Source organism: Streptomyces sp. NPDC055239 (genome assembly GCF_053606205.1).
On sequence record NZ_JBSGRD010000006.1, the window covers coordinates 227,296 to 430,559 of the forward strand.

Consider the following 203,264-nt stretch of genomic DNA (forward strand, 5'->3'; position numbering starts at 1 on the left):
GCCAGCTCTGCTTCAGACAGAGTTGGTTCGATCAGTCGGTACAGAAGAAGTGTGCGTTCAGCGTACAGGGAATGTGGTCACTGAGACCTGTGAATGCGGAGATTGAGGCGCCCGTCACCTGCGATTGCCCTTCTTCTCGGTCTCCTGACCAGTGGTTCCCAGCCATCCGGCCAGTTTTCCGCCTTGTCCGACCGCTCGCAGCCGTCGCTCCGCCGCGTCGCGCACCGGGTCGGTCGCGACCACCAGGAGCTCGTCCCCGCGCTGCAGCACGGTCGTGGGCTGCGGAACGAACGATTCGCCGTTGCGAACGACGAGCGTGACCGCGGCCCCCGCGGGCATCCGCAGCTCGCCCACCTCGACGCCGTGCATCCGCGACCCCTCCGGGATCGCCACCGAGAGCAGGTGCCCGCGAAGGCGCTCCAGGGGCGCCGACTCGACGCCCAGGTCGGCGGCGCCCGAAGAGTCGCCAAGGCGCAGCTTCTTGGCCAGCCACGGCAGCGTAGGACCCTGGATGAGGGTGTAGACGACGACCAGGACGAAGACGATGTTGAAGATCCGCTGGCTGTCGTCGACGCCGTTCACCATCGGGATCGTGGCCAGGATGATGGGCACGGCTCCGCGAAGCCCTGCCCAGGACATCAGGGCCTTCTCCTGCCAGGGCATGCGGAACGGCAGCAGGCTGGCGATGACCCCCAGGGGTCTGGCCACCATGGTCAGGATCAAGCCGATGATGATCGCGGGCCAGGTGTCGTCGAGCAGGTCGTGCGGCGTGACCAGAAGGCCGAGCAGGACGAACATGCCGATCTGCGCGATCCAGCCGAGCCCTTCGGCGAAGCCGCGAGTGGCGGGCCAGTGCGGCAGTTTCGCGTTGCCGAGGGCCATCGAGGCGAGGTAGACGGCGAGGAATCCACTGCCGTGCGCCATGGCTCCGGCCGCGTAGGCGGCGACCGCGATGGCCATCACGGCGATGGGGTAGAGGCCGGACGCGGGCAAGGCCACGTGCCGCAGGCCGTAGGCGCCGAGCCAGCCCACCGCGATGCCGATCGCGGCACCGATCGCCAGCTCCAGGGCGATCTCGGCGAGGAGGACGTACCAGTGCTCCACGGGTCCCGCCGTGGAGAAGGCCACGACCAGGATCACCACGGGGGCGTCGTTGAACCCGGATTCCGCTTCCAGGATGCCGGTCACGCGCGAGGGGAGCGGCACCTTCCGGAGCACGGAGAAGACCGCGGCCGCGTCCGTGGAGGAGACCACCGCGCCGATGATGAGCGCCTGCCGCCACTCGAGGCCGACCAGGTAATGGGCACCGGCGGCCGTCACGCCGACGCTCACCGCGATGCCGGCGAGCGAGAGGACGGCGGCTGCGGGCAGTGCGGGTTTGATCTCTTTCCACTTCGTGCCGAGGCCGCCCTCGGCCAGGATCACGACGAGCGCCGCATACCCGATGACCTGCGTCATCTCGGCATTGTTGAACGTGACGTTGCCGAGGCCGTCCTGGCCCATGGCGATGCCGATGCCGAGGTAGAGAAGCAGGCTGGGGAGCCCGCTGCGCGACGAGATGCGGACCGCCGCGACCGCGACGAGCAGGACGAGCGAGCAGACGAGCAGAAGCTGGTTGAGGTGGTGGACAGTCAGGGGCCGTTCCTTCCTCCGCGTGAGCCAAGTACTTCGTTACCTTACCTAATTGTTAACGCTTCCTTGACGCCTTCGAACGTCCATACGATAAGTCGCGATGTACGTTCCTGACTCCGCGTCCGGGGCCGCAGTGCCCTGCGCCTATGGTTGCTCCAGCGCTCCCACCACCGCCCAGCCAGCCCTGCCGCTCGCGTAAGGACAGCAAGGACAGCGATGCCGTCGAATACCACCGCCTCTTCCGGTCATAAGTCCGGCAAGAAGAAGGGGCGCCGAGCCCGCCTCATCGTGATCGTCCTGGTCCTGGCCATCGTGGCGGGCATCGGTTACGGCGCCTACTGGAGCGTCGACACGGTGCGCGCCTCCTTCCCGCAGACGAAGGGGACGGTCAAACTCGACGGCCTCTCCGGTCCCGTCGACGTGAAGCGCGACGGCAACGGCATCCCGCAGATCTACGCCGAGTCCGACGCCGACCTGTTCATGGCCCAGGGCTTCGTGCAGGCGCAGGACCGCTTCTGGGAGATGGACGTCCGCCGCCACACGACCTCCGGTCGGCTCTCCGAGATGTTCGGGAAGAGTCAGGTGAAGACTGATGAATTCCTGCGGACACTCGGGTGGCACCGCGTGGCGCAGAAGGAGTACGACTCCAAGCTCTCGCCCGCGACGAAGAAGTACCTCCAGGCGTACTCCAAGGGAGTCAACGCCTACTTGAAGGACAAGAGCGGCAAGGAAATCTCCCTGGAGTACGCCGCCCTCGGCTTCACCAACGACTACGCGCCCCAGAAGTGGACCCCCGTCGACTCCGTGGCGTGGCTCAAGGCCATGGCCTGGGACCTGCGCGGCAACATGCAGGACGAGATCGACCGCTCCCTGATGACCAGCCGTCTGGGCCCGTCCCAGATCAAGGACCTGTACCCGGCGTACCCTTACGACCGGAACAAGCCCATCGTCCAGGAGGGCGCCTACAACAGCGTCACCAAGGAGTACGAGGGCAAGGGCAGCGCGGGCAGCCAGTCGCAGACCGGCGGCGCCGCGGGCACGGGCCTGGCGGGCAACACCGAGGCTCCCGGTGGACTGCAGTCCCAGCTGTCGGGCCTCTCCGACATCCTGGACAGCGTCCCGGACGCGGGCCTCGGGCCGAACGGCAACGGCATCGGCTCCAATTCCTGGGTGGTCTCCGGCGACCACACGATCACCGGGAAACCACTGCTCGCCAACGATCCGCACCTGTCACCGCAGCTGCCGTCGACCTGGTACCAGATGGGCCTGCACTGCCGGTCGGTCTCCAAGGACTGCCAGTACGACGTCTCCGGCTACACCTTCGCCGGGATGCCCGGCGTGGTCATCGGCCACAACCAGGACATCGCCTGGGGCATGACGAACCTCGGCGCCGACGTCACCGACCTCTACCTCGAGAAGTTCGAGGGCGACGGCTACGAGTACGACGACAAGGTGCTGCCCTTCAAGTCCCGCGTCGAGACGATCAAGGTCGCGGGCGGCAAATCCAAGAAGATCACCGTCCGGGAGACCGGCAACGGACCTCTGCTGTCCGACCGTGACACCGAACTGGGGAAGGTCGGCAAGAAGGCCACGGTCGACAGCGCCGCCCCCGACCGGGGCGACGGCTACGGAGTCTCGCTGCGCTGGACCGCCCTGAAGCCGGGCAAGTCGATGGACGCCGTCTTCGAGCTCAACAAGGCGAAGAACTTCCCGGAGTTCCGCAAGGCGGCCGCTTCTTTTGAAGTGCCCTCGCAGAACCTGATCTACGCGGACACCAAGGGCCACATCGGCTACCAGGCACCGGGCAAGATCCCGGTACGCGGCAAGGGCGACGGCGCGCTGCCCGCGCCCGGCTGGGACTCCGACTACCGCTGGACCGGCTACATCCCGCAGTCCGCGCTGCCCTACGAGTACGACCCGAAGCGCGGCTACATCGTGACCGCCAACCAGGCCGTCATCGGCAAGGACTACCCGTACAAGCTCACGTCGGACTGGGGCTACGGGGCGCGCAGCCAGCGCATCACCGATCTGATCCAGTCGAAGATCAAGAACGGTGGGAAGGTCTCCACCGAGGACATGCGCACGATGCAGATGGACAACAGCAGCGAGATCGCCAAGGTGCTCGTGCCCAAGCTGTTGAAGATCGACGTCAAGGACAGCTACGTACGTGAGGCGCAGAAGCTCCTCGAGGGCTGGGACTACACCCAGGACCCCGATTCGGCTGCCGCCGCGTACTTCAACTCGGTCTGGCGCAACATCCTCAAGCTCTCCATCGGCAACAAGCTGCCCAAGGAGCTGCGGGTCAAGGGCCAGTGCCTGAACGTCGACCCGGCCGGGAACACGGGCCCCGCCGACGAGGCCGAGCCGGTGCGCGAGTGCGGCCAGCGTGACGCGGAATCCGCGCAGCCCGACGGCGGCGACCGCTACTACGAAGTGATCCGGTCGATCCTCGACGACGAGAAGAACGACTGGTGGAAGTCGCCCAAGACCCGCACGGACGCCGCGACCAAGACCCGCGACCAGCTGTTCGGCCGTGCCCTCGAGGACGCGCGCTGGGACCTGACGGCCAAGCTCGGCAAGGACGTCGACACCTGGAGCTGGGGCCGCCTGCACCGGCTGACCCTGAAGAACCAGACCCTGGGCGTCGAAGGCCCCGGCTGGCTCCAGTTCATGCTCAACCGCGGCCCGTTCAAGCTGGGCGGCGGCGAGGCGGCGGTCAACGCCACCGGCTGGAACGCGGCGGGCGGCTACGGAGTGCAGTGGGTGCCGTCGATGCGCATGGTGGTGAACCTCGACGACCTCGACAAGTCCAAGTGGATCAACCTCACCGGCGCTTCGGGGCACGCCTACAGCGCGCACTACACCGACCAGACCAGCAAGTGGGTCAAGGGCGAGCTGCTGCCGTGGTCCTTCTCCGAGAAGGCCGTGAAGGGCAGCACGAACGACACCCTGGTGCTGCGGCCCTGAGCAGCCGCACCAAGCAGTGAAAGGGCCCTCCACGCGCGCGTGGAGGGCCCTTTCTGTCTGCGGAAGGGTCAGCGGAAGCGGCGTACTCCCGATGGGGTGACGACGGCGTGCACCGGCTTGTCGTGCGCCTCCTGGGGGACGCGGGCGACGACCTCCGTGTCGTACAGGAGCACCACCAGGGCGGGATCGGCCCCGGCACGCCCGAGCCGGTCGAGCACCCTGTCGTACGACCCGCCGCCGCGCCCGAGCCGCATCCCGCGCTCGTCCACGGCCAGGCCAGGAAGGAGCACCGCGTCCGCCGCGACGACGGCATCGGGCCCGAGCCGCGCCCCCGAGGGCTCCAAGAGCTGGATCTTTCCCGGGTGTTGTACGGGGGCCAGCGAGGCACCGCCCTCATAGGCGGCCCAGTCCAGGTCGTTGTCCGCGAGGAGCACCGGCAGCAGAACCCGTGTCCCCCGCGAGTGGAGGGCGTCGAGGAGCGCGCGCGTCCCCGGTTCGCTTCCCACAGAGACGTACGCCGCGACCGTGCGCGCCCCGGCGAGCTCGGGCAGCTCCAACGCGCGCCCCGCGAGAACCGCTGCCGCCTTCTGCGCGTCATCCCTAGTCAACCCGCGTCTCACCGCGAGGAATTCTCCGCGCAACGTGCGCTTGGTTGGCTGGTCCGAGGCAGGTTCCAAGCCAGGTTCTTCCATGGTGCGCTCACAAACCCTTCCAACTACGCTCATATGAGAACAAAATGTCCTGACCCACAGATTGCGCACATACTCACCGGTTATGGTTACGGACATGACTGAGTCTCACCCCCCAAGGATCAGCAAGGCTGTCATCCCCGCGGCAGGTCTGGGCACCCGGTTCCTGCCCGCCACCAAGGCCACTCCGAAAGAGATGCTGCCGGTCGTCGACAAGCCGGCGATCCAGTACGTGGTCGAGGAGGCCGCCTCCGCCGGCCTCGATGACGTCCTCATGATCACGGGCCGCAACAAGCGCCCCCTGGAGGACCACTTCGACCGCAACTACGAACTGGAGTCGGCCCTTCTCAAGAAGGGCGACGAGGCGAGACTCGCGAAGGTCCAGGAATCCAGCGACCTCGCGACCATGCACTACGTACGCCAGGGCGACCCCAAGGGACTCGGTCACGCCGTCCTGTGCGCCGCCCCGCACGTCGGCAACGAACCGTTCGCGGTGCTCCTCGGCGACGACCTGATCGACCCGCGCGACCCGCTGCTCGCCCGCATGGTCGAGGTCCAGGAGCGGCACGGCGGCAGCGTCATCGCCCTCATGGAGGTGGCCCCCGAGCAGATCCACCTCTACGGCTGCGCGGCCGTGGACGCCACGGACGAGGGCGACGTCGTCAAGGTGACAGGCCTTGTCGAGAAGCCCGACGCGGCGGACGCCCCCAGCAACTACGCGATCATCGGCCGGTACGTCCTCGACCCCCACGTCTTCGACATACTGCGCAAGACCGAGCCGGGCCGCGGCGGCGAGATCCAGCTCACCGACGCACTCCAGCAGCTCGCCGCCGACGAGAAGGTGGGCGGCCCCGTGCACGGCGTCGTCTTCAAGGGCCGCCGCTATGACACCGGTGACCGCGGAGACTATCTGCGTGCCATTGTCAGACTCGCGTGCGAACGTGAAGACCTGGGCCCGGACTTCCAGGCCTGGCTTCGCAGTTACGTGTCCGAGGAGATGTAGCACTTTGAGCAGCAGCGCGACGACCGAAGTCACCGGCCAGGAACATGTCTGGTCGGTGAGCGAGCACCTGGACGACATCCTCGGATTCGTCCGCCCCCTGGAGCCCATCGAGCTCCAACTCCTCGACGCCCAGGGCTGCGTCCTCGTCGAAGACGTCACGGTGCCCGTCTCGCTGCCGCCCTTCGACAACAGCTCCATGGACGGGTACGCGGTCCGGGTCGCCGACATCGCGGGCGCGAGCGAGGAGTTCCCCGCCGTCCTGACGGTCATCGGCGACGTGGCCGCGGGCCAGAGCGAGCAGCCGGTCGTCGGCGCGGGCCAGGCCGCCCGCATCATGACCGGCGCCCCGCTGCCGCCCGGCGCCGAAGCCGTCGTCCCCGTGGAGTGGACCGACGGAGGCCTCGGCGAAGGCCCCGTCTCCGGGATGCGCGCGCACAGCGCGGCCCCTGACGGAGCCTCCGGAGAGGTCCGCGTACACCGCCCCGCCGAAGCACGCGCGCACGTGCGGGCGCGTGGCAGCGACGTCCAGGCAGGTGACCGCGCGCTGAGCGCGGGCACGGTCCTGGGCGCCCCGCAGATCGGCCTGCTCGCCGCGATCGGCCGTGGCACGGTCAAGGTGCGCCCGCGCCCCCGCGTGGTCGTCATGTCCACCGGCAGCGAACTGATCCAGCCCGGCGAGGAGTTGGCCAAGGGCCAGATCTTCGACTCCAACAGCTTCGCCCTCACCGCCGCGGCCCGCGACGCCGGAGCGATCGCCTACCGCGTGGGCGCGGTCGCCGACGACGCCGAGACGCTGCGCTCCACCATCGAGGACCAGCTGATCCGCGCCGACCTCATCGTCACCACCGGCGGCGTCAGCGTCGGCGCGTACGACGTCGTGAAGGAAGCCCTCTCCTCCGTGGGCGACGAGGACGAGGACGGCAGCGGCATCGAGTTCCGCAAGCTCGCCATGCAGCCGGGCAAACCGCAGGGCTTCGGCTCCATCGGCCCCGACCACACCCCGCTGCTCGCCCTGCCGGGCAACCCCGTGTCGTCGTACGTCTCCTTCGAGCTCTTCGTACGTCCCGCCGTGCGCGCCCTGATGGGCCTCCCGGACGTCCACAGGCCCACGGCGCGTGCGGTGCTCAGCGCCGACAAGACGCTCACCTCGCCCGCCGGGAAGCGGCAGTTCCTGCGCGGGCAGTACGACGCCGACGCGGGCAGCGTGCGGCCCGTGGGCGGCGCGGGCTCCCACCTCGTGGCGGCCCTCGCGCACGCGGACGCGCTGATCGTCGTCCCGGAGGACACCACTTCGGTGGAGCCAGGAGCCGACGTCGAAGTGGTCCTGCTCGGCTGAAGGGCGCTCCCGCGCGATACGGTGTCGCGCACATAGGCCCCCTCGCGCCGCACCGCGGGAGGCCCGGACCGGGAGCGCCACAGCACATGACCGCGATTTCCCGGGGGGAGACCCCCGGAACCCCTGAGCACCAGAGACTGACGCACATCGACGAGGCGGGCGCCGCCCGCATGGTCGACGTATCCGCGAAGGACGTGACCGCGCGCACCGCCCGCGCGAGCGGCCGCGTCCTGGTCTCGCCCCGCGTGATCGAGCTGCTGCGTGGTGAGGGCGTCCCCAAGGGCGACGCCCTCGCCACCGCGCGGATCGCGGGGATCATGGGCGCCAAGCGCACGCCCGACCTGATCCCGCTCTGCCATCCGCTGGCCGTCTCCGGAGTGAAACTCGACCTCTCCGTGGCGGACGACGCCGTCGAGATCCTCGCCACGGTGAAGACGACGGACCGTACGGGCGTCGAGATGGAGGCCCTCACCGCGGTGACCGTGGCCGCCCTCACGGTGATCGACATGGTCAAGGCCGTCGACAAGGGCGCGGTCATCACGGACGTACGCGTCGAGGAGAAGTCGGGCGGCAAGTCCGGAGACTGGAGCCGCGAAGGAGCCGGCGCATGACGGCCTACCGCGCGCTCGTCGTCACCGCCTCCAACCGCGCGTCCGCCGGCGTCTACGCCGACCGGGGCGGGCCGATCATCGCCGACGCGCTCTCCGCGCTCGGCTTCCAGGTCGAAGGCCCCCAGGTCGTCCCCGACGGCGAACCCGTCGAGCAGGCCCTGCGCGCCGGAGCCGACGCCGGATACGACGTGATCCTCACCACAGGCGGCACCGGCATCTCGCCCACCGACCGCACCCCCGAAGCCACCCGCGCCGTCATCGACCACGAAGTGCCGGGCATCCCGGAGGCGATTCGCGCGTACGGCAGACAGAAGGTGCCCACGGCCGCGCTGTCCCGCGGTCTCGCCGGAGTCGCCGGGCGCACGCTCATCGTGAACCTGCCGGGCTCCACGGGGGGCGTACGGGACGGGATCGCCGTCCTGGAGCCCCTCCTCACGCACGCCATCGAGCAGCTCAGGGGCGGCGACCATCCCAGACCTGCAGGTGGTGCGAGCTGAACAGCCCCTCCTGGCCGGTCGAGCTGACGGACGGCGATGTCGCCCTCCGCCCGATAAAGATGCGCGACCAGAGGCCATGGCGTGAGGTCAACCGGCGCAACCGGGACTGGCTGCGCCCCTGGGAGGCGACGATCCCGCCGCCCACGCCCAGCGGCCCGATCGTGCACCGCCCGACCTACCGCCAGATGGTCAGGCACCTGCGCGCCGAGGCGCACGCCGGGCGCATGCTGCCTTTTGTGATCGAGCACCAAGGGCGTCTCGTCGGACAGTTGACGGTTGCCGGGATCACCTGGGGATCGATGTGCTCGGGCCATGTCGGCTACTGGGTCGACCAGTCGGTCGCGGGCCGCGGCGTGATGCCGACCGCCGTCGCTCTCGCGGTCGATCATTGCTTCCGATCGGTCGGGCTGCACCGTATCGAGGTCTGTATTCGCCCGGAGAACGGGCCGAGCCGCAGGGTCGTGGAGAAACTCGGATTCCGCGAGGAGGGGCTTCGTCCACGATATCTCCACATCGATGGCGCCTGGCGCGATCATCTTGTCTTCGCGCTCACCGCGGAAGAGGTACCGGAAGGGTTGCTCAGGCGCTGGCACCAGGCACGACCCCGGAAGACCGCGTAAATAGAATAAGTGTTTGAAATTAATCGGTGATCGACCGTCTGGGGCCCGACTTGGTCCCTCTGGAGCATTAATTTCACGATCGCGGTGACCTGTTGATCGCATCAGTCACAAAAAAAGTTCGAGATATCAGCCAGATCGTGCGACACACCGACTCAATTGGCAGATGGCCTCAAGCAAACCCCTCTACCGTGTGAGGCGTGAGCAGCAGCGGCCTCATCTACGCAGTCATCGTCGGGGCCTGGGCCGCCTACTTGGTGCCGATGTGGCTCCGTAGGCAGGACGAGCTCAATGAAGCCCGTCCGACGGAACGCTTCAGCACCGCCATCCGGCTCCTGTCCGGACGGGCGGCGATGGAGCGCCGATACGCCAAGGACCTGCAAGCGCGCTCGCCTGAAGAGGAGGAGTCGCGCGAACCGGACAACGTCACCGGCTCGGTGGACGTCCGGGCCTTCGTCGCGCCCCCACATCGACAGGGCGGGCACGGCGCACAGGGCGCACGGGGCGGACACGGCGCACAGGAAGAGCGGCCCGAGTCGCACGGCAAGGCGCCGGTCAAGCCCCAGGCGCAGCAGCCCCAGGCCAGACCGCCGGCGCAGCAGTCTCCGCAGCGGTCCCAGACCCAGCGGCCTTCGCGGCGGTCCCAGGCGCAGCCCGCGGCGAAGTCCCCGGCCAAGCCCTCTGTGCGGGCGCAGGTGAACACTCCGGCGCCGACCCCGACTCCAACCCCGAATTCGACCCCGAATCCGACCCCGGCGCCGACCGGCGCACGGCCTCAGCAGTCGCCCGCCCAGCGGGCCGCATCGGCGGAAGCAGCCGCGCGCGCCCGGCGCTCGAAGGTGCTCGCGCGCCGTCGGCGTACGACGGTGATGCTGTTCGTCGCCTTCTCGCTCGGCGCGATCGTCGCCGCGGTGGGCGGGCTCGCGTTCCTCTGGGCGCCCGCAGCACCGGCCGCGCTCCTGAGCGCCTACATCGTGTACCTGCGAGGCCAGGAGCGGCGCCGCTTCACCTACACCATGGACCGGCGCAGGGCCGAGGTCGCGGCGCAGCGGCTGCGGGAACGCCAGCCGCGCAGGCGTGCGCCGGGCGGCGCCGAAGCCGTTGTCGACGACGCGGAGGAAGGACCGGCGCCCGATACGGAGACCGGTCTCTCGGCGCTCGCCGCCGACCGCCGCGCCCTGGTCGAGCAGACCGACCACGCCGAGTGGGTGGACCAGCAGCGTGAGCGGCAGCGCCGACCCGGGCACGGCGACAGCTGGGACCCGGTGCCGGTGCCCCTGCCGACGTACGTGACCGCCCCGGTCGCCCCGCGGGCCACTGGTGACGTCGACTTGAGCGCGCCCGACGCCTGGAGCTCGGCGCGTTCGAGCTCCGTGGAGCCCGCCGCCGACGAGGCGGAGGCGAGCGAGTCCGGCGACGAGTACCCCGAGTACGACGAGGGCGCGGAAGGTGCCGACGGCGTGGACGGAGTCGACGGCCGCAGTGACGCACGGCGGGCCGCCTCCGCGCGCCGGGCGCGCGAGCGCGGACGTACGCCGCTCTTCGATCAGTACGACGAAGGCGAGCGACCGCGGGCCGCCAACGAGTGAGGCTGGCCGGCCAGGTCACAGGCCGGGTCGCCAGCCAGGTCACCGGCCTGGTCACCAGCCAGGAACGGATTTCCGAGCACCCGGATCGGGATGCTAGAGTTTCACTCGTTGCAAGGGCCTGTGGCGCAGTCTGGTAGCGCACCTCGTTCGCATCGAGGGGGTCTGGGGTTCAAATCCCCACAGGTCCACTGCACATGAGATCCCGTCCAGTTCATCGAACTGGGCGGGATCTTTGCTGTGCCTCAGACTTGAAGCGCGGGGGGAACTACAGCTGCTTCGCGAAGCAGCGGCTCAGGTCCTCGAAGCGGTAGTGGCCGAACTTGGCGGGGGCCGGGGTGTAACCGGTCGAGGTGTAGAGGGCTATGGCCTCCGGCTGCTTCGTGCCCGTCTCCAGGACCATGCGCGTACGGCCCGCGCTCCTCGCGTCGTCCTCGAGGGCCGCCAGGATGCGGCGGGCCAGGCCGAGGCCTCGGGCCTCCGGGGTGACGTACATGCGCTTGATCTCGGCGTCGCCGTCCGCGTACCCCTCGTCGTTCTTCTCGTGACCGCGCCAGCCGCCGGTGGCCAGCGGGGTGCCGTTCTCGTCGTAGGCGAGGAGGTAGAGCCCGAGCGGGGCGGTGAACATGGCCGGGTCGAGAGGTGTGACGTCGCCCTCGTCGCCGTACCGCACCGCGTACTCGAGCTGCACGCGGTCGTTGAGCTTGACCGCGTCGGGGTGGTCGAAGGGGGTGGGGCGCAGCTCGACGGAGGGCCGCTGCGGCGGTGACTGGATACTCATGCGAACCATCGTACTTCTATGCGGCCGACTGTGTGGCGGGCTGTGTGGCGGGCTGTGCGGTGGAGTGCGCTCATTCATCAAGTGTGCCGGTATCGTTCCGGGATGCTCACCGTGACCAGCGTGAATGTGAATGGGCTGCGCGCCGCCGCCAAGAAGGGCTTCGTGGAGTTCCTCGCCGAGACCTCGGCCGACGTGCTCTGCCTCCAGGAGGTACGGGCCGAGCCGCAGCAGTTGCCCGAGGAGGTGCGGGCACCCGAGGGCTGGCACGTCACGCACGCGCCGGCCGCCGCCAAGGGGCGCGCGGGCGTCTCCCTCTATACGCGGCGTGAGCCGGACCGGGTGCAGGTCGGGTTCGGGTCGCAGGAGTTCGACGGCAGCGGGCGTTACATCGAGGCCGATCTGCCCGGCGTCACGGTCGCGAGCCTCTATCTCCCCTCCGGCGAGGTCGGCACGGAGCGGCAGGACGAGAAGATCCGCTTCATGGGGGAGTTCCTCACGTACCTGAAGGGGCTCAAGAAGCGGTCCGCCGCCGAGGGGCGCCAGGTCGTGGTCTGCGGTGACTGGAACATCGCGCACCAGGAGGCCGACCTCAAGAACTGGAAGGGCAACAAGAAGAACTCGGGCTTCCTGCCCGAGGAGCGTGCCTGGCTCAGCGAGGTCTTCGAAGGTGACGCCGACGACGGGGGCGCCGGGTACGTCGACGTGGTGCGCGCGCTGCATCCCGACGTCGAGGGGCCCTACTCCTGGTGGTCCTACCGGGGTCGCGCCTTCGACAATGACTCGGGTTGGCGCATCGACTATCACGTGGCGACGCCGGGGCTCGCGGAGCGCGCGGTCAAGGGGTTCGTGGAGCGGGCGGCCACTCATGAGGAGCGTTGGTCGGACCACGCGCCCGTCACGGTGGTCTACGACATGTGACGCCGCGCGGCGGCATGGCTTGTTGCGGGCACGTACCTGACAATGACTCAACTGTCCGCCGTGTGTGGGGGAGCCTTCATGTCCGGGATGCCGTTGTCGTTGTCACTGTCGTCTCGTCGGAGTGTGTTGCTCGGCGCCCTGGGCGTCGGGCTCGGGGCGGGGCTGCCGTTGGCCGCCGCGTCTCCCGCCGGGGCCGGGGGCGGTGACTCGGGCGGGGTGCCGCGGCATACGCCGCCCGTGATTCTCACGGAGCAGGCGACCCAGCGGATTCTCGTGCTCGATCCGCGGCGCAGGGTCTGGGACGAGGAGGCCGAGCCGTCCGTCGTGCGGTGGGAGTTCTCGCCGATGCGGCACGCGGGGTACGAGGACCTTGAGCCGGAATACAGCTGGGTGTATCCGAGTGAGTCCAAGGTGCGCAGGCATGGCGGGCGTACGTACGTTCTGACGACCGCGTCCTTCGGGTTCGTCGGCGTCGTCCACTATCCCTCGGGCAAGCGCTACTGGGGCGCGGCGATCGGTCCCGGCGACGACCTCTTCAATCCGCACAGCGCGGAGATCCTGCCTGACGGCAATGTCGCGGTGGCGTGCAGTACGGGGGCGCTGGTCAGGCTCTACGCGGCCTCACAGGGGCCGCGGGCCTCGCGGTACGCCGAGGTGGAGCTCAAGGGGGCGCACGGGCTGCACTGGGACGGTGCGCGTGAGGTGCTGTGGGCCATCGGTGACGATGAGTTGGTCACGTACGAGGTGGGCGGGTCGCGGGCTCGGCCCTCGCTTCGGCAGCTTTCCTCGGTGGGGCTTCCTGTGGGGACGCCGGGTAAGACGCCGGGGGGTCATGACCTTTTCCCTGTGGCCGGGCGTCGTGGGCGGCTCTGGGTGACCACTAATGCGTCCGTCTTCCAGTACGACGTCGGGAGCGGGGCCTTTGTGCAGGACTTTGCTGGGCGTGAGGAGATTGCCCGGAAGTCGGTGAAGGCTGTTGGTGATGATCCGCGGACGGGGCAGGTTGTCACCACTGTGCCTGAGGGTGGGCTTGAGGAGACGTGGTGGACGCGGAAGGTGAGTGTTCATCGGCCGCGGGGGGAGTACGAGTTGGTTGGGGGCGGGATTTATAAGGCTCGGTGGTTCTTGCCTCGGTAGGGGTGCGGTGGGGGAGGGCTGAGGTTTGCCTCCGGCGGGTTTTCCCCGACCCCGCCCCTTCCCGGCTGTGACATTTGCGGCTCCGCCGCGGGTCGCTCGGCGCGAGGGCCCTGCGCCTTATCTGTGCCGTCGTCACCGGCTTCGCCGCGTTCGTCCTCAAACGCCGGACGGGCTGAAAAACCAATCGCCGGACGGGCCGGTACTGCTACTCCTCCTCCGGCTTCTCCGAAGCCAAGCGGCGGTCCAGTGCCATCGACAGTTCCGCTTCCACCACGCTCTTCGCCAGTGGGCGCAGGCGTTCGATGCTTACGTCGTCTGCTTCGGGCGGGGTGTGGGTGCGGATCATCGTGATGAACAGCTCCGCAAGCGCGTCCGCGTGTTCGCGTACGCGTTGGCCCGCCTCCAGGACTGCCGCCAGCGGGATGCCCTCGCGGACCAGTGCCGATGAGACGTCCAGGAGGCGGCGGCTCACGTGGACGATTTCTTCGCCGTCCGTGCCGAGGTAGCCGAGGTCCATCGCCGCGGCGAGGTTCTCGGGGGTGACCTCTCCCGCGAAGTGGTCGGCGAGTTCCTCGGGGGTGAGGCGGACCGGGGTCTCCTCGGTGGGTTCGCCGATGCCCAGGAGTTCGCCGACGTCGCGGCCGTTCTCGAAGGCCTCCGCCAGTTCCGCGATGCCGCTCAGGGTGTGGCCGCGCTCCAGGAGAGCGGCGATCGTCCGCAGTCTGGCCAGGTGGTGGTCGTCGTACCAGGCGATACGGCCCTCGCGGCGGGGCGGCGGGATCAGGCCGCGCTCACGGTAGAAGCGCACGGTGCGCACCGTGATGCCGGCCGCCTTGGCCAGCTCCTCCATGCGGTACTCGCGTGTCTCTGCCACGGCAGCAGCCTATGTGCTGCCGGATCGTGCCGGACCGGGAGTGTCGTGCGCGTGTTCTACCGGCGGTAACTCGGGGCGCCAGACCCCTACCCATCAGTAGGCAGGTGTTCTACTCTCCCAATTGCGCCAGTGGTCACTGGCAGAGTCGTGAGCGGTTCAGTTCGGGAGGCGGCGGCATGGCCGAGGATGAGGATGGGCGCCAGCAGGAGCGCGAACCAGGGAGCGAGCGCGAGCATGTGCGGGTAGCTGTGATCGGGTCCGGGTTCGGTGGGCTCGGTGCCGCCGTTCGGCTGCGTCGCGAGGGTGTTACCGACTTCGTCGTCCTCGAGCGGGCCGGTGCGGTGGGCGGTACCTGGCGGGACAACAGCTACCCGGGCTGCGCGTGCGACGTGCCCTCGCATCTGTACTCGTTCTCCTTCGCGCCCAACCCCGACTGGCCCCGCACCTTCTCCGGCCAGGAGAAGATCCACGAGTACCTGGAGCGGGTCGCCGACACCTTCCGGCTCCGCTCGCACATCCGCCTCAACACCGAGGTGAAGCAGATGCGCTGGGACGCGGACAAGCTGTGGTGGGAGGTCGAGACCGGCGACGGCACCACTCTCACCGCCGACATCGTCGTCTCCGCCACCGGGCCGCTCTCCGACCCCAAGCTGCCGGACATTCCCGGCCTCGACACCTTCGAGGGCAAGGTCTTCCACTCCGCGCGCTGGGACCACGACTACGACCTGCGCGGAAAGCGCGTCGCGATGATCGGCACCGGGGCCTCCGCCATCCAGATCGTGCCCGCCATCCAGCGCGAGGTCGGCAAGCTCACGCTCTTCCAGCGCACCCCGCCGTGGGTCCTCCCGCGCATGGACCGCGCCATCAGCAAGGCCGAGCGCTGGCTGCACCGCCAGCTGCCGTTCACCACACAGGCCCGGCGCGGAATCCTGTGGGGCATACGGGAGTTGCAGGTCCAGGCGTTCACCAAGCGGCCGAACGAGCTCGGCGCGGTCGAGCAGATCGGCAAGGCGAACATCGCCCGTGCCGTCAAGGACCCGGCGCTGAGGGCCAAGCTGACGCCGTCGTACCGCATCGGCTGCAAGCGGATCCTGCTCTCCAACACCTACTACCCGGCGCTCGCGCAGCCCAACGTGGACGTCGTCGCCAGCGGGCTCAGCGAGGTCCGCGGCAACACCGTCGTCGCCGCGGACGGCACCGAGACCCAGGTCGACGCGATCATCTTCGGTACGGGATTCCATGTGACGGACATGCCGATCGCCAACCGTGTGGTGGGCCCCGACGGCGTGACGATGATGGAGACCTGGAAGGACGGAATGAAGTCCCTGCGCGGCGCGACCGCTGCGGGCTTCCCCAACTTCATGACGGTCATCGGCCCGAACACCGGCCTCGGCAACTCCTCGATGATCCTGATGATCGAGGCCCAGTTGAACTATCTCGCCGACTACGTACGGCAGTTGGACGTACTCGGCGGCCGAGCGGCGCTCGCCGCGCGGACGAGCGCCGTGAACGACTGGAACGACAAGGTCCAGGAGCGCATGAAGCGCACCGTGTGGAACACCGGCGGCTGCAACAGCTGGTACCTCGACGAGAACGGCGTGAACACGACGATCTGGCCGGGCACGACGACCGAGTTCAGGAACGCCACGCGGCGGGTGGATCTCGCCGAGTACGAGGTGGTGCGCCCGCCGAAGGCGGTCGTGGGGGCGAAGCCCGCTGACGCGGGGAAGCGCAAGTCGCGTACGGCGAAGAAGGCTGAGGCAGGGGCATGAGCAGGCTGACGCATGTGACGAGCGGGCCCTTCGCGCCGCCTGCCGCGGCGCGGGAGCTGACCGTCGTGTCGGCGGACGGCGCACGGCTGCACGCTGAGGTGCACGGGCCTGAGGGCGCGCCCGCGGTGGTGCTCGCGCACGGATGGACGTGCTCGACCGCCTTCTGGGCGGCGCAGATACGTGACCTTGCCGTCGATCACCGGGTCATCGCGTACGACCAGCGGGGGCACGGGCGCAGTGTCGCCCCTGACGGCGTCGAGGGCTACAGCACCACCGCCCTCGCCGACGACCTGGAGGCGGTGCTCGCGGCGACGCTCGAACCGGGGGAGCGGGCCGTGCTCGCCGGGCACTCGATGGGCGGCATGACGATCATGGCCGCGAGTACGCGGTCAGGGTTCCGGGAGCACGCGGCGGCGGTTCTGCTGTGCAGCACAGGCAGTTCGCGCCTTGTCGCCGAGTCGCTCGTGGTGCCGATGCGGGCCGGGCGGCTGCGGACGCGGATCACGCGGTCGGTCCTCGGTGCGAAGGCGCCCCTTGGGCCTGTGACGCCGCTGGCCCGCAAGATCCTCAAGTACGCGACGATGGGGCCGGGTTCGGCCCCGGACCGGGTCGACGTGTGCGCGCACATCGTGCACGGGTGCCCCAGGGTGGTGCGCTACCGCTGGTCCCACGTGCTCGACGAGATCGAACTCGACGCGGGTGTACTGGAGTTGAACGTGCCGACCGCGGTCATCGCGGGCACGGCCGACCGGATGACGCCCGTCACGCACGCACGGCGCATCGCCGGGATGCTGCCGGACTCCCTCGGTCTCACCGAGCTGCCGGGGCTCGGCCACATGACGCCGGTCGAGGCGCCGGAGGCGGTCACGGGCGGGATCAGGGATCTTGTGAAGAGGTACGTACGGGTCGGCGATCAGCAGGTTCAAGGGCTTGCGGGCCTTGAGGGGAGCAGCGCATGAGCAAGGTCAGCCTGGAGGGTCAGGTCGCGGTCGTCACCGGCGCGGCGCGTGGCGTGGGGGAGTTGCTCGCGCGGAAGCTGTCGGCGCGGGGTGCGAAGATCGCGCTCGTCGGCCTGGAGCCGGACGAGCTGAAGCAGGTGGCGGGGCGGCTGCACACCGAGGCCGAGGCCTGGCACGCGGACGTGACGGACCACGTCGCGATGGCCCGGGTCGCCCAGGAGGTCAAGGAGCGGTTCGGGAAGGTCGACATCGTCGTCGCCAACGCGGGCGTCGCCAACGGGGGCCCGTTCGTCGAGTCCGACCCCGAGGCGTGGCGCCGGGTGATCGAGGTCAACCTCATCGGCAGCGCGGTGACGGGGCGGGCGTTCCTGCCGGTCCTGATGGAGAGCAGGGGCTATCTGCTCCAGATCGCCTCCCTCGCCGCGATCACGCCGGCGCCGATGATGACGGCGTACTGCGCGTCGAAGTCGGGCGTCGAGGCGTACGCGCACTGTCTGCGGGCCGAGGTCGGCTACAAGGGCGTGAAGGTCGGCGTCGGCTACCTGTCCTGGACGGACACGGACATGGTGCGGGGCGCCGATCAGGACGACGTGATGCGGGAGTTGCGGCAGCGCTTGCCGTGGCCGGCCAACAAGACGTACCCGCTGGGCCCTGCCGTCGACCGGATCGTCGCCGGTATCGAGCGTCGCTCCAGCCATGTGTACGCGCAGTGGTGGCTGCGGGGCATGCAGGGCATCCGGGGATACCTGCCGGGGGTCATCGGCTCGGTCGGCCAGCGCGAGATGCGCAGGTTCGAACCCCGGCTTGGTTCGGTCTCCACTGGGCTCGTGGGGGCGGGGGGCTCCGCCGATGAACAGGTGCGTAGTGGGCGGTAGTTGATGCTGGGGCGGGCTCCGCTTCACCGCGCGGACCTCTCCCTCCCACCCACCCGGCCCCCCGCGTCCACAGCAATGAGACAGCAATGAGACAGCAATGAGGCCCACCCGGCGTCCCAGGTGGGCCTCATCTGGTCAAGCTCAGCGCAGCGTCAGGCGTCGTAGTCCTGGTTGAACTTGTCCTGCTGCTCCTGCGCGGCATCCTTGGCCTGGTCAGGGGCCTGCTGGCCGCGCTCCTGCGCCTCGTCGCGGCCCTGCGCGGCGCGCTCGCTCGCCTCGTCCTTCTTGTCGCCCATAGCACCCTTCGCCTTGTCGGCGAGGTCGTTGGCCTTGTCCTGGAACTGGTCCTTGATGCCCATGCTTGTTCACTCCTAGAGGGTGAGGTTGGAGGGGCCTCGACCAGACTGACATGCAGGTACTTTCCTCGCATTTCGATCACTAACGGGCAGTGATGGGTGACGAAAGACCCCGCTACTCGCCCCGCGGCGGAAGCGTCGGCCGCCGCCGGTCCGGTACGTCCCCGAGCCCCGGCGGTGTCGCCGCCGGGGCGCCCTCCAGGAGGTCGAGCGCCACCCGCACCGCGTCGTCGAGCTGCGCGTGCCGCCCCTCCGCCCAGTCCAGGGGCGTGCGGAGCACCTCCAGGTCAGGGGAGACGCCATGGTTCTCCACGGACCAGCCGTACTCGTCGAACCACCCCGCGTTCATCGGCACCGTGATGACCGTCCCGTCCCCGAGGACGTGCCGCCCGGTCATCCCCACCACGCCGCCCCACGTGCGCTGGCCCACCACGGGGCCCAGGTCGAGCAGCTTGAAGGCCGCGGTGATCATGTCGCCGTCCGACGACGTCGCCTCGTCGGCCAGGGCCACCACGGGCCCGCGCGGTGCGTTCGACGCGTACGAGACCGGCTGGGCGTTCCGTGTCAGGTCCCAGCCCAGGATCTTCCGCGTCAGCTTCTCGACCACCAGCTCACTGATGTGGCCGCCCGCGTTGCCGCGCACGTCCACGATCAGGGCCGGACGCGAGACCTCCATCCTCAGGTCGCGGTTGAACTGGGCCCAGCCCGATCCGCCCATGTCGGGGATGTGCAGGTAGCCGCACTTCCCCTCGCTCAACTCCCGTACGACCTCGCGTCGTTTGGCCACCCAGTCCTGGTAGCGCAGGGGGCGTTCATTGATGAGCGGGACGATCGCCACCCTCCTCGGCCTGCCCTCCGCCTCCGCCGTCTCGAACGTCAGCTCCACCGTCGTACCGCCCGCCGCCGCGAGCAGCGGGAAGGGGCCCGCCACCGGGTCCACCGGGCGGCCGTCGATGTGCGTGAGGACCGCGCCCTCGCGGATGCCCGCGCCCGCGAGCGGGGAGCGCGCCTTGGAGTCGGAGGAGTCGCCGGGCAGGATTCGTTTGATCGTCCAACTGCCTTCGCGGCAGACCAGGTTGGCGCCGAGCAGACCCATCGCCCGCTGATAGTGCGGCGGCCCTTCGTTGCGGCGAGCGGCAGAGACGTACGCGTGGGAAGTGCCCAGCTCGCCCAGGACCTCGCGGAGCAGGTCAGCGAACTCGTCGGGGGACGCGACCCGGTCCACGAGGGGCCGGTACTGGTCCAGGATCGCGGGCCAGTCGATGCCGCACATGTGCGGTTCCCAGAAATAGGCGCGGATGAGGCGGCCCGCCTCGTCGTACGACTGGCGCCACTCGGCCGCCGGGTCGACCTCGTGCAGGATGCGGCGCAGGTCGATCCAGACGGTCGTGTCGCCGTCGCCGGCCTCCGTCGAGGGCACCGCGCTCAGCTCGCTGTCGTCGACCACCACGAGCCGTGAGCCGTCGCCGCTGAGCGCGAACCAGTCGAGATGGTCGACCAGGGCGGACTTCTTGCCCTTGGTGATGTTGAAGTACTCCAGGGTGGGGCGCCCCGAGGTGTCCGCCGGATTGGCGAACGTCTCGCCGAGCGCGCCCGAGATCGGCCAGCGCAGCCAGACCAGGCCGCCGCCGCTGACGGGGTGGAGCGCCGAGTACTTGGACGCCGAGACCGGGAACGGCGTCACCCTGCTCTCCAGGCCCTCCACCTCGACGCTGACGGCGCCGTCGATCGGCCTGCCGTCGGCGGGGTCGAGGCCGCCCGCTGCCGGGCGGCCGTCGGGGGAGAGGGCGAAGGGGGAGGGGGTCGCCGACGACAGGGGGACGAGGTAGGGGCGGCAGCCGAGCGGGAAGGACAGGTCGCCGGTGTGCACGTCGTAGACGGGGTCGAAGCCGCGCCAGGAGAGGAAGGCCAGATAGCGGCCGTCGCGCGTGAAGACCGGGTTCTCGTCCTCGAAGCGGCCGTTGGTGACGTCGACGATGATGCGGCAGCCGGGCCCCTCGATACGGGCCATCTTGATCTGGCGGAGGGAACGGCCGATGCCCGGATGCGACCACGTCAGCCAGGCCCCGTCCGGGGAGAACGCCAGGTCGCGCACCGGACCGTTGAGGGAGCGGATCAGCTCCGTCACCTCGCCGTCGGACTCCTCCGTGGCGTCGACCAGGAGGAGCCTGCCGTCGTTCGACGCGATCGCGAGCCGTTCGCCCTCGGGGTCGGAGAGCAGTTCGAGGACCCGGCCGAGCTTGCCCTGCGCCAGTCTGCGCGGCAGGCGCGCGCCGCTCGCGCGCGGCAGATAGGCGATCTCGACGGCGTCCTCGCCCTCCGCGTCGGTGACGTAGGCGACCTGCCCGCCCTTGCCGAGCATCTCCGGGAGCCGGACGCGCACGCCCGGGGTGTCCGTGATGGTGCGGGCGGGCCCGTCCCGGTGCGTGAGCCAGTACAGGCTGCCGCGTACGACGACGGCGCTGGCCCGGCCCGTCGCGTCCACGGAGAGCGAGTCGACGTGCTGTGCGGCCGGCACCTGATAGATCCGCCGCCCGGCGCGCGGCCCGCCGAGGCGCACGTCGAGGCGGCGCGGCACGGAGCCGGCGGACAGGTCGTCCACCAGCCAGACGTCGCCCGCGCACTGGTAGACGACGCGGGCGCCGTCGCTGGACGCGTGCCGGGCGTAGAACGTGTCGTGATCGGTGTGCCGCCGCAGGTCGGAGCCGTCCGGCAGGCAGGAGTAGAGGTTGCCGACGCCCTCGTGGTCGGAGAGGAAGGCGATCCTGCCGTCCACGAACATCGGGGTGTCCAGATGTCCGTCGAGGTCGGGCAGGAGCTGGTCGCCGTGCAGCCACAGGCGGCCCTTCGCTCCGCCCCGGTAGCGCTTCCAGGCGGCGGGCTCGTGGGGCGGCTTCCCGGTCAGGAGGAGCGTCTTGCGTTCGCCCTCGATGTCGTTGACCGCGATGTCGTACACGGGACCCCAGGGCAGCTTGCCGCCGGGTGATCCGTCGGTCGGCACGCTGTAGGCCCAGCAGTAGTACGAGAAGGGCTGGCCGTGCGAGGAGACGGCGAGGATGTCGCCGTCCGGGGACCAGCCGCAGACCCGCGTGTCCGTACTCCCCCAGTAGGTGAGGCGCCGGGCCGGGCCGCCGTCCACCGGGGCGAGATGGATCTCCGGATCGAGACTGCGCCATGTCGTGTACGCGATGTGGCGGCCGTCCGGCGAGAAGCGCGGGTGACTCACCTTGGTCCGGTCCACGGTCACCCGCCAGGCCCGGCCCGCGGGCTCGCCGTCCGGGCGCAGCGGGGCCACCCAGAGATCGTCCTCGGCCGCGAAACAGAGACGGTCGCCGCTGAGGTGCGGAAATCGCAGGTAGGCGTGGTCGGCATGTTCGGCGTGGGCTTCATCTGCTTCATCGCGCGCGTCGGTCACTTCCCCATGCTTTTCCGGTGCGCGGGGCCCGGCAACTCGTACATCTCGCACACGTGAGGTGAGCGCGTGACGCAGCACACGTACGAAACGGTTTCGTTTCGTTAAGGCGCCGAGTACAGTCATGGCGTACGCAACAGTTTCGACAAGGACCCGACCAGGGTCCGATCAGGGTCCGTCGGGGACTCGACGAGGAGCGGAGGGATCATGGCTGAGGCGGCAACGGTGCGGCGCAGCCGGATCACGCCCGAGCGCGAGGCCGAGATCTACACGGCCGTGCTCGACCTGCTCCGCGAGATGGGCTACGAGGCGCTCACCATGGACGCCATCGCCGCCCGCACGAAATCCAGCAAGGCCACCCTCTACCGCCAGTGGGGGAGCAAGCCCGAGCTGATCGCCAGGGCGCTGCGGCACAACAAGCCGGTGTCCATCGCGGACATCGACACCGGGTCCCTCCGCGGCGATCTGCTGGAATCCGTACACCGGTCGGACGACTGTCAGATGGAGCGGGACGCCGCGCTGATGCGGAGCCTGTTCCACGCCATCCACGACAATCCCGAACTCCACCAGGCGCTGCGGCAGGTGCTCGTCGAGCCGGAGATCACCGGCCTGAACACCCTGCTGCGCAGAGCCGTGGAGCGCGGCGAAGTGTCCCCGGACAATCCCGCGCTCGGCTTCGTCATCCACATGATGATCGGCGGCTTCGTCGCCCGTGACCTGATCGAGGACCGCACGGTCGACCGCGAGTTCCTCTTCTCCTACATCGACGCCGTGATCCTCCCCGCCCTCGGCGTCTGATCGACCCCCCTCCCCAGTACGTACGTTCCACCTGACGCGACCGCTCACGTCGTCGGGCTGATCACCCCTGCCCCGTAGCCACCACGACCTGACCGGGAGTACGCCCTCGTGGCCACTTTCCTCTACAAACTAGGCCGACTCGCCTTCAGGCGGCGGCATTTCGTCGCCCTGATCTGGGTGGCGCTCCTGACGCTCGCCGGAGTCGGCGCCGCGTCCGCGCCCACCGCCGCCTCCAGTTCCTTCTCCATTCCGGGTACGGAGGCCCAGAAGGCCTTCGACCTGCTCGAAGAGCGGGTGCCCGAAGCCAGTGCCGACGGCGCGAGCGCCAAGGTCGTCTTCAAGGCGCCGGACGGCGAGAAGGTCACGGATCCGGACAACAAGGCCCAGATCCAGAAGACCGTCGCCGCCCTCAAGTCCGGTTCGGACGAGGTGGCGCGGGCGGACAGCCCCTTCCAGGCCAAGACGGTCAGCAAGGACGGCTCCACGGCGTACGCGTCGGTCTCGTACAAGGTCACCTCGATGGAGCTGACCGAGGACAGCCGTGACGCCCTGGAGAAGACCACCGACCAGGCGCGCGCATCCGGGCTCACGGTCGAGGTCGGCGGCGACGCGCTGCAGGCCATGCCGGAGACCGGGGCCACCGAGGTCATCGGCATCGCGGTCGCGGCCGTCGTCCTCGTCATCACCTTCGGCTCGCTGATCGCGGCGGGTCTTCCGCTGCTCACCGCGCTGATCGGCGTGGGCATCGGCGTCTCCTCGATCACCGCGCTCGCCAGCGCGCTCGACCTGGGGACGACGACCTCCACGCTCGCCATGATGATCGGCCTCGCGGTCGGCATCGACTACGCGCTCTTCATCGTCTCCCGTTACCGCGGCGAACTCTCCGACGGACGCGACCGCGAGGACGCGGCGGGCCGAGCGGTGGGTACTGCCGGTTCGGCCGTGGTCTTCGCCGGGCTCACCGTCGTCATCGCCCTGGTCGGCCTGGCCGTGGTGAACATCCCGATGCTCACCAAGATGGGCTTCGCGGCGGCCGGCACGGTCGTCATCGCCGTCCTCATCGCGCTCACCCTCATCCCGGCGCTTCTCGGTTACGCCGGCAAGAAGGTCAAGCCGATGGGCGAGAAGAGCAAGGTGCTCGGCGGGCGCAAGAAGAAGGCCGCTGCTCAGGGCGCCGCTGAGGGTGCTTCTGAGGAGGGCGCTGCGGAGAAGAAGGACAACCTCGGCACCCGCTGGGCGCGCTTCGTCGTCCGCCGTCCGCTCACCGTCCTGCTCGTCGGTGTCATCGGCCTCGGCGCCGCGGCACTGCCCGTCTCCTCCCTCGAACTGGGCCTCCCGGACGACGGCGCGCAGCCGACGTCCACGACCCAGCGCAAGGCGTACGACCTGGTCTCCGACGGATTCGGCCCCGGCTTCAACGGCCCGCTGATGACGGTCGCCGACCTCAAGGGGTCCGACGACCCGAAGGCCGCGGCCGGTGAGATCACCAAGACGATCTCCGGGCTCGACGACGTCCTCTCGGTCGCCCCGCCGATGCTCAACAAGGCGGGCGACACGGCGATCATCACCGTCGTCCCGTCCTCCAAGCCCAGCGGCATCGAGACCGAGAACCTCGTGCACGCGATCCGTGGCGCGGGCGCCGACATCAAGTCCGACACCGGCGCGAGCGTCATGGTCACCGGCTCTACGGCCATGAACATCGACGTCTCTGAGAAGCTGAACGACGCCCTGCTGCCCTACCTGGCACTGGTCGTCGGACTCGCCTTCCTCCTCCTGATCGTCGTCTTCCGCTCGATCCTGGTCCCGCTCAAGGCGGCGCTCGGCTTCCTGCTCTCGGTCCTCGCGGCCCTGGGCGCGGTCGTCGCGGTCTTCCAGTGGGGCTGGCTCGGCTCGCTCTTCGGCGTCGAGCAGACCGGCCCGATCATGAGCATGATGCCGATCTTCATGGTGGGTGTCGTCTTCGGCCTCGCGATGGACTACGAGGTCTTCCTCGTGACCCGCATGCGGGAGGCGTACGTCCACGGGGAGCGGCCGGGGCAGGCGATCGTGACCGGCTTCAGGCACGGGGCACGCGTGGTCTCGGCTGCTGCCGTGATCATGATGGCGGTGTTCGCCGGGTTCATCGGATCCGGCGAGCAGATGGTGAAGATGATCGGCTTCGGTCTCGCGATCGCCGTCTTCTTCGACGCGTTCATCGTGCGCATGGCGCTGGTCCCGGCCGTGCTCGCCCTGCTCGGCAAGAAGGCGTGGTGGCTGCCGAAGTGGCTGGACCGCGCGCTGCCGAACGTGGACGTCGAGGGTGACGGACTGCGTGACGCCGATGAGGCGGGCGTGCAGGACCGGGACAAGGACGACAAGGAACTCGCGCGCGTCTGACCCTCTGACCGTGGAGGTCAGGGACCCCACTGACGTCTGTGACGTCAGTGGGGGACGGGAGTGGCCGCGTACGTGCGGCGCAGGAAGCGGACCAGCGCCGAAGCGTCGAACTGTACGACCGCCACTCCCTGCGCCGAGTGGAACTCCACGACCGTCTGGACCCGCCCACAGGGCCAGATGTGCACGTCGCCGCTGGTGGCCGGTGCCCGCAGGCCCTGTTCGAGCAGCTCCCGGGCGAAGGTCCACTCGTGGGAACCACGGGAATCGTGAGAACCAGGGAGGCCGATCCGCACCGAGTGCGGGTCGGCCTCCGGGTCGTAGCGCAGGACGGCCGGGACAGCGAGCTGGTCGTCAGGGGAGTCCGTGACGACGTGGGCGCGTGCGAACTGTTCTACTGCGGACATCGCCGAACTCCTCACCATCACGTTCTCTATGCCCTCTAATGTCCCATATATTCGGATTCTCGCTCCAGGGTTGACCGGGATGACGCGGGATGGCCGGGCGGATAACTGGGTAGCGTCCGCTCTTGCAAGCCGTTCGCAACAAGGCACTATCATTGAACGGTTCACGAGCGACCCGCTCTATCTGTCTTTCTTCCTGTCCTGCCCAGGAGCGCCCGCATGCATGTCCCCGACGGATTCATCAACGCCCCCGTCTCCGCCGCCACCGGGGTCATCGCCGCCGGAGCGGTCGCCGTCAGCCTCCGTGGCGCACGGCGTGAGCTGGACGAACGGACGGCGCCGCTCGCGGGCCTCGTGGCCGCGTTCATCTTCGCCGTGCAGATGCTGAACTTCCCCGTGGCCGCGGGCACCAGCGGACACCTGCTCGGCGGGGCGCTCGCCGCGATACTCGTCGGCCCCTACACAGGGGTCCTGTGCGTGTCCGTCGTCCTCCTCATGCAGGGCGTCCTCTTCGCGGACGGCGGCCTGACCGCGCTCGGCGTGAACATCACGGACATGGCGATCGTCACGACCGTCGTGGCCTACTTCATCTTCCGCGGCCTGGTGAAGGTGCTCCCGCGCACCCGCCGCTCCATCACCGCCTCCTCCTTCGTCGCCGCGCTGATCTCCGTGCCCGCCGCCGCGGTCGCCTTCACGTTCATCTACGCGCTCGGCGGCACCACGGACGTCTCCATCGGCAAGGTCGCCTCGGCGATGATCGGCGTGCACGTCCTCATCGGCATCGGCGAGGCGGCGATCACCGCGCTCACCGTCGGCGCCGTCATCGCGGTCCGCCCCGACCTCGTGTACGGGGCCCGCGGCCTGACGCAGAAGCTCAAGCTCCGCGTGGACGGCGAACTGGTCGACGCCCCCACTGCCGAAGAGCCCGCCCCGGCCCCCGCCCCCGTCGCCGCCCGCTCGCACCGCAAGGTGTGGATCTCGGGCCTGATCGCCTCCCTCGTCCTCGCGGGCTTCGTCAGCTTCTACGCCTCCGCGAACCCCGACGGCCTGGAGAAGGTCGCGCACGACAAGGGCATCGACAAGAAGGCCGAGGAGCACGCGAGCTCGGACTCCCCGCTCGCCGGCTACGGCGTCAAGGACATCACCGACTCCCGCCTCTCCGGCGGCCTCGCGGGCGTGATCGGCGTCGGCGTCACCGTCGTAGCGGGATCGGGGATCTTCTGGGCGCTGCGGCGTCGGCGCTCGTCGGACGCGGGCCCGACGTCCACGGACTCCGCCTCCGTCTCGGAGAGCGCCTGACATGGGCGCGGGCCACGCCCACCGGCTCTACAGGCACGGCCACTCGCCGGTGCACGCGCTGCCTCCGCACACCAAGCTGGCGGCGGTCTTCTGCTTCGTGGTCGTGGTGGTCTCCACGCCGCGTGAGGCGATGTGGGCGTTCGGCCTGTACGCGGTGCTGCTCGGCGCGGTGGCGTACGCGTCCCGAGTCCCGCTCCCCTTCCTCCTCAAACGGCTGCTCATCGAGGTCCCGTTCGTGGCGTTCGCGGTGCTCATGCCGTTCGTGGCGGAGGGCGAGCGCGTCGACGTGCTCGGCATGTCCCTGAGCGTGAACGGCCTCTGGGGCGCCTGGAACGTCCTCGCCAAGGGCACGCTTGGCGTGGCGGCATCCGTACTCCTCGCCTCCACCACGGAACTACGCTCGCTGCTCCTCGGCCTCCAGCGTCTGAAGCTGCCGCCGCTGCTCGTCCAGATCGCCTCGTTCATGATCCGGTACGGCGACGTGATCACGGACGAGATGCGCCGCATGAAGATCGCACGCGAGTCGCGCGGTTTCGAGGCGCGGGGCGTACGGCAGTGGGGCGTCCTCGCGAAGTCCGCGGGCGCGCTCTTCATCCGCTCGTACGAGAGGGGCGAGCGCGTGCACCTCGCCATGGTCAGCCGGGGTTACGCCGGTTCGATGCCGGTGATCGACGAGGTGACCGCCTCGCGTGCGCAGTGGACGTACGCTTTCGCCCTGCCGGGCGCCGCTCTTGTCGTCTGCCTGCTGGGATGGACCTTGTGACTACTGCTCCCGCCACCGCTCCTCCTTCCCTCGACGTCTCGGGTCTCGCCTTCGCCTACCCCGACGGGCACCAGGCGCTCTTCGGCGTAGACATGACGATCGGCCGGGGCGAGCGGGTCGCGCTGCTCGGCCCGAACGGCGCGGGCAAGACGACGCTCGTCCTGCATCTGAACGGCATTCTGACGGGAGGCGCGGGCACGGTCACCGTCGCGGGCCTCCCGGTCGGCAAGAAGCACATGGCGGAGATCAGGCGAAGGGTCGGCATCGTCTTCCAGGACCCCGACGACCAACTCTTCATGCCGACGGTGCGCGAGGACGTGGCGTTCGGCCCTGCGGCGGCCGGAATGCGCGGCCCCGAGCTGGAGGCCCGCGTCCAGAAGGCCCTCTCCCAGGTCGGCATGGCGGAGTTCACGGACCGCCCGCCGCACCACCTCTCCTTCGGCCAGCGCAGGCGGGTCGCGGTGGCGACCGTCCTGGCGATGGAGCCGGAGATCCTGGTCCTCGACGAGCCGTCCTCGAACCTGGACCCGGCGTCGCGCCGCGAACTGGCTGACATTCTGCGGTCGTTGGACGTAACGGTCCTGATGGTCACGCACGACCTGCCGTACGCACTCGAACTGTGCCCCCGGGCCCTGATCCTGAGCGAGGGAGTAATCGCGGCGGACGGCCCCACGGGCGAACTGCTCGGCGACGAGGCCCTGATGGGCGCGCACCGCCTTGAACTGCCGTTCGGCTTCGACCCGAAGAGCCCCAGGACGGTGAAAGTCACCGGGTAGAGGCGTCGGCGCGTACGGCGGTCACGGCGAGGGTGGTGTAGTTCATCGTGAAGCGTCCGCCCAGGGAGTCGATGGCGCTTCCGACCGCGTCCAGTACCTCGGCCAGCTGATCCGGGCGGAGTCGGGTGAGGCCGCCGGTGGTGGGGAGCAGGTCGAGCCATTGGTCGCGCGTGTAGGACCGCTCCCAGTCGAAGCGCCACTGTTCGGGCTCTTCGAACTGTCCGGTCTCGCGGGTCTTGTCGGCGAACTTCGCGTATCCCGCCTGGTAGAGGTCGAGCGGACGTCGGGCCGCTTGGCCGATGAGCGGGGAGTCAGGAGCCGCCCGCCGGTAGGCGGCGGCGAACGGTTCGGCCACCTCGGCGGGCGGCTCGTACACGTGCCCGAAGATCGCCAGCCGTCCGCCGGGACGCAGCACACGCGCCGCCTTCACGGCACCGGCGACCGGATCCACCCAGTGCCATGACTGCGCGGCGATGACCGTGTCGAACGTCCGCCCGTCCGACTGCCAGGCTTCGAAGGCCGACACCTCGACCTCAAGGCCACGGGCCCGTGCGAAGTCGGCCATCCGCGCGTCGGGTTCTACGCCGAGCGTGGCGCAGCCGGCGGCCTGGAACTGGCGGGCCGCGATGCCGGTGCCGCAGCCGACGTCGAGCACGTCGCTCCCCGGGCTACCGGCGATGATCTGTGCCACCAACGCCTCGGGGTAGCCGGGCCGGGCCTGATCGTAGCGTCGGGCATCGACGCCGAACGACTCGGCCATGCGCCGGGCCTCGTGCGGCTTCACCGGGGATGGTTCTGGTTGCTCTCGCGGTAAGGTGGGCATGCGCCCACCTTAGTGGGCGCATGCCCACTCAACAATGGGGCTGGCGCACGAGAGGATCTGTGAGTGCCGAATGCCGACCGGTTTGCACCTCCGTGACGCACGGCAGCAGCTGTTCGACGCTGCCGAACGCGTACTGCTGCGGGACGGGCCGAACGGCCTGACGAGCCGGGCCGTCACCGACGAGGCGGGCTGCGCAAAAGGCGTCCTGCACCGGCACTTCGCCGACTTCGACGCCTTCCTCACCGACCTCGTGCTCGACCGGGCCGAACAACTTGAGACGCAGGCGAGTGCGCTGCGCGAGTCCGCAGGCACCGACACCGTGGCCGACAACCTCACCAGCGCGCTGACCAGCCTGTTCGGGCCGATCCCAGTGGCGATCATCCCGCTCATCACCTTCCGGGACGAGCTGCGCGCACGTCTGCGTGAGGCGAGGCCCGGCGGCGGCATCGCGATCCTCGCCCAGGCCACGGGCGCGATCTCCGCCTACCTGGCCGACGAGCGTGACCGGGGCCGCATCGCGGCGGACGCCGACATCGACTCACTCACGCTCTCCCTGGTCGGCGGCGGGCATCTCCTGTTCGCGGACCGCGACTCGGGTCCGCCGGCCGAGGCGGCCGTCAACCGGCTCGTGGCATCGGCCATCGCCGACGCCGTACAGCGACGACCGGCGTAGGAACTCGCCCCGTCCGACCGGAAACCTCACCCCGCGTGCAGCATCAGGCCGATCCCCGCCACCATCAAGCCCGCCGCCACTAGCCTCGGCGCCCCGAACTTCTCCTTGAAGAAGATCGCGCCGATTGCCGCCCCGACGATGATCGAGGACTCACGGAGCGCCGAGATGGGTGCGAGGTCCGCCTTCGTCTGGGCCCATAGGACCAGGCCGTACGCCGCCACGGAGAGTGCTGCTCCCAGCAGGCCCACCTTCGCGAACGGGCGCAACCGGCCGACCAGTTCGCCCCGCCAGCGGTACGCCGCGTACAGCGGGATGGCCAGGCCCTCCATGATCATCAGCCACGCGATGTAGCCCATCGAGGTCCCCGAGGCGCGGACGCCAAGACCGTCCACCACCGTGTACGCCGCGATCGAGACGCCCGTCGCGAGGGCCGCGCCGATCGCCGCCCAGTTGGGGCGTCGGCCCGAGCCGCGTATGCCCCAGAGCGCGAGGCCCGTCAGGCCCGCGCACGACACCGCTACACCCGCCGCCTGCCAGGCGTCCGGGATCTCGCCCGCGAAGACCGCCGCGAGGACGGTGACCACCAGCGGCGCCGTGCCGCGCGCGATCGGGTACGCCTGGCCGAAGTCGCCGAGCTTGAAGGACTTCATGAGCAGGACGTAGTAGCCGATGTGGATGAGCGCGGAGACGATCAGGTACGGCCACGCGTCGGCCGCGGGTATCGCTGCGAACGGGGCTATGAGGAGGCCGATCAGGAGTCCGCCGCCGGAGATCAGGGTGAAGCCGACCAGCTTGTCCGTGATGTGGTGCGCTATCGCGTTCCAGCACGCGTGCGTGACGGCGGCCAGCAGGACCGCCGCCGCGACCAGCGGCGTCACTTGGCGAGCTCGCGCACGTCCACCAGGGTGCCGTTCGCGTGGTCGATCAGGTCCTTGGGGGACATCGGGAAGACGGCGTACGGGGTTCCTGCCGCCGCCCACACCACCTCGTGGGCGAGGAGGGAGCGGTCGGCCAATACCCGCGTCTTCGTCGCGTGGCCGAAGGGGGGTACGCCGCCGATCGCGTAACCCGTGGTCTCCCGTACGACGTCCGCCTTCGCCCGCGTCACCTTCGCCGCGCACAACTCCCACCGGACGAGCTCCAGGTCGACCCGCGAGGCGCCGTCCATCAGGACCAGGACCGGAACCCCGTCCGCCGCGAAGATCAGGGACTTGCAGATCTGGCTCAGCTCGCAGCCGATGGCCGCGGCGGCTTCCTGGGCGGTGCGCGTCGCCTCCGGGAAGCGGCGGACCTCGCCGACCAGGTCGGCGAGGCCAAGATCGGCCAGAGCCGCGGCGAAACGCGGGTGCGCGGGGGAAGGAGCGGGGGAAGCGGGGGAAGCGGATGAAGCGGAGGGGTCTGTAGCGCTCATGCCCCGCACGCTAGCGGTCCGTGTACGGGGCACGCGACCGTGTATTCGGATGCCGGACAGCCGGTTCCGGGGAGAGAGACGACCAGCGGCTCGGCCCCGGCACCGACTACTTGTCCGCCAGGAACATCGCCCGCACCAGCGGCCCCGCCGAGTCCCCGCCGTGGCCGCCCTCCTGCACCACCGCTCCCGCGGCCAGATCACCGCGGTACGCCGTGAACCAGCCGTTGGGCTTCTTCTGGCCGTCGACCTCCGCGGAGCCCGTCTTCGCGCCCATGTCGGAGCCGAGCCCGGACATGGGTTCCACCGCGGTGCCCGCGACCGCCGTGTAGTGCATCAGGTCCCGCAGCGCTGAAGCCGTCGCGCCCGACATCTTGCGGGGAGCCGTCGCGAGGGTGCGCTTGTCGACGTCGGGCGACACCAGGTACGGCTGCTTGAACCCGCCCGACTTCACCGTGGCCGCCACCGACGCCATGTTCAGCGGGTTCATGCGGACCCCGCCCTGCCCGATCAGCGAGGCCGCCATCTGCGCGTCGCTCTGCACGGGGATCGCGCCGTCGAAGGTCGGGGCGCCGATCGACCAGTTGTCGCGGCCGAGGCCGAAGACCTCCTGCGCCTGCTTGGTCAGGGAGTCGTTCTGCAGCTCCTTGGCCTGGCTGATGAAGGCGGTGTTGCAGGACCGGGCGAAGCTCGCGCGGAACGTGCCGTCCTTGATCTGGAACTTGTCGTCGTTCTGGAACTTCCAGCCGCCGTACGTCACGTACTTCGGGCAGGGGTGCTTCTTGTCCACTCCCGCGAGCTTCTTCTCCAGGAGGAGGGACGACGTGATGACCTTCATCGTCGAGCCGGGGGCCAACGACCCCTGGAACGCCGTGTTGAAGCCGCTGGGGTTGGAGTTGGCCGCCGCCAGGATCTCGCCCGTGCTCGGCTTCACCAGAACCACCGACGCCTGCTTGCGCTTGCCCGTCTCCTTCTCCGCCGCCGCCTGGAGCGAGGCGTCGAAGGTCGTCTTCAGGGTGCCGGGAGTGCCGGGGGAGAGCGTGAGCAGCGTCTTGTCGGGCGTCGCCTTGTCGTCGTCCTTCGTCGTCGCCGACTTCTCGGCGTCCTTCGCGCTGTTCTTGCGTACGACGCGCAGCTCGACGCCCGCCGTGCCGCCGGCCTTCTCGCCGAACTTCTCGCGCATGCTGTCCAACACCGTGCCGAGCGAGGGGTACTTCGCCTTGGTCAGCTCGCCGCCGTCGCGGTCCACCGCCTTGATCGGCGGGTCACCGGCCTCGCCCGTGACCAGACGGTCGCCGTCCTTCAGGTCCGGGTGGACGACGGAGGGCTGCCAGCCGATCAGCGTCTTGCCGTCGTGCTTTCTTCGCACGACGGTGAGCTCCGACTCGTACGCGAAGGGCTTGGTCTTTCCCTCGTACGAGACCGTGGACGTGACCGAGAACGGCACCGTGGCGCCCGCACGCTTGCCCGGCTCCAGCTTCACCTTGGTGAGATGGGAGTCCTTGGCGTACGCGGTGAGGGCGGTCTTCGCCGCCGACTGGTCGTCCGTGACCTCCGCTGCCGCAGCCACGTCGCCCTTCTCCCACGCGGTGAGGAAGTTCTGTGTGGTGGCGCGGACCTCGGCGGACGTCGGCGGGCCCGAGGCCACCGGCTTCTCGTCGACCGTCCCGTCGCCGTCACCGGACGAGCCGCCGCCGATCAGGCTGTACGCGGCGATGCCCACGCCGCACACGACCACGGCGGCAGCGCCGCCGAGCACACCGGGGTGCACCTTGCCGCTCTTCGCGCCCGGTGTGCCCGTGCCCGCGGCGCCCGAAGCGCCCGCCGTGCCCGTGATGTTCTTGATGCCCTTGCGCTCGCTGGCGCGCCCACGCTTGCCCACTGATCCTCCGCAGATCCCGGATCCCAGATCCCAGAGCCCCCAAGCTCTGCACTGGAAGGCCCCACACTAGGGGGCTTTGATGAAACCCCCGACCACATGTCTCAACTGCCTGCGGCAAGCACCGCCGCCACGATAGGACCCGCCGTGTCCCCGCCGTGGCCGCCCTCCTGGGCCACCGCGGCGGCTGCCACATCCCCTCGGTAACCGGTGAACCAGCTGTTGGGCGCCTCCTGGCCGTCGACGTCCGCGGAGCCGGTCTTCGCGCCGATGCTGCCGCTGAGCCCGGCCATGGCTCCGGCGCCGGTGCCGCTGACCGCCGTACGGTTCATCATCTGCCGCAGCTGCTGGACGGTGGACGCGGGCAGGCCGTCGGCCTGCGCCAGCTCACGGTCGTCCAGGCTCTGGGCGACGATGACCGGCTGCCGGAAGTCCCCCGTCATCGCGGTCGCCGTCACGGACGCCAGGTTGAGCGGGTTCAGCTGCACCTTGCCCTGGCCGATCATGTTCGACGCGCGGTCAGGACCGCCGGACGCAGGCACCGAGCCGTCGCTCGTGGTGACGCCCACCTTCCAGTCGAGGCCGAGGCCGAACCGGTTCTGCGCCTCCTCGGTGAGCGACTCGTCCGTGATGCCGTCCTCGTCGACCAGCTTCACGAACGCCGTGTTGCAGGACCGCGCGAAGCTGTCCGACAGGGTCGCGTTCTCGTCGGGGGCGAGGCCCTTCAAGTTGTTGATCTGGTGGCTCTGCCAGACGGCGGTGTTCGGGCAGGGCGCGGGGCCGCTCGCCTTGGTCACGCCCTTGTCGATGAGCATCGCCGCCGAGACGATCTTCATCGTCGAGCCGGGAGCCTGCTTGCCCTGGAGGGCCGCGTCGAACTCGTCCTTGCGGTTGTTGGCGACCGCGAGCACCTCGCCGGAGCTCGGCTGCACGGCGACCACGGAGGACTCCGGGTGCTGCGCCACCGCCTTCTCCGCGGCTCGCTGCGCGGTCGCGCTCAGCGTCGTCTTCAACGTGCCCGCCTTGCCCTTGGCGAGCGTGAGGAGCGTCTCCGTACCCGCGTCCTCGTCCGCGTGCTGGACGTAGAGCTCGACGCCGGGGGTGCCGCCCGCCTCTTCGCCGTACTTCGCGCGCAGTTGGTCCAGGACCGGGCCGAGCGTCGGGTGGTCCTTCTTGTCCAGGACCGCGCCGTGCCGGTCGACGGCCTGGATGGGGGGCGCGGCGGCCTCACCGGTCCGCAGGGTGTCGTCCTGCTTCAGGTCCGGGTGGACGACCGCGGGGTCCCAGTCGATGAGCGCGCGGCCGGTCGTCTCGCCGCGGACGACGGTCAGTTCGGAGTCGTACGCGAAGGGCTTGGTCTTTCCCTTGTACGACACGGTGGCCTCGACCGAGAACGGCACGGTCGCGCCGGTCGCCTTGCCCGGCGTGAGCTTCACCTTCGTCAGGTGGGCGTCCTCGCGGTAGCCGGTCAGGAGATTCGACGCCGCCTCCGCGTTGTTCGTGTAGTGGGAGGCCTGCTCGCCGTCCCCCCTCGCCCACGCGGCGAAGAACTTCTCCGTCGTCTCGCCGATCTCGCCGCTCGTCGGCGGCCCCGCCTTCACCGGCTTGGGGTCCGCCGAAGCGGAGCCCCCGGTCACGCCGTTCACCAAGTTGAACGCGCCGTACCCCGCGCCCCCGACCATGACGGCGAAGATCCCGCCCACCAGAGTGACCTTTACCCCTTTGTGCATCTCGCGTTCCCCTCCCCAGGAGTCCTCCCGAATGAATTCGGCAGGTTCGCTCGCCAAGAACCTTAAGCGGAGGAAGTGACGGGAGAGAGCGCTGTTATCCGAAGGTGTCCAAGGTGCCTACTGCAACCAGGGGATCAGATGTCCAGGCCCACGTATCGAGGAGCGCTAGACCCACGTGTCCAGGATCATTCGGGCCCGCCAGGAATCGATGGGAATGGCCTGGCCGGTATAGATCGGCCAGAACCAGACGAAGTTCCAGATGATCAGGAGTACGAGGACGCCCGATGCCGCCGCGCCCACGACCCGCCGACGCTCGCTCGACCCCGGCGGACCCAGGATCGCGCCGATCATCATCGCCACGGCCAGACACAGGAACGGAACGAAGACGACGGCGTAGAAGAAGAAGATCGTCCGCTCCTGGTACATGAACCACGGCAGATAACCCGCCGCGATCCCGCACACGATCGCGCCCGCCCGCCAGTCCCTGCGGAACACCCAGCGCCACAGCACGTAGAGCAGCGCGAACGCCCCGGCCCACCACAGCATCGGAGTGCCGAGCGCGAGGACCTCGCGGGCGCACTTCCCGGCGGTGCCGGAGGGGCAGCCGTCCTTGCCGGGCAGCGGTGACTCGTAGAAGTACGAGACGGGGCGGCCGTCGACGATCCAGCTCCACGGGTTCGACTGGTAGGTGTGCGGCGAGGAGAGCCCCACGTGGAAGTCGTAGACCGCGTGTTCGTAGTGCCACAGGCTGCGCACCCAGTCCGGCAGGAGCGTGAAGGAGCCGCCCTTGCCGTCCGTCGCGGCCCAGTCGCGGTAGTAGCCGCCCGTGCCGTCCGTCGGGGAGAGGATCCAGCCCAGCCAGGACAGGACGTACGTGCCGATCGCGACCGGCACCGTCGAGACGAACGCCGGGAACACGTCCCGCTTCAGGACCGCGCGGTAGGGGCGCACCGCACCGGCTACGCGGCGGCCGCCCACGTCCCACAAGACGGTCATCAAGCAGAAGAAGACCATGATGTACAGGCCGTTCCACTTGGTCCCGAAGGCGAGCCCGAGGCAGAGCCCGGCCGCCCAGCGCCACGGCCGCCAGCCGAGGCGCAGGGTCTCGGCGACGTGCGCGTCCGGGCGCACCGTTCCGCTCTCGTCCCTCGGCAGAGCGTCCGCGAGCTTCTCCCGCGCCTTGTCCCTGTCGATGAGGAAGCAGCCGAACGCGGCGAGCACGAAGAACATCAGGACCTGGTCGAGCAGCGCGGTGCGGCTCATCACGAAGTGCAGCCCGTCCACCGCGAGCAGACCGCCCGCCAGGCACCCCAGGAACGTGGAGCGGAACAGACGCCGCCCGATCCGGCACAGCATCAGGACCGACAGGGTGCCGAGCAGCGCCGTCATGAAGCGCCAGCCGAAGGGGTCGAAGCCGAAGAGCCACTCGCCGATGCCGATGACGTACTTGCCGACCGGCGGATGCACCACGTACGCGGCGTCCGTGGGGATCTTGATGCCCGACCCCTGCTGCAGGACGGTGTCGTTGACCTTGTCGGGCCAGTTGACCTCGAAGCCCCGGTGGATCAGCGCCCAGGCGTCCTTGGCGTAATACGTCTCGTCGAATATCACGGCCTTCGGGCTGCCGAGATTCCAGAACCGGGTGAGCCCCGCGACGAACGTGATCAGCAGCGGACCGATCCATCCTGACCACCGGGCCAGTTGATCGGCGTTCTGCTTCGGCATCCCGATCGACGCCCACAGCCGCGGGCTCGGTTCGGTGTACGGAGGCACGAGCCGGGCCCGGACACCGGCCGTGGGCCGCGCCACATATCCGAAGCGGCGCAGCCTGTGCTGCCACGACGGCTGCTGCTCCTCGGCTGCCTGGCCCTGGCGGGTGTCCGGGGAAGACGCGGTACTGGTCACCGCGCCATCGTAGGGAACGCGACTGTGTGAGTCCCGCCCCCTGGCCCCTGCGAGGATGGATGGGTGACAGGAAGCACTGATTCCCCCGGAAACCCGTCCCCCGGAACCCTCGTTCTCGCGGGCACGCCGATCGGTGATGTCGCGGACGCTCCGCCGCGGCTCGCCGCCGAGCTGGAGTCGGCCGATGTCGTGGCCGCCGAGGACACCAGGCGGCTGCGCAGGCTCACCCAGGCACTCGGCGTGCAGGTGGGCGGGCGGGTCGTCTCGTACTTCGAGGGCAACGAGAGCGCGCGCACGCCCGATCTCGTCGAGGCGCTGGTGGGCGGCGCGCGGGTGCTGCTCGTGACGGACGCCGGGATGCCGTCGGTGTCCGACCCCGGGTACCGGCTCGTCGCCGCCGCCGTGGAGAAGGACATCCGGGTCACCGCCGTACCGGGCCCCTCAGCCGTGCTTACCGCGCTCGCGCTCTCGGGGCTCCCGGTGGACCGCTTCTGCTTCGAGGGGTTCCTGCCGCGCAAGGCCGGCGAACGGCTCTCGCGGCTGCGCGAGGTGGCCGATGACCGTCGCACTCTCGTCTACTTCGAGGCACCGCACCGTATCGACGACACCCTCGTCGCGATGACGGAGGCGTTCGGCGAAGAGCGCAGGGCGGCCGTCTGCCGCGAGCTGACCAAGACGTACGAAGAGGTCAAGCGCGGTTCGCTGAAGGAGCTCGCCGAGTGGGCTGCCGACGGCGTACGCGGGGAGATCACCGTCGTCGTCGAGGGCGCACCGGAGAAGAACCCGGGTGAACTGGGCCCTGACGAGCTGGTGCGCAGGGTGCGGGTGCGCGAGGAGGCGGGGGAGCGGCGCAAGGAGGCGATCGCGGCCGTCGCAGCCGACGCGGGGCTACCCAAACGCGAGGTGTTCGATGCGGTCGTAGCGGCAAAGAATGCGGCTCAGGCCGCCCCATCGGACAGCAAAGGAGTGTCGTAAAAGGCAAAGCGTGGGCCGTGCACCGAGCCTGAAGGCTATGGAAAGGCCAAATCGGCTTCAACTGTCGACAGGTCTGATGCGCTCGCTCCGGGAAAGGCGTCCACTGGTCAAAGGGACGCACCCGTCCCCACGCTTCCGGCCGGGAGGAAATCCCCGTTCCGGAAGCGCTTGTCCAGCGGACAAGAGGAGCTGGCATGAGTGAGATCGCCGACACCGGTCACCACCACACCACGGCGTCCAACGCGATACCCGCGGCACCTGCGACAACCAACGTTCACGAGTCGTACGCCTTCGCCTGTATGCGCTGCGGGCACGGCTGGGAACAGTCTTACGAGATCGAGCATCACGTCGACGCCAAGGGCAAGGAATTCGTGATGTACGTGGCGGACGGCCTTCATGTGCCGTCGCCCCTGACCCGGCCGACGTGTTCGAACTGCGACGGACATGTCGTACGGATCATGCGGGCCGGGCAGGTGTCGTCGGTGCTCAATCTGATGCAGCGGCATCACGGGCCGCGCGGGACGGCGGAAGCCTCCGGGGGCGGGGGCGGGGGCGGGAACGAGGCTGCCGAACCCCGTGAGCCCAAGCAGCACCACTGGCATCTGTCGGCGCTGCTGCATCCCTTCCACCACCGCAAGGCGAGCTGACGTCCCCTTCGTAGGATCGGGGCATGCCTTCCTCTTCCAAAGACGCCGACGCCAAGAACGCCGCGCCGCCGCTGCCCGAACCCCTTCGGGTGGCGGTCGCCGACTCCCACACCCACCTCGACATGCAGTCGGGGACGGTGGACGAGGGGCTCGCCAAGGCCGCGGCGGTCGGCGTGACGACGGTCGTGCAGGTGGGCTGCGACGTCGCGGGTTCGCGCTGGGCGGCTGAGACGGCCGCCGCGCACGAGAGCGTGCACGCCACCGTCGCCCTGCACCCCAACGAGGCGCCGCGCATCGTGCTCGGCGACCCCGACGGCTGGTCCCGGCAGGGCGCGCGCGAGGCGGGCGGCGAGGGGGCGCTCGACGCCGCGCTCGCCGAGATCGACGTGCTCGCCGCGCTGCCGCAGGTCAAGGGCGTCGGCGAGACCGGGCTCGACTACTTCCGCACCGGGCCCGAGGGCAAGGCCGCCCAGGAGCGGTCCTTCCGCGCCCACATCGAGATCGCCAAGCGGCACGGCAAGGCCCTGGTCATCCACGATCGCGAGGCGCACGAGGACGTGCTGCGGGTCCTGAAGGAGGAGGGGGCTCCGGAGCGGACCGTCTTCCACTGCTACTCGGGCGACGCGGCGATGGCCCAAGTGTGCGCGGAGAACGGGTACTTCATGTCCTTCGCGGGCAACATGACCTTCAAGAACGCGCAGGGTCTGCGGGACGCGCTGGCCGTCGCCCCGCTCGAACTCGTGCTCGTGGAGACCGACGCGCCCTTCCTCACGCCCGCTCCCTACCGCGGACGGCCTAACGCTCCGTATCTCATTCCGGTCACATTGCGGGCCATGGCCGAGGTGCGCGGTATCGACGAGGACGCCATGGCCGAGGCGATCTCGGGCAATACGGCGCGCGCGTTTGATTACTGACGAATAACGCCCGAAACCCTCCCGAACCCGTTGTTTGCGGGTGCCGTCGCGACACTGCGTAGCCGCGCTGCTTTGGAGAGTGACGGTTGCTCCGCTAGGTTCTGGTCCGCCTCGCCCGATCCGGACCAGAACGAGAACGCTGGAGCGTCGTCGTGAGTCATGCGCCGCAGTACGAGACGTCTTATGGGGGCGGGACGGCCTATGAGCCGGAGTTTGCGCTTGGTCCTGAGCTCGAGTTTGAGCCTGAGCTGGGGGCTGAGTTTGAGCCTGAGCTGGGACCTGAGCTGGGGCCTGAGTTGGGGCCTGAGCTGGGGCCGGGGGATCACTTTCCCCGGCAGGCCACCGGGTCCGCTCCCGACGGCGGGCGGGCCGAGGCGCGGCGGGCCGCTCGGCGGAAGAAGACGAAGCCGCGGGCGGACGGGCGGTCGAGTCCGCGGACGAAGGCTTCGTCGGAGCGGCCCGACGCGCTGCGGCGGCTCTTGCCGCAGGCGCTGGTCGTCGCCTTTCTCGCGGGCGGCACCTCTGCCTTCGTCGCCAACGACAAGGCCGTGGAGCTGAGCGTCGACGGCGAGACGCGGACCCTGCACACCTTCGCGGACGACGTGGGTGAGCTGCTCGAGGACGAAGGCGTGGACTTCGGCACGCACGACATCGTGGCGCCGACCGCGAACACCGCCCTGGCCAGCGGCGACGAGATCGCCGTCCGCTACGGGCGGCCGGTCAAGCTCACCCTCGACGGCCAGCGGCGCGAGGTGTGGACGACGGCGCACACGGTGGACGGCGCGCTGCGCCAGCTCGGGGTGCGGGCCGAGGGCGCCTATCTGTCGGCCTCGCGGAGCAGGCGGATCGAGCGGGGCGGCCTCGATCTGGACGTACGGACCGAGCGCACCGTGACGATCATGGCGGACGGGCGTGAGCGGACCATCCGTACGAACGCGGCGACGGTGGGGGAAGCGGTCCAGGAGTCGGGGCTCACCCTGAACGGCCAGGACACGACCTCCGTCCCGCCCGACAGCTTTCCGCGCGACGGGCAGACGGTCACCGTCATGCGGATCTCCGGGCACAAGGAGGTGCGGGACGAGGCGATTCCGTTCGACGTGCGGCGTACGCACGATCCGGAGCTCTTCACCGGTACGGAGGTCGTGGAGCGGCAGGGTCACCAGGGGACCCGGCGGGTCACGTACGCGCTGCGGACGGTCAACGGCGTCAAGCAGAAGCCGCGGCGGGTGCGGGCGGAGGTCGTGCGTGAGCCGCAGACGCAGATCGTGAAGGTGGGCACGAAGCAGCGGCCCAGTTCGGTGGAAGGGGCGGAGGGGCTGAACTGGGGGTCGCTCGCGCACTGCGAGTCGGGGGGTCGTCCTAACGCGGTGGACGCTTCTGGGACGTACGGGGGGCTGTACCAGTTCGATACGCGGACGTGGCAGGGGCTCGGCGGGTCGGGCCGCCCGCAGGACGCTTCCGGGGAGGAACAGACGTTCCGGGCGAAGAAGCTGTATGTGCATCGGGGGGCCAGTCCTTGGCCCCATTGTGGGGGGCGGCTGTAGGGGGCTGGTCCTGCGGTGCGGGTTCGGTTGTGGGGCGGGGCCGCGCCGGGATGTCCGTCCTCGCCATCCGCTGGTGGGCGCCTTTTCGCTTCGGCGGGGGAGTGCTGAGTACCGTGCTCCGGGCGGAAATCCCGACACGTCCCCTCACGTCTCGATGCCGACTGCGGGTGGGGGGTGGCTTCTCGCCCTCTGTTTGTCCGTCCAGGGGTGGGTGCGGGGCAATCGGGCGGGTGGGCGGGAGAGCTTGTTCGTTCGGGGGGAGATGCGGGTGATCGGGCGGGTGGGTGGGGAGGGCTGTTCGTTCAGGAAGGTGCGGGGGGATCGGTGACGGTCCAGGCCCAGGGGCCAGGGCACGTAACCTGGGGGCGTGAGTAACAGTGAGCCCGGGGCCCTGCTGGGCGCCGCCGACATCCGAGAACTGGCCGCTGCCTTGGGCGTACGCCCGACCAAGCAGCGGGGCCAGAATTTCGTCATCGACGCCAACACCGTCCGCCGCATCGTCCGCACCGCGGAGGTCGGGCCCAAGGACGTGGTCGTCGAGGTCGGGCCGGGGCTCGGCTCGCTGACCCTCGCGCTGCTCGACACCGCGGACAGCGTCATCGCGGTCGAGATCGACGACACGCTCGCCGCGGCGCTCCCGGCGACCATCGAGGCAAGGCTCCCGGCGAAGGCCGACTCCTTCGCGCTCGTGCACAGCGACGCCATGCTCGTACGAGAGCTGCCGGGCCCCGCCCCGACCGCACTGGTCGCCAACCTCCCGTACAACGTCGCCGTGCCGGTCCTGCTGCACATGCTCGACACCTTTCCCAGCATCGAGCGCACGCTCGTGATGGTGCAGGCCGAGGTCGCCGACCGCCTCGCCGCCGATCCGGGCTCGAAGGTGTACGGCGTGCCGTCCGTGAAGGCGAACTGGTACGCCGACGTGAAGCGCGCCGGATCCATCGGGCGCAACGTCTTCTGGCCCGCGCCGAACGTCGACTCGGGCCTCGTCTCGCTGGTCCGGCGGGCCGAGCCGGTCAAGACCACCGCGTCGAAGAAGGAAGTCTTCGCCGTCGTCGACGCGGCCTTCGCCCAGCGCCGCAAGACCCTGCGGGCCGCCCTCGCCGGATGGGCGGGCTCCGCGGCAGCCGCGGAGGCGGCGCTCGTCGCCGCCGGAGTCTCGCCGCAGGCGCGGGGCGAGGCGCTGACGGTGGAGGAGTTCGCGCGGATCGCCGAGCACAAGGGAGCGGGCGCGTGAGCCAGAGCGTGACCGTACGGGTTCCCGCCAAGGTCAATGTTCAGCTCGCTGTGGGTGCCGCGCGTGCTGACGGGTTCCATGACCTTGCCAATGTCTTTCTCGCCGTCGGGCTCTACGACGAAGTCACCGTGACGGCTGCTGATCAGCTGCGGGTGACCTGCTCGGGGCCCGATGCCGATCAAGTGCCTCTCGATCGTACGAACTTGGCGGCCAAGGCGGCGGAGCTGCTCGCCGCGCGCCATGGACGTACGGCCGACGTGCACATCCACATCGCCAAGGACATCCCCGTCGCGGGCGGCATGGCAGGCGGCAGCGCCGACGGCGCGGGCGCCCTCGTGGCGTGCGACGCGCTGTGGGGGACCGAGGCGTCGAGGGGTGAACTCCTTGATATTTGCGCCGAGTTGGGCAGTGACGTGCCGTTCAGTCTGGTGGGCGGCGCGGCCCTCGGCACGGGGCGGGGGGAGAAGCTGGAGGTCCTTGAAGTCGGTGGGGACTTTCATTGGGTGTTCGCCGTGGCCGACGGCGGGCTCTCCACGCCCGCTGTCTATCGCGAGTTCGACCGGCTGACCCCGGACGCCCCGGCTCCGAAGGCGTCGGCCGGGTTGCTCGACGCCCTGCGCAAGGGAGACGTCGAGGCGCTCGCCGGTGCCGTCACCAATGATCTTCAGGCCGCGGCTCTCTCCCTGTTCCCCTCGCTCGCCGACACCCTCGCCGCGGGCACCGGCGCGGGCGCCCTGGCCGCGCTCGTCTCCGGCTCCGGGCCGACGACGGCGTTCCTGGCAGCGGACGCCGAATCCGCCCGGGGGATCGCCGAAGCCCTCGCGGCCTCCGGCACCTGCCGCACGGCCCGGGTCGCGGACTCACCCGCGCCGGGCGCCGCGGTGCTGTAGGTACACCGGAGCGGGCGAGGGTCGTCCCGGGCGGGCGACTACGCTGGAGTTCGATCGATCCCCTTCCCTGGAGCGTTAATGGCCGTCAACCTGGTCAATGTCGAGGCAGTCAGCAAGGTGTACGGCACACGTGCCCTGCTCGACGGTGTCTCCCTCGGCGTGTCCGAGGGGGACCGGATCGGCGTCGTGGGGCGCAACGGAGACGGCAAGACGACCCTCATCCGGATGCTCGCCAAGCTGGAGGAGGCCGACTCCGGGCGGGTCACGCACAACGGCGGGCTTCAGCTCGCCGTGCTGACCCAGCACGACTCCCTCGACCCCGAGGCCACCGTCCGGCACGAGGTCATCGGAGACCTCGCCGACCATGAGTGGGCCGGCAACGCCAAGATCCGGGATGTGCTCACTGGTCTCTTCGGTGGGCTTGACATGCCTGGGTTTCCGCAAGGGCTCGACACCGTCATCGCGCCGCTCTCCGGTGGCGAGCGGCGGCGTATCGCGCTCGCCAAGCTGCTCATCGGCGAGCCCGACCTGATCGTGCTCGACGAGCCCACCAACCATCTCGACGTCGAGGGCATCGCCTGGCTCGCCGAGCACCTGCGGACGCGGCGCTCGGCGCTCGTCTGCGTCACGCACGACCGCTGGTTCCTCGACCAGGTGTGCACGCGCATGTGGGACGTACAGAGCGGGTCTGTTTTCGAGTACGAAGGCGGTTACTCCGACTACGTCTTCGCCCGTGCCGAGCGTGAGCGCATCGCGGCCACCGAGGAGACCAAGCGCAAGAACCTGATGCGCAAGGAGCTCGCCTGGCTGCGGCGCGGAGCCCCCGCCCGCACCAGCAAGCCGCGCTACCGCATCGAGGCCGCGAACGAACTCATCGCCGATGTGCCGCCGCCCCGGGACAGCAGCGAGCTGATGAAGTTCGCGACGACCCGGCTCGGCAAGACCGTCTTCGATCTGGAGGACGTGACCGTCCAGGCCGGGCCCAAGGTGCTGCTCAAGCACCTGACCTGGCAGCTCGGTCCCGGCGACCGCATCGGTCTGGTGGGAGTCAACGGCGCCGGCAAGACCTCGCTGCTGCGGGCGATGGCCGAGGCGCAGCGCTCCGACGGCGACGTACAGCCCGAGGCCGGGCGGGTGGCCGTCGGCAAGACCGTGAAGCTGGCCTACCTCTCGCAGGAAGTGACCGAACTTCCCCCGACGCTGCGGGTGTTGCAGGCCGTGCAGCAGGTGCGCGAGCGGGTCGACCTCGGCAAGGGCCGGGAGATGACCGCGGGGCAGCTCTGCGAGACGTTCGGGTTCAACAAGGAGAAGCAGTGGACGCCCGTCGGCGATCTGTCCGGTGGTGAGCGGCGGCGGCTCCAGCTTCTTCGGCTCCTCATGGACGAGCCGAACGTCCTCTTCCTCGACGAGCCGACGAACGATCTTGATATTGAGACGTTGACGCAGTTGGAGGACGTTCTCGACAGCTGGCCCGGGTCGATGGTCGTGATCTCCCACGACCGGTTCTTCCTGGAGCGCACCACCGACAAGGTGTTCGCGCTGCTCGGCGACGCCACGATGCGGATGCTGCCGCGCGGCATCGACGAGTACCTGGAGCGGCGCAAGCGGATGGCGGCGGCCGGCACTCCGGCGGCCCCCCTCGCCGACCCGTCCCTCGCATCCGCCGGGTCCGCCGCACCGGCCGCCGCGCAGAAGGCGGTCTCCTCCGCCGACGCCCGCGCCGCGAAGAAGGAACTCCAGAAGATCGAGCGGCAGCTGGACAAGATGTCCACGAAGGAAACGTGGCTGCACGCCCAAATCGCCGATAACGCCACCGACTTCGGAAAGGTGGCCAAATTGGACGCCGAGTTGCGCGAACTCGTCAGCGAGCGCGACGAGTTGGAAATGCGCTGGCTGGAGCTTGCGGAGAGCGCGTAGAGGTCTCGTAACAGACGTATCACAGGCCGGTCCTCCCTTGGGAACAGGGGATGGACCGGCCAGTTGTGCTAAGGGGCCAGGGTGATAGAAAGGTCCGCCTGAGCACCGCTTGGCGTGCCGAAAATCAGTGAAGGGGGAAGCGCTGATGACTCAGCCGCCCAACCAGCCGCCGTCCGGCGGCTTCGGAGCACCGCAGGATCCGAATCAGCCACCCGCGCCGCAGCCACCGGGCCAGCCGCCGCAGATGCCTGCCCAGCCGCCGCAGGGCCCGTCGGCCCCGCAGACTCCGCCGTCCGGCGCCCCGCAGGCACCGCCCGCGACCCAGCCCGGTTACGGCTACCCGCAGACTCCGCCCGCGCCGCAGCCGAGTTACGGATACCCGCAGCAGCCCGGACCGTACGGCCAGCCCACGCAGCCCGGTCAGCCCGGACCGTACAACCAGCCCACGCAGCCCGGTCAGCCCGGTCCCTACGGCCAGCCCACGCAGCCGGGCCAGCCTGGTCCCTACGGCGCCCAGCCGCAGTACGGCTACCCGCAGCAGCAGTACCCCGGCGGCCCCGGCATGCCCGGCACCCCGCCCGGCGGTGGCGGCAAGAACCCGTTCAAGGGCAAGCCCGGCCTGATCGTGGCGGCCGTGGCGGCCGGTGCGCTCGTCATCGGCGGCGTCGCCTGGGCGGTCGTCGGCGGCAACGACGACGACCCCAGCAAGAAGAAGCCCCTGGCCAACGGGACCAACGACCCGAAGAACAGCTCCGCCCCTGCCAACCCGGGCGACGGCGACGGCGACGGCCAGGGAGAGCGGGACGACCTCAACGCGGGCCGTCAGCCCGGCGAGTCGAAGGTGCTCTTCTACAAGGAAGCGCCCAAGGTGCCCGGTTCCGGCGCCGACGCCAAGGGCATGTGGATCAAGGACGACATTGCCGCCAAGGCCGCGTACAAGGAGATCTCCGCCTACGACGTCAACACGGGCAAGACCGCCTGGCCGACGATCAAGTTCCCGCAGAAGATCTGTGGCACGACCCCGCAGGCGACGGACGACAACAAGATCGTCGTCGCGTTCAAGGACGGGCAGAAGGACGACTCCAAGTGCAGCCAGATCCAGATCGTCGACCTGAAGACGGGTGACAAGGGCTGGTTGAAGCCGGTCAAGGAGGAGGGGCTCTTCGACATGTCCCTCAGCATCGACCTCTCCATCACCGGCGACACGGTGATGGTCGGCCGCTCCCAGTCCGGCACGGCGCTGCGCATCAGCGACGGCAAGCAGCTCTTCGTCGCCGACAAGAAGGACCCGGGCACCTGCTTCCCCAGCGGCTTCGCCGGTGGCAAGAAGATGCTCGTGGCCTACTCGTGCGGGGCGAGCTCGCCCACCGAGCACGACGAGCTGCAGCAGATCGACCCGAAGACCGGCAAGGCCGTGTGGACGAAGGAGTTCCCCAAGGGCTGGCGGATCGGGCGGATCTACTCCGAGAGTCCCACGATCGTGTACCTCACCAATGAGGACAAGAAGAAGTGGAACATCACCACGCTGAAGCCCAACAGCAGCGCGACCCGCTCCGAGGTCGCCGTCGAGGAGAAGTTCGCGCCCGAGTGTGACGGTTCGTCCTTCCTCGGCGGCAGTCTGCAGGGCTGCCTGGGCGCCACGACCGACGACAAGAACCTCTACCTGCCGACCGAGGCGACGTCCGGCGCCAACGAGGTCGTGGCGATCAGCCTCGCCACCGGCAAGGAAGCCTGGCGCGTCAAGTCGCCGCTTGAGGAATCGATGCTGCCGATCAAGGTCGACGGCGACGCGGTCATCGGATACGTCCAGCCGTCGTACGACGCCGGTGGTCAGATCGTGTCGATCCCGATCTCGGGCTCGCACAAGCCGAAGACGCTCCTGAAGAACCCCTCGGGGACCTCGGAGATCGAGGACGGCTTCTACTCGAAGGCGGTCGACTACGTGGACGGTCGCTTCTACATCTCCACCACGCGGCTCTCGGGCAGCTCGAAGGGCCAGGAGAAGCTGATGCTGGCCTACGGCAAGTGATCTTTCCCGTCGGGCAAGTCGCCCTCTTCGCCGCTAGTTCATCTCTTCTCGTCCCCAAGGAATCGACGTCATGACCCAGCCGCCTCAGCCGCCCAACGAGCCCCCGCAGGGCGGGTTCGGCGCTCCCCAGGACCCCCCGCCCGGCGGTTTCGGCGCGCCTCAGGACCCGCCGCCGCAGGGCTTCGGCAAGGCTCCCGAGCCGAACCCGAACCCGAATCCGAACCCGTCGTACGGCTACCCGCAGACCCCGCCGCCGCCGCAGACGCCGCCTCCGCCGCCGCAGGGCCAGCCCAACTACGGCTACCCCCAGGCACCGCAGGCCCCCCAGGCCCCCGGCCAGCCCCAGGGCTACGGCTACCCGGGTCAGCCGCCGGCTCAGCAGTACGGCCAGCAGGCTCCGTACAACCAGCCGACCCAGCCGTACGGCCAGCAGGCCCCCTACGGCCAGCAGCCGCCCTACGGCGCCTACCAGCAGCAGCCCGGCACCATGCCGATGGCACCGCAGGCAGCGCCCGGCGGTTCGGGCGGCTCGAAGTTCAGCGGCCAGATGAAGATCATCGTCGCGGCGGTCGTCGCGATCGCCGTGATCGTCGGCGTCGGCGTCGTCTACGCCATGAACTCGGGCGACAAGGACGACCCCGAGGTCAGCTCCGCGGGCCCGACCGGCGGCAAGGGCGGCGAGGACGAGAAGGGCGGCGGCGAGCAGGGTCCGAGCGGCCCCGGCACGGAGAAGGTGCCGAGCAGCACCAACGCCACGGTCTCCATGCAGCTCCCGCAGCCCGAGGTGCCCAAGGACGACGTCTGGAGCGTCAAGGGCTCCTGGCTCACCGGCGACATCTACGCCAAGGCGGGCGTCAACGAGATCGTCGGCTACAACGCGACCGACGGCAAGGAGAAGTGGACGCTGCCCCTTGCCGGCCAGACGTGCGCGAGCTCGCGCGAGGTCACCAAGGACGGCATCGCCGCGGTCGCCTACGAAGACGGCAAGCGCGCCAAGAAGGGCGACCACAAGACCTGCTCGCAGATCTCCGCGGTCGACCTGACCGACGGCAGGAAGCTCTGGACGGAGACCATCGACGAGGGCAGCTCGGACGCCCGGATCGAGGAGCTCACCATCAGCGGCAGCACCGTCGCCGCCGGTTCCAGCGCGGGCGGCGCCGCTTTCGAGATCACCAAGGGCAAGCACCTCTGGGAGCCCACCCCGGGCGACAAGTGCCAGGACCAGGGCTACGCGGGCGGCGAGCAGCTCGTCGCCGTCCAGAAGTGCGGTGACTACGGCGACGAGAAGCTGAAGATCCAGCTCCTCAACTCCGCGACCGGCAAGGTCAAGTGGACCTACCCGGTGACGCCGGGCATCGACAACGCCAAGATCATCTCGACCCGCCCCGTGGTCTACGGCCAGGACACCCAGGAGATCACCGCGAGCGGCGTCACGGACGTCTTCTCGATCAACGACAAGGGCACTCTCCGTGCCAAGATCTCGCTGCCCGACGGCAAGTACGACCACGACTGCGAGGTCAACGTCGTCTACGCCTGCACCGCTCTCGCCGTCGGCAACGACAAGCTCTACGTCCCGACCCGTCAGCACGACGGCGGCGGTGACGGCTACAGCCAGACGAACGAGATCATCTCCTTCTCGCTGGAGACCGGTAAGTCCACCGGCGACCGTGCCGACGCGGGCAAGGACGGCGAGATGTTCCCGATCCGCATGGACGGCGGCAACATCCTGGCGTACAAGGACGCGACGTACGAGAAGGGCGCCCAGGTCGTCTCGCTCAACGGCAAGACGATGAAGGAGACCAAGCTCCTGGAGACCCCCGCGGACGATTCCGTGGGCAGTGCGATCAGCAGCATGGTGCCGAAATCGAACGAACTGCTCTACGGCGACGGCAAGCTGTACCTCGGCAAAGAGCTGATCAGCAAGCCGTACTCGAAGGACGACAAGGAGTACACGGCCCTGGGATTCGTCGCCCAGTAGCCCTGTGACCTCCGCATACGCGGCGGACGGCCCCGTTCCTCAAAAGGAGCGGGGCCGTTCGGATTTCCGGTGTGCTATTCCGTACGCATGTGCCCCCCATCACCCGTCCATGGCCGGGATTTGGGCATTCCGCGCCGCTTCTCACCGGTAGGGGGCGCGCGACGTCGAACAAGCGTGTAGCTTCCGGGGCATGAGTGGGTGCGGGGCCGGGGGGCCCTCGATCCGTGGGGGTTCCGTGGGGAAAACTGGGGGGTTGCTCGATGGGTGTGCGACTCATGGTGGTCGACGACCACCGACTGCTCGCCGAGGCGCTCGCCTCGGCCTTGAAGCTGCGTGGTCACCGGGTGCTCGCCGCGGCCGCGCCCGCGGCCGGGGCGGCCGAACTGGTCATCAGCAGGGCCCCCGAGGTCTGCCTGCTCGGCACGGCGACGCCCGCCGAGGCCGGAATGTTCGATCCGGTGGTGAAGATCAAGCGGGAGCGCCCGCAGGTCGCCGTGGTGGTGCTCGGCCCGGTGCCCAGCCCGCGCGGCATCGCCGCGGCCTTCGCCGCGGGGGCTTCGGGATACGTACGCCATGACGAGCGCATCGAAGGCGTCGAGCGCGCCATCATGAAGGCGCGGGCGGGCGAGGCGGCCGTCGCCCCGCAGCTGCTCCAGGGCGCGTTCAGCGAACTGCTCAATCCGGCGGCGCAGCCCGACGACGAGGGGCAGCGACTCCTTCAGATGCTGACGCCGCGCGAGGTCGAGGTCCTGGTGCGGGTCGCGGACGGCGAGGACACCCGTCTGATCGCCGCCGGGATGGGCATAGCGCCCAGCACGGCGCGTACGCACGTGCAGCGCGTCCTGATGAAGCTCGGCGTCGGATCCCGCCTGGAGGCCGCGGCCCTCGCCGCGCGGACCGGGCTTCTGGACCGCGCCGAACGGCCCGTGCCCGCCTACGCGAACGACGTGGAGACGCCGACGGGGCCCGAGTCACCGGCGCAGTGAACACCGGCGCGGTGAACTCGGGCCCCGTCAGGGGTTGCCTGGGTGTTACTCGTCCTCTCCCGGCTCCTCGCTGGGCTGCACCGTGGGGCGCAGCCACAGCCAGCCGAGGAAGAAGAGGCCGAGCGCCAGCATGGCCAGGCCCGTCCACAGGTTGATGTTGATGTCCTCGGCCTTCTTCATGTCGGCGTCGGACGGGGAGATTCCGGCGATCGTCACGATGACTCCGTAGACGACGAACAGACCGCCGATGATCCGCCGGATGTCGAAGAGGCGTGCCGCCGTGGCGGACTTGCGCTCCAGCTCGGAGACTTCGTCGTGCAGTTCAGAGTTGTGCGACTCAGAGTTGTGCGGCTCAGACATGTTCTTCCAGACCTCCGATCGGACTTAGAGCGAGTACGGCAGGTAGCAGAGCGCGGCGAGCACGATCGCTCCCCAGCCGAGCAGCGCGGGCTTGCGGTACCAGGCGTCGTCGCCCTCGGCGGGCGGCTCCTCCAGGCCCGGCGAGGCCGTGCCGTAGACCAGACCGGCCAGTTCGGCCTCCGGCTTGGGCGCGGTGAAGAGCGTGACCACGACCATCACCACGGCGCCCGCGACGAAGCCGACGATCGCCGAGACGAAGTTGGCGCCCTGGTCGGTCGGGATGTCGATGACGCCCTGCTTGTAGATGTAGAAGTAGTTGATCATCGCGGCGGTCGTGCCCGCGACCAGGCCCCAGACACCGGACTTGACCGAGGCCCGCTTCCAGAACATGCCGATGATGAAGACCACGAACATCGGGACGTTGAAGAAGGAGAACAGCGTCTGGAGGTAGCCCATGATGTTCGAGAACGACGAGGCGATGAAGGCCGTTCCGACGGAGGCCAGGACGCCGATCGCGGTGATCCAACGGCCGAACTTCAGGTAGTAGGCATCCGGCTTGTCCGTCTTCACGTACTTGGCCCAGATGTCGTACGTGAAGACGGTGTTGAAGGACGACACGTTCGCCGCCATGCCCGCCATGAACGCCGCGAGCAGACCGGTCACCGCGATGCCGAGCACGCCGTTGGGCAGCAACTCCTGCATCAGGTAGGGGATCGCGTCGTTGTACGTCAGGTCCGAGCCCGCCGTGCCGATCTTCGGGACGAGTACGGCCGCGACCAGGCCCGGGATCATCACCAGGAAGACGATGAAGATCTTCGGGAAGGCGGCGATCAGCGGGGTGCGCTGGGCGGCGGAGAGGTTCTTCGCGGACAGGGCGCGCTGCACCTCGGCGAAGTTGGTCGTCCAGTAGCCGAACGAGAGCACGAAGCCGAGGCCGAGGATGATCGTCAGCCAGTTCGCGCCCAGCGGGTTGGCGTCACCGATGCCGGTGCCGCCCCACGCGCTCATGAAGTCCGAGCCGTGCGACTTCTCGATCGAGCCGGAGAGCCCGTCCCAGCCGCCGACCTTCTTCAGGCCGATGACGCAGATCGGGATCAGGGCCGCCAGGATCACGAAGAACTGGAGGACCTCGTTGTAGATCGCCGAGGAGAGCCCGCCGATCGTGATGTACGCGAGGACGAAGAAGCCGGCGACCACGATCGCCACCCACTGCGGCCAGCCGAGGAGCGCCTCGACGACGATCGACAGGGCGTAGAGGTTCACGCCCGCGATGAGGATCGCGGCGAACGCGAAGAGCGCCGAGCTGAGCAGGTGCGCCGACTTGTCGAAGCGCTGGAGCAGGTACTCGGGGACCGAGCGGACCTTGCTGCGGTAGTAGAACGGCATCATCACGAGGCCGAGGAAGACCATCGCTGGGATGGCGCCGATCCAGTACCAGTGGACGACCGCGACGCCGTACTGGGCGCCGGTCGCGGCCATGCCCAGGATCTCGGTGGCGCCGAGGTTCGCGGCGACGAACGCGAGGCCGGTCACCCAGGCGGGCAGTGAACGGCCCGAGAGGAAGAAGTCGAGACTGGTCTTCACGGAGCGCCGGGCGGCGAAGCCGATGCCTAGGACGACGGCGAAGTAGATCGCGAGGATCGCGTAGTCGAGGCCGTTGGTGGGCAGCCGAAGCCCCTCGGCCAGGGTCTGTGTGGGGGACTGCATGGGGAACTCGCTTCGTTGCGCGAACTGATCAGACCGGAACCTACGCTTCTCGGTTCAATAACTGAAGACTTCTTTTGGTGTTCTTTGTTTGATTGTGATCGGACCGGTTCCAGTCAGGTGCCGCGCGAGGTGTCGCGCTCGGCATTGACGATGCTGTTGCCTTGTGATTTGTTATGTTCGGTTATGTTGGGTGTGGGTGTTGGTGAGGAGCCCCGGACGTGAAGAAGACCTCGACCCGTCTCGCAGACGGTCGTGAGCTCATCTACTACGACTCGCGTGACGACGCCGTGCGCGGCGCCGTCGACAAGAGGCCCCTGGACCCCATCTCCACCACATCGGAGATCCGCAGGGACCCGCTGCTCGGCGACGCGGTGGCCATCGCCTCGCACCGCCAGGGCCGCACCTACCACCCGCCGGCCGACGAGTGCCCGCTCTGCCCGTCCGACGGCGAGCGCCTGAGCGAGGTCCCCGACTCCTCGTACGACGTGGCGGTCTTCGAGAACCGCTTCCCCTCGCTCGCCGGGGACGCCGGACGGTGCGAGGTCGTCTGCTTCACCTCCGACCACGACTCGTCCTTCGCCGACCTCACCGAGGAACAGGCCGGACTCGTCCTGGAGGCGTGGACGGACAGGACCGCCGAGCTCTCGCACCTGCCCTCCGTACAGCAGGTGTTCTGCTTCGAGAACCGCGGCGCCGAGATCGGCGTGACCCTGGGCCACCCGCACGGCCAGATCTACGCCTACCCCTTCGTCACCCCGCGTACGTCCCTGATGCTGAGGTCGCTCGCCGCGCACAAGGAGTCGACGGGCCGCAACCTCTTCGACGACGTCGTGGCCGACGAGACGGCCGGCGAGCGCGTGGTCCTGGAGGGCGAGCACTGGGTGGCGTTCGTCCCGTACGCCGCGCACTGGCCCTACGAGGTGCACCTCTACCCCAAGCGCCGCGTCGCGGACCTGCTCGGGCTCGACGAAGCGGCACGCACAGAATTCCCCAAGGTCTATCTGGAACTGTTGAGGCGCTTCGACCGGATCTTCGGCGAGGGTGAAGGCGGGACCGAGGGCGGGACCAAGGGCGGGACCAAGAGGGAGGCGCTCACTCCGTACATCGCGGCGTGGCACCAGGCGCCCTTCGGCCCGCTGGATGAGCACGAAGGGGTCAATAGGGACGACTTCGCGCTCCACCTCGAGCTTTTCACCATTCGCCGCACTTCGGGCAAGCTGAAGTTCCTCGCGGGTTCCGAATCCGGCATGAGCGTGTTCATCAACGACGTGCCGCCGGAAGCCGCGGCCCAGCGACTGCGAGAGGTAGCGAGTTCATGAGCGGTAAGTACCTGGTCACCGGCGGGGCGGGCTATGTGGGAAGCGTGGTGGCCCAACATCTGATCGAGGCCGGGCACGAGGTGACCGTCCTCGACAACCTCTCCACCGGATTCCGCGAAGGCGTCCCGGCCGGTGCGAAGTTCATCGAGGGCGACATCCGCGATGCCGCCAAGTGGCTGGACTCCTCCTACGACGCCGTGTTGCACTTCGCCGCCTTCTCGCAGGTCGGCGAGTCCGTCGTGAAGCCCGAGAAGTACTGGGACAACAACGTCGGCGGCACGATGGCGCTGCTCGCCGCGATGCGCGACGCGGACGTGCGCAAGCTGGTGTTCTCCTCCACTGCGGCGACATACGGCGAGCCGGTCAGCACCCCCATCACCGAGACGGACCCGACCGCTCCGACGTCTCCCTACGGCGCGTCCAAGCTGGCCGTCGACCACATGATCACCGGCGAGGCCACCGCCCACGGACTCGGTGCAGTGTCCCTTCGCTACTTCAACGTGGCGGGCGCGTACGGCGAGCAGGGCGAGCGGCACGACCCCGAGTCGCACCTGATCCCCCTCGTCCTCCAGGTCGCGCAGGGCAAGCGTGAGGCCATCTCCGTCTTCGGCGACGACTACCCGACCCCGGACGGCACCTGCGTCCGCGACTACATCCACGTCGCGGACCTCGCGCAGGCGCACCTCCTCGCGGTCGAGGCGGCCACCTCCGGAGAACACCTGATCTGCAACCTCGGCAACGGCAACGGCTTCTCCGTGCGCGAGGTCATCGAAACCGTCCGCCAGGTCACCGGACACCCGATCCCCGAGGTCATGGCCCCGCGCCGCGGCGGCGACCCGGCGGTCCTCGTCGCGTCCGCGGCCACCGCGCGGGAACGGCTCGGCTGGAATCCGACCCGCGCGGACCTCGCGGGCATCGTCGCCGACGCATGGGCGTTCGCCCAGCGCTGAGCAGGGGTTGAAGGGGAAGAACTGATGGACGTAGTGGGGCAGTTCGCCGAGCTGTACGGGTATGAGCCGGACGGGGTCTGGTCGGCGCCGGGCCGGGTCAACCTCATAGGCGAGTACACGGACTTCAACGAGGGCTTCGTGATGCCGCTCGCGCTGCCGCACACCGCGGTGGCGGCCGTGGCGCGCCGCACCGACGGCGTCCTGCGGCTCCACTCGGCGGACATCGACGCACCGGTCGCCGAACTGCGCGTCGACGAGCTGACACCTCTGTCGAAGTACGGTCAGGGCGGCTGGGCCGCCTACCCGGCGGGCGTGGTGTGGGCGCTGCGGGACGCGGGCCACGCGGTCCTCGGGGGCGCCGACATCCACCTGGCCTCGACCGTGCCGACGGGGGCGGGCCTCTCCTCATCGGCCGCCTTGGAGGTCGTCACGGCACTCGCCCTGAACGACCTGTACGAACTCGGCCTCGACGCACCGAGGTTGGCGGTCATCGCCCAGCGCGCCGAGAACGCCTTCGTCGGTGTGCCGTGCGGCGTGATGGACCAGATGGCATCCGCGTGCGCCACGGAAGGCCACGCCCTGCACCTGGACTGCCGCGACCTGACGACACGGCAGGTCCCCTTCGACCTCGCCGCGCACGGGCTTCAGCTCCTCGTCGTCGACACCCGGGTCAAGCACGAGCTGGGCGACGGGGCGTACGCCGAGCGGCGCGCCGGATGCGAGGAGGGGGCGCGGATCCTGGGCGTCTCCCACCTGCGGGACGTTCCGTACGCGGAACTCACCGCCGCCCTGGAGAAGCTGACGGATGCGGACGAGAAGATCAGTCGCTACGTGCGCCACGTCGTGTCGGACGATCACCGGGTGGAGCAGGTCATCGGCCTGCTCGACGCGGGCGACGTACGGGCGATCGGCCCCGTCCTGACCGAGGGGCACGTCTCGCTGCGGGACGATCTGCGCATCTCCTGCGACGAGTTGGACCTGGTGGTGTCATCCGCGAACGCGGCCGGGGCGATCGGATCCCGGATGACCGGGGGCGGCTTCGGCGGCTCGGCCGTCGTCCTCGTGGAAGAGGTGGACGCGGAGCCGGTGACGAAGTCGATCCTGGAGGCGTTCACCTCCTCGGGCCACACGACCCCGCGGGTGTTCCCGGCGGTGCCTTCGGCGGGGGCGCGCCGCCTGGCGTGACGGGGTTGTTCACCAACTCCCCGGTGACTGAAGCGGGCTGGGACCGGCGCGAACCGTATACGGGATCCGCGCCGGGCCCCTCGTGACCGCGTCGCATCAGGCCAATCTCTTCGTCAGGGTGAACTCTTTCGCCCCTTGCGGGTAATCCGGGATCACCGACACCACGTCGTACCCCTGACCGCGGTAGAACCCCGGAGCCTGGAAGTCCCATGTCTCCACGCGGGAGTTGAGACAGTCCCGCTCCTCCCGCGCGATGCGCTCCGCCTCGGCGAGCAGCTGGGCGCCGAGTCCGGCTCCCTGGTGGTTCTCGCTGACCCAGAGGTGGTTCACGTGGAGCCAGCGGCCCCAGGTGTGTCCCGCGAGGCCGCCGACCAGGCCTTCGTTACGTTCCATCAGCCATACGGCCAGCGGGACTTCACGGTCCTGCGGGGTGCCGCGCAGGGCGCGGATCACGGGTGACGCGGCGTTGTTCGCTTCCTGGAGCCGGGCAAGGAGCAGAGCGGACCGATCTTTGTCGACTCCTGTCTCAATACGAAACATACGGCTCACCATAAACGCGCTGGCCAGTCAGTTCTGTAAATTACCTTCCGCTCCTGCCGTCCGGCCCTACTCTGAGTGGCAGTGCCGGTGGGGGCCGGTACTGATCAGGGGGCGAGACAGTCGGGTACGACGCCCGGCGATGGGGGTAGCAGTCACAGCTCGGCGGCGGCCGAGCGGCTGCGGCGATCCCCGTTCCAGGTGTCGTACCCGCACCGTACGTCCTCCGACGTCGGGGTATCCCCTGCTCTCTGCGGAGAGCCTGGGGGAGGGGGTTTTTCAGTGGTTCGTATCCGAGTCCTGGTCGTCGACGACCATCGCATCTTCGCCGAGTCGCTCGCAGCGGCACTGGCGGCGGAGCCCGACGTCGACGTGTCCGCGGCGGGCAGCGGCCCCGCCGCACTGCGCTGCCTTGAGCGGGCCATAGCCGAGGGGCGCAGGTATGACGTGCTGCTCGTCGACGCCGATCTCGGCGCGTCCGCGAACGCCATGCAGGGCGTCCGGCCCGCGCCTTCGGTGCAGGAGGGCAACGCGGACGGTCTGGTCGACGGCATCTCGCTCGTGGCCGGAGTCCGCTCCGGCCAGCCGATGGTCCGTACGGTCGTGCTCGCCGAGAAGGACGACCCGCGCCGGGCCGCCCTCGCGCTCCAGGCGGGCGCGTCGGGCTGGGTCGCCAAGGACTGCTCGCTTTCCCGGCTCCTTACGGTCATCCGGGGGGTGCTGCGGGAGGAGACCCATCTGCCGCCCGCGCTGCTCACCGGCGTCCTGCGCGAGCTGACGGCGGCCCGCAAGCACCGCACGGAATCCGAGCGCCTGGTGGAGTCCCTGACTCCGCGCGAGCGCGAGGTGCTTCGCTGCATGGTGGCCGGGCTCGGCCGCAAGGCGGTGGCGGAAAGGCTGTTCCTCTCCCCGCACACGGTGCGTACGCACATGCAGAACGTGCTGGGGAAGCTGGGCGTCCACTCCACGCTCGCGGCCGTCGCCCTTGCGCGCAGGGCCGGGGTGGGTCCTGTCGACCTAGCCGGGGATGTTGTCGAACGGGGCGGTCAGCTGGCGTAGCAGCGCGGCGAGTTCGCCGCGCTGTCCGCGCGAGAGTTCGGCGAGGATCGCCCGCTCCTGCTTGAGGAGTCCGGCGAGGGCCTGGTCGGCGCGGTCCTGCCCTTCACCGGTAAGGCGCACGAGCACGCCCCGCCGGTCGCTGGGGTCGGGAAGGCGCTCGACGAGGCCCTTCTTCGCGAGCCTGTCGATGCGGTTGGTCATCGTGCCCGACGTCACCAGGGTCTGGGTCAGGAGCTGTCCGGGGGAGAGCTGATAGGGCGCGCCCGCGCGCCGCAGCGACGTCAGTACGTCGAACTCCCACGGCTCCAGATTGTGCTCGGAGAACGCGAGCCGACGAGCCCTGTCGAGATGCCGCGCGAGCCTGCTGACACGGCTGAGCACCTCGAGTGGTTCCACGTCGAGGTCAGGGCGCTCTCGGCGCCATGCTGCCACCAGCCGATCGACCTCGTCCTCCATGGCGATCAGTGTAGGGGATCTGTCGACATGAAGTCTCTTGACGTCAAGATACTTCGGGGTCGAGGATGGCGATACGACGTCCGTGGCGCCCGTACGAAGGCGACATGACGCCGGTACGAAGCTTAGGCACGAGGTCCGTGTCCAGAGGAGGCCCACCCATGTCCGCCGCCCCCAGTCCCAGCCCCAGCTCTGCGCCCACTTGGGATCCGGGTCAGTACCTGCGTCACTCCGGTCACCGGGCCCGCCCCTTCGTCGACCTGCTGGCCCGCATCCCCGAACTCCCTGTCGCCGACGGCCGTGCGCCCCGCATCGCCGACCTGGGCTGCGGCCCCGGCAACGTCACCCGCCTCCTCGCCGAACGCTGGCCCACGGCGCACGTCACCGGCTTCGACAACTCCCCGCAGATGCTGGAGCGGGCCGAACGGCTCGCGGGCCCCACGTCCGGCGGTGGCCGCCTGGACTTCGACGCGGCGGACGCGTCGAACTGGGTGCCGCCCGAGGGGACGTACGACCTGATCCTGTCCAACGCGACGCTCCAGTGGGTGCCTGACCACGCGGACTCCTTTCCTGCCTGGGTGGCGGCGCTGGCCCCCGGCGGGACGTTCGCCCTCCAGGTCCCCGGCAACTTCGACGCCCCGAGCCACGTCCTGATGCGGGAGCTGAGCGAGTCGCCGCGGTGGCGGGACAGGCTCGGCGGGCGGCTGCGCCACGCGGACGCGGTGCTCTCGCCGACGGCCTATCTGGAGCGGCTCGTCTCGCTGGGGTGCGGCGAGGTGGACGCGTGGGAGACGACGTACCTGCACCTCCTTGAGGGGGATGACCCCGTCCTGGACTGGGTGAAGGGGACGGGCCTTCGTCCGGTCCTCTCGGCGCTCGCCGATGACGCGGAGGCGAGGGAGGGGTTCCTCTCCGAGTACCGGGAGCTGCTTCGCAAGGCGTACCCGGTGGGGGCGGGCGGCACGGTCTTCCCCTTCCGCAGGGTGTTCGCGGTGGCACGGCGAAAGGGCTGACCTCTCATGCCCCTGACATCCATCGACCACGTCCAGCTGGCGGCTCCGCCGGGGAGCGAGGGGCTGCTGCGGGCGTTCTACTGCGGGGTGCTCGGCATGACGGAGGTGCCCAAGCCGGGGGTCCTTGCCGCGCGGGGCGGGTGCTGGTTCTCGGCGGGGGCGGTGCGGCTGCATCTCGGCATCGAGGCGGACTTCCGCCCCGCGCGGAAGGCGCATCCGGGGCTGCGGGTGCGGGGCATCTCCGCGTACGCGGAGCGTTTCTCTTCGCGGGGTGTGCCCATCACCTGGGACTACGCCCTGCCGGGACACCGGCGCTTCTACGCGGACGACCCGGTGGGCAACCGGCTGGAGTTCTTGGAGCGGGAGCCACTGCTGGAGCCGGAACCGGATTTCCCGCGGGAGCCGGAGCCGGAGCCGGGGCCGGAGTCTGCGTCGCAGCCTGGGCGGGAGACCGGGCCGGTGTCGCGGCCCTTGCCGCCGCCTCAGCCCTCGCACTGAACCGCCGCTTCGCGGCGGATGTCTCCCACCCACCCACCCGATTACCCGGGGTCATGGGTGGGTGGGCGGGTAAAAATCCGCCGCGAAGCGGCGGGCTTGAAGGGCGGAGCGCAGAAAGGCGCCCGCCCAAAGCTCCGCGCAGCGAGGCGCAGGCACCGCAGGGCGCCCATCCAAAGCCGCGCCCGCGAGGCGAGGGCACCGCCGGGTGCGCCCACAGCCCCGCGCCACAGTGGGCACCGCACGGTGCGAGCCCGGGAGCCCGTGCCACCCGTACCCAGGCGGGCGTCAGCTCTTACGGTGCCCTATCAGCCGCGGCTTCGGCTCCAGACCGTCCAGCCCGTGCCACGCCAGATTCACCAGATGCGCCGCCACCTCCGCCTTCTTAGGCTTGCGTGCGTCCAGCCACCACTGGCCCGTCAGGGCCACCATGCCGACCAGCGCCTGCGCGTACAGCGGGGCCAGTTTCTGGTCGAAGCCGCGGGTCTTGAACTCCTGGCCCAGGATGTCCTCCACCTGCGTCGCGATGTCCGAGATCAACGAAGCGAACGTGCCTGTCGACTGGGCCACCGGCGAATCGCGGACCAGGATGCGGAAGCCGTCCGTGTACGTCTCGATGTAGTCGAGGAGAGCGAACGCCGCCTGTTCGAGCAGCTCGCGCGGATGCCCCGCCGTCAGCGCCCCCGTAACGCCGTCGAGCAGTGCCCGCATCTCGCGGTCCACCACCACCGCGTACAACCCCTCCTTGCCGCCGAAGTGCTCGTACACGACGGGCTTGGAGACGCCGGCCTTCGCCGCGATCTCCTCCACCGACGTGCCCTCGAAGCCCTTGGCGGCGAAGAGAGTGCGGCCGATGTCCAGCAACTGCTCCCGGCGCTCGGCACCCGTCATCCGGGTCCGGCGCGCACGCCGGGGCTGCTTCTCTTTGCTGGAGGGGCTGGAATTGCTGGAGTCGGTCGCCACGTCGTCAATCATGCCGCGCCGACGGTCTTCTGTTTCCGGCGGGCGTCGATCCGCGACTGTGACGGCCACCGCACATCCGTCGCCCAGCCCAGTTGCTCGCACCAGCGGATGATCCGCGCCGACGAGTCGACCTGCCCCTTCAGCACACCGTGCCGCGCCGACGTCGGATCGGCGTGGTGGAGGTTGTGCCAGGACTCGCCGCAGGACAGGACGGCCAGCCACCACACGTTGCCGGAGCGGTCACGCGACTTGAAGGGGCGCTTGCCCACCGCGTGGCAGATCGAGTTGATCGACCAGGTGACGTGGTGGAGCAGAGCGACCCGGACGAGCGAGCCCCAGAAGAACGCCGTGAAAGCGCCCCACCACGACATCGTCACAAGGCCGCCGACCAGCGGCGGGATCGCCAGCGACAGGATCGTCCACAGGAGGAACTGGCGCGAGATGAGACGGATCGCCGGGTCCTTGATCAGATCCGGCGCGTACTTCTCCTGCGACGTCTGCTCCTCGTCGAACATCCAGCCGATGTGCGCCCACCACAGGCCCTTCATCAGGGCCGGGACCGTCTCGCCGAAGCGCCACGGCGAATGCGGGTCGCCCTCCGCGTCGGAGAACTTGTGGTGCTTGCGGTGATCCGCCACCCAGCGCACAAGGGGACCCTCCACCGCCATCGACCCCGCCACGGCGAGCGCGATCCGCAACGGACGCTTCGCCTTGAAGGAGCCGTGCGTGAAGTACCGGTGGAAACCGATCGTGATGCCGTGGCAGCCCAGGTAGTACATGAACACCAGCAGGCCAAGGTCCAGCCAGCTCACCCCCCAGCCCCAGACCAGCGGCACCGCCGCAAGGAGGGCGACGAACGGGACGATGATGAACAGGAGCAGCGCCATCTGCTCGACGGACCGTTTCTGCTCACCGCCGAGCGTCGCGGACGTGGACGCGAGAGAGGACGCCGGCGAGGCGTCGGTCGTCGATCGCGAAGCGTCTTCGATCACATCGGTGTCGGAATACGCATCGGAAGATGTCGGCATGGGCACGTCCCCTGTGGGGTCGAGGGTTGAGGGTCACGACGCGAGTGCGGCGGGCGCACGATCACGGGTTCCGCGTAATCTACGGTCCCGTAACTTACGGCGTCGTAAGTATGGCAGCGCGGAACCTGGCGGCAAGAGGCCGCGAGTCCGTGCCGCGATGTGACACCTATCCTTGGAAACGGTCGGACAGCGCGGTCCGCTCTCTCTTTCCCCCGGAACGCGGATTCCTATCCGGCCGGGGACCCCCTCCCAGACCTGACGTGCTTCAACACTGCAAGGAGCCGCACCTGTGAGCAGTGCCGACGACCAGACCACCCAAGCCAGCACCGAGCTGCGCGCCGACATCCGCCGCCTCGGCGACCTGCTCGGCGAGACCCTCGTACGTCAGGAGGGCTCGGAGCTCCTCGAACTGGTCGAGAAGGTCCGCAGCCTGACCCGCGAGGACGGCGAGGCCGCAGCCCGCCTGCTCGGTGGCACCGAACTGGAGACCGCGGCCAAGCTGGTCCGCGCCTTCTCCACGTACTTCCACCTGGCCAACGTGACCGAGCAGGTCCACCGCGGTCGCGAGCTGCGCGCCCGGCGCGCCGCCGAGGGCGGACTCCTCGCCCGTACGGCGGACCGGCTCAAGGACGCCGACCCCGAGCACCTGCGCCAGACCGTGGAGCACCTCAACGTGCGCCCCGTCTTCACCGCGCACCCCACCGAGGCCGCACGGCGCTCCGTCCTCAACAAGCTGCGCCGCATCGCCGAGCTCCTGGAAACCCCGGTCATCGAGTCCGACCGGCGCCGCCACGACACCCGCCTCGCCGAGAGCATCGACCTGGTGTGGCAGACCGACGAGCTGCGCGTGGTCCGTCCGGAACCCGCGGACGAGGCACGCAACGCCATCTACTACCTGGACGAGCTGCACGCCGGCGCCGTCGGGGACGTACTCGAAGACCTCACCGCCGAACTCGAGCGGGTCGGCGTCGTGCTGCCCGAAGGCACCCGGCCGCTCACCTTCGGCACCTGGATCGGCGGCGACCGCGACGGCAACCCGAACGTGACGCCCGCCGTCACCTGGGACGTCCTGATCCTCCAGCACGAGCACGGCATCAACGACGCCGTCGCCCTCGTCGACGAGCTGCGCGGCTTCCTCTCCAACTCCATCCGCTACACCGGAGCCACCGAGGAGCTCAAGGCCTCCCTCCAGCTCGACCTGGAGCGGCTGCCCGAGATCAGCCCCCGCTACAAGCGGCTGAACTCCGAAGAGCCCTACCGCCTCAAGGCCACCTGCATCCGGCAGAAGCTGGAGAACACCAAGGAGCGCCTGGCCCGCGGCACCGCCCACGAGGACGGGCGCGACTACCTCGGCACCGGCGAACTCCTGCACGACCTCACCCTCGTCCAGACCTCGCTGCGCGCGCACAAGGGCGGCCTGTTCGCCGACGGCCGGATGAACCGCACGATCCGTACGCTCGCCGCGTTCGGTCTGCAGCTCGCCACCATGGACGTACGGGAACACGCCGACGCCCACCACCACGCGCTCGGCCAGCTCTTCGACCGCCTGGGCGAGGAGTCCTGGCGTTACGTGGACATGCCGCGCGAGTACCGGCAGAAGCTGCTCGCCAAGGAACTGCGCTCGCGCAGGCCGCTCGGCCCGTCCCCGGCCCCGCTCGACGCCGCCGGGGAGAAGACCCTCGGCGTCTTCCTCACGATCAAGAAGGCCCTTCAGGTCTTCGGGCCCGAGGTCATCGAGTCCTACATCATCTCCATGTGCCAGGGCGCCGACGACGTCTTCGCGGCGTCCGTCCTCGCACGCGAGGCCGGGCTCATCGACCTGCACGCGGGCTGGGCGAAGATCGGCATCGTGCCGCTCCTGGAGACGACCGACGAGCTGCGCGCCGCCGACGTCATCCTCGACGAGATGCTCGCCGACCCCTCGTACCGCAAGCTGGTCGCGCTCCGCGGTGACGTCCAGGAGGTCATGCTCGGCTACTCGGACTCCTCCAAGTTCGGCGGCATCACCACCTCGCAGTGGGAGATCCACCGCGCGCAGCGCAGGCTGCGTGACGTCGCGCACCGTTACGGGGTCCGGCTGCGCCTTTTCCACGGCCGTGGCGGCACGGTCGGCCGCGGCGGCGGCCCCTCGCACGACGCGATCCTGGCTCAGCCCTGGGGCACCCTCGAGGGCGAGATCAAGGTGACCGAGCAGGGCGAGGTCATCTCCGACAAGTACCTCGTGCCCTCGCTGGCCCGCGAGAACCTGGAGCTGACGGTCGCGGCCACGTTGCAGGCCTCGGCCCTGCACACGGCTCCCCGTCAGTCGGACGAGGCGCTCGCCCGCTGGGACGCGGCGATGGACGTCGTCTCGGACGCCGCGCACTCCGCGTACCGCAAGCTGGTCGAGGACCCGGACCTGCCGACGTACTTCCTCGCGTCGACGCCGGTCGACCAGCTCGCCGACCTGCACCTCGGCTCCCGGCCATCGCGCCGCCCCGGCTCGGGCGTCTCGCTCGACGGCCTGCGCGCCATCCCGTGGGTCTTCGGCTGGACGCAGTCGCGGCAGATCGTGCCGGGCTGGTTCGGCGTCGGCTCAGGCCTCAAGGCGCTGCGTGAGGCCGGTCTGGACACCGTGCTCGGCGAGATGCAGGAGCACTGGCACTTCTTCCGGAACTTCATCTCGAACGTCGAGATGACGCTGGCCAAGACGGACCTGCGGATCGCCCGCCATTACGTGGACACGCTCGTCCCCGACGAGCTGAAGCACGTCTTCGACGTGATCGAGGCGGAGCACGCGCTGACGCTGCAGGAGGTCCTTCGCATCACCGGCGGCGAGCGACTGCTCGACTCCCACCCGGAGCTCCAGCAGACGTTCGGCATCCGGGACGCCTACCTGGACCCGATCTCCTACCTCCAGGTCGCCCTCCTGAAGCGTCAGCGGGACGCGGCTGCGGCGGGCGAGGAGGCGGACCCCTTGCTGGGCCGCGCGCTCCTCCTCACGGTCAACGGGGTGGCAGCGGGGCTGCGGAACACTGGCTGATTTTCGCTGGCGGAGGCGCCTTGCTTTGAGGGGCGCCCCTGGTTCCGCCGGGCTCTGAGGGGCGCCTCCCGCCCCTCAGAGCCCGGCGGGGCGCTGCCGGTCCCGTCGAGGTTGGCGGGCGCCATTTGTGCCGCCGCTTCGCGACGGATGTCTCCCACCCACCCACCCGATTACCCGGGGTCATGGGTGGGTGGGCGGGGAAAGATCCGCCGTGAAGCGGCGGGCTCGTCTGTGGCCGAAGTCAGAACGCCAGCGTGGCGAAAACCCCCGTCAGGAGCGCCGCCTGCCAGGGCCCACCCCGCGTGGGCCGGACTCAGAACACCAGCGTCGCGAAAGCCCCCGTCAGGAGTGCGCCGCCTGCCAGGGCCAGGGTCCACGCCGTGCGGGGCAGGCGCAGGCCGCCCGCGACCACCACCGAGGCCAGCAGCAGCGCCCCGCCGAGCGGCAGCCACGCGTGGAGGAACCCGGGCCCGCCCGTGCGGACCACCTCGGAGGTACCCGGCTTCACGACCACCGGAATCCGCACCCCCTTCCTCTCCCCGATCGAGCGGTCGATCACGACCCGCTCGCGCGCCTCAGAGCCGGAGCCGGAGCCGGAGCCGGAGGACGCGGACGAGGGAACGTACGGCCCGACGCACTCATCCGACGAGCAGCGCGAAACCCGCATCGTGCCCCGCTCACGCTCATCCGAGAGCATCACGTGCCGCGCCGTGCCCCAGGACGCCCAGACGCCCGCGGCAAGCAGCAGCGCGGCGAGCCCGCCCATCGCCGTCCGGCGTACGAGAAGCAGCGCGTTCATGGCGGCGATCCTTGGCCATGGCACTGCGCCGAGTCAACAGCTCAGGAGTTGTACGCGCTCTGCGCCCGCTCCAACCCCTCGATCACCAGCGCCTCGGCCGCATCCGCCGCCCGGTCCACGAAGTAGCCGAGCTCCTTGCGCTCCGCCGACGAGAAGTCCTTCAGGACGAAGTCCGCCACCTGCATCCGACCCGGCGGACGCCCGATCCCGAACCGCACCCGGTGGTAGTCCGGGCCCATCGCCTTCGTCATCGACTTCAGACCGTTGTGGCCGTTGTCGCCGCCGCCCAGCTTCAGCCGCAGCGTGCCGTGATCGATGTCCAGCTCGTCGTGGACCGCGACGATGTTCGCCGTCGGCACCTTGTAGAAGTCGCGCAGCGCCGTCACGGGACCGCCCGACACGTTCATGTACGACATCGGCTTCGCCAGGACGACACGGCGGCTCGCCGGACCCGCGGGACCGATCCGGCCCTCGAGCACCTGCGCCTGCGTACGCCCGCTCCGCTTGAACGAGCCGCCGATCCGCTCCGCGAGGAGATCGGCCACCATGAAGCCCACGTTGTGCCGGTTCATGGCGTACCCAGGACCTGGATTGCCCAGACCCACGATCAGCCAGGGCGCGCTGGGGTCCGTCGTCATCTGCATGTCTCCTTCATAGCCCAACCGCCGCCCCGCGCAGGAAGCGCGGGGCGGCGGTTGGGAGAGCCGAGCTCAGTCGATCGCGATCGAGGCTCAGGCCTCGGTGGCGTCGGCGTCACCCTCGGTGGCCTCGGCCTCCTCGGCCTGCGCGGCCAGAACCTGGAGAACGACGACGTCGTCCTCGACGTTCAGCGTGGTGCCGGCGGGCAGCGGGATGTCCTTGGCGAGGATGGTCGCACCGGCCTCGAGACCGGCGATGGAGACGGTGACCGACTCCGGGATGTGCGTGGCCTCGGCCTCGACGGGCAGCGCGTTGAGCACGTGCTCGAGCAGGTTGCCGCCCGGGGCGAGCTCGCCCTCGGTGTGGACGTAGATGTCGACGCTGACCTTCTCGCCCTTGCGGACGAGGAGGAGGTCGACGTGCTCGAGGATGCCGGTACGCACGGCGTCACGCTGGACGGCCTTGGGGATGACCAGCTGGCTCTTGCCGTCGATGTCCAGGTTGATCAGGACGTTCGCGGTCTTGAGCGCCATCAGGGTGCCGTGGTGCGGCAGGGCGATGTGGATCGGGTCCGCGCCGTGGCCGTAGACGACGGCGGGCAGCTTGTCGGCGCGACGCAGACGGCGGGCGGCACCCTTGCCGAACTCGCTGCGGACCTCGGCGGTGATCTTCACCTCGGGCATGTGCACTCCTCGTATGAGCGGTGACGAAACAGAGTCGGTCACCCGGCCACGACTTACTGGCCTGCTACGAAGAGCGCGTCGATAACGGACCGCCGTACTGCAATGAGTACGGCCTCCCTCGCCGAGCAACTCCGTGAGTCTACCCGGCGGGGAGGCCGCCCCAGAAATCGATCTTCAGTAAGCCCGCAGGGGACTAGGCCTGCTCGTCGAAGAGGCTCGTGACCGAACCGTCCTCGAAGACCTCACGCACCGCGTTCGCGATGGTCGGCGCGATCGAGAGCACCGTGATCTTGTCGAGCTCAAGGTCGCCCGGGTCGGGCAGCGTGTCCGTGAACACGAACTCGCTCACCTTGGAGTTCTTCAGACGGTCCGCGGCCGGGCCGGAAAGGACACCGTGCGTCGCCGTCACGATGACGTCCTCCGCACCGTGCGCGAACAGCGCGTCGGCGGCGGCGCAGATCGTGCCACCCGTGTCGATCATGTCGTCGACCAGGACGCAGACGCGGCCCTTCACCTCACCCACGACCTCGTGGACGGTGACCTGATTGGCGACGTCCTTGTCACGGCGCTTGTGCACGATGGCAAGCGGAGCGCCGAGACGGTCGCACCAGCGGTCGGCGACGCGGACGCGGCCCGCGTCGGGGGAGACCACGGTCAGCTTCGAACGGTCGACCTTCGCGCCCACGTAGTCCGCGAGGATCGGCAGCGCGAAGAGGTGGTCGACCGGACCGTCGAAGAAGCCCTGGATCTGGTCCGTGTGCAGGTCGACCGTGAGGATGCGGTGCGCGCCCGCGGTCTTCATCAGGTCGGCGACCATACGGGCCGAGATCGGCTCACGGCCGCGGTGCTTCTTGTCCTGGCGCGCGTAGCCGTAGAACGGCACGATCACGGTGATGGAGCGGGCCGACGCGCGCTTCAGCGCGTCGATCATGATCAACTGCTCCATGATCCACTTGTTGATCGGAGCCGTGTGGCTCTGGATCAAGAAGCAGTCCGCGCCACGAGCCGACTCCTGGTACCGCACATAGATCTCGCCGTTGGCGAAATCGAAAGCCTTCGTCGGCACGATGCCGACACCCAGCCTGTGTGCGACCTCCTCGGCCAACTCGGGGTGGGCGCGGCCGGAGAAGAGCATCAACTTCTTCTCGCCGGTCGTCTTGATCCCGGTCACAGCACTAGTCTCCTCAGACGAGTTCTTCCCGCTGCCGTCCCCGCACGCTCCGGAAAATTGCAGTCCGATGCGCTGAGCCGGCCGAAATGGTGTGCATCTATCACGGTACGCCGTGTCCGACGCACCTGTTTCCGGTCAGCTTCCGCCATCCGAAATCCTGGACTCCCCGGATGCCGCCTCAGCAGCCCTCGCCGCCGGGCTCCCCGGACGCTTGCGCGCCACCCAACCCTCGATATTCCGTTGCTGGCCACGGGCCACAGCCAGCGAACCGGCCGGAACATCCTTCGTGATGACCGAACCCGCCGCCGTGTAAGCGCCGTCCCCGACAGTGACAGGAGCCACAAACATGTTGTCCGAACCGGTCTTGCAGTGCGACCCCACCGTCGTGTGGTGCTTGGCCTCACCGTCGTAGTTCACAAAGACGCTGGCAGCACCGATGTTGGTGAAATCACCGATCGTCGCGTCACCCACGTACGAAAGGTGCGGGACCTTCGAACCCTCGCCGATCGTCGCGTTCTTCATCTCCACGTACGTACCCGCCTTGGCCTTCACGCCGAGCCGGGTACCCGGCCGCAGATACGCGTACGGACCCACGCTCGCCTGCTCCCCGACCTCGGAGTCGTACGCGACCGTGTTGTCCACGCGCGCCCCCGCGCCGACCCTGGTGTTCTTCAGGCGGGAGTTGGGCCCGACCTCGGAACCCTCACCGAGGTGCGTGACGCCCTGGAGCTGCGTCCCCGGGTGCACGAGCGCGTCCTGCTCGTACGTCACCGTCGCGTCGATCCACGTCGACGCCGGATCCACGACCGTGACACCCGCCAGCATGGCCTCGGTCAGCAGGCGGTCGTTCAAGGTACGGCGGGCCTGGGCCAGTTGTACGCGGTTGTTGATCCCCGCGATCTCCTCGTGGTCACGGGTGACGGCAGCCCCCACCCGGTGCCCCGCCTCACGCAGGATCCCCAGAACATCGGTCAGGTACTCCTCGCCCTGACTGTTGTCCGTACGCACCTTGCCGAGGGCCTTCGCGAGCAGCTGCCCGTCGAACGCGAAAACGCCGGAGTTGATCTCACGGATCGCGCGCTGTACCTCGGTGGCGTCCTTGTGCTCGACGATGCCGGTCACCGCGCCGCTCTCGCCGTCCCGCACGATGCGGCCGTAGCCGGTCGCGTCCGGGACCTCGGCGGTGAGGACCGTCACGGCGTTGCCGTCCTCGGTGTGCGTGGCGGCCAGCTTCTGCAGGGTCGCGCCGGTCAGCAGCGGGGTGTCGCCACAGACGACGATGACGGTCCCGTCGACGGCGCCGCCGAGCTCGTCGAGGCCGATGCGGACGGCGTGCCCGGTGCCCTTCTGCTCGCTCTGGTAAGCGGTGTGCACGTCCGGGGCGATGGTCCCGAGATGCGCGACGACCTTCTCGCGCGCGAAGCCGACAACGGTGACGAGCCGCTCCGGAGCCAGCGCGTACGCGGCTTCGAGCACATGCCCGATGAGGGAACGCCCACAGATCTCATGCAGGACCTTGGGGGTGGCCGACTTCATGCGGGTGCCCTCACCCGCTGCGAGGACGACGACGGCTGCCGGGCTGTTGGCGCTCACGGGGGTGCCCTTCGGCTTCGGATGTGCGGGGAGTGGACATCCGCAGGATACCGGGGGGTTGCGGGGCGGAAATGAGTGCGGGTCCTGACCTTGTGGTCAGGACCCGCACGAACGAAGCTCCCCCGCCAGGACTTGAACCCGGACAGATGGCACCAAAAGCCACAGTGCTGCCAATTACACCACGGGGGATTGAAGCGACCTGAATCAGACATTTAGCCAGGTCGCCGTTTCGGCATCCAACACTATGCCGTACCAAGCCCCTTCCGTGCGACGGCGGAGATCAACGCTTTGTCGCGGGACTCGACCGGATACCAGGAGGTTTCGCTTCCGGTCGAACAGCGCGTGCGTTCGATCACTGAGCCGGAAACTCGCCGGAAAAGGAGGGCTTGTCGCCCGTAGGCTGGATGGTATGACCACGACGGGGGAGAAGCGCACCACGGCCGTGACCGGCCCGTGGTGGTGGGAGCGGCGGCGTAGTGCCGTCCTTGATGTGGGGCTCGCGCTGGCCTCTGCGGTGGAGTGCGGGGCCGAGGGGATCGCGTTCGCGGGGGATACGGGGATTCCCACGGCGGTGGGTGTGGGGTTCGGGGTGCTCGCCGGGCTTTCGCTCGTGCTGCGGCGCCGGTGGCCGATCGCCGTGGTGTTGATCGCGATCGCGATCACGCCCGCCCAGATGGGGATCTTCCTGACCATCGTGGGGCTGTACACGCTGGCCGCGTCCGAGTTGCCCCGGCGGATCATCGGGTCGCTCGCCGGTATGTCGCTGCTCGGGACGCTCATCGTCACGCTGGTGCGCACCCGGCAGGACATGGAGAGCGGGGATCTGGGGTTCGCGGAGGGGTTCATACCGTTCGTCGCGATCACCACCTCCATCGGGCTCACCGCGCCGCCGATCCTGCTCGGCCTTTACGTGGGGGCCCGGCGGCGGCTCATGGAGAGTCTCAGGGAGCGTGCCGACAGCCTGGAGCGCGAGTTGCAGCTGCTCGCGGAGCGGGCCGAGGAGCGTGCCGAGTGGGCGCGTAATGAGGAGCGGACCCGGATCGCGCGGGAGATGCATGACGTCGTCGCGCACCGGGTGAGTCTGATGGTCGTGCACGCGGCGGCCTTGCAGGCCGTGGCGAGGAAGGATCCGGAGAAGGCCGTCAAGAACGCCGCTCTGGTGGGTGACATGGGGCGCCAGGCGCTGACGGAGCTGCGCGAGATGCTGGGTGTGCTGCGCAACGGGGAGTCCAGACCCGCGGCGGGTGGCCGGCACGGTTCGGTCTCCGACGTGGTGCCGCTGGCGGCCGTGGGGTTCGCCGCGGCGGCTGCCGCCTCGCGCGCCGTGGACGAGGACGGGCCGTGTCTTGCGGAGCTCGACGAGCTGGTGGGGCAGTCGCGTGCGGCGGGGATGGCGGTGGCGCTGTCCGTGGAGGGCGCGTCCCGTGAGTACGCGGCGGACGTGGAGCAGACCGCGTACCGGGTGGTGCAGGAAGCTTTGACCAACGTGCACAAGCACGCCGCGGGCGCCAAGACGTACGTCCGGCTCGCGCACCGGGGTGCGGAGATCGCGATGCAGGTGGAGAACGAGCCACCGCCCGAGGCCGGTCCCGGGGACGCGCGGTTGCCCAGTGGGGGCAACGGTCTTGTGGGCATGAAGGAACGTGTCGTCGCGCTGGGCGGTGTGTTCGTCTCGGGGCCGACGGACGCGGGTGGTTTCCGGGTGTCGGCGGTCCTTCCCGCGGCTGTCGTCGTCGCTGAGGCCTAGCGCCCGGTAGTCCCTCAGCCCGCCTTGAGGCGTTCCGGCCGTGTGCCTGATGCCAGGGTGGCGAGGGCCTCGTCGATGTGGGAGCCGAGGTACCAGTCGCCGCTGTGGTCGAGGCTGTAGACGCGGCCTTCGGCGTCGATCGCCAGGAGGGCCTGGGTCTCGGTCTCTTCTCCTATGGGGCAGACCTCGGTGTCCAGGGCGCGGCCCAGGTCGCCGAGGGTGCGGGCCAGGTGGAGGCCGTACAGGGGATCCAGGTGGACGGTGGCGGGCGCTATGTGGCGGCCGGGGCCCTGCGGGGTGATGTGCAGTCCGCCGAACTCGGCCCACGCCTCGACGGCGGCGGGGAAGACGGCGTGCTGGTGGCCGGCCGGTGAGGTGTGGCCGCGCAGGACGTCGGCCCAGATCTCCGCCTGCTTTATGTCCCAGCGTCCGGGGCGCCAGCCCGCGGCGCGCAGGGCGGCGTCGATGGGGACGGGGAAGCGGGGTGTCGCGGCCGTGGTGGGGTGTGCGGGGTTCTCGGTGCGCTGTTCCGTGTGTTCCGGGTGCATGGGGTGGCCCTCGTAGCGGTTCGCGGTTCGGGGTTCGCAGCTCGTGACTTGGTGGGGATCAGGATTCCGGAGCCGTGGGGTCCACGATCCGTACGCCGAAGTGCGCTGTGAGGGCGGTGCAGGAGCGGCAGGGGCGGGCGAAGCCGCCGTGCAGGGGGTCGCCGTCCTCGCGGATGCGGCGGGTGGTGAGTTTGGCGTGTTTGAGTGCTTTGCGGGCCTCGCCGTTGGTCATCGGTTTTCGTGCCGCGCGTTTGGAGCGGCTGCCGTCGGCGGCCGTGAGGTGGCGCGAGATGAGGATGGCTTCGGCGCACCGCCCGGTGAAGCGCTCGCGCTGGCCGCTTGTGAGGGTGTCGAGGAAATCCTGTACGAGTGGGTGCAGAGCGGGCGGTTCCTCGCCGCGCCCCGCGGTACAAGTGAGCGTCGCGCCGCGTACGGAGAGCGCGGCGGCGACGGTGGGAAGTATGCCGTCGCGGCGCTGGCGCAGCGTGGGCGCGTGCGCTGACGCGCTGCTCCAGCCGACCCGGGGATCCCCCGCGTCGACGGGGTTCCCGGCGATCGCCGAGGGCGCCGTCGTGGACGCCGTGCGGCCGTCCGTACCGGTCTGAGCCGTGTGCATGGTGGTGCTTCCCTCCCCGCAACTCGCGGTGTGACCGCGTGTGCCACGCCCCCGCGTTGCGGGGACAGCCTGTCAAATGGGGCGGGTGGTGCGGAAGCTGGGGACCGCGACACGCCTGGTTTTCGTCGTACGGTGACGGCCCGGTGGCTGCTGGTCATGGAACTGGAGGCCCGGTGACCGGTGTCGTCCTTGCGCATAGGCTGTCGACATCCGCAGAACCATTAACAGTGCCGCAGGGGGCAACCGCCATGACGACAGGTCGGCTGGGGCAGCAAGCCGCGCCGCCGAACGCGGCCTACGCCGGGCAGCTCGTGCACTTTCCGGATCCGGTCCGGGCCACGCGCCATCCCAGAGGCGTGCGCGTGGACGAGCACGGCTATCCGGACTTCTCGGCCTACGCGCGTGCGGCCGCCGAGATCGCCGAGCCCCCGGAGGGCTTCGGCGTCGACGAGCTGCGCCTGACGGACTACGTCTCCGCGAACGCGGCGATGGCCTCGGCGGATCATGACCTGTGGGACACGATTCCGCCGGTGGCGACCCCGCACGGCTGGACCTGGCACCACGTGCCCGGCGGCAGGCGCCTTGAGCTGGTCCCGGTGGAGGTGAAGGCGCTGCTGCGGCATCACGGCGGGCTCTCCACGACGCCGGTCGACCAGAACAAGAGGGGCACGCGCCCGCTCCAGGAGACGCGTCCCGCGCATCTCGCGCTGCCGAAGTCGGCGGTCGCGGTGACCGAGCAGGAGATCCTCGGCGCCGAGGAGGAGCTTGGCTATCGGCTGCCCGGCGCCTACCGTTCTTTCCTGAAGGCGGCGGGCGGCTGCGCGCCCGTGGGTACGGCGCTCGACGCGGAGCTCGGTCTCCTGATCGACCAGCCGTTCTTCACGGTGCGGGACGAGGCCGCGGTCAACGACCTGGTGTACGTGAACAAGTGCCTGCGCGACCATCTCACCAAGGATTATCTGGGAGTCGGGTTCGTGCAGGGCGGCATTCTCGCCGTGAAGGTCAAGGGCGACCGGATCGGGTCGGTGTGGTTCTGCGCGTACGACGACGCACGGGACGTCTCGGAAGCGGCCTCCTGGACGCCCGCCGAGCGGGTGCAGCGGCTGCTCCTTCCGTGCGGTGACGACTTCGACGCGTTCTTGTCCCGGCTCGCGGGCAACCCGCCGGAGTTGGAGACCGTGGCGAACCTGATGGTGGACGGCGGCTTCGCGCGCGCCGTCCCGGTGGGGGAGTGACTTGTCGATGGTGACCTTCGCGCAGGCGCAGGAGCGCGCCGAGGAGTGGATCAACGCCGATGTGCCCGGCTACCAGCATCGCGAGGTGCGGGTGCGGGAGTTCGAGCTCGGCTTCGTCGTGTGGGCGGAGGACCGTGAGAACGGTCCGGTGTCCGACGGCGGCCGTCAGCGGCTCGTCATCGCGCGGGACAGCGGTGAGGCCACGCTCTGGCCCGGCCTGCCGGTCGGTGAGGTGATCCGCCGGTACGAAGAGGAGTACGGCGCCCCGGACGTGGCGCCGGAGGATGCGGCTCCGGCCCCGCCGGAGCGGGTCGACCTGAATCAGACGTCGTTCCTGTTGAGCCCTCCCGAGTGGCTCCAGGAGGCGGCGGACAAGCTGGGTATTCCGGATCGCAGGGCGGATCCGACGCGGGGGGCGGCTTCTTCGGACGCGTCAGCGCCGGGTGCTCCCGCGGCGCCCGTGGCTCCCGCCGCCTCCGCCGCTCCCGAAGCGCCCGGTGGCGGTACGCCGTGGCCCGCGGCCGCGGCGTCGAGTGCGCCCGTGGGGGCCACCCCGTGGGCCGGTACGGACACCAACGCGGACAACGGCGACGACCGTTCGGTACCGGCGCCCGCGACGGTGTTCGCGCCGCCGCTGGTCGGCGGCGACGATGACGACACCCCGCCGCCCGGTGTGGCGCCGGAGGCTAAGACCGCGCTCATGCAGCGCGGCAGCGGCCTTCCGTCGACGACGGTGGCACCCGCGTACGACGGCTCGAACCCGCAGGCACCCGGCGCGCAGCCCCCGGCGGCTCCGGCGCCGAACCTGCCCCCGCCGCCCGCCGGTTCCGCGGTGAACCTGCCGCCGCCTCCCGGCGCGAGCGCCCCGGATCCGGCCGCGTACGGCTATCCGCAGGGTCCCGGCCCCGGCCCCGCCGCCCAGCCTCAGCGCCCCGTGCCCCCCGGCGCGAGCGACATCGCCGACGCCGCGACCAGCAAGGCGCAGTCGCCGCCGCGCGGTGCCCGTGGGGGCGGTGCGGGTACACCGCCGCCGCCCAGCGCCCCGGGGACTCCCGGTGTGCGTCCGGGGAGTACGCCTCCGCCGTCGGGGCCCGGCGCTCCGGGCACCCCGGCCGGGGGTTACGTCCCGACGCCCGCGGCTCCGGACGCGCCGCAGCCTCCCGGCACCCCGCCCCCCGGCGGCGGTGTCCACCACGCCGCGACGATGCTGGCCGACCCGAGCCTGGGCGGCCTCGGAGTCATCAAGCCGCCGGGCACTCCCGGCGCGCCCGGCGCCCCGAAGCCTCCCGGTCCGCCCGGTGTTCCCGGCGCGCCCCAGCCTCCCGGCCCGCCCGGTGCTCCGGGTACGCCTCCCGGCGGCGTGCACCACGCGGCGACGATGCTGGCCGACCCGAGCCTGGGCGGCCCCGGTGGCATCAAGCCGCCGGGCGCGCCCGGTGCTCCCGGCGCCCCGCAGCCTCCCGGCCCGCCCGGCGCCCCTGGTACCGCCGGCGGCGGCGTACACCACGCCGCGACCATGCTGGCCGGACCCGCGGTCGGCGGCCCCGGCGCGCCCATGGCGCCGCAGGGTCCTGGCGCCCCGGGCATGCCGCCGCCCGCTCCGGGGCAGCCCGCTCCGGGACAGCCCTACGGCTACCCGCAGCCGCCCACCGGACAGCCGACCGTCGGCCCCGGCTACCAGGCCGTCCTGCGCTACCGCGCACAGGACGGCTCCGAGCAGCAGCTCATCCGCCGCTCGGCGCCCGGAACCCCGCACCCCGAGTGGCAGATCCTGCACGAGCTGCGCGGCATGAAGGTGCCGCCGCAGCAGGTGCTCGAACTCCACACGGAGCTGGAGTCCTGCGAGCTGCCCGGCGCGTACTGCGCCCGCATGATCCGTGAGACGTGGCCGCAGGCGCGGATCACGAGCATCGCCCCGTACGGCAAGGACCACGCGTCCCGGCAGGGCGGCATGCAGCAGCTCATCGCGCACCAGGGCGAGCTGCACCAGGTCGCGGACGGTCCGGCGCGCCCCGCTCCGGTGCGCGCGCCGCTGCCGCAGGTGCAGCCCGCGCCGCCGATCCCGCCGGAGGGCGTGGCGCAGGAACTGGCGGGCGCGTTCGGGCCCGGCATCTTCCGCTTCGACCAGCGGGCGGTCTCCCGGCAGGGCGTGCCCGACCTCGTGGCGCACACGCTCGTCGTGGCGGGTCTGCCCGTCGACTTCGGGCCGTTCTTCTGGGCGCAGGCCCAGCCGGGACGCCCGGTGCCGACCCTCGCCGAGACCGCGCAGGAGCGCGGGGTGCAGGCGGCGTCGGACGCGGGTTCCTACCTCGTCATGGGCAGTGACTTCGGCCGTGCGATCTGCGTCCAGTACGGCACGGCGAACATCGTCGCCGTGCCCGTGGAGGCAGGTCCCGGCGGTGCTCCGGTGCCGCCGCAGTTCGTGAACACGGGGCTGCCGGAGTTCGCGCGCTGCCTTGCGCTGCTCGGCCGTATGTGGCGATTGCGCTTCGGGCTCAACCAGGAGCAGGCGGGTCGCTGGACCGTCGACTTCCAGGGCCAGCTGGCCGCGCTCGACCCGGCGGCGCTCGCGTCGCCGGAGAGCTGGTGGTCGGTGCTGCTCGAGCAGATGTGGGACGGCCTGCTCTGATCGGCCCCGCGGGGTGACGCAGGCATCGCGAGGCGCTCGGCCCTGTGTGGGGCGGGCGCCTCGTCCGTTTTTCGACGTGGTTCGGGAGCCGGGGCGCGACGATGGGGCGGCCCGATCGACCCGATTCCGACTTCTGGCTGCAAATGGCGCATCCTTGAGCGGATGAGATGCGCGGAGTGTCGCGTTATGGGCACTTCGGCTTGATCCATCAAGATGTGCGCCAATCGCGCAGTACGCGCGTGGTGCGTCGGAGGAGGGATTCAAGGATGAGCAGCGGTGCAACGGCCTCGGAGCACGGTTTCGTCGCCGTGCGCGGGCGCGGCTACCGTCCCGAGCAGGTGGACGCGTACGCCCTCGATCTGTCCCAGGACCGCGACGGCGCGTGGGAGCGTGCCGCCCGGCTCACCGTCCTCGCCAAGGAGATGGAGGCGGAGGCGGAGCGGCTGCGGGACGTCGTGTCGCGGCTCGCACCTCAGACGTACGAGACGCTGAGCGAGCGCGCGCGGAACATCCTCGCCCTGGGTGAGGAGGAGGCCGCCGCCGTACGGTCGACGGCCGATGCCGATGTGCGGCGCGTGACGGAGGCGGCCGAAGCGGAGGCGCGGGAGGTCCGTGAGGCCGCTCGTGCGTACGCCGACGAGGTGCTCGGCGAGGCGGACGAGCGGGCCAGACAGCGGCTGCTCGCCTGCCGTGCCATCGCGGACGAGTCGCGGATCGCGGCCCGCCGTGACGTGAAGGAGTGGCGGGGCGAGGCCCTTGCCGCGCTGCGGGAGACGCGGGAGCGCGGGGCCGCGCTCCTGGAGGAGCAGGAGAAGGAGCACGCCGAGCGCTGGGCTGCCGCCGAGGGGGAGATCGCCGCGCGGGAAGCGGAGGTGGATGCCTGGGAGACCGCGCGCGTCGCCGCCGCGGAGGCCCGCCTCTCCGAGGCGAAGCGGGCCTCGGTCGAGGCGGAGGAGTCCGCCCGGCACGGGCAGGAGGACGCGGAGGCGCGGGGCGCGGAGCTGCTTGCCGCGGCGCGTGCGCGGGACGAGGGCATCGCCCGGGAGACCGAGCGGATGCTGCGGGAGCACGGGGAGGAGTGGGACGAGGTGCGGGGGCACATGGAGCATGTGCGCAGCAGCCTCGCCGCGCTGACCGGGCGGGCGTCTGCTGAGGGTGCCCCCTAGCCCCCAGTGGGCTACCTCCTCGTCACCCCCGCCAGGATCCAGCCCTCCACCGCCTCGTAGCGCCTGCGCTGTTCCTCCGACTCGCGTGGGCCCGATGACACCGTGCCGAGCCAGCCGAGGAAGAAGCCGAGGGGGATGGACGCGAGGCCTGTGGTGGTGAAGGGGAACCAGTTGAAGTCGTGGTTCGGGAACGCTGAAGTGGGGGCGCCCGAAACCAGGTTGGTGCCTGTCATGAGGATGACGGAGCCCAGGGTGCCGCCGATCAGGGTCCACAGGAGGCCCCTGCGGGTGTAGCGGCGCCAGAAGAGGCTGTAGACGAGCGCCGGGGCCAGTGCCGACGCGCCCAGGCAGAAGGAGAGTGTGACCAGCGGCTGCAGATTGCGGTGCTGCACCATGACCGCGAGGACGATCGCCAGGCCTCCTATGGCGAGCGCCGCTACGCGGGCCAGTGCCATCTCGCGGCGCGGGCTGATCGCCTTGCGCTGATGTGCGAAGACGTCGTGGGCGAGGGAGTTGGCGCAGGCCAGGATCATTCCGGCGACCGAGGCGAGCAGGGTCAGGAAGATCGCTGTGGTGACCGTCGTGAAGATGAGGGTCTCCGCCGTCGACGCGTTCGCGCCGAACACCGCCCTTGAGCCGAGCAGGTACGCCGTGTTGCCCTGCGGGTCCGCCTGCGCGATCGCCGCCCGCCCGACCATCGCCGTCGCGCCGAAGCCGACGATCGCGATGACGAGGACGAAGAGCGCCACCGACGACACCGCCCAGGACATCGAGCGGCGCACCTCGCGCGCGCTGCGCGCCGTGTACATCCGCATCGTGACGTGCGGCAGGCAGGCGCCGCCCAGTACCACCGTCAGTTCCGAACTGATCATGTCCAGGCGGGGGTTGGGGCCGCCCTGGAACTGCAGTCCGGACTGGAGGAAGGCCGGGCCGGCCCCGCTGCCCTTCTCGGCGGCGGCCAGGAGCGCGCCCAGGTCCCAGTCGAAGCGGCGCAGGATCAGGGCGGCGATGACCACTCCGGAGCCGAGCAGCATCACGATCTTCAGGATCTGGATGAGGGCGGTGCCCTTCATGCCGCCGATCGCCGCGTAGCTGATCATGAGGGCCCCGAGTGCGACGACGCAGCCCGTCTTCACTCCTTCGTTGGAGAAACCGAGGATGAAGGAGAGCAGATCGCCCGCGCCCGCAAGCTGCACCAGCATGAGCGGGATGAGTGCGGCGAGCGTCGCCGCGCACGCCGTGATCCGTACGGCGCGGCCCGGCATACGGCGGGCCAGTACGTCGCCCATGGTGAACTGGCCCGCGTTGCGCAGGGGTTCGGCGAGCAGGAACATCAGGAGCATCAGGGACAGGGCCGTACTCAGGGCCAGGACGACCCCGTCGTACCCCAGGAGCGCGATGATTCCGCCCGTGCCGAGCACGGTGGCCGCCGAGATGTAGTCGCCCGCGATGGCAAGGCCGTTGCGCATCGGCGAGAGGGAGCCGTAACCGGCGTAGAACTCGCCGAGGTTGTCGCGGTCGGGGCCCGTCATCACGCACAGGAGCAGCGTGAGCGTGACGACGGCGGTGAACGCGGCCAGGGACATGGCCTGGGCCGAGTCGGTGGCGAGTGTGACGGCGGGGCTCGCCGGCGTGCTGCCCGGGTTCACCTGTTGGCCTCCAACTCCGCTAGTTTGCGCAGCCGTTCGGCCATCGGGTCGACCCGGAGGCGGGCCGTGAACTCGTACAGCGCTGTCGCGAGCAGGGTGACGGGGACCTGGCACAGGCCGAGCAGCAGCCCGGTGGAGAGCCCGCCGGTGACCGTGTCCGTCATCAGGGACGGGGCGAAGGCGGAGAGGATCAGGAAGAGCGTGAAGTAGCCGAGCGCGGTGAGGGCGGCGACGCGGCGCTGCCAGCGGTAGGCGCTGCGCAGGTGGCGCAGGTCGCTGTGGCGGCCGAGTGCGGGGTGGCGGGGGAGCTTGGGGCGTGGCGGGGGTGGTGCGGGGGCGACGGGTTGCCAGGGGTAGGTGGGATAGGAGGGGGACGAGTCGTGCGGGGGGAGGTGGGGGTGGTACGCGTGGTGGGGGTGGCGGTGTTGTTGTCGGGGTTGCTGGGCGTAGTGCGGTTGTTGGGGGTCGCGAGGGTGTTGGGGCTGGTGAGGGTAGGACATCCCGGTTCTCCTTGCGCGGCGTCGGTCCGGTGCGGGACCGCAGGGAGCGAGAGGTGAGGATCGAGCACGTTACTCGTAAGTAGTAGAGCCGCGAAGGGTTTTGCGCATACTGGTTGGTCGGTCTATTCGGCCGGTCTGTTCACCGGGCGTTCAAGCGAGGTCGGCCCGGCGTTCCCCGTGCTCGCCAGGGCTTCCGCCTCCCCGTTCTCCGGGCCGAGCGCCCCGATTACCGGAAACCGCCGAGGCGCCAGGAACGCAAGTACGAGGAGTGCGAGCACCGCCGCGCACCCCGCACCCACGTACACCGTGTCGACCGCCGAGTCGACCGCCCGGCGCAGCCGTTCGGGGTCGGCGACCGAGGCCGGGTTCTCCAGGGCCTGGGCCACCGAGTCGAGCGAGCCCGCGCCGCCGAGCCGCGAGGTGAGGACCCCGTTGGCGACCGCGCCGAAGAGCGCCGCGCCCAGGGTCTGGCCTATCTGGCGGCAGAAGAGGATGGACGCGGTGGCCGTGCCGCGCTCGGACCAGCCGACGGTGGACTGCACCCCGACGATCAGCGGCAGTTGGAAGAGCCCGAGTGCCGCGCCGAGAAGCAGCATGATCAGGGCCGGCTGCCAGGCCTGCCCCGGATAGGGCAGGAAGGGGAACGCGAAGAGGAAGAGGGCGGCCCCGCCGATGCCGATGAGCGCCGTGTCGCGGAAACCGAGCCTGCGGTAGACGTGCTGGCTCAGAGCGGCGGAGACCGGCCAGCTCAGCGTCATGACGGAGAGCACGAACCCGGCGGCGATCGGCGCGAGGCCGAGCACGGACTGGGCGTACGTCGGCAGGAAGACCGTCGGCGCGACCATCAGGAGGCCGAGCGCGCCGAGGGCGAGATTGACCGCCGCGATGGTGCGCCTGCGCCAGACCCAGCCGGGGATGATCGGCTCCGCCGCCCGACGCTCGATGACCACGACGGCTCCGGCGAGCAGCAGTCCGCCCGCGAACAGCGCGAGCGACTGCGGGGAGAGCCAGCCCCACGCGACACCGCCCTGGACGAGCGCGGTGAGCAGGACGCCGCCGCAGGCGAAGACGGTGAGCGCGCCCGCCCAGTCGACGCGCCCCCGGGTGACCGCCGCGCGCTCCGGCTCGTGCAGGTGGCGCACGATCAGCCAGAGGGCCACGGCGCCGATGGGCAGGTTGATCAGGAAGATCCAGCGCCAGTCGGCGTACGCGGCGATCAGACCGCCGAACGCCGGGCCCGCGATCGACGAAGTGGCCCACACGGTGGACAACTTGGCCTGGATCTTGGGGCGTTCCTTGAGCGGGTAGAGGTCGGCGGCGAGCGTCTGCACCGTCCCCTGGAGCGCGCCGCCGCCCAGGCCCTGGACGACGCGGAAGGCGATGAGCGCCCCCATGTTCCAGGCCACCGCGCACAGGGCCGAGCCGATCAGGAAGAGGATGCTGCCCACGATGAGCACGGGCTTGCGGCCGAAGGTGTCGGAGAGCTTGCCGTAGATGGGCAGGGTGACGGTGACGGCGAGCAGATATCCGGAGAAGAGCCAGGAGAAGACGGAGAAGCCGCCGAGGTCGCCGACGATCTGCGGGATGGCGGTCGAGACGATCGTGGAGTCCAGGGCGGCGAGCGCCATGGCGAGCATGAGGGCGGCGACGACGGGGCCGCGGCGCCGTCGGTCGTCCGAACCCGAGGGTGTGCCGTCCGCGTCCACCGAGATTCCTTCCCCCTGCATCTATTTACTCCGGGCCACCTTCTCACCCTGTGTACGCCCGGGGCAGGGGTGGAGAGCATCCCGGCAGGTGGGCCGGTGTCCGGTCCGCAGGAGGGTGGAGCAACCCCGAGAACAGCTCCACCGGCGGGTGGAGTTCCCCTAAGGGATCCTCCGTACTACGGACCGGGGGCCGTTCGTACTGCTGGAGGACGAGAAGGCCCCGCCCGCTTCTTAGATTGGCTTTATGCCGACGGGGGCGGCAGGGGCCTCGGTCCGGACCGGGGGAGACCTCGGTTCGGACCGGGGAGGCCTCGGTTCGGACAAGCCACACCTTCGGGGGTGGGGTTTTCCCCAGCAGAAGACTGCGCTGAGCACCAGCGCGCAGGACCCGTCGGACGACCAGACTCTTATGCGTAGCGAACACGCCTGACTCAACGCGTAACCGACTTAGGAGACTTACCGTGACATCGGCTGTAACCATTCCCAGGCACGGGGGCACTGGAGGGCGTACGGCCGTGGCGGCACGGGCTCGCCAGGTCGTGAAGGCGTACGGGTCCGGGGAGACCCGGGTCGTGGCGCTCGACGAGATCGACGTGGACATCGCCCGCGGACAGTTCACCGCGATCATGGGTCCCTCCGGCTCCGGCAAGTCGACCCTGATGCACTGCCTCGCGGGCCTCGACACGGTCTCCTCCGGGCAGATCTACCTCGACGAGACCGAGATCACCGGCCTGAAGGACAAGAAGCTCACGCAGCTGCGCCGGGACCGGATCGGCTTCATCTTCCAGGCGTTCAACCTCCTGCCGACGCTCAACGCCATCGAGAACATCACGCTCCCGATGGACATCGCGGGCCGCAAGCCCGACCGCGGCTGGCTCGACCAGGTCGTGCACACCGTCGGTCTCGCGGGCCGGCTCAAGCACCGCCCGACCGAGCTCTCCGGCGGCCAGCAGCAGCGCGTCGCCGTGGCCCGCGCGCTCGCCGCACGGCCCGAGATCATCTTCGGCGACGAGCCGACCGGAAACCTCGACTCCCGGGCGGGCGCCGAGGTGTTGGGCTTCCTGCGCAAGTCGGTGACCGAGCTCGGCCAGACCATCGTCATGGTCACGCACGACCCGGTGGCAGCCTCGTACGCGGACCGCGTGCTCTACCTCGCGGACGGCCGCATCGTCGACGAGATGTACTCGCCGACCGCCGAGTCCGTCCTCGACCGCATGAAGGACTTCGACGCGCGGGGGCGTACGTCATGACCGTCCTCAAGACCTCGATGCGCAACTTCTTCGCGCACAAGGGCCGCATGGCGCTCTCCGCCGTGGCCGTGATCCTGTCGGTGGCGTTCGTCTGCGGCACGCTCGTCTTCTCCGACACGATGAACACGACGTTCGACAAGCTCTTCGCCGCGACGTCCGCCGACGTCACCGTCTCCTCCAAGTCCGCCAAGGACCCCGGCGACAGCCCCGACACGGGCAAGCCCGAGTCGATACCCGCATCGGTCGTCGACCGGGCGAAGAAGGCGGACGGCGCCAAGTCCGCCGAGGGCGCGGTCAGCAGCGACAGCGTCACCGTCGTCAACTCCGACAACAAGAACGTCGGGCCGACCGGCGGCGGCCCGACCCTCGCCGGCAACTGGACGCACAACGAACTGCGTTCGATGGAGATCACCTCCGGGCACGCCCCGCGCGGCCCCACCGACGTGCTGATCGACTCCGACACCGCCGACAAGCACCACCTCAAGATCGGTGACGAGCTGCGCACCATCGCCGTCACCGGCGACCACACCGCGAAGATCTCCGGCATCGCCGCCTTCAAGGTCACCAACCCCGGTGCCGCGATCGTCTCCTTCGACACCGCCACCGCACAGCGTGAACTCCTGGGCGCCACCGGCAGGTTCACGCACGTCAACGTCACCGCCGAACCGGGCGTCAGCGACACGGTGCTCAAGCGCAACGTCGGCGAGGCCATGGGCGCGGACGCCTCCACGTACCAGGTCAAGACGCAGAAGGAGACCTCGGCGGACAACCGCGAGAGCGTCGGCAGCTTCCTGGACGTCATGAAGTACGCGATGCTCGGCTTCGCCGGAATCGCCTTCCTCGTCGGCATCTTCCTCATCATCAACACCTTCTCGATGCTGGTCGCCCAGCGCACCCGCGAGATCGGCCTGATGCGCGCCATCGGATCGAGCCGCAAGCAGATCAACCGCTCCGTGCTCGTCGAGGCGCTGCTGCTCGGCGTCATCGGCTCCGTCCTCGGGGTCGGCGCGGGCGTCGGGCTCGCCGTCGGCCTGATGCAGCTCATGTCCGGCATGGGCATGGAGCTGTCCACCGATGACCTCACGGTCAAGTGGACGACGCCCGTGGTCGGCATGGTCCTCGGCATCGTCGTCACCGTCCTGGCCGCCTACCTCCCCGCACGGCGCGCCGCCAAGGTCTCCCCGATGGCCGCCCTGCGCGACGCCGGAACCCCGGCCGACGGCAAGGCGAGCGCCCTGCGCGCGGTCATCGGCCTGGTCCTCACCGGCGTCGGCGGCTTCGGCCTCTACACCGCCTCGCAGGCGGACAAGGCGAGCGACGGCTCGCTCTTCCTCGGCGGCGGCGTGGTCCTCACGCTCATCGGGTTCGTCGTCATCGGCCCGGTCCTCGCCAACGGTGTCGTCCGCGTCATCAGCGTCGTACTGCTCCGGATGTTCGGCCCCGTCGGGCGGATGGCCGAGCGCAACGCCCTGCGCAACCCGCGCCGCACCGGCGCCACCGGCGCGGCCCTGATGATCGGCCTCGCCCTGGTCGCCTGCCTCTCCGTGGTCGGCTCCTCGATGGTCGCCTCCGCCACGGACGAGCTCGACAAGTCGGTCGGCGCGGACTTCATCATCCAGTCCGACAACGGCCAGGCGATCACCCCGAAGGCCGCGCAGGCCCTGGAGAAGTCCGGCCACATCGCCCACGTCACCCAGTACAAGGACGTCAAGGCTGACCTGACGGCCTCGAACGGCAAGGTCGCCAAGGGGGTCGGCCTGAGCGCCGCCGACGCGACCTACGCACAGGACGTACGCAGCGAGACCGTCGCCGGGAAGCTCACCGACGCCTACAAGCCGGACTCCATGTCGGTCGGCGAGGACTTCGCCAAGGACCACGGCATCACCGTCGGCGACAAGGTGAAGCTCGCCTTCGACCACGGCAAAACGGGCGAGATGACGGTCCGGGCCATCACGGCGAGCGACGCCACGATCGACGGTGGCGCGATGTACGTCAACATCACGACCGCCGAGAAGTACGTGCCCGCCGACCGCATGCCGCCGAACGAGATCATGTTCGCCAAGGCGGAGAAGGGCCAGCAGGACGCGGCGTACAAGTCGCTGAAGGCCGCCATGGCCGACTACCCGCAGTACAAGGTCATGGACCAGACCGACTTCAAGCAGACCCTGAAGGACCAGGTCGGCCAGATGCTGAACATGGTCTACGGCCTGCTCGGCCTCGCGATCATCGTCGCCATCCTGGGCGTCGTGAACACCCTCGCCCTCTCGGTGGTCGAGCGGACCCGTGAGATCGGCCTGATGCGGGCGATCGGCCTCTCGCGCCGCCAGCTGCGCCGCATGATCCGCATGGAGTCGGTGGTCATCGCCCTCTTCGGCGCGCTCCTTGGTCTCGGGCTCGGCATGGGCTGGGGGGCGACGGCCCAGAAGCTCCTCGCCCTGGAGGGCCTGAAGGTCCTTGAGATCCCCTGGCCGACGATCATCACCGTCTTCATCGGCTCGGCCTTCGTGGGCCTGTTCGCGGCCCTTGTCCCGGCGTTCCGGGCGGGGCGGATGAACGTGCTGAACGCGATCGCGACAGATTGACGCGTTTCTTTCCCGGGGACGGCTCCCGGCGCACACACCGTGCGCCGGGAGCCGTTCTCGTGTGTCCGGAGGGTTCGGTTTCCGAGCGAAAATCCCAGCTGGCAGGAAACCTCCCCTTTTTCAGACATGCGCTATTAGTAGCCATATTTCAATTCTTCTGGCCTGGCGGGGTGTTCAGGACCTAATGTCTGACGCGGAGGGGCGAACGCCCAAAGGCGTTCAACATTCATGCAATTCAGGGGGGTTGAGGGGGGAGTGCTCTCGTCTTCGACCACGGACACCCGCGCCGCCGACGCAGTCGGCCACGAGCTGCGGGAATCCGAGGGGACGAGAGCGCGCCCGGCAGGCCATCCGAGAGCGAAGCGGCATTGAGCCGCCACTCTCGCGTCCGCACCAGCACTTCATTTTTCCGTGCCCGCATGCCGGTTCTCTTCTGATCTTCCCGGTGTTTACCCGGTCCTTCCTTGGCTTTTCCAGACTGGCCGTGGGCGCATTCCCTGTGACGTTTCCGCATGTGCGTGCCATGAGGGCCGCGCATCCGACCGGGAGACGAGCTCATCATGCCAAGGATCTTCATCGTGGGTTCCGGCGTCGTCGGTACCGCCACCGGAAAGGGACTGCTTCGTGCCGAGCACGAGGTGACCTTCATCGACGTGGCGCACCAGCGCCTGGACCAGCTGCGCTCCGGGGGACTCGACGCTCATGAGTCACTCGAACTGAAGGGGGCGCCCGAAGCGTTCATCTTCCTCACCCTGCCCACCCCGAGCACGGGCCACGGCTACGACCTGACCGCCTTCGAGGACGGCACCGCCTCGGTGGGCCGGGCCCTGGCCGAGGCCACCGCGCCCCACGTCGTCGTGGTCCGCTCGACCGTGCCGCCCGGCACCGCCGAGGGCGTGGTGCAGCCGCTGCTCGAGAAGTACTCCGGCCGCACGCTCGGCGAGGACTTCACGCTCGCCAGCAACCCGGAGTTCCTGCGCGCCGCCTCCGCCGTCGAGGACTTCCGCCACCCGTGGATGACGGTGATCGCGTCCCGCAGCGCCCGCACCCGTGAGCGGCTCGCCGCCCTTCTCGCCCCGTTCGGCGGGGAGACGCGCTTCTTCACCGACCCGGCCGAGGCCGAGTTCGTGAAGTGCGCCCACAACATCTACAACGCCACGAAGATCAGCTTCTGGAACGAGATGTGGCTGGTCAGCCAGTCCCTCGGCCTCGATCTGGACCCCATCGCGCAGACCGTCGCCCGTTCCGCCGAAGCGTCCTACAACCCGCACTACGGCATCCGCGGCGGCAGCCCGTACGGCGGTGTCTGCCTGCCCAAGGACACCCGCGGGTTCCTCGGTCTCGCCGATGCCATCGGGGTGGACATGCCCCTGCTCACGGCGGTCGTCCAGGTCAACGAGGCGCTCGCCGCCTCCGGTCCCGACCGGCTCTGACGGGCCTTTCCACAGGCGCGACCACGAGGACAGATCATGAGCAGATTCTTCGACTTCATCGACGGTGCTCTGAACGAATTCCGCTACTACCTCGTCTACCTGCCGCTCGGCATGATCGGCCTGATCCGCTGGGGCTCCTGGCTGGTGCGGCGGGTGCCGGCGGCGCTGTACCGGCCGGTGCGCGGCGACTTCCGGGCCTCGCTCGGCGTCGTCGTCCCGGTCTACCAGGAGGATCCGGAGATCCTCGGCCTCGCCATCGAGTCCTGGCTGGCGAACCGGGTCGACGAGGTGGTCCTGGTCATCGACGTCACCGACGACGTCTGCCGCCGGGTCGCCGAGCGCTACCCGGTCACCGTCGTCGTCACCGACGTTCCCGGCAAACGCGACGCCCTGCGCCGGGGCTGGGAGACCTGTAGATCCGACCTGGTCGCGCTGGTCGACTCCGACACCATCTGGGCGCACGACGTGGCGGCCGAGGTCAGCAAGCCGTTCGCCGACCCGCGCGTCGGCGGTGTCGGCACCCGGCAGAACGTCTACAACCCACGCGGTTTCCTGCAGCGGGTCAACGACATGTTCCTGGACTACCGGTACTTCGACGAGAACGCGGCGCAGACCGTGCTCGGCGGGGCCGTCTCCTGCCTGTCCGGCCGCACCGCGGTCTACCGCCGCGCCCTGCTCCTGGAGGTGTCCGACGACTTCATGGCCGAGACGTTCATGGGGGTGCCGTGCATGTCGGGTGACGACAAACGGCTGACCACGCTCATCCTGGAGCGCGGTCACCGCACCTACATGCAGCGCTCCGCCCGGGTCTGGTCGACGTTCCCGGGCACCCTGCGCGTCTTCTGCAAGCAGCGGCTGCGCTGGGCCCGCAACACGTGGCGCTCCGATCTGCGGGCGCTGTCCCACCGCTGGGTCTGGCGGCACCCGTTCCTCGCCTACACCATGATCGACAAGGGCGTCGGCAGCTTTACCCTGCTGCTGTCGCCGTTCTTCATGACGTACGCGATTCTGCGCGAGGACTGGTTCTTCGTCGCCTGCCTGGCCGCCTGGTGGTGGGTCAGCCGGTCGATGAAGATGCTGCCGCACCTCGTGCGCCGGCCCACGTCGTTCTTCCTGGTGCCCGGCTTCGTGATGATGTCGTTCCTGATGGCCGTGATCAAGATCTGCGCCCTGGCCACCGTGCGCCGGCAGCGCTGGCTCACCCGGCAGGTCTCGGTGGAGAACGGCGTCGTGGTCCGTACGGCACCGGCCCCCGAGCCGGCCACGCCCTCGTCCGGAGCGGGGGCGGCCGCGTGATGCCCCGGCCCGTCCGCCCCCGCACCGGCCGCGGAGGCGCGGCTGTACGGGGTGCGGCCGTGCGGGGTGCGGTGCTCGGGGCCGTGGCCGCCGCTCTGCTGACGGCTTCGGCGGTGGTGTCTTCGGGGGCGGTGTCTCCGGAGGCGGGGACTGCCGCGGGGGTGGCCCGGACGGCGGATCCGGGAGGCCCGGCTTCGGACCCGGTGGCGCCGGCTTCGGACCCGGTGGCGCTGACATCGGAACCCACAGCGCTCACGTCGCGACCAGCGGCACCGACGTCGGCTCCGGCGTTGCCGACCCGGGCCCCGGTGGCCCCGGCCCACGGCCGGCGGGGCAAAGACCCGGACGTCGCGGCATGGCGGCGCACCGGCCGCCCCGAGCGGCTGATGGTGCTGCGGCCCGGCACCATCGCGCTGGTGCGGCACGGAACGGTGGTGCGCCGCCTGTTCCCGGGCCGCGGAGCGGTCACCCCGGGCTGGCTCTCCGCGCACGCGGGGCCGGGCTGGGTCACGTACGAGCCGGGGAAGCACCCCACGATGCGGGTGAGCACGGCGATCCTGCTCGCGCCGGGCAGCGCCCTGCAGATCCGGCCCGTCGACGGCACCGTTCTGCTGACCGCGGGGCGGACCGCCGCATCCGGTACGTGGATCAGGGGCTCGCGCGCCGTCCTCGACCTGGAGGGCGCCACGCTCCGCTCGGTGGGCGTGGACGACCACCCGGCGCCGGGCTCCGCCGCCGGACGGCCGTACCTGGCGATGGGTGCCGGCGGCCGGATGGACGTCGTGCGCTCCAGCGTCACCGGGTTCGGCCGCTCCGGCGCCGCCCGGGGCGGGGAGTCCGGGGTCACCTGGGGCCGGGGCAGCACCGGCCGCGCGGTCTCCTCGACGTTCCGCGGCAACCGGACCGGGCTGCGTCTCACCGGCGCCCGCGGGGTCCTGCTCGACCGGGTCACCGTGACCGGGTCGGCCAAGGACGGCGTCGTCCTGAACGGGGACCGCGGCACCACGGTGCGCCGGCTGTCCGCCGGGACCAGCGGGCGCCACGGCGTCGTCGTGGGCGGGACCGACGGCCGCGTCCTGGCCGGCGTCTCCACCGCCGCCAACCGGGGCACGGGCATCCGGGCCACGCCCCAGCGCCGCCTCACCCTGACCGATCCGGTCTCGTACGGTGACGGGGGCGGCGGCATCCGGCTCATGTCCTGCGCCTCCTGCACCGTACGGCGGCCCGTGGTGCGCGTGACGCCGACCGCGCTCGCCGTGCTCGGCGCGGGTTCCCGGGTGACGGTGAGCGATGCGGACCTGGCCGGCGACGGCAGCGGTACGGGGATCTCGCTGGCCGCGGGTATCGGCGCCGCGACCGTCCGCGGCGGCGAGGTGACCGCTTTCGCGCGCGGTGTCGAGGTCGCCGGATCGCACGTCGTCGTCGACGGCACCGTACTGCGCGACTCCGTCACCGGGGTGGCCGTCCGCGGCCGGGCCTGGCAGGTCGCGCTGCGCGGCCTGGACGTGCAGGCGCGGCGGTACGGGATCACCGCGTCCGGGACCACCCGGCGGGTGTCCCTGTCCGGGGTGCGGATCGGCGGCACGACCGTGAAGGGACTGTCCTCCGCGTCACCGGGGCTGCGGGTCAGCGGCGGCTCGGTCACCGGCGCGCGCACGGCCGTCGACCTGCGGGGCTGGGCCCGGCTCGACCGGCTCGCGGTCAGCGGGGCCCACCGCGGGGTGCACCTCGCTCCACGGACCCGGGTCACCGCCGTCGGCCTGGACGTACTGGCGCGGCGCAAGGGCGTCGACGCGGAGGCGGGCGCCCGGCTCGACCTGACCGACTCCCGGGTGCGGGCGGCCGTCGCGCTCGACGGGGACGGCTCGGTGCGCCGGTACGGCGCCACCGAGGTCAGCCTGCCGCCCTTCCCCTGGCTCGGCCTCGCGGCCGTGGCCGCGCTCGGGCTCGCGGCCCTGCTGCAGACCGTCCACCAGGTCCGGCACCGCAGAACCGCGCAGCCGCGGGTCGCGGGCCATGTCCGCAACACGGCGTGACCGAGGCAGGGAGACAGCCATGCGCAGGCGGCAGTTCATCGTGGCGGGGGCCGCCGCGGCCGGTGCGGTGCTCGTCGGGTGCTCGTCCGGCTCGAAGGACGATGACCACGGCACGCCGTCGCCCGGGACGCCGTCACCGGGCACGCCGTCGGGCCCGGCGCCCACCGGTGGCGCGGCCGCCGTGGCCGGGTTCTTCGGCGCGCAGGTCAGCGCCCGCCGCGCGGGCTCGTTCGGGCTCGACCGCGCCGAGCTGCTGCCCGGCGGCGGCCCGGTGCCGGGCCCTGTCCTGCGGGTGCGGTACCCGGCCCGCTCGGCCAGCCCCACGGTGGCCCGCACCTACGGTCGGCCCCAGGGCGGCACCCAGCTCTACCTGCCGCTGCGCACCGGGCCCGTCGACCGGCTGCACCTGCGGTACTGCTTGCGTTTCCCGGCAGGCTTCGACTTCGTGAAGGGAGGCAAACTGCCCGGCCTGTACGGCGGGACGGCCACCAGCGGCGGCCGTATCCCCGACGGCGCCGACGGCCTGTCCACCCGCTACATGTGGCGCTCCGGCGGACGCGGTGAGGTGTACGCGTACCTGCCCACCTCAAAGGTGCACGGCACCTCGCTCGGCCGCGGCTCCTGGTCGTGGCCGGTCGGCCGCTGGGCCTGCGTGGAACAGGCCGTGACGCTCAACCGCTCCGGGCACCACGACGGCTCGGTGACCGTGCGCCTCGACGGCCGCCAGGTGCTGCACCGCGGCAACCTCGTGTTCCGGACCACCGACGAGCTGCGCATCGCGGGCGTCTTCTTCTCGACGTTCTTCGGTGGCGGCGACCCCGGCTGGGCCACCCCGCGCACCCAGTACGCCGACTTCACCGCCTTCACTGTCTCGAACCGGGCCATCGGCCCACCGCCCGGCCTCGCCTGAGCCTGCCCGCAGGCCGTGCCCGCAGGCCCTGCCCGCTGGCCTTGTCCGGCGGCTGTCCGTGCGGCGACGTATTCTGGAGAACCCCGGCCCGTGAGACGTGTCGGGCCCTTTGCGTTGCCCACCCCGGACGGGAAAGGCCGAGTCCACCCCATGAGCCTGTACGGACTGCTCGACGCCGTCGTCAAGGACGCGGCCCTCACCGAAGCGGTGAAGGCCGCCGGTGACGGTCACCGGATGCACATCGATCTGGTGGGCCCGCCCGCGTCCCGCCCCCTCGCCGTGGCCGCTCTCGCCCGCGAGGCGAAACGTACCGTTCTGGCGGTCACCGCCACCGGCCGGGAGGCCGAGGACCTGGCGGCGGCGCTGCGCTCGCTGCTGCCCGAGAGCGGTGTCGTCGAGTACCCGTCGTGGGAGACGCTGCCGCACGAGCGGCTCAGCCCTCGCTCCGACACCGTGGGCCGCCGCCTCGCCGTGCTGCGCCGCCTCGCCCACCCGAGCACCGACGACCCCGAGACCGGGCCGGTGTCGGTGGTCGTCGCGCCGATCCGCTCCGTGCTGCAGCCCCAGGTCAAGGGGCTCGGTGACCTGGAGCCCGTGGCCCTGCGGATGGGCGGGAGCGCGGACCTGAACGACATCGCCGAGGCCCTCGCGGCAGCCGCGTACTCCCGTGTGGAGCTGGTCGAGAAGCGCGGCGAGTTCGCCGTGCGCGGCGGCATCCTCGACGTCTTCCCGCCGACCGAGGAACACCCGCTGCGCGTCGAGTTCTGGGGCGACGACGTCGAGGAGATCCGCTACTTCAAGGTCGCCGACCAGCGCTCCCTGGAAGTCGCCGACCACGGCCTGTGGGCCCCGCCCTGCCGCGAGCTGCTGCTCACCGCCGACGTGCGCGCCAGAGCGGCCGAACTCGCCGAACAGCACCCGGAGTTGGGCGAAATGCTCGGCAAGATCGCGGAGGGCATCGCGGTCGAGGGCATGGAGTCCCTCGCGCCCGTCCTCGTCGACGACATGGAGCTGCTGCTCGACGTGCTGCCCGCCGGGTCGATGGCCCTGGTCTGCGAACCGGAGCGGGTGCGGACCCGGTCGGCCGACCTGGTGGCGACCTCGCAGGAGTTCCTCCAGGCGTCCTGGGCCGCGTCGGCGACCGGCGGCGACGCCCCCATCGACGTGGGCGCCGCGTCCCTGCGGGCGATCGCGGACGTCCGGGACCGGGCCCGCGAGCTCGGCATGATGTGGTGGTCGGTGTCCCCGTTCGCCGCCGACGCGGAAGGGGACGCTGACACCCTCCAGCTCGGCATGCACGCCCCCGAGACCTATCGCGGCGACACCGCGAAGGCGCTCGCGGACACGAAGGGCTGGCTGCAGGACGGCTGGCGCACCGTCTTCGTCACCGAGGGGCACGGCCCCGCGGCCCGCACCGTCGAGGTGCTCGGCGGCGAGGGCATCGCGGCCCGCCTCGACAAGGACCTCGCCGAACTCGCCCCGTCCGTCGTGCAGGTGTCCTGCGGCAGCCTCGAATTCGGCTTCGTACACCCGGAGTTGAAGGTCGCCGTCCTCACGGAGACCGACCTCACCGGACAGCGGGCGGCCGGCAAGGACGGCCAGCGGATGCCCGCGCGCCGCCGCAAGACGATCGACCCGCTGACCCTGGAGGTCGGCGACTACATCGTCCACGAGGGGCACGGTGTAGGCCGCTACATCGAGATGGTCCAGCGCACGGTCCAGGGCGCGACGCGCGAGTACCTGGTCGTCGAGTACGCCCCCGCCAAGCGCGGCCAGCCGGGCGACCGCCTCTACATCCCCACCGACCAGCTCGAACAGATCACCAAGTACGTCGGTGGCGAGGCCCCCACCCTGCACCGCCTGGGCGGCGCCGACTGGACGAAGACGAAGGCGCGCGCGAAGAAGGCGGTCAAGGAGATCGCCGCCGACCTCATCAAGCTCTACAGCGCCCGCATGGCGGCCCCCGGCCACGCCTTCGCCCCCGACAGCCCCTGGCAGCGCGAACTGGAGGACGCCTTTCCTTACGTGGAGACGCCCGACCAGCTCACCACCATCGCCGAGGTCAAGGACGACATGGAGAAGACGGTCCCGATGGACCGCCTGATCTGCGGCGACGTCGGCTACGGCAAGACGGAGATCGCGGTCCGCGCCGCCTTCAAGGCGGTCCAGGACGGCAAGCAGGTCGCGGTCCTCGTCCCGACGACGCTCCTGGTGCAGCAGCACTTCGGTACGTTCTCCGAGCGGTACTCCCAATTCCCCGTGAAGGTGAAGGCCTTGAGCCGCTTCCAGTCGGAGACGGAGTCCAAGGCGACCCTGGAGGGCCTGCGCGAAGGCTCGGTCGACCTCGTGATCGGCACGCACCGCCTCTTCTCCTCCGAGACGAAGTTCAAGGATCTGGGCCTGGTCATCGTCGATGAGGAGCAGCGCTTCGGCGTCGAGCACAAGGAGCAGCTCAAGAAGCTCCGCGCCAACGTCGACGTCCTGACCATGTCGGCCACCCCCATCCCCCGTACGCTCGAAATGGCCGTGACCGGCATCCGCGAGATGTCGACGATCACCACGCCCCCCGAGGAGCGCCACCCGGTCCTGACCTTCGTCGGTCCCTACGAGGAGAAGCAGATCGGCGCGGCCATCCGCCGCGAGCTCCTTCGCGAGGGCCAGGTCTTCTACATCCACAACCGGGTCGAGTCGATCGACCGCGCTGCGGCCCGCCTCAGGGACATCGTCCCCGAGGCCCGCATCGCCACCGCGCACGGTCAGATGTCCGAACAGGCTCTGGAACAAGTGGTGGTGGACTTCTGGGAGAAGAAGTTCGACGTGCTCGTCTCGACGACGATCGTCGAGTCGGGCATCGACATCTCCAACGCCAACACGCTGATCGTCGAGCGCGGCGACAACTTCGGCCTCTCCCAGCTCCATCAGCTGCGCGGGCGCGTGGGCCGTGGCCGCGACCGCGGTTACGCCTACTTCCTCTACCCGCCGGAGAAGCCCCTGACGGAGACCGCCCACGAGCGCCTCGCCACGATCGCCCAGCACACGGAGATGGGCGCGGGCATGTACGTGGCGATGAAGGACCTGGAGATCCGCGGCGCGGGCAACCTCCTGGGCGGCGAACAGTCGGGCCACATCGCGGGCGTCGGCTTCGACCTCTACGTACGCATGGTGGGCGAGGCGGTGGCCGACTACCGCGCGTCCCTGGAGGGCGGCGTCGAGGAGGAGCCGCCCCTTGAGGTCAAGGTCGAGCTGCCGGTCGACGCGCACGTCCCGCACGACTACGCGCCCGGCGAGCGCCTGCGCCTCGCCGCCTACCGCTCGATCGCGTCCGCGAGCAGCGAGGCGGACGTCAAGGCGGTGCGCGAGGAACTCACCGACCGCTACGGCAAGTTGCCCGAGCCGGTGGAGAACCTGCTCCTGGTGGCGGGCCTGCGGATGCTGTCCCGCGCCTGCGAGGTCGGCGAGATCGTGCTGCAGGGCAACAACATCCGGTTCGCCCCGGTGGAGCTGCGGGAGTCGCAGGAGCTGCGCCTGAAGCGGCTCTACCCCGGCACGGTCATCAAGGCCAACGCCCACCAGCTCCTGGTCCCCCGCCCCAAGACGGCCAAGGTCGGCGGAAAGCCGCTGGTCGGGCGTGAACTGCTCGGCTGGGTGGGGGAGTTCCTCACGACGATCCTGGGGTCTTAGGGGCCCCGGAAGCGGGCGGTCAGGGAGTGCAGGCGTCGGCGATCGACCGGCTGTTCTCGTAGAGGTGGTGCCGCGTGATCCGGCCGTTCTCGACGGTCAGCCGCAGCACGAAGGGCCCCTCGAAGGACTTGCCGGTGTCGCGCACGGTGCCCCAGAGGCTGCCGAAGATCACGGCGTCCGCGCCCTCGACGACGATGGTGTCGACCGCGGCACCCGCCTTCTCGGGGACGGTGTGCGCGGCGAGTTCGGCGGACTGGGCCGCGCACTCGGCGGCCGTGGTCCGCGGCCGTATCCAGGGCACGCCCGGGTTGTCGGCGAGCATCCAGTCGACCTCGTCGGCGAAGAGGGCGGTGAGACCCTCGGCGTCACCGCTGAGCCGGAATCCCAGGAAGGCCTGGACGGCGGCGCGGGTGGCGTCCTCGGTGGAGAGTGTGACGGTCATCCGGACTCCTCGGTCGGTGTTCCTGCGGATGCCGTCGATACTTCCGCGCGGCCGGAGAAGAAGCGATTACGCCAGAGGTAATGGCGGCGCGAGAGACCCGTCCGGCAAGGGCGATATGGTCTAAAGCGGTCATGTGGCAGCGCGTGGGTCCAAGCGCGCGGGTCCAGCGGGTCCAGGGGAGGGGAAGTGCCGTGGGGCATGAGGCCGTTGTGGGGCTCGCCTGTTTTCCGGTGAAGTCGATGCTGGGGGAGGACCGCGAGCGCCTCGTCGTCGACGAGCGGGGCGTGGCCGGTGACCGGCTGTGGGCCCTGCGGTACGAGGACGGGAAGCTGGGGAGCGGGAAGAACACCCGCAGGTTCCGGCGGACGCCGGGAATGCTGGAGTACGACGCGGCGTACGAGGGTGACGTCCCCGTCGTCACCACGCCGGACGGCGAGACGCTGCGACCCGGCGATCCCCGCATCGGTGAACTCTTCGGCGCGGGAATGGAGTTGGCCCGCGAGGGCGAGGTGAGCCATCAGGACGCGGGCGCCGTCTCCCTCGTCGGCACCGCGTCCCTTGCCGCCCTCGGCGAGCTGCTCGGCGACGCCGACCCCGTCGACGTGCGCCGCCTGCGCAAGAACATCGTGATCGGGACCGGCGAGCCGTGGATCGAGGAGGACTGGGTCGGCCGGGAGATCGCCTTCGACGGCGGCCTGCGCCTGCGCGTCACCCTGCGCATCGAACGCTGCGTCATGACCACACTGGCCCAGCGCGATCTACCCGCAGACCACCGCATCCTGAAGACGCTCACCGCGTCGCGCGGCATGTGCATCGGGGTGTACGCGGACGTCGTGACGCCAGGAACAATCGCCATCGGAGCAAAGGTGACCGTCAAGTGACCCGTAGTACCACCGCAGTTCGCACCACCGCAGTTCGCACCACCGCCGTTCGTGCCACCGCCGCTCGTACCACCGCGGTCCGGGCCGCACTGCTGCTCGCGCTCGTCGCCACAGCATCCGTCACCGGATGCTCGCCGGAGGAGAAGGACAGCGGCTCCTCCGGGCCCGACGCCAAGGCGGGACCCGCGCTCGCCGCGGTCGACACGCTCACTGTGAAGGGCCGCGCGCCCAAGACCGGCTACGACCGCGACCGGTTCGGCAGCCCCTGGGCCGACACCGACTCCAACGGCTGCGGCACCCGCGACGACATACTCAAGCGCGATCTGGACGACGTGAAGTACCGCGACGGCGGGGACTGCGAGGTGGCCTCCGGCGCCCTCGCGCCCGACCCCTACACCGGCAAGGACGTCACGTACGTGCGTGGCCGCAGCCAGGTCGACATCGACCATCTCGTCGCCCTCTCGGACGCCTGGCAGAAGGGCGCGGGCAAGTGGGAGCCGAGCAAGCGCATAGCGTTCGCCAACGACCCGCTCAACCTCCTCGCGGTCGACGCGGGCCCCAACCGCGGCAAGGGCGACGGCGACACGGCCACGTGGCTGCCGCCGGACAAGGGCTACCGGTGCGCCTACGTGGCCCGGCAGGTGGCCGTGAAGAAGAAGTACGGGGTGTGGGTGACGGGCGGCGAGCGGGACGCCATGAAGCGGGTCCTCTCGAGCTGCCCGCAGGAGAAGCTGCCCACCGGGGGTACTCCGACGGCGGCGCCGGGACGGTTCCACGCGCGCTGAGGCGAAAAAGGCTTAACAGGGAGAGTCCGCGCCCGCTAGCGTCCGATGCATGGACCTGAAGATCACGACGCTGGCCGAGCGGCCCGAGCTCGTCGAGCCGCTCATGGCGATGGACGACACCTGGCCGGAGTTCATCGGGAACGATCCCATCGCGTGGTCGATGATCGGGCGGATCGCCAAGGAGCTTCCCGAGTACGTCCTTGTCGCCACGGACGAGCGGGGCGCGGTCGCGGCCAAGGCGTTCAGCGTGCCGTTCGCGCTGCGCGCCGACGGGCGCGGGGAGCTGCCGGACGGCGGCTGGGACCAGGTCATGCTGTGGGCGTTCTCGGACCTGCGGCACGGCAGGAAGCCCGACACGGTGAGCGCGATCGAGATCACCGTGGCGAAGGACTACCTCGGGCACGGTGTGTCGGGGCGGATGCTCGCCGCGATGCGCGAGACCGCTCGCGCGCGTGGCTTCGCGGAAGTCGTCGCCCCGGTGCGCCCGAACGCCAAACACCTCGAACCGGCCGCGCATATCGATACGTACGCCCAGCGCAAGCGGGACGACGGCCTGCCCGCCGACCCGTGGCTGCGGGTGCACGTGCGGGCAGGCGGCACCATCGCGAAGGTGGCGCACGCGTCGATGACGGTGTCCGGGTCGATCGCGCAGTGGCGGGCGTGGACGGGGCTTCCGTTCGACACGGCGGGCCCCATCGAGGTGCCGGGCGCCCTGGTGCCGGTGCTCTGCGAGCCGGAGCGCGGGTACGCGGTGTACGTGGAGCCGAACGTATGGGTGCGGCACGTGCTGTGAGCGCTGTGCGCACCGCGCCTGACCCCGGTTAAGGCGGAGCCGCGATCAGGACGTGACCAGTACGGCAACGGTTCGGTACAACCCGGGACCGCTACTCCTTGTCGGCCTATACGCTCGAATCTGCATCCGTTCGTATTTTGACTTTCGGCCGTGCGTTCCCCCGGGGCCTTGCGAGTTCCCCGGGGGAACGCGCTGCCACATCAGGCACCAGGAGCAGCCATGCACGGCCACGGCTACGCGCCGCAGCAACCGCCGCCGACCTCGGGCGGCACCCCTACGATGCTGCGCGTGATGTTCGTGTTCCTCGCCGTCATGTCGTGCGGCATGCTCGCCTGGGCGATGATGCTGCGGCTCGCGTTCGTGACGCGCAAACCGGCCGACTGGGGCCTGTTCGGGCTCGTGTCCGCGCTCGACGTGACGGCTCTGGTGCTCTTCGGTGTCGATCCCGGCGAGGACGAGTTCCAAGGGGCCGGCACCGCGGGCATGGTGATCCTGCTGACGACGATGCTGGCCGCCGTCATCTACTACCTCTTCGCGGACATACGGCACTTCAGCCGGTACCGACAGCCGCAGTACACGGGGTACGCCGCCGGACCTCAGCCCACCTACGGCTATCCGCAGCAGGGCCCCGCGGCCACCCCCGCCCACCTCCAGCCCACGCAGCTGCAGCACCACAAGCCGCCGGTCCAGCAGCCGCCGGCCCAGCACACGCCGCCCCCGCCCACGCGCCCCGCACCGGCCCGCATCCACCAAGTACAGGCCGAGCTCGACGAACTCAGTGACTACCTGCGCAAGCAGGAAGGCGGCAGCTGACCGTGTCACTGGGGACGGGCGGCCGTGTGGTCGCCGGGCGCTACGAACTCTCCGCGCTCATCGGCCAGGGCGGCATGGGCCAGGTCTGGACGGCGTACGACCAACGCCTCGACCGCCGCGTCGCGGTCAAACTCCTGCGCCCCGACCGGGTCGCGGGCGCCGAGGCCGAGGAACTGCGCCGCCGCTTCGTGCGCGAGTGCCGCGTCACCGCACAGGTCGACCACCCCGGCCTCGTCACCGTCCACGACGCGGGCACGGAGGACGAGGACCTCTACCTCGTCATGCAGTACGTCGACGGGGCCGACCTCGGTGACCACCTGGCCGAGCACCACCCCTACCCGTGGCAGTGGGCCGTCGCGGTCGCCGCGCAACTGTGCGCCGTGCTCTCCGCGGTGCACGCCGTACCGATCGTGCACCGCGACCTCAAGCCGCGGAACGTGATGGTCAAGCAGGACGGCACCGTCTCCATCCTCGACCTGGGCATCGCCTCCGTCATGGACACCGACACCACCCGCCTCACCCACACCGGTTCGCCCATCGGCAGCCCCGCGTACATGGCGCCCGAGCAGGCGATGGGCGGCGCGGTCGGCCCGTACACCGACCTGTACGCCCTGGGCGTCCTGCTGCACGAACTCCTCAGCGGAGACGTGCCGTTCTCCGGCTCCACCGCGCTCGGCGTCCTGCACCGCCACCTCTACGAACCGCCCGTGCCGGTCCGCCGGCTGCGCGCCGAAGTCCCCGAGGCCCTCGAAGCCCTTGTGCTCAGGCTCCTCGCCAAGGACCCCCAGCACCGGCACGGCAGCGCCCAGGAGGTCTACGAGGAGCTCGCCCCGCTCCTCCCCGCACGCGGAATCCCGACCGGCGGCCCACTGGACCCCACCCGCCCCTTCCTGCGCCCGCACGCCCCCTGGCCGGACCGCGCGGCGACACCCGCGCCTGCCCCCGACATCCAGCCGGACCGGCCCGACGAGCGCCAGGTCCCGGGCGGCCCCGGCAGCCAGACGGACGTCGTCCGCGCGGTCGACGAGGTCAAGCGGCTCCTCGGCGAGGGCCGCATCACACAGGCTGTGGACATCCTCGGCTCGATCCTGCCCGCGGCCGCCGCCAAACACGGCGAGCACTCCCCGGTGGTCCGCTCCCTGCGCAAGCAGTACGCGGCGACGCTGATGGACGACGGCCAGTACCGCCGCGCCCTGCCCGAACTGCGCCGCCTCGCCGACGAGCGCGCCGCGGAGTCGGGCCAGGCCGACCCGCACTCGCTCCAGTTCCGCTTCGAGGCCGCGCAGTGCCTCGAGCAGCTGGGCGAACCGGCGGCAGCACTTGCGGAGTACAGGGCGCTCCTCCCGTACTACGAGAACCGCTACGCATCCGACGACCGCGAACGCCCGCTGGAAATCCGCCGCCACATCGGCCACTTGCTCCTTGCCCTGGGCGATCGCGCGGCGGCGCACGACACACTGGGGCGGCTGCTCCTGGACGCCGAGCGGATGCACGGCATCGGGCATCCGTTCCCGGCGGAGATCCGGCGCACGCTGCAGTGGCTAGGACAGATGCGCGGGTAGTGACGGATCGGCGCGAGGATGCCCCGACCGGTGCCCCAACTCTTCGAGAATCGTTGGTCGAATAGGTGGCCGAGGGACCGGCCACTGCCTAACATCGATCACCGCAAGACTTTGTGCGCCCGCCCGTCGCCCGACCACCACCCCAGGTGGAGGCGCTGCGCGCCGCAGGTCTCAGCACAATCTCTCGACCGGGAGGCTCACTTGCACCGCCGCCGTCGCACCGCGCTCGTTCTCTCCGCCGCAGCCGTCGCCGCGGCTCCCCTCCTCACCGCCTGCGGCAGCGAGGCCCATCCGGGCGCCGCGGCCGTCGTGGGACAGGACCGGATCACGGTCTCGCAGCTGGAGAGCCGGGTGAACGAGGTGCGCGCCGCGCAGCGCGCCGCGATCCCGGACGAGCAGCAGTACGAGCAGGCCATCGCCAAGACCGGCGGCCTCACCCGCAGCACACTGCACACGATGGTCCTTGACAAGGTGCTGCACCAGGCGGCGGCCGACGCGGGCGTCCACGTCTCCCGCCGCGAGATCCAGACGATGGAGGCGGGCCTCCAACAGCAGGCCGGCAGCAAGAAGGCCCTCGAACAGGGCTGGCTCCAGCAGTACAGCGTCGCCCCGTCCCGCCTCACGGAGAGCTTCCGTACGGAGATCGAGGCCCAGAAGCTGGCCAAGGTCATCGGCGCGGACATGAACGCCCCGGAGGGCCAGGCGCTCTTCTGGAAGGCACTCTCCAAGGCCTCCAAGAAGCTCGACGTGGACCTGAACCCGCGGTACGGCACGTGGGACGTGGAGAAGAGCAAGCGCGCGGACGCCAAGACGCCGTGGGTGCGCGAGGTGTCCGGGAACGGCGAGGCACAGCCCAAGCAGGCGTAACAGGCCCAGCAGGCTGCGGAACGGGCTGTCAGCGGCGTGGGTTACGTTCGACGCGTGACGAACGAAACCACGCCCCAGGCCGACGCCCCCGGCCGCGTCATCCTCCTCACCACCAGCCACCGGGTGGCCCCAGGCCTCCTCTCCTGGCCCGCGTGGCAGGCCCTGCACGCGGCCGACGAGGTCCTGTGCGCCGACGCCACGCACCCGCAGCTGCCGTATCTGCGCGAGGCGGGTGTGGCGGTGGACCAGGCGTCGCCCACGGCCCAGGACCTGGTGGCGGCGTGCGCGGGCGACCGCACGGTCCTGATCGTCGCCACGGCCGAGGGCGACCGCGCCCTCACGGACGGCCTGGCGCGACTCGCGGGCTCGGGCCGCCTCGCGATGCCGGACCTGGAACTGCTCCCGGCGTCGTACGACCTGCCGGGCGCGCGCCTCCTCGACCTTGTCCAGGTCATGGACCGGATCCGGGTCGAGTGCCCGTGGTCGTCCCAGCAGACGCACAAGGGCCTTGCGAAGTACGCGATCGAGGAGGCGTACGAACTGGTCGAGGCGATCGAGGAGGGCGACAGGGAGGAACTGCGCGAGGAACTCGGCGACGTCCTGCTCCAGGTGGTCTTCCACGCCCGCATCGCGGAGGAGGACGAGGAGTCCCCCTTCTCCGTGGACGACGTGGCGGGCACGATCGTCGAAAAGCTGATCCACCGCCATCCGCACGTATTCGGCGACGACTCGGCGGAGACCCCCGAGGACGTGAAGGCGCACTGGCTCCGCACGAAGGCCCAGGAGAAGCAGCGCTCATCGGTCACAGAGGGCGTCCCCCTGGGCCAGCCGGGCCTGGCACTGGCCGCCAAGCTGGCTTCACGGGTACGAACGGCAGGGCTTGAGGTGACGCCCCCTTCGGGCGACGGCATCGGCTACGACCTCCTCGCACTCGCCCTGCGGGCAGAGTCGGAGGGCACCGACCCGGAGGCAGCGCTGCGGGCGGCGGCCCGGGCTTACCGGGACGCGGTGCTGGCCGCCGAGGGGTATTCAGCCCGTCCGGCGTTCGAGGACGAACTCGGCGGAGCCGGTGATGACGGTACGCAAGGCGCCGGGCCAGGGGACGGAAGCCTCCCGGACGCCGGATAGCGTCGACCCCATGCAAGACCAGCCGCCCGCCCCCGCAGAGGCGACCCCCGCAGCCTGCCCCGCAGGGGCACACACCCCCATGCCCGAGGCCCAGGGGCCAGCACAGCCAGAGCTCTTCACCTGGGAGTTCGCCACCGATCCCTACCCCGCCTACGCCTGGCTGCGCGAGCACGCCCCCGTGCACAAGACCCGGCTCCCCAGCGGCGTGGAGGCTTGGCTCGTCACGCGGTACGTCGATGCCAAGCAGGCGCTCGCCGATCCGCGGCTCAGCAAGAATCCGGCCCATCACGGTGAGCCCGCGCACGCGAAGGGCAAGACCGGGATCCCGGGCGAGCGCAGTGCGAACCTCATGACGCATCTGCTCAACATCGACCCGCCGGACCACACCCGCCTCCGCCGCCTCGTCTCCAAGGCCTTCACGCCCCGCCGCGTTGCCGAATTCGCGCCACGGGTTCAGGAGTTGACGGACCGTCTCATCGACCAGTTCGTCGAGAAGGGAGAGGCCGACCTCATTCACGACTTCGCCTTTCCGCTCCCCATCTACGCCATCTGCGACCTGCTCGGGGTGCCCCGCGAGGACCAGGACGACTTCCGTGACTGGGCGGGGATGATGATCCGCCACGGGGGAGGCCCCAGGGGCGGGGTCGCCAGGTCCGTGAAGAAGATGCGCGGCTATCTCGCCGAGCTGATCCACCGCAAGCGTCTCGAACCCGGCGACGACCTCATCTCGGGGCTCATTCGCGCCTCCGACCACGGCGAGCACCTCACGGAGAACGAGGCCGCCGCGATGGCCTTCATCTTGCTTTTTGCCGGATTCGAGACGACCGTGAACCTCATCGGCAACGGCACCTATGCCCTCCTCACCCACCCCGAACAGCGCGAGCGGCTCCAGGGCTCTCTCAGGGACGGCGACACCGGTCTCCTGGACACCGGGCTCGAGGAGCTCCTGCGCTTCGACGGGCCCGTCGAACTCGCCACCTGGCGGTTCGCCACCGAGCGGCTGACCGTCGGAGGGGAGGACATCGCCGTCGGCGACCCCGTCCTCGTCGTCCTCGCCGCGGCCGATCGCGACCCGGAGCGCTTCGACCGACCGGACACGCTCGACCTCTCCCGCCGCGACAACCAACACCTCGGCTACGGCCATGGCATTCATTACTGTCTCGGCGCACCGCTTGCCCGGCTCGAAGGGCAGACCGCCCTCGCGACGCTTCTGCGGCGCCTTCCTGACCTGCGACTCGCGGCGGAACCTGACGATTTGAGATGGCGTGGCGGGCTCATCATGCGTGGACTCCGCACGCTGCCCGTGGAGTTCGCGCCCGCACAGCAGAGCAAATATCAGCCATCTGAAACGCCGTCCAGCTGACATGCCGTCAAGACTGTGACTTTCACGTGATCTCCGCTGCATCGACTTGTGACAAGCGTTCGACTCCCGCTACGTTCACCGACGACCCGGCCTCCGGTGCCGCAGTCGTCGCTCCAGTCACGCGAAAGGCAACCGCATGCTCTCCGGCAATGGTCGTCACCGACGCCCCCGCCAGGCCCCGGCCCTGATCGTCGCGGCAGGAGTCGCAGGATCGGCCATCGCCATCCCGCTGCTCGGCGCCACCAGCGCGAGCGCGGCGGACGCCGCCACGTGGGACAAGGTCGCGGAGTGCGAGAGCGGCGGGGCCTGGAGCGCGGACGCGAAGAACGGGTACTACGGCGGTCTCCAGTTGTCGCAGCAGGTCTGGGAGGACAACGGCGGCCTCGACTACGCGCCCAGCGCCGATCAGGCCAGCCGCTCGCAGCAGATCTCCGTGGCCGAGAAGGTTCTCGACGATCAGGGGACCAAGGCCTGGCCGAGCTGTGCGCCGGTCGCAGGGCTCACCCAGGACGGCGCCGCCGCCGACGTCGACCCGGGCGCTCCGATCACGACGACGCCTTCCGGCGGGTCGACGGAGTCGGCCGACCCCGGCGAGTCGGACCACTCGGACGACTCGGATGACGCGGATGAGCCGAGCGCGTCGCCGAGCGATTCGGCCGACCCCTCGGACAGCGCCAAGTCTTCGGACAAGCCCTCGGATGAGTCCGGCAAGTCCGGCAAGTCCGGCAAGTCCGGCGATGAGGTGCGAGACAAGAATCACGACGAGTCAGGTGATTCGGATGATTCCGACGACTCAGGCAAGTCAGGGCAGAGCGATGAGACTTCGCCGACCCCCACCACCACCCCCACCGCCGGTGAGGGTGAAGGCCGCCACCGGGGCGACAGCGCGGACGGCAAGGTGTCCGGCGGCGACTCCCGCGAGGGTTCGGGCCGGCACGCCTCCCGTGGCGACGAGCGCCAGCAGGACGGCTCGGACGGGACGTACACGGTCCGCTCCGGAGACAACCTCTGGGCCATCGCCGACGACCTCGACGTGAAGGGCGGGTGGACCGAGCTGTACGCCGAGAACGAGAAGGCCGTCGGCTCCGACCCCGATCTCATTCTTCCCGGTCAGAGCCTCGATTTGGGCGAAAAGTAGGGGAAGTTGGTGACTCGCTTTGCGCCTGATGTCCCAATTGGCGCAAGTGAGACATGGGTCTCAGAAGCCCTGATCGTCTTTGGAAATCGGCCGATGTCATGCCTACGGTCGTGACCGCTCGCCACAGCGGGCCCCGCCGGTCGGTACGCCGAGTCCTGCCAACGGCCGTTCGGGAACAGTCGTCGCGTAAGCGCCGTAGGCAGGAGCGGGGGAACCAAGGTTTCCGCCGGGCCCGGCCGTTCAGCATCGCGAGAGCGATGCGGAGGAACGGACGGGAACGGCTAGGGGTTAAGTCGCGCTCAAGGAAGCGCGGCCGGGCAACTTCATCGGCCCGAACCCGACAGCTCACCTCGCAGGCGTCGGTGAGGGGATCACTCATGCTGTTTTCCAGCAAGGGCAAGCACCGCCGCCCGTCCAAGGCCACCCGTGTCGCCACGCTCGCAGGCGTCACCGGTGTCGCGGTAGCAGCCCCGCTGATGGCGGCCGGCTCGGCCTCCGCAGCGACGAACTCCCAGTGGGACGCCGTCGCCCAGTGCGAGTCCGGCGGCAACTGGTCGATCAACACCGGCAACGGCTACACGGGCGGCCTGCAGTTCTCGTCGTCCACCTGGGCGGCGTACGGCGGCACGAAGTACGCGTCCAGCGCCGACCAGGCCTCCAAGGCCCAGCAGATAGAGATCGGCGAGAAGGTCCTCGCGGGCCAGGGCAAGGGTGCCTGGCCGAGCTGCGGCGTCGGCCTCTCGGGCGCCTCCAACGAGGGTGGCGGTGCGCAGGAGAGCGCCCCGCAGCAGACCCAGGAGCAGCCCAAGAACGAGCCCAGCGCGCAGACCGAGCAGCCGCAGCAGGCCGCTCCGAAGCAGGCGGCTCCGAAGGCCGAGGCTCCGAAGACCGAGTCCAAGAAGACCGTCGAGACCCCGACCGGCAAGACGGTCAAGAAGGGCGACGGCGAGTACAAGGTCAAGAAGGGCGACACCCTCTCCAAGATCGCCGAGGCGAAGGACGTCAAGGGCGGCTGGCACAAGGTGTACAAGCTCAACGGCGACATCATCGACAACGCCGACATGATCTTCCCGGGTCAGCAGCTGCACCTCAGCTAAGAGGAGCCTGCTGCAGCTCGGCCGAGAAGCTGAGAGTGGCGGCGGCGCTTCGGCGGAGGCGCCGCCTGCCCCATCCCCGTCCCCACGGGTCCACCCCGCCCCGGTGCGCGTATCCCCCGTACGCACCGGGGCGGGGTTTGTTTTGTTCCGTTCGGAAACTTTTTGCTCTCGGTTTGTCCATAGGGCGGCGGCTCGGCTCGCTCTTGCCCGGGAGCCGGTTAGGCTCGTGTCCGCGAGGCCAACGCCCCGCGTACCCGCGTCACATCCCAGAAGGAGATGCTCGTGCCGTCCATCGACGTCGTCGTAGCCCGGGAAATCCTGGACTCCCGAGGCAACCCCACGGTCGAGGTCGAGGTCGGCCTCGACGACGGCAGCACGGGTCGTGCCGCCGTTCCGTCCGGTGCGTCCACCGGTGCTTTCGAGGCCATCGAACTCCGTGACGGTGACCCCAACCGTTACCAGGGCAAGGGCGTGGAGAAGGCCGTCCTCGCCGTCATCGAGCAGATCGGCCCGGAGCTCGTCGGGTACGACGCGACCGAGCAGCGCCTGATCGACCAGGCGATGTTCGACCTCGACGCCACCGACAACAAGGGCTCGCTCGGCGCCAACGCCATCCTCGGCGTCTCGCTCGCCGTCGCGCACGCCGCGTCGGAGGCCTCCGACCTGCCGCTCTTCCGCTACCTCGGCGGTCCGAACGCGCACCTGCTGCCCGTTCCGATGATGAACATCCTGAACGGCGGGTCGCACGCCGACTCGAACGTCGACATCCAGGAGTTCATGATCGCGCCGATCGGCGCCGAGTCGTTCTCCGAGGCCCTGCGCTGGGGCACCGAGGTCTACCACACGCTGAAGAAGGTCCTGAAGGACAAGGGCCTCTCCACCGGCCTGGGCGACGAGGGCGGCTTCGCCCCGAACCTGGACTCCAACCGCGCCGCGCTCGACCTCATCCTCGAGGCCATCAAGCAGGCCGGTTACGTCCCCGGTGAGCAGATCGGCCTCGCCCTCGACGTCGCCGCTTCCGAGTTCTACAAGGACGGCAAGTACGAGTTCGAGGGCAAGTCCCGCTCGGCCGCCGAGATGACCGAGTACTACGAGGGCCTCGTCGCCTCGTACCCGCTCGTCTCCATCGAGGACCCGCTGTTCGAGGACGACTGGGCCGGCTGGAACGTCATCACCGAGAAGCTCGGCGAGAAGGTCCAGCTCGTGGGCGACGACCTGTTCGTCACCAACCCGGAGCGCCTGGCCCGTGGCATCGAGGAGAAGTCGGCCAACGCGCTTCTGGTGAAGGTCAACCAGATCGGCTCGCTGACCGAGACCCTGGACGCCGTCGAGATGGCCCAGCGCAGCGGCTTCAAGTGCATGATGTCGCACCGCTCCGGCGAGACCGAGGACGTCACCATCGCCGACCTGGCCGTCGCCACCAACTGCGGCCAGATCAAGACCGGCGCCCCGGCCCGCTCCGAGCGCGTCGCCAAGTACAACCAGCTGCTGCGCATCGAGGAGATCCTCGACGACGCCGCGGTCTACGCGGGCCGTTCGGCGTTCCCCCGCTTCAAGGGCTGAACCGCTTCTGAGCTCCGGCTCGGTATCCGGCTCCGCTGAGTAGTTACCTACGTCCCCGTACTCGGTCCCGTACCGTGTGCGGGGACGTACGTACGTATCGGGGAGGCGGCACACATGGCCGTGAAGGACCGCGACCGGTTCTCCACCGCGACCAGGCTGCGGCTGCTCGGCGAGCAGACCGCGGAGCGTGTCTACCGCTCGCAGACGAAGCGTCAGGCGCGCCGCTCCCGGCTCACGGGACGCGCCGCGCTCCTCGCGCTCGTCCTCTGCTCGCTGGTCGTCGCGCTCGCCTACCCGATAAGGCAGTACGTGTCGCAGCGCGCGGAGATCGCCGATCAGCGCCGTGAGCAGGCCGAGCACCGCGAGAACGTCGAGAAGCTGAAGGACGAGAAGGCCCGCTGGCGGGACGACGCGTACGCGGAGCAGCGTGTCCGGGAGCGGCTGCACTATGTGATGCCGGGCGAGACCGGCTACACGGTGATCGGCCCCGGGGCGGCGAAGACGCAGCGCGCCGACCAGGGGGCGGCCGCCAGGCCCTGGTACTCGAACGTCTGGGACGGCGTCGACAAGGCCGACCGTCCCGACGAAGACTGACTTTTCTCACCGACACCTCTCGTAGCGAGTCTCACCAATACCTCTCGTAGCGAACCGATCGAAAGACAGGCATGGAAACGCCCCCGCCGACCACCCCGCGCACCGAGCCCACCGACGCCGACGTCGAGGCCTTCAAGCAGCAGCTCGGCCGTCCGCCGCGCGGCCTGCGGGCCATCGCCCACCGCTGCCCCTGCGGGCAGCCGGACGTCGTCGAGACGGCGCCGCGCCTGCCGGACGGGACGCCGTTCCCGACGACGTACTACCTGACGTGCCCGCGGGCCGCTTCCGCGATCGGCACCCTCGAGGCCAACGGCGTCATGAAGGAGATGTCGGAGCGGCTGAAGACGGACCCCGAGCTGGCCGCGGCGTACCGCGCGGCGCACGAGGACTACATCGCGCGCCGTGACGCCATCGAGGTCCTCGAGGGCTTCCCGAGCGCGGGCGGCATGCCGGACCGCGTGAAGTGCCTGCACGTCCTGGTGGGCCACTCGCTGGCCGCGGGCCCCGGGGTGAACCCGCTGGGCGACGAGGCGATCGCGATGCTCCCTCAGTGGTGGGCCAAGGGGGCGTGCGTCACGCCGTGCGCCGATCAGGAGGCCGCCAAGTGACCCGCGTGGCAGCCGTCGACTGCGGCACGAACTCGATCCGCCTCCTGGTGGCGGACGCCGACCCCGCGACCGGCGAGCTGGTGGACCTGGACCGGCGGATGACGATCGTCCGTCTGGGCCAGGGCGTCGACAAGACGGGCCGCCTCGCCCCCGAGGCGCTCGAGCGCACCTTCGCGGCCTGCCGCGAGTACGCCGAGGTCATCAAGGAGCACGGCGCCGAGCGCCTCCGCTTCGTGGCGACCTCCGCGTCCCGCGACGCCGAGAACCGCGACGACTTCGTACGCGGGGTCCTGGACATCCTGGGTGTCGAGCCGGAGGTCATCAGCGGTGACCAGGAGGCCGAGTTCTCCTTCACGGGTGCGACGAAGGAGCTGACGGGCAGCGACCACCTGGCCAAGCCCTACCTCGTCGTGGACATCGGCGGCGGCTCCACGGAGTTCGTGGTCGGCGACGACGGGGTCGGCGCCGCCCGCTCGGTCGACGTCGGCTGCGTACGCCTCACGGAGCGGCACATCCGCACCGACCCGCCCGCACCCGCCGAGCTCGACGCGGTCCGCGCGGACATCGAGGCCGCGCTCGACCTCGCCGAGCAGACCGTGCCGATCGGCGATGCCCGCACCCTGGTCGGCCTCGCGGGTTCGGTGACCACGGTGGCCGCGATCGCGCTCGGCCTCGACGCGTACGACTCCGAGGCGATCCACCACTCCCGCGTCTCCTACGAGCAGGTCGCCGAGATCGTCGGCCGACTGACCCGCTCCACGCACGACGAGCGCGCGGCGATCCCGGTGATGCATCCGGGCCGGGTGGACGTCATCGCGGCGGGCGCGATGGTACTCCTGTCGATCATGGACCGGACCGGGGCCGGGGAGGTCGTCGTCAGCGAGCACGACATCCTCGACGGCATCGGCTGGTCGATCGCCTGAGCGCGTCATGTAGCGTCTGAGCGGCTGGTCGAGGGGTCGAAAGGCCCCTCGGCGACTTGCTGTCAGGAAAGTTCGTGAAGTTCTTCACAAGGAAATCGGCTCGGTTGGCCGATGTTCAGGGGTTCCGGCCCCCTGAAAGTGGCCCCTGAGGGCCGTGCGACCCATGACAGTGAAGGTTCGCCAGTGTGTCCGGAGTATGAACCGGGTGAGTGGTCCACTGGGCTCGGAAGGCGAGAGCGGCAGCTCACAAGGGGTGCACAACGTCTCGGGTAGTCCCGTGGTTCCCCTGGGGCGCTATGGCCTGTGTCACGTGGGCGGCGAAGTGTAGCAGAGGGCCTACCCATGCTTGTGAAGGGGCGCACGAGCGACCCCCCTCGGGCAGGTGGATACTCGATGGCATGAGCACCACGGAGCGTCCCAGGATCCTCGTAGTAGGCGGTGGGTACGTAGGCCTGTACGCAGCTCGGCGCATCCTCAAGAAGATGCGCTACGGAGAGGCGACCGTCACGGTCGTCGACCCCCGGTCGTACATGACCTACCAGCCCTTCCTCCCCGAAGCCGCAGCCGGCAGCATTTCGCCTCGGCACGTCGTCGTCCCGCTGCGACGCGTGCTGCCCAAGGCGGAAGTTCTGACCGGGCGGGTCACCACCATCGATCAGGACCGCAAGGTCGCGACGATCGCCCCCCTCGTGGGTGAGGCGTACGAGCTGCCCTTCGACTACCTGATCATCGCGATGGGCGCGGTCTCCCGCACCTTCCCGATCCCCGGCCTCGCCGAGCAGGGCATCGGCATGAAGGGCATCGAGGAGGCCATCGGCCTGCGCAACCACGTCCTCGAGCAGCTGGACAAGGCTGACTCCACGACGGACGAGGATGTCCGCCGCAAGGCGCTGACCTTCGTCTTCGTCGGCGGTGGCTTCGCGGGTGCGGAGACCATCGGTGAGGTCGAGGACATGGCCCGCGACGCGGCCAAGTACTACAACAACGTGAAGCGCGAGGACATGCGCTTCGTGCTCGTCGACGTCGCGGACAAGATCCTCCCCGAGGTCGGCCCGAAGCTCGGCCAGTACGGCAAGGAGCACCTCGAGGGCCGCGGTGTCGAGGTCTACCTCAAGACCGGCATGGACTCCTGCGTGGACGGCCACGTGGTGCTGAACAACGGCCTCGAGGTCGACTCCAGCACCATCGTGTGGACCGCCGGTGTGAAGCCGAACCCGGCGCTCGCCCGCTTCGGCCTGCCGCTCGGCCCCCGCGGCCACGTGGATACCCAGACGACGCTCCAGGTGCAGGGCACCGACTACATCTGGGCCGCGGGCGACAACGCCCAGGTGCCGGACATGGTCGGCCGCAAGGCGGGCAACGAGAACGCCTGGTGCCCGCCGAACGCCCAGCACGCGCTGCGCCAGTCCAAGGTCCTCGGCGACAACGTGATCTCCGGCATGCGGGGCTTCCCGCAGAAGGAGTACAGCCACGCCAACAAGGGTGCGGTCGCCGGTCTCGGTCTGCACAAGGGCGTCGCGATGATCGTCGTCGGCAAGATGAAGATCAAGCTCAAGGGCCGTCTGGCCTGGTACATGCACCGCGCGTACCACGGCATGGCGATGCCGACGTTCAACCGCAAGATCCGTGTCTTCGCCGACTGGACGCTCGCGGTCTTCCTCAAGCGTGAGGTCGTCTCGCTGGGCGCCATGGAGACTCCTCGCGAGGAGTTCTACGAGGCCGCCAAGCCCGCGCCGAAGCCTGCGGCCAAGGCCGAGCCGGTCGCTCCCGTCGAGGAGAAGGCCAAGGCCTCCTGACCTCGGGTTGACCTCAGGTCACTGATCAGCCCCGAAGGGGCCGCCCGCCATCCGTGGTGCGGGCGGCCCCTTCGGGTTTTTCCGGGCTTCATGCGTGGCGGTTACACGTATTTTGCCGATCCGTGACGCGGTAACGGGACTGCGCAAGCGCCCGGTTGGTGTTTACGTGGTGTTGAACCTATCCGGGATTTCCGTGTCACGGAGGTGTGCACCATGCCCGATGCCGCACTGCGGCTGAAGAACCTTGCCGAACAATTGCTGGGAGCCCCGCTCCCCGTACGCATTCGTGCCTGGGACGGTTCCGAAGCAGGCCCGCCGGGTGCCCCCACCCTCGTCGTACGCAATCGCCGTGCCCTGCGCCGCCTGATGTGGAAGCCGGGCGAGCTGGGTCTGGCCCGCGCCTGGGTGGCCGGGGACCTGGACGTCGACGGCGATCTGTACGCCGCGCTCGACCACCTCGCAGGATTCATCTGGGAGCGCGACGAGGACGCGAAGAACCTCAGGGAGTCCCTGCGCGACCCGAAGTTCCGCGCCGCCGCCCGCACCCTGGTCGGCCTCGCAGTACCGTTCCTGCCGCCCGCCCCGCCGCAGGAGGAGATGCGCAGGCGGAGCAGGCTCCATCTGCACACCAAGGGCAGCGACCGGCAGGCCATCAGCCACCACTACGACGTGGGCAACGACTTCTACGAGCTCGTGCTCGGCCCCTCGATGGTCTACTCGTGCGCATACTGGGGGGCCGGTGAAGAGGAAGCCTCCACCCTGGAGGACGCCCAGCGCGACAAGCTGGAGCTCATCGCCCGCAAGCTCGCCCTGAAGCCCGGCATGCGGCTGCTCGACGTCGGCTGCGGCTGGGGCTCCATGGCCATCCACGCGGCGCGCGAGCACGGCGTCACCGTCGTCGGCGTCACGCTCTCCCAGGAGCAGGCCGCGTACGCCAGGAAGCGCATCGCGGAGGAGGGTCTGACCGACAGGGTCGAGATCCGCGTCCAGGACTACCGTGACGTGCGTGACGGTCCTTACGACGCCATATCGTCCATCGGCATGGCCGAGCACGTCGGCGCCGAGCAGTACTTGGAGTACGCACACGCCTTGCACGCCCTTCTCAAACCGGGCGGCAGGCTGCTCAACCACCAGATCGCCCGTCGGCCACAGACCGACGAGTCGACGTACGAGGTGGACGACTTCATCGACGCCTATGTCTTCCCCGGCGGCGAGCTCGCTCCCGTCGGGTCGACCGTCGGGCTCCTGGAGCGCGCCGGGTTCGAGGTGCGCGACGTGGAGGCGATCCGCGAGCACTACGCCCTCACGCTGCGCCGCTGGGTCGCCAACCTGGAGGCCCGCTGGAAGGAGGGCCAGCGGCTCACGTCGCCGGGCCGCGCCCGCATCTGGCGTCTCTACATGGCGGCGTCCGCGCTCGCCTTCGAGCGCAACCACATCGGCGTCAACCAGGTCCTCGCGGTGAAGACGCCGGAGGTGGGGACCTCCGGCATGCCGCTGCGGGCCCGCGACTGGCGGTAGGCCGAGGACCGGGGCCGGGGGAGTCGGCCGCCGGTGAGCCTCAGCGACGGACCGGGACCATGGGGAGCGGTCCGGCGCTGAGGCTCATGTGCGCCTGCGGCCGGATCGTCGTGTTCGGTACGGGACGCAGTCGCCAGCGCCCCGCGATGGTGGCCAGGGCGAGGGTCGCCTCCGTCATGCCGAACACGTCCCCGATGCATTTACGGCTGCCGGCTCCGAAGGGGAGGTAACTGCCGCGTGTCACGTCCTTCGCCCGCTCGGGAAGCCACCGGTCCGGGTCGAAGGACTCGGGGTCCTTGAACAGTTCGCCGTTGTGGTGCAGGACGTAGGGGCTGATCAGGATGTCGGAGTGGGGAGGAAGCTGCCGTCCCCCGAGCTCCGTGGCCTCGGTGGTGGTCCGTGTGTAGAGCCAGGCGGGCGGATACAGCCGCAGGCTCTCGGTGAACACCCTGCGGCTGTAGTCGAGTCGCGGGATGTCGGCGTAGACGGGCGCCCTGCCGTCGAGCACTTCGTCGAGCTCGGCCTGCAGGGCCGCCTCGACCTTCGGGTTCTTGCCGAGGAGATGGAAGGTCCACGCCAGAGCGCTGGCGGTCGTCTCGATCCCGGCAAGGAGCAGGGTCATGACCTGGTCGTGGACCTCCTGGTCGTCCAGGCGTCCGCCGCTCTCGGGGTCCTCGGCGGTGAGCAGGGCCGACAGCAGGTCGCCGCGGTCTTCGTCGGTGCGCCGGTAATCCTCGACGATCTGGTTGATCAGCCGGTGCATCCGGGTCAGCGCCTCCTCGAAGCGGCGGTTGGCCGCGATGGGAAGCTTCGCGAAGAGCCCGGTGGGGTCCATCGCCTGCCGGTACGCGCCGTGCACGATGATCGGCAGACAGTGCTGGATCTCGGCGACCGCTCTGCCCGCGATCTCGGTGGAGAACAGCGCACGGGCGGTGACACGGGCGGTCAGCGCCTGCATGGTGTTGCTGACGTCGATGGCCCGTCCCGCTTCCCACGACCGCGCCTCGGCGTCGCTCTCCTCCTGCATCACCTCCGCGTAGGTGGGGAGCCGCGAGGTGTGGAAGGCGGGCTGCACCAGGCGTCGCTGCCTGCGGTGGTCCGCCCAGTCGGAAGTGATCAGGCCATTGCCCAGGATCGGGCGGGCCTTCTCCTTCACCGGCCCGCCCGTGTCGTAGACGCGTGCGTTGAGGAGTACCTGCTGGACCAGGTCCGGATGGCAGGGCAGGTAGGCGCGGCTGGTGCCCAGCTTGAGTTCGACCAGGTCGCCGTGGGCCGGCAGTGAGGCCAGGAAATCCGTCGGCCGACGCGCCATCTGTACGGCGTGCCCGATCAGCGGCAGACCGCCGGGCGCGGTGGCGAACCGCCAGTCGTGTGTCGCGGGCTGCTGGTGATCGGTCCTCGTACCCATGTCTCCTTCATCCCCTTGCGAGCGTCTGTTCCGGGCGGCCCGTGCCGCGGGGATCTGATGCCCCTGAGTACTACTGCTGGCGTGGTTCGCAGATCATGGGCAGCGGCCCTGCTTCCAGCGTGGCTTTCGGCTCCGGGCGCAGTGCGCCGCCGGGAACGGGGCGAAGGCGCCACCGGCCGGCGATCGTGGCCACGATGAGGGCGGTCTCGGTGAGCGCGAGAACATCCCCGATGCACTTGTGACTGCCCGCCCCGAACGGCAGCAGGGCCCCGCGCGGGACGGCCTCGGCGCGCTCGTCGAGCCAGCGCTCGGGCGCGAACTCCTCCGGTTCGGGGAAGAGTTCGCCGTTGTGGTGCAGGGCGTAGGCGCTGTACACCACCATCGCGCCTGCCGGAATGGGATGGCCCCCGAGCTCGGTGTCGGCCGCCGCCACCCGCATGGACATCCAGGACGGCGGGTACAGACGCAGCGCCTCGGTGATGACCGCGCGGGTGTACTCCAGCTTCGGAAGATCGTCGAAGACCGGTGAACGGTCCCCGACGGCGGCGTCGATCTCGGCGTGCACCCGCTTCTCGATCTCGGGGTGCTCGCCCAGCAGGTGGAAGACGAAGGCGAGGGTCGACGCGGTCGTCTCGCTGCCCGCCACCAGGAAGGTGACGACCTGGTCGAGGACTTCCTCGTCGGTCAGCCGCTGCCCGGTCTCCGGGTGTTCGGACCGCAGGAGGGTGGAGAGCAGGTCACCGTGGTCCTCATCGGACCGGCGGCGTTCACTGATCATCGTGTCGACGATCTCCCGCAGCCGGGTGTTCGCCCATGCGTAGCGTCGGTTCTCGGGGGTGGGCAGCTTCTCCATCAGGCCGAGCGGCGCGACCGTGCGCTTGTAGATGCCCTGCGAGACGGTACGCAGACACTGCCGGGCCTCTTCGATGGTCGCCACGTCGACGCCGGTGGAGAACAGTGTCCTGGCGGCGACCCGCATGAGAAGGGCGTGCATGGCCTCGCCGATGTCCTGCGTCTCCCCGGCCCGCCATGAACCGATCGCGGCGCGCGTGTCCTCGCCGACCGCGGCGGTGTAGTCGGCGATCCGGGTCGAGTGGAACGCCGGCTGGATGACGCGCCGCTGGAAGCGGTGGTCATCGCCGCGCGAGACGGACAGGCTGTTCCCGAGCAACTGGCGGGCCTTGTCGAAGACGCCGCCTTTGTCGAACACCCGCGGGTTCACCAGGACGTGGTGGACGAGGTCGGGATGGCAGGCGAGATAGGCGCGGCTGGGCCCGAGCCTGATCTCGACCACGTCCCCGTGGGCGGGCAGGGAGGCCAGGAACTCCAGCGGGCGACGCCAGAGCGCGAGCGTGTGTCCCAAGAGGGGGACCGATCCTGGTGCGGTGCCGAACGACCAGGAGCGGGCCGGTTTGACGGAATCCTTCGCCGGGGTCACGTTTCCCGCTTCCCTACTGAATACGAGAGTTGACGTCGTTCACGGCTGCTTTGTACCGTTTGTTGCTGGTGGTCCAGACGAAGTTGCCGTAGATGAGGTCAAGCAGGACATCTCGTGTGATGTCATCGAAAGCCGCTATGCATCGCATGTCCTCGACGATGTCGTCAAGGCGGTTCTGGAAGAACTCGTCGAAAGCGCTCTGGTCCGACACGTCGCACAGCCGGAAGCAGTTGGTTATTTGCCCCAGCGAAACTTCACGGTCGTAGGAGTAGAAGTCATTGACGATGGCGAGGCCGCGCGTGGTCATGCGAGCCGCCAAACCCGTCTTCGCGTGTTCGGTGAACTCCTTGTGACTGTAAATGGGGTACGACATCTTCATCCAGAAGTCGACACCGACATCAGTGACGCGGAATCTGAAGTACTGCTCCGGAGAAGTGGTGCAGAGTACTTTCTTGACAGGCGAGTCGCGGAACATGTGATCGCTGGTGACGAATGCACGGGCCCCTTCGAATGCGAACCTGGCGTCTTCCTCGCTGTAATACTTCTCGCATATCTTGCGCAGTTCGGGCAAGAAGGCGTCGAAGTCGTGCAGCGCCGGATCCATGTCGTCCCATACGAAGGTGACGCAATTCAGGATGCAGACGGCCTTGAAGGCTTCCATGTTCCGGATGTGACGAGCGCTCTGCGACCACCGGACGACATCCATGTAGGAGATCCAGCGCTCGTCGGACACCGTCCTTCCGAAGGGCGCGACCGCCGTATTGCAGGCGTCGATGACTTCCCGCAGCTCGGCATCTGTCAGGGGACACATCTCGGGCGCCCGGCCGATGTGCTGCTCGAACGCGTCGGCGAACTGGCGGGTGCTCTCCTGCCAGTGCCGCATCATGCCGGAGAGTTCGCTCTTCTGGGGCAGGGAAATGTCAGTGGTCACGAGTCCCTCACTATGGCCATGCGGGTGATCTGCTCAAGGGCGTCCATCGTCTCCGCGGTGAACGGCGCCCGGTCGATTGCGCGCAGCGCCTGTTGCCGGCGGTCGTCGATCATGCACTCGACCTGCTCCCGGGCGCGGGTCGCCTCGAAGATGCCGCGGACGGTGTCGGCGCCCTGCTCATCAAGGAGCGGGTCACCGAGCAGCCGTCGCAGCTGTGCGGTCTGCTCGCTGTCGGCACCTCTGAGGGCGAGCGCGGTCAACGCGGTGTTCTTGCCCGCACGCAAGTCGTCAAGGCGCGACTTCCCGGTGATCAGCGGGTCGCCGTACACCCCGAGCAGGTCGTCGCGGAGCTGGAAGGCCTCCCCGAGGGGAAGCGCGTAGGCGGTGAAGGCGGCCATGATCCCCGGACCGGCACCCGCGATGGCGGCACCGATGTGCAAGGGGCGCTCGATGGTGTACTTGGCCGTCTTGTACCGATAGACGTTCAGCGTGGCATCGACGTCTTCCGTCAGTTCGCCCGTGGCGTGCAGGTCGAGATACTGGCCGAGCATCAACTCGGTGCGCATTTCCGCGAGGAGCGGCAGCGCCACCTGGAGTTGTCCGGGGGTGAGCCCGGCCTGGTGGAGGAGTTCGTCGGACCAGGTGAGCGTGAGGTCGCCGAGCAGGACGGCGGCGCTCATGCCGAACCACTCGGCCTCGACCGGTCCCCGCGACAGGGCACGGTGCTCCGCCATGGTGCGGTGGATGGTGGGGCGTCCGCGCCGGCTGTCGCTGTTGTCCATGACGTCGTCATGGATGAGCGCGAAGGCGTGGAACATCTCGAGACAGGCGGCGACCTGGACCATCGGCTCGACGTCGTCACCGCCGCCGATCGCCTGCCAGCCGGTCATGCAGAGCAGGGGGCGTATGCGTTTGCCCCCCGAAAGGAAATCCCTCACCAATCCCGTGAGATACGGCAGGTGCGCGTGGGGTGTGGTGCTGTTCTTTTCTGCAAGAAAGTCCGCGAGCGCGTCGTCCACTAACTTCAGGACTGGTTCTGCGTCTAAGGCGGTGATGGGTGCTGTCATTTAGTCAAATTCCCCCGTTCGACTAATTGCAGGGTTCCTGTTGAGGGCGTGAGGGCGCTGATGGTAGAAGCTCTCACAGCAAATGCGGAACGGGCTGACGGCACAACTCTGTGAACGGGCATGCCTCATGGCGCCCGTAGTGGGAGTGATTCTTTAGTGCCGTTCGTCGGCTACCGCTCTGTCACCTTTCGGCAACCCGAGAGCGGCACGCCCGTTCACGTGCGTGGAAGAGTCTTCTACTTGCCACTCGACATTCCCCCGTCGGAGTCCGGCCAACTCTCTGATGCGTCGCCAGTCTAGGCACACGATCCTCGGATGGGGAAGGGATCACTTGTCGGGCGGAGGATGGGTGGTGGGCCCACGCGGTCTCTTATGTGCCTCTTACCTGCGGCCCCGGCCTCTAAAAAATGGTTGCGCCCCGGTGTCGGCTGAGGTACGTTCAGTGACCGTAGTTGATCAATATACCTGGGCAATACGCCGTCATCCGGCCCGTATTGTCGAGTTGTGTGTTGTCTATTCGGCACACCTGCGTGTGCCTATCGAGTCGGCGCCGAGTGCGGCCGACTTATTCGAGTGCCCTTATGGCCTCTCTTCGCAATGAGAGGCAGGTAAGCGTTTTTCAGGCGTCGGGGGAAGGTGCCTAAATGTCCGTAGTCTCTGCTCTGCCGTCTGACCATTCTGGCAGTTCTGACCATTCTGGCTATGAGGCCGAAAACGCGATCGCGGTCATCGGTATCGCCTGCCGCCTGCCCGGCGCGAGCGGCCCCGGGGAATTCTGGCGGCTGCTCAGCTCCGGTGAGCACGCGGTCACTTCGGTACCTTCCGACCGCTGGACGCGGGGCGCGGACTCCGAGAAGGAAACCGCCCTGGATCACGGTGCCTTCCTCGACCACCCTGACATGTTCGATGCCGACTTCTTCGGCATCTCCCCGCGCGAAGCGGCGGCCATGGACCCCCAGCAGCGGCTGATGCTCGAAATCGGCTGGGAGGCACTGGAGGACGCGGGGCTGAGCACTTCGCGCCTCACCGGCGGTCGTACGGGAGTGTTCGTCGGCGCCATCAGCGACGACTACGCCACGCTGCTGCGGCAGCGCGGCTCGGCGTCGGTGACACACCACACGCTGACCGGCCTGAACCGCGGGATGATCGCCAACCGGCTGTCCTATCTGCTCGGCGCCCGCGGCCCGAGCATGGTGATCGATACGGGCCAGTCCTCCTCCCTCGTCGCGGTGCACGCCGCCTGCCGGAGCCTGCGCGACGGAGAGTGCGAAACCGCCCTCGCCGGCGGCCTGCACCTCAACCTCGCCTTCGACAGCACCCTGACCGCGGCACGTTTCGGCGGCCTTTCACCCGACGGCCGGTGCTTCGTCTTCGACTCCCGGGCCAACGGTTTCGTCCGCGGCGAGGGCGGCGGCCTGGTACTGCTCAAACCGCTTCGCCAGGCGTTCGCGGACGGCGACCGGATCCACGGCGTGCTGCGCGGCAGCGCCGTCAACAACGACGGTGGCGGGGACACCCTCACCACGCCGAGCCGGCCCGCCCAGGAGGACGTTCTGCGCCGGGCCTGCGCCGCCGCCGGTGTCGCCCCCGCAGACGTGCAGTACGTCGAACTGCACGGCACCGGCACCGCGGTCGGCGACCCCGTCGAGGCGGCGGCACTGGCGCGGACCGTCGGTTCCGCACACGCCGGGCACCGGCCGCTGCTCGTCGGTTCCGCCAAGACGAACGTCGGGCACCTCGAAGGCGCGGCGGGCATCACCGGACTCATCAAGGTGCTGCTCTCTCTCAAGGCCCGTCGGCTGCCGCCCAGTCTGAACTTCCGGTCGGCCAACCCCGCCATCCCGCTCGACGAGTGGAACATGCGGGTGCAGACGGAGCTTTCGCCCTGGCCATGCCCCGACGTACCGCTGGTCGCCGGGGTCTCGGCCTTCGGCGTGGGCGGAACCAACGCGCATGTGATCGTCTCCGAGGCGCCCTCATCCGTAGGCGCCGAAGCCCCGACGACCACCGGCGCCTCCGTGAGCGCTTCGGTGAGCGCTTCCGTGAGCGCTTCCGTGAGTGTCCCCACCACCGTTCCCGACGCGCTGCCGTGGGTGGTGTCGGCGCGGACCGCGGACGGGCTGCGAGGGCAGGCGGCACGGTTGCGTGACTTCGCCGCCGCAGGTGACGCCTCCCGCACGGACATCGGGTGGTCGCTCGCCGGGCACCGCACCGCCCTGGAGCACCGCGCGGCGGTGGTGGCCGGCGACGACGGGGAATTCCTGGCCGGTCTGGACGCGATCGCCGCCGGCGAACCCGCCGGCCACGTGATCACCGGCACGGCCCCCGGCGGGACCGATGCCGCGGTGGTGTTCGTCTTCCCCGGGCAAGGGGCGCAGTGGGTCGGCATGGCCGCCGAACTCCTGCGCACTTCGGCGGTGTTCGCCGAGTCCGTCGAGGAGTGCGCCCAGGCGCTGGCACCGCACATCGACTGGGACCTGCGTGACGTACTCAGGGACGCTTCGGACGGAAGCGCGCTGCGCAGGGTGGACGTACTGCAACCCGCCCTGTGGGCCGTGATGGTCTCGCTGGCGCGCGTGTGGCGCTCCCTGGGCGTGGTCCCCTCCGCGGTCATCGGTCATTCACAGGGCGAGATCGCCGCGGCGTGCGTCGCCGGCGCGCTGTCACTGGACGATGCCGCGCTCCTGGTCGCTCTGCGCAGCCGCATCGCCGTGCAGCTGACCGACCGGGGCGCGATGGCGTCCGTCGACGCCTCGGCGGAGCGCGTGTCCGAGTTCATCGCGGGCCGGGACGACGCCTGGATCGCCGCGGTCAACAGCCCCACCGCCACGGTGGTGGCGGGTAGCCGGGAAGCACTGGCCGAGGTCGTGGCCCGTGCGGAGCGCGCCGGTCATCGCACACGGACCATCGAGAGCGCCTACGCCTCGCACACTCCGCACGTGGAACAGATCCGCGAGGAGTTCCTGCGGCGGGTGGCATCCGTTGCTCCGCGGGCCGCCGAGGTACCGATGTACTCGACGGTCACCGCGGGTCCGGTCGCGGGCGAGTCGCTGGACGCCGACTACTGGTACGACAACCTCCGTGAGCGTGTGCGCTTCCGGGACACCGTGCAGACCCTCGTCGGTGAGGGCGGGCGGCTCTTCCTGGAAGTCAGCCCGCATCCGGTCCTGACCAACGCCCTTCAGGAAACCGGCCAGGCCGCCGGAGCGAGCGTCGCCGCCACGGGAACACTGCGCCGGGACAAGGGCGGCAGCCGTCAGCTCCTCACCTCGTTGACCCACCTCTGGGTCAACGGCGCGGGCGTCGACTGGGCCGCGGTCTTCACCGGCACGGGCGCGCGGCGGACCGACCTGCCCACCTACGCGTTCCAGCGCCGTCGGCACTGGTTCGACACCTCAGACTCGTCCGACACCTCAGGCTGGGCCGACTCCTCAGGCTGGGCTGACTCCTCAGACTCGTCCGAGACTTCCGACACCTCCGACGTGCCCGTCCGCGCACCCGCGCTCGCCCGCGCGGAGTCGGGCGAGGCCCTGTCTCCGGCCCCGCCGACACCCGCGGCGGTCATGTCGGACGCCGACACGGCACGCCGGATACGGGCCCACGCGGCCGCGGTCCTGGGACACGCCGCGCCGGACGGACTCGACGCGGGGCGGACGTTCAAGGACCTCGGGTTCGACTCGATCATGCTCGGCGATCTGCGCAACCGGATCAACGCCGCGTTAGGCGTCAGCCTGACCACCGCCACGCTCTTCGACCATCCCACGCCGGCCAAGCTCGCCGAACACGTCACCACCACCGCCGCGCACGACCGCGCCCCCGCCGTGCACCCCGAAGACGCGGGGCTGGTCGCCGCCGACGAACCCATAGCCATCATCGCGATGAGCTGCCGCCTCCCCGGCGGCGCCCGCTCCCCGGAAGACCTGTGGCAACTGGTGGCCACCCAGCAGGACGCGATTTCCCCCTTCCCCGAGGACCGCGGCTGGGACCTGGAGCGGCTGCACCGCTCCGATGGCCCCGGCAGCAGCTTTGCCCGAGGCGGTGGATTCCTGGACGACGCGGGCGAGTTCGACGCCCGGTTCTTCGGGATCTCGCCGCGTGAGGCGCTCGCCATGGACCCGCAGCAGAGGCTGCTCCTTGAGACTTCCTGGGAGCTCCTTGAACGGGCCGGCATCGACCCGGCGTCGCTGCGCGACAGCCGAACCGGCGTCTTCGTCGGCACCATGGACCAGGAGTACGGGCCCCGGCTGCACGAAGCACCCGAATCGCTCGACGGGTTCCTGCTCACCGGAAAGACCACCAGCGTCGCCTCCGGCCGCATCTCCTACCTGCTCGGCCTGACCGGTCCGGCCCTCACGGTGGACACGGCGTGCTCGTCGTCCCTGGTGGCGCTGCATCTGGCGGTGCAGTCGCTGCGCCGTGGCGAGTCCTCGCTCGCCCTGGCCGGCGGTGTGACGGTGCTCAACACTCCCGGTATTTTCACCGAGTTCAGCAGACAGCAGGGTCTTTCCCGAGACGGCCGCTGCAAGGCGTTCGCCGCCGCGGCCGACGGTACGGGGATGGCCGAGGGCGCGGGGATGCTCCTTGTGGAGCGCCTGTCCGACGCTGAGCGCCTTGGGCATCGGGTGCTTGCGGTGATCCGGGGCTCGGCGATGAACCAGGACGGTGCGTCGAATGGTCTGACGGCACCCAACGGTCTGTCCCAGCAGAGGGTCATTCGGGACGCGTTGGCGGATGCGGGTGTGGTGGCGTCCGAGGTGGATGTGGTGGAGGCGCATGGGACCGGTACGGCGCTGGGTGATCCGATCGAGGCGCAGGCGTTGTTGGCGACGTATGGGCGGGACAGGCCGTCTGAGCGGCCGGTGTTGTTGGGTTCGCTGAAGTCGAACATCGGTCATACGCAGGCGGCTGCGGGCGTGGCCGGTGTGATCAAGATGGTGATGGCCCTGCGCGAGGGGGTCGTTCCCGGGACGTTGCACGTGGATGAGCCGAGTCCGCAGGTGGACTGGGCTTCGGGTGCCGTGGAGCTGGTGACGCGGAACGCCGAGTGGCCGGAGGCCGACCGGGCTCGGCGGGCGGCTGTGTCGTCGTTCGGAATCAGTGGCACGAACGCCCACGTGATCCTGGAACAGGCCCGACCGGACGCCGCTCCGTCGTCTGCCGTTGCCGCCGATGCCCCGGCTGTGGGTGCTGGTGGTGGGGTGGTTGTGCCGTGGGTGGTGTCGGGGCGGTCCGCGGAGGGGTTGCGGGGGCAGGCGGCGCGGTTGGGTCAGTTCGCTGCCTGGAGTGATGCCTCTGTCGCGGATGTGGGGTGGTCGTTGGCCATGCGTCGGGCGGCGTTGGAGCACCGTGCGGTGATCGTGGCGGGGGATCGGGGGGAGTTCCTGTCGGGTCTGGACGCGATTGCCTCGGGGGAGCCGGCTGCTGAAGTGGTCAGTGGGGTGGCGGCGGGTGCGTCTGATGCGGGCGTGGTGTTTGTGTTCCCGGGTCAGGGGTCGCAGTGGGCCGGTATGGCACGGGAGTTGTTGGACAGCTCGCCGGTGTTCGCCGAGTCGGTCGAGCGGTGTGCTCGGGCGCTGGCTCCGCATACCGATTGGTCGCTGCTGGATGTGCTGCGGTCGCGTCCGGATGCGCCGTCCTTGGAGCGGGTGGATGTGGTGCAGCCGGTGTTGTGGGCGGTGATGGTGTCGTTGGCCGAGGTGTGGCGGTCGGCGGGTGTGGTGCCGTCGGCTGTGGTGGGGCATTCGCAGGGTGAGTTGGCGGCGGCGTGTGTGGCGGGGGTGCTGTCGCTGGACGACGCGGCCCGGGTTGTGGCTTTGCGCTCGAGGTTGATCGGCGGTGAGTTGTCGGGGCTGGGCGGCATGGTGTCGCTGGCCCGGCCGGTGGCTCAGGTGTCGGAGCTGCTTGCCCGGTGGGAGGGGCGTATCAGTGTGGCCGTGGTCAATGGTCCGGCTGCCACGGTGGTGGCTGGGGACACGGCGGCTCTGGACGAGCTGATGGAGGTGTGTGAGGAGGAGGGTGTTCAGGCGCGTCGTGTCCCGGTGGATTACGCCTCGCACACGTCTCATATCGAGCGTGTGCGCAGCGAACTCCTCGACTTGGCGGCGCCGGTCGTGCCGGGTCCCGGCGAGGTGCCGATGTACTCGGCGGTGACCGGGGCGTTGCTGGACGGCGGTGCGGCGGGGGCGGAGTACTGGTACCGCAATCTGCGGGAGCCGGTGCGTTTCCACGAGACGGTCGACGCTCTTCTCCGGGATGGTTATTCCACGTTTGTGGAGGTCAGTGCGCATCCGGTGTTGACCGGTGCGATCGAGGAGGCCGGGCATGCGGCGGACAAGTCGCTGACGGTCACCGGGACTTTGCGGCGGGAGCACGGGGGCGAGCGGCAGTTCCTGACCTCGCTGGCCGCGCTCTGGGTCCACGGGGTGGTCCCCGACTGGGCCGCGCTCCTGCCCGCCCCCCAAGGCGAACCGGTCGACCTGCCCACGTACGCCTTCCAACACCGCCACTACTGGCTCGCACCCACCGGCTCGGCGTCCGAGGTCCGCGTCGACCTGCCGACCGGGCCCGAGCCCGAGTCCGAGGTTCTTGAGGGGTTCCCACGGAGGGTGGCCGAAGCGGCCACCGCCGCACAGCAGAAGCAGGTCGCGCTCAATGAAGTGTGCCGCCAGGCGGCGGTCGTGCTGGGATGGTCCTCGGCGGACGAGGTGGAGGTCGGGCGGGCCTTCCGGGACCTCGGATTCGATTCGCTGACGGGCGTACAACTGCGCAACCGCCTGGTCGCGGCGACGAGCCTGGCCCTCTCGCCCACGGTGGTGTTCGACCACCCGACTCCCGTGGCGCTGGCCTCGTATCTACGGGACCGAATACTCGGCGTGGACATCACGGCACTGGCTCCGGTCGCGTCCGCAGCCGCCGACGAACCGATCGCGATCGTGTCGACCAGTTGCCGTTTCCCGGGTGGCGTACGGTCGCCCGAGGACCTCTGGGACGTGTTGTTGTCCGAACACGACGTGATCTCCGAGTTCCCGACGGACCGTGGCTGGAACCTCGACGACCTGTACCACCCCGACACGACACGACCCGGCAGCTGTTACGTCCACCACGGCGGGTTCCTGCACGACGCGGGCGAGTTCGACGCCGGTTTCTTCGGGATCTCGCCGCGTGAGGCCCACGCCATGGACCCGCAGCAGAGGCTGCTTCTCGAGTCCTCCTGGGAGTCCCTGGAGCGCGCCGGCATCGACCCGCTGTCGTTGCGCGGCAGCCGGACGGGTGTCTTCGTCGGTGTCGTTCCGCAGGGCTACGGCAGTGGTGCGACCGACACCAAGGGTTCTGAGGGCTACCTCTTCACTGGTGCCGCGGGCAGCGTGGCGTCCGGCCGTATCGCCTACACCCTTGGTCTTACCGGCCCGGCCATCACCGTGGACACGGCGTGCTCCTCGTCCTTGGTCGCCCTGCACCTTGCTGTGCGGGCCCTGCGCAACGGCGAGTGCGGTATGGCTCTCGTCGGCGGGGTCAGCGTCATGTCCACGCCCGGGATCTTCACGGAGTTCAGCCATCAGCGCGGCCTTTCGCCCGATGGCCGTTGCAAGCCCTTCGCGGCGGCGGCCGACGGCACCGCCTGGGCCGAGGGTGTGGGGATGCTGTTGGTGGAGCGGTTGTCGGATGCTGAGCGTCTTGGGCATCGGGTGCTTGCGGTGATCCGTGGCTCGGCGGTGAACCAGGATGGTGCTTCCAACGGCTTGACGGCGCCGAACGGTCCGGCTCAGGAGCAGGTCATTCGGGACGCGTTGGCGGATGCGGGTGTGGTGGCGTCCGGGGTGGATGTGGTGGAGGCGCATGGGACCGGTACGGCGCTGGGTGATCCGATCGAGGCGCAGGCGTTGTTGGCGACGTACGGGCGGGACAGGCCGTCTGAGCGGCCGGTGTTGTTGGGTTCGTTGAAGTCGAACATCGGTCATACGCAGGCGGCGGCTGGGGTGGCCGGTGTGATCAAGATGGTGATGGCCCTGCGAGAGGGGGTTGTCCCGCGAACGTTGCATGTTGATGAGCCGAGTCCGCATGTGGACTGGGCGTCCGGCGCCGTCGAGCTGGTGACGCGGAACGCCGAGTGGCCGGAGGCCGAGCGGGTGCGGCGGGCGGCTGTGTCGTCGTTCGGCGTGAGCGGCACCAACGCCCATGTGATCGTCGAGGCCCCGCCGAGGGTGGAGACGGCTCCGGTTGTCGAGGACGCGTCCCCCTCTGGGGTGGTGCCGTGGGTGGTGTCGGGGCGGTCCGCGGAGGGGTTGCGGGGGCAGGCGGCGCGGTTGGGTGAGTTCGCCGCCGGGAGTGATGCCCCGGTCGCGGATGTGGGGTGGTCGTTGGCCATGGGGCGGGCGGCGTTGGAGCACCGTGCGGTGGTCGTGGCGGGGGATCGGGGGGCGTTCCTGTCGGGTCTGGACGCGATTGCCTCGGGAGAGCCCGCGGGCAACGTGGTCATCGGCACGGCTCTGGACAGGGCTGATGCGGGTGTGGTGTTCGTCTTCCCGGGTCAGGGGTCCCAGTGGGCCGGTATGGCCAGGGAGTTGTTGGAGTCCTCGCCTGTTTTCGCTTCGCGGATGGAGGCGTGCGCCGCGGCTCTTGAGCCGTTTCTGGATGGCTGGTCCCTGCTGGACGTGGTGTCTCAGGAGGACGACGAGCTGTTGCACCGGGTGGATGTGGTGCAGCCGGTGTTGTGGGCGGTGATGGTGTCGTTGGCCGAGGTGTGGCGGTCGCGTGGTGTGGTGCCGTCGGCTGTGGTGGGGCATTCGCAGGGTGAGTTGGCGGCGGCGTGCGTGGCGGGGGTGCTTTCGGTCGAGGACGCGGCCCGGATCGTGGCTTTGCGCTCGAGGTTGATCGGCGGTGAGTTGTCGGGGCTGGGCGGCATGGTGTCGTTGGCCCGGCCGGTGGCTCAGGTGTTGGAGCTGCTTGCCCGGTGGGAGGGGCGTATCAGTGTGGCTGTGGTCAATGGTCCGGCTGCCACGGTGGTGGCTGGGGACACGGCGGCTCTGGATGAGCTGATGGAGGTGTGTGAGGAGGAGGGTGTTCAGGCGCGTCGTGTCCCGGTGGATTACGCCTCGCACACGTCTCATATCGAGCGTGTGCGCAGCGAACTCCTCGACTTGGCGGCGCCGGTGGTGCCGGGTCCCGGCGACGTACCGATGTACTCGGCGGTGACCGGGGCGTTGCTGGACGGCGGTGCGGCCGGGGCGGAGTACTGGTACCGCAATCTGCGGGAGCCGGTGCGTTTCCACGAGACGGTCGACGCTCTCCTGCGGGATGGCTTTTCCACGTTTGTGGAGGTCAGTGCGCATCCGGTGTTGACCGGTGCGATCGAGGAGGCTGGGCATGCGGCGGACAAGTCGCTGACGGTCACCGGGACTTTGCGGCGGGAGCACGGGGGCGAGCGGCAGTTCCTGACCTCGCTGGCCGCGCTCTGGGTCCACGGTGTCGCTCCCGACTGGACAGCCCTCCTGCCCACCCCCCAAGGCGAACCGGTCGACCTGCCCACATACGCCTTCCAACACCGCCACTACTGGCTCGCACCCGACGCCCCGGACAGCACCACGGCAACGAACGCGGCACCGGACACGCACGCCGATTTCTGGGCAGCCGTAGATCGCGAGGATCTGGAAGAACTCGGACGGACCCTGGAGTGGGACGGCGACCGCACCGAGCTGACGTCCGTGCTGCCCGTCCTGTCGGCCTGGCATCGGCGGCACAGCGCCGCGTCCGCGCTGGATTCCTGGCGATACAGGGAGGACTGGACGCCGGTGCCCGGCCATGCCACCCGGCTGACCGGTACTTGGCTCGTGGCTGTCACCCCCGACCAGGCCGACGGTGCGGTGCATCAGGCGACCGTCGAGAGTCTGCGCGAACACGGCGCCGTGGTCGAAACGCTTGTGGCGCCCGGCGATCCACAGCAATGGGCCGACACGCTCGCGGCACAGACACCGGCCCGGCCACCGGCTCAGTCTTCGGCACAGCCACCGGCGCAGTCCTCGGTGTCCGGCGTGGTCTCGCTGCTCGCTCTCGACGAGAGGCCCGTCCCGGGCGCGACGGCGTTCCCGAGCGGACTCCGGCAGACGCTCCTGCTGATCCAGGGTCTCGCGGCGGCCCAGTTCGCCGCGCCCGTGTGGTCTGTCACCCAAGGGGCTGTGACCGTCGGCGACCACGACCCCCTGACCAGCCCGGCACAGGCGATGGTGTGGGGCCTGGGACGCGCCACGGCACAGGAACTCCCCGCCCTGTGGGGCGGTTTGATCGACCTCCCGACCGGCTCGGACCCGGACCCGGACCCGGGCCCGGACCAGCGGACCATGAGCAGGCTGTGCGCCGTCCTGGCGGCCGAGGGCCATGAGGATCAGGTCGCGCTTCGTCCTGCCGGAATTCTCGGGCGGCGGATCGTCCGGGCCCCGCTCGCTGACGCTTCGGGCACCGAATGGAAGCCGGGGAGCGGAACGGTACTGATCACCGGTGGCACCGGAGCCCTCGGCAGCCAGGTCGCCCGTCGGCTGGCAACCCGGGGCGCCGAACACCTCCTCCTCGTCAGCCGTCGGGGGAGCGCCGCGCCGGGCGCGGCCGAACTGGAGGCCGAGCTCGTCCGGACGGGAGCGAGGGTGACCGTGGCGGCGTGCGACATCGCGGACGACGACGCCCTGCGCGGTCTCCTGGCGTCGATCCCGGCCGACTGCCCCCTCACTTCGGTGTTCCACACGGCGGCCGTGCTGGACGACGCGGCCATCGAGACCCTGACACCCGAGCAGGTGGCCGACGTACTGCGGGTCAAGGCCGGTGCCGCGTGGTGCCTGCACGAACTCACCCTCGCCCTGGAGCTCTCCGCCTTCGTCCTGTTCTCCTCTGTGGCAGGCAGCGTCGGAATGGCGGGCCAGGGCAACTACGCGCCCGCGAACGCCTACGTGGACGCGCTGGCCCGGTACCGCCGCTCGCGGGGGCTCACGGCGACCTCCGTGGCCTGGGGGCCCTGGGCGGAGGGCGGCATGGCCGACGCCGACGCGGTGGCCGGGCTGCGGCTCCGGCACGGTCTGCCGCTGCTCTCTCCGGACGCGGCGCTACTCGGCCTGGAAGCGGCGCTGGAACACGGCGAGACAGCCGTCGTCGTGGCCGACGTCGACTGGGAGCGGTTCACCCACGCCTACACCGCCGTCAGGCCGAGCGGTCTGTTCGACGCGATTCCCGAGGCCCGGCAGGCGCTCGGTGGAGCGGGTGGCCGGTCGGGCGGCGACGGAGCAGGTGGCGGGGAGGCCGGGGGAACGAGCACCGCCCTGCGCGACCGACTTGCGGACGCGGAGCCACGGGAACGCAAGCGGCACCTGCTCGACGCCGTACGCGCCCAGGTGGCCGCCGTCCTCGGACACGCATCAGCCGAAACCGTGGGCACCGAAAGGCAGTTCATAGAGCTGGGCCTCGACTCCGTCACCGCCGTGGAACTGCGCAACCGGCTGAACGTTGCTACCGGGCTCCGGCTGCCGGTCACCGTGATTTTCGACCACCCGACGGTGAACGAACTCGTCGGCCACCTCGGCGCGCAGTTGTTCGACGCAGATGCGGAGGACGAGGAAGCGGCGGGAGCGGCCGGTGTCGCCGACCTCGACCGGCTGGACGGTCTGCTGGCGACGATGGCGGACGACGACCCCGCCAGAGACGTGATCGCCGACAGGCTGCGCCGCCTTCTCCGGTCGGCCGTGGGCGCCGACCGAGCCGAGGGAAACCCCGTGAAGGGCGAGGATCTCGCAGCCGCCACCAACGACGAGATCTTCACCTTCATCGAGAAGGAATTCGGGATCTCCTGACGAGGTCTCTTGACGGGACCTCCTGACGGAGCCTCCTGACCGACTGCCGACTCATCTGACTCACCTGACTCCCCTGACTCACCGCATGGAGCAAGTAATGGACGACGTCGAGAAGCTCCGCCATTTTCTGACGCGGGTCACCGCCGAACTGCAGGAAACGCGAGCACGACTCCGGGTGGCGGAAACGGCCGTCGACGAGCCGGTGGCGATCGTCGGGATGAGCTGCCGGTACCCCGGTGGTGTGACCTCGCCCGAGGCACTGTGGAAACTGGTGTCGGAAGGCGGGGACGGCGTCTCCGGGTTCCCCGTCGACCGTGGCTGGGACCTGGCCTCGCTCGTCGATCCCGACGGCGACCGGCCGGGCACCTCGTACACGGCCCAGGGCGGCTTCCTGCACGACGCGGGCGAGTTCGACGCCGGTTTCTTCGGGATCTCGCCGCGTGAGGCCCTCGCCATGGACCCGCAGCAGAGGCTGCTTCTCGAGACCTCCTGGGAGCTCTTCGAGCGGTCCGGTGTCGACCCGGCATCGCTGCGTGGCAGTCGTACGGGCGTCTTCATCGGCGCCAGCTTCCGGGACTACGGAAGCAGGCTGGCCGCGATCCCGGAGGAAGTCGAAGGCCACGCCATGACCGGTGTCGCCGGAAGCGTCGCGTCGGGGCGTATCGCCTACACCTACGGTCTGACCGGTCCGGCCCTCACGGTGGACACGGCGTGCTCGTCGTTCCTGGTGGCGCTGCATCTGGCGGTGCAGTCGCTGCGCCGTGGCGAGTCCTCGCTCGCCCTGGCCGGCGGGGTCGCGGTGATGTCCACCCCCGATCTCTTCACCGAGTTCAGCAGGCAGCGGGGCCTGTCCCCCGACGGCCGGTGCAAGGCGTTCGCCGCCGCCGCGGACGGCATGGGCGCGGCCGAGGGTGTGGGGATGCTGTTGGTGGAGCGGTTGTCGGATGCTGAGCGTCTTGGACATCGGGTGCTTGCGGTGATCCGTGGCTCGGCGGTGAACCAGGACGGTGCTTCCAACGGCCTGACGGCGCCGAACGGTCCGGCTCAGGAGCGGGTGATCGCACAGGCGTTGGCGGATGCGGGTGTGGTGGCGTCCGAGGTGGATGTGGTGGAGGCGCACGGGACCGGTACGGCCCTGGGCGACCCGATCGAGGCGCAGGCGTTGCTGGCGACGTACGGGCAGCACCGCCCTGCCGACCGGCCGGTGCTCCTTGGCTCGGTGAAGTCGAACATCGGTCATACGCAGGCGGCGGCCGGGGTGGCCGGTGTGATCAAGATGGTGATGGCGATGCGCGCGGGCGTCGTTCCCCGGACGCTGCACGTGGATGAGCCGAGTCCGCATGTGGACTGGGCGTCCGGCGCCGTCGAGCTGGTGACGCGGAACGCCGAGTGGCCGGAGGCCGAGCGGGTGCGGCGGGCGGCTGTGTCGTCGTTCGGCGTGAGCGGCACCAACGCCCACGTGATCGTCGAGGCCCCGCCGAGGGTGGAGACGGCTCCGGCTGTCGAGGACGCGTCCCCCTCTGGGGTGGTGCCGTGGGTGGTGTCGGGGCGGTCCGCGGAGGGGTTGCGGGGGCAGGCGGCGCGGTTGGGTGAGTTCGCCGCCGGGAGTGATGCCCCGGTCGCGGATGTCGGGTGGTCGTTGGCCATGCGTCGGGCGGCGTTGGAGCACCGTGCGGTGATCGTCGCGGAGGACCGGGAGGAGTTCCTGTCGGGTCTGGACGCGATTGCCTCGGGGGAGCCCGCGGGCAACGTGGTCATCGGCACGGCTCCGGACGCGTCTGACGCGGGTGTGGTGTTCGTGTTCCCGGGTCAGGGGTCCCAGTGGGCCGGTATGGCCGCCGCCCTGCTGGACAGCTCGCCGGTGTTCGCCGAGTCGGTCGAGCGGTGTGCTCGGGCGCTGGCTCCGCATACCGACTGGTCGCTGCTGGATGTGCTGCGCTCGCGTCCGGATGCGCCGTCCCTGGACCGGGTGGATGTGGTGCAGCCGGTGTTGTGGGCGGTGATGGTGTCGTTGGCCGAGGTGTGGCGGTCGCGTGGTGTGGTGCCCTCGGCTGTGGTGGGGCATTCGCAGGGAGAGCTGGCGGCGGCGTGTGTGGCGGGGGTGCTGTCGCTGGACGACGCGGCCCGGATCGTCGCCCTGCGTTCCAGGCTGATCGCCGGGGAGTTGGCGGGCCGGGGCGGGATGTTGTCCGTCGCGGCGTCGGCTGCGCGGGTGGGCGAGCTCCTGGGGGACCGGGAAGGCGTGTGGCTGGCCACCGTGAACGGGCCCGCGGCGACAGTGGTGGCCGGCGGCCTGGCGGAGCTGGCCGAGGTGGCTGCCGATGCGGAGGCGGCCGGTGTTCGGACGCGGACGATCCCGGTGGACTACGCCTCGCACACGCCTCACATCGAGCGTCTGCGCACCGAACTCCTCGACCTGGCCGCGCCGGTCGTGCCGGGCCCCGGCGACGTACCGATGTACTCGGCGGTGACCGGAGCCCTGCTGGACGGCAGCGTGGCCGGGGCGGAGTACTGGTACCGCAATCTGCGGGAGCCGGTGCGTTTCCACGAGACGGTCGACGCTCTTCTCCGGGATGGTTACTCCACGTTTGTGGAGGTCAGTGCGCATCCGGTGTTGACCGGTGCGATCGAGGAGGCCGGGCATGCGGCGGACAAGTCGCTGACGGTCACCGGGACTTTGCGGCGGGAGCACGGGGGCGAGCGGCAGTTCCTCACCTCGCTGGCCGCGCTCTGGGTCCACGGGGTGGCCCCCGACTGGGCAGCCCTCCTGCCCACCCCCCAAGGCGAACCGGTCGACCTGCCCACGTACGCCTTCCAACACCACCACTACTGGCTCGCGTCCGAAGCTGTCGGCGACCTGCGGGGCGCCGGGATGTCGGGGACAGGACATCCGCTCCTTGCGGCCGGTGTGAGTGTGGCGGAGGGCGGTGGGTTCCTGTTCACCGGTCGGCTGTCCACGGGTTCGCACCCGTGGCTGGCCGATCACGCGGTGCTCGACAGGATCGTGGTGCCGGGTGCGGCCATCGTGGAACTGGCGCTCCGCGCCGGTCAGTACGCGGGCGCGGACCGGCTGGACGAGCTCGTTCTGCACGCCCCGCTGGTCATACCGGCCGACGGCACCGCCGTCGACATACAGGTGGGCGTCGACGCCGCCGACGACCACGGCGTGCGGGCCGTACGTCTGCACTCCCGACCGCACCTTCCGGAGCTCGACCTTCCGGAGCTCGACGACGACGTGGTCGCCTGGGACTGCCACGCCACGGGAGCCCTGACCGCGACGCCGAGCCAGGAAGAGCCGACGGACGGCGAGCCCGTGGCCACAGCCCAGTGGCCGCCCGCGGGAGCGGAACCGGTCGGTCTCGACGGGTTCTACGAGCGCCTGGCCGGCCACGGCTACGCCTACGGCCCGGCGTTCCAAGGTGTACGTGCCGTGTGGCGGCGCGGCGACGAGATGTTCGCCGAGGTGTCGCTCCCGGTATCCGGCGGGTCCGTCGGTTCCGTCGGGTCCGTCGGTTCCGGGGGCGACACCGGCCGGTTCGGCGTGCACCCGGCGCTGCTGGACGCGGCCCTGCAGACCCGGCTCGTGGAACTGCTCGACGGGTCAGCGGAGCGGATGATGCCGTTCTCGTTCACCGGCGCACGGATCCACGCCATCGGTGCGACCTCGGTACGGGTACGGGTGTCGCGGACCCGCCCGGACGCCTTCTCGTTGGTGATGAGCGACCTCGCGGGCCTGCCGGTCGTCACGATCGAGGAGATCGCCGTCCGTCCGCCCTCCGTCGACACGGCGACGGACGGCCTGCCGCCGGACTCGATGTTCGCGCTCGACTGGGTTCCTCTGCCGGGTGGTTCGCCCGAGGACACGGCGGCCCGGCTCGCGGTGATCGGCGAGGACCTGCCTGGGCTCGGCGCACCGGTGCACGCGGACGTCACGTCGCTGGTCGCCGCCGTCCGCGCGGGTGAGGAGGCGCCGCGTGCGGTGCTGCTGCCGTGTCCGCCGACGGGTCGGGTGTCCGATGTTCCGGGGGCGACCCGGGAGCGTCTTGCCACGGTTCTGACCACGGTGCAGGAGTGGCTGGCCTGCGCCGAACTGGAGCCCGTGAAAATGGTGTTGGTGACCCGGGGCGCCGCCGCGGTGGTTCCCGGCGAGCAGGTCGATGTGGCAGTGGCCGCCGTACGCGGACTGTGGCGTTCGGTGTGTTCGGAGCACCCGGAACGGTTCGGGCAGCTCGACATGGATGCCGCGTCGCCCTCGGCGGCGGTGCGGGCCGCGGCGCTGGTCGCCCGGGAACCCGAGATCGCCGTGCGGGCCGGAGTGCTGTCGGTGCCGCGCCTCGGCCGGGTCTCCCCGTCGGACCCGAAGCTGCTCGCGGTTCCCACGGAGAGCGGCGCATGGGGTCTGGACCTCGGTGCCGGTGACACACCGGACGCCCTGCGGCTGATCCCGTGCCCACGCGTCGAGGAACCCCTGGGTCCGGGTGAGGTGCGGGTCGCGGTGCGGGCGACCGGCGTCAACTTCCGTGACGTCCTGGTGTCGTTGGGCGTCGTCCCCCACACGCAGGGGCTCTTCGACAGCGAGGGCGCGGGCGTGGTGCTCGAGGTCGGCCCCGGGGTCGCGGGGCTCGCGGTGGGCGACCGGGTCATGGGGTTGCTGACCGGGGCGTACGCAGGACCGGTGGCGGTGGCCGACCGCCGCCTTGTCGTACCGATGCCGCGCGGCTGGTCCTTTGCCCAGGCGGCCGGTGTGCCCGCGGTCTTCCTGACCGCCTCCTACGCCCTTGAGGACCTCGCCGGGCTCCGGGCCGGCGAATCGCTGCTGGTCCACGCCGCCGCGGGCGGGGTGGGCATGGCGGCCGTGCAGTTGGCGCGACACCTCGGTGCGGAGGTCTACGCCACCGCGAGCGAGCCCAAGTGGCCCGTGGTGCGGGGCACCGGCGTCCCGGCCGCTCGGGTGGCGTCGTCGCGTACCCCGGAATTCGCCGACCGGTTCCTCGAGGAGAGCGGGGGCCGGGGCGTCGACGTCGTACTGAACTGCCTGGCGGGCGAGTTCGTGGACGCCTCCCTGCGGTTGCTGCCGGGCGGCGGCCGGTTCATCGAGATGGGCAAGACGGACATCCGTGGCGCCGACGATGTGGCCGCGCGGTGGCCGGGGGTGCGGTACCGGGCGTTCGACCTGGGTGAGGCCGGTGCGGAGCGCCTGGGGACCATGCTCGAAGAGCTCGCGGACCTCTTCGAGCGGGGCGTGCTGTCCCCGTTGCCGATCACCGCGTGGGACACACGTGAGGCACCCGAGGCGTTCAGGCGGCTGAGCCAGGCGCGGCTCACCGGCAAGGCGGTGCTGACCACTCCCGCGGACACCTTCGACAGCACGGTGCTGACCACTCCCGCGGGCACCCTCGACGGCACGGTGCTGATCACCGGAGGTACGGGCGTCATCGGGTCGGCGGTCGCCCGCCACCTGGTCACCCGCGGTACGGCCACCGACGTCGTCCTGGCAGGACGCCGAGGCGCCGAGGCCCCCGGGGCCGCGGAACTCGTTCAGGAGCTGACCGCGTCGGGCGCCTCGGTTCGGGTGGTGCGGTGCGACGTGTCCGACCGGGACGCGCTGGGCGCTCTCCTGTACGAACTGCCCGACCTGCGCGGCGTGGTGCACGCCGCGGGCACCGTGGACGACGGCGTGGTGACGGCGCTGACGCCGGAGCGCCTGGACGCGGTGCTGCGCGCCAAGGCGGACGCGGCCTGGCACCTGCACGAGCTGACCCGGGACCGCGACCTGTCGCTCTTCGCCCTCTTCTCCTCCGCCGCCGGTGTGCTCGGGGCCGCGGGCCAGGGCAACTACGCCGCCGCCAACGCGTTCCTGGACGCGCTCGCCCGCCACCGGCGCACCCAGGGACTGCCGGCCCACTCGCTCGCGTGGGGACTGTGGGCCGAGCGCAGTGCGCTCACCGGCGACCTGACGGCCACCGACATCGACCGGATGCGCCGCCTCGGCGTACGGCCGCTCTCCGCCGACCAGGGCCTTGCACTCTTCGACGCGGCGGTACGGTCCCCGCGTGCCCTGAGCGTTCCCGCCGCACTGGACGTGGCGGCACTGCGCAGGCAAGGAGACCCCGGCCCGGTGCTGCGCGGCCTCGTGCGTACGCAGATCAGGCGCTCGGCCGTGAACGAGGCTGCCGGGGGCGGGCTGCGGGAACGACTGGCCGGGCTGTCCCCGGCGGACCGCGGCCGGACGCTGAGCGAACTCGTGCGCGCCCAGGCCGCCGTGGTGCTCGGACACGAGCACGCCGACACCGTGGCCGACGACCGGGCCTTCAAGGACTTGGGTTTCGACTCGCTGACGGCGGTCGAACTGCGCAACCGCCTCAGCACCGCGACGGGACTGCGGCTCCCGGTGACCCTCGTGTTCGACCACCCGACGCCGGCCGCACTGGCGGCGGCGCTGCTCGTGCGGCTCGTACCGGACGGCGCGCACGTCGCGGAGAGCGGCTCGGCCGCCGTCGTGACCGTCCACGCGGCCGACGACGCGACGGACGACGCGACGGACGACGAACCGATTGCCATCGTCGGGATGAGCTGCCGCTTCCCCGGCGGGGTGCGGTCGCCCGAGGACCTGTGGCAGCTGCTCACCGACGGCCGGGACGCCATGGGCGAGTACCCCGACGACCGCGGGTGGCACGTCGAACTGGGCGGCCTTGACTCACCGGCGGACCGCTTCGCCCAGGTCGGCGGATTCCTGCACGACATGGCCGACTTCGACCCCGAGTTCTTCGGCATCTCGCCCCGGGAGGCACTGGCCACCGACCCGCAGCAGCGGCTGCTCCTTGAGTCCACGTGGGAGGCGTTCGAGCGTGCCGGAATCGATCCCACCACGTTGCGCTCCACGGCGACGGGAATCTTCGCCGGACTGATCTACACCGACTATGCCTCGCGGTTCCCCGAGCCCCTCAGCGGCTTCGAGGGGTATCTCGGCAACGGCAGCGCCGCCAGTGTGGCGTCCGGCCGGATCGCGTACACCCTCGGTCTGGAGGGCCCCGCGATCACGGTGGACACCGCCTGTTCGTCCTCGCTCGTCGCACTGCACCTGGCCGCGCAGGCCCTGCGGCAGGGCGACTGCACGCTCGCGGTCGCCGGCGGGGCGACCGTGATGTCGACGCCGCGGCCGATGGTCGAGTTCAGCCGGGTCGGCGGGCTTGCCCCCGACGGCCGGTCCAAGGCGTTCTCCGCCGACGCCGACGGCATGGGATTCGCGGAGGGCGTCGGCATGCTGGTGGTGGAGCGGCTGTCCGACGCCCGGCGCAACGGTCACCGGGTGCTCGCGGTGCTCCGTGGCTCCGCGCTCGGCCAGGACGGCGCCTCCAACGGCCTCACCGCGCCCAGCGGTCCGGCACAGCAGCGGGTGATCACGCAGGCGCTGGCGAACGCGGGCGTGGTGGCGTCCGAGGTGGATGTCATCGAGGCGCACGGGACCGGTACCCCGCTGGGCGACCCGATCGAGGCGGGCGCGCTGCAGGCGACGTACGGACAGCACCGCCCCGCCGACCGGCCGGTGCTGCTTGGTTCGGTGAAGTCCAACATCGGTCACACCCAGGCGGCGGCGGGCGTGGCGGGCGTGATCAAGATGGTGATGGCGATGCGCCACGGTGTCGTGCCGCGCACCCTGCACGTCGAGCGGCCCGCCGAGCACATCGACTGGACGGCCGGGGCGCTGCGCCTGGCCGACAAGGACACGCCGTGGGCGTCGGCAGGACGGCCGCGACGCGGCGCGGTGTCGTCGTTCGGCATCAGCGGCACCAACGCGCACGTGATCATCGAGGAGGGTCCGTCCGAGCCGTCCGAGCCGTCCGAGCCGTCGGGTCCGTCGGGTCCGTCCGGTCCATCTGATCCGTCCCGTCCGTCCGCGCCCGCCGCCGACACGACCGGCCACCCGGTGCCGTGGGTGATCTCGGCGAAGAACGCCGACAGTCTGCGCGAGCAGGCCCGCCGCCTGCACGAGCGGGTGAGCGGGGACGCCGCCCTGGAACCTGCCGACATCGCCCGTTCACTGCTCTCCACCCGGTCGTTGTTCGCACATCGCGCCGTGGTGATCGGACGGACCCGCCAGGACCTGCTGGACAGGCTGGCGGCGGTGAGCCGCGGTGAACCGGCCACAGGCGCGGTCCGGGGCGTGTCGGCAGGGCGCTCCGGGGCGGTGTTCGTCTTCCCGGGCCAGGGGTCGCAGTGGGCCGGTATGGCCGTCGACCTGCTGGACAGCTCGCCGGTGTTCGTCGAGTCCGTCGAGCGGTGTGCTCGGGCGCTCGCGCCGCATACCGACTGGTCGCTGCTCGATGTGCTGCGCTCGCGTCCGGATGCGCCGTCCTTGGACCGGGTGGATGTGGTGCAGCCGGTGCTGTGGGCGGTGATGGTGTCCCTTGCCGAGGTGTGGCGCTCTGCGGGTGTGGAGCCCGCGGCTGTGGTGGGGCACTCGCAGGGAGAGCTGGCCGCGGCGTGCGTGGCGGGGGTCCTCTCGGTCGAGGACGCCGCCCGGATCGTGGCCCTGCGCTCCAGGCTGATCGGCGGCGAACTGTCGGGGCTGGGCGGCATGGTCTCGCTGGCCCGCCCGGTCGACCGAGTGACGGAGATGATCGCGCGCTGGGGCGAGCGGATCTGCGTGGCCACGGTCAACGGACCCGGTGCCACCGTGGTCGCCGGAGACGCGGCGGCGCTGGACGAGCTGATGGAGGCGTGTGAACACGGAGGTGTTCAGGCGCGTCGCATTCCGGTGGACTACGCCTCGCACACACCTCAGGTCGAGCGGCTGCGCACCGAACTCCTCGACCTGGCCGCACCGGTCGTGCCGGGCCCCGGCGACGTACCGATGTACTCCGCGGTGACCGGAGCCCTGCTGGACGGCAATGAGGCCGGAGCCGAGTACTGGTACCGCAATCTGCGGGAGACCGTACGGTTCGATTCCGCGACGCGCGCTCTGGCCGCCGCCGGACACCAGGTGTTCGTTGAGGTCAGCCCGCACCCGGTGCTGATCAACGCGATCGAGCACACGCTTGAGGACGTCACGGACGAGGACGTCACGGACAAGGACATCACCGACGACGACGCCGCGCACCGGGGCGAGGAGGCAGTGGTCACCGGGACGCTGCGGCGCGGTGAGGACGGGCAGGAGCGCTTGCTCGCGGCACTCGCGGACGTGTTCGTGAGCGGCGCCGCGGTGGACTGGAAGCACACGTTCCGGGGCGGCCGCACGGTGGACCTGCCGACCTACGCCTTCCGCAGGCAGCGGTACTGGCTCGACGCGCCCGAGCACTCCGGCGACGCGAGCGCCGTCGGCCTCACGGTGCCGGGCCACCCGCTGCTGGCGGGCGTGGTCGCCCCGGTCGGGAGCGACACCCGCGTGTACACCGGCAGGCTGTCCCGGACGACCCACCCCTGGCTCGCCGACCACACGGTGCTCGGCACGGTGATACTGCCCGGCAGCGTGTTCGTCGACTGGGCGCTGTACGCGGGCGGCGACTCCGGCTGCCCCCGGATCTGTGAACTCACCGTCGAGGAACCGCTGTTCCTGGACGCCTCCGCCGCCGTGCACGTCCAAGTGGAGGTGGCACGGCCCGACGAGAGCGGGCAGCGCGTCCTGACCGTCCATTCCCGCGCCGAGACCGCGGGCACGGACACGGCGTCCGGCTGGACTCGCCACGCTCAGGCGGTCGTGGCCCCCGCCCTGACCGACACCGACACCGACACCGACACCGACGCCCACGCCTTCGCGGAACTCTCCGGCGCATGGCCGCCGCCGGACGCGTCAGCCGTCCAACTGGGCGGTTTCTACGAGGGACTGGCCGATCGCGGATTCGAGTACGGGCCCGCCTTCCGCGGCCTGCGTGCCGCCTGGCGGCGCGGTGCGGAGATCTTCGCCGAGGTGTCCCTGGGCGAAGGGGCCACCGGCCTCGCGGACGGCTTCGCACTGCATCCCGCACTTCTGGACGCGGCCCTGCACGCGGCAGGGGCGGCCGACGGCGCCTCTGACGCCACCTCCGACAGCAGCGGCCGGAACGAGAACGAGAGGGACGCGGCACAGGTCCGGATCCCGTTCTCCTGGTCCGGGATCCGGCTGCACTCGGCACCCACCACCACGCTCCGCGTACGGCTGACGGCCTCCGGCCCGCAGACCCTCGGTGTCCACCTCGCGGGCAGTATCGGCCAACCCGTGGTGTCCCTGGACGAGTTGACCCTGCGTTCCGTCGACCGCGCACGGTTCCAGGGAGCCCCCGCCGCCAGGACCGTCCCGAGCGACCGGCCACGGCAGGCGCCCGTGGACAGCGCCGCCGCCCGCCTGGTGAGGGACGCCGCACCGGAGGAACGCCCCGCATTGCTGGCGCGCCTCGTCCGCGATCAACTCACCGCCGTACTGCGCCACGACGCCACGGACATCGGCGGGGACGTCGAGTTCCTGAACCTCGGAATGGACTCGATCGGCGGCATCACCCTGCGGGACCGGCTCGGTACCCTGCTGGACCTGCGGCTCCCGGCGACCACGACGTTCGAGTACTCCACCACGTCCCTGCTCGCAGGCCGCCTCGCCGAGTTGCTGGGCGGGCGGCCCGCCCCCCGAGCCGACGACACGCAGACCGAGGCCCACGCCGAACCCGCAGCTCACGCCGAGCCCGCAGCCCACGCCGAACCCGAGCAGGGTGCGGCGGCGGAACCGGGAATCGCACCGGCCGCGGCCGTGGCCGCCACGCCGTCGGCCGACCCCCTGGACAGCATCACCACCCTCTACCACCAGGCCTACGCCCTCGGCAGGACCGGGTCGGCCGGCATGGACCTCATCCAGGCTGCGGGCTGGCTCCGTCCGTCCTTCACCATCGACAAGGCCGCCGATCAGGTCCTGCCCCCGGTCCGGATGGCCACCGGTGACGGCAGCCGGGCCAAGTTGGTGTGCCTGCCCGCCATCACGGCCACCGCCGGGCCGATCCAGTACGCCATGATGGCGCAGCACTTCGAGGGCAAGCGGGACGTCCTGTCGCTGGTCAACCCCGGCTATGCCGAGGGCGAACTGGTGGCGGACAGCTTCGACGGCCTGGTGGAGGCACACTTCGCGCAGCTGCGTGAAACCGTCGGAAGTGATCCGTTCGTCCTGCTCGGGCACTCCATGGGCGGGCTGATCGCCCATGCCCTGGCCGAGCGGTCCGAGAAGGCCGGCCTGACACCCGACGCGGTGGTCCTCCTGGACACGTTCCAGGCGACCCACCAGTTCGCGGAGAAGACCACCCTCGCGATGAACGAGGGCCTGGACTCCCGTGAACGACTCCTCGGCCCCCTCGCCCTGAACGGCGTGAAGCTGACGGCCATGGGCCGCTACAACGCCCTATTCATGCAGGAGTGCGTGCTGCGCCCGATCCAGGCCCCGACGCTCTTCCTCAGCGCCGCCGACCCCATGCCCTACCAGGACGAGGGTTTCGAGGAGGACGAGGGCTGGCGGGCGTTGTGGCCCCTGCCCCACACCGCCCACCCCACACCGGGAGATCACTTCACGATCATGGAGCACAACCTGCCGCTGACCACGGGCGCCATCGAGAGCTGGCTCGCCGAACGCGGGCTGTGAGCCGACGCCGGACTCAGGCACCCCGAGCGACGATCTGAGAGGAAGCGCTGATGACCATGCCCGCCTTCGAGAAGGTGGCCCCGCCCGGCACCGACTTCGCGCCGGACCCGTACGCGATCTACGCCCACCCGCACGAGGAGTGCACACATGAGTGAAAGCGTCCGCGAACAGGGCGAGATCGACCCCGCGAAACTGTTCGAGCTCATGAATCCCCAGTACATGGCGAGTCCGTACGAGGCCTATCGCGTCGCCCGGCAGCGTGTCCCTGTCTGCCCGATGACGGCGGACGGCCCGTGGGTCGTCACGGGAGGGGAGGAGATGGCCGCCGTTCTGCGGGATCCGGTGCGGTTCACCAGCCGCACGAACACCCACGGAGCGTATGGATTCACCGACGCCTGCAAGGAACTGCTCTCCGACTCGGTCTTCTACCGGATCCCGCTGTTCAACGCCGACCCCGCCGACCACGGCAGGTTCCGCGCGTTCATCGACGAGCAGTTCTCCCCGAGCGCCCTGCGGCGCCACGAACCCGGCGTCCGGGCGGCGGCCACCGCGCTGGTGAAGGACTTCAGGGACGCCGGCAGCGTCGATCTCCTCTCCGGGTTCGCCTACCCGCTGCCGCTGACCGTGCTCTGCGACGTGATCGGCGTACCGCCCGAGGACCGGGCCCGTGTCAAGGAGTGGCTGAACGACTGGCTCCTCATGCAAGTGCTCCCGCTGCCCCCGGAGGACCAACTCCGCTGTGCCAGGAGCGTCCTTGAGTACGAGGCGTACTTCCGGGCCCTGCTGGCCGACCGGCGGCGGCAGCCGGCGGACGACCTGCTCACCGTGCTCGCCGACGCGGCCGAGCAGAGCGACCCGGTGTGCACCGTCGACGACGCCGTCCTCGCCCTTCTGGTCATGCTGGCCTCCGGCCACGAGACGGCGACCCACCTCATCGCGAACACCGTCCACCAGCTGCTCGGGGACCGGCGGCTGTGGGAAAGGCTCGTCGCCGACCCGGAGCTGATCCCCGCGGCCGTCGAGGAAGGGCTCCGGTTCAACACCTCGGTGCAGGGCGCGGCCCGTCTGGTCACCGAGGACGTGACGCTGGCCGGGGTGGCCGTTCCGGCCGGTGCGAAGGTGCACGCGATGGTCGCGGCGGCGGGCCGGGACCCCGGCTCGGCCGAGGACCCGGAGACCTTCCGACTCGACCGGACGGCCCCGCCGCAGCACTTCGCGTTCGGCCACGGACCCCACTCCTGCCTCGGGGCGGGCCTGGCGCGCCTTGAGGCCCGGGTGGCGCTGGAAGCGCTGGTCGAAACGGTGCCGAGCCTGGAACTGGCACCCGGATTCGAACCGCAGCACATTCCGGGCGGTCTCGTCATCAACGGTCTGCTGGCTCTCCCGGTGACCTGGGCCACGACCTGACTCCCGTTCGGCCTGTTCGTTCCGTCCCGTTCCGAAGCGAGGAAACGTCTTGGCACTGACAGACATCGAGGACTTGTCCGGGTACGGCCAGGACTTCGTCGACAACCCGCATCCGGTCTACGAGCGGATGCGCGCCCGGGGCCCGGTGCACCGGGTGCGGACCGCCGCGTCGGGCGAGTTCTGGCTCGTCGTGGGCCACGAGGAGGCACGCGCCGCACTGACCGACCCGCGCCTGTCCAATGACATCCGGCACTCGGCCGCATGGCAGGACGACGGAGGCAACTCCATCGGCCTGAACATGGTGCAGACGGACCCCCCGCAGCACACCCGGCTGCGCAAGCTGGTCGCCAAGGACTTCACGCCACGGCGGATAGCGGAGCTGCGGCCCCGGGTCCAGCGGATCGCGGACGATCTTGTGGACGCCATGCTGCCCCTTGGCAGGGCCGACCTGCTCGAGGCGTTCGCGCTGCCGTTGCCCCTGGCAGTGATCTGCGAACTGCTCGGAGTGCCGTCCGGTGACCGCAAGATGTTCCACGACTGGTATCTGGAGAGCACCGACTTCACCCGGCCCGAGCAGGCAGGCGCGGCGGCACAGGCGATGACCGGCTATCTCGCCGAACTCGTCGCGGCGAAGCGCCTTGAGCCGGGGGCCGACCTGCTGAGCGCACTGGCCGGCGGCCTGCACGCCGAGGACGACCGGCTCTCCCCCGAGGAGATGCTGGGCATGGCCTTCCTGCTGCTTGTGGCGGGCTACGAGACGGCGGCCAACCTGCTCTCCAGCGGAACGCTTGCCCTGCTGCGCCACCCCGAGCAGTTGGCGGCCCTGCGGGCCGACTGGTCGCTCCTGGACAACGCCGTGGAGGAGATGCTCCGTTACGAGGGGGCGGTGGAGACCACGGCGTTCCGCTACACCAAGGAGCCGGTGGAGATCGGCGCCGTGACCGTGGACCGCGGTGAGTCGGTGGCCGTGGTGCTTGCCGCCGCCTCGCGCGACCCCAGGAAGTTCGCCGAGCCCGACCGCTTCGACATCCGCAGGGACGCCCGCGGTCACATGGCGTTCGGCTACGGCATCCACCACTGCCTGGGTGCGCCGTTGGCCCGCATGCAGGGCGTGGTCGCCTTCCGCACGCTCTTGGAGCGCTGCCCCGGTCTCGCGCTGGACGCCGACCCCGAAAGCCTTGCCTGGCGCCCCAGTTTGATGCTCCGCGGGCTGCACCAGCTGCCGGTCACCTTCGGCTGACGGGGCGCGCGGTGCGTGACGGCCGCACGCAAAGACGCTCGGCCGGGAAAACCCGGCCGAGCGTCTTTCGTTTCTCCGGCCGAGCTACTCGGCCTTGATCGCCATCAGCGGGTTCAGCTTGGCCGCGCTGCGCGCCGGCCACATCGCCGCGAGGACGCCGACCAGGGCCGCGATCCCGAGGAAGATCACGATGCGGCCGACGGGGATCTCCATGGAGTACGTCGCCACCGTCTTGGCGATGCTGTTGCCCGCGGCCCAGCCCATGAAGAGGCCGAGGCCGATGCCGAGCACCGCGCCGAACAGGGAGATGATGACCGCCTCCAGGCGCACCATCTGCTTGACCTTCGCGCGGTCGAGGCCGATGGCCCGCATCATGCCGATCTCGTGCTTCCGCTCGAAGACCGACATGGCCAGGGTGTTGATGACGCCGAGCACCGCGATCAGGATGGCCATCGCCAGGAGGCCGTAGAGCATGTTCAGCATCATGTTGATCGCGCCACCGATCTCGTTGCTGAGCGCGTCCTTGTCCTGGATCTTGATGGCGGGGTTGTCGCCGAGGGCCTTGACGATGGCGTCCTCGGCCTTGTCGGACATGCCGCCCTTCATCTTCACCAGGACCTGCTCGTCGGTGATCTTGGACAGGTGCGGATTGACGACGGCGAGCGGCGTGAAGAGCCCGTTGATCATCTCGTTCTGCTCGTAGACACCGACGATCTTCAGCTTGACCGTCTTGTCGTCGTCGAACTTCACCGGGACGGTGTCGCCCGCCTTGAGGCCCTGCCTGTCCGCGGTCTCCTTGTCGATCAGCGTGGATTCGCCCTTGAGACCCGCGAGCGAGCCGCTGGTGAAGTCCAGGCTCGTCAGCTTGCCGAAGGCCTTCTCGTCGACACCGGACACCTGGGAGTACGAGTCGTCCACGTAGCCGGCGGTGGTGCGCAGCGGGCTGCTCGCCTCGACGTCGGAGAGCTTGGCCAGCTTCTCGCCGACCTCGGGGGCGAGCGGCTGGTAGTTCGCCATGGAGACGGTGTAGTCGGCCTTCAGGGAGCCCGCGGCCATCTTGCTGATGGCGCTGCTCATGGAGGTCGCGATCACCGTCATGGCGGTGATGAGGGTCAGGCCGATCATCAGGGCCGCTGCGGTGGAGGCCGTGCGGCGCGGGTTGCGCACCGCGTTGAGGCGGGACAGCTTGCCCGTGACGCCGAACGGCTTCAGGAGCGGGGCCGAGGCGGCGATGAACGGGCGCGACAGGAGCGGCGTGAGGACGATGACGCCGATGAGGATCAGGGCGCCGCCGCCGGCCTTCACGTAGTTGTCGTCCATCATGAACATCACCACGCCGAGGGCGGCGATGATCGAGCCGATGGTGTTGCGGACGACGAGGCCGCGCGTGGTCGGCGTCGAGTGGACGCTGTTCATCGCGGCGACCGGCGGGATCTTCGCGGCGCGGCGGCCCGGCAGCCAGGCGGCCAGCATGGTCACGAACACGCCGATGATCAGAGCGACGACGATCGTCATCGGGGCGATGATGATCGGCCCGTCGGGCAGCGAGGCACCCGCGGCGTTCATCACGGACTCGAGTCCCACGGCCACGCCGATGCCGAGCGCGAAGCCGGTCACGGCGGCCACCAGGCCCACCAGGAACGCCTCGATGAGCACGGAGCGCGTCACCTGACGGCGCGAGGCGCCGACGGCGCGCATCAGGGCCAGTTCCTTGGTGCGCTGGGCGACCAGCATGGTGAAGGTGTTGGCGATGATGAAGATGCCGACGAAGAGCGCGATACCGGCGAAGAGCAGCAGGATCTGGCTCATCGCGCTGGTCTGCTGCTCGATCGCCTTCGCCTGGTCGTCGGAGAGCTGACCGCCGGTGACGGCCTCCGTCTCCTTCGGCAGGATCTTCTCGACCGAGCTCTTCAGGGCCTCCTCGGAGGTGCCCGCCGCGGCCTTGACGTCGATCTCGTCGTACTCGGTCTTGCCGAGGAGCGTGCGTGCGGTGTCGTTGTCGAACACCACCAGGCTGCCGCCCGCGAGGACGCTGCCGTCCTCGGTGTCGAAGATGCCGCTGATCTTCGCGTTCTTCACCGGGCCGTCGGTGGAGTAGCGGACGGTGTCGCCGACCTTGTAGCCGGTGCGCTCGGCGGTCCTGGAGTCCAGGGCGAGGTCACCGCCGGACTTGGGGGCCGCGCCCTTGGTGAAGTCGTAGCGCGGGTCCTTGCCGTCCTTGGCGGGGTAGTAGTTGGCGCCGGTGGTGCCCCACTCGCCGCCGACGAGCTTGCCGTCCTTGTCGGCGACCGCGGTGAAGCCCGTGACCCCGCCGATCGCCGATTCGGCGCCGGGCAGGTTCTGGGTCTTCTTCAGGAGGGCGTCGGTCAGGCGCGGCGTCTTCTTGGTCTCTTCCGAGTCGACGCCGGCCCCGTAGAAGGAGGAGGAGCCGCCTTCGGGCTGTACGGCGACCGAGACGTGGTCGAAGCTCTTCGCTGACTTGTTCTTGTAGGCGTTGCCGAAGGTGTCGGTGAAGACCAGGGTGCCGGAGACGAAGGCGACGCCGAGCATGACGGCGAGCACGGTCATGAGCAGCCTGGCCTTGTGCGCGAGCACGTTGCGCAGGGCGGTACGGAACATGGGTGAGTCCTGTGGGGAGAGGGCCCCGTAGGGGCGCGGGGAACTGCGCGACCAGCCACGACGTGCCCGCAGGCAGCAACGGCGGACGTCGCTCGGAGTGCTGGGAGCCTTTAGCTCGTACGACCCTTGGCGTCGAAGTCCTTCATCCGGTCAAGGACCCCCTCGGCCGTCGGCCCGTGCATCTCGTCGACGATGCGCCCGTCGGCCAGGAAGATCACGCGATCCGCGTACGCCGCGGCCGTCGGGTCGTGGGTGACCATGACGACGGTCTGGCCGAGCTCGCGCACGGAGTTGCGCAGGAAGCCCAGGACCTCGGCGCCCGAGCGCGAGTCCAGGTTTCCGGTCGGCTCGTCGCCGAAGATGATGTCGGGCTGCGAGGCGAGCGCGCGGGCCACGGCGACACGCTGCTGCTGGCCGCCGGAGAGCTCGGTGGGCCGGTGGGAGAGGCGCCCGGCCAGGCCGACCATGGAGATGACCTGCTCCAGCCACGCCTTGTCGGGCTTACGGCCCGCGATGTCCATCGGCAGCGTGATGTTCTCCAGGGCCGTCAGCGTCGGAAGGAGGTTGAAGGCCTGGAAGATGAAGCCGATCTTGTCCCGACGGAGCTTGGTGAGCTGCTTGTCCTTGAGGGTGGACAGCTCGGTCTCGCCGATCCGGACGGAGCCGCCGCTGAAGCTGTCGAGGCCCGCGACGCAGTGCATCAGGGTCGACTTGCCGGAGCCCGACGGGCCCATGATCGCGGTGAACTCGCCCTGCCGGAAGTCGACGGAGACATGGTCCAGGGCGACCACCTGGGTCTCGCCCTGTCCGTACACCTTGGAGAGGTCCGTGGCGCGCGCGGCCACTGCGGTGGTGCGGGCGGCGATGTGGGTGGTGGTCACGGGGAGGTGCTCCTGTCGGGACGACGAGTGGGGACTGATTCCATCGTCCTTGCGGATCCGGGCCGTGTAGTCAGCCGCTGTTCCGGTTCCGAAGGCCCTCTCGAGTCGGACCCGGGGCGCCGGAGTCATACCTGGGGATGACCCCGACCCCGGAGGCGAGTACCACCCCTCCGTGCGCCCGCGGACGTCGCGGGGCGTCTAAATTCCGTCAATCCGTCCCGGAGGCCGTACAGGGGTGGAAGGGCCTGCGGCATGTACCGATGGGCCATACCGGTGGCTGATGCACCCTCAGACGTCAATAAAATAAGACAACATCGGGCTGTTGTTCCGCTGTTCGGGGGACGCCTCCCGATAGGGTCGAATCACTTGATGCGGAGCCCATGGCCTGCCCGGATGGTGGAATGCAGACACGGCGAGCTTAAACCTCGCTGCCCCTAGCGGGCGTGCCGGTTCAAGTCCGGCTCCGGGCACATCCGCCATCGTTCATTGCCTGATGGCACATCAGTTGAAGCGTCCACCAACGACTTTGGCGTGCCGGGGATCAGGGCAGCCGCACCGCTTGGAAGCGTGCTGCGGTGTGCAGGTCGGCCTCGATCGCCGCCGCCGTCCCGCGCAGCGCGGGCAGCAGGGCGTCGCGGGTCTCGGCCAGTGGGCCCGTGCCCGCGTGCCGGGCGATGTTGAGGGCGGCGACCACATGGCCCGACGCGTCCCTGACGGGCACAGCCACCGAACGCAGTCCCTCCTCCAGCTCCTGGTCGGCGGTGGCGTAGCCGTCGGCGCCGGCGCGCTCCAGGATCCGCGCGAGCTCGCCCGGGTCCGTCACGGTCAGCGGGGTGAGGGCGCGCGGCGGAGCCTCCCGCAGCAGACGCTCCCGCTCCCGCTCCGGAAGCCCGGCGAGCAGGACCCGGCCCATGGCGGTGGCGTACGCGGGGAAGCGGGTGCCGAGGGTGATGCGGACGCTCATGACGCGGACGGTGGCAGCGCGCGCCACGTAGAGGATGTCCGCGCCGTCCAGGACCGTCACCGAGGCCGACTGGTGCACGCGCTCGGTCAGCTCCCGCACGTGCGGCTCGGCGATCTCGGCGAAGGTGAGCCGGGAGAGCTCGGCGTGCCCGAGTTCCAGGATGCGCGGCAGCGGGCGGTACAGGCGCCCGTCGTGGGCCGCGTACCCCGCGATTTCCAGGGTGTGCAGACAGCGCCGTGCGGTGGCCCTCGACAGGCCCGTGGCCGCCGCGAGCGCGGTCAGCGGCAGACCGTCGCCCCGGGCGTCGCCCAGCGCGCGCAGGACGGCGAGGCCCCGCGCGAGCGACTGCAGGAAGCCGGAGCCGAGTTCGGCCTTGGCGGCAGCCGGGTCGGTCGCGGAGACGGATGCGGAGACGGATGCGGGCGGGGCGCCGACGGGCGGCTCCGGGGTCCCCGCCGCCAGGCTCTCCAGCTCATCGGCCTCCGCGCGCAGGCGCGGCAGCATCGCCTCCGCGAGGCCCTGTGCCGTGTGCCTGCTGGTGTGGCTGACGGCGGAGAGGGCGTAGCGCGTCCTGCCCCCGGAGTCGCGTACGGGGACCGCCACCGCGATCAGGCCCGGCTCGATCAGCTGGTCGTCAAGGGCCCAGCCCGTCTCCCGGGAGCGGGCCACCCGGGCGGCGAGGTCCGGGATGTCGGCGGGCGCGGGCCCCGGAGGCAGTGCGGGGAAGGCGCTCTCCGCGGGCCCCGAGGCCACGCGTGCCCGCCAGGCGGCCCACCGCTCCTCGTCCCAGGCGTCAGCGAACAGCGCGCCCGGGGCGCAGCGTTCGGGCGGCAGCAGGTCCCCGATGCGGAAGGCCACCGACATCGCGCGGCGCCGCGCGGCCTGCGTGACGAAGCGGACGCCGTCGCCGTCCGGCACCGCGAGGGACACCGACTCGTCGAGATCGTCCGCGAGCCTGGCCGTACGCGCCGCGACCTCGCCGCTCAGCCCGCTCGCCGCGAGATAGGCGTTGCCGAGCTCCATCAGGCGGGGCGTGAGGCGGAGTTCCTGGCCCTGCTCGCGTACGTAGCCGAGGTGGACCAGGGTCGCCACGACCCGGTCCACCGTCGAGCGGGCCAGGCCGGTGGCGCGGACGAGGTCGCCCGCCCTGACCTGGTCGCCCGTCCTCACCTGGTCGCCGACCGCGAGGGCGCGAAGGACCGCGAGGCCGCGCTCCAGGGGGCGTACGGACTCTTCTGACATGGCGCCGCTCCTCGCACGGGTGGGAAACGGGTGCCCCGAAAGTGGATGCCCCGCAACCGTTGACAGTCGCTGGGTCCGGTCGGAGACTCCCGTCAGCACATTATGAACGAAAGTTCACCAGGCGAACAAGCCGTGTGAGGGGAATGATCGATGCGCACCACCGTCGGAATCATCGGAGCCGGACCGGCGGGGCTGCTCCTCGCCCGCCTGCTGCACAACGCCGGTATCGATTCCGTCGTCCTGGAGACCCGCGACCGCGCCTACGTGGAGCAGCGCCAGCGCGCCGGGATCCTGGAACAGGGCACCGTCGACGTCCTGCGCGACGCGGGCGCCGCCGCGCGCATGGACCGCATGGGCATCCCGCACGACGGCATCGAACTGCGCTTCGACCGCCGCAGGCACCGCGTCGACTTCCCCGCGCTCACCGGTGGCCGGTCGGTGATGGTCTACGCCCAGACCGAGGTCTGCAAGGACCTCATAGCCCTCCAGCTCGCAGCGGGCGGCCCGCTGCTCTTCGAGGCCGAGGCACTCGCGGTCGAGGGCGCGGAGACACAGAGCCCGCGGATCCACTTCCGCCACCAGGGCCGCGAGGACGTCCTGGAGTGCGACTACGTGGTCGGCTGCGACGGCTCCTGGGGCGTGACCCGCGATGCCGTGCCCGCCGATGTCTCGCGGGTCTACGAGCGGACGTACCCCTTCGGCTGGCTCGGCATCCTCGCCGACGTACCGCCCTCGCACGACGAACTGGTCTACGCCCGCCACGACCGGGGCTTCGCACTCCTCTCCATGCGCTCGCCGACGGTGACCCGCGCCTACCTCCAGGTCCCGGCGGGCACGGATGCCGCCGACTGGGGCGACGAGGAGATCTGGGACGAGCTCGACCGCCGCCTGGAGACGGACGACCCCGCCTGGACCCTGAAACGCGGGCCCATCACCTCCAAGTCCGTCACCCCCATGCGCAGTCACGTCCACGAACCCATGCGGCACGGACGCGTCTTCCTCGCCGGGGACGCCGCCCACATCGTCCCGCCCACCGGCGCCAAGGGCCTCAACCTCGCCGTCGGCGACGTCGTCACCTTCGCCCGCGCGCTCGTCGAACTCCGCGATACGGGCTCCGACGCCCGCCTGGAGGCGTACTCGGCGACCTGCCTGCGCCGCGTCTGGCAGGCCGAACGCTTCTCGTACGCGATGACCACGATGCTGCACCGCGCCCCCGAGGCAACCCCCTTCGACGACCGCATCCAGCTCGCTCAGCTGGACCGCATCGCCACCGTGCGCTCGGCGGAGACCGATCTCGCGGAGAGCTACACGGGCTTCCCCCTCGACTGAGCACCATCTCTGTCCCCACACCAGGTCCCCACAAAGAAGTGAGAGCCCCGTGACCGCTCCCCAAGGCGCCGCGCCCCAGCGGACCTTCAGATCCGTCGCCCCCGTCATAGCCCTGTGCTGGCTCGTCGTCTTCTTCGACGGCATGGACGTCAACATCTACGGCGCCGTGATGCCGCACCTCATCGACGACGAGGGCTTCGGCTTCACCGCGTCGACCGCGGGCACCATCGGCTCCTGGACCACCTTCGGCATGCTCATCGGCGCCCTCGGCTGCGGCACGCTCACCGACTGGATCGGGCGCAAGCCGATGGTGACGGGGAGCGTCGCGCTGTTCTCGCTCGGCTCCGCCATCTGCGCGCTCGCGCCGACCGCCGCCGTCTTCGGAGGCGGCCGTTTCGTCGCCGGGCTCGGGCTCGGCGGTCTGATGCCGATCAGCCTCGCGATCGTCGCCGAGTTCGCGCCGCCGCGCAGGGCCGCGCTCGCCACCGGCCTGATGATGACCTCGTACCACGCGGGCGGCATGGCGGCCACGGGCCTCGGGCTCGGTCTCGGGCCCGACCACGGCTGGCGCGTCGTCTTCTGGGCGGGCGTGATCCCCGCCGTCGTCGCCATTCCCCTCGTACTGAAGTGGCTGCCCGAATCGCCCGGCGTACTGCTCAGCAAGGGCCGCACGAGCGAGGCCGAGGCCGTCGCCGCCCGCTTCTCGCTGCCGTCACCGACGCTCGCCGAAGCCCCGGAGGCGGGCGCCAAGGGCCGCTTCGCCGCAGTCGCCTCGCTCTTCACCCCTGGTCAGCGGCTCGCGACCCCGCTGCTCTGGCTCGCGTCCTTCGCCGGGCTTCTCCTCGTCTACGGGGTCTCCACCTGGCTCCCCGAGCTGATGCGCGCCTCCGGGTACTCGCTCTCCTCCTCTGTGACCTTCCTCATGGTGATCAACGCGGGCGGCATCGTCGGCATGCTCGTCGCGGGGCGGGCCGCCGACAAGTTCGGCGCCGTGCGGATCTCCGCGATCTGGTTCCTGCTCACCGCGTGCGGCGCCTTCCTGCTCAAGGCCGAGCTGCCGCTGGGTGTCGCGTACGCGATCGTCTTCGTCACCGGCATCTGGCTCTTCTCGGCGCAGGTGATGGTCTACGCATCCGCCCCTTCCGTCTACACGCCCGCCCAGCGCGCCACGGGCCTCGGCTGGATCACCGGCGTCGGGCGCACCGGCGCGGTCGTCGGACCGTGGCTGGGAGGCGCCGTGGTCTCCGGCGGCAACGCGTCACTCGGATTCACCACGTTCGCCGTGGCCGCCGTGCTCGGAGCCGTCGCGATCTCGCTGGTGCCACTCGTCCGGCGCAGCCGCCGTACCCCCGTGGACGAGGGTGTATCCGCCCTCTCACCGGGAACAGAGAGCACCGGGCCGAGCGTTCTTGGTCACAAGGAGGGAAAGATCCTCCCCAAGCACTAGGGTCTTCCTTTTGCCTACGCATTACTCTTGAGCCAAAGCCACACACGGTGGCCATGGAGGAGTGAGATGAGGAGCAGTAACCCGGTCTTCTCGCGACGGGGGTTCAGCCGCGACAACGGCTACGCGGGCTTCGGCACGCAGCAGCCGCAGGCCGGGGGACCCGCGGGCGGGACACAGACCCAACAGGGCAATCCGTACGCGACCGCGGGCCAGCAGGCCCCGGCCAATCCGTACGCGACCAACCCGTATGCCCAGCAGGACCTGCAGCACGGCGCCCCCCAGGCACCCGTAACCACCGCCGGCCGCATGACGATGGACGACGTCGTCCTGCGTACGGCCACCACGCTCGGCACGCTCCTTGTCACGGCGGCACTCGCCTGGGCACTGCTGCCGGTGGACGACGCCAACATCGGCAAGTCGTACGGCATCGCGATCGGCGCAGGCCTCGTCGCGATGGTGCTCGGCCTCGTCCAGGCCTTCAAGCGCAAGGCGTCGCCCGCGCTGATCCTGACGTACGCCGCCCTGGAGGGTGTCTTCCTCGGCGTCGTCTCCAGCGTCGTCGACAACCGCATCGCGGACGGCGCGGCCATGCAGGCCGTGATCGGCACGATGGCGGTCTTCGCCGGTGTCCTGATCGCCTACAAGGCGGGCTGGATTCGCGTCAACCGTCGCTTCTACGGCTTCGTGATGGCCGCGGCGATGGGCTTCCTGCTCCTCACGGCCGTGAACCTGCTGTTCATGGTCTTCGGCGGCGGTGACGGTCTCGGCTTCCGCAGCGGCGGCCTCGGCATCATCTTCGGCATCGTCGGCATTCTGCTCGGCGCGTGCTTCCTGGCCCTGGACTTCAAGCAGGTCGAGGACGGCATCGCGTACGGCGCCCCGAAGGAAGAGGCCTGGCTCGCGGCGTTCGGTCTGACGATGACGCTGGTCTGGATCTACATGGAGTTCCTGCGTCTGATCGCCATCTTGCAGGGCAACGACTGACGCGGCTGATCTTCACGGCTGATCACCACAGCTGAACACAGAAGGGCCCCACGGAACATCTGTTCCGTGGGGCCCTTCTGTGTTGTCGTGTGTCATGTCGTCGGGGGGACAGGGGAGTCAGAGCAGCTTGCGCGCGGCCCGCCGCAAGTCGTACTCGTGAATGATTGCCTTGGCGTGCCCGTACGCCAGGTCGTGCTCCGCGCGAAGCCAGCTGACCTTCTCCTCGAAGCGGAAGAGAGAAGGGCCGTCGTCGACGGCGCGGAGCCAGTCGGAGATCTCACGACCGGTGCATTGGGGGATACGGGCGAGCAGATTGCGGTGGGTCTCCTCGGAGAAGACTTGGGACATCGGCGCCTCCGGACGCGTCGCGATGTGTTCCGTCCTTCACGCCACCGTGCCTCAGCGTTGAGACGTTGGCAACAGTCCCGCCCGGGCGCATAAGGTCACCGGGTGCTTGATACGACGCCTTTGACGGACGCAGTGGACCAATTCGCCGACCGGTTGCGGGCAGCCCCGCAGAGTCGCCTGCAGCGGGGGGCGGCGACCGAGGCGCTCGCTCTGGCCAGGGAACTGGCGGCGTGGGCGCAGCGGATCGAGGTGCCGCAGGAGGAGCCGAGGGAGATGCCGGACGAGGGGATGTTCGCGGCGGCCGATCAGATCACGGTGGCGGGGCGGGATTTGGCCCTTGTGCTCGATGATTCGGGTCAGCTCGCGGAGGCACTGACGCTCGTGGAGAAGGCGCAGAAGCGCGCCGGTGTGTGACGGGGCGTGAGAGGGGCGCGACCGGGGTGGGGTCCGACCCCGGCGGGCGCCGGGGTCGCTCCGGTCAGACCGAGGCGATGACGCGGTCGGCCAGGATGTAGACGTTCTCGGTGCCGCACTCGAAGGTCAGGGCGTAGGCGCCGGAGACTCCGGATCCGCCGAGCAGGACCGGGGCGTGCCCGTCGCGCAGGGCGTCGGCGAGCAGCTCCGCGGTCTCGCGGTGGCCCGGGGTCATGCAGAGCGTCGTACCGTCCGTGAAGACGTAGACGTCCAGGGTGCCGAGCGGTCCGGGGCGGACGTCGGCGAGCGCCGTACGGGAGTCGGCCAGTTCCTCAAGACAGGCGACGGTGCGCTCGTGGTCGCCGTTGACGGGGGACTGGACCGGGACGAAGTCCGGGTGCGAGGGGTGGCGGCGGCGGGCCGCGGCCAGCTCCGGGGAGTCGCTCGCGAACTCGTCGGCCGGTTCGGCGTACGGCTCGATGACCGGCTCCAGGCTGTCCGACTCCAGGCCCGAGAAATCCGCCTGGCGGGGCAGGAACAGCTCGTCGGCCATGTCGGAGAGGCCCGGCAGGCCACTGAGGAGCGAGGGCGCGTCCGAGGCGTCACGGGCCTCCTGGGCGGCCCAGAAGGCGCGCGCCTCGGCCAGCTCGCGCTCCCGTTCCTCGGCGAGGGCCTCGGCGACGGCCGTGCGTATCTCGTCGGTGTCCGCGGTGCGGGCCGCGGGCACGTTGGCGTGTGCGTTCGCCGACTGGCTCTGGGCCAGCTCGGCGCGCAGGGCGGTGATCTCTGCGAGCTGCTTCCGCAGGCCGTGTACGGCGTGCAGAGCGGCGGCACCCACGGCCGTGGCAGCGGCTGTGGAGAGCAGCAAGGCAATAGGCATGGCGCTCACTGACGTACTCCCGGTTTCAAGTCGACCCCCGACTTCCTACATCAGCTTGAAGCCTGCACGATCCACCTGTCAGTGCATTACGTCACGAATTGGACAGGTCTTTCGTCCCGGTGTTTATCCATAGACATGCTCTGAGCTGGGGATATGCATCTCCCCCAGGAGATAGGTCACATCCTGGGGGAGATTGAGTCACGAATCAATGGAGCCGTGAGGGATTCGCGGGGCTCAGAGCGCCCAGAGCGTCAGCTGAGGCGCTCGATGACCATCGCCATGCCCTGTCCGCCGCCGACGCACATCGTCTCCAGGCCGAACTGCTTGTCGTGGAACTGGAGGCTGTTGATGAGCGTGCCGGTGATGCGGGCGCCCGTCATGCCGAAGGGGTGGCCGACGGCGATGGCGCCGCCGTTGACGTTCAGCTTGTCGAGCGGGATGTTCAGGTCGCGGTAGGAGGGGATGACCTGGGCGGCGAAGGCCTCGTTGATCTCGAAGAGGTCGATGTCGTCGACGGTGAGACCGGCGCGGGTCAGGGCCTGCTTGCTCGCCTCGACCGGGCCGAGGCCCATGATCTCGGGGGAGAGGCCGGTGACGCCGGTGGAGACGATGCGGGCCAGCGGGGTCAGGCCGAGCTCGCGGGCCTTGGTGTCGCTCATGATCACGAGGGCGGCGGCGCCGTCGTTGAGCGGGCAGCAGTTGGCGGCGGTGACGAGGCCGTCGGGGCGGAAGACGGGCTTGAGGCCCGCGACGCCTTCGAGGGTGACGCCGGCGCGGGGGCCGTCGTCCTTGCTGACGACGGTGCCGTCGGGGGTGGTGACGGGGGTGATCTCCCTCTCCCAGAACCCGTTCTTCAGGGCTTCCTCGGCGAGGTTCTGGGACCGGACGCCGAACTCGTCCATGTCCTGACGGGTGATGCCCTTGCTGCGGGCCAGGTTCTCTGCGGTCTGCCCCATCGCGATGTACGCGTCCGGGATCAGACCGTCCTCGCGGGGGTCGTGCCAGTTCGAGCCCTCGGTCTTGCTCACGGCCTCGGTGCGGGCCTCGGCGTCGGCGAAGAGGGGGTTGTGGGTGTCGGGGAGTCCGTCGCTGGACCCCTTCTTGCTGCGGGACACCATCTCCACACCGGCGGAGATGAAGACGTCGCCCTCCCCGGCCTTGATGGCGTGCAGGGCCATGCGGGAGGTCTGCAGGGAGGAGGAGCAGTACCGGGTGATGGTGCAGCCCGGCAGGTGGTCCATGCCCATCTGTACGGCGACGATGCGACCGAGGTTGTGCCCCTGCTCACCGCCGGGCAGCCCACAGCCGAGCATCAGGTCGTCGATGAGCTTCGGGTCGAGCTCGGGGACCTTGGCGAGGGCGGCCTCGATGATCGTGGCGGTCAGGTCGTCCGGCCGCAGATCCTTCAGGGAGCCCTTGAAGGCGCGGCCGATCGGGGTGCGGGCGGCGGAGACGATCACGGCTTCGGGCATCACGGCACTCCAGTGACGAGGGGGCAGGGCTCCTTGGGAAGTTACCTGCACGTATTGCCCTGGGTCATCGGGCGGGGACTGTGATGCGGACCGCATTTTTCTAAGCGCTTGCTCAGTCTGGCGGGGGCAGGGTTTCCCCACCCCCACCTGACTGGCGAGCCCGACGCCCCGCCCCGCAGGGCTACCCCGGCAGCGGTGAGGGGTCCGGGGCGTGGTGGATGCGCCGGCGCCTGCGGCGTTTGAGGAGGGCCCAGGGGCCGCGCGGGCCCGTGGGCATCGCGGCCGCGACCTCCGTGCCGCCCTCCGACGCCGCCTGCGCGGCAGCCCGCGCCACCGGCAGGAACCCCTCGCGCCGCGACACGTCGGGGCGCTCCTCCTCGGGCCAGAGCCCCAGCGCCGCGCACAGCGTCGGAAGCACCGCCATCGCGGCGGTCGCGTACCCCTCCGCGGAGGGGTGGTAGTTGTCGGGACCGAACAGCTCCCGCGGGTTCGCCAGGAACTCGGGGCCGAGCAGATCCCCGAGCGACACCGTCCGCCCACCCTGCTCGACCACGCCGATCGTCTGCGCGGCGGCCAGCTGCCGCGACACCCTGCGCGCCATCCACCGCAACGGCTGGTAGACGTTCTCCACCGTCCCCAGATCGGGACAGGTCCCCACCACCACCTCCGCCCCGGCCGTACGCAGCCTGCGCACCGCCGCCGACAGATGGCGCACGGACCGCGTCGCGGGCATCCGGTGCGTCACGTCGTTCGCGCCGATCATCACGACGCAGACGTCCGGCGCCCAGGACGAGAGGTCGGAGAGAAGAGCCGTCACCTGGCGGTCCAGGTCGTCCGACATGGCGCCGGGCAGCGCCACGTTCCGCAGCTCCACCGGCCGCTCCGCCACCGCGGCGAGCCCTGCGGCCAGGAGCGAGGCCGGGGTCTGCCGGGCCCGGTGCACCCCCTGACCCGCGGCGGTCGAATCGCCGAGCATCGCGAACCGCAAGGGCTCCGCGCCCTCGGGCCGATCCGCGAACCCCCAGCCGTACCGTCCGTCCGCCCGCGGCGGAGCCGGATGCTCCCCGCTGTTTCCCACGGTCCGCTTCGCCAGTTGCACCTCGGCGAGCACCACGCCCACGGCCGCCGCCCCGAGCAGCCCGATACCTCCGCCGCCGTACGCCGCGCCCGCAGCGATCCGCCGCGCCACCCTCGCCCTCGACATGCCCTGCAGCCACCTCCTCGTAGCCAATCCGCCCTACATCAACTAATTGCCCCGTAAGGACGGTCGGCCAATCGCAAGCAGAGGTGAACGACTGAACGGGACCCTTACGCTGACGACACCCATTCGTCGCACTACATCGCAGCCCGGAGACAACGGTGCAATTCCACGACTCGATGATCAGCCTCGTCGGCAACACCCCGCTGGTGAAGCTCAACAACGTGACCACGGGCATTCAGGCGACCGTCCTGGCCAAGGTCGAGTACTTCAACCCCGGCGGCTCCGTGAAGGACCGCATCGCGCTGCGCATGATCGAGGCGGCCGAGCAGAGCGGGGAGCTCGAGCCCGGCGGCACGATCGTCGAGCCCACCTCCGGCAACACCGGGGTCGGGCTCGCCATCGTGGCCCAGCAGAAGGGCTACAAGTGCATCTTCGTCTGCCCCGACAAGGTGTCGCTCGACAAGATCAATGTGCTGCGCGCGTACGGCGCGGACGTGGTCGTCTGCCCCACGGCCGTCGACCCCGACCACCCGGACTCGTACTACAACGTCTCCGACCGCCTCGTGCGCGAGACGCCGGGCTCCTGGAAGCCCGACCAGTACAGCAACCCGAACAACCCGCTCTCCCACTACCACTCCACCGGCCCCGAGCTGTGGGAGCAGACGGAGGGGAAGATCACCCACTTCGTGGCGGGCATCGGGACCGGAGGCACGATCTCCGGGACGGGCGGATATCTGAAGGAGATCTCGAAGGGCGGGGTCACGGTCGTCGGCGCCGACCCCGAGGGGTCCGTGTACTCCGGCGGCTCCGGGCGGCCCTACCTCGTCGAGGGCGTCGGTGAGGACTTCTGGCCGACGGCGTACGACAGGAACGTGACCGACGAGATCATCGCGGTGTCCGACAAGGACTCCTTCCAGATGACGCGGCGCCTCGCCAAGGAGGAGGGGCTGCTCGTCGGCGGTTCCTGCGGCATGGCGGTCGTGGCGGCGCTGCGCGTCGCGGAGCGGCTCGGTCCCGACGACGTCGTGGTCGTACTCCTGCCCGACTCCGGGCGCGGCTACATGAGCAAGATCTTCAGCGACGAGTGGATGAACGACTACGGATTCCTGGAGCAGGCGGGCGACGCACCTCGCGTCGGCGACGTACTGAGCCGCAAGGAAGGCGGCCGACTGCCCTCACTCGTCCACATGCACCCGGAGGAGACGGTCGGTGAGGCCATCGACGTACTGCGGGAGTACGGCGTCTCGCAGATGCCCATCGTCAAGCCGGGCGCGGGCCACCCGGACGTGATGGCGGCCGAGGTCATCGGCTCCGTCGTCGAACGCGAGCTCCTCGACGCCCTGTTCGCGCAGCGCGCCTCGCTCTCCGACCCGCTGGAGAAGCACATGTCGGAGCCGCTGCCGCAGGTCGGCTCCGGCGAACCCGTCGCCGACCTGATGTCGGTGCTCGGCAGGGCCGACGCGGCGATCGTCCTGGTCGAGGGCAAACCGACCGGCGTGGTGAGCCGCCAGGACCTGCTGGCCTTCCTCGCCGCGCAGCAGGGCCAGTAACCGCAGGAATCAGTTACCGAGGGGGTGTGCCGTGAGCCGTGGTTCGAACTTCGCGGAAGTGGTACGAGCGCGACACGTCCGCGCAGCACACACTTAACACGGCTCCGGCACATTGGTTGTTGTCGGCGTACAGGAACTCCGGAGCGGCTCCCGGACCTCTGAACGCCTGGACGCGGACCCGGTCCTGACCCGGCCCGCGTCCCCCGCGGGGACCGCCGTCGTCCCGCCCCCTGGTTCACCCGGGGGTGCGGCGGTCCCCGCGCATAACTTCGCGTACGGCGGTGACAGGGCGTACAGCCCCCTCACCCCAAGTCCGCCCCCGGCTCGACGACCAGGCCCCGCCCCGTCCCCTTGATCAGCTCGACGTATGCGCGGACCACCTCGGCGACCGGCGTCCCCGCGGCCCCGTCGAGCCCCATCTTTTCCAGGGTCTCCGCCACCCATCCCGGGCTCACGGAGTTCAGCCTGATACCGCGCGGCATCTCGGCCGCCGCGGTCGGCACGAAGCGGCCGAGTCCTCCGTTGACGAGTGCGGCGAAGGAGAGGCCGGGCTCGGAGAACGCCGAGATGCCGTTGGTGAGGGTGAGCGAGCCGCCGTCGCCCAGACGGTGCGCGGCACGGCGGGTCAGATGCACCTGACCCAGCATCTTGCCTTCGAGCCCCCGGAAGTAGTCGTCGTCGGACGAGTCGTCGATCCGGGCGATCTGCCCGCTCCCCGCGACGGCGACCACCGCGTCGACGGCCCCGACCGCGTCGAACATCTCGTCGATGGACGAGGGCTTCGCCAGATCCACCACGACCGGACCGCGCCGCGAAGCCCGGACGACTTCGTGGTTCCCGCCCGCCTCGAGCGTCTCGGCGAGCGCGGATCCGATGGTGCCGCCGGCACCGATGACGACGATCTTCATGAGCTTCCCGTCTCCCGAACACTGGAACACTGAACTGTGAGTGGCTGCGCTCATTCAGGTTCGGGGCACCGTGCCACGGCGTCCAATACCTGCTGCCATAACCGCGAGGGATGCCCTGCAGCACCCCTGCTCAGAACCCCTGGATCAGCCCCGCCGCATGGCTCACCGGCACCGTGTGCGTGACCCAGTCCGTGGACGTTCGCAGGTGGAGTTGGAAGGCGGTCGGCTCTGGTACGTAGCCCATGGCGCCCTCCGTGCTCATCGTCAGGGAGCTCTGGAGGTACGTCGACGGGGCGGTCGAGAGGGTCGTGCCCGCGTAGGCGCCGGTGATCGGGCGGTGGACGTGGCCCGCGAGGACGCGGGTGACCTGGGGGTGGCGGGACAGGAGCTGCGCCAGGGCTTCGCCGTCCTTGAGGCGCATGCCGTCCAGGAACGGGATGCCTATGTCCGCCGGGGGGTGGTGCACGCAGACCAGGGTGGGGGTGTCGGGGCGGGCTGTCAGCTGGGCGTCCAGCCACGTGAGTTGGTCGTCCCCGAGGCGACCGTGTCCCGCGCCCGGCACCTTCGAGTCCAGGGCGATCAGCGTCAGGTCCTCGTACTCGACGGCGTAGCGCGTGGAGTGGGTGCCGCCGAGGTGCGCTGTGCCGCCGAACGTCTTGGCCAGGGCTACCGGGTCGTCGTGGTTGCCGGTCGTCAGGTGCAGGGGCAGCGGGAAACCCGCGATGATTTCGCGCAGCTGCTCGTACTCGGCGGGCCTGCCGTGTTCCGTCAGGTCGCCGGTGATCACGACGCAGGTGGGCCGGGGCTCCAGGGCGAGGACGCGGGTGAGCGCGTGGCGCAGGCCTGCCGCCGGAGCGGCGGCCAGAGCGCCGGTGGTGAGGTGCGGGTCACTGAGGTGCGCGACGGATGTGGTCATGAGGGCAGAATCCCCCGGAGTCGCACCCCGCAGGCCTCAGTCGTCCCACTCCGACTTGCGGTCGCGGTCCTTGCCGCGCCCGAAGTTCATGCCCCGCATCGAATGCACCGCGTTCACGCCGACGATGCCGCCCCAGGTGACGAAGAGACCCGGCAGGTCCGCGTTGACCACGCCGATCGCCGAGAGCGGGATCGCGAGGATCAGCGAGACGATGCCGAAGCCGAAGCGCTCGCCCCAGGAGTCCACGGGGTTGGTGGGCGCACGTGAGCCCCGGGCGACGACCATCTGCTGCTCGGCCATGTGCCGGCGCATGCGCCGGTCGATGGTGCCGTCCAGACGCTGCTCGACCTTCCCGAGGAACGATTCGACCAGCGCGGACTCGTACTCTTCGCCTAGCTCTCTGCGCGCGTGCAGAGTGGCGTCGAGTTCCTTCTTGAGTTCGGCGTCACGGGCTTCCATAGCTTTTTAAGGTACGCAGTCGTCGCGGGCCTGACAGTGGTGCTATCCCCCCTTTCTCAGCGGGGACCAGCCTCAGCTTTCAGTCGAAGGTCCGTGCTCTCCGTGGGGATGTGCGACGTGTCGCGGCGGGCCAGGAGCCAGTACAGGGCCGCCGGGACCACCAGACCCACGATCCAGGAGATGTCCGCGCCGCCCAGCGGGTCGACGAACGGACCCGTGTAGAAGTGCGTCGCCAGGAACGGGAGCTGGGCCAGGACACCCACTCCGTAGACCGTGAGCGCGTCCCAGCGCCAGGCTCCGTAGCGGCCTTCGGGATCCGAGAGCGCCGGGATGTCGTAGCGCTCCTTGGAGATCAGGTAGTAGTCGACCAGGTTGATCGCCGACCACGGCGTGAAGAACGTCAGGAGGAAGAGCAGGAAGTCCTTGAAGGACGTCAGGAAGCTGTCCTTGCCGAGCAGCGCCACCACCGTCCCCGCCACCATGATCAGGGCGATGTACGCCGCCCTGCCGCGCGGCGAGAGCGTCTTCTGGCCCCTAAATCCGCTGATGCTCGTCACCATCGACATGAAGCCGCCGTAGGTGTTGAGCACGTTGATCGTCAGCTTGCCCAGCGCGATCACGAAGTAGAGGACGGACGCGATCAGGCCCGTACCGCCGAGGCCCACCACGTATCCGACCTGGTTGTCGAGGAACGCGTCCCCCGCGCTCGCCGCCACAAGCACACCGAACGTCATCGACCACTGCGAGCCGAGCGCCGAACCGGACAGCGTCCACCAGAACGTGGCACGGCCCGATGTCGTACGCGGCAGATAGCGCGAGTAGTCCGCGACGTACGGACCGAAGGCGAGCTGCCACGACGCCGAGAGCGAGACCGCGAGCAGGAACATCGGCAGGTCGAAGTGCGCGTCGGCCAGGAGCGCCGAGAGGTCGACGCGGTCCAGGAGGCGGATGCCCAGGTAGATGAAGGCGAGCGCGCAGATCACGCTCGCCACCCGGCCCAGGACGTGGATCACGCGGTAGCCGACCGCCGCCACCACCGCGGTGATCACCGCGAAGACGATGATGCCGGTGGTGTCGTTCGTGTGCGTCAGCTGAGCCGTGGCCTGTCCGGCGAGGACGCTGCCGCTCGCGAAGAAGCCGACGTACATGAGGATGACGAGGAGCAGCGGTACGACGGCGCCGCGCACCCCGAACTGGGCCCGGGACTGGATCATCTGCGGCAGACCGAGCTTCGGGCCCTGCGCCGAGTGCAGGGCCATCACCGCGCCGCCGAGCAGGTTGCCGAGCAGCAGGCCGATCACCGACCAGACCACGTCGCCGCCGAAGACGACGGCGAGCGCGCCCGTGACGACCGCGGTGATCTGGAGGTTGGCGCCGAGCCAGAGGGTGAACTGGCTGAACGCCGTGCCGTGCCGTTCGTCGTCGGGGACGACGTCGATGGAGCGCCGCTCCACGAGACTGTCTGCCATGATCCGCTGAACTCCCTGCTGTCTATCTGCCGGATGCGCTACTTCTTGGTGATTCCGTGCTTCTCCGCCCAGTCGTTCGCGACGTCCTCCGGGTCCTTCTTGTCCTTGTCCACCAGGCGGTTGAGCTCGGTGAGGTCCTTGGTCGTCAGGGCGTTGCCCAGGCGGCCGAGCGCCTTGCGGACCGTCGAGTCGGCCTTGCGGTCGGCGACGAGCGGGACGATGTGCTGGCCGGGGATCAGGTTCTTGGGGTCGCTGAGCACGACCCACTTCTCGGCGACGATGTCGGTGTCGGTGGTGAAGAGGTTCGCCACGTCGACGTCGCCCTTCTTCAGGGCGCCCTTGACCAGAGGGCCGGAGGAGTCGAGGGACTTGAACTCCTTGAACTCGACTCCGTAGACGTCCTTGAGGCCCACCGAGCCCACCGTGCGCTTCTTGACCTCGGGCGCGGCGCCGATGACGAGCTTGCCGTTGTGTTTCGCGAGGTCCGCAAGGGACTTGAGGCCGTACTCGGCGGCGGTCTCCCGGGTGACGACGAAGGCGTCGGAGTCCTCGGCCTTTCCGTACGGGAGGATCTGCAGGCCGCGCGGCAGGACCATGGCGAGGGCGTTCTGCATCTCGCCCTCCTCGGTGGCCTTCGCCTTGGCGTCGAGGTAGTGCAGGAGCGCGCCCTGGTACTCGGGCAGGAGGTCGATGTCGCCGCCCTTGAGAGCCGGGATGAGGATCTCTCGGGTGCCGAGGTTGGGGCGGACGGTGGTCTTGACGCCCTCCGCCTGGAGCGCGGCGGCGTAGAGGTAGCCGAGTACCTGGTTCTCGGTGAAGTTGGCGGTGCCGATGGTGACGCCGTCCTTGCTGGAGCCACCGCCCGAGCCGCCGGAGCCGTCACCGTTGAGCGAGGTGATGCCGCCGCTGCAGGAGGCGAGCGCGGGTACGGACGCGGCGGCGAAGAGTCCGCCGAGGACGTTTCTGCGGTTCATGGGGGCCATCTGGCTTGCTCCTAGGCCGACTTGGCGGGGCGGTGGCGGAAGAGGGCGCGCTGCAGTGCGGAGAGCGCGAGATCGAGTACGACGGCGACGACGGCCACGAGTACGGCACCGCCGAGCACCTGGACGAGGTCGCGCTGGGCGAGCCCGTCGAAGACGTACCGGCCGAGCCCGCCGAAGGAGACGTACGCGGCGATGGTGGCGGTGGCGACGACCTGGATGAGCGCGAGTCGGAGCCCGGTCATGATCAGAGGGAGCGCGAGGGGCAGTTCGACCTGGAAGAGGACCTGGTGCCAGCGCATGCCCTGGCCGCGCGCGGCATCCCGCACCTCCGGGTCGACCGCGGTCATCCCGGCGTACGTGTTGGTGACGATGGACGGCACCGCGAGGGCGACGAGCGCGATGTAGATGGGCCACATGGAGAGCCCGCTCGCCAGGAAGACCAGGACGACCAGGCCGACCGTGGGCAGCGCGCGCCCGAAGCTGGAGAGGTTGATCGCGACGAACGCGCCGCGCCCGGTGTGCCCGATGAGCAGGCCGATCGGCAGCGCGATGGCGGCGGCGATGAGGGTCGCGAGCAGTGAGTACTGGAGGTGTTCGATGAGGCGGTGCCCGATGCCGTCGGATCCGGCCCACTGATCGCCGCTGACCAGCCAGGCGCCGAGATCCTTGAAGAGTTCGTACATGTCACGCGCTCCTCTTGCGGCGGGTCCAGGGGGTCAGGACGTACTGGAGGGTGACGAGCAGCGCGTCCGCGACGAGCGCGAGGAGCAGGGTCAGGACGACGCCGACGATGACGGGGGTGGGGAAGTTGCGCTGGAACCCGTCCGTGAAGAGCTGTCCGAGACCGCCGTCGCCGATGTACGTCGCCACGGAGACGAGGGAGATCGCCATGACCGTCGCGATCCGTACGCCCGCCATGATCACCGGCAGGGCGAGGGGCAGTTCGACGGTGAGCAGGGTGCGCAGGGGCCGGGTGCCCATCGCTTTGGCCGCTTCCTTCGTCTTCGCCGGTACGGAGTCCAGACCCTCGACGGTGTTCCGCAGGAGCACGACGAGCGTGTAGATCGTCAGGCCGATGACGGTCGTGGTGCGGGTGAGCCCGCTGATCGGCAGGAGAAGGACGAAGACGGCGATCGACGGGATGGTGAACAGGACGTTCGACAGACCGAGGAGCAGCCCGCGCAGGGGGCGCACGCGGTGCGCGACGACGGCCAGGGGGAGCGAGATGAGCAGGCCGAGGAGTACGGCGGTGAGGGCGGCCTGGAGGTGGGACAGGGTGAGGCTGGTGAGATCGTCGGTGTGGTCGGCTATCCACGACCAGTCGACACTCACGCGCCGGCCTTGCTGACGTCCACGGCGTCCGCGTCCACGGCGTCTGCCTCCACCGCGCTCGCGTCGGTGTGCACCTGCCCCGCGTGGTCGTGGATGTCGTCGCGGGACGTGACGCCGGTCAGGATGCCCTCCGCGTCGACCCGGGCGACCAGGCCGCTGGGGGCGGCTATCGACTCGTTGAGGGCCGACAGGAGCGAGTCCGTGTCCCGCAGGGGGCGTACGGGGACGTCGGCGGCCTGTGCGTCCTTGTGCCGCCAGGCCAGTGGGGCGCCCGCTGCGTCGAGACGCAGCGCCCAGGCGCCGCCCTCCGGGGCCGGGGCCTTGGGGACCTCGGCGAGCGTCGTCAGGGAGAGCAGCTTCAGGCCGCGCTCGGCGCCCAGGAAGTCCGCGACGAAGCTGTCCGCGGGGCGGGCCAGGAGCTCGGCGGGGCTCGCGCACTGGACGAGGTGGCCGCCGGTACGGAAGACGGCTATGCGGTCACCGAGCCGTACGGCCTCGTCGATGTCGTGCGTGACGAAGACGATGGTCTTGTTCAACTCCCGCTGTAGGCGCAGGAGTTCGTCCTGGAGCTGGGTGCGGACCACGGGGTCGACCGCACCGAACGGCTCGTCCATCAGGAGCACCGGCGGGTCGGCGGCGAGCGCACGCGCCACGCCGACGCGCTGCTGCTGGCCGCCCGAGAGCTGGTGCGGGTAGCGCTTCCCGGCGTCGGCGGCGAGGCCGACCGTCTCCAGAAGCTCCGCCGCCCGCGCCCGCGCCTTCTTGCGGCCCCAGCCGAGCAGCAGCGGCACGGTCGCGATGTTGTCCAGGACCGTGCGGTGCGGGAAGAGCCCGGACTGCTGGATCACGTACCCGATGGAGCGGCGCAGCTCGGCCGCGTCCTGCTCCAGGACGTCCTTGCCGTTGACTCTGATCGTCCCGGAGGTCGGATCGACCATCCGGTTGATCATGCGGAGCGTTGTCGTCTTGCCGCAACCGGAAGATCCGACGAGGACGGTCACGCCCCCTTCCGGCATCTCAAGGCTGAGGTCGTGGACCGCGGTTGTGCCGTTCGGGAAGCGCTTGTGGACCGTATCGAATTGGATCATGAGGAGTCCCTTGCCCGGCTGTATATCTTCATGCAGAGTTCTTTGTGACTGAATAGATTGTCAATAGTTAGTCGCAGCCCAGGTGTAAATCGCTGGTTACAAGTGGTCGCAGGGCAAGACGAAGCGTCCGGTTGAGGAGGAATTGCGAGTGATGTCGTCTCGTATCGCGGACAGGGCGACCGGCAGGGCAGCCGACGACAGCGGCTCGGTCGTCGTCCTGGACGGCCGCGGACTGATGGTCGCAGATGTCGTACGTATGGCCGAATCTACCGCTAAGCCAGTTCCCGGAACGGACGGCATGAAGCGCGTGGAGAGCTCGTGGAACGCCGCCCGTGAGATCGCGTCCTGGGGCCGCGTCTACGGCCGCTCCACCGGCGTGGGTGCCAACCGGAACGAGTCCGTGCCGACCGAGGCGGCCGCCGACCACGGCCTGCGCCTGCTGCGCAGCCACGCCGGAGCGATCGGTGAGGAGCTCCCGGCGCGGCAGGTGCGCGCGATGCTCGCCGTCCGCGCCAACCAGCTGCTCGCGGGCGGCGCGGGCCTGCGCCCGACCGTCGTCACGGCGCTCTGCGAGGCACTGACGACGGGCGCGTACCCCAAGGTCAACGAATTCGGCTCGGTCGGCACGGGCGACATCGCCGCGCTCGCGCAGATGGGCCTCGCGCTCGCGGGCGAGCACCCCTGGCAGGGGGCGGGCGCGGCCCCCGACCCGCAGCCCCTCGACAACAACGACGCCCTCGCCCTGATCAGCAGCAACGCCCTCACCCTCGGCCAGTCCGCGCTCGCCCTGCACGAACTGCGCGGCCTCGTCGCGGCCACGCAGATGGTGGCGGCGCTGACCCTGATGGCCGTCGACGGTTCGTACGAGGCGTACGCGCTGCCCGTCCACGAGGCCCGGCGGCACACGGGCTCGTACGCCGTCGCGGAACGGATGCGGCAGATCCTCGGCGCGCCCGACCGCCCCACGCCCCCGCTCGGCCGCATCCAGGACCCCTACGGCCTGCGCTGCCTGCCGCAGATCCATGGGCCCGCGCACGACGCGGCGGACGCGCTCGAAGACGTCCTCACGGTCGAGATCAACGCGGCTGCCGAGAACCCGCTGATCTCGGCGGAGGACATGGCGGCCTACCATCACGGCGGCTTCTACCTCGCCCAACTGGCCCTGTCCCTCGACCACTTCAGGCTCGCCGTCACCCAGGCTGCCCGCCTGTCGACATCGCGCCTCTCCACCCTGAACGAACCGGGCTTCACCCGCCTGCGCCCCTTCCTCGCGGACGGCGCACCGGCCTCCTCGGGCGTGATGATCCTGGAGTACGCGGCCGGGGCGGCCCTCGGCGACCTGCGGGCCTTCTCCGCGCCGGCCTCGCTCGGTCACGCGGTGCTCTCCCGGGGCGTCGAGGAACAGGCGAGCTTCGCCTCGCTCGCGGCGCGGCAGACGCTTCGGGCGTGTGAGGCGTACCGCCTGGTGGTGGGCTGCGAACTCGTCGCCGCAGTGCGGGTGTTGAGGCAGCGTGACATGCGCCTTGATCCGGACCTGCCCGTCGGGCGTGCCTTCGACCTCGCGGACTCGGTGCTCGACCCGGAGCTTGCGGACCGGCCGTTGACGGATGATGTGACGGTGGCGGCCGGGCTGCTCGACCGGTTCACCGAGCTGTGGCTGGACCTCGGGTCCGGGAACGGGACGGGCTTCGAGAGCCAGGGTGTTGTGAGGGGAACGGTATGAGTGACAGTCCCGCGGCGCGGCTGCAGGTGCTCTTCGAGGGCCACCGCCTCACGCCCACGCAGCGGCGCATCGCGCACTGCATGGTGCGGCGGGCGGGGGACGTCCCCTTCCTCTCCAGCGTCGAACTTGCCGAGCTCGCCGGGGTGAGCCAGCCCTCGGTGACCCGGTTCGCCGTGGCGCTCGGCTTCGACGGCTACCCGGCGCTGCGCAGGCACCTGCGGGAGCTGGCGCCCGCGGAGGCGGCGGGCGAGGCCTCCCTCAACGAGTACCAGCAGGCGGTCGAGGCGGAGATCGAGAACCTCCGGCACCTGGCGGAGGTGCTCGCCGACCCCTCACCGGTGGAGCGCGCCGGACAACTCCTCGCCTCCTCACGCCCGCTCCCCGTCCTGGGCCTGCGGGCCGCCGCGTCACAGGCGTACGGCTTCTCGTACTTCGCGGCGAAGGTCCACCCCGACGTACGTCTCCTCCACGAGGGCGGCACGATGCTGGCCGACCGGATCGACGCGGCGGTACGGGCCGGGGCGTCGGCGCTCATGTGCTTCGCGCTGCCCCGGCACCCGCGGGAGGTCGTGGACGCGCTCGCCTACGCGCAGGCCGCGGGACTCTCGGTGGTGACGGTGGCCGACTCGGCGTTCGCCCCCGTGGCGGCCCACTCGGACCTCCTCCTCCCGGCCGCGGTCGGCACGGGCCTCGCGTTCGACACGGCGTGCGCGCCGATGCTGCTCGGCCGGGTGCTCCTGGAGGCGATGTGCGACGGACTCCCGGACGCACAGGCGCGGTTGGAGGAGTTCGACGCGGGGGCGGCGGCGCGGGGTCTTTTCGTGGAGTAATGGCAGGGGTACACACGGCGGGCCGGACCCGAAGGTCCGGCCCGCCGCGTGTGCTGCTCAGGCTCAGACGTCGAGGTTCGCCTCGATGCGCTTGAGCTGGTGGCGGGCCATGGCCAGATTGGCCCGGTCCTTGTCGAGGGCCACGTAGAGGAAGAGGCCGTTGTTGTTGCGGCCCTTGATCAGCCGGATCAGGTGGTACTGGCTGCTGAGCGAGATCAGGATGTCCTCGATCTCGTCCTTTAGATCCAGTAGCTCCATCGTGCGCAGCTTGGCGCGCACCACGTCCGTGTTGCCGGCCGCGGCGACGGACAGGTCCAGGTCCTTCCCGCCGCCGATCGTGCCCAGTGCCATGCCACTGGTGTAGTCGACCAGGGCGGCGCCGATGACTCCCTCGATCGAGGTGGTCGTTTCCTTGAGTGCTGTCTCTGTGTTGGCCATTAATTTCGCACTTCCTTTCCGTCTGCTTGGTGTCCGCGGTGAGGGGGACGATGAGGGTGTGGTGGGGGACATGGGTCAGGTTTCCTCCGCTCGTTCGACGGCGGCGTCGACCAGCTCTCCGATGAGCACGCTGGAACGGCGGCCCTCCAGATGGAGCCGGCCGACGTTGACGCGGGGCTCGGCGAGCAGCGTGAGCACGGCGGACGAACCCGCCGTGTACGTGGCCACGTAGCCGTCCTCGCCGCGGATGAGCAGTTCGCGGAAGCGGCCCTGATTCGTCGCGTCGGAGAGCCGCAGGGCGACTCCGAGCGCCGCCGCGGTCAGCGCACAGACGCCCTCCGCCTCGACGTCCGTCGCGTCCTGCGCGAGCAGGAGTCCGTCGACGCTGGCCGTCAGGGCGCCCCTGAGCTGAGGAATCCTGGTCCGCAGGCGTTTCAGTTCGACCAGTACGTCGGCTTCGGCAGCCATCAGCTCTCTCCTCCCGGCGCGCTTGAAGAGCGCGAAGAACTTCATGGGATAGGGGGCCAAGTCCGGTGACCCGTACGGAGATTCACAGACTTGCCTCCAGCGCGTCACGGACCCGGCGCAGCAGGGCGACGTCCGGCTCGGGGTGGTCGTCGGGGAGCGGGGTGTGGAGCATCGCCAGGGCGGGATCGGCCGTCCGCGGGGGTTCCACGAGTCCGGCCGCGGCGAGCCGCCTGACCTCGATCAGGGTGTGGAACGACGGGCGGCCGAGCGCCCAGGCGATGGCTGTCGGCGTGCGGACGCCGTCGGCGAGCCGCAGCAGGGAGATCTGACGTCCGGTGAGCTTCTGGCCGGGCGCGGGTGTGCGCGGCACGACGGGGGACGTGTCCAGTTCCGGGCAGGGCCAGACGCTGTCCAGAAGGGTCCGGCGCCGCCGGGTCTCCCGCTCCAGGGTCTCGGCCGCCACCGGGCGCACCCGGCCGAGCCAGTGCGCGACCCCGTAACGGAACCGGGTGGGTCCGCTCGCGGGGCCGAGGACGAAGAACGCGGCGTCGAACAGGGCGCCGATGTGGCACATTTCCAGCTCGCCGGCGGTTATCCGGCCGCTGTCTATCAGGTGCCGCCCCACCTCGTGCCGGGTCCCGGCCAGTGAGAGGGCCTCCTGCCAGCCCTGCGCGGGCAGCGCCCCGCCGGCCGTGAGCAGGACGTCGATGCCCGGCGCCGCGGGGCTCTCCGCGTGCACGACGCGGCCGTCGACGAGATAGAGGGTGCCCTGGTCGCGCAGCAGGGCGCCGGTCGCCCGCTCACCGGCCAGGCGCATCAGCATGGGCGATGTGGTGGACGCGGTGATGCGCATGGCGTTCACACCAGCACCAGGCGCTCGGACAGGTCCCGCAGGCGTATGCGCGCGAGGGCGAGGTTGCCGGTGTGCCGGTCCAGCCAGAGGTAGAGGAACACGCTGCTGTCGAAGGTCGTCTCGACGAAGCGGATCAGATGGAACCCGGTCCTCGTCGTGAGCATGAGGTCCTCGACGGGGAGGCCCTTGCGGTCCGTGTCCCGCGCCGCGTCAAGGGCGTCGTCCCTGGGCGCGAACGCCTGGTACTCGGCGGCCGATCGGGCCACCTCGGCGGTCTCGACGGCGGTAGCCTCGTGGTCGCCGCCCGGAGGATCGCCGACCGAACCGAGGGCGAGCCCGCTGGTCCAGTCGACGATCGCTGCTCCGCGTGCACCGGGCAGTGTCATGGCTTCGAGCAGACACTCATCGATTCCGGGCACGCGGCTCCCCTTCCCCAGGGTTGAACCGGGTGGCCCCTACCACCCGACCGGGGGCTCATCGCCGCCCGGTGTGAGGAAGGTACGCAGAAGTCGTGGAGTTTCCAGGCAAGTAGGCACTTTCCAGGGGAACATGCCCGACCTCGACGGGATCCGCGCGACGAGCGGTCAGGGAAGGCCCGAGCCTGACCGAAAGTATCGGCCTAGCGACCGGATGGCCCCCGGCTCATCTCCGGGGCGCCTCCCTTCCGCTCCTCGCCGTGACCTTCTACTCCTCCCCGCGAGCCTTGAGCACCACCTTGTTCACGACCCAGAGGCCGATGCCGATGGCGAGCAGCACCCCGGCCCGGATGTAGACCTCCGCAGGGCGGTCCGCGAGGGGGCTGGCGAGGACCAGGGCGGTGATGGCTCCGAGTACGGGAAGGACCGTCGGCGCCCGGAAGTGCTTGTGCTCGACGGGGTCGCGGCGCAGGACGAGTACCGCCACGTTGACCACCGCGAACACGCAGAGCAGCAGGAACGCGGTCGTGTCGCCGAGCCCCTCGATCTCGCCCGTCGACACCAGGCCGATCGCGAGCAGCGACACGAAGACGATGCCGACCACGGGGGTGCGGCGGCGCGAGAGGACGCGGCCCATCGCGCGCGGCAGGATGCGTTCGTTGGCCATGCCGTAACAGAGCCGCGAGGCCATCATGATGTTGATCAGGGCCGAGTTGGTGACCGCGAACAGGGCGATGAGCGCGAAGAGTTTGTGCGGGAAGTCGATGCCGCCCGCCTTCACGACTTCGAGGAGCGGTCCGCTCGACCCTTCGAGCACCTTGTAGTCGACGAGCAGCGACGACACAAGGGCCACCAGGACGTAGATCGTGCCCGTCACCGCGACGCCGATGAAGATCGCCCGCGGGAACGTGCGTGCCGGATCCTTCGTCTCCTCGGCCATGTTCACCGAGTCCTCGAAGCCGACGAACGCGAAGAAGCCGAGTGCGGTCGCGCCGAGGATGCCCGTCATCAGGGCGTAGCCGGTGCCGCCGCCGCCCTCGAAGTCCGTCAGGCGGGAGGGCTCACCGTCCCCGCTCAGGACCGCGTAGGCGCCGATCGCCAGGATGATGGCAAGGCCCGTCACCTCGACGAGCGTGAGGACCACGTTCGCCTTCACCGACTCCGATACGCCCCGCAGGTTCAGCGCCCCGAGCGCGAGGATGAAGAGGATCGCGATCAGCGTCGGCGGCAGCGCGTCGTTCGTCAGCTCCCCGAGGTAGTCGCCGCTGAAGGCGCGGGCCGCCGCGCTCGCCGACGACAGGCCCGAGCACATCACCATGAAGGCGATGATGAAGGTGAAGAACGGGACCTTGAACGCCTTCTGCGTATAGAGCGCGGCGCCCGCGGCCTTCGGGTACTTGCCGACCAGCTCGACGTACGACGCCGCCGTCAGGAGCGCCACGACGAAGCCGATCGCGAACGGCAGCCACAGCGCGCCGCCGACCTTTCCCGCGACCTTCCCGGTGGTGGCGTAGATGCCGGTGCCGAGGATGTCGCCGATCACGAAGAGGATCAGGAGCTTGGGCCCGATCGCGCGGTGCAGCGCGGGTTCTTCGGCGGGCGGCGGTGCTTCGGTGGTCGCCTTGGATGTCGTCACACGATCATCTCCCCCGAGGGCGTGCCGGGTTATCTGGATACCTGGGTGCCTGGAGGGAGGGTCTGCCCCGAAAACACAGCAGCGATGCGGGAGTTGAGGATTCTCAGAGGAACTGAGGAGGAGACCTCAGAGGTCCCGCAGCGCGTCCCGCCCCGCACCCCCGGACTCGGCGACGATCTCCTCCAGGGTCTGCGGCTCCCGCACGGTGGCGAAGGTGACGTGCTCACCCGCTGTGGCGAAGCCGTAGATCCCCGGCCGGGCAAGGCTGTTGTACGAGTAGTGGTGGGCGAAGTAGTACGCGCCCGTGTCGAGCACCGCCGCGTAGTCGCCCTGTTCGAGCAGCGGAAGCGGACGGTTCTCCGCGAGCAGGTCGCCCGCGAAGCAGGCGGGGCCCGCGATGTCCTGCCCGACGTTCGGCCCGCTCTTGGCACGGCCCTTCGCGTCGAACGCGGCGATCCGCAGTGGCCAGGACGCGGGCGCGTACACCGTGCGCGCCGCCACCTGGACGCCCGCGTGCGTCACCGCGATGGGCCGGGTGCCCGCCGTCTTGGCGTACTCGACGCGGGCCAGGATCGTGCCGTGCTTGGCGAGCAGCGAGCGGCCGAACTCGGTGACGATGCCGTACCGCCCGTCGAGCAGCCCCGGCACACGGGACTTCAGGCGGCGCGCGTACTGCGCGTGCGTCGGGGTCTCCTCGTCCGACCCGAAGTTGACGGGAAGACCGCCGCCGATGTCGATGGTGTCGATCTGCTGCCGCCCCGCCCGTCCGTTGATCTCCTCGGCCAGCTCGTACGTCGCCGAGACACCCCGCACCATCATTTCGAGCGGCATGCCCTGCGACCCGGAGTGGGCGTGCAGGCGGGTCAGCCAAGGGCGGTCGAGGTAGGCCTGGACGACCCACTCGCGGGCGCCGTCGTCGAGCAGCGCGACCCCGAACTTGGAGGTCGCCGTCGCCGTGGACAGGGCGCCGATGGAGCCGCCGCCGATCTGCGGGTTCACGCGCAGGCCGATGGGGGAGCGGGAGGGCGCGGAGCGGGTCATCGCGTCGATGCGGGCGAGCTCCTGCGGATTGTCCGCGTTCACCGCGATGCCCAGGGCGAGGGCGTCGCGCAGCTCGGCCGGGGTCTTCGCGGGCGAGTCCAGGACGGTGTGCGTGGGCTGCACACCGGCGGCCCGCGCCAGAGCGAGCTCGCCGGGGCTGGCCACCTCGGCGCCGATGCCCGCGTCGCGAAGCAGCCGCAGGACCGGGACCAGGGGCGACGCCTTCACCGCGAAGGCGTGCAGGACGGGCGTGCCGGGCGGCACGACCGCTTCGAAGGCGGCGCGCAGGGAGGCGGCGGCCGAGCGGATGCCGGTGACGTCCAGGAGGCCGGCGATGGGCGACGCGGGGTCGACGAGGCCCTGCTCGACGGCGGCCCGGATGGCCTGGTCACGGCGCGACGCGGAATCCGCGGCCGAGTGTGCCGGGGGCTGTGGGGTGGAGGGCTGCGGTGCTGCCGGGGGCTGCGGCGCCGGGGGACGCGCTGCGGCATCCGCCCTCGTGAGGCGTTGCGTGGGGGCTTCCGGGTGGGTGCCCGGGGCTCCGCCCTGACCTCTGCCCGAGTCCGCGTTCGCCTCGGACGCGCGTACGGTCTCCGCTCCCTGATCGCTCATGTGTTCCAGCCAATCATCCGTGGCGCGGTTCCGCTGCACCGTCAACGTATTGACTAGTTCTATTCAACATCGCAGGATGTGAATAACAAGGTCACAGCAGAGCACCACCGAGCTCACGAGCAGAGCTTCACGCGAGGAGGCATCGCCATGTCAGGACCCCGCCCCGTACGGGCACCGCGCGGTACGGAACTGAGCGCCCTGGGATGGCAGCAGGAAGCCGCCCTCCGCATGCTGCAGAACAACCTCGACCCCGAGGTCGCCGAGCACCCCGACAAGCTCGTCGTCTACGGCGGCACGGGCAAGGCCGCCCGCGACTGGCGCTCCTTCGACGCGATGGTGCGCACGCTCAAGACCCTCAAGCAGGACGAGACGATGCTCGTCCAGTCGGGCCGCCCGGTCGGCGTCATGCAGACCCACGAGTGGGCCCCGCGCGTCCTGATCGCCAACTCCAACCTCGTGGGCGACTGGGCGAACTGGGAGGAGTTCCGGCGCCTCGAAGCCCTCGGCCTCACGATGTACGGCCAGATGACCGCCGGTTCGTGGATCTACATCGGCACGCAGGGCATCCTCCAGGGCACGTACGAGACGTTCGCGGCGGTCGCAGCGAAGAAGTTCAACGGGACCCTGGCGGGCACAATCACCCTCACCGCCGGACTCGGCGGCATGGGCGGCGCCCAGCCCCTCGCCGTGACGATGAACGACGGCGTCGCGATCTGTATCGACGTCGACCCGCGCGCGATCGAGCGCCGCATCGAGCACAAGTACCTGGACGTGAAGGCCGACTCCCTGGAGCACGCGCTCCAGCTGGCGGTGGAGGCCCGCGACCAGCGAAAGCCCCTCTCCATCGGCCTGCTCGGCAACGCGGCGGAGCTGCTCCCGCGCATGCTCGCCGAGAGCGCGCCCATCGACATCGTCACGGACCAGACGTCGGCCCACGACCCGCTCGCGTACCTCCCCGTCGGCGTCGACTTCGACGACATGCAGACGCTCGCGGAGAAGGACCCGGCGGGCTTCACCACCCGCGCGCGTGAGTCGATGGCCACGCACGTCGAGGCGATGGTCGGCTTCATGGACGCGGGCGCCGAGGTCTTCGACTACGGCAACTCGATCCGTGGCGAGGCCCAACTGGCAGGTTACGAGCGCGCGTTCGCGTTCCCCGGCTTCGTCCCCGCCTACATCCGCCCCCTCTTCTGCGAGGGCAAGGGCCCGTTCCGCTGGGCGGCGCTCTCGGGCGAGGCATCGGACATCCACAAGACGGACAAGGCGCTCCTTGACCTCTTCCCGGAGAACGAGTCCCTGCACCGCTGGATCAAGATGGCGGGGGAGCGGGTCCACTTCCAGGGCCTGCCCGCGCGCATCTGCTGGCTCGGCCAGGGCGAGCGCGACAAGGCCGGCGACATGTTCAACGACATGGTCGGCAACGGCACCCTCGCCGCCCCCCTCGCCATCGGCCGCGACCACCTGGACTGCGGTTCCGTCGCATCCCCCTACCGCGAGACCGAAGCCATGCTCGACGGCTCCGACGCGATCGCCGACTGGCCGCTCCTGAACGCCATGGTGAACGTCGCCTCGGGCGCCTCCTGGGTCTCCATCCACCACGGCGGCGGCGTCGGCATGGGCCGCTCCATCCACGCGGGCCAGGTCTCGGTGGCCGACGGCACGAAGCTGGCGGGCGAGAAGATCCGCCGCGTCCTGACCAACGACCCCGGTATGGGCGTCATCCGGCACGTGGACGCGGGCTACGACATCGCGGAGTCGGTGGCGGACGAGAAGGGCGTACGGATCCCGATGCGCGAGGGGGACGGCACCGCGTGAGCGACACCTTCCACGCCATGTGGCGCTCGCTGCGGCCCATCGGCCGCAGCGACGCCTCGGGCGGCTACCGCCGCTACGCCTGGACCGGCGCCGACGCCGAGTGCCGCCTGTGGTTCCAGGCGCAGGCCGAGGCGCGCCGCCTCGACTACGAGGTCGACCGCAACGGCAACCAGTGGGCCTGGCTCGGCGACCCCTCCCGGGGCGACGCGGTGGTCACCGGCTCGCACCTGGACTCCGTCCCGGATGGCGGCGCGTTCGACGGCCCGCTCGGGGTCGTCACGTCCTTCGCGGCGCTCGACGAACTCCGCGCACGGAAGGTGTCGTTCAGCCGTCCCCTCGCCATCACCAACTTCGGCGACGAGGAGGGCGCCCGCTTCGGCCTCGCCTGCGTGGGCTCGCGCCTGACGGCGGGACAGCTCACGCGCGAGAAGGCGTACGAGTTGACGGACGCGGCCGGAATCACGCTCCCGCAGGCGATGGAGACGGCGGGATACGACCCGGCGACGATCGGCCCCGACCCCGAACGCCTGGCCCGCATCGGCGCGTTCGTGGAGCTGCACGTCGAGCAGGGCCGCGCCCTGGACCTCACCGGCGACCCGGTCGGCATCGCCTCCGCCATCTGGCCGCACGGCCGCTGGCGCTTCGACTTCAAGGGCGAGGCCAACCACGCGGGCACCACCCGTCTGGTGGACCGCCGCGACCCGATGCTGTCGTACGCGGAGACGGTCCTGGCGGCTCGGCGGGAGGCGGAACTGGCGGGCGCGGTGGCGACCTTCGGCAAGATCTCGGTCGAGCCGAACGGCGTCAACGCGATCCCGTCCCTGGTCAGGGGCTGGCTGGACTCGCGCGCTGCGGACCAGTCGACGCTGGACACGGTCGTGACGGGGATCGAGAAGGCGGCTCGCGAGTACGCCGACCGGCACGGCATCGACCTGGATGTCGTACGGGAGTCGTTCACGCCTGTGGTCGAGTTCGAGCACGCGCTGCGGGACGAGCTGGGCACGATCCTCGGCTCCGGCAAGGAGAAGAGACTGCCGGTCCTCGGCACGGGCGCAGGACACGACGCGGGTATTTTGTCCGGATCGATCCCCACCGCCATGCTGTTCGTACGGAACCCCACGGGCGTCTCGCACTCCCCGGCGGAGTTCGCCGCCGAGGACGACTGCATCGCAGGGGTGACCGCACTGGCCGACGTACTGGAAGGGCTGGCGTGCAGGTGACAACGGATACGGCGAAGGCGACCACGTACTGGCTTGAGCATGCCTGGCTCGACACGAATGTCGAGCCGGGCGTGGCGGTGGAGGTGACGGGCGACCGCATCACGGCAGTCCGCAAGGGCGTCGAGGCACCCCCGCCAGGCGCGACGGTACTGAGGGGCCTGACGCTCCCGGGCCTCGCCAACGCCCACTCGCACGCCTTCCACCGGGCCCTGCGCGGCACGGTCCAGGTGGGCTCGGGCACGTTCTGGACGTGGCGCGAGGTCATGTACTCGGTGGCGGACCGCCTGACACCGGAGACGTACTACGCCCTTGCCCGCGCGGTGTACGCGGAGATGGCCCTGGCGGGCATCACGACGGTGGGCGAGTTCCACTACTTGCACCACGCGCCGGGCGGCACCGCGTACACGGACCCCAACGCGATGGGCGAGGCGCTGATCGAGGCGGCGGCGGACGCGGGTATCCGCATCACGCTCCTGGACACGGCATATGTGGCGTCGGGATTGCTGACGGAGACCCGGGGCAAGGCCCCGAACCGCCACCAGCTGCGCTTCTCCGACGGAACGACGGAGGCGTGGGCGGAGAGGGCATCGGCGCTCAAGGACCGGGACCACGCCCGCATCGGCGCGGCGATCCACTCCGTAAGGGCGGTACCGGCAAGGCAGTTGGGAGCGGTGGCGGAGTGGGCGTCGTCCCGCGAGGCCCCCCTCCACGTGCACCTCTCCGAGCAGACGGCGGAGAACGAGGCGTGCCTGGCGGTCCACGGCCGCACCCCGACCCGCCTCCTGGCGGACCACGGGGTTCTGGGCCCCCGTACGACGGGCGTGCACAACACGCACCTCACGGACGAGGACATCGCGCTCCTCGGCCGTACGACGACGGGCACGTGCATGTGCCCGACGACGGAGCGCGACCTGGCGGACGGCATCGGCCCTGCGGTCCGCCTCCAACGCGCCGGCAGCCCCCTCTCCCTGGGCAGCGACAGCCACGCCGTCATCGACATCCTCGAAGAGGCGCGGGCGATGGAGCTGAACGAGCGTCTGCGCTCGCACACGCGGGGCCACTGGACGGCGGCGGCGCTGCTCCGGGCGGCCACGGCCGACGGTCACGCGGCCCTTGGCTGGGCGGACGCGGGCGCCATCGAGACGGGCGCCCTCGCCGACTTCGCGACGGTCGCGCTGGACTCGGTCCGCACGGCGGGCCCCGTGCCGCGCCTCGCCGCTGAGGCGGCGGTGTTCGCGGCTACGTCGGCGGATGTGCGGGACACGGTGGTGGGGGGCCGCCATGTCGTACAGGGCGGGGAGCATTCGCTGGTGCCGGATGTGGCGGGGGCGTTGGCTGAGGCGGTGGCGGCGCTGAGAGATTGATTCATTCCCCAACCCCGCCCCTTCCCGAAAACCGTGCCTGCGCCCCGGGCCTACCTGGGGCCTCGCCCCAGACCCCGGACAAGATGTCCTCAATCGCCGGACGGGCTGAAATCTTCAGCCCGTCCGGCGATTGAGGACGAACTCGGCGAAGCCGGTGACGACGGCAACCACAAGGCGCTGGGCCCCCGCGCCGAGCGGGTTTTCGGGAAGGGGCGGGGTTGGGGAAAGAAAACCGTCCAAACCCCCAGCCCCCACGGAGATGACGCATGCCCACCACCCTCATCACCAACATCGCCAGCCTCGTGACCAACGACCCCTCCCAGGGAGACGGCAGCCCCCTGGGCCTGCTCACGGACGCCGCCGTCGTCCTGGACGGCGAGAAGATCGCCTGGGTGGGCCCCGCCGCCAAGGCCCCCGCAGCGGACGCGACCCACGACGCAAAGGGCCAGGCGGCCATCCCCGGCTTCGTCGACTCCCACTCCCACCTCGTCTTCGCGGGCGACCGCACCCAGGAGTTCAACGCCCGCATGTCGGGCCGCGCCTACTCCGCAGGAGGCATCCGCACGACGGTCGCAGCAACCCGCGCCGCAACCGACAGCGAGCTGGAGGCGAACCTCACCCGCCACCTCCACGAGGCCCTCCGCCAGGGCACGACCACCTTCGAGACGAAGTCGGGCTACGGCCTCAACACCGAAGACGAGGCAAGGGCCCTGCGCATCGCGGCCCGCCACACCGAAGAAGTCACGTTCCTCGGCGCCCACATCGTCTCGCCCGACTACGCCGAGGACCCGGCGGCGTACGTAGACCTCGTCACCGGCGAGATGCTGGAGGCCTGCGCGCCCCACGCCCGCTGGATCGACGTCTTCTGTGAGAAGGGCGCGTTCGACGGCGACCAGGCCCGCGCGATCCTGACGGCGGGCAGGGCGAAGGGCCTGCACCCCCGCATCCACGCCAACCAGCTCTCCTACGGCCCCGGCGTCCAGCTCGCCGTAGAGCTGGACGCGGCGTCGGCGGACCACTGCACGCACCTCACGGACGAGGACGTGGACGCACTGGCGAACAGCGCGACCGTCGCCACCCTCCTCCCCGGCGCCGAGTTCTCCACCCGCGCCGAGTGGCCCGACGCCCGCCGCATCCTGGACGCGGGCGCGACGGTGGCCCTCTCCACGGACTGCAACCCGGGCTCCTCGTTCACGTCCTCCGTACCCTTCTGCATCGCCCTCGCCGTACGGGACATGGGCATGACCCCGGACGAGGCGATCTGGTCGGCCACGGCGGGCGGCGCGGCGGCCCTGCGCCGCACGGACATCGGCGTCGTACGCGAAGGGGCGCGCGCCGACCTCGCACTCCTTGACGCCCCGAGCCACGTCCACCTCGCCTACCGCCCGGGAGTGCCGCTGGTCAGCGAGGTCTGGCAGCGCGGGGCACACGTTTCACCGAAACGTGTGCGCTGACGCCCCTGTCTGAGGTGCCGATGTCCGGGCAGAATCGGATGAGTTGAAGGTGCTCCGCTCGAAGGTGCTGCCTGATGGACCCTGAGCTCCCCGAGCTCCCTGAGCTTCCACCGGATCTGGCCACGGCCGCCCTGCTCGGCGGCGTGATGGGACGGCTCTTCGCCGCCTACGACTGGGGCTCCCATCCGCTCGGACCGCCGTCCACGTGGTCCGATGAGCTGCGCGCCGTGGTCGCGGTGGGGCTGACGTCACGGTTCCCGATCGTGCTGTGGCTGGGGGCCGATGACCTGTTCCTCGTCTACAACGACGCCTACATGATCGGCCCCTTGGGGGAGAAGCACCCTGCGGCGTTGGGCATGCGGGGGCGTGATGTGTGGTGGGACATCTGGGACCGCATCGAACCCATGCTCGCCGGGGTCACCGAGACGGGAGAGGCGACCTGGTCCAGCGACCTGATGCTGCCGATCGTCACCGCGGGGCAGCCGCAGGAGCGGTACTTCACGTTCAGCTACGGCCCGATCATCACCGCCGGGGGTGATGTGGACGGCGTGTTCTGCGCGGTCACCGAGACCACGGAGCGGGTGCTCGGCCAGCGGCGGCTGCGCATCCTGAACACCGTGGGTTCGGCACTGATGGAGGCCCGCACGGCACAGGACGCCGCCCGTGCCGTGGTGGAGGCCTGCGCGGCCCACGACGGGGACCTGCCGTTCCTCGCCGTGTACGTGAAGGATCCCGACGCGCGCGAGAGCAGCCTCAGCCGGTGCACGCCACGGGTGACCGGACTGCTGCCCCGCTCCCTGGAAGCGCTGCTGCCGCCCGCATCGGCAGAGGCGGCCAGTTGTTCGGGCATGCTCCTTGTGACGGGGTTGGGAGCATCGCTGCCGCCACTGGCGTCGGTATTCGACGCCGGGGCGTGCCCGGAGCAGGCCCTGGTGCTCCCCGTATCCGATTCGGCGCACGGCGAGGGCGTGCCGATGGGGGCCGTGGTGATCGGCCTCAATCCGCGCCAGCCCCTCGACGACCAGTACCGAGGGTTCTGCCGGTTGCTCGCGGATCAGCTGTCGGCGGCTTTCGCCACGGCGACCTCGTACCAGCGCGAGCGGGAACGCGCCGACCTCCTTGCCGAGCTGGACCGGGCGAAGACGGTGTTCCTGACCAACGTCAGTCACGAGTTCCGAACGCCCTTGACGCTGCTCCTCGGTCCGCTCGACGACGCCCTGGCAGAGATGCGACAAATTCCCGGTGAGTCGGCACAGGCGGACCGTCTGCGCACCGCCCGCCGGAACGCGCAACGGCTCCTGCGCCTCGTCAACTCCCTCCTCGACTTCTCGCGCGCCGAGGCCGGAAAGGCCGCTCCGGTCCGCACCCTGCTCGATCTCGGCGCGCTGACCGCGCAGATCGCCTCGTCCTTCACCGAGCTGTGCGATCAGGCCGGAGTCGAACTGGTCATCAGGTGCGACCACGTGATCGCGGACGTCGATGTCGGCATGTGGGAGACGGTGGTCCTCAACCTGCTTTCCAACGCCGTCAAGTTCACCTTCGCGGGGACCATCACGGTGCGGGTCGCCGAGATCGAGGACAAGGCCGTCAGCCTCAGGGTCAGCGACACCGGTACGGGAATCGCCGGAGCGGACATCGGCAAACTGTTCGACAGGTTCTACCGCGCGGGCAACAACCGTGGCCGCAGCGTCGAAGGCAGCGGGATCGGCCTTTCCCTCGTACGCGGCCTTGTGGAGCTGCACGAGGGAACGGTGGAGCTCACCAGCGAGCTCGACGAAGGCACCACCGTGACGGTCAGGCTCCCGCCGGTCACGGAGGACGAGCGCACGGTTCGCGGCGTCACCGCCCTGCCCGCACCGCGATCCGGCAGTGACAACCCCTTCGTCGCGGAGGCGTTGCAGTGGCTCGGCCACGACGAGGACACACCGGACAGGTTCGACGACCTCACCGTCTCCCCCATGGAGGCGCCGCGCGGCCTGATCCTCATCGCCGACGACAACGCCGACATGCGCGCCCACCTCAAACGCATCCTGTCGGCCAGGTGGGACACCGTCGCTTTCGGCGACGGGGCAGCCGCACTGCGCGGTGTCCGCCTGCACCGTCCCGACGTCATCGTGACCGACGTGATGATGCCCGCCCTGGACGGCTTCGCGTTCGTCACCGCGATCCGTGCCGATCCCCAACTGGCTTCGATTCCGGTCCTGATGCTCTCCGCCCGCGCGGGCGAGGAGGCGGCGGGCGAGGGCTTCGCCAGCGGCGCCGACGACTACCTCCCCAAGCCGTTCCGCTCGGCGGACCTGCTCGACCGGGTCGCCGCACGCATCGCCGCAGCCGACCGCGAACGCGTCGAGCGGGAGTGGAACGAGGACCAGACGCGCCAGGCCACGGCGCGGGCCGAGACCTCCGGGCGGCTGAGCGAGGCCACTTCGATCGAGGACGTCCTCCATGCGCTGCTCGCCGCCCCGGGCAGCTCACTGCGGGCAGGCGCCGCCGCGCTCGCCCTGCCCGACCACGAGCTCGGCCAGATCCGCATCCACTACGCGGGCGCGGTGCCCGCCGAACTGCGCGACCGGTACCACACGGTGGCCCTCGATGCCCCGATCCCGCTCACCGACGTGATCCGCTCGGGCGAGCCGATGATCATTACCGACACCGCCACGTCCGCCGAGCGCTACCGGGTCCTGGCCCGCGACACGGAAGGCAGTGTCCGCGCCGCGCTCGTCCACCCGTTGAAGGACGCGGCCGGATCCGTCCAGGGCGCGATGGCGTTCCTCTGGCCCGAACCGCGCTCCTTCGCCTCCTCCGAAGTGGATACGTTCACCGGGCTCGCGGCAACGGCCTGGACGGCGGTGGACCGCGTGCGCAGCGCGGAGCGCGAGCGCCGTATCGCCACCGACTTCCAGGACCAGCTGCTCGACCTGGACCGACGGTCTCCCGCCGCCGTGGTGTCGGCGCTGTACGAGCCCGCGGCCGAGGCCATGCGGGTGGGCGGGGACTGGTACCTCGTCACGCCCCTCGACGACCCGGCGCGTGTCGCGGTGTCCGTGGGAGACGTCGTCGGCCACGGACTCTCCGCCGCCACCGTGATGAGCAAGCTGCGCAGCGCGACCACCGTTTCGGCCCTGTCGGAGCCGGATCCCCACTCCGTGCTCGAACTCCTCCAGAAGTACGCGTCCGCCGTGCCCGGCGCGGCCTGCTCCACCGTCGGCTATGCAGTGGTCGACTCCCGTGCGCACACCATCAGTTACGCCTGCGCCGGTCACCCCTACCCACTCCTGATCCCGCCCACCGGCGCCCCCCGCTACCTCGATCAGGGCCGGTGCCCGCCCCTGGCGACGCTCACACCCCATGAACCGGGTCCCGTGGACTTGGCCGAGTTCCCACCCGGCTCCCTGTTGATCATGTACACCGACGGGCTCATCGAGCGGCGGGAAGAGCCGCTGGACGACGGGTTCGCCCGGCTCGCCACCGCGGCCGGCCTCTACCGCGACCTGCCCGTCGGGTCGATCTGCGCCGAATTGCTCAGGGCCCTGGCACCGCAGGGCGGTTACACCGATGATGTCGCCGTGCTCGCACTGCGCCCGTCGGGAATCACCCCGAGCAGCTTCGTGACCGCGTTCCCCGCGGCCACCACGCACGTGCCGGACCTGCGCCACCGCCTGCGCGCATGGCTCGTCGGTCTGGGCATGACGGAGACGCTCCAGCACGACGTGCTGCTCGCGGTCGGCGAGGCGGTGGGCAACGCCATCGAGCACGGCAGCGCGTCGAACTCGGCGAACATCATCTCCGTAGAGGCCTTCGCCGACGAGGAGATGGTCTCGACGACCGTCTCGGATCCCGGCAGCTGGAGCGGTGACTCATCTGCGAGCCGCCGAGAGGCCACGCGCGGGCGCGGCCTGACCTTGATCAACGGCCTCAGTGAACACGTCCAGACCGTCCGTTCGAGCAGAGGAACACGCGTCACCATGCACCACCGGCGAAGTCCCGGTCCGGGGGCGCATTCCACATCCAGGGGAGCAACCCCATGACCGCGTCCACGTACGCCTTGCGCACCGCCCACGTAGGGCAAGAGGGCGGCGAGAGCATCCCTGTCGTCAAGGTCACCGGCGAGATAGACATCACCAATGCGGCCGACTTCGGTAAGGAGGTCGCCGCGTTGCCCGGCCCGCGCCCTCTGGTCCTGGACCTGAGCAACGTGCTCTATCTCGACAGCGCGGGCTTCGCCGTCCTCGACCGCCTCATCTCGGAGCGGACGGCGTATCTCGTCATCGCCCCCGGAAGCCGGACCCACACGGCGGCGATACTGCTTGGGATGCCGCATCACGCCTGTATAGACGCGGCCATGGCGGACGCCGAAAACCGGCCCTGACCGGATCGCACGACAGGCTCAGCCCGTCGCCGCGAACCCGTCACGCGGTAGCGACCCGTGGCTCGTCATCGACGAAGCCGAGCCGCCGGTTCATGCCGATGGCCGAGGCGTTGGCAGGGCGGTCATCTCACTGAAGGCGTGCCCCTCGGGCTGGATGGACGTGGTTGCCATGCCGACCCAGGACTCACCGTCCAGAGCGAGAACGACGCCGTGGGGATCGAAGGTGGGTACCTCGATGCGCTGGGCGACGTACTCGTCGTACGTGTAGAACTCCCCGCGGGTCGTACAGCGCACGCCGGTGTTCGGCGGTGTCGCCGACGGCCGCCATGGTCGTGAACTCGATACCGGTCTGCCGAGAGCTCCGGAGGCGGGGCTCGAACCGTGCATCGTCGAACGCATCCAGATCGAGCTTGAGCCGAACCCATTCAACGGCCATGAGGCACCTCCAGGATCACCGGACGTAACAGGTACGCGAAGCGAGCCTACCTACCCAGATACGCAGGGCCGATATGAGTATCCGCGCGGATCTGTGTCGGCGCAGGGCTGCCTACGGTGACGTTCATGACAGCACCCGAGCCCGCCTCCGCACCCAGCCGCAGACGGCGCGGGATCATCGTCCTCCTGGTCACACCGCTGGTGTTGCTGTTCGGCGGCGCCTGCTTCCTGATGTACGGCTGGCCGGATCACTACGACAGCGAGCCGCCGCCGGAAATGTTGCGGCGTATCGCGGCCGACAGCCAGGACGCCTACCGCGTACTGGATCTCGGGCCCGTGCTGAAGCCGCGGTCCGGGCCGGAGGACCCCGCTGATCACCACTCCAGCAACTCCGCTTCGACGGGCGAGTGCTACCCCGATGGGCTCGAAGCGATGAAGGACGAGCCTCTTGACGGTGTCTACAACATCCATCACGTCTGGACCGCCGTCAGGAAGGACGACTCCGGGGTGCGGGCCGCCTTCGGCCGCCTGGAGGACCAGCTCGCGGCAAAGGGCTGGGACGTCGACTGGAGCGAATCCGTCAACAAGCAGAACTTCAGCGTGCTCGCCGACAAGGACGGCTACCACCTGACGATCAGCTGGGAGGCGGACTTCAAGGAGGTCAGCGGCCTCGGCCGCAGTCCCTGCGCCCGCTTCCCCGACAGTTCGCAGGAGCGTGCTTACCGCCCCGCCGACAGCTACGGGGACCCGGACCGGCAACTGACTCCGCCCGCCCTTGTGCCCGACCGGCGGAGCTGATCAGAGCTCGCCCTGCGTGACGGCGGTGACGAAGGGGGCCCACGCTGACGCGGGGATCACGAGGGCGGGCCCGTGCGGCGCCTTGGAGTCCCGGACGGGGACGACGCCGGGGAGGCCGTCGGCTACCTCCACGCACTCACCGCCGTCGCCGTTGCTGTGGCTGCTCTTTCGCCACGCAGCGGCGCTCAAGTCAATCTTGTGGCTTGCCATTTCGATGTACCTCAGCCGCATCCTCGATCATGGCGAGGGACGCCTCCGGCGGCAGCGCGGCGGCCCTGAGCCGATCGTATGCCTTCCGGTACGGCTTCACGAGGGCCGGATCGTCGACGCACTGGCCGTGATACGGACCCTCCGTGTACATGAGTGGAGGTGCGTCATCGAACTCCATGAACATGAGCGACAGTTCCATGAAGGGACGGGTCGGGGCGTTCCACAAGAGAATCTGTGGAACGATCCGGCGGCGTTTCGCCAATGCCGCGATGTGATCGAGCTGCTCGGCCATCTCATCCGGCGGGAGGATCGGCTCCCGCAGCAGAGACTCATGCAGGATCGTCCAGTACTCCGGCTTCTTCGGGTTGTCGAACAACTTGGCGCGCTGCAATCGCGCGTTGATCTTCGCGTCGACCTCCTCCGGGAGGTCAAGCGGATGAGTGGAGTGGATGATGGCGCGTGCGTACGCCGGGGTCTGCAACAGCCCAGGGATGAGGGCGTTGCTCCACCGCTCGATGGTCCGCGCCCTTTGCTCCACCTCCGCGACCTGCACGAAGTAGGCCGCGTGCGCACCCTTCCGGGCATTGCGTACGTCCGCGCAGCGCCGCTCGAAGAACCCGTCGGTCCCCAGGAATTGGTCCACGTGGCACGCCAGTTCCAGCGGCATCCGCCGCTCACCCCGCTCGATCTCGCTCAGGTACGACGCCCCGAAGTAGCTGCCCTCCACGGTCTCCTGAAGCGTGCGGCCCGCCGCTTCCCGCTTCCAGCGCAGCTCCTTGCCGTAGAAGGCGGGGACGCTCGCCGAGCCGTCGATGTCCTTGCGTGACGCCACAGTTGACCGCCTCCACACTTCGCACTGTGGAACCCAAACCTCTGTCACGTTACGTCAGCCCACAGCACTGTGTAACCGAAACATCACAGAGCGCACGGAAGGGCGTACCCCCATGCAAGACCCGACCCCCACCCCCACCTCAGCCCCCACGCCCGACTTCGAACTGTCCCTGCTCGCAGTACCCAAGGCGGTCCCCGAACTCCGCCGCACCCTGAGTCGGCACCCGCACGGCAGCCCCCACCCCGACGTGCAACTCTGCGTCAGCGAACTGCTCAGCAACGTGATCCGGCACCTCGGCGAGGGAACCCCCGTGACCGTCCGCCTCTCCGGCACGCAGGGCCGGATCCGCGTGGCCGTCACGGACCCCGACCCCCGCGCCTGGCCCCTGCTCCGAAGGGCGGGCGGCGACGACGAGACGGGGCGTGGCCTGGCGCTGCTGGACGCGGTCTCGCTGCGCTGGGGCGTGGAGCAGGGGCCCGACAGCAAGACCGTCTGGTGCGAGCTGGGGGAAGGGTAGAGGGGGGTGCGACGCTGGCCCCATGAAGACCATCGGCCTCATCGGCGGCATGAGCTGGGAGTCCAGCGCGGAGTACTACCGGCTGCTCAACGAACTCGTACGCGAACGCCTGGGCGGCCTGCACTCGGCCCGCTGCGTGCTGTACTCCGTCGACTTCGCCGAGATCGAGCAGCTACAGGTCGCGGGGGAGTGGGAGCAGGCGGGCGAGGTACTCGCGAGGGCCGCCAAGGGGGTCGAGGCGGCCGGTGCCGAGCTCGTGCTCATCTGCACCAACACCATGCACAAGGTCGCTGAACAGGTCCAGGCCGCTCTCTCCGTCCCTCTCCTGCACTTGGCGGACGCGACCGCCGACGCGGTGCTGCGAGGCGGTCTACGGCGCGTAGGGCTGCTCGGCACCGCTTTCACCATGGAGGAGGACTTCTACCGGGACCGCCTTGCCGCGCACGGCCTTGACGTGCTGGTTCCGGACGCCGAGGGGCGTGCGCTCGTGCACCGGGTGATCTACGAGGAATTGTGCCTCGGGGTGGTGCGTGAGGAGTCTCGAGTGGGGTACCAGAAGGTCATCGGAGATCTCGTACGGAACGGAGCAGAGGGGGTCATTCTGGGGTGCACCGAGATCGAGCTGCTCATCGGGCAGGAACACAGCCAGGTGCCGCTCTTCCCGACGACCAGGCTGCACGCGGAAGCGGCAGTGGCGGCAGCGATCCAGTAGCCGGACCGCGGCCGGTCCGGGGGCACAAAACAACCCACCCGCCGCCCGGCGCACGATCCATGCGGGGCAAACGGGTGGGTGGGTGGGAGACATCCGCCGCGAAGCGGCGACTAAAAGAAGCCCCGCGAAAACGCCGAGCGGCGAGACCCCTCACTCGTCGACAGTCAGTCCCTTGCGGAGCTTGACGAGAGTGCGTGACAGCAGTCGCGAGACATGCATCTGCGAGATGCCGAGCTCATCGCCTATCTCCGACTGCGTCATGTTGGCGACGAAACGGAGCGAGAGGATCTTCCGGTCACGCGAGGGAAGTTCGGCGATCAGCGGCTTCAACGACTCGACGTACTCGATGCCTTCGAGCCCGTGGTCCTCGTAGCCGATCCGGTCCGCGAGCGCGCCTTCGGAGTCGTCCTCCTCGGGCTGGGCGTCCAGGGAGCTCGCCGTGTAGGCGTTGGACGCCGCCATGCCTTCGACGACTTCTTCGTTGGAGATGCCCAGGCGCTCGGCGAGCTCGCCCACCGTGGGGGCGCGATCGAATTGCTGGGCGAGTTCGTCGCCCGCCTTGGCGAGGTCCAGACGGAGTTCCTGAAGGCGGCGCGGAACGCGCACGGACCAGCTCGTGTCGCGGAAGAAGCGCTTGATCTCGCCGACGATCGTCGGCATCGCGAAGGTGGGGAACTCGACGCCTCGGCTGAGCTCGAAGCGGTCGATCGCCTTGATCAGGCCGATGGTGCCGACCTGGATGATGTCTTCCATGGGCTCGCTGCGGGAGCGGAACCGGGAAGCGGCGAACTTGACCAGGGCGAGATTCAGTTCGACGAGAGTGTTGCGTACGTACGCGTACTCGTGAGTGCCTTCTTCGAGGTGCTCGAGGCGTTCGAAGAGGGTCTTGGACAGCGCCCTCGCATCCAGCGGCCCCACCTCTGCGTACGGCGGGATCTCGGGCAGGTCGGCGAGCCCATCGACAAGGGCTTCCGTCTCCGCTGCGGACGTCAGGGCCGGGGTCTCGTCCGGCGTGGCTTCCGTGCGGGGACCCGGGATCTCGGTCTCTATACGGTTCGGTGAGAGTGTCGACGTCGCTCGGTCAGTGCGCGATTCGTCGAGCCGGGGTGACATGGTGTCCTCCATCGTTCTCGGCATATGGCTGCCGATGCCAATACGTGCACTGCGGTGTGCGGCGCCTCCAAAGCCGTCCGTGTTGATTACTGTCTCTTCTACCCCTACCCGTTTCCACGACGCAGTTGCAAGTGCGTTGTGCGGTGAAATGTCCGAATTCAGGGGCTTGTTCGGGTACCCGAGACCGTACGGAAGGCGTAATGTTCAGGGGCGTCATCAACAGCCACGACGGTCGGAAGTGAGTGACGGAATGGACCGCGGGACAGTCGGTAGCGCGCAGGGTGGCCGGCTTCTGGTCGAAGTCCGGGCCGAGGGCCCGAGCGTCGTCGTGACTCCGGCAGGTGAGTTGGATCACCACACCGCCGATTTGTTGCGTGAACCACTTGAGACCTGCCTCAATGACGGGTTCTCGCGGCTCGTCGTCGACTGTTCGCGCCTGGAATTCATGGATTCCACCGGACTCAACGTCCTCCTGGGGGCCCGGCTCAAGGCCGAGGCCGCGGGGGGCGGAGTGCATCTGGCCGCGATGCAGCCGGTGGTCGCACGCGTCTTCGAGATCACCGGAGCCGATGCGGTCTTCACTGTCCACGAGACGCTCGAAGCGGCGTTGACCGGCTGACCGGACGGCCCGCTGACGGAGCGTACTCAAGAGTTACGCGCCAGTTGTCTCTATGTGATCATCGCGTTACCAGCGTCACACAGGTCGCGTCGAATAAGTGGGTGTTCTCACGGTTCGGCCGGGCAGGAGAAACCCTGGATGCGTAGACAGCGGTCCGGAAACAAATCGTTGCCAAATCAACAGCAGGAACGGTCGAGCAGTCGATGATCTCTCTTGGATCGCCACCACTTGTCCCGTTCCTTGTCCAGAGTCCTCTTGTCGGTGAGGTGAAGCGCTGATGAGCACCACCCGGCCTTGCTCGCCGGGCGACCGCGGTCCGGAGTCCGAGACCGTTGTCGCGGACGCTCCCGCGGACCAGGTCGCTGCGGCGGCCACGGTCCGTCAGGGGCGCCAGGTCCGCAGGCTGAGCCTGAACGGCGCGAGCGGGATCGTTCCGCTCGCCCGGGACTTCGCACGCCAGGCGCTCCAGGCGTGGGGCTGGCTGCCCGCGGCGGGCGCCGACCAGCGTGCTGCCGCCGAGGACGTCCTCCTCGTCGTGTCCGAGCTGGTGACCAACGCGTGCCTGCACGCCGAGGGGCCCGACGAGCTCTGGCTCTCCTCCGACAACAAGGTGCTGCGGATAGAGGTGTCCGACCGTGGCCCGGGGCAGCCCGCGCCCCGTACCCCGCACCGTGCCGGGCGGCCCGGCGGGCACGGGATGTTCATCGTGCAGCGCCTCTGCCTGGACTGGGGCGTCGTCCGCACTCCGGGGGTCACGGGCAAGACGGTGTGGGCGGAGCTGAGCGCTCCCGCGTAGTTCCCCCCTCCGAGCCCACTCAGTTCCCCCTTGGGTTACCCACGGTTCGCACACGCGCCGGATCACTGAGATCCGGCGCGTTCTTTGTCTTCCCTCGACAGGGCCCCGGGCGTACCTTGAGCGCCCAATCTGATGTGCCGTCAGTAAATCCGCACCGCGGCACGCCACGACCGGCATGAGGGGAACTCGAGGTGTCGTACAAAAAACGTAGGGCCGCGCTCGCGCTTGCCACGGCATTGGCCGGCGGCTCGGCGGTGCTGATGGCCGCCCCCGCCGCGCAGGCCGACGTCCAGGACGTCAACTACCAGTGCAAGACGCCCATCGGGAACAAGGGCGCCGTATCGCCGATCGACATAAAGAGCGTGAAGAGCGGCAGCGGCTACAAACTCACCATGTCCTTCCAGAAGGGCGTCTCGTCGAGCCCCGTGGAACTCGGCAAGGGCGCGATGAAGCCGAGCGCGCTCATCAAACTGGGCGGCGCGGAGAGCGGCACGGTGCCGGTCTCCGGAGCGCCCAACGACAAGGCGATCCCGGCCAACACCCCCATCAAGATCAGCGACCTGTCGGGGACGTACACACCGAAGAAGAGCGGCAAGGTCACCTTCACCGCGGGTGTCCTGACCATCAAGGCGCTCGGCACGACGACGACGTGCACGCCGTCCAACAGCCCCAAGCCCTCGCTCTCGCTCGACGTGAAGGGATCGGGCGGCGGCGGCACCACGGGTGGCGGCGGCTCCGGAGGATCGAGTGACGACGGCGGCTCCGGCGGTTCCGGCGGTTCGGCCAGCACTCCCTCCGGCGGCGACGAGCTCCCGCAGACCGGACCCGCGGACTCCGCGATCGCGCTCGGCACCCTCGGCGGCACGGTGCTGCTCGCGGGCGCGGCAGGCGCGCTCTGGCTGACCCGCAGGAACCAGGCGGCCCGCTCGCGCTAGGCGCGTACATGTCGCGCCAGGTACGTACATCACGCACGACGCGCAGGACGCGTACGGCGCGTACGAAGATCCAGGAGCCGCCGATGCCGTCGCTGCTGTCCGTTGCCCGCGCTCTCACCGTGGCCGTGGTCTTACTGGGGACGGGCGCGGCGCAGTCGACTCCGGTGTTCGCCGACGACTCCGGAGCGTGGTCCGTCGCGCCCTCCGCGGGAGGAGGGACGCGGCCCGCGAAGGACGGGCGGCCCTACTTCTACGTGGAGGGCACGCCCGGATCGGTCCTTGAGGACACGGTGACGGTCACCAATCCGGGATCGAAGCCGCGCACGGTGGAGCTGAGCGGCGCGGACGCGGACAACACGCGGGGCGGCGCGTTCTCCCTTGAGCGGGGCAAGCCGACCGACACCGGCTCCTGGATCACCTTCGCCGAACGCGAGGTGAAGGTGCCGCCGCGCACCCGCGCCGAGGTGCCGTTCAGCGTGAGCGTCCCCGAGAGCGCGGTGCCGGGCGACCACCCCGGGGCGATCGTCGCGCGGGAGGGCGGCCGTGACGCCGGGGTGCGCGTGCACCTGCGGGTGAGCGGACCGACCTTGTCCGCGCTGACGGTCGAGCACGTGAAGCCCCAGGACGGGCGCATCTCGTACGACGTCGTCAACCGCGGCAACACGGTCCTGACCCCCAAGCTCAAGGTCCGCGCGCAGGGCGTCTTCGGCCCGCTGCTCGACCGGAAGCCCCGCACGCTTCCCGTGGAACTCCTCCCCGGCCGCAGGGTCACCCTCACGGAACCGTGGACCGACGCCCCCGCGCTCGACTCCGCCGAGGTCACCCTCACGGTCACGGCAGCGGGCGGAGCCCACGGCAAGGCGTCCGCATCGGTGCGCTTCGTGCCGTGGGGAGCGGTGGCGGGGGTGGGGGCCGGGGTGCTCGGCCTTGCGGCGGCGGGCGTCTGGTTCGTGCGCAGACGCGGACGGACGGCCGGGGGTCTGCCACCGGATGAACCTGAACAGGGGTTTACGGAGCTGGAGTTGGCGGGAGTGAGCACGGGAAGGGGCGAGTAACTGTGAACGGCCACACCTTGTTGTGGGCAGGCGTTCCGCAAGGCGAGTGGGGCCTCCCCTGCTCGAGCGGAGCCGAGAGCTTGGGGAAGGGTGGGCACAACGCCCCACCGGCCAGCACCGCCAAACGAAACAGCAAGAGGTACATAGCCGCAGCCGCCGCGCTCGCGGCGCTCTTCGCGGCTCTGCTGCTCCCGGCGGGCCACGCCACGGCAGCGGACAAGCCAAAGGTCACCCTCTCCCAAGCCCAGGCGGGCAAAGGCGGCGACATCACCGTCAAGGGCGAGGGATGGCGACCGAACGCCCTCCTGATGATGCTCGTCTGCGGCCAGTCCACCCCGGCCAGGGGCGTACCCGGCGGCACGAACTCCTGCGCCAACGACACCGGCCGCGCCGTCACGACGGACGGCAAAGGCGCCTTCAGTAAGAAGCTCCCCGTCGCCGAGCCCCCGAAGCCCTGCCCCTGCGTGGTGCACGTGGCCACGGTCACGGGGGAGAAGGCCCAGGCGGACGCGGCCTTCAAGGTCGCGGGCCACCCCGTGGAACCCCTGCCCAAGCAGCAGGGCGGCGGGAAACTCTCCGTGCTCACCGACACCCAGCTGGACGGGGCGAGCGGGGTACTGACCTGGTTCGGGGCTCCGCCGTCCCGCAAGTTCACCTTCACCGTGGGCAACGTCGGCTCGGCCCCGGTCAAGAACCCCGTCTTCCAAGTGGGCACATCCCACGGCGTGTTCGCCCCGCAGTGGGAGGAACAGCAGTGGCGCGGCACCATCGCCCCGGGCAAGAAGGCCCAGATCAAACTCCCGGTCGAGCTCTCGGCCGGAGCGCACGGCAACTACCTGGTCTCCCTGAAGTTCGGCGGCAAGGTCCTCGCCGAGCAGCCCTGGGGCGTCGGCCGCCCCTGGGGTGTCACCGTCTTCTGGATCCTGCTCTGCGTCGTCGTACCGGCCGCCGTCTTCCGCATCGGCATGGCGGTGGTGGACAAGCTCCGTCCGGGCCGTCGCCGTGGCGGACGCAGCCGTCCTGCGGGCCGACACCGCACCGGCAGGCTCTTGGAACTCACCGAACGCATCCCGAAGTTGCGGCTGCCCCAGGGGGCGGTCGCGGCGGACGAGGCGGCGCGTACGCCAGGTACCTCACGTACCTCACGTACGCCGCGTACGAAGCCGCCCCGCGAGTCCGGCAAGGACACCGCCACGAACAACACGACCACACTGCCGTGGTTCACCCCTGACACAGACCCCGGCGCCGGGACCGATCCCGCCGGACAGCTCTCCGCACCGTCAGAGAACAGCCCGACGACGAAGGGAAACACGTGATCAGCACACGACGGAGAGCGGGCGCGGCCTCGGTCTCGCTGCTGCTCGGCGGGGCGGGCATCCTGCTGGGCGCGGGATCCGCGCAGGCGGCCGAGACCGCGTACAAGACGGAGTGCATTCCGCCGCCGATCTCGGGGCTTCCACCGGTGCAGGGCACCACGAAGGTGGAGATCAGCGCGCCTGCCACCGCGAAGGTGGGCGACGAGGTCGATGTCGTATGGAAGACCACGGAGGCCGCGTCCAAGAACCCGGACGTCCTCGACCTGGACAAGGACACGGTCAAGCCGACCGGCACCATCAAGCTGGGCGGCGGCCAGAGCGGTGACCTTGCGGTGGCGGGCGAGCGGGTCAATCCGCCGATCAAGAAGAACAGCCCGATGATCCTTTCCGACATGAAGGGCAAACTGAAGCTGACCAAGGCGGGCGACATCACGCTCACGCCGGACGCGTACAACATCAATGTCAGCAAGCCGATATCGACCGACACCAAGTGCACGCCGAAGGAGCCGGTGAAGGCGGGCGCGACCATCAAGGTGACGGACGGCGGGGGCGGTTCCGGCGGCGGTACGGCGGCTGGTGGCAATACGTCGGGCAGTACGTCGGGCAGCACGGCGGGCGGCAACACCGGCGGGAAGACGGCCGGTTCCACCGGCGGTGACTCCACCGGTGGCGGCGACGGAGGCAAGACCGACTTCCCCGGCAAGGAAGTCCAGACCCCCTACAAGTGCAAGACGCCCATCGGCGACAAGGACGCCACATCGCCCGTCCAGATCAACGCCAAGAAGGACGGCGGGAACTACGCCCTCACGGTGAAGTTCAAGAAGTCGGTCATGGACAGCCCGGCCGACATCCCCGCGGACTCCGTGAAGCCGTCGATGGCGGTCAAGCTGGGCGGCGCGGACAAGGGCACGGTGGCGGTGGAAGGGCCCACGAACAAGGAGCCCATCAAGTCCGGCGACCCGATGACCATCCCTGACCTGACCGGCACGTACAAGCCGGGCGCCGACGGCAAGTCGACGCTCTCGCCGGGTGTCCTCACGGTCAAGGCCCTCGGTACGACGACGACCTGCACGCCGTCCAAGTCCGAGGTGTCCCTGGAGATCGACACGGCGGCGCAGCCGGGTGGCGCGGCGGGCGGTTCGGGCTCTGCGGGCGGCCCCGGCTCAGCGGGCGGTTCGGGTTCTGCGGGCGGCTCTGCCTCGGGCGGCGGCGGCCTCGCGGAGACGGGCGCCGACGACAACGGCACGCTGCGGGCCCTCGGTCTCGTCGCGGGCACGGTGATCCTCCTTGGCGGCGCGGTCTTTACGTTCCTCCCGCGACGGAGGAGCGGCCTGCGCTGACGCGCCTTAGGGGCGCGGGGAACTGCGCGCTTAGCAGTGGACGGCCCGCAGAGGCGTCTGCCTGCGGCGGCCACTTGGCGGGTGCGGGCGCGCTGTGGTTGCTCGCGCCGTTCCCCGCGCCCCTTACGGGGCCCTCAGGTGTGCCGGCGCAGCCAGCGCAGGACCGCCTGAGCGACAGCCGGGTCCCTCAGGAGTTCGCCTCCGTGCGCGTGGCCCGGTTCGAGACGCACCGTGACATCGCGCAGGCCCGCCACCGTCTCCGCGTGGGCGAGTTCGGTGGAGTGCGCCACGGGCACGAAGTCCGCCGCCGAGTGCGTCAGGAGCATCGGCGGGTCGTTCGTTCCCGAGGCGTGCGACTTGGCGGAGAGGTCCTCCCACCGCCTCATGCACCGCTGCCCGTCCCGGTCCGGCGCGCACCCCGCGAGCCGCTGCGCCGACCCCCGCAGCCTGCGCTGGGCCGAGGACGCGGCGCGCGTCCCGCCGTCCTTCCAGGCACGGAAGGGCGAGGCGACGGGGGAGAGGGCCGCCACGGCCCGTACCCGCTTGCGTCCGGCGCCGTAGGCCCCCGCGCTGACGGCGAGATGCCCGCCCGCGGACGACCCGAGCACCAGGGGCGTACCGCCGCCCCGCCGCTTGATCCACCGCAGGGCCGCGAGCACGTCGTCGCGCTGCGCGGGCCATACGGCGTCGGACGCAAGCCGGTAGTCGGTGTCGTACACGGTGAACCCGCGCGCCGCGAACCACCGCGCCCACCCGCTCCAGTCGGTGTCCCGCACCCAGGAACCGCCGTGCAGGATCACCAGGGACGGGCGCCCGGCCGCCCTGGTGCCGTACACGGTGATGTTCTGGCGGGCATGCTTCCCGTACGAGAAGGTCCGGCCCGGCGACGGCTGCTGTGACAGTCGGGACGGGTCGGGGGCGGCCTCTACGGCGGCGGCACTGGACGACAGCATCGCCACACAGAGGGCGAGGACCGGCAACGTACGGCGCATGGCCAGATGCTGCACCGCCGGGGCCCGGTACCGGCGCAGAAACGTTCTCCGTCACCGCCACGGGTTAGTGGACGATCCTCTGTTCGCGCGAGTGGGCGAACGCGAGGGTACGAACGCAAAAGGCCGCCGCACCCTCAGGTGCGGCGGCCCTCTGGAGGCGTGGGGGACGTCAGTTGACGGAACCCATCATTTCCTTGACCTTCTTGCGGTTCAGATAGATGCCGAAGCCCGCGATGACCGCGATGGCCGCCTCGACGGCGACCGCACCCGACGTGTTCAGGTTGACCCCGAGCTGCGGCGACGTCAGCAGCCCTGTGACGGAGTCGCCCGCGGTGACCGCGAGGAACCAGACACCCATCATCTGGGCGGTGTACTTCGCCGGGGCCATCTTGGTCGTGACCGAGAGGCCGACCGGGGAGAGGCAGAGCTCGCCGACGGTCTGGATGAAGTAGATCGCCACCAGCCACATCGGGCTGACCTTGCCGCCGTTGTTGGCGGTGTCGATCAGCGGGATGAGGAAGACGAGGAAGGAGATGCCGATCAGCGTGAGGCTGGAGGCGAACTTGACCGCCGTGCTCGGCTCCTTGCCCCGCTTGTTCAGCCACAGCCACGCCGAGGCGACCACGGGGGCGAGCGCCATGATGAAGATCGGGTTCAGCGACTGGTACCAGGAGGTCGGGAAGTCGAACCCGAGCAGGTTGTTCGTCGTCGAGCCCTCGCCGAAGATCGACAGGGTCGAGCCGTTCTGGTCGTAGATCATCCAGAAGACGGCGGCGACGACGAAGAACCAGATGTAGCCCGAGAGCTTGGACTGCTCCAGGTTCGTCAGCTCCTTGTCGCGCTTCATGCGGACCAGGACGGTGACCGGGATGACCAGACCGGCGATGGTGAGCGGCATCAGCGCCCAGTCGGCGAAGTTGCCGCTCACGGCGAGGAACGTGTAGAGCGCGGCAGCCACGATCAGCCAGATCAGGCCGGTGCGCAGCGCGGACTTGCGCTGCTCGACCGTCGCGGGCTTGGAGACCACGCTGCTCTCGCCGCTCAGGTGGCGCGAGCCGAGCATGAACTGGGCGAGGCCGAGCGCCATGCCGACCGCGGCGAGCGCGAAGCCGAAGTGCCAGTTGACGTTCTCGCCCACGGTGCCGATCGTCAGCGGGGCGAGGAAGGCACCCATGTTGATGCCGATGTAGAACAGCGTGAAGCCACCGTCACGGCGCGGGTCCTCCGGGCCGTCGTAGAGGTGGCCGACCATCGTGGAGATGTTCGCCTTCAACAGGCCCGAGCCGAGCGCGACGAGCGCGAGACCGGCGAAGAAGGAGCCCGAGCTCGGCAGCGCGAGCGTGATGTGGCCGAGGATGACCACGCCGGCGCCGATGGCGACCGTCTTGCGCGGTCCCCAGAAGCGGTCGGCGACCCAGCCGCCGGGCATGGCGAGCAGGTAGACCATCGACATGTAGACGGAGTAGATCGCCGTCGCCGTCGTGGCGCTCATGCCCATGCCGCCGGGGGCGATCAAGTACAGCGGGAGCAGTGCCTTCATGCCGTAGAAGCTGTAGCGCTCCCACATTTCGGTCATGAAGAGTGTGGCCAAACCGCGGGGGTGGCCGAAGAAGGTCTTCTCAGAGCCAGGGGTACCGGCGGAGTCCTTCGTCAGGCTGGACGCCATGGGTCGATCCTCGTGGGTTCGGGACGCGCGGCAAGAGCGTGTGCGCGCCCGTGTGGGGGGCGGTCGGCACCGGGGTCGTACCGCCCACACCCCCACGCCCGGGGGGAGTTCGCGCTCCGTTTCGGGGAAAGCGCTGGACGGCGACTCCGAGATCCACGCCCTGGCGCAACCTCACGCGCAGGGCCCGACCACAGGTCATTCCTTTCGAGGCCGGCAGAAGCCGGCCCGCACATAAAAGTGACCTAAGGCCGCACAGCGGGCCAAAGGTCCTTGTGTAGTGCATCAGGCGTTGGGTCACCATACGCCATGTCAAGGGAGCATATGGAAGGACTTGAGAGATGGATCACAGGTTATGACGGAACCGTTGCCCACATTTGAAGGTGATCCACAGGATCGCACCCCATAGCCGCAGGCGTCGACCGTCAGCTGGCGATCACCCCACGATGGTCGTCCAGCGCGGACTACCATCACTCCATGACCCGTGTACTGCTCGCCGAGGACGACGCGTCCATCTCGGAGCCGCTGGCCCGTGCCCTGCGCAGGGAGGGGTACGAGGTCGAAGTGCGTGAGGACGGCCCGACCGCCCTCGACGCCGGGCTGCAGAGCAGCGTCGACCTCGTCGTACTCGACCTGGGACTGCCAGGAATGGACGGCCTCGAAGTGGCCCGCCGCCTGCGTGCCGGTGGGCACACGGCGCCGATCCTCATCCTGACCGCACGCGCCGACGAGGTGGACACCGTCGTCGGCCTGGACGCGGGCGCCGACGACTACGTGACCAAACCCTTCCGCCTCGCCGAACTGCTCGCCCGGGTCCGGGCCCTGCTCCGGCGCGGGGCGAGTGAACCGCAGCAGGCGCCTGCCACGCACGGCGTGCGGATCGACGTCGAGTCGCACCGCGCCTGGATGGGCGAGGAGGAGCTCCAGCTCACGGCCAAGGAGTTCGACCTGCTCCGGGTGCTCGTCCGCGACGCGGGGCGGGTCGTCACCCGTGACCAGCTGATGCGCGAGGTCTGGGACACCACGTGGTGGTCGTCCACCAAGACCCTGGACATGCACATCTCCTGGCTGCGCAAGAAGCTGGGCGACGACGCGGCGAACCCGCGGTACATCGCCACGGTGCGGGGCGTCGGCTTCCGCTTCGAGAAGAGTTAAGGGGCAGCGCCCCTCAGGGGCGCGAGGAACTGCGCGACCAGCCGTGCACGGCCCGCAGAGGCCCATGGTCAGTAACCCGGCAGACGCGTCTGCCCGCGGCGGCCAGTTGGCGGGTGCGGGCACGCTCTGGTTGCTCGCGCAGTTCCCCGCGCCCCTACGGGGCGCCCCGCATCCGGGACACTGGATGCATGCGCCGCCGACTGATCAACAGCACCCTCGCCGTCGTCCTCGTGGTGATCGCGGTATTCGGGGTGAGCCTCGTCATCGTGGAGACGAGGACCATCAGCACCAGCGCCCAGGACCGCGTCACCAGCGAGGCGCTCCGCCTGGCCAGCATCGTCGACAGCAGGCTCATCAGCGACGAGCAGATCGACGCCGACATCCTGCGTGACGTGGCCGCGGTCGACACCGACCGCTACGCCCTCATCGAGATCCCCGGCCGCGCCCCCGTCGAGATCGGCACCCGCCCCACCGGCGAAGTCATCCACGACACGGCCAAGGGCGAGGAGGGCGAGAAGGTCACCGTCGAGGAGCCGCGCACCTCGGTCACCAGGGAGGTCGGCCGCACCCTGCTGATCATCGGCGCCGTGGCCCTCCTTGCGATCATCGCCGCCGTACTCCTCGCCGTACGCCAGGCCAACCGTCTGACCTCGCCGCTCACCGACCTCGCGGAGACGGCGGAGCGCCTCGGCTCGGGCGACCCCAGACCACGGCACAAGCGGTACGGGGTGACGGAGCTCGACCGTGTCGCGGACGTCCTCGACGGCAGCGCCGAGCGGATCGCCCGGATGCTGACCGCCGAGCGCAGACTCGCCGCCGATGCCTCGCACCAGCTGCGTACGCCCCTGACGGCCCTCTCCATGCGCCTGGAGGAGATCACCGTCACCGACGACCTGGACACGGTGCGGGAGGAGGCCACGATCGCGCTCGCGCAGGTCGAGCGCCTCACCGACGTCGTACAGCGGCTGCTCACGAACTCACGTGACCCGCGCACCGGGTCCGCCGTCTCCTTCGACCTCGACGAGGTCATCAAGCAGCAGCTGGAGGAGTGGCGCCCCGCCTACCGCAGCGCGGGCCGCGCCATCGTCAGCTCGGGCAAGCGGCATCTGAGGGCGGTGGGCACACCGGGCGCGGTCGCGCAGGTACTGGCGGCGCTCATCGAGAACTCCCTCATGCACGGCGGCGGCACCGTGGCCCTGCGCACCCGCGTCACGGGAAACCAGACGGTCGTCGAGGTCACGGACGGCGGCCCCGGTGTCCCCGCCGATCTCGGCGCGCGGATCTTCGAGCGGACCATCAGCGGCCGCAACTCGACGGGGATCGGCCTCGCGGTCGCCCGGGATCTGGCCGAGGCCGACGGCGGCCGCCTGGAGATGCTGCAGACCAAGCCCCCGGTGTTCGGCCTGTTCCTGTCGCGCACGCCCCCGCAGAAGCGGGCCCAGGAGATCGAGGAGACGGTGCGCTGATCTAGCGCGTGCCTCGCGCGGCGGGGCGCTTGTCGTCGGCCGCCGTGGCCTTGGTGGTCCCGTCGTCCAGGAACGCTTCCGCGCGGGCGACGGCATCGCGGGCGGGCAGCGTCTTGAAGACCCAGGTGCGGTAGGACCAGAAGCGGAAGCAGGTGGCGATGCCGATGCCCACGAACTTGAAGATGTTGCGCTGGAGCGGGCTGTCCCAGTCGAAGCCGTAGATCGCCGCGTACAGGACGCCGTTCTCGATCACCAGGCCGACCGCGCTGAACATCAGGAACAGCGTGAGCTCCTTGGTGCGGGAGCTCTTGTCGCGGTCCTTGTACGTGAAGTAACGGAAGCCCACGTAGTTGAAGGCGATGGCGACGACCGTGGCGATCACGTTCGCACGCACGGCCTGCAGTTCCGTCATGTGCCACAGCAGGTTGGACACGCCGAAGTTCACCAGCGTGCCCAGCGCCCCCACGGCCCCGAACTTGGCCACTTCGCGCGCGATCTGCTCCATCCGCACCCGTAGTGCGCCACGCTCCGTCATGGTGGTCGCCCCAACCCCGTCGTCTGTTCGTTCCGGTCTTTCCGGCCGTGTCGTCCTGTCGACGGCATCGGTCCTTCGGTCGCGTCAACCCAGCCATGCTAACCAGCGACTCACGCGGGTGGCGCGTGGACCGCTCCACACTGTGGCGGCTCTGTGACGGGAGAGCACGTCCGGTGCCCGGAATCCGGCCGTGACCGGCCGTTCCCGGGTGGCTGATACAGGCCGATACCCTGGGGGTGTGACGTTCCCGGTAGTCGGCATGGTCGGCGGAGGTCAGCTCGCTCGTATGACACACGAGTCGGGCATCCCGCTAGGCATCAGGTTCAAGCTCCTCAGTGACACCCCTCAGGATTCCGCGGCGCAGGTCGTCAGCGATGTCGTCATCGGCGACTATCGCGACCTCGACACGCTGCGTGAGTTCGCGAGGGGCTGCGACGTGATCACTTTTGATCACGAACACGTACCCACCGAGCATCTACGGGCCCTGGAGGCGGACGGCATCCCCGTGCGCCCGGGGCCCGACGCGCTGGTGCACGCCCAGGACAAGGGCGTGATGCGCGAGAAGCTCACGGAGATCGGCGTGCCGTGTCCACGCCACCGGATCGTGCGCGATCCGGCCGACGTGGCCGCCTTCGCGGCCGAAGGATCTTCGGAGGACTCCACGGGCGGCGACGGCTTCCCCGTGATCCTCAAGACGGTGCGTGGCGGCTATGACGGGAAGGGGGTGTGGTTCGTCCGTTCCGTCGAGGACGCCGAAGACCCCTTCCGGGCCGGTGTCCCGGTGCTCGCCGAGGAGAAGGTCGACTTCGTGCGCGAGCTCGCGGCGAACGTCGTGCGCTCGCCGCACGGCCAGGCCGTGGCCTACCCCGTCGTCGAGTCGCAGCAGGTCGACGGCGTCTGCGACACGGTGATCGCGCCCGCGCCCGGCCTCTCGGAGGACCTCGCGGGCCAGGCGCAGGAGCTGGCCCTCCGCATCGCCAAGGAGCTCGGCGTCGTCGGCCACCTGGCGGTCGAGCTCTTCGAGACCCACGACGGCCGCATCCTCGTGAACGAGCTCGCGATGCGCCCGCACAACTCGGGCCACTGGACGCAGGACGGGGCGATCACGTCCCAGTTCGCGAACCACGTGCGCGCGGTCCTCGACCTCCCCCTCGGAGACCCGCGCCCGCGGCCGAAGTGGACGGTCATGGTCAATGTCCTTGGCGGCGACTATCCCGACATGTACCAGGCGTACCTGCACTGCATGGCGCGCGACCCACAGCTGAAGATCCACATGTACGGCAAGGACGTGAAGCCGGGACGCAAGGTCGGCCACGTCAACACCTACGGCGACGACCTGGACGACGTGCTCGAGCGCGCGCGTCACGCGGCCGGCTATCTCAGAGGAACGATCACGGAATGACCGCACCTGAAGTTGGCGCACCTGTAGTCGGCATCGTCATGGGCTCGGACTCGGACTGGCCGGTCATGGAGGCCGCGGCCAAGGCCCTCGACGAGTTCGAGATCCCCTACGAGGTCGACGTCGTCTCCGCGCACCGCATGCCGCGCGAGATGGTCGCGTACGGCGAGGAAGCGGCGGACCGCGGCCTCAAGGCGATCATCGCGGGCGCGGGCGGCGCCGCACACCTGCCCGGCATGCTGGCGTCGGTGACCCCGCTCCCCGTGATCGGCGTCCCCGTACCGCTCAAGTACCTCGACGGCATGGACTCGCTCCTGTCCATCGTGCAGATGCCCGCGGGCGTGCCGGTGGCGACGGTCTCGGTGGGCGGCGCGCGCAACGCGGGTCTCCTCGCGGCGCGCATCCTGGCCGCGCACGACCCTGAAATCCTCGGCCGTATGCGGGAGTTCCAGCAGGAGCTGAACGAGCAGGCCACGGAGAAGGGGAAGCGTCTGCGCGCCAAGGTCGAAGGCGCGGGGTCCGGTTTCGGCTTCGGCTCGGGTTCGGGTTCGGGTTCACGTTCAGGTTCGGGGAAGTGAGCGGCATGACTGGGACGAGTGGCATGAGTTCCCTGGATGACGCCCGCGCCCTCCTCGCCGACTTCCCCGTGGTCGACGGTCACAACGACCTGCCCTGGGCGCTGCGCGAGAAGGCGGGTTACGACATCGACCGCCTGGACATCGCGTCCGACCAGACGGGCAACCTCCACACGGACATCGCGCGCCTGCGGGCGGGCGGGGTCGGCGCCCAGTTCTGGTCCGTGTACGTCCGCACGGACCTCACGGGCGACGCGGCGGTGAGCGCGACCCTCGAACAGATCGACTGCGTCGACCAGTTGCTCACGCGCTACCCGAAGGACCTGCGGCGCGCGCTGACGGCCGCGGACATGGAGGCGGCGCGCGCGGAGGGCAGTATCGCGTCCCTGATGGGCGCCGAGGGCGGCCACTCCATCAACAACTCCCTCGCGACACTGCGGGCGTTGCACGCGCTGGGCGTCCGCTACATGACGCTGACGCACAACGACAACATCGCGTGGGCGGACTCGGCGACGGACGAGCCCGGCGTGGGCGGTCTCTCCGCCTTCGGCCACGAGGTCGTACGCGAGATGAACCGCATCGGCATGCTCGTCGACCTCTCCCACGTGGCGGCGACGACGATGCGGGCGGCCCTGGACACCTCCGTGGCCCCGGTGATCTTCTCGCACTCCTCGTCGCTCGCGGTCTGCGACCATCCGCGCAACATCCCGGACGACGTCCTTGAGCGCCTGCCCGCGAACGGCGGCGTCGCGATGGTCACCTTCGTACCGAAGTTCGTTCTCCAGGCGGCGGTCGACTGGACGGCGGCGGCCGACGAGAACATGCGGGCGCACGGGTTCCACCACCTGGACACGACGCCGGAGGCGATGAAGGTCCACGCGGCCTTCGAGGAGTCGACGCCGCGCCCGGTCGCCACGGCCGCGACGGTCGCCGACCACCTCGACCACATGCGCGAGGTCGCGGGCGTCGACCACATCGGCATCGGCGGCGACTACGACGGCACGGCGTTCACGCCGGACGGCCTCGACGACGTAGCGGGCTACCCGAACCTGATCGCGGAGCTCCTGACCCGCGGCTGGTCGAAGGCGGACCTGGCCAAGCTGACGTGGCAGAACGCGGTCCGCGTGCTCGGAGCGGCCGAGGACGTGGCACGCGACGAGCAGTCCAGGCGCGGTCCTTCGAACGCGACGCTTCAGCAACTGGACGGCTGAGGGCATACGGGCCTTACGGGCCTTAGAGGCCTTACGGGCAGCAGGGCGGGGGGGCGCCCCAGCGCGGGGCCCCCCCCCGCCGGGTAAGTCACCCCCCCCCCCCCCCACCCCCCCCCCCGCCCCCACACCACCACCCCCCCCGCAGGGGCGTA

At 70.0% G+C, this 203,264-nt stretch carries 153 protein-coding genes, 3 tRNA genes, 2 pseudogenes and 1 riboswitch; of the genes and pseudogenes, 95 read left to right on the plus strand and 63 right to left on the minus strand.

Annotation, left to right across the window (positions count from 1 at the left end):
- Positions 1 to 114 precede the first annotated feature (114 nt).
- Complete coding sequence (locus tag ACWFRJ_RS21405; protein ID WP_453533527.1) at positions 115 to 1,635, minus strand: potassium/proton antiporter; 1,521 nt, start codon at positions 1,633 to 1,635, stop codon at positions 115 to 117.
- Positions 1,636 to 1,848: 213 nt separating this feature from the next.
- Between ACWFRJ_RS21405 and ACWFRJ_RS21410 the strand changes: the two genes are divergently transcribed.
- The gene (locus ACWFRJ_RS21410; RefSeq protein WP_453532975.1) at positions 1,849 to 4,599 is read left to right on the plus strand and encodes a penicillin acylase family protein; all 2,751 of its coding nucleotides are present in this window, start codon (positions 1,849 to 1,851) and stop codon (positions 4,597 to 4,599) included.
- 68 nt (positions 4,600 to 4,667) lie between these two features.
- On the opposite strand, the gene ACWFRJ_RS21415 is transcribed toward ACWFRJ_RS21410, so the two are convergent.
- Positions 4,668 to 5,291, minus strand: coding sequence for a 5-formyltetrahydrofolate cyclo-ligase (locus tag ACWFRJ_RS21415; RefSeq protein ID WP_453532977.1), 624 nt, complete (start codon positions 5,289 to 5,291; stop codon positions 4,668 to 4,670).
- A 94-nt stretch (positions 5,292 to 5,385) separates the two neighbouring features.
- Here ACWFRJ_RS21415 and galU point away from each other — a divergent pair, with 94 nt between their 5' ends.
- From galU to ACWFRJ_RS21450, 7 genes are all read left to right on the plus strand, one after another.
- Positions 5,386 to 6,291 carry a UTP--glucose-1-phosphate uridylyltransferase GalU gene (gene galU / locus ACWFRJ_RS21420; RefSeq protein ID WP_389904822.1) on the plus strand — a complete coding sequence of 302 codons (906 nt, stop codon included), beginning with the start codon at positions 5,386 to 5,388 and terminating at the stop codon, positions 6,289 to 6,291.
- 4 nt (positions 6,292 to 6,295) lie between these two features.
- Positions 6,296 to 7,627 carry a molybdotransferase-like divisome protein Glp gene (gene glp / locus ACWFRJ_RS21425; protein WP_453532981.1) on the plus strand — a complete coding sequence of 444 codons (1,332 nt, stop codon included), beginning with the start codon at positions 6,296 to 6,298 and terminating at the stop codon, positions 7,625 to 7,627.
- Between the two features lie 86 nt (positions 7,628 to 7,713).
- Positions 7,714 to 8,238 (plus strand): cyclic pyranopterin monophosphate synthase MoaC, encoded by a 525-nt coding sequence (gene moaC, locus ACWFRJ_RS21430; protein WP_453532984.1) that lies wholly within the window; start codon positions 7,714 to 7,716, stop codon positions 8,236 to 8,238.
- Complete coding sequence (locus ACWFRJ_RS21435; protein ID WP_453532987.1) at positions 8,235 to 8,735, plus strand: MogA/MoaB family molybdenum cofactor biosynthesis protein; 501 nt, start codon at positions 8,235 to 8,237, stop codon at positions 8,733 to 8,735. The genes moaC and ACWFRJ_RS21435 overlap by 4 nt, the downstream gene beginning before the upstream one ends.
- The gene (locus tag ACWFRJ_RS21440) at positions 8,732 to 9,355 is read left to right on the plus strand and encodes a GNAT family N-acetyltransferase (RefSeq protein ID WP_453533530.1); all 624 of its coding nucleotides are present in this window, start codon (positions 8,732 to 8,734) and stop codon (positions 9,353 to 9,355) included. Before ACWFRJ_RS21435 ends, ACWFRJ_RS21440 begins: the two co-directional genes overlap by 4 nt.
- Before the next feature lie 197 nt (positions 9,356 to 9,552).
- Positions 9,553 to 10,941, plus strand: a complete 1,389-nt coding sequence (sepX, locus tag ACWFRJ_RS21445; protein WP_453532990.1) for a divisome protein SepX/GlpR — start codon at positions 9,553 to 9,555, stop codon at positions 10,939 to 10,941.
- Positions 10,942 to 11,055: 114 nt separating this feature from the next.
- Positions 11,056 to 11,129 (plus strand) — tRNA-Ala (locus ACWFRJ_RS21450).
- Between the two features lie 77 nt (positions 11,130 to 11,206).
- Here the strand turns inward: ACWFRJ_RS21450 and ACWFRJ_RS21455 are convergent.
- A complete protein-coding gene (locus tag ACWFRJ_RS21455) occupies positions 11,207 to 11,719 on the minus strand; it encodes a GNAT family N-acetyltransferase (protein WP_453532993.1) in 513 nt (170 codons plus the stop codon).
- A 102-nt stretch (positions 11,720 to 11,821) separates the two neighbouring features.
- Here ACWFRJ_RS21455 and ACWFRJ_RS21460 point away from each other — a divergent pair, with 102 nt between their 5' ends.
- Both ACWFRJ_RS21460 and ACWFRJ_RS21465 read left to right on the plus strand, forming a co-directional pair.
- Positions 11,822 to 12,637 (plus strand): exodeoxyribonuclease III, encoded by an 816-nt coding sequence (locus ACWFRJ_RS21460; RefSeq protein ID WP_453532996.1) that lies wholly within the window; start codon positions 11,822 to 11,824, stop codon positions 12,635 to 12,637.
- Between the two features lie 123 nt (positions 12,638 to 12,760).
- Positions 12,761 to 13,774 (plus strand): DUF6528 family protein, encoded by a 1,014-nt coding sequence (locus ACWFRJ_RS21465; RefSeq protein ID WP_453532999.1) that lies wholly within the window; start codon positions 12,761 to 12,763, stop codon positions 13,772 to 13,774.
- Positions 13,775 to 13,979: 205 nt separating this feature from the next.
- Here ACWFRJ_RS21465 and ACWFRJ_RS21470 read toward each other — a convergent pair whose 3' ends face one another.
- Positions 13,980 to 14,624, minus strand: a complete 645-nt coding sequence (locus ACWFRJ_RS21470) for a MerR family transcriptional regulator (RefSeq protein WP_453533533.1) — start codon at positions 14,622 to 14,624, stop codon at positions 13,980 to 13,982.
- A gap of 200 nt (positions 14,625 to 14,824) precedes the next feature.
- On the opposite strand from ACWFRJ_RS21470, the gene ACWFRJ_RS21475 reads away from it, so the two are divergent.
- From ACWFRJ_RS21475 to ACWFRJ_RS21485, 3 genes are read left to right on the plus strand one after another with little or no spacing between them, the layout of a single operon-like run.
- Positions 14,825 to 16,420 carry a flavin-containing monooxygenase gene (locus ACWFRJ_RS21475; protein ID WP_453533002.1) on the plus strand — a complete coding sequence of 532 codons (1,596 nt, stop codon included), beginning with the start codon at positions 14,825 to 14,827 and terminating at the stop codon, positions 16,418 to 16,420.
- Complete coding sequence (locus tag ACWFRJ_RS21480) at positions 16,417 to 17,379, plus strand: alpha/beta fold hydrolase (RefSeq protein WP_453533005.1); 963 nt, start codon at positions 16,417 to 16,419, stop codon at positions 17,377 to 17,379. The genes ACWFRJ_RS21475 and ACWFRJ_RS21480 overlap by 4 nt, the downstream gene beginning before the upstream one ends.
- Positions 17,376 to 18,254: an SDR family oxidoreductase gene (locus tag ACWFRJ_RS21485; RefSeq protein ID WP_453533008.1), complete on the plus strand. Its 879-nt coding sequence runs from the start codon at positions 17,376 to 17,378 to the stop codon at positions 18,252 to 18,254. Before ACWFRJ_RS21480 ends, ACWFRJ_RS21485 begins: the two co-directional genes overlap by 4 nt.
- Positions 18,255 to 18,406: 152 nt before the next feature.
- On the opposite strand, the gene ACWFRJ_RS21490 is transcribed toward ACWFRJ_RS21485, so the two are convergent.
- Positions 18,407 to 18,613: a hypothetical protein gene (locus ACWFRJ_RS21490; RefSeq protein WP_453533011.1), complete on the minus strand. Its 207-nt coding sequence runs from the start codon at positions 18,611 to 18,613 to the stop codon at positions 18,407 to 18,409.
- Positions 18,614 to 18,725: 112 nt separating this feature from the next.
- Positions 18,726 to 22,025, minus strand: coding sequence for a S41 family peptidase (locus ACWFRJ_RS21495; RefSeq protein WP_453533014.1), 3,300 nt, complete (start codon positions 22,023 to 22,025; stop codon positions 18,726 to 18,728).
- A 222-nt stretch (positions 22,026 to 22,247) separates the two neighbouring features.
- On the opposite strand from ACWFRJ_RS21495, the gene ACWFRJ_RS21500 reads away from it, so the two are divergent.
- Both ACWFRJ_RS21500 and ACWFRJ_RS21505 read left to right on the plus strand, forming a co-directional pair.
- Positions 22,248 to 22,820 (plus strand): TetR/AcrR family transcriptional regulator, encoded by a 573-nt coding sequence (locus ACWFRJ_RS21500; RefSeq protein WP_453533536.1) that lies wholly within the window; start codon positions 22,248 to 22,250, stop codon positions 22,818 to 22,820.
- Between the two features lie 108 nt (positions 22,821 to 22,928).
- Positions 22,929 to 25,196, plus strand: a complete 2,268-nt coding sequence (locus ACWFRJ_RS21505) for an MMPL family transporter (RefSeq protein WP_453533017.1) — start codon at positions 22,929 to 22,931, stop codon at positions 25,194 to 25,196.
- 44 nt (positions 25,197 to 25,240) lie between these two features.
- On the opposite strand, the gene ACWFRJ_RS21510 is transcribed toward ACWFRJ_RS21505, so the two are convergent.
- Complete coding sequence (locus tag ACWFRJ_RS21510; RefSeq protein ID WP_453533020.1) at positions 25,241 to 25,600, minus strand: SsgA family sporulation/cell division regulator; 360 nt, start codon at positions 25,598 to 25,600, stop codon at positions 25,241 to 25,243.
- Between the two features lie 216 nt (positions 25,601 to 25,816).
- Here ACWFRJ_RS21510 and ACWFRJ_RS21515 point away from each other — a divergent pair, with 216 nt between their 5' ends.
- The 3 genes from ACWFRJ_RS21515 to ACWFRJ_RS21525 are packed head-to-tail and all read left to right on the plus strand — an operon-like array spanning position 25,817 to position 28,435.
- Positions 25,817 to 26,896: an energy-coupling factor ABC transporter permease gene (locus tag ACWFRJ_RS21515; RefSeq protein WP_453533023.1), complete on the plus strand. Its 1,080-nt coding sequence runs from the start codon at positions 25,817 to 25,819 to the stop codon at positions 26,894 to 26,896.
- Position 26,897: 1 nt separating this feature from the next.
- A complete protein-coding gene (gene cbiQ, locus ACWFRJ_RS21520; protein WP_344520595.1) occupies positions 26,898 to 27,659 on the plus strand; it encodes a cobalt ECF transporter T component CbiQ in 762 nt (253 codons plus the stop codon).
- Positions 27,647 to 28,435 carry an energy-coupling factor ABC transporter ATP-binding protein gene (locus ACWFRJ_RS21525; protein WP_453533027.1) on the plus strand — a complete coding sequence of 263 codons (789 nt, stop codon included), beginning with the start codon at positions 27,647 to 27,649 and terminating at the stop codon, positions 28,433 to 28,435. Before cbiQ ends, ACWFRJ_RS21525 begins: the two co-directional genes overlap by 13 nt.
- Here the strand turns inward: ACWFRJ_RS21525 and ACWFRJ_RS21530 are convergent.
- The gene (locus tag ACWFRJ_RS21530) at positions 28,425 to 29,258 is read right to left on the minus strand and encodes a class I SAM-dependent methyltransferase (protein ID WP_453533030.1); all 834 of its coding nucleotides are present in this window, start codon (positions 29,256 to 29,258) and stop codon (positions 28,425 to 28,427) included. The genes ACWFRJ_RS21525 and ACWFRJ_RS21530 overlap by 11 nt on opposite strands.
- A gap of 70 nt (positions 29,259 to 29,328) precedes the next feature.
- Between ACWFRJ_RS21530 and ACWFRJ_RS21535 the strand changes: the two genes are divergently transcribed.
- Positions 29,329 to 29,931 carry a TetR/AcrR family transcriptional regulator gene (locus ACWFRJ_RS21535; RefSeq protein ID WP_453533033.1) on the plus strand — a complete coding sequence of 201 codons (603 nt, stop codon included), beginning with the start codon at positions 29,329 to 29,331 and terminating at the stop codon, positions 29,929 to 29,931.
- Between the two features lie 26 nt (positions 29,932 to 29,957).
- Here ACWFRJ_RS21535 and ACWFRJ_RS21540 read toward each other — a convergent pair whose 3' ends face one another.
- The 5 genes from ACWFRJ_RS21540 to ACWFRJ_RS21560 all read right to left on the minus strand — a co-directional run bounded on the left by ACWFRJ_RS21540 (position 29,958) and on the right by ACWFRJ_RS21560 (position 36,853).
- The gene (locus tag ACWFRJ_RS21540) at positions 29,958 to 30,809 is read right to left on the minus strand and encodes an EamA family transporter (protein WP_453533036.1); all 852 of its coding nucleotides are present in this window, start codon (positions 30,807 to 30,809) and stop codon (positions 29,958 to 29,960) included.
- Positions 30,806 to 31,342: a YbaK/EbsC family protein gene (locus tag ACWFRJ_RS21545; protein WP_453533039.1), complete on the minus strand. Its 537-nt coding sequence runs from the start codon at positions 31,340 to 31,342 to the stop codon at positions 30,806 to 30,808. Before ACWFRJ_RS21545 ends, ACWFRJ_RS21540 begins: the two co-directional genes overlap by 4 nt.
- A gap of 106 nt (positions 31,343 to 31,448) precedes the next feature.
- A complete protein-coding gene (locus ACWFRJ_RS21550) occupies positions 31,449 to 33,098 on the minus strand; it encodes a penicillin-binding transpeptidase domain-containing protein (protein WP_453533539.1) in 1,650 nt (549 codons plus the stop codon).
- Between the two features lie 224 nt (positions 33,099 to 33,322).
- The gene (locus ACWFRJ_RS21555) at positions 33,323 to 34,948 is read right to left on the minus strand and encodes a penicillin-binding transpeptidase domain-containing protein (RefSeq protein WP_453533042.1); all 1,626 of its coding nucleotides are present in this window, start codon (positions 34,946 to 34,948) and stop codon (positions 33,323 to 33,325) included.
- A gap of 165 nt (positions 34,949 to 35,113) precedes the next feature.
- A complete protein-coding gene (locus tag ACWFRJ_RS21560) occupies positions 35,114 to 36,853 on the minus strand; it encodes a dolichyl-phosphate-mannose--protein mannosyltransferase (RefSeq protein WP_453533045.1) in 1,740 nt (579 codons plus the stop codon).
- Positions 36,854 to 36,916: 63 nt separating this feature from the next.
- Here ACWFRJ_RS21560 and rsmI point away from each other — a divergent pair, with 63 nt between their 5' ends.
- From rsmI to ACWFRJ_RS21610, 10 genes are all read left to right on the plus strand, one after another.
- A complete protein-coding gene (rsmI, locus tag ACWFRJ_RS21565; protein ID WP_453533048.1) occupies positions 36,917 to 37,828 on the plus strand; it encodes a 16S rRNA (cytidine(1402)-2'-O)-methyltransferase in 912 nt (303 codons plus the stop codon).
- 194 nt (positions 37,829 to 38,022) lie between these two features.
- Complete coding sequence (locus ACWFRJ_RS21570) at positions 38,023 to 38,475, plus strand: hypothetical protein (RefSeq protein ID WP_453533051.1); 453 nt, start codon at positions 38,023 to 38,025, stop codon at positions 38,473 to 38,475.
- 23 nt (positions 38,476 to 38,498) lie between these two features.
- Positions 38,499 to 39,389 (plus strand): TatD family hydrolase, encoded by an 891-nt coding sequence (locus ACWFRJ_RS21575; RefSeq protein WP_453533054.1) that lies wholly within the window; start codon positions 38,499 to 38,501, stop codon positions 39,387 to 39,389.
- Positions 39,390 to 39,541: 152 nt separating this feature from the next.
- Positions 39,542 to 40,933: a ubiquitin-like domain-containing protein gene (locus tag ACWFRJ_RS21580; protein WP_453533057.1), complete on the plus strand. Its 1,392-nt coding sequence runs from the start codon at positions 39,542 to 39,544 to the stop codon at positions 40,931 to 40,933.
- Between the two features lie 367 nt (positions 40,934 to 41,300).
- Positions 41,301 to 42,170, plus strand: coding sequence for a 16S rRNA (adenine(1518)-N(6)/adenine(1519)-N(6))-dimethyltransferase RsmA (gene rsmA, locus ACWFRJ_RS21585; protein WP_453533059.1), 870 nt, complete (start codon positions 41,301 to 41,303; stop codon positions 42,168 to 42,170).
- Positions 42,167 to 43,060: a 4-(cytidine 5'-diphospho)-2-C-methyl-D-erythritol kinase gene (locus tag ACWFRJ_RS21590; RefSeq protein WP_453533062.1), complete on the plus strand. Its 894-nt coding sequence runs from the start codon at positions 42,167 to 42,169 to the stop codon at positions 43,058 to 43,060. Before rsmA ends, ACWFRJ_RS21590 begins: the two co-directional genes overlap by 4 nt.
- A gap of 78 nt (positions 43,061 to 43,138) precedes the next feature.
- Complete coding sequence (locus ACWFRJ_RS21595; protein WP_453533065.1) at positions 43,139 to 44,977, plus strand: ABC-F family ATP-binding cassette domain-containing protein; 1,839 nt, start codon at positions 43,139 to 43,141, stop codon at positions 44,975 to 44,977.
- A 145-nt stretch (positions 44,978 to 45,122) separates the two neighbouring features.
- The gene (locus ACWFRJ_RS21600) at positions 45,123 to 47,006 is read left to right on the plus strand and encodes an outer membrane protein assembly factor BamB family protein (RefSeq protein WP_453533068.1); all 1,884 of its coding nucleotides are present in this window, start codon (positions 45,123 to 45,125) and stop codon (positions 47,004 to 47,006) included.
- A gap of 70 nt (positions 47,007 to 47,076) precedes the next feature.
- The gene (locus tag ACWFRJ_RS21605; protein WP_453533071.1) at positions 47,077 to 48,984 is read left to right on the plus strand and encodes an outer membrane protein assembly factor BamB family protein; all 1,908 of its coding nucleotides are present in this window, start codon (positions 47,077 to 47,079) and stop codon (positions 48,982 to 48,984) included.
- 260 nt (positions 48,985 to 49,244) lie between these two features.
- Positions 49,245 to 49,970, plus strand: a complete 726-nt coding sequence (locus ACWFRJ_RS21610; protein WP_453533074.1) for a helix-turn-helix transcriptional regulator — start codon at positions 49,245 to 49,247, stop codon at positions 49,968 to 49,970.
- Positions 49,971 to 50,015: 45 nt separating this feature from the next.
- Here the strand turns inward: ACWFRJ_RS21610 and ACWFRJ_RS21615 are convergent, their stop codons facing one another.
- Positions 50,016 to 50,330, minus strand: coding sequence for a hypothetical protein (locus tag ACWFRJ_RS21615; RefSeq protein WP_453533076.1), 315 nt, complete (start codon positions 50,328 to 50,330; stop codon positions 50,016 to 50,018).
- A 24-nt stretch (positions 50,331 to 50,354) separates the two neighbouring features.
- Positions 50,355 to 52,037 (minus strand): sodium:solute symporter family protein, encoded by a 1,683-nt coding sequence (locus ACWFRJ_RS21620; RefSeq protein ID WP_453533079.1) that lies wholly within the window; start codon positions 52,035 to 52,037, stop codon positions 50,355 to 50,357.
- A gap of 218 nt (positions 52,038 to 52,255) precedes the next feature.
- Between ACWFRJ_RS21620 and galT the strand changes: the two genes are divergently transcribed.
- The 3 genes from galT to galK are packed head-to-tail and all read left to right on the plus strand — an operon-like array spanning position 52,256 to position 55,491.
- Positions 52,256 to 53,356 (plus strand): galactose-1-phosphate uridylyltransferase, encoded by a 1,101-nt coding sequence (gene galT, locus ACWFRJ_RS21625; protein ID WP_453533082.1) that lies wholly within the window; start codon positions 52,256 to 52,258, stop codon positions 53,354 to 53,356.
- Positions 53,353 to 54,306 (plus strand): UDP-glucose 4-epimerase GalE, encoded by a 954-nt coding sequence (gene galE / locus ACWFRJ_RS21630; RefSeq protein WP_453533085.1) that lies wholly within the window; start codon positions 53,353 to 53,355, stop codon positions 54,304 to 54,306. Before galT ends, galE begins: the two co-directional genes overlap by 4 nt.
- Before the next feature lie 24 nt (positions 54,307 to 54,330).
- Entirely contained in the window at positions 54,331 to 55,491 is a 1,161-nt protein-coding gene (gene galK / locus ACWFRJ_RS21635; protein WP_453533088.1) for a galactokinase, read from the plus strand.
- 96 nt (positions 55,492 to 55,587) lie between these two features.
- Here the strand turns inward: galK and ACWFRJ_RS21640 are convergent, their stop codons facing one another.
- Complete coding sequence (locus ACWFRJ_RS21640; RefSeq protein WP_453533090.1) at positions 55,588 to 56,043, minus strand: GNAT family N-acetyltransferase; 456 nt, start codon at positions 56,041 to 56,043, stop codon at positions 55,588 to 55,590.
- A gap of 267 nt (positions 56,044 to 56,310) precedes the next feature.
- On the opposite strand from ACWFRJ_RS21640, the gene ACWFRJ_RS21645 reads away from it, so the two are divergent.
- Positions 56,311 to 57,087, plus strand: coding sequence for a LuxR C-terminal-related transcriptional regulator (locus tag ACWFRJ_RS21645; RefSeq protein WP_453533093.1), 777 nt, complete (start codon positions 56,311 to 56,313; stop codon positions 57,085 to 57,087).
- Here the strand turns inward: ACWFRJ_RS21645 and tamR are convergent.
- Entirely contained in the window at positions 57,046 to 57,543 is a 498-nt protein-coding gene (gene tamR / locus ACWFRJ_RS21650; RefSeq protein WP_453533096.1) for a MarR family transcriptional regulator TamR, read from the minus strand. The two genes, ACWFRJ_RS21645 and tamR, sit on opposite strands and share 42 nt — an antisense overlap.
- Before the next feature lie 158 nt (positions 57,544 to 57,701).
- Here tamR and ACWFRJ_RS21655 point away from each other — a divergent pair, with 158 nt between their 5' ends.
- Both ACWFRJ_RS21655 and ACWFRJ_RS21660 read left to right on the plus strand, forming a co-directional pair.
- Positions 57,702 to 58,553, plus strand: a complete 852-nt coding sequence (locus tag ACWFRJ_RS21655) for a trans-aconitate 2-methyltransferase (RefSeq protein ID WP_453533099.1) — start codon at positions 57,702 to 57,704, stop codon at positions 58,551 to 58,553.
- A 6-nt stretch (positions 58,554 to 58,559) separates the two neighbouring features.
- Positions 58,560 to 58,913: pseudogene (locus tag ACWFRJ_RS21660) on the plus strand (glyoxalase); the annotation flags it as partial.
- Positions 58,914 to 59,336: 423 nt separating this feature from the next.
- On the opposite strand, the gene ACWFRJ_RS21665 reads toward ACWFRJ_RS21660, so the two are convergent.
- Both ACWFRJ_RS21665 and ACWFRJ_RS21670 read right to left on the minus strand, forming a co-directional pair.
- On the minus strand, positions 59,337 to 60,023 hold the full coding sequence (locus ACWFRJ_RS21665; protein ID WP_383285354.1) for a TetR/AcrR family transcriptional regulator: 687 nt from the start codon (positions 60,021 to 60,023) through the stop codon (positions 59,337 to 59,339).
- Positions 60,020 to 61,039 (minus strand): acyl-CoA desaturase, encoded by a 1,020-nt coding sequence (locus ACWFRJ_RS21670; RefSeq protein ID WP_453533102.1) that lies wholly within the window; start codon positions 61,037 to 61,039, stop codon positions 60,020 to 60,022. Before ACWFRJ_RS21670 ends, ACWFRJ_RS21665 begins: the two co-directional genes overlap by 4 nt.
- A gap of 289 nt (positions 61,040 to 61,328) precedes the next feature.
- Here ACWFRJ_RS21670 and ppc point away from each other — a divergent pair, with 289 nt between their 5' ends.
- A complete protein-coding gene (gene ppc / locus ACWFRJ_RS21675; RefSeq protein WP_453533105.1) occupies positions 61,329 to 64,061 on the plus strand; it encodes a phosphoenolpyruvate carboxylase in 2,733 nt (910 codons plus the stop codon).
- A gap of 313 nt (positions 64,062 to 64,374) precedes the next feature.
- Here ppc and ACWFRJ_RS21680 read toward each other — a convergent pair whose 3' ends face one another.
- From ACWFRJ_RS21680 to ACWFRJ_RS21705, 6 genes are all read right to left on the minus strand, one after another.
- Positions 64,375 to 64,860 carry a hypothetical protein gene (locus ACWFRJ_RS21680; protein WP_453533108.1) on the minus strand — a complete coding sequence of 162 codons (486 nt, stop codon included), beginning with the start codon at positions 64,858 to 64,860 and terminating at the stop codon, positions 64,375 to 64,377.
- Between the two features lie 41 nt (positions 64,861 to 64,901).
- Entirely contained in the window at positions 64,902 to 65,504 is a 603-nt protein-coding gene (pth, locus tag ACWFRJ_RS21685; RefSeq protein WP_389904718.1) for an aminoacyl-tRNA hydrolase, read from the minus strand.
- Positions 65,505 to 65,591: 87 nt separating this feature from the next.
- Positions 65,592 to 66,182: a 50S ribosomal protein L25/general stress protein Ctc gene (locus tag ACWFRJ_RS21690; RefSeq protein WP_453533110.1), complete on the minus strand. Its 591-nt coding sequence runs from the start codon at positions 66,180 to 66,182 to the stop codon at positions 65,592 to 65,594.
- Between the two features lie 193 nt (positions 66,183 to 66,375).
- Complete coding sequence (locus ACWFRJ_RS21695) at positions 66,376 to 67,353, minus strand: ribose-phosphate diphosphokinase (RefSeq protein ID WP_383281058.1); 978 nt, start codon at positions 67,351 to 67,353, stop codon at positions 66,376 to 66,378.
- Between the two features lie 135 nt (positions 67,354 to 67,488).
- The gene (gene glmU, locus ACWFRJ_RS21700; protein WP_453533113.1) at positions 67,489 to 68,946 is read right to left on the minus strand and encodes a bifunctional UDP-N-acetylglucosamine diphosphorylase/glucosamine-1-phosphate N-acetyltransferase GlmU; all 1,458 of its coding nucleotides are present in this window, start codon (positions 68,944 to 68,946) and stop codon (positions 67,489 to 67,491) included.
- Between the two features lie 117 nt (positions 68,947 to 69,063).
- A tRNA-Gln gene (locus tag ACWFRJ_RS21705) sits at positions 69,064 to 69,135 on the minus strand.
- Positions 69,136 to 69,355: 220 nt separating this feature from the next.
- Here ACWFRJ_RS21705 and ACWFRJ_RS21710 point away from each other — a divergent pair.
- On the plus strand, positions 69,356 to 70,693 hold the full coding sequence (locus ACWFRJ_RS21710; protein WP_453533116.1) for a sensor histidine kinase: 1,338 nt from the start codon (positions 69,356 to 69,358) through the stop codon (positions 70,691 to 70,693).
- A 14-nt stretch (positions 70,694 to 70,707) separates the two neighbouring features.
- On the opposite strand, the gene ACWFRJ_RS21715 is transcribed toward ACWFRJ_RS21710, so the two are convergent.
- Together ACWFRJ_RS21715 and ACWFRJ_RS21720 are read right to left on the minus strand one after the other, a co-directional pair.
- Positions 70,708 to 71,241 carry an SUKH-3 domain-containing protein gene (locus ACWFRJ_RS21715; protein ID WP_453533119.1) on the minus strand — a complete coding sequence of 178 codons (534 nt, stop codon included), beginning with the start codon at positions 71,239 to 71,241 and terminating at the stop codon, positions 70,708 to 70,710.
- Between the two features lie 58 nt (positions 71,242 to 71,299).
- A complete protein-coding gene (locus ACWFRJ_RS21720) occupies positions 71,300 to 71,857 on the minus strand; it encodes a YwqJ-related putative deaminase (protein ID WP_453533121.1) in 558 nt (185 codons plus the stop codon).
- 248 nt (positions 71,858 to 72,105) lie between these two features.
- Between ACWFRJ_RS21720 and ACWFRJ_RS21725 the strand changes: the two genes are divergently transcribed.
- The 3 genes from ACWFRJ_RS21725 (at position 72,106) to ACWFRJ_RS21735 (ending at position 76,887) form a co-directional block, all read left to right on the plus strand.
- Positions 72,106 to 73,092 (plus strand): HNH endonuclease, encoded by a 987-nt coding sequence (locus ACWFRJ_RS21725; RefSeq protein WP_453533123.1) that lies wholly within the window; start codon positions 72,106 to 72,108, stop codon positions 73,090 to 73,092.
- 7 nt (positions 73,093 to 73,099) lie between these two features.
- Positions 73,100 to 75,721: an SUKH-4 family immunity protein gene (locus tag ACWFRJ_RS21730; protein WP_453533126.1), complete on the plus strand. Its 2,622-nt coding sequence runs from the start codon at positions 73,100 to 73,102 to the stop codon at positions 75,719 to 75,721.
- A 266-nt stretch (positions 75,722 to 75,987) separates the two neighbouring features.
- Positions 75,988 to 76,887 carry a cellulose-binding protein gene (locus ACWFRJ_RS21735; RefSeq protein ID WP_453533129.1) on the plus strand — a complete coding sequence of 300 codons (900 nt, stop codon included), beginning with the start codon at positions 75,988 to 75,990 and terminating at the stop codon, positions 76,885 to 76,887.
- An 11-nt stretch (positions 76,888 to 76,898) separates the two neighbouring features.
- Here ACWFRJ_RS21735 and ACWFRJ_RS21740 read toward each other — a convergent pair whose 3' ends face one another.
- From ACWFRJ_RS21740 to ACWFRJ_RS21750, 3 genes are all read right to left on the minus strand, one after another.
- On the minus strand, positions 76,899 to 78,473 hold the full coding sequence (locus ACWFRJ_RS21740; RefSeq protein ID WP_453533542.1) for a sodium/solute symporter: 1,575 nt from the start codon (positions 78,471 to 78,473) through the stop codon (positions 76,899 to 76,901).
- Between the two features lie 59 nt (positions 78,474 to 78,532).
- On the minus strand, positions 78,533 to 79,036 hold the full coding sequence (locus ACWFRJ_RS21745) for a DUF485 domain-containing protein (protein ID WP_453533132.1): 504 nt from the start codon (positions 79,034 to 79,036) through the stop codon (positions 78,533 to 78,535).
- A 122-nt stretch (positions 79,037 to 79,158) separates the two neighbouring features.
- Entirely contained in the window at positions 79,159 to 80,763 is a 1,605-nt protein-coding gene (locus ACWFRJ_RS21750) for an MFS transporter (RefSeq protein WP_453533135.1), read from the minus strand.
- Positions 80,764 to 81,203: 440 nt separating this feature from the next.
- Between ACWFRJ_RS21750 and ACWFRJ_RS21755 the strand changes: the two genes are divergently transcribed.
- The 7 genes from ACWFRJ_RS21755 to mfd all read left to right on the plus strand — a co-directional run bounded on the left by ACWFRJ_RS21755 (position 81,204) and on the right by mfd (position 93,930).
- Positions 81,204 to 81,992 (plus strand): ABC transporter ATP-binding protein, encoded by a 789-nt coding sequence (locus ACWFRJ_RS21755; RefSeq protein WP_453533138.1) that lies wholly within the window; start codon positions 81,204 to 81,206, stop codon positions 81,990 to 81,992.
- On the plus strand, positions 81,989 to 84,574 hold the full coding sequence (locus ACWFRJ_RS21760; protein WP_453533141.1) for an ABC transporter permease: 2,586 nt from the start codon (positions 81,989 to 81,991) through the stop codon (positions 84,572 to 84,574). The genes ACWFRJ_RS21755 and ACWFRJ_RS21760 overlap by 4 nt, the downstream gene beginning before the upstream one ends.
- 560 nt (positions 84,575 to 85,134) lie before the next feature.
- Positions 85,135 to 86,007, plus strand: coding sequence for a 2-dehydropantoate 2-reductase N-terminal domain-containing protein (locus tag ACWFRJ_RS21765; RefSeq protein WP_453533144.1), 873 nt, complete (start codon positions 85,135 to 85,137; stop codon positions 86,005 to 86,007).
- Positions 86,008 to 86,043: 36 nt separating this feature from the next.
- On the plus strand, positions 86,044 to 87,303 hold the full coding sequence (locus ACWFRJ_RS21770) for a glycosyltransferase (protein WP_453533147.1): 1,260 nt from the start codon (positions 86,044 to 86,046) through the stop codon (positions 87,301 to 87,303).
- 290 nt (positions 87,304 to 87,593) lie between these two features.
- Positions 87,594 to 89,339: a right-handed parallel beta-helix repeat-containing protein gene (locus ACWFRJ_RS21775; protein ID WP_453533150.1), complete on the plus strand. Its 1,746-nt coding sequence runs from the start codon at positions 87,594 to 87,596 to the stop codon at positions 89,337 to 89,339.
- A gap of 19 nt (positions 89,340 to 89,358) precedes the next feature.
- Positions 89,359 to 90,249: a polysaccharide lyase gene (locus tag ACWFRJ_RS21780; RefSeq protein WP_453533153.1), complete on the plus strand. Its 891-nt coding sequence runs from the start codon at positions 89,359 to 89,361 to the stop codon at positions 90,247 to 90,249.
- Positions 90,250 to 90,399: 150 nt separating this feature from the next.
- Positions 90,400 to 93,930 (plus strand): transcription-repair coupling factor, encoded by a 3,531-nt coding sequence (gene mfd / locus ACWFRJ_RS21785; RefSeq protein WP_453533156.1) that lies wholly within the window; start codon positions 90,400 to 90,402, stop codon positions 93,928 to 93,930.
- Positions 93,931 to 93,949: 19 nt separating this feature from the next.
- On the opposite strand, the gene ACWFRJ_RS21790 is transcribed toward mfd, so the two are convergent.
- Positions 93,950 to 94,372 carry a nuclear transport factor 2 family protein gene (locus ACWFRJ_RS21790; protein WP_453533159.1) on the minus strand — a complete coding sequence of 141 codons (423 nt, stop codon included), beginning with the start codon at positions 94,370 to 94,372 and terminating at the stop codon, positions 93,950 to 93,952.
- A gap of 191 nt (positions 94,373 to 94,563) precedes the next feature.
- Between ACWFRJ_RS21790 and ACWFRJ_RS21795 the strand changes: the two genes are divergently transcribed.
- The 16 genes from ACWFRJ_RS21795 to ACWFRJ_RS21870 all read left to right on the plus strand — a co-directional run bounded on the left by ACWFRJ_RS21795 (position 94,564) and on the right by ACWFRJ_RS21870 (position 111,801).
- On the plus strand, positions 94,564 to 95,253 hold the full coding sequence (locus ACWFRJ_RS21795) for an MOSC domain-containing protein (RefSeq protein WP_453533162.1): 690 nt from the start codon (positions 94,564 to 94,566) through the stop codon (positions 95,251 to 95,253).
- Positions 95,254 to 95,342: 89 nt separating this feature from the next.
- Positions 95,343 to 96,038: an HNH endonuclease family protein gene (locus ACWFRJ_RS21800; RefSeq protein ID WP_453533545.1), complete on the plus strand. Its 696-nt coding sequence runs from the start codon at positions 95,343 to 95,345 to the stop codon at positions 96,036 to 96,038.
- A 49-nt stretch (positions 96,039 to 96,087) separates the two neighbouring features.
- Complete coding sequence (locus ACWFRJ_RS21805) at positions 96,088 to 96,831, plus strand: N-acetyltransferase (protein ID WP_453533164.1); 744 nt, start codon at positions 96,088 to 96,090, stop codon at positions 96,829 to 96,831.
- A gap of 219 nt (positions 96,832 to 97,050) precedes the next feature.
- Positions 97,051 to 97,644: a hypothetical protein gene (locus tag ACWFRJ_RS21810; RefSeq protein ID WP_453533167.1), complete on the plus strand. Its 594-nt coding sequence runs from the start codon at positions 97,051 to 97,053 to the stop codon at positions 97,642 to 97,644.
- Positions 97,645 to 97,718: 74 nt separating this feature from the next.
- Positions 97,719 to 99,206, plus strand: coding sequence for a protein kinase domain-containing protein (locus ACWFRJ_RS21815; protein WP_453533547.1), 1,488 nt, complete (start codon positions 97,719 to 97,721; stop codon positions 99,204 to 99,206).
- 201 nt (positions 99,207 to 99,407) lie between these two features.
- Positions 99,408 to 100,073 (plus strand): SurA N-terminal domain-containing protein, encoded by a 666-nt coding sequence (locus tag ACWFRJ_RS21820; RefSeq protein ID WP_453533170.1) that lies wholly within the window; start codon positions 99,408 to 99,410, stop codon positions 100,071 to 100,073.
- A 36-nt stretch (positions 100,074 to 100,109) separates the two neighbouring features.
- On the plus strand, positions 100,110 to 101,201 hold the full coding sequence (locus ACWFRJ_RS21825) for a nucleoside triphosphate pyrophosphohydrolase (RefSeq protein WP_453533173.1): 1,092 nt from the start codon (positions 100,110 to 100,112) through the stop codon (positions 101,199 to 101,201).
- 10 nt (positions 101,202 to 101,211) lie between these two features.
- Complete coding sequence (locus ACWFRJ_RS21830; RefSeq protein WP_453533175.1) at positions 101,212 to 102,564, plus strand: cytochrome P450 family protein; 1,353 nt, start codon at positions 101,212 to 101,214, stop codon at positions 102,562 to 102,564.
- Positions 102,565 to 102,700: 136 nt separating this feature from the next.
- Positions 102,701 to 103,702, plus strand: a complete 1,002-nt coding sequence (locus tag ACWFRJ_RS21835; protein ID WP_453533178.1) for a transglycosylase family protein — start codon at positions 102,701 to 102,703, stop codon at positions 103,700 to 103,702.
- A gap of 181 nt (positions 103,703 to 103,883) precedes the next feature.
- A riboswitch (cyclic di-AMP (ydaO/yuaA leader) is annotated at positions 103,884 to 104,076 on the plus strand.
- A gap of 3 nt (positions 104,077 to 104,079) precedes the next feature.
- On the plus strand, positions 104,080 to 104,799 hold the full coding sequence (locus tag ACWFRJ_RS21840; protein ID WP_453533180.1) for a transglycosylase family protein: 720 nt from the start codon (positions 104,080 to 104,082) through the stop codon (positions 104,797 to 104,799).
- Between the two features lie 276 nt (positions 104,800 to 105,075).
- Positions 105,076 to 106,362, plus strand: a complete 1,287-nt coding sequence (gene eno / locus ACWFRJ_RS21845) for a phosphopyruvate hydratase (protein ID WP_453533183.1) — start codon at positions 105,076 to 105,078, stop codon at positions 106,360 to 106,362.
- 114 nt (positions 106,363 to 106,476) lie between these two features.
- A complete protein-coding gene (locus ACWFRJ_RS21850; RefSeq protein ID WP_453533186.1) occupies positions 106,477 to 106,956 on the plus strand; it encodes an FtsB family cell division protein in 480 nt (159 codons plus the stop codon).
- A gap of 71 nt (positions 106,957 to 107,027) precedes the next feature.
- Positions 107,028 to 107,564, plus strand: coding sequence for a DUF501 domain-containing protein (locus ACWFRJ_RS21855; RefSeq protein WP_453533189.1), 537 nt, complete (start codon positions 107,028 to 107,030; stop codon positions 107,562 to 107,564).
- Positions 107,561 to 108,487, plus strand: coding sequence for a Ppx/GppA phosphatase family protein (locus tag ACWFRJ_RS21860; protein ID WP_453533192.1), 927 nt, complete (start codon positions 107,561 to 107,563; stop codon positions 108,485 to 108,487). The genes ACWFRJ_RS21855 and ACWFRJ_RS21860 overlap by 4 nt, the downstream gene beginning before the upstream one ends.
- Before the next feature lie 398 nt (positions 108,488 to 108,885).
- Entirely contained in the window at positions 108,886 to 110,283 is a 1,398-nt protein-coding gene (locus tag ACWFRJ_RS21865) for an NAD(P)/FAD-dependent oxidoreductase (RefSeq protein WP_453533195.1), read from the plus strand.
- A 213-nt stretch (positions 110,284 to 110,496) separates the two neighbouring features.
- On the plus strand, positions 110,497 to 111,801 hold the full coding sequence (locus tag ACWFRJ_RS21870) for a class I SAM-dependent methyltransferase (RefSeq protein ID WP_453533198.1): 1,305 nt from the start codon (positions 110,497 to 110,499) through the stop codon (positions 111,799 to 111,801).
- Positions 111,802 to 111,841: 40 nt separating this feature from the next.
- On the opposite strand, the gene ACWFRJ_RS21875 is transcribed toward ACWFRJ_RS21870, so the two are convergent.
- From ACWFRJ_RS21875 to ACWFRJ_RS21890, 4 genes are all read right to left on the minus strand, one after another.
- Positions 111,842 to 113,209, minus strand: coding sequence for a cytochrome P450 (locus ACWFRJ_RS21875; protein WP_453533201.1), 1,368 nt, complete (start codon positions 113,207 to 113,209; stop codon positions 111,842 to 111,844).
- A gap of 70 nt (positions 113,210 to 113,279) precedes the next feature.
- Positions 113,280 to 114,647, minus strand: coding sequence for a cytochrome P450 (locus ACWFRJ_RS21880; protein ID WP_453533203.1), 1,368 nt, complete (start codon positions 114,645 to 114,647; stop codon positions 113,280 to 113,282).
- 13 nt (positions 114,648 to 114,660) lie between these two features.
- Positions 114,661 to 115,578, minus strand: a complete 918-nt coding sequence (locus ACWFRJ_RS21885; protein ID WP_453533206.1) for a terpene synthase family protein — start codon at positions 115,576 to 115,578, stop codon at positions 114,661 to 114,663.
- Positions 115,575 to 116,645, minus strand: coding sequence for a polyprenyl synthetase family protein (locus tag ACWFRJ_RS21890; RefSeq protein WP_453533209.1), 1,071 nt, complete (start codon positions 116,643 to 116,645; stop codon positions 115,575 to 115,577). Before ACWFRJ_RS21890 ends, ACWFRJ_RS21885 begins: the two co-directional genes overlap by 4 nt.
- Before the next feature lie 644 nt (positions 116,646 to 117,289).
- On the opposite strand from ACWFRJ_RS21890, the gene ACWFRJ_RS21895 reads away from it, so the two are divergent.
- From ACWFRJ_RS21895 to ACWFRJ_RS21910, 4 genes and pseudogenes are all read left to right on the plus strand, one after another.
- Positions 117,290 to 128,473 (plus strand): type I polyketide synthase, encoded by an 11,184-nt coding sequence (locus ACWFRJ_RS21895; protein WP_453533211.1) that lies wholly within the window; start codon positions 117,290 to 117,292, stop codon positions 128,471 to 128,473.
- A gap of 154 nt (positions 128,474 to 128,627) precedes the next feature.
- Positions 128,628 to 140,066: pseudogene (locus ACWFRJ_RS21900) on the plus strand (SDR family NAD(P)-dependent oxidoreductase); the annotation flags it as partial.
- 147 nt (positions 140,067 to 140,213) lie between these two features.
- Positions 140,214 to 141,473, plus strand: coding sequence for a cytochrome P450 (locus tag ACWFRJ_RS21905; protein ID WP_453533214.1), 1,260 nt, complete (start codon positions 140,214 to 140,216; stop codon positions 141,471 to 141,473).
- Between the two features lie 49 nt (positions 141,474 to 141,522).
- Complete coding sequence (locus ACWFRJ_RS21910) at positions 141,523 to 142,713, plus strand: cytochrome P450 family protein (RefSeq protein ID WP_453533217.1); 1,191 nt, start codon at positions 141,523 to 141,525, stop codon at positions 142,711 to 142,713.
- Between the two features lie 84 nt (positions 142,714 to 142,797).
- Here the strand turns inward: ACWFRJ_RS21910 and ACWFRJ_RS21915 are convergent, their stop codons facing one another.
- Both ACWFRJ_RS21915 and ACWFRJ_RS21920 read right to left on the minus strand, forming a co-directional pair.
- Positions 142,798 to 145,332 carry an ABC transporter permease gene (locus tag ACWFRJ_RS21915; RefSeq protein WP_453533220.1) on the minus strand — a complete coding sequence of 845 codons (2,535 nt, stop codon included), beginning with the start codon at positions 145,330 to 145,332 and terminating at the stop codon, positions 142,798 to 142,800.
- Positions 145,333 to 145,442: 110 nt separating this feature from the next.
- Entirely contained in the window at positions 145,443 to 146,213 is a 771-nt protein-coding gene (locus ACWFRJ_RS21920) for an ABC transporter ATP-binding protein (protein WP_453533223.1), read from the minus strand.
- 387 nt (positions 146,214 to 146,600) lie between these two features.
- Here ACWFRJ_RS21920 and ACWFRJ_RS21925 point away from each other — a divergent pair.
- A tRNA-Leu gene (locus ACWFRJ_RS21925) sits at positions 146,601 to 146,683 on the plus strand.
- A gap of 71 nt (positions 146,684 to 146,754) precedes the next feature.
- Here the strand turns inward: ACWFRJ_RS21925 and ACWFRJ_RS21930 are convergent.
- Positions 146,755 to 148,419, minus strand: coding sequence for an IclR family transcriptional regulator domain-containing protein (locus tag ACWFRJ_RS21930; RefSeq protein ID WP_453533226.1), 1,665 nt, complete (start codon positions 148,417 to 148,419; stop codon positions 146,755 to 146,757).
- Positions 148,420 to 148,569: 150 nt separating this feature from the next.
- On the opposite strand from ACWFRJ_RS21930, the gene ACWFRJ_RS21935 reads away from it, so the two are divergent.
- The 3 genes from ACWFRJ_RS21935 to ACWFRJ_RS21945 all read left to right on the plus strand — a co-directional run bounded on the left by ACWFRJ_RS21935 (position 148,570) and on the right by ACWFRJ_RS21945 (position 152,179).
- Complete coding sequence (locus tag ACWFRJ_RS21935; RefSeq protein ID WP_453533229.1) at positions 148,570 to 149,748, plus strand: 4-hydroxybenzoate 3-monooxygenase; 1,179 nt, start codon at positions 148,570 to 148,572, stop codon at positions 149,746 to 149,748.
- Positions 149,749 to 149,797: 49 nt separating this feature from the next.
- Positions 149,798 to 151,195 carry an MFS transporter gene (locus ACWFRJ_RS21940; RefSeq protein WP_453533232.1) on the plus strand — a complete coding sequence of 466 codons (1,398 nt, stop codon included), beginning with the start codon at positions 149,798 to 149,800 and terminating at the stop codon, positions 151,193 to 151,195.
- A gap of 66 nt (positions 151,196 to 151,261) precedes the next feature.
- Positions 151,262 to 152,179, plus strand: coding sequence for a Bax inhibitor-1/YccA family protein (locus tag ACWFRJ_RS21945; RefSeq protein WP_453533235.1), 918 nt, complete (start codon positions 151,262 to 151,264; stop codon positions 152,177 to 152,179).
- 117 nt (positions 152,180 to 152,296) lie between these two features.
- On the opposite strand, the gene ACWFRJ_RS21950 is transcribed toward ACWFRJ_RS21945, so the two are convergent.
- On the minus strand, positions 152,297 to 152,527 hold the full coding sequence (locus ACWFRJ_RS21950; RefSeq protein ID WP_453533238.1) for a DUF4287 domain-containing protein: 231 nt from the start codon (positions 152,525 to 152,527) through the stop codon (positions 152,297 to 152,299).
- 102 nt (positions 152,528 to 152,629) lie between these two features.
- Between ACWFRJ_RS21950 and ACWFRJ_RS21955 the strand changes: the two genes are divergently transcribed.
- Positions 152,630 to 152,941 carry a hypothetical protein gene (locus tag ACWFRJ_RS21955; protein ID WP_453533241.1) on the plus strand — a complete coding sequence of 104 codons (312 nt, stop codon included), beginning with the start codon at positions 152,630 to 152,632 and terminating at the stop codon, positions 152,939 to 152,941.
- A 64-nt stretch (positions 152,942 to 153,005) separates the two neighbouring features.
- Here the strand turns inward: ACWFRJ_RS21955 and ACWFRJ_RS21960 are convergent, their stop codons facing one another.
- The 3 genes from ACWFRJ_RS21960 to ACWFRJ_RS21970 form a co-directional block, all read right to left on the minus strand.
- Positions 153,006 to 153,821 carry a hypothetical protein gene (locus ACWFRJ_RS21960; RefSeq protein WP_453533244.1) on the minus strand — a complete coding sequence of 272 codons (816 nt, stop codon included), beginning with the start codon at positions 153,819 to 153,821 and terminating at the stop codon, positions 153,006 to 153,008.
- 251 nt (positions 153,822 to 154,072) lie between these two features.
- The gene (locus tag ACWFRJ_RS21965) at positions 154,073 to 155,293 is read right to left on the minus strand and encodes an acetyl-CoA C-acetyltransferase (protein WP_453533247.1); all 1,221 of its coding nucleotides are present in this window, start codon (positions 155,291 to 155,293) and stop codon (positions 154,073 to 154,075) included.
- 181 nt (positions 155,294 to 155,474) lie between these two features.
- On the minus strand, positions 155,475 to 156,497 hold the full coding sequence (locus ACWFRJ_RS21970) for an SGNH/GDSL hydrolase family protein (protein ID WP_453533250.1): 1,023 nt from the start codon (positions 156,495 to 156,497) through the stop codon (positions 155,475 to 155,477).
- Positions 156,498 to 156,652: 155 nt separating this feature from the next.
- On the opposite strand from ACWFRJ_RS21970, the gene ACWFRJ_RS21975 reads away from it, so the two are divergent.
- On the plus strand, positions 156,653 to 158,044 hold the full coding sequence (locus ACWFRJ_RS21975; RefSeq protein WP_453533252.1) for a cystathionine beta-synthase: 1,392 nt from the start codon (positions 156,653 to 156,655) through the stop codon (positions 158,042 to 158,044).
- 302 nt (positions 158,045 to 158,346) lie between these two features.
- Here the strand turns inward: ACWFRJ_RS21975 and ACWFRJ_RS21980 are convergent, their stop codons facing one another.
- The 8 genes from ACWFRJ_RS21980 to ACWFRJ_RS22015 all read right to left on the minus strand — a co-directional run bounded on the left by ACWFRJ_RS21980 (position 158,347) and on the right by ACWFRJ_RS22015 (position 165,199).
- The gene (locus ACWFRJ_RS21980) at positions 158,347 to 158,952 is read right to left on the minus strand and encodes a short chain dehydrogenase (protein WP_453533254.1); all 606 of its coding nucleotides are present in this window, start codon (positions 158,950 to 158,952) and stop codon (positions 158,347 to 158,349) included.
- 130 nt (positions 158,953 to 159,082) lie between these two features.
- On the minus strand, positions 159,083 to 159,868 hold the full coding sequence (locus ACWFRJ_RS21985) for a phosphodiesterase (protein ID WP_453533257.1): 786 nt from the start codon (positions 159,866 to 159,868) through the stop codon (positions 159,083 to 159,085).
- A gap of 36 nt (positions 159,869 to 159,904) precedes the next feature.
- On the minus strand, positions 159,905 to 160,327 hold the full coding sequence (locus ACWFRJ_RS21990) for a hypothetical protein (protein ID WP_453533260.1): 423 nt from the start codon (positions 160,325 to 160,327) through the stop codon (positions 159,905 to 159,907).
- Positions 160,328 to 160,383: 56 nt separating this feature from the next.
- Positions 160,384 to 161,796: a purine-cytosine permease family protein gene (locus tag ACWFRJ_RS21995; protein WP_453533263.1), complete on the minus strand. Its 1,413-nt coding sequence runs from the start codon at positions 161,794 to 161,796 to the stop codon at positions 160,384 to 160,386.
- A gap of 38 nt (positions 161,797 to 161,834) precedes the next feature.
- Positions 161,835 to 162,770 (minus strand): ABC transporter substrate-binding protein, encoded by a 936-nt coding sequence (locus tag ACWFRJ_RS22000; protein ID WP_453533266.1) that lies wholly within the window; start codon positions 162,768 to 162,770, stop codon positions 161,835 to 161,837.
- A gap of 20 nt (positions 162,771 to 162,790) precedes the next feature.
- Positions 162,791 to 163,462, minus strand: a complete 672-nt coding sequence (locus ACWFRJ_RS22005; RefSeq protein WP_453533269.1) for an ABC transporter permease — start codon at positions 163,460 to 163,462, stop codon at positions 162,791 to 162,793.
- A 1-nt stretch (position 163,463) separates the two neighbouring features.
- The gene (locus ACWFRJ_RS22010; RefSeq protein ID WP_453533272.1) at positions 163,464 to 164,111 is read right to left on the minus strand and encodes an ABC transporter permease; all 648 of its coding nucleotides are present in this window, start codon (positions 164,109 to 164,111) and stop codon (positions 163,464 to 163,466) included.
- Positions 164,108 to 165,199: an ABC transporter ATP-binding protein gene (locus ACWFRJ_RS22015; RefSeq protein ID WP_453533275.1), complete on the minus strand. Its 1,092-nt coding sequence runs from the start codon at positions 165,197 to 165,199 to the stop codon at positions 164,108 to 164,110. Before ACWFRJ_RS22015 ends, ACWFRJ_RS22010 begins: the two co-directional genes overlap by 4 nt.
- 151 nt (positions 165,200 to 165,350) lie before the next feature.
- Here ACWFRJ_RS22015 and ACWFRJ_RS22020 point away from each other — a divergent pair, with 151 nt between their 5' ends.
- On the plus strand, positions 165,351 to 166,922 hold the full coding sequence (locus ACWFRJ_RS22020; protein WP_453533278.1) for an aromatic amino acid ammonia-lyase: 1,572 nt from the start codon (positions 165,351 to 165,353) through the stop codon (positions 166,920 to 166,922).
- Positions 166,919 to 167,752 (plus strand): MurR/RpiR family transcriptional regulator, encoded by an 834-nt coding sequence (locus ACWFRJ_RS22025; protein ID WP_453533281.1) that lies wholly within the window; start codon positions 166,919 to 166,921, stop codon positions 167,750 to 167,752. Before ACWFRJ_RS22020 ends, ACWFRJ_RS22025 begins: the two co-directional genes overlap by 4 nt.
- 63 nt (positions 167,753 to 167,815) lie before the next feature.
- On the opposite strand, the gene ACWFRJ_RS22030 is transcribed toward ACWFRJ_RS22025, so the two are convergent.
- The 6 genes from ACWFRJ_RS22030 to ACWFRJ_RS22055 all read right to left on the minus strand — a co-directional run bounded on the left by ACWFRJ_RS22030 (position 167,816) and on the right by ACWFRJ_RS22055 (position 173,216).
- Positions 167,816 to 168,190, minus strand: coding sequence for a roadblock/LC7 domain-containing protein (locus tag ACWFRJ_RS22030; protein ID WP_383285142.1), 375 nt, complete (start codon positions 168,188 to 168,190; stop codon positions 167,816 to 167,818).
- A gap of 75 nt (positions 168,191 to 168,265) precedes the next feature.
- Positions 168,266 to 168,658 carry a roadblock/LC7 domain-containing protein gene (locus ACWFRJ_RS22035; RefSeq protein ID WP_453533284.1) on the minus strand — a complete coding sequence of 131 codons (393 nt, stop codon included), beginning with the start codon at positions 168,656 to 168,658 and terminating at the stop codon, positions 168,266 to 168,268.
- Positions 168,659 to 168,740: 82 nt separating this feature from the next.
- Entirely contained in the window at positions 168,741 to 169,511 is a 771-nt protein-coding gene (locus ACWFRJ_RS22040) for a transcriptional regulator (protein WP_453533287.1), read from the minus strand.
- 5 nt (positions 169,512 to 169,516) lie between these two features.
- The gene (locus ACWFRJ_RS22045; RefSeq protein WP_453533290.1) at positions 169,517 to 169,930 is read right to left on the minus strand and encodes a hypothetical protein; all 414 of its coding nucleotides are present in this window, start codon (positions 169,928 to 169,930) and stop codon (positions 169,517 to 169,519) included.
- A gap of 265 nt (positions 169,931 to 170,195) precedes the next feature.
- Positions 170,196 to 171,563: an APC family permease gene (locus ACWFRJ_RS22050; protein WP_453533293.1), complete on the minus strand. Its 1,368-nt coding sequence runs from the start codon at positions 171,561 to 171,563 to the stop codon at positions 170,196 to 170,198.
- 126 nt (positions 171,564 to 171,689) lie between these two features.
- Positions 171,690 to 173,216: a diaminopimelate decarboxylase gene (locus ACWFRJ_RS22055; RefSeq protein ID WP_453533296.1), complete on the minus strand. Its 1,527-nt coding sequence runs from the start codon at positions 173,214 to 173,216 to the stop codon at positions 171,690 to 171,692.
- Between the two features lie 147 nt (positions 173,217 to 173,363).
- Between ACWFRJ_RS22055 and hutU the strand changes: the two genes are divergently transcribed.
- The 6 genes from hutU (at position 173,364) to ACWFRJ_RS22085 (ending at position 183,438) form a co-directional block, all read left to right on the plus strand.
- Entirely contained in the window at positions 173,364 to 175,031 is a 1,668-nt protein-coding gene (gene hutU / locus ACWFRJ_RS22060; RefSeq protein ID WP_453533299.1) for a urocanate hydratase, read from the plus strand.
- Positions 175,032 to 175,048: 17 nt separating this feature from the next.
- A complete protein-coding gene (locus ACWFRJ_RS22065) occupies positions 175,049 to 176,251 on the plus strand; it encodes an allantoate amidohydrolase (RefSeq protein WP_453533550.1) in 1,203 nt (400 codons plus the stop codon).
- The gene (locus ACWFRJ_RS22070) at positions 176,248 to 177,615 is read left to right on the plus strand and encodes a formimidoylglutamate deiminase (RefSeq protein WP_453533302.1); all 1,368 of its coding nucleotides are present in this window, start codon (positions 176,248 to 176,250) and stop codon (positions 177,613 to 177,615) included. Before ACWFRJ_RS22065 ends, ACWFRJ_RS22070 begins: the two co-directional genes overlap by 4 nt.
- Before the next feature lie 266 nt (positions 177,616 to 177,881).
- Positions 177,882 to 179,069: an imidazolonepropionase gene (gene hutI / locus ACWFRJ_RS22075; protein WP_453533305.1), complete on the plus strand. Its 1,188-nt coding sequence runs from the start codon at positions 177,882 to 177,884 to the stop codon at positions 179,067 to 179,069.
- 74 nt (positions 179,070 to 179,143) lie between these two features.
- Positions 179,144 to 183,097, plus strand: a complete 3,954-nt coding sequence (locus tag ACWFRJ_RS22080) for a SpoIIE family protein phosphatase (RefSeq protein ID WP_453533308.1) — start codon at positions 179,144 to 179,146, stop codon at positions 183,095 to 183,097.
- Positions 183,094 to 183,438 (plus strand): STAS domain-containing protein, encoded by a 345-nt coding sequence (locus ACWFRJ_RS22085; RefSeq protein WP_453533311.1) that lies wholly within the window; start codon positions 183,094 to 183,096, stop codon positions 183,436 to 183,438. The genes ACWFRJ_RS22080 and ACWFRJ_RS22085 overlap by 4 nt, the downstream gene beginning before the upstream one ends.
- A gap of 90 nt (positions 183,439 to 183,528) precedes the next feature.
- Here the strand turns inward: ACWFRJ_RS22085 and ACWFRJ_RS22090 are convergent, their stop codons facing one another.
- The gene (locus ACWFRJ_RS22090; protein ID WP_453533314.1) at positions 183,529 to 183,732 is read right to left on the minus strand and encodes a hypothetical protein; all 204 of its coding nucleotides are present in this window, start codon (positions 183,730 to 183,732) and stop codon (positions 183,529 to 183,531) included.
- A 267-nt stretch (positions 183,733 to 183,999) separates the two neighbouring features.
- Here ACWFRJ_RS22090 and ACWFRJ_RS22095 point away from each other — a divergent pair, with 267 nt between their 5' ends.
- Positions 184,000 to 184,671 carry a hypothetical protein gene (locus ACWFRJ_RS22095; protein ID WP_453533317.1) on the plus strand — a complete coding sequence of 224 codons (672 nt, stop codon included), beginning with the start codon at positions 184,000 to 184,002 and terminating at the stop codon, positions 184,669 to 184,671.
- On the opposite strand, the gene ACWFRJ_RS22100 is transcribed toward ACWFRJ_RS22095, so the two are convergent.
- Positions 184,672 to 184,881: a DUF397 domain-containing protein gene (locus tag ACWFRJ_RS22100; RefSeq protein WP_453533320.1), complete on the minus strand. Its 210-nt coding sequence runs from the start codon at positions 184,879 to 184,881 to the stop codon at positions 184,672 to 184,674. It lies immediately after the preceding gene.
- Positions 184,862 to 185,713, minus strand: coding sequence for a helix-turn-helix domain-containing protein (locus ACWFRJ_RS22105; protein ID WP_453533323.1), 852 nt, complete (start codon positions 185,711 to 185,713; stop codon positions 184,862 to 184,864). The genes ACWFRJ_RS22100 and ACWFRJ_RS22105 overlap by 20 nt, the downstream gene beginning before the upstream one ends.
- A 112-nt stretch (positions 185,714 to 185,825) precedes the next feature.
- Between ACWFRJ_RS22105 and ACWFRJ_RS22110 the strand changes: the two genes are divergently transcribed.
- Both ACWFRJ_RS22110 and ACWFRJ_RS22115 read left to right on the plus strand, forming a co-directional pair.
- On the plus strand, positions 185,826 to 186,230 hold the full coding sequence (locus ACWFRJ_RS22110) for an ATP-binding protein (protein ID WP_453533326.1): 405 nt from the start codon (positions 185,826 to 185,828) through the stop codon (positions 186,228 to 186,230).
- A 22-nt stretch (positions 186,231 to 186,252) separates the two neighbouring features.
- Positions 186,253 to 186,942 carry an aspartate/glutamate racemase family protein gene (locus ACWFRJ_RS22115; protein WP_453533329.1) on the plus strand — a complete coding sequence of 230 codons (690 nt, stop codon included), beginning with the start codon at positions 186,253 to 186,255 and terminating at the stop codon, positions 186,940 to 186,942.
- 150 nt (positions 186,943 to 187,092) lie between these two features.
- On the opposite strand, the gene ACWFRJ_RS22120 is transcribed toward ACWFRJ_RS22115, so the two are convergent.
- Positions 187,093 to 188,067 (minus strand): RNA polymerase sigma factor SigF, encoded by a 975-nt coding sequence (locus ACWFRJ_RS22120; RefSeq protein WP_453533332.1) that lies wholly within the window; start codon positions 188,065 to 188,067, stop codon positions 187,093 to 187,095.
- Positions 188,068 to 188,305: 238 nt separating this feature from the next.
- On the opposite strand from ACWFRJ_RS22120, the gene ACWFRJ_RS22125 reads away from it, so the two are divergent.
- The 6 genes from ACWFRJ_RS22125 (at position 188,306) to ACWFRJ_RS22150 (ending at position 194,116) form a co-directional block, all read left to right on the plus strand.
- Positions 188,306 to 188,674: an STAS domain-containing protein gene (locus tag ACWFRJ_RS22125; RefSeq protein ID WP_453533335.1), complete on the plus strand. Its 369-nt coding sequence runs from the start codon at positions 188,306 to 188,308 to the stop codon at positions 188,672 to 188,674.
- 277 nt (positions 188,675 to 188,951) lie between these two features.
- Positions 188,952 to 189,470, plus strand: coding sequence for an ATP-binding protein (locus ACWFRJ_RS22130; RefSeq protein ID WP_453533338.1), 519 nt, complete (start codon positions 188,952 to 188,954; stop codon positions 189,468 to 189,470).
- Between the two features lie 191 nt (positions 189,471 to 189,661).
- Positions 189,662 to 190,405, plus strand: a complete 744-nt coding sequence (locus ACWFRJ_RS22135; protein ID WP_453533341.1) for an LPXTG cell wall anchor domain-containing protein — start codon at positions 189,662 to 189,664, stop codon at positions 190,403 to 190,405.
- An 8-nt stretch (positions 190,406 to 190,413) separates the two neighbouring features.
- Positions 190,414 to 191,460 (plus strand): WxL protein peptidoglycan domain-containing protein, encoded by a 1,047-nt coding sequence (locus ACWFRJ_RS22140; protein WP_453533344.1) that lies wholly within the window; start codon positions 190,414 to 190,416, stop codon positions 191,458 to 191,460.
- Positions 191,461 to 191,603: 143 nt separating this feature from the next.
- Entirely contained in the window at positions 191,604 to 192,776 is a 1,173-nt protein-coding gene (locus tag ACWFRJ_RS22145; protein WP_453533553.1) for a hypothetical protein, read from the plus strand.
- Complete coding sequence (locus ACWFRJ_RS22150; RefSeq protein WP_453533556.1) at positions 192,776 to 194,116, plus strand: hypothetical protein; 1,341 nt, start codon at positions 192,776 to 192,778, stop codon at positions 194,114 to 194,116. Before ACWFRJ_RS22145 ends, ACWFRJ_RS22150 begins: the two co-directional genes overlap by 1 nt.
- Positions 194,117 to 194,250: 134 nt before the next feature.
- Here ACWFRJ_RS22150 and ACWFRJ_RS22155 read toward each other — a convergent pair whose 3' ends face one another.
- Positions 194,251 to 195,108, minus strand: coding sequence for an alpha/beta hydrolase (locus ACWFRJ_RS22155; RefSeq protein WP_453533347.1), 858 nt, complete (start codon positions 195,106 to 195,108; stop codon positions 194,251 to 194,253).
- 169 nt (positions 195,109 to 195,277) lie between these two features.
- On the minus strand, positions 195,278 to 196,774 hold the full coding sequence (locus tag ACWFRJ_RS22160) for a peptide MFS transporter (RefSeq protein ID WP_453533350.1): 1,497 nt from the start codon (positions 196,772 to 196,774) through the stop codon (positions 195,278 to 195,280).
- Positions 196,775 to 197,248: 474 nt separating this feature from the next.
- Here ACWFRJ_RS22160 and ACWFRJ_RS22165 point away from each other — a divergent pair, with 474 nt between their 5' ends.
- Together ACWFRJ_RS22165 and ACWFRJ_RS22170 are read left to right on the plus strand one after the other, a co-directional pair.
- On the plus strand, positions 197,249 to 197,926 hold the full coding sequence (locus tag ACWFRJ_RS22165) for a response regulator transcription factor (RefSeq protein WP_453533353.1): 678 nt from the start codon (positions 197,249 to 197,251) through the stop codon (positions 197,924 to 197,926).
- Positions 197,927 to 198,114: 188 nt separating this feature from the next.
- Positions 198,115 to 199,392: an ATP-binding protein gene (locus ACWFRJ_RS22170; RefSeq protein WP_453533356.1), complete on the plus strand. Its 1,278-nt coding sequence runs from the start codon at positions 198,115 to 198,117 to the stop codon at positions 199,390 to 199,392.
- Position 199,393: 1 nt separating this feature from the next.
- On the opposite strand, the gene ACWFRJ_RS22175 is transcribed toward ACWFRJ_RS22170, so the two are convergent.
- Entirely contained in the window at positions 199,394 to 199,927 is a 534-nt protein-coding gene (locus ACWFRJ_RS22175) for a GtrA family protein (protein ID WP_453533359.1), read from the minus strand.
- Between the two features lie 190 nt (positions 199,928 to 200,117).
- Here ACWFRJ_RS22175 and ACWFRJ_RS22180 point away from each other — a divergent pair, with 190 nt between their 5' ends.
- Genes ACWFRJ_RS22180 through ACWFRJ_RS22190 form a run of 3 tightly spaced genes read left to right on the plus strand, consistent with a single transcriptional unit; the run spans position 200,118 to position 203,112 of the window.
- A complete protein-coding gene (locus ACWFRJ_RS22180; RefSeq protein ID WP_453533362.1) occupies positions 200,118 to 201,329 on the plus strand; it encodes a 5-(carboxyamino)imidazole ribonucleotide synthase in 1,212 nt (403 codons plus the stop codon).
- Entirely contained in the window at positions 201,326 to 201,904 is a 579-nt protein-coding gene (gene purE, locus ACWFRJ_RS22185; RefSeq protein ID WP_453533365.1) for a 5-(carboxyamino)imidazole ribonucleotide mutase, read from the plus strand. The genes ACWFRJ_RS22180 and purE overlap by 4 nt, the downstream gene beginning before the upstream one ends.
- 23 nt (positions 201,905 to 201,927) lie before the next feature.
- Positions 201,928 to 203,112, plus strand: coding sequence for a dipeptidase (locus tag ACWFRJ_RS22190; protein ID WP_453533368.1), 1,185 nt, complete (start codon positions 201,928 to 201,930; stop codon positions 203,110 to 203,112).
- The last annotated feature ends 152 nt before the right edge of the window (positions 203,113 to 203,264 follow it).

What these genes read in the sequence shown, in the direction of transcription:
- ACWFRJ_RS21410 (WP_453532975.1), top strand. Translation starts at nt 1,849, where the DNA reads ATGCCGTCGAATACCACCGCCTCTTCCGGTCATAAGTCCGGCAAGAAG.
- ACWFRJ_RS21415 (WP_453532977.1), bottom strand. Translation starts at nt 5,291, where the DNA reads ATGGAAGAACCTGGCTTGGAACCTGCCTCGGACCAGCCAACCAAGCGC.
- galU (WP_389904822.1), top strand. Translation starts at nt 5,386, where the DNA reads ATGACTGAGTCTCACCCCCCAAGGATCAGCAAGGCTGTCATCCCCGCG.
- moaC (WP_453532984.1), top strand. Translation starts at nt 7,714, where the DNA reads ATGACCGCGATTTCCCGGGGGGAGACCCCCGGAACCCCTGAGCACCAG.
- ACWFRJ_RS21435 (WP_453532987.1), top strand. Translation starts at nt 8,235, where the DNA reads ATGACGGCCTACCGCGCGCTCGTCGTCACCGCCTCCAACCGCGCGTCC.
- ACWFRJ_RS21455 (WP_453532993.1), bottom strand. Translation starts at nt 11,719, where the DNA reads ATGAGTATCCAGTCACCGCCGCAGCGGCCCTCCGTCGAGCTGCGCCCC.
- ACWFRJ_RS21460 (WP_453532996.1), top strand. Translation starts at nt 11,822, where the DNA reads ATGCTCACCGTGACCAGCGTGAATGTGAATGGGCTGCGCGCCGCCGCC.
- ACWFRJ_RS21470 (WP_453533533.1), bottom strand. Translation starts at nt 14,624, where the DNA reads ATGGAGGAGCTGGCCAAGGCGGCCGGCATCACGGTGCGCACCGTGCGC.
- ACWFRJ_RS21475 (WP_453533002.1), top strand. Translation starts at nt 14,825, where the DNA reads ATGGCCGAGGATGAGGATGGGCGCCAGCAGGAGCGCGAACCAGGGAGC.
- ACWFRJ_RS21480 (WP_453533005.1), top strand. Translation starts at nt 16,417, where the DNA reads ATGAGCAGGCTGACGCATGTGACGAGCGGGCCCTTCGCGCCGCCTGCC.
- ACWFRJ_RS21485 (WP_453533008.1), top strand. Translation starts at nt 17,376, where the DNA reads ATGAGCAAGGTCAGCCTGGAGGGTCAGGTCGCGGTCGTCACCGGCGCG.
- ACWFRJ_RS21490 (WP_453533011.1), bottom strand. Translation starts at nt 18,613, where the DNA reads ATGGGCATCAAGGACCAGTTCCAGGACAAGGCCAACGACCTCGCCGAC.
- ACWFRJ_RS21510 (WP_453533020.1), bottom strand. Translation starts at nt 25,600, where the DNA reads ATGTCCGCAGTAGAACAGTTCGCACGCGCCCACGTCGTCACGGACTCC.
- ACWFRJ_RS21515 (WP_453533023.1), top strand. Translation starts at nt 25,817, where the DNA reads ATGCATGTCCCCGACGGATTCATCAACGCCCCCGTCTCCGCCGCCACC.
- cbiQ (WP_344520595.1), top strand. Translation starts at nt 26,898, where the DNA reads ATGGGCGCGGGCCACGCCCACCGGCTCTACAGGCACGGCCACTCGCCG.
- ACWFRJ_RS21525 (WP_453533027.1), top strand. Translation starts at nt 27,647, where the DNA reads ATGGACCTTGTGACTACTGCTCCCGCCACCGCTCCTCCTTCCCTCGAC.
- ACWFRJ_RS21530 (WP_453533030.1), bottom strand. Translation starts at nt 29,258, where the DNA reads ATGCCCACCTTACCGCGAGAGCAACCAGAACCATCCCCGGTGAAGCCG.
- ACWFRJ_RS21535 (WP_453533033.1), top strand. Translation starts at nt 29,329, where the DNA reads ATGCCGACCGGTTTGCACCTCCGTGACGCACGGCAGCAGCTGTTCGAC.
- ACWFRJ_RS21545 (WP_453533039.1), bottom strand. Translation starts at nt 31,342, where the DNA reads ATGAGCGCTACAGACCCCTCCGCTTCATCCGCTTCCCCCGCTTCCCCC.
- ACWFRJ_RS21555 (WP_453533042.1), bottom strand. Translation starts at nt 34,948, where the DNA reads ATGCACAAAGGGGTAAAGGTCACTCTGGTGGGCGGGATCTTCGCCGTC.
- ACWFRJ_RS21570 (WP_453533051.1), top strand. Translation starts at nt 38,023, where the DNA reads ATGAGTGAGATCGCCGACACCGGTCACCACCACACCACGGCGTCCAAC.
- ACWFRJ_RS21575 (WP_453533054.1), top strand. Translation starts at nt 38,499, where the DNA reads ATGCCTTCCTCTTCCAAAGACGCCGACGCCAAGAACGCCGCGCCGCCG.
- ACWFRJ_RS21595 (WP_453533065.1), top strand. Translation starts at nt 43,139, where the DNA reads ATGGCCGTCAACCTGGTCAATGTCGAGGCAGTCAGCAAGGTGTACGGC.
- ACWFRJ_RS21600 (WP_453533068.1), top strand. Translation starts at nt 45,123, where the DNA reads ATGACTCAGCCGCCCAACCAGCCGCCGTCCGGCGGCTTCGGAGCACCG.
- ACWFRJ_RS21605 (WP_453533071.1), top strand. Translation starts at nt 47,077, where the DNA reads ATGACCCAGCCGCCTCAGCCGCCCAACGAGCCCCCGCAGGGCGGGTTC.
- ACWFRJ_RS21610 (WP_453533074.1), top strand. Translation starts at nt 49,245, where the DNA reads ATGGGTGTGCGACTCATGGTGGTCGACGACCACCGACTGCTCGCCGAG.
- ACWFRJ_RS21615 (WP_453533076.1), bottom strand. Translation starts at nt 50,330, where the DNA reads ATGTCTGAGCCGCACAACTCTGAGTCGCACAACTCTGAACTGCACGAC.
- ACWFRJ_RS21620 (WP_453533079.1), bottom strand. Translation starts at nt 52,037, where the DNA reads ATGCAGTCCCCCACACAGACCCTGGCCGAGGGGCTTCGGCTGCCCACC.
- galE (WP_453533085.1), top strand. Translation starts at nt 53,353, where the DNA reads ATGAGCGGTAAGTACCTGGTCACCGGCGGGGCGGGCTATGTGGGAAGC.
- galK (WP_453533088.1), top strand. Translation starts at nt 54,331, where the DNA reads ATGGACGTAGTGGGGCAGTTCGCCGAGCTGTACGGGTATGAGCCGGAC.
- ACWFRJ_RS21640 (WP_453533090.1), bottom strand. Translation starts at nt 56,043, where the DNA reads ATGGTGAGCCGTATGTTTCGTATTGAGACAGGAGTCGACAAAGATCGG.
- tamR (WP_453533096.1), bottom strand. Translation starts at nt 57,543, where the DNA reads ATGGAGGACGAGGTCGATCGGCTGGTGGCAGCATGGCGCCGAGAGCGC.
- ACWFRJ_RS21655 (WP_453533099.1), top strand. Translation starts at nt 57,702, where the DNA reads ATGTCCGCCGCCCCCAGTCCCAGCCCCAGCTCTGCGCCCACTTGGGAT.
- ACWFRJ_RS21665 (WP_383285354.1), bottom strand. Translation starts at nt 60,023, where the DNA reads ATGATTGACGACGTGGCGACCGACTCCAGCAATTCCAGCCCCTCCAGC.
- ACWFRJ_RS21670 (WP_453533102.1), bottom strand. Translation starts at nt 61,039, where the DNA reads ATGCCGACATCTTCCGATGCGTATTCCGACACCGATGTGATCGAAGAC.
- ACWFRJ_RS21680 (WP_453533108.1), bottom strand. Translation starts at nt 64,860, where the DNA reads ATGAACGCGCTGCTTCTCGTACGCCGGACGGCGATGGGCGGGCTCGCC.
- pth (WP_389904718.1), bottom strand. Translation starts at nt 65,504, where the DNA reads ATGCAGATGACGACGGACCCCAGCGCGCCCTGGCTGATCGTGGGTCTG.
- ACWFRJ_RS21690 (WP_453533110.1), bottom strand. Translation starts at nt 66,182, where the DNA reads ATGCCCGAGGTGAAGATCACCGCCGAGGTCCGCAGCGAGTTCGGCAAG.
- ACWFRJ_RS21710 (WP_453533116.1), top strand. Translation starts at nt 69,356, where the DNA reads ATGACCACGACGGGGGAGAAGCGCACCACGGCCGTGACCGGCCCGTGG.
- ACWFRJ_RS21715 (WP_453533119.1), bottom strand. Translation starts at nt 71,241, where the DNA reads ATGCACCCGGAACACACGGAACAGCGCACCGAGAACCCCGCACACCCC.
- ACWFRJ_RS21720 (WP_453533121.1), bottom strand. Translation starts at nt 71,857, where the DNA reads ATGCACACGGCTCAGACCGGTACGGACGGCCGCACGGCGTCCACGACG.
- ACWFRJ_RS21725 (WP_453533123.1), top strand. Translation starts at nt 72,106, where the DNA reads ATGACGACAGGTCGGCTGGGGCAGCAAGCCGCGCCGCCGAACGCGGCC.
- ACWFRJ_RS21730 (WP_453533126.1), top strand. Translation starts at nt 73,100, where the DNA reads ATGGTGACCTTCGCGCAGGCGCAGGAGCGCGCCGAGGAGTGGATCAAC.
- ACWFRJ_RS21735 (WP_453533129.1), top strand. Translation starts at nt 75,988, where the DNA reads ATGAGCAGCGGTGCAACGGCCTCGGAGCACGGTTTCGTCGCCGTGCGC.
- ACWFRJ_RS21740 (WP_453533542.1), bottom strand. Translation starts at nt 78,473, where the DNA reads ATGTCCCTGGCCGCGTTCACCGCCGTCGTCACGCTCACGCTGCTCCTG.
- ACWFRJ_RS21745 (WP_453533132.1), bottom strand. Translation starts at nt 79,036, where the DNA reads ATGTCCTACCCTCACCAGCCCCAACACCCTCGCGACCCCCAACAACCG.
- ACWFRJ_RS21750 (WP_453533135.1), bottom strand. Translation starts at nt 80,763, where the DNA reads ATGCAGGGGGAAGGAATCTCGGTGGACGCGGACGGCACACCCTCGGGT.
- ACWFRJ_RS21760 (WP_453533141.1), top strand. Translation starts at nt 81,989, where the DNA reads ATGACCGTCCTCAAGACCTCGATGCGCAACTTCTTCGCGCACAAGGGC.
- ACWFRJ_RS21765 (WP_453533144.1), top strand. Translation starts at nt 85,135, where the DNA reads ATGCCAAGGATCTTCATCGTGGGTTCCGGCGTCGTCGGTACCGCCACC.
- ACWFRJ_RS21770 (WP_453533147.1), top strand. Translation starts at nt 86,044, where the DNA reads ATGAGCAGATTCTTCGACTTCATCGACGGTGCTCTGAACGAATTCCGC.
- ACWFRJ_RS21780 (WP_453533153.1), top strand. Translation starts at nt 89,359, where the DNA reads ATGCGCAGGCGGCAGTTCATCGTGGCGGGGGCCGCCGCGGCCGGTGCG.
- mfd (WP_453533156.1), top strand. Translation starts at nt 90,400, where the DNA reads ATGAGCCTGTACGGACTGCTCGACGCCGTCGTCAAGGACGCGGCCCTC.
- ACWFRJ_RS21790 (WP_453533159.1), bottom strand. Translation starts at nt 94,372, where the DNA reads ATGACCGTCACACTCTCCACCGAGGACGCCACCCGCGCCGCCGTCCAG.
- ACWFRJ_RS21805 (WP_453533164.1), top strand. Translation starts at nt 96,088, where the DNA reads ATGGACCTGAAGATCACGACGCTGGCCGAGCGGCCCGAGCTCGTCGAG.
- ACWFRJ_RS21810 (WP_453533167.1), top strand. Translation starts at nt 97,051, where the DNA reads ATGCACGGCCACGGCTACGCGCCGCAGCAACCGCCGCCGACCTCGGGC.
- ACWFRJ_RS21815 (WP_453533547.1), top strand. Translation starts at nt 97,719, where the DNA reads ATGGGCCAGGTCTGGACGGCGTACGACCAACGCCTCGACCGCCGCGTC.
- ACWFRJ_RS21830 (WP_453533175.1), top strand. Translation starts at nt 101,212, where the DNA reads ATGCAAGACCAGCCGCCCGCCCCCGCAGAGGCGACCCCCGCAGCCTGC.
- ACWFRJ_RS21835 (WP_453533178.1), top strand. Translation starts at nt 102,701, where the DNA reads ATGCTCTCCGGCAATGGTCGTCACCGACGCCCCCGCCAGGCCCCGGCC.
- ACWFRJ_RS21840 (WP_453533180.1), top strand. Translation starts at nt 104,080, where the DNA reads ATGCTGTTTTCCAGCAAGGGCAAGCACCGCCGCCCGTCCAAGGCCACC.
- eno (WP_453533183.1), top strand. Translation starts at nt 105,076, where the DNA reads ATGCTCGTGCCGTCCATCGACGTCGTCGTAGCCCGGGAAATCCTGGAC.
- ACWFRJ_RS21850 (WP_453533186.1), top strand. Translation starts at nt 106,477, where the DNA reads ATGGCCGTGAAGGACCGCGACCGGTTCTCCACCGCGACCAGGCTGCGG.
- ACWFRJ_RS21855 (WP_453533189.1), top strand. Translation starts at nt 107,028, where the DNA reads ATGGAAACGCCCCCGCCGACCACCCCGCGCACCGAGCCCACCGACGCC.
- ACWFRJ_RS21865 (WP_453533195.1), top strand. Translation starts at nt 108,886, where the DNA reads ATGAGCACCACGGAGCGTCCCAGGATCCTCGTAGTAGGCGGTGGGTAC.
- ACWFRJ_RS21870 (WP_453533198.1), top strand. Translation starts at nt 110,497, where the DNA reads ATGCCCGATGCCGCACTGCGGCTGAAGAACCTTGCCGAACAATTGCTG.
- ACWFRJ_RS21875 (WP_453533201.1), bottom strand. Translation starts at nt 113,209, where the DNA reads ATGGGTACGAGGACCGATCACCAGCAGCCCGCGACACACGACTGGCGG.
- ACWFRJ_RS21890 (WP_453533209.1), bottom strand. Translation starts at nt 116,645, where the DNA reads ATGACAGCACCCATCACCGCCTTAGACGCAGAACCAGTCCTGAAGTTA.
- ACWFRJ_RS21895 (WP_453533211.1), top strand. Translation starts at nt 117,290, where the DNA reads ATGTCCGTAGTCTCTGCTCTGCCGTCTGACCATTCTGGCAGTTCTGAC.
- ACWFRJ_RS21905 (WP_453533214.1), top strand. Translation starts at nt 140,214, where the DNA reads ATGAGTGAAAGCGTCCGCGAACAGGGCGAGATCGACCCCGCGAAACTG.
- ACWFRJ_RS21915 (WP_453533220.1), bottom strand. Translation starts at nt 145,332, where the DNA reads ATGTTCCGTACCGCCCTGCGCAACGTGCTCGCGCACAAGGCCAGGCTG.
- ACWFRJ_RS21930 (WP_453533226.1), bottom strand. Translation starts at nt 148,419, where the DNA reads ATGTCAGAAGAGTCCGTACGCCCCCTGGAGCGCGGCCTCGCGGTCCTT.
- ACWFRJ_RS21935 (WP_453533229.1), top strand. Translation starts at nt 148,570, where the DNA reads ATGCGCACCACCGTCGGAATCATCGGAGCCGGACCGGCGGGGCTGCTC.
- ACWFRJ_RS21945 (WP_453533235.1), top strand. Translation starts at nt 151,262, where the DNA reads ATGAGGAGCAGTAACCCGGTCTTCTCGCGACGGGGGTTCAGCCGCGAC.
- ACWFRJ_RS21950 (WP_453533238.1), bottom strand. Translation starts at nt 152,527, where the DNA reads ATGTCCCAAGTCTTCTCCGAGGAGACCCACCGCAATCTGCTCGCCCGT.
- ACWFRJ_RS21960 (WP_453533244.1), bottom strand. Translation starts at nt 153,821, where the DNA reads ATGCCTATTGCCTTGCTGCTCTCCACAGCCGCTGCCACGGCCGTGGGT.
- ACWFRJ_RS21965 (WP_453533247.1), bottom strand. Translation starts at nt 155,293, where the DNA reads ATGCCCGAAGCCGTGATCGTCTCCGCCGCCCGCACCCCGATCGGCCGC.
- ACWFRJ_RS21970 (WP_453533250.1), bottom strand. Translation starts at nt 156,497, where the DNA reads ATGTCGAGGGCGAGGGTGGCGCGGCGGATCGCTGCGGGCGCGGCGTAC.
- ACWFRJ_RS21980 (WP_453533254.1), bottom strand. Translation starts at nt 158,952, where the DNA reads ATGAAGATCGTCGTCATCGGTGCCGGCGGCACCATCGGATCCGCGCTC.
- ACWFRJ_RS21985 (WP_453533257.1), bottom strand. Translation starts at nt 159,868, where the DNA reads ATGACCACATCCGTCGCGCACCTCAGTGACCCGCACCTCACCACCGGC.
- ACWFRJ_RS21990 (WP_453533260.1), bottom strand. Translation starts at nt 160,327, where the DNA reads ATGGAAGCCCGTGACGCCGAACTCAAGAAGGAACTCGACGCCACTCTG.
- ACWFRJ_RS21995 (WP_453533263.1), bottom strand. Translation starts at nt 161,796, where the DNA reads ATGGCAGACAGTCTCGTGGAGCGGCGCTCCATCGACGTCGTCCCCGAC.
- ACWFRJ_RS22000 (WP_453533266.1), bottom strand. Translation starts at nt 162,770, where the DNA reads ATGAACCGCAGAAACGTCCTCGGCGGACTCTTCGCCGCCGCGTCCGTA.
- ACWFRJ_RS22005 (WP_453533269.1), bottom strand. Translation starts at nt 163,462, where the DNA reads ATGTACGAACTCTTCAAGGATCTCGGCGCCTGGCTGGTCAGCGGCGAT.
- ACWFRJ_RS22015 (WP_453533275.1), bottom strand. Translation starts at nt 165,199, where the DNA reads ATGATCCAATTCGATACGGTCCACAAGCGCTTCCCGAACGGCACAACC.
- ACWFRJ_RS22020 (WP_453533278.1), top strand. Translation starts at nt 165,351, where the DNA reads ATGTCGTCTCGTATCGCGGACAGGGCGACCGGCAGGGCAGCCGACGAC.
- ACWFRJ_RS22025 (WP_453533281.1), top strand. Translation starts at nt 166,919, where the DNA reads ATGAGTGACAGTCCCGCGGCGCGGCTGCAGGTGCTCTTCGAGGGCCAC.
- ACWFRJ_RS22030 (WP_383285142.1), bottom strand. Translation starts at nt 168,190, where the DNA reads ATGGCCAACACAGAGACAGCACTCAAGGAAACGACCACCTCGATCGAG.
- ACWFRJ_RS22035 (WP_453533284.1), bottom strand. Translation starts at nt 168,658, where the DNA reads ATGGCTGCCGAAGCCGACGTACTGGTCGAACTGAAACGCCTGCGGACC.
- ACWFRJ_RS22040 (WP_453533287.1), bottom strand. Translation starts at nt 169,511, where the DNA reads ATGCGCATCACCGCGTCCACCACATCGCCCATGCTGATGCGCCTGGCC.
- ACWFRJ_RS22055 (WP_453533296.1), bottom strand. Translation starts at nt 173,216, where the DNA reads ATGAGCGATCAGGGAGCGGAGACCGTACGCGCGTCCGAGGCGAACGCG.
- hutU (WP_453533299.1), top strand. Translation starts at nt 173,364, where the DNA reads ATGTCAGGACCCCGCCCCGTACGGGCACCGCGCGGTACGGAACTGAGC.
- ACWFRJ_RS22065 (WP_453533550.1), top strand. Translation starts at nt 175,049, where the DNA reads ATGTGGCGCTCGCTGCGGCCCATCGGCCGCAGCGACGCCTCGGGCGGC.
- hutI (WP_453533305.1), top strand. Translation starts at nt 177,882, where the DNA reads ATGCCCACCACCCTCATCACCAACATCGCCAGCCTCGTGACCAACGAC.
- ACWFRJ_RS22080 (WP_453533308.1), top strand. Translation starts at nt 179,144, where the DNA reads ATGGACCCTGAGCTCCCCGAGCTCCCTGAGCTTCCACCGGATCTGGCC.
- ACWFRJ_RS22085 (WP_453533311.1), top strand. Translation starts at nt 183,094, where the DNA reads ATGACCGCGTCCACGTACGCCTTGCGCACCGCCCACGTAGGGCAAGAG.
- ACWFRJ_RS22095 (WP_453533317.1), top strand. Translation starts at nt 184,000, where the DNA reads ATGACAGCACCCGAGCCCGCCTCCGCACCCAGCCGCAGACGGCGCGGG.
- ACWFRJ_RS22100 (WP_453533320.1), bottom strand. Translation starts at nt 184,881, where the DNA reads ATGGCAAGCCACAAGATTGACTTGAGCGCCGCTGCGTGGCGAAAGAGC.
- ACWFRJ_RS22110 (WP_453533326.1), top strand. Translation starts at nt 185,826, where the DNA reads ATGCAAGACCCGACCCCCACCCCCACCTCAGCCCCCACGCCCGACTTC.
- ACWFRJ_RS22115 (WP_453533329.1), top strand. Translation starts at nt 186,253, where the DNA reads ATGAAGACCATCGGCCTCATCGGCGGCATGAGCTGGGAGTCCAGCGCG.
- ACWFRJ_RS22120 (WP_453533332.1), bottom strand. Translation starts at nt 188,067, where the DNA reads ATGGAGGACACCATGTCACCCCGGCTCGACGAATCGCGCACTGACCGA.
- ACWFRJ_RS22125 (WP_453533335.1), top strand. Translation starts at nt 188,306, where the DNA reads ATGGACCGCGGGACAGTCGGTAGCGCGCAGGGTGGCCGGCTTCTGGTC.
- ACWFRJ_RS22130 (WP_453533338.1), top strand. Translation starts at nt 188,952, where the DNA reads ATGAGCACCACCCGGCCTTGCTCGCCGGGCGACCGCGGTCCGGAGTCC.
- ACWFRJ_RS22140 (WP_453533344.1), top strand. Translation starts at nt 190,414, where the DNA reads ATGTCGCGCCAGGTACGTACATCACGCACGACGCGCAGGACGCGTACG.
- ACWFRJ_RS22155 (WP_453533347.1), bottom strand. Translation starts at nt 195,108, where the DNA reads ATGCGCCGTACGTTGCCGGTCCTCGCCCTCTGTGTGGCGATGCTGTCG.
- ACWFRJ_RS22160 (WP_453533350.1), bottom strand. Translation starts at nt 196,774, where the DNA reads ATGGCGTCCAGCCTGACGAAGGACTCCGCCGGTACCCCTGGCTCTGAG.
- ACWFRJ_RS22165 (WP_453533353.1), top strand. Translation starts at nt 197,249, where the DNA reads ATGACCCGTGTACTGCTCGCCGAGGACGACGCGTCCATCTCGGAGCCG.
- ACWFRJ_RS22170 (WP_453533356.1), top strand. Translation starts at nt 198,115, where the DNA reads ATGCGCCGCCGACTGATCAACAGCACCCTCGCCGTCGTCCTCGTGGTG.
- ACWFRJ_RS22175 (WP_453533359.1), bottom strand. Translation starts at nt 199,927, where the DNA reads ATGACGGAGCGTGGCGCACTACGGGTGCGGATGGAGCAGATCGCGCGC.
- purE (WP_453533365.1), top strand. Translation starts at nt 201,326, where the DNA reads ATGACCGCACCTGAAGTTGGCGCACCTGTAGTCGGCATCGTCATGGGC.
- ACWFRJ_RS22190 (WP_453533368.1), top strand. Translation starts at nt 201,928, where the DNA reads ATGAGTTCCCTGGATGACGCCCGCGCCCTCCTCGCCGACTTCCCCGTG.